This window comes from Opitutus sp. sgz309028 (assembly GCF_059821195.1).
This window is the reverse complement of the sequence record NZ_JCAMRR010000001.1, coordinates 403,053-633,738: the sequence shown is the minus strand read 5'-3', so window position 1 is coordinate 633,738 and position 230,686 is coordinate 403,053. Positions and strand designations below refer to the sequence as shown.

Genomic DNA, 230,686 nt, shown 5'->3' with positions numbered 1-230,686 from the left:
ATGAAGGTCGGAGAAGGGAGGGCGTAAATCCGGGATGAGACGGTGGCTTGCAACCTAAAAACCCGGCGGCAGTCTGCAAGCGGATGCCCAAAACAGCGATCATCGTGCCATGTCGCCTCGAGTCTACGCGCTTCCCGCGCAAGCTCTTGCATCAGATCGAAGGCAAGCCGCTCCTGCTCTGGGTGGCGGAACGAATCGCACGCGAGGCGCCGGAATTTCCGCTGCATTTCGCAGTCGATCACGCGCTGCTGCGGGACTGCGTGGTGCAAGCAGGTTTCAATGCGATCATGACGGATGCCGCGCATCAGAGCGGGACGGATCGCATCGCGGAAGCGAATCGCACGGTCGGGGCGGAGCACGTGATCAACGTGCAGGCCGATGAGCCGCTGGTGACGGGCGCGCAGCTGCGGGCATTGTCGGGCTTGCTCGAGAACGGCGCGGTGATGGCGACGCTCGTGACGCCGTTCAAACGTGTCGTCGATTTCTACAATCCGAATCAGGTGAAGGTCGTGCTGCGGCAGGATGGGCGCGCGCTTTATTTCTCCCGTTCGCGCATGCCGTTTTCGCGCGATCTCGGCCTCACGATCGACGACGCGTGGGTGCAGGCGAATCCCTGTTTCAAACACCTCGGCCTTTACGCCTATCGCGCGGATCTGTTGGAGAAATTCGCGAAGCTGCCGATGGGCCGTTACGAGCAGATCGAAAAACTCGAACAGCTCCGCGTGCTGGAAAACGGCTACGACATCGCTTGCGCGGTGACGGAAGACCCGACGATCGGCGTCGACACGCCGGATGACGCGAAACGCTTTGAGCAGGCGCTCAAAGCGGCGAAGTAAAACGAGCGCCCGGTGGCCGGCCACCGCGTGGGGCGGCCGCATGCGGCCGCGCGAGGCGCGTCAGATTTTGCCGGCCTTGCGGGCCTCGACCATCTTGTAGAAATCGAGGAACAGCGGGTCGGCGTCGTTCGGGCCGGGCGCGGCCTCGGGGTGATATTGCACGCTGAAGACCGGGAGCGAGGTGTGGCGGAGACCCTCGACGGTGTTGTCGTTGAGATTGATTTCCGTGACCTTCGCGCCGCGGTTTTCGATCGATTTCGGATCGGTGGCAAAACCGTGATTCTGCGCGGTGATCGAGACACGGCCGGTTTCGAGATTCTTGACGGGCTGGTTGCCGCCGCGATGGCCGAACTTCAGCTTGAAGGTATTCCCGCCCAGCGCGTGCGTGACCATTTGGTGGCCGAGGCAGATGCCGAAGGTCGGGAATTCGGGCAGCAGGTCGGTCACGGTTTTGTGCACGTAGGCAAGCGCGGCCGGATCGCCGGGACCGTTGGAGAGGAAAAGCGCGTCGGGCTTTTGCTCGCGGATCTGCGCGGCACTGGCGGTCGACGGAAACACCTGCACCTCGAAGCCGTGGCGGACGAGTTTGCGGAAAATGCTGTGCTTCGCGCCGTAGTCGAAGGCGGCGACGCGGAACTTTTTCTCGGGAACGCCGGGGGCGTTCATCGTGGTGCCGACGGGCAGGTAAGGCGCGTTGAAATTGGCCGGATCGCTCGGGCTCCAGATGTAAGGCTCGGTGCAGGTGACGTCCTTGACGTAGTCCGTGCCGGACATGTCGCGCCAGGCGCGGGCGCGGGCGACGGCTTCCTCGTCGGAAATCGGCAGGGTCGACAGGCAGCACTTCATGGCGCCGTCGACGCGCAGCTTTTTTGTGAGCGCGCGGGTGTCGATTTCGCTGAGTCCCGGGATGCCGTATTTCGCGAGGTAGTCCGGCAGCGAAATGGACGCGCGCCAGTTTGAGACGACAGGGGAGAGCTCGCGGACGATGAGGCCGGCGCATTTCGGGCCGGACGATTCCTCGTCCTCGGGGGTGAGCCCGTAGTTGCCGATCTGGACGGCGGTCATCGTGACGATCTGGCCGAAATACGACGGATCGGTGATGATCTCCTGATAGCCCGTCATCGAGGTGTTGAACACGCACTCGCCGGCGATCGTCGTGGCGGCGCCGAACGCGAGACCGTGGTAAACACTACCGTCTTCCAGTGCGAGAACTCCGGGTTTGGTTAGGGACATTAAAGCCCGACGAAAAACCGTTGGATTGGCCCTGCCAAGGGGGAAATGCGCCGGCGCCGGCGAAAAGCGGCAGTTTGGGGAAAAAGCCGCGACGCCGATGCGCAGGGTTCCGGATGAGCGATGTCCGTCGCGCTTGGAAGAGGGCTGGCTGACGGCGCTTACCGCGTGGGGGATGACAACCCTTGGCACTTCGCGCCAAGAACAATTCTGCGGAGCCGTTTGACTCCCCCGTCGCGCTGTTTAGGGCTGTCGCCACCTTTCCCATGTCCTATACCGAAGATCGCGCCGCCTGGTTTGAAGGCCAGGGGCTTTGGCAACACATCCCGCCAGCCGAGTGGCAGGACTGGATCTGGCAGCTGAAGAATCGCATCACGAGCGTCGCCCAACTCGAGCAGTTCATGACGCTCACGCCCGAGGAGCGGGCCGGCTGCTATTTCGCCGACAAAAAGCTCTCGCTGGCGATCACGCCTTATTTTTTCAATCTCATCGACCGCGACGATCCGAACTGCCCGATCCGCAAGCAGGTGATTCCTCGGGCCGGTGAAATGCAGATCTCGGCCGAGGAGCAGCTGGATTCGCTCGGCGAGGACGAACATTCGCCGGTTCCCGGCTTGGTGCACCGTTATCCCGATCGCGTGCTGTTTCTCGTCACGGATCGCTGTGCGGCGTATTGCCGGTATTGCACCCGCAGCCGGCTGGTTTCGAACGCGCAGGACTACAACTTCCATCCGGAGTTTGAACAAGGGCTGCGCTACATCGAGGCGCATCCGGAAGTGCGTGACGTGCTCTTGTCGGGCGGCGATCCGTTGCTGCTGTCGGACAAGAAGTTGGAGCATTTGTTGAGCCGTCTCCGCGCGATCAAGCACGTGGAGTTCATCCGCATCGGCTCGCGCATTCCCGTGTTTCTGCCCCAGCGCATCACGCCGGAGCTTTGCGAGGTGTTGAAGCGTTACGGCCCGATCTGGATGAGCATTCATATGAATCATCCGAAGGAAGCCACGGCGGAGGTGCGCGACGCGATGGAGCGACTGTCCTTCGCCGGCGTGCCGCTGGGTAACCAAAGCGTGCTGCTGCGCGGGGTGAACGACGATCCCGAAGTGATGAAGGCGCTCGTCCACCGGCTTTTGCGGATGCGCGTGCGGCCGTATTACCTGTATCAGATGGACCTGATCACGGGCGGTTCGCACTTCAAGGTCGATGTGCGCAAAGGCTTGGAGATCATCCAGGCGCTGCGCGGGCATACGACGGGCTACGCCGTGCCGCAGTTCGTGATCGACGCGCCGGGTGGCGGCGGGAAGGTCCCGATGAATCCGGACTATCTCGAGCGCATCACAGACGACGAAGTCGTTTTCCGGAATTACGAAGGCCGCATTTTCCGCTATCCTCTGAAAAGCACGCCTTTGCCGCAGGAAAACGCGGCGCCGACGGAGGCCCCGGCGGAGTTGCCGCAGATCGTGCCGTAAACGGCGCGGCGCGGGGGAGAGAGGGAAGGTCGCGATCTGGCGGCGTCCGGCGGGGATTCGGCGAGATCGGGAGACCTCGCCCTACAACTTTGGGGCGGCGTTTCGAGGGGTTCACGCGCGACGCGATTCTTCATGGGTTGCGGGAGGCATTTGACGGCGCAGGCGGCTGGGTGACAGCCGATTGCGTAGGCCTGACGCTGTCGGCCAAAAATGTTGAACTTTTTTTGAGCGTTTCGGTGAGCACCCCGTCTATCTCTGCGTAGTCAACATCGTCCGCAGGGACGGTGAATGTTTGTAGTTCTTACGGTTTGCTTGGTGTTAGGTCACTTGAGCCGCCCCGCGAGGGGCGGCTCTTGTGTTTTCCGGGATCGGGAGGCGACCGGAAAACGAAAAAGCCGGCGACCCTTTCGAGTCGCCGGCTTCCACGTGGGTCGGCGTCAGCTGAATGACGCCGCGGTGTCGCTTGATGATGTTTTGGACCTGCGATCAGTTAACGTTCGTGGTGTTGAGCAGGAAAGGATGCCCGGCGAAGGGTGTGTCGCCGGCGTATTCGAAAGGATCGTTTCCGTCGGCGCCACAGCCATAGACCTTGTTATTCCGCAGGTCCGTGATTTTGCCGACTCGAAAACTGATCATCTTTTTGCCGCGGAAGTCCGCCACCGACAGGATCGGCCCGCGGATCGCGGTGCTGACCGCGACGGGATCGCCCATGCGCTTGTCCTTGATCGTGCGGTAGACGGCGCCCTGGCCGTTGAACGTGACGGCGGCCACCACCTTCCGCTCGCCGCGGACGGCGATGTAGAAGATGTTGTTGAGCGGATCGGCCCTCGATTGCGAGCCGTCCGACAACTTCGGCAGCAGCGGGAGATTGCTGTCGCCGCGGCGCGTGAAGGCCATGCTGACCGGATTGCGGCCGACGTTGAACGAGCCGACTTTCCGGATGCTGCCGCTGCGTTCCCAATCGTAACGTTTCAGCAGCGACGACGTGTCGATGATGCTGATCGTGCCGTCGGCCGAGGCGACGTAGCCCTTGTAGTGGTCGCGGGTCCAGCGATCGACGCGGAATCCGGCGAGGACGGTCGTGGGCTCGGCGACGCTGCTTTGCCAGACGACCTGCGGCGTGATCGACGGTTTGGCGGAAAACGCCTGCGGGAAGTCGTTCGCGCCCGTGCCGCGTGCGGCGAGGGTGTTCTTGTAGCTCGTCGCGGAGCTCAGGTAGCTGTCGCGCATGTAGCCGAACAGCGGGGAGAGGTCGACGATGGCGACGGTGTTGTCGTATTTCGACGCGACCATGGCGTAACCCTTCGTGGCCACGACGCCGTTCCAGGCGCCGCTGTACACATTCTTGCGGTCGGAGTCGTTGGCCAGATTGATCTGGCTGAGCACCTTGCCGCCGGTTTGGGACGGACCGCTCCACCAGCCGTTGCTGGCGGCCGAGACGGACGTCGGCATCTTCATCGGCAGATCGACGTAGCCGAGGAGCTTGAATGCCGACCAGCTGCCCTGATTCGGCAGGCCCATGTACGGCCACGTGTGGAACGGCAGGTACTTCGCTTCGAGCGCGAAGACCGCGAGCTGGCCCTTCTTGGCCGCGATATCCCAAACGGTGACGAGCGCGAATTCGTTGCCCGTCGTGATCGCGATGCCGGTGGGCACCTTCGTCTCCGGGAAAACGAAGCCGGGATACGGACGCTCCGAGCCGTTGCGGCTGGTCTGCGTGGCCGCGACGCCGAGATAGCCGTCGCGATAAAGCACGAGCGCTTCGTTGCACTGCATGCCGTAGTTGCGCGCCATCGCGACCGGATACTTCGGCGCCTCGCCGAACAGCGTGGTGTAGTAGGGCTCGCGGGTCTGCGGGTCGGGGTGCGGTTTGCCGCTGGCCCAGTCCAGACGCGGGCTGATCGCAAACACGCGATCGTAATAGGCGTAAACCTGCACGCGATCGAGGCCGGGATCGGAGACGTCATCCGGCACGTAGGCGACCTGGCCGCTCTCGCTCCAGTAATCGCCGTCCGTCACCGGCGGTCCGCCGAGTTCGTACGGATTCGTGCGAATATAGCCGCTCGTGCGCTTGTAAGAAGCCGGCTTGTACAACGTGGGACGATCGTCGGGCGCGTTCGGGTTCAGATCGAGGAAACTGGGGCCGAGACGCATTTCCATCGTGGCCTTGTCGTAGCTGAGCGCGAGCAGGCCATAGAGCGAGAGATCGAGCGAGCCGTCGGATTTGTACAACGACAGAGCGCCCTTCGACGGGGGCACCGGATCGGGCGTGACGTCAGGCTCGGGCTCCGGCGTCGGTTTCGGCGCGGGCGGAGGCGAGACCACGGTGCCGGACACGACACTGAAGGCGATCTCGCGGGCCTGGCCGGCGGTGCCGGTGGCGCCGCCTTTTTCGTAGGGCACGACGCGCAGCGTGTGACTGCCGAGCGGGGGCGTCCATTTGTAGTATTTGCCGTTGTCGTCGGCGGCGAACGCGTAGGGCGCGACGCTCTCGGTGCGAACCAATTTGCCGTCGAGATAAAAGGCCACGCTGCCGACCTTGCCGGAGACGTCGGCGCGCAGGTTCAGCGAGAGACCGTCGGAGGACAGCGAGATGACGTCGTTGTTGGCCAGCGGCCGCAGGATCTTCTGGCTGTCGGCGTTGATGAGAACGACCTGGCTGATCGACGAGCCGGTGGTCGGCGGGGCCGGTTCCTTGGTGCCGGAGTCGCCGCCCGTCGGGGCGCTCGACACGACGTTGAGCGTGAGTTCCAGCGCCGCGCCAGCGGTGCCGCCGCGATTGCTCTTGGTAAACGCCCGGGCCTTCATGCGGTGCGTGCCGACCGTGGGCGTCCATTTGCGATATACGCCATTGTCATCGAGCGCGAACGCGTAGGGCGTCAGATTCTCGGTGCGCACATACGCTCCGTCGTAACTGAATTCGATGCTGCCGACCGTGCCGCTGGTTTCCGCGCGAACATTCAGCGCGGTGCCGTCGACGGACAAGACGATGGTGTCGCCGTTGGTGAGGGCACGAATATCTTTCTGGGTGCTCGTGTTCACCAACACGAGGCGGGTGACGGATTGCGAAAATCCGGTCGCGGAGAGGCCGCCGAGAGCAGCGAGGCCGAACAACGCGATTCTAACAGGTGAGTATAACATTACAGGATTCCTTCTATTTTCGACTGGGTGCTTGCCGGACATGGCGAGCAGAACACTCAAGACGGCACTGAGGGAAGTCTCCATGTGGTCAAAACCCTGTGAGTTTCCTTGGGAGGTTTACCGATGCGCCGTATCGATTGTTTACCTACATGAACGGCTGAGGAACGCCGGCGATTCGCCCTCGGCAGGGAGGGCCGGCGGAGCGTGCGTGTGTGGGGTAGGAGGGGCAGCAGAACAGGCGATCGAACGGATCGCCTGTCGTGCTGGGGCAGAACGGCTTGGCCGCGCTGCAGTCGAACCGACCGGGGTCAGTTCACGTTGGTGCTGTTGATCAGGAAGGGATGGCCCGCGAGGGGCACATCGCCGGCGTATTCGAACGCCGCTTTCCCATCGGCCCCGGAACCGTAAACCTTGTTGTTACGGGAGTCGGTGATCTTGCCCACGCGGAAGCTGATCAGCTTCTTGCCGCGGAAATCGGCGACCGAGAGGATCGGTCCGCGAATCGCGGTGCTGACGGCGACGGGGTCGCCCATGCGCTTGTCCTTGATAGTCCGATACACCGAGCCTTTGCCTTCGAACGTCACCGCGGCGACAACCTTCCGATCGCCCCGCACGGCGATGTAGAGAAGGTTGTTGAGCGGATCGGCTTTCGCCTGCGAACCGTTGCTGAGCTTCGGCAGCAGCGGCAGATTGCTATCTCCGCGGCGCGTGAAGCACATGCTCACGGGATTGCGACCGACGTTGAACGTGCCCGCGATCCGCAGGGATCCGAGCCGCTCCCACGAGTTGCGACGCATCAGCGGCGTCGTGTCGATAATGCTGATCGTGCCGTTTTCGGAGGCGACGTAGGCCTTGTAGTAATCCTTGGTCCAGCGATCCATGCGGATGCCGGCGAGGACGGCGTTGGGTTTCGCCACGGTGGATTCCCACGCCACTTTGGGCGTGATCGACGGCTTGGCGGAAAACGCCTGCGGGAACTTGTTCGCCGCCGTGCCACGCGCGGCGAGAGTCGCCTTGTAGTTCGTGGCCGAGCTCAAGTAACTCTCGCGCATGTAGCTGAACAACGGCGCGAGGTCGACGAGCGCGACCTTGTTATCGTATTTCGAACCCACGACGGCGTAACCCTTCGTGGCCACGACGCCGTTCCAGGCGCCGCTGTACACATTCTTGCGGTCGGCGTCGTTGGCCAGATTGATCTGGCTGAGCACCTTGCCGCCGGTTTGGGACGGGCCGCTCCACCAGCCGTTGCTGGCGGCCGAGACGGACGTCGGCATCTTCATCGGCAGATCAACGTAGCCGAGGAGCTTGAACGCCGACCAGCTGCCCTGATTGGGCAGGCCCATGTACGGCCACGTGTGGAACGGCAGATACTTCGCCTCGAGTGCAAGCACCGCGAGCTGACCTTTCTTGGCGGTGATGTCCCAGATCGTGACCAGGGCGAACTCATTGCCGGTGGTGATCGCGATGTCCGTGGGCACTTTGTTTTCCGGGAAAACGAAACCCGGATACGGTCGCTCCGCACTGGTGCGGCTGGTCTGCGTGCCCGCGACGCCGAGGTAGCCGTCGCGATAGATCACAAGCGCCTCGTTGCACTGCATGCCGTAGTTGCGCGCCATCGCGATCGGATACTTCGGCGCCTCGCCGAACAACGTGGAGTAGTAGGACTCGCGGGTCTGCGGATCCGGGTGGGGTTTGCCGCTGGCCCAGTCGAGTCGCGGGCTGATGGCGAACACGCGGTCGTAGTAGGCGTAAACCTGCACCCGGTCGAGGCCGGGATCGGAGGCGCTGTCCGGCACGTAGCCGACCTGGCCGCTCTCGCTCCAGTAATCGCTGTCGGTCACTGGCGAGCTGCCGAGCTCGTACGGATTGGTGCGAATATAGCCGCTGGTGCGCGTGTAGGATTTCGGCCGATACAACGTCGGGCGATCGTCGGTCGCGTTGGGGCTGAGATCCAGAAAGCTGGGCCCCATCCGCATCTCCATCGTTGCCTTGTCATAGCTCAGGGCCAGCTGACCGTACAACGATAGGTTCAACGAACCGTCGGATTTGTACAGCGACTGGGCCGAGGCCGAGGCGGCGCCGAGGAGGAGAGTGCCGGCAAAGTACAAGCCGGCCGCACGTGATAATAACATTCTCAGGAGGTTGGGAGTTTTTCGATGGGCGCGGCTGCCGGGACACCAACGCCCACTCCCATGCTTCCTGCGAAGACCGGCCGGCGCGTACACCGGCGGCTATCGACCGCCTCGATAAGAGAAAATCCGATACATGAGGGTGGGGCGCCGAGGGTGCATTCTCCGGACAATCTTCTCGCAAGAAGATTACCTAAGAAAGCACCCTGAAAGCCCCGTCAGTCGCAGCAGGAAGGCGGTTCTACAAAGACGCGCTTCGATTGTTCCGGTTTTGTGCGGCCGTAATGGAAATTTTACGACATCGCACGCGGCCCACGTGCGGGGCTGACGCAGCTTTTGCTTGCCGGCGACGGCGCGGCGGGCCTCACTGCGCCTTGCCTGTAGGGGTGTCCTCCGCGGAGGACTGAGATTGCGGTGCGACCGGCCGCTCGACCCTTAGAACCTGACACGGATCATGCCGACGAAGGAAACAGCAGGCGCCGGTGGTTGCGCCGCAGGGGTGCGACGGCGCCCCTTTTCTCGGGAGTTCGTGCCGGGCCGGCACTCACCATCATGAAACTCCCGCACCCAGTCCTTTACCTTGCCTTCGCCGGCGCCACGGCCGTGGCCAACGCGCAGACGAACAGCGACCAGCCGGTCCGGCTCGAGCGCTTCGAGGTCGTCGGCGTGCCGCTCGAACTTTCCGTCAATCCGCTCACGCGGACGCTCGACGGCATCTTCGGCGACGCCCGCAGCCTCCTCGAAACGCCCCGCGCAGCCTCGTCGATCACGCAGGCGCTCCTGCGCGAACGCGGCATCGAGGGCGTGCGCGAGTTTGTCGCCTTCGCTCCCGGCAGCTACGCGCCCGCAAGTTACGGCAAGGCCACCATTCCCAATATCCGCGGCGATCTCGCCGAAACGTTCCAGAACGGCCAGCGGCTCAGCTATAACAATTTCGGCTACATGCCGTCGTTCAACGGCGTCGAGGCCCTCGATGTCGTGCGCGGCCCCGGCTCCGCGATCTATGGCAGCGGCTTTTTCACTGGCGGCTACGTCAACTACCTCACCAAGCAGCCACAGTTTTCCCGTGAGACGACGCTCACGTTGCGCGTCGGCTCCTGGGTGCCGGACGGCGGTTCGTGGCTGAACGGCTCCTGGCAGGTCGACACGAACGTGCCGACCGCCGATGGCAAATCGGCCTGGCGCATCAGCTACGAAGGGAAGGAGGACAGCACCTTCTTCCGCCGCCACGGCGGCCGCGACGACCGGCAGGATTTGTTCGTCGCGTGGAAACGAAACGCCTCCGACGCGCTGACGCTCGACGCGAACGTCCAATATATCTGGCAGGCCACGCCGCAGTTGCTCGGTGTGAATCGCCCGAACCAGGAACTCATCGACCACGGCCGGTATTACACCGGCGATCTGCCGGACCTCGGATATTCCGATGCGGGCGCGCTCGCCGGCACGATTCCCGGCACCACTTGGGTCGACCTCCCGCGCGATGCGACCCTGCTGTCGGTCGGCGATTTCGCCAACGCCAACGTCGTGCGCGGCCAGTTCATCGCCAGCGCGCAACTCGCGCCCGACCGAAAAGTCGTGAATCGCACGCTCGCCGAATACGTCGACCGCCGCCGATATCACGCGTTTGAATACGCAGAGTGGGCCGAGCAGACCACGTTCGAAAACCGGACCGAGTGGCACGCCGCCCTCGACACCGGCGCCATCCAGCACGCGGTGATCGCCGGCGCGACGATCCGCTGGGAGGACCGGCTGAGCTACACGAACTACTTCAACGAGTATTTCTTCCAATACGACCTCACGCGCGCGAATCGCGTTTTCAGCCACGAGGCGGATTATCCCGAATCCTACTGGCCCGGGTTCGCGGGCCCGGGCGGGCGGCTGTTTTTCCCGGCGTCCTACGGCAGTCCGGAAACCACGGATTCCACGCTCTGGAATCCGGCGCTCTTCGTGCAGGACGAGATCAAATTCTCCGAGCAATGGTCGCTGCTCGCCGGCGTGCGCGGCGACGGCTTTTACGCGAAGGCCCGCGATCCGCTCGGCGCCGAGGCGGGCGACCACTGGGCCGACCGGCACAGCGACGAAGCCGTGTCGTGGAACGCGAGCCTGATCTACCGCGCGTCGCCGCGCCTCACCTTTTATTCCACGTATCAACGCGCCTATGCCGTGCACGGCAACGTGACCGGCGGCGGCATCATGTTGAAGGACGACGGCAACGGTCGCGGCATCATCGATCCGGACGATTTCAAGAATCTCAGCCGGCTCGCCGAGATCGGAGCGAAATGGTCGCTGCTCGACAACAAGCTCTTCGCCGGCCTCGCGCTGTACGATCAACGCCGTCAGGAGGTGGAGTTGGGCGGCGACGTGAAGAATCTAAAGTTCCGCGGCGGCGAACTGGAGTTCGTTTATCAGCCGGATGTGTATTTCAACGCGACCTTCAACGTGGCGTTCATCGATGGACGCTTCGATAATTCCAGCGCGTCGCAGGCCGGCGGCACGTCGTTGTACAATCTCTACGCGCTCGGCCAGGGGCCGGGCGGTCGCGGCAACGGCCTCGGTTTCCGGTGGGACAAGCTTCCGCCCGGCGATTATCGCATCCCCGGTCTTTCGCGCTGGGTCGTGAACGGCAGCTTCTCGTATCGGTTCCGCAACGGCTTCGGCGGCGGACTCGGCGGCAGCTGGCAGAGCGAACAACCGGGCAATCTGCTCAACGAATACCACATCCCGAACCAGATTTTCCTGAACGCGTTTCTGTTCTACCGGCAACCGCGCTGGGAGGTGAACGTCGACGTCCTCAACGTCCTCAATCGCCGCAACTGGATCCACAACGGCGACAACTACTCGAACAACGTGCTCGTGTTTCAGGACCTGCCGCTGCGCGTGGAAGGTTACGTGAAGTTCAAGTTCTGATCGTTCGATCGACGGACGCGGGTCGCTGACACGCGTCCGTCTCCTGCTCGCTTGCGCCAGACTGTGGCGGCGCCTGTAGTGGGAGAATGATCGGACTTCATGAAGGGCAAGGCTCGGCGAAGAAGGCCCCGGAGCGGGTTTTCGTCCTGCGCTTGCACGTAGTCGGCACGAATCCTCCCGTGTGGCGGCGCTTGCTCGTGCGCGAGTCGATGTGGCTCTCGCGGCTGCACGACAGCATCCAGATCCTGTTCGACTGGTTCGATTACCAGACGCACGCCTTCAACCTCGACGACCTGCGTTTCGGCAATCCGCTGAAGCGCGACGAGCTCACGATCGAGGACGATCGCGACGTCACGCTCGCCGATCTCGATCTCGAGAATCGCGCGCGCTTCGCCTACGGCTACCACTTCGGCGAAGGCTGGCAGGTCGAGATCCGCGTCGAGAAATCGCAGGCCGCGCAAAAGGGCGTGCACTATCCGCTCTGCATCGCTGGCGAACGCGCGGGTCCGCCGGAAGACTGCGGCGGACTCGAGGCGTTTCACGACATGCTTGCGTGCATCAAGGAGCCGCACACCGAACTCGGCCGCGAGTGGATCGAATGGCTCGGACCGGATTTCCAGGCCGACGCCTGCGACCTGGAAAAAATCAACAAAGCGCTCCGCAAACTCGGCAAGTGAGCGGGCGCCGCAGCCGACGCCGCGCAGGCCGTCGGCCGGGACGCGTCGCGCTTACTTCGCGCCGGGAATGCTGCCGGCCTTGATGATCACCATCTCGTCGGGCTTGAGATGCTTTTTGATCGCGGCGTTCAGGTCCTTCGTCGTCAGCGCCTCGATCTGCTTCGGGTATTCGTCGAGCCAGCTGACGTCGTAACCGCGGTGCACGGCGGTCAACAGCGCGCCGGCCATGCCTTCGGTCGTGGCGAGGCCAACTTTGAAACTGCCGACGAGGTCGCCCTTGCGGCGTTCGAGTTCGTCCTCGGTCACGCCTTGCTCATACCATTGCCGGAGCTGGCGCTTCGTGGACTCGATGCCTTTGTCGAGCAGCGCAGGCGCGAAGGTCGCGCTGATCCGCCAGTCGCCGTCGTTGAACGTGTCGCGGCCGACCGAAGAACCGATGCCGTAAGTGAGACCTTCCTTGTCGCGCACGTTGGCCATCAATCGGCCCGTGAAACCGCTGCCCAGAATCGCGGTCGCGACGCGCAGCGCCTGCGCGTCCGGATCGCGATAGCGCAGCCCCGTCGCCTGGCCGAACACGACCGTTACGCTGGGTTTGTCGGACATGAAAATGACCTGATCTTTCGCGGCGTCGGTCGAGGTCGCCTTGGCGGTTTTGATCACGTCGACGCCGCCGCTCCAGCCGGCGAACGCCTGCCGCACTTCGTTCTGCAGTTGCGGGATGTCGAGGTCGCCGACGGCGACGAGGATGAAATGCGCGGGGCCGTAATATTTTGCGTGAAACGCCTTCGCTTCCTCGAGCGTGGCCTTGTTCGTGTCGGCGATGAACTCTTCCGTCGGCGGCTGCCGGTTCGGGTGTCCGACCGGATACACGGCGCGCGTGAACGCGTCGCCGGCGCGGAAATCCGTGCTCTCGAGCTGACGCTGCAGTCCGCCGACGAACTGCTTTTTCACCTTCTCGAATTCCTCCGCGGAAAACGCCGGCGTGCGCAGTTGCTCGGCGATCAGGCCGATGACGAGCGGCACGTCCTTCTTGAGACATTTCGCGCTGATGCCCGCGGTCTGCGTGCCGACGTCGAACGAGATCGTGGCGCCGACGCTCTCGAGCAGCTCGGTGATCTCATATTTGTCGTGCTTCGTCGTGCCCTTGTCCAACATCATGCCGACGAGCGTGGGAATCGCGACATTGCCGTCGCCGGCAAACGCGTCGCCGGCGGGGATCGAGCCGCGGATGGTGACGACGTCCTTCACGCCGGTCGGGTAGGCGATCAGGTCGATGCCGTTGATGTCGGTGCGGACAACCTGCTTCGCGATCTGCGCGCGCAGCGGCGCGGCGACGAACACGAGCGAGCAGAGCGCGAGGAGCGAAAAAGAAAAACGTTTCATGGCGGAAAAGTTCGGCGGTTTTACTCGGTGGCGGCTTCAGCTTGCTCGGGCACATTCGGCACGAACCAGCCGGTCGTGCTCTGGTCGACGCCGAGGTATTTGCGCGCGACGCGTTGCACGTCGGCGGGCGTCACGGCCTTCGTCGCCTCTTCGATCTTGTAATAAAGCGTCCAGTCGCCGGCGGCGATGCACTCGTTGAGATTGCCCGCGATCGCGAACGAGCCGTCGCGTTGAAACGCAGCGTCAGCGAGGAGCTTGGCGGCGGCGGCTTTGACTTCGCCCTCGGTCACGCCGTCTTTTTTCAGCCGTTCGATTTCCTCGAACGTGATTTTTTCAACCTGCTCGTGCGTGGCGCCGGGAGCGAGCGGCGCGAAGATGATCTGGAGCGACGGATCGTGGTTGAAACCGAGAAACACCTGCACGCCGACGGTGAGGTTTTTATCGGTGAGCGCCTTGTAGAGCCGGCTGTTTTTGCCGTCGGTGAGGATGATGCTCAGCACCTGGACGGCGGCGAAATCCGGATGCGTGGCCTGCGGGATCTTGTGGCCGACGGCAACGACGCCGAGCTGGCCGGCGCGTTTCACTGTGACGTGACGCGGCCCGGTCTGATCGGGCTCGACGGTGTAGAGTTCCGGAATCGGCTGGGGCGAACGCGGATATTGGCCGTAATATTTTTTCACGAGCCCGAGCGCGGCGGCCGGTTCGAAATCGCCGATGACCGAGACGGTGGCGTTGTTGGGCCAGTAAAACGTGTCGTAGAATTCGCGGAGTTTTTCGATCGGCACGCCCTCGATGTCGCTGCGCCAGCCGATGGTGGAGTGATGATACGGATGCGCGACGTAGGCGGACTGGAAGATTTCCTTGATGAGCGCCTGAAAGGGCGAATTTTCGCCGCGCTCGAATTCGTTGCGCACGACCGTCATCTCGGGTTGCCGGTCGGAGTCGCGCAGCCAGAGATTGCGCATCCGATCGGCCTCGATCGCCATGTAGCCCTCGAGGTGCTCGTTGCCGATGTTGGCGTAGTAGTTGGTGCGGTCGAGCCAGGTGGTGGCGTTGTATTCGCCCCCAATGCTTTCGAGAAATTGTTTCACGGAGTTGCCCTTGGCGTCGTTGAAGGCGTCGCTGCCCTTGAACATCAAATGCTCGAGCAAGTGCGTGGCGCCGGTCGTGCCGGTGACCTCGTTGCGCGAGCCGACGCGGTAGGTGACCATGAACGTAAGCGTCGGGCTGGAGTGCTCGGGCATGAGCAGCACCGTGAGACCGTTGGCGTCCAGGGTGTATTCGGAGATGTCGCCGACGGTTTTGACGAACGAGAAACCCTCGACCTTCGCGAGCGGTCCGGCGCGGTCGTCGGCCGCAAAGCCGAGCAGCCCGGCGGCGAGAAACAAGGGGAGTAGGAACAGGCGTCGTTTCATGCGTGAGGAGGTTTTGGCGCGCAAGGTGACGCATGCCGGCAAAAACGCCAAGCGGTTAGCGATGGTCGGTCGCGCGGCAGCGTCGGCCGGGTCGGAACGCGCGCGCCGGCTGAAAATCCGTTTGCGCCGGCGCAGGTCGGGCCACAGCCTGCGCGGTTCCATGAGCGAGATCCCTCAAGATATCACGCATGACCAGCACGCAGTCCGGCGCCAGAAGCTCGCCGATTTGCGGGCGGGCGGCTTCGATCCGTTTCGCGCCAACGTGGCGCCGACGCATTTCTCCGCCGACGCCAAAGCGCTCTACGTCGAGGGCCAGGATTACACGGTCAACGTCACCGTCGCCGGCCGGCTGGTCACGTTTCGCGTGCAGGGCGGCAGCTCGTTCGTGAAGATCCAGGACCAGCAGGGTCAGATTCAGCTCTATTTCCGCAAGGACGTGCTCGGCGAGGAGCGCTACGGCGTCTTCAAGAAGTCGCTCGATCTCGGCGACATCATCGGCGTCACCGGCGCGTTGTTCAAAACCAAGACCGGCGAGATCACCGTCCGCGTCGATGCGTTCACCCTCGTGAGCAAGGCCCTGCGTCCGCTGCCCGAGAAGTTTCACGGCCTCAGCGATCCGGAACAGGTTTACCGCCAGCGCTACCTCGACGTGATCGTCAACCAGGAGTCGCGCGCGCGGCTGATGCTGCGTTCGAAGATCGTCTCGCACATCCGGCGTTTTCTCGAGTCGCAGCAGTTCATCGAAGTCGAGACGCCGGTGCTCGAGAACACCGCGGGCGGCGCGGCGGCGCGGCCGTTCGTCACGCATCACAACGCGCTCGGCGTCGATTTCTTTTTGCGCATCGCGACGGAACTCCGGCTGAAGCGGATGCTCGTGGGCGGCTTCGATCGCGTGTTCGAGATCGGACGCATCTTCCGCAACGAGGGCGTGTCCCGCCGGCACAATCCCGAGTTCACGATGCTCGAGGTGTATCAGGCTTACAGCGACTACCGCGGGATGATGACGCTGATCCGCGATATGTTGACGACGCTCTGCCGCGACGTGCTCGGCACGACGAAGATCAAGCACGCGGCGAGTGGTCAGGAGATCGATTTCGCCGGCGAGTGGCGCGAGGTGCGTTACAAGGATCTGATCAAGGAAGCCACGGGCGACCCCGAGTGGTTCGGCCGCACGAAGGCGGAGAAGATCGCGAAGGCCGAGGCGATGGGGCTTTCGGTTCATCCCGGCTGGGAGGAATTCGAAATCACCAACGAGATTTTCTCGAAAAAGATCGAGCCGACGCTGATTCAGCCGACGTTCGTCACGCACCTGCCGAAAGAGCTTTGCCCGCTGGCGAAGTTGAATGCCGAGGATCCGAGCGTGCTCGACGTCTTCGAGCTCACGATCGGCGGCATGGAAGTCGCGCCCGCGTATTCGGAACAGAATGACCCGGACGTGCAGCGCGAGATGTTCGAGAAGCAAGCCGGCGAGGAGAAGCAGAACATCGACCAGGATTTCCTCCTCGCGCTCGAACACGGCATGCCGCCCGCCGGCGGCATGGGCGTGGGCATCGACCGGCTCTGCATCCTGCTGACCGGCGCCGAGAGCATCCGCGATGTGATCCTGTTTCCGCAGCTGCGTCCCGGCAGCGGCGGCGCGGCCAGCTGAAGTGAAACGTTGAAGTGAAGGCGCGAACCTGCGGTGCTTCGGTCGCGCGGTTCGAGCCTATCACCTAAACTTCACCCCCAATCTGGCGCATGCCCTGGCCGCTTTACCTCGCTCTCAAGCAGCTCTTCCCGACGGGGCGGCGGTTTCCGTTTTTTACCTTCATCTCGACGCTCGGCGTCGCGCTGGGCGTCGCGCTGCTCGTGATCTCGACGAGCGTCATGGGCGGTTTCGGCCACGAAATCCGTCGCATGATCGTGGAGACGCAGGGCGACGTGCAGGTGAAGGCCAACGGCTTCGTCCAAAACCCCGAGGAACTCCTCGCGCGCATCACGCAGGTGCCGGGCGTCGTCGCCGCCACGCCGTATGCCGAGGGCGTGGTGATGCTCGAGTGCGACCGCAAACCCGCGTTTCCCGGCATCCAGGGGATCGACGTCAACCGCGTCGGCAAGGTCGTGCCGCTCGACCGCTACATCCGCGTCGGTTCGCTCGACGCGCTCGATGACGACTCGATCATCCTGAGCGCGAATCTCGCGATTTCGATCGGCGCGCGCATGGGCGATATGGTCGAGGTCTATTCGCCGCTGCTGCTGGAGCGGTTGAAAAACGACGAGGTGCTTTTGCCGCGCGAATTGAAAGTCGTCGGTATCTTCGAGGTCGGCCACCAGCAACTCGACAGCTCCGTCGTGCTCGTGACGCTGCGGCTGATGCAGGATCTCTACGGCCTGCGCGGCGGCATTCACGGCATCAACGTGAAACTCGCGCCGGGGCTCGATGCCGACATCGGCGCCGGCCGCATCAACGCCGCGCTGCCGCCGGACGCGCACATGTCGGCGCACTCGTGGATGGAGGCGAACCAGGACTTTTTGTTCATCCTCTCGCTGGAGAAGAACATGATCTTTTTCCTGCTGACCTTCATCATCATCGTCGCGGCGTTTTCGGTGACGAGCTCGCTGCTGATTTCGGTGGTGCGGAAGACGCGCGAGATCGGCGTGCTCGGCGCGCTCGGCGGAAAACCGCGGCAGGTCGCGGCGTGTTTCTGTTTTCAAGGCCTGCTGATCGGCGCGGTCGGCACCGGCGCGGGACTCGCGCTCGGCTTCACCGCGCTGTTTTTCCGCGACAACATCATCCGGACGTTCACGCAGCTGACGAGCAGCCAGGAGGTGCTCGTGCGGTTTTATCAATTCAGCAAACTGCCCGCCTACACGGCGACGAGCGACGTCGTGATGATCGTCGTCTGCTCGATCGTGATTTCGACGCTGGCGGGATTGCTGCCGGCGTGGCGCGCGGCGCGACTCAAACCCGTGGAGGCGTTGCGCAGTGAGTAAAGAAAACAAAACCGCCGTGCTCACGGCGCGCGGTCTGACGAAGAGTTTTCCGAGCGGCGATCGCCGGATCGATGTCTTGCGCGGCGTCGATCTCGAAGTGTTCGAGGGCGAAAGCGTTTCCATTCGCGGCGAATCCGGTTCCGGCAAATCGACCTTGCTCAACCTTCTCGCCGCGCTTGACGAACCCGATGCGGGCAGCCTCGCGTGGACCGGCCAGCCGGCCAACGCCGACCGCCGTGCGTCGTTTCTCGGGATCGTGTTTCAGTCGTTCTACCTCATCCCGGAGCTGAACGCCCTCGAGAACGTTGTGATGGCGGCGCGCATTTTGAAAAAGCCCGGCGCGGCCGAGCGCGAGCGCGCGAAAGACCTGCTCGGACGCGTGGGCCTCGGCGAACGCGTGATGCACCTGCCCGCGCATCTGTCCGGCGGCGAGCGGCAGCGCGTCGCCGTCGCGCGCGCGCTGATGAATTCGCCGAAGCTGATTCTCGCCGACGAACCCACCGGCAATCTCGACGAGCATACCGGCGACGCCGTCGTGGAACTGCTGCTCGGTCTTTGCGCGGAGATGCGTACGGCGCTCGTGCTCGTGACGCACAACGCCGCCCACGCCGCGAAGGCACAGCGGTCGCTTTTCCTGCACGACGGGCGCTTCGCTCCGCCGCCGCGGTAAACGCCAGGTGCGAGGCGGCCGTTTTTCGAATGGCAGCCGGCGGGTCGGCCGCTACGTTTCGCGCATGGCCTCTCCCAAGATTCGCTGCGGCGTCGTCGGCGTCGGTTCGCTCGGGCAACATCACGCCCGGATCTACGCGTCGCTCCCGAACGTCGCGTTCGCCGGCATCTTCGAAACGAATGACGCCCGCGCGGCGGAAATCTGCGGGAAGTTCAACTGCCAGCGGTTCGCCACGCTCGAAGAACTGGGTGCCGCGTGCGACGCGGTTTCGATCGTCGTCCCGACCGATCGGCACGCGGAGGTCGCGATTCCGCTGCTCGCGCAGGGCTGTCATCTGCTGATCGAGAAACCGCTCTGCGCCAGCCTCGCGGAAGCCGAGCAGGTGCTCGCCGCCGCGCAAAAGGCCAATCGGCTCGTGCAGGTCGGACATATCGAGCATTTCAATCCGGTGATGAGTTTCCTCGAAAAGGAGGTCGACCGTCCCGGCTACATCACCACCGAGCGGCTCGCGCCGTATCAGCCGCGCGGCACGGAGGTGGGAGTTGTCCTGGATTTGATGATCCACGACATCGGCATCGTGCTCGCGCTGGTGAAGTCGCCGATCCGCAGGATCGACAGCGTCGGCATCAACGTCCTGTCGAAGAGCGAGGACATCGCGAACGCCCGTATCGAGTTCGAGAACGGCTGCGTCGCCAACCTCAGCGCGAGCCGCATGAGCCTGAAGAAAAACCGCGAGATCCGCGTCTTTCAGGACAACGCGTATCTCTCCCTCGATTTCATGAACCAGACCGGGCATCTGGTGAAAAAGAGCGACCTGATCGCCTACGGATTGAAGTTGAAAGTCGGCCTCGCCAAAGCGGGCGACGTGAGCTCGGTCCCAGTGCAGGATATCCCGATCGAAAAAGGCGAGCCGCTCGCGATCGAGCTGAAGCACTTTGTCGAAAGCGTGGAGAAGCGGCAGCAGCCGAAGGTCGGCGCCTCGCTCGGCAAGAGCGCGCTCGAGGTGGCGATCACGATTACCGAACAAATCAAACGCGCCGCGAAAGGATGATGGGCGAGATAAAAGAAACAGGTAGGGGCAGTTGTCCCCAACCGCCCTGGGTTCGACTCCCGAATCCACGCAAGCACTACGCGTCATGAGCGTTGAACCCCTGCGCCTGCCTCCGCCTGTCGGCGGTCGCGTCGACCTGTTGATCGTCGCCGCTGAGCATTCGGGTGACGAACATGCGGCGCGGATGGTGCGCGACTTGCGCGGGCTGCGTCCGGAACTCGCGATCGCGGCGCTCGGCGGACCGCGGCTGCAGGCGGCGGGCGCGCAGCTGCTGCGCGATCTCACGGTGTCGTCGGCCATGGGTTTCGCGGTGATCGCGAAGATCTCGTATTATCGCGCGCTGATCGCGGAGATCGTCCGCTGGATCGGCGAGCATCGGCCGAGGGTGGTGTGTTTCGTGGACTCGTCGGGCTTGAATCTGCGGATCGCGAAGGAGCTGTTCGCGCGCGGATTTTCGGCGAAGGCCGGCGGTGTCACGAAGGCGCTGTATTACATCAGCCCGCAGATCTGGGCGTCGCGCGCCGGGCGTCGGTTCGCCATGGCGCAGCATCTGGATGGGCTCGCGTCGATTTTTCCGTTCGAGCAGTCGGTTTACGCGGACACGGCGCTGCCGGTGGAGTTTGTCGGGCATCCGTTTCTCGCGGCCGATCACGCGGCGCCGGTGCGTTTCGAGCCGAATGGTCCGGTGCTGTTGCTGCCGGGCAGTCGGCGCGGGCCGGTGTCGCGGATTTTTCCGGTGCTGCTCGCGGCGTTTCGCGATTACGGCCGCGCGCGCGAGGCGGTGGTGCTGTATCCGAGCGACGAAATCCTCGGCACCTTGCGCGCGGCGAATCCGCCGGAGAACGTGAAACTCATGCGCATCGGTCACGAACCGGTCGGCGCCGCGGCGGTGCTCACGTCGAGCGGCACGATGTCGATGCAGTGCGCGCTCGCGGGCATTCCCGGCGCGGTGACTTATCGCACGGATCCGCTGACGTATTTTCTCGGGCGGATGATCGTGAAGGTGAAGTTCATCGGGATCGCGAATCTGCTGCTCGGCGAAGCGATGTATCCGGAATACGTGCAGGGCGCGGCCACGCCGGCGGCGCTCGCGGCGGAACTGCGCGCATGCCTCGAGGAGCCGGCGCGGCGGGAGCGGACGGCGGAACAGGCGCGGAGCTTGCGAACCTTGCTCAGCCAACCTGCCAACGGTTCGGCGGCGGAGTGGTTGTCACGTCAGCTGGGCTGATCCGCCACGCGCGATTCGCGGCGCGCGCCCCGTTCGCGAACGCCTCCTCGGCGTGTCAGCCGAGGTGGTTCGCCTTCAGTTCGGCGAGACGCGGCTCGATGTGCTTCCACAACGCGTCGGCGCGTTCGGCGAGCATCGTGCGGCATTTGGCGAGCTCGGCTTCGCGCGCGGCGCGGTTTTCCTCCGCAATCTTCGCAAGGTCGTCGAGGTTGTAGAGAAACACGTTCTGCAGATCGGCCGCGCCGGCGTCGACGTCGCGGGGCAGCGCGAGATCGATCAGAAACAGCGGCCGGGCGGGACGCTTCTGGATCGCGGCTTTGGCGGCGTCGCGCGTGACGACCACGCCGGGCGCGGAGGTCGCGCAGACCACGACATCGTATTCGCTGAGGCGTGCGTCGCGTTGCTCGAACGGCATCGCGCTGGCGTGGAGCGCGGTGGCGAGCTCCATCGCGCGTTCGAAGCGCCGGCTTGCAACGGTGAGGCTGCCCGCCTGGCGGCTCTGGAACGCTTTCGCGGTTTTCTCGCCGATGTCGCCCGCACCGAGCAACAGAATGCGCGTCGAGGACAGGTCGCCGAAAATCGTGTGCGCAAGATCCACGGCGACGTTCGCGATGCTGACCTGACCTTCGGTAATCGCGGTGTGCGTGCGCACGTGTTTCGCGGCTTGGAAGGCTTTCTGGAAAACGCGATTCAGCACCGGGCCGGTGTGGCCGCGGGATTGCGCGGCGGCGTAGGCATCTTTGACCTGACCGAAAATTTCGGTCTCGCCGATCATCTGCGAGTCGATGCCGGCGGCGACCTCAAGCAGGTGGCGCACGGCGTCGGCGCCGCGGAGATTCAGCCGGATCTGCTCGAACTCGGCCGGGTCGACCTGCTGTTGCGAGCAGAACGCGGCCTGCACGCGTTGCGCGGCGAGGGGATCGGCGGCGACGCCGTAGAACTCCACGCGGTTGCAGGTGTTGAGCAACGTGAACTCGCGCAAACCCTGCAGCTGCGTGAGCTGCGCCGCCAAGGTCGCCGCGGCATCAGCGCTGAGCGACAACCGCTCGCGGACGGCGAGCGGGGTCTTGTGGTGGTTGGCGCCGAGGACGAAGAACGCTTCCGAGTTCATCGCGGCACAACATGGTCCGGCGCCGGCAGCGCGGGAGAATGGCGGCTGGCGTCCACAGGACCGAGTGAGAGCAGCGCCGCACCGAAGAGCGCGAGGCAGGTCCAGGCGAAACGCTTGGCGAGCAGGTGGCCTTTCAAGCGCAGCGTCAGCGCGATCGCATAGGCCAGCCAGATCGCGACGGTCATGAGGAGTTTGGTCGAGTTCACCGACGCCGGATCGCGCGCCCAGTAGATCGTGCCGCCGATCAGCGAAGCGGTCATCATGACGACACCGGTCACGAGCAGCCGCACGCTGATGTGATCGAGGTCCATGATCGGCGGCAGAAACGAGAACCAGCCGCTGAGGTGCTTCTTTTTCAGCGAATAGTGGCGGAGCACGAGCATCAGCGCGGTGAGCGCGAGCAGGGCGAAAACGCCGTAACTGAACAACGCGAGCGACGCGTGAAGCTCAATCCAGGGATTACCGCCGAAGATCTTGGCGCGCCGCGTCATGTCCCAAGCCGGAATCGCCAGCGACACCAGCGTGAGCACCGCCGCGAGGCAGGACGTGAAATAGCCGAGGAGGCTGAGCCGGAAGGTCACGCCCACGACGAGATAGAGCGTCGTGGCCGACCAGGCGGTGAATTGGAAAATCTCAAACGTGTTGCCCAGCGGGCACCCGCCGACGACCCGGCCGCGCGCGTAAAGACCGATCAGCTGGCAAAGATAACCGAGCGCGATGATGACATTGATCCGCGTGTTGGACTGCTGTTGTCCGCGCAGGAGCGACAGCGTGCCCAGCAGCAGCCCGGCGAGATAAAAACCCGCGGCGAACCACAGCCAGGTGCGATCGGTGAGTCCGGCAAACATGAGGGAGCGACGCTAGGGGAAACCCGGACTGGAGCAAGTGGAAGCTGGACGAACCCGGCCAAGCCCGGAGCGCGCTGGGATTTCGACGATTATGCTGACGCGCAATCAGGGACGCCCGCTCAGCCGCGGTGCGCGACCCAGAACCGACACTCGTCCGAGAAATCGCGAACGGCTTTCGTTTCGCGAGCGAGCTTGCCGCGCATGCAGTCGGAGTGATGGGTCCAGCCGGTGGCGGCGAGGTCCTCCAATATTTCGCGGCGGTCGGGCAAATGCATGAAAGTCCGGCCGGTGCCTTCCTCCTCGAAATAGCGATCGCCGAATTCGACCAGCCGCGCGTCCTGCTCGCCGCGTTCCCAGCGCACGGCTTCGAGCCGCCAGAGCGCCCGCTCGGTCGACGACGATTTCCGGTCGTGTGTCGTGAACAGGATCGGCGCGCCGGGCGCACAGACGGCGTGAAGCTCGCGCAACGCGGCGCGCCGGTTCTCCCGGCCGGGGATCTGCATCAGGCCGTTGAACATGAACAGCGCGCCGGCGTAAGGCGGCGAGAGTGGCGCGCCGAATGTCGAGAGGCGCGTGGCGTCGGCATGGTGAAAACGAAGGTCGGCGGCGCCGCGTTCCGCCGCGAGCGCGCGGGCTTGGTCGACGAGTTGCTCCGCGAAATCGAAGGCCGTGAGATTCCGAAAGCCGAGTTGCCACAGCCCGAGCGTCACGCGGCCGGCGCCGCAGCCGGCCTCGATCAACGGCGCGGTGCGGTCGGTGAACGTCCGCTCGATGATCACGCGCTCCGATTCCCACAGCCCGAGGTGATGCGCGGCGCGCGTGTAGTGCAGGACGGCGGTGAGATCGTTGAAGTCGGCGCGGACGGTGGCGGCGGAGATCTTTTTCAACGCAGGCAAACGAAGGTGGGACGAGGCGGCCGGCTCACGCTTTCCGCCGCCAGCCGGCGATGAACATGCCGTTGGCGTTGAGCTCGTGGGGCCAGAGGAAAGGTTGCGAACTCGCCGACGGCGTGGCGCCGAGCGGCAGCGGCTCGAATTCCGGATGCGCTTCGGCAAACGCGCTCGCGACCGCAGTCGTCTCGCTGCGCGTCAGTGTGCAGACGGAGTAGATCAACTTGCCGCCGGGCTTGAGCGCGCCGGCGACATGTTCGAGCAACGCGCGCTGCACCTGCGCGAGTTCGCGCACATCGTCGATCGTCGTGGTCCAGCGCGCGTGGGGATTGCGCTGCCAGGTGCCCACGCCGCTGCACGGGGCATCGATCAGGATGCCGTCGAATTTCGTCTTCGTCGGCAGACGCGGACCGCCGTCCCACGGCGCCGGCCGGTAGTTGAAAAGATGTGCGCGGGCGGCGCGGCGCTTCAAGGTTTCCAGGCGGCGGGCGTTGCGGTCGGTCGACCAGATCAGGCCTTTGTTGGCCATGAGGTCGCCGAGATGGAGCGTCTTGCCGCCCTCGCCGGCGCAGGCGTCCCACCACGTCTCGCGCGGCTGGGGCGCGGCGGCGATCGCGACGAGTTGCGAGGCGAGATCCTGGATTTCGAACGCGCCGGCGTGGAAGGCGGGTGTGAGAAAAAGATCCTGCGCTCCCTGATAACGCAGGGCGTCGGGCGCGGCGAGGCCGAGACCGGGCGGTAGCGCCGGCGGTTCGCAGTTACCCAAGGTGCGCGCAAGTTTCTCCGCCGTGCCAGGCCGGGCCCGGAGCCAGAGCGCGGGTTCGCGCTGGAGTTGCTGGAGGTAAGGGGCGGGCAGCTCCATTTCGTCGCGCAGCCATTCGGGCACGGCGCGCACGGCGAGCGCTTCGGGTTTGATCGCCTTGGGATCGCGCGTGAAACGCTCGTGGAATCCGACGGCGCGCTCGACCTGTTTCTGCGCGGACTCGCGGCGGTCGAGCCATTGGAGCCAGCGGAAATACATGAACACCGCCCGGCTCACCGCCCGCTTCTCGCGCGGCCCGAGTCGGCGGGCGAGCCCGAGATAGCGCCTCAGCGCTGCATCCGCCGGGAAATCGTCATGGACCTCCTCGAGGACGCGCGCGGCGTGATTGAAAATGGCGGAATCGAACATCGTTACGGACGGAAAAAACCATGAATCGCGCGAAAGACACGCCCAGAGTCCGGTGCGCGGCGCAAAAAAAAAAAAGCCCCGAAACTTCGGGGCCGGAAACCGGAATGCGAGACAGGCTTATTTCCTCGACTCGCGCTGGAAGCGGAAGACCACGCGGAACATCTGGATGCAGAGCCAGAAAACGCCGCTCATGCAGGCGCTGCTGAGGCCGCCCCAGAGGAAAACCATTTTCGGGTCGTTGGACGGCACGTGCGACTCGAGCACCGTGAACATGAAGGCGAAGAAGGCGATCACGAGGATCGCATCGACGACCAAGCTGGCGGGAGAAACGAGCTTTGTGGTGGGCTGAGCCATGGTGGAAAGGGAAGAAAAAGGAGAGCCAGAAGGCGTCGGATGTCCATGGAAAATTACCACCGCTCCGGCGACGGACGCGGACGGCTGCGTTCGCGCTTGCCGAGCCGGCGCGGGAGCGACGTTTTGAATGCTTCACCGTCGCGCGCTATGACGAACCCCGGTCGGACGTGTTTTGCATTGAACTGGCAGCTTGGCCGCCACGCCGCGGCTGCGGCCGAGCCCGACGTCTGGGTGACGGCGCAGGTTCCCGGCGCCGTGCAACTCGATTGGGGGCACGCGCATGGATTCCCCGATTTCACGATCGGCGACGCGGTGCAGCGGGAATGGGCGGATCTCGACGAATCGTGGTGGACGTATCGGGCGCAAATCGAGACGCCGCCGCCGTGCGAGGCCGGCGCGCGGCTGTTTCTGGTGGTCGAAGGCGTGGATTACGCGGGTGAGGTTTTTTTGGATGGGCAATCGCTTGGCGCGGTCGAGGGGCTGCAAACGCGGTTGGAGTTCGACGTGACGGACGCGCTGCGCGTGGGCAGCGAGATCCGCGTGCGCGTCGCGCCGGCGCCGAAATCGCAGGCGGAGCCGAAGGATCGCAATCAGGCGAACCGCTCTTGCAAACCCGCGGTGAGCTACGGCTGGGATTTTCATCCGCGGCTCGTGCCGCTTGGACTTTGGCGCGACGCGTATCTCGAAACGCGCGCGCGGGCGCACTTCTCGTCGCGGCCGACGCTTTCCTATCGGCTGAACGAAACCTGTTCCGAAGCGAGCGGCCGCGTGGACATTTCGCTGAAGAATGCGGCGTCGACCGATCTGCGGCTGCGCTGGACCTTTCTCGCGCCCGACGGTGCGGTCGTGCGGAACGCGGAGCACGCACTCGATGCAAACGATCGTGCTGCGACGTTCGAATTCGTTTTGCCGACGCCGGAACTGTGGTGGCCGCACGATCAAGGCCGGCCGGCGCTGTATCGCAGCCGAGTCGAGTTGTGCGATGCGGCCGGCGCGGTGCTGGATGCGGCCGAGGAACGCGTGGGATTTCGGCGCGTGCGGCTGGTCATGGCGCCGGAGCAGTGGAAAGAACCGCAGGCTTTCCCGAAATCGCGCAGCCTGCCGCCGATGACCCTCGAGGTAAACGGCCGCGCGCTTTTCGCCAAGGGCAGCAACTGGGTGTGTCCCGACGTTTTTCCCGGCTCGCTCACTCCGGCGCGTTATGCGGAGCAACTCGCGCTCGTGCGCGAGAGCAACCTGAACCTACTGCGGCTGTGGGGCGGAGCCACGACTCCGCACGACACGTTTTATGAGCGGTGCGACGAACTCGGGATCATGGTCTGGCAGGAGTTTCCGCTCGCGTGCAACGCGTATCCCGACGACGCCGCTTACCTCGCCGTGCTCGATCGCGATTCCCGCAGCCTCGTCGCACGTCTGCGGGGCCACGCGTGCGTCGTGCTGTGGTGCGGCGGCAACGAGTTGTTCAACATATGGTCCGGCATGACCGACCAGTCGCTCGCGCTCCGACTGCTGAATCGCAACTGCTTCGACCTGGACCCGATGCGGCCGTTTCTCGCGACCTCGCCGGTCGAGGGCGTGGGCCATGGACATTATGTTTTTCGCGATCCGATCAGCGGTGACGAGGCGTGGGCGTTTTTCCAGCATGCGCGCTGCACCGCGTATCCGGAATTTGGATGTCCCGGACCGGCGTCGGTGGCGACGCTGCGACGAATTCTGCCGCCGGAGGAACTGTGGCCGCCGCGACCAGGCACCGCGTGGGAAACGCATCACGCCTTCGGCGCCTGGTTGCCGCAGAGCCATCTTTATCTCGCCGAAATCGAGCACTATTTCGGTCCGGCCGCGTCGCTCGAGGAGATGGTCGAGCGCGGGCAATTGTTGCAGGCGATGGGACTGCAGGGGCTTTTCGAAGAGGCGCGCCGGCAAAAACCCGTCGCGAGCATGGCGCTCAACTGGTGCTTCAACGAACCGTGGCCGTGCGCCGCGAATATGAGCCTTGTCGGCTGGCCGTGCGAGCCGAAGCCAGCGCTGCAGGCGGTGGCCGCAGCCTGCCGGCCTACGCTCGCGAGCGCGCGCATCCGGAAGTTTTCCTGGGCGCCGGGAGAAACCTTCGAGGCGGAGTTGTGGCTGTTGCACGATGCGCCGGTCTCGCGCGACAGGGTGGAGGTCGCGGCCTGGCTGACACTCGGTGACGCGAGGTGCGAACTGGGCACGTGGATCGCCGAGGCGGCGGGCTCGGGCGTCAACGTGGCCGGCCCGCGGCTGAGCGTCGTGCTGCCGGATTTCGTCGAAGCGCGGTTCACGCTGCACCTCGCCGCAGCCGACCGGCCGGAGTGGAGTTCCGACTACACGCTTTTGCGCGCCCGGCCGGACACCGCCGCGAACCGTGAAGCGGTGACGGTGCCGAAAGGCGTGACGAATTTCTAGGCGTCCGCCGGCGGGAGCTTACAGCGTCTTCGGGATTGCGGCGGTGAGGTTTTCCGGCGCGCCGTCCGTGATGACGAGATTGTCTTCGATGCGCACGCCGCCAAGGGCGAGATGTTGCTCGGCTGCGCTCCAGTTGACGCAGTCGGGGAAGCGCTCGCGCCGCCCCGGGTCGTTGAGCAACGCGGGAATGAAATACAGCCCGGGTTCGACGGTGACGACGTAGCCCGGTTCGAGCGGCAGGTCCATGCGGAGCGTGCGCAGGCTCGGCCGCGGATCCTTCGTTCGCCCCGGCAGGAGTCCGCTCGCATCGCGCACACCGAGGCCGACCATGTGACCGAGTCCGTGCGGGAAAAACAACGTGTGCGCTTCTTGTTCGACGAGGGTCTCGGGATTGCCGCGCATTATCCCGAGTTCGACGAGCCCGGCCGTGAGATCGACCGCCGTGGCAAGATGGATCGCCGTCCATTCGGCTTTCGCGACGCAGCGGGCGATCGCGCGTTCCTGCGCGGCGAGCACCACCTGGTAGAGGTCGCGCTGAAAGGCGCTTGGTTCGCCGACCACGTAGGTGCGCGTGACGTCGGTGACGTAGCGGTCAATCTCGCCGCCGGCGTCGACGAGGACGAATTCGCCGGCGGCCGCGGTGCGGGCGGAGGGCTCGAAATGCAGCACCGCCGCGTTCGGGCCGGTGCCGACGATGGAGCCGTAGCCGGTGCGCGCGGCGCCGCCGCGGAAGAAGCCCGCCTCGAGCTCGATCTGTAGTTGTCGTTCGGTTACGCCGGGCCGCAGGTGGGCGCGCAGCGCGTCGTAACCGGCGGCGGTGGCCGCCGCGCCGCGGCGCAGCAGCGCGAGCTCGCCGGCGTCCTTGGGGCGGCGGGCGTGCAGGAACTGCTCGCGCACGCGGGCGTTGCGCGCCGGATCGCTGCGCACGCCACGCAACGGCGCGCCGAGGGCGACGATGGATCGGGTCCGGCGCCGGGCGAGCCACGGCTCGAGTGCGGCGATCGATTGACCCGCCGGCTGGCTGCGGCCTTCCCAGACGCGCTCGCCTTCGGTCACGTCCGGCACGAACGAGACCCAGCCGTCGCGATTTCCGTCGAGCGGATCGAAGGCGATGACGCCGCCCGGGCATTCGTGGGCCGCGAGATAAAAATAATCCGCGTGGGAACGAAATGGATACGTCTGGTCGGTTTCCTCGGGCAGCGGCACGGGTTCGCCGGCGCCGACGAGCAGCACGGCGTCCCCGACTTCGAGGGCAGAGGCGACGCGTGCGCGACGTTCGGAGAGGAACGTAGTCATGCGAGCGAGCGTCTGCAGGAACGCCGCCGACGCAATTCCGCAACCGGGATCGAGGACCGGCTAAGGCCGGAAAAGGATACGTGGCGGGTAACTGCGCAAAATTCGCGTTATTTCGGCCAATCCGCGCGCAGCGGGAAAAACGTCCTTCTGGCATACTCTGCCTCGTGAAAACGATCCTGGCCCCGATCGATTTCAGCGGAATCTCCGATTCCGTGCTGGAGCAGGCGACCGAGTTGGCACGGGCCCTGAAAGCAAAAATCGTTCTTTTGAATGTGATTCAGCCGCCCGTGATTACGAGTGAATACGGGCCGTTCCTTGAAAATATTACTGAGATTGTGACGGTGGGTGAGAAGGCCGCGGCCAAGCAGTTGACGCGGTTGCAAGAGAAGCTCGCCGCCGAAGGCATCGAAACGGACACCCTGCAGTTTTCGGGTGCACCGGTGCCGAACATCTTGAAGCAGGCCGAGAAGCTGAAGGTGGACTACATCGTGATGGGATCGCATGGCCACACTGCCTTTTACGATCTGCTGGTGGGCAGCACGACGCACGGCGTCCTGTTGAGGGCCACCTGTCCGGTGATGATTGTCCCGGCCAAGAAAGAAGGACGGAAAGTCCGATAACAATTTGGTTAGTGGAAAGGGAAATGTGTGTGGGAGCGCCGGCGGGGGCCGGCGCTCTTTTTTTGTGCCCAAAAGACGAGGCGGTGCCTCGCGTTGACGGGCAAGCTGGTGCGCCGTCGCGGCGACTTCCGGATTCGAGGGCGAAGACGATTCCGCCCGTGCTGAAACCGGGCAACGTTTCAGCGAAACGCGCGGCGCATTCCTCCGGTCACCAACGCGAGCGTGAGCAGCGAGTTGATCGGCATCAGAATCGCCGCCACGAGCGGGTTCATCTGTCCAGCGACTGCGAGGCCGACCGCGAGGGCGTTGTAAGCGACGGAGAACACGAGCACCCAGATCTCCGTGCGGCGGCGGAGCGAGTTGATCGCGAACAGCGCCCGCAGTCCGCCGAGCCCGCGGCCGAGATAGTAGAAATCGGCTTTCTGCTCGAGAATGCCGCGGTGAATCACGGGCGTGCCGCGACACAGGGCGCGATCGAAGGCGAGGCTATCGTTCGCGCCGTCGCCCAGCATCAGACTTTCGTCGGCGCCATGCGCGGACAACCAGTCTGCTTTTTGCTGCGGCGTCAGCTCGCCCACGGCATTCGCCGCCGGAATCTTTAGATCGGCTGCCAGCCGCGCGACTTTCTCCGATCGATCGCCGCTCAAGATATAGGTCCGAAAACCCGCGGCCTGCAGCGCCTTCAGTTCGGCGCCGGCATCCGCGCGGGCCCGATCCGCAAATCGAAACTCCGCGACCACGGCCCCGTCGCGCGCCAGCACCACATCGCCGGCGAGCGAGCCAGTGTCATCCATTATATGACACTCTGCCGGGGCGGGGGAGCGCCAGCCGGGGCGGCCGAGGGTCCAGGTCGGGCCGGCGGAGGTGAGGGTGACGCCGTGACCGACGGATTCGACGATCTCCGCGTCGCGGACCGGCGGAGGGGTCGCGCCGCGCGCGAGCAGATTTTCGAGTAGCGACTGGCTAACCGGATGCGGATTGTCGCGCACGAGCTCGAACAACACGGCGCGCGCGGAATCATCGAGCGCGTCGAGGGTCTCGGGGTTTTCCAACACGGGCGTTTCCAGCGTGAGTGTGCCGGTTTTGTCGAACACGAGCTGGCGCACGCGTCCCAGTTTCGACCACAGGTCGCCTTCGCGCACGAAGACGCCACGTCGTCGCAACGCGATCGTCGCGATCTCTCCGGCCAGCGGGAAGGCGAGGCCGATCGCGCACGGACACGAGACGACGAGCACGGCGGTGACGACCGACCACGTGCGGAGACCGTCGTGAGTGCTCAGCCACCAGCCGAGGCCGGCGGCGAGCGCGATGCCGAAGATACCGATCAGGTAGCCGCGGACGATCTTCTCGAGAAACACGTGGCGTGCGCCCTGCCGCTCGCCGGGACGCAGCAACTGGGCGAGCAGGGATTCGTCCCACGCTTGCAGGGACGTCAGGGAGACGGCGGTGCGGCCGACATTGATGGCGCCCGCCGGCACGCGCTGGCCGGCACGAAACTCGCGCGGCGCGGCCTCGCCGTTGATCGACGCGAGGGAAAACTGCGCTTCGGCCGAGCCCAGGCGCGATTCGACGGGAACGGTCTGTCCGGCGGCGGCCACGTAGTCCTGGTTCGGGCGGAGCTGCTCGGGCGCGACGTCGGCTCCGGTGGCGAGGCGGACCCGCTGCGGCGTCGGCTGCTGCGCGAGCAGGCGACGCTGGTTGCGCTCCACCGCGGCGACCTGCGCCCAGCGACCGACGAGCATCAGGAGCACGAAGGTCCCGACAAAATCGAAATAGACGAAGTGGTGCTCGCCGGCGAACCAGCCGTAGAGAGAACCTGAATACGCGCCGACGATGCCGACCGCGATCGGCAGGTCGATGTGCATGGCGCCCTCGCGCAGCGCGCGCCACGCGCGGCCGATGAAATAGGTGCCGCCGACGAGGAAGCTCAGCGTGCCGAAGCCCAGTGCCAGAAGATCGAACAGCCGCGCGTAGGCGAACGTCGGCTCCATGCCGAAGTAGGCCGGAAACGCGAAGAGCATGATGTTCATCGCAAACGCGGCGCAGAGTCCGATGCGCTTCACCAGCGCGCGCGCTTCGGAGGGAGGGGTCGCGGCGTGGGCCGGCCCGAGCAGGTAACCGAAAGACTGGAGCTTGCGCGCGAAGTCCGCGGCGGAGAACTGGCCGGGGATCCAGCGCAGCCGGACTTGTCCCAATTGGGCATTGGCTTCGATGTCGCGGGCGCCCGGTTGCTGTTGAAAAACGCGTTCGATCAGCCAGACGCAGCCGGCGCACGAGATGCCCTGGACCGACAGCAACAGCGAAGGCACGGCCGGCGCGCCCGCTTCGGCCTCGTCCTGCGCGGATTGCAGCCAGGAAAAATCGCGCGGCTGGAAGACCACGGCGTCGGCCGGCGCCGTGACGCCATCCTTGATGTTGTAGTAGCCGGCGAGACCGTGCTCGTGCACGAGCCGGTAAACGTAGGAGCAGCCGGCGCAGCAGAAGCCGGAGGCGCGCATCCGCTCGTCGATCAGCGGCGCGCCGCAATGTTTGCAGGTCGGGAGGGCGCGCGTCGTTCGGTCGGGGGCGGAAAGGGTGGGGACGCTCATGGCGTTCAGTGGCAGACGAAGGTCGAAGGATCGGGCCCGGCGAACCCGAGCGTGCCGCGCAGACGCCAGCCGAGCACGAGCGCGGTGACGAGGCACAAGGCGATTCGCGTGCGGTTGAGCCAGAGCGGCGAGAGTTTGCGGCGGACCCAGTGGAACTGGGATTGGGCGAGCCAGAGCAGCGGCACTGTGCCGAGGCCGAACGCGAGCATGAACTCGACCCCGCGTAACGCCGATCCGGATACGAGGGCGAGCGCGACCACGAAATAGAGTGGACCGCACGGCAGCAGCGGCGTGGCGAGCCCGAGGGCCGCGGCGGCTTCGGGGCGCGAGCGCGTGCGGAGCCAAAGATTCAACCGGAAGGTATGCCGCGCGAGAAACGCCGGCTTCGGCATATGGCGGTCCAGCCGCAGCCCCATCGCCACGAAGAAGAGAACGAGCACCCACGGCAGCCAGCGCAGCACGGACTGCGAGACGAAGCTCAGCGGCAGTCCGCCAAGTCCGCCGGCGATCGCCCCAAGCAGCGCGTAGCTGAAAAGACGCGAGACATGATAGGTCGTGCTCACGATCTGCGCGTCGGCGGAGTCGCCCTTCACCGGCATCAGCGAGCAGGCGAGCGGGCCGCACATGCCGGCGCAGTGCAGGCTCGTCACGAGACCGGCGACGAAGGCGGCGGAAGGAGAATTGATGGCGGCGAAATCCATGTCCGGGCGGGCGGGGCCTTATTTCGCGGGCGCGGTCGAGAGCGGCACCTCCGCGACGCGATGGTGCGACGCGATCACGAACCACACGGTCCACGCCGCGAGCTGCACGCCGAAGGCGACGAGCACCCAGAGCCACAGCGGAAAAGACCGGCGGGGCGCGCGGGGAGAGCGGCGGCTGGCGGTGGGGGCGGGCACTGCGGCCGCGAGGCCCAGGCGTTCAGCGGCGTTCGAGGCCGGCACGTTTTCTTTCCTCATCTTCTTCGCGGAGCAGGCGGGCTTCGGGTCCGAGGAACTCGGCCTTGCGCTCCAGTTTATAGGTTTCCTGAGTGTCGCCGACCTCGACTTCGAACTTGAACGGTCCGGTGTAATCGGCGCGCGGTTGCTGGAGGATCAGCGGCTGGACGAGCTCGCCGAGCGCGGGCACTTCGACGGCGGTGGTGAAACCGGTCTGCCGCAGCGAGGCGGGAGCATCGTCGATCTTCAGCACGAATTGTTGCGCGGTGGTGCGCTTGTTGACGATGCGCACGAGAAATTGATTCCGGACCGTCTGCGCGTCGACGATGTAGGGGGCGCCGGTGATGCGCGTGACGCTGAAGTTGGCCGGTCGGACGGTGGAGAGCGCCCAGCCGGCGACGCTCGCGCCGATGAGGAGGAACACGCCGTAGATCGCGATGCGGGGGCGGAACCAGCGGGTCCGCTGGCCCGTGAACGCGGCTTGCGAGTCGTAGCGGATGAGGCCGGTCGGACGGTCGAGCCGCGTCATCACATCGTCGCAGGCGTCGATGCACGCGGTGCAGCCGATGCATTCGAGCTGCAGCCCCTGGCGGATATCGATGCCGGTCGGGCAGACGTGCACGCAACGGTGGCAGTCGATGCAATCGCCGGCGTCGGGCGTGCCGACTTTGCCGCGCGGTTCGCCGCGCTTGGCATCGTAGCCGATGACCAGCGAGTGATCGTCGATCAAGGCCGACTGGATGCGGCCGTAGGGGCAGATGACGATGCAGAGCTGTTCACGGAACCAGGCGAAATTGAAATACAGGATGCCGGTGGAAACCGCCATGAAGCCGAAGGCGCTCCAGTGCTCGGTCGGCGCGGCGCGGATCATCGACCAGACTTCCGGGATCGAGACGAAGTAGGCGAGGAACAGGTGCGCGATGACCGCGGAGACGAGCACGTAGAGCGCGTGCTTGAGCGTGTATCTCGCGATTTTCGACGCCGACAGCGGGGCGGCGGCGAGGGCGCGGCGCTTGACGGCGTCGCCCTCGATGGCGCGCTCGATGCGGCGGTAGACGTGATCGAGAAAAACGGTGTGCGGGCAGGCCCAGCCGCACCAGACGCGTCCGAGGAGGGACGTGACGAAGAAGAGCGCGAAGCCCAGGCCGGTGATGACGAAGAAGAGGAGCCAGAGATCCTGGAACGCGAGCGTGATGCCGAAGAGGTGGAAACGGCCGCTGGCGATATCGAAAAACGCCGCCGGGTAGCCGCCCACGTGAATCCACGGCAGCGCCAGGTAAAAGACGATGAGACCGAGGGCGGACCAGCGGCGCGCGCGGGTGAAGCGGCCGTGCGTGTCGGCGGGATACAGGAACGGCCGCGAGCCGTCGGCCCGGATCGTGGTGACGGAATCGAGCGACGGCGCGTCGAGTTTCGGATGGCGGTAGGTGTAGCGCGGGGTCGACGCCTTCTGGGAACGTGGAGTGGGATCGGTGGGTGGCATGGCTGCGCTGAGGCGGGGAGCGCAGCGATGCGGCAGGGCGTCGAACGGGGGGCTGCCTGGGTGATCGCTGCGCGGGCTGAAGTCGAGGTCGGGACGGATTCTAGCTGGTGGGAGGAGTCCAAGCCTCCTGTTTTTCGACGGGTTCGTTTTCCTGATGGTGGCTCAGGATGTAGGCGACCGTTTCGGAAACCTTTTTGGCGCCGAGGACGGGGCCCCACGCGGGCATGCCCTTCACGAGCACGCCGTCGGTGACGGTTTTGTAGATCTCGGTCGGGGTGCCGCCGTGGATCCAGAGTTGATCGACGAGATTGGGGCCGATGCCGCCGGTGAGCTTCTCATTGTGGCAGCTGGCGCAGGTTGTGTTGAAGGTGGCGCGGCCGGCGTCGACGAACACGGGATTGCGGCTCATTTTCCACAGGCTCGCGTCGTCGACGGACGGCGCGTTGGCGAGTTTGGCGGCTTCGATCGCGGACAGCTGCTGCTCGAGGATCGCGGTGTTGGACGGACCGTCGGCGCGCTCGTAATAGAACCAGTAGCCGACCCAGAAGATGATCGCGCCATAAAAGGTCGCGAGCCACCAGTTCGGCATGCGTTTGTCGAATTCCTGGATGCCGTCGAACACGTGCGGACGGATCGGCTCCTGGTCTTGCTGATTAGGCGGAGGGGTCATGGCGGGCGGCGGCGGAATCGGAGTTGAAGGGGAGATCGGCGAAACGATCGGCCTGCGTGCGCTTCATGCGCACGGCCTGCCAGACCATCGTCAGAAAGATGGCGGCGGCCGTGGCAAACGCGGCGGCGATGAAGAGCCACGCGTGTTCGCCGAGGATGAGACGTTTGAACATCGCTCGAGGAGAGGGTTGAGGACGGGTGGAGTCGTGACCGGAGCGCCGGGCGTTCAGCGCGAGGCGGTTTTCGGCGCGACGGGCTCGAATTTCCCGAGCTTCTGCAGGTAGGCGGTGAGCGCGATGATCTCCTTTTCCGGGGCGACGTAAGCGCCGGCGGTGCGGAGGTCGGCGGCGATCGACTTCGCCTGCTCGTTGACCTGATCGAAAATCTGCTGCGCCGACAACGGGCCGTAGGGCACGCCGAGCATGCGCTGGACGCGGATTTTCGACGGCAGCGCGGCGACGTCGGTGTCGTTGGTCAGCAGCCACGGATAGGACGGCATGTTGGAGCCGACGGAGACGGAGCGGGGATCCTCCATGTGGCGAAGATGCCAGACATTCGGATATTTCCCGCCGACGCGCGCGAGGTCGGGACCGGTGCGCTTGGAGCCCCACTGGTAGGGATAATCGTAGATCGATTCGCCGAGGCGGGAATAATCGCCGTAGCGGAGCACGTCGGGCACGAGCGTGCGGATCATCTGCGAGTGGCAGTTGTAGCAACCCTCGCGGACGTAAATGTCGCGGCCGGCGAGCTCGAGCGGCGTGTAGGCGACCTGCAGGCGGTCCTCGACGTTCTGGGCGCGTTCGATGGCGACGGTCGGGACGATCTGGATCAGGCCGCCGGCGGCGACGGCGACAAACGTAAGAAGGGTGAACGGCAGGGCATTGAGCAGGAGCTTTTCGTACCAGTCGGCCCATTCCTTGCCGCGCGAGCGGAAGAGGGCGTAACCGGCGACGAAACAAAGCACGGCGCCGACGAGGCCGAGGACGCTGACGAGATCGTTGCCGAGCATCCACATGCCGGAGAAGGCGACGCCGAGAATGCAGAACAGCGTCGGGGCGTTGAGCCAGGTGCCGCGGAAACCGAGGCGGGAATCGGCCGGAACCGGCTCGGGATAGACCTCGACGGTGCCGTTGACGGGCTGCGCGCCGCGGATCGTCTGCCAGACGTTCCACGCCAGGAGTACCCAGCCGGTGAGGTAGAGCCCGCCGCCGATCACGCGCATCAGCATCATCGGACGGATGGTGGCGAGTGTATCCAGAAAGTTGGGATACGCGAGGACGGTGCCGCCCTCGGCGGTGGCGTTGAGCATGAGGCCCTGCGTGATGCCGCTGGTCCACATCGCGGCGACGTAAAGGAGAATGCCGAAGGTCCCGATCCAGAAATGGATGTTGGCGAGCGAGACGGAGTGCAGGGGCTTGTTCCAGAGGCGCGGGAGCAGCCAGTAGATCATGCCGGCGGCCATGAAGCCGTTCCAGCCGAGGGCGCCGGCGTGCACGTGACCGATGATCCAGTCGGTGTAGTGGCCGAGGGCGTTGACGGCCTTGATGGACAGGAGCGGGCCCTCGAACGTGGCCATGCCGTAGAAGGTGATGGCGGCGGCGAAGAACTTCAGCACCGGATCGGTGCGAAGCTTGTGCCAGGCGCCGCGCAGGGTGAGCAGGCCGTTGAGCATGCCGCCCCAGGACGGAGCCCACAGCATCAGCGAAAACGTCATGCCGAGGTTCTGCAGCCAGCCCGGCAGCGCGGAATTGAGCAGGTGGTGCGGGCCGGCCCAGATGTAGATGAATACGAGCGACCAGAAGTGGACGACCGAGAGACGGTAGCTGTACACCGGGCGCTCGGCCGCCTTCGGCACGTAGTAGTACATGATGCCGAGGATCGGCGTCGTGAGGAAGAACGCCACGGCGTTGTGGCCGTACCACCACTGGACGAGCGCGTCCTGGACGCCTCCAAAAACCGGATACGAGTGAAGCAGGGACGTGGGGATCGAGAGATGGTTGACGATGTAGAGCATCGCCACCGTGACGATCGTCGCGATGTAGAACCAGATCGCGACGTAGAGCGCGCGCTCGTGGCGGCGGGCGAGGGTCCAGAAGAAGTTGACCGCGAAGACGACCCAGATGAAGGCGACGGCGACGTTGATCGGCCAGATGAGCTCGGCGTACTCCTTGCCGCGGCTGAAGCCGAGCGGGAGCGTGATGGCCGCGGCGACGATGATGAGCTGCCAGCCCCAGAAGTGGAGGTTCGACAGGAAGTCGCTCGCGAGGCGCGCCTTCACGAGGCGCTGCGTCGAGTAGTAGATGCCGGCGAACATCATGTTGCCGACGAACGCGAAGATGACCGCGTTCGTATGCAAAGGCCGGAGACGGCCGAAGGTCAGCCACGGCAGGTCGAAATTGAGCCGCCAGAAGTTGAGTTGGGAGGCGACGAAGACGCCCACCAGCATGCCCACGGCGCCCCAGATGACGGTGGCGAGGAGGAACTGGCGGACGATCCGGTCGTTATACTCGATGGTGATTTTACGGTCGGACATGGACGGGAAAAGCTGGGGCGCGCCTCGCCGGTTCGGGCGGGCGCGCTCGGGAAAAAGGGGATCGGCGGGGGACGATCAGCGACGCGCGACGGACCGCTGGGCAACGACGCGCGGGGTCTCCTCGTTCAAAGGCAGCAGCGACTCACGCTCGGCGCTGCCGAAGCGCCGGCTGTGTTCGCGCACGAAGAAGAGGATGAACGTGAAAACCAGACAGAGACTGATCGCGAGGGTGAGCGGAATGACGGACATGGGTGGAAAATGAATTGGGGCCGAGTCTACGGGACGGTGGGTCGGGTCGCTGCGCAGCGGTTGCCAAGGGCTGTGCGTATCTTGTCCTCGCGGCTGGCGCTGATGCGCGCGGCTTGCAGCGCCAAAAACGCGCACGGTTGGCCAACCGATGCGAAGCGGGCGGCGCGGGCTTGGCCTATGCTGAAGGCGCGATGCAGGAGAGCCTATTGACCAGCCTCTGCGCCCAACGCCCGGCCATCCACGCGCGCTGGGATACGTTGTTGCGGACGGAACGCGTGACCAGTCCGCTCGCCTATCCGGACGCGTTGGTACACCTGATCGAGTGGGCGCTGGATCAGATCTTTGCCGCGCTGCGGGATCCCGCCACGCGCCGGAAGGCCGAACATGCCGGCGGGCGCGCGATGGCGCGCCCGGAATGCCCGTGCGGCCGCAGTCCATTGCTGGCGTTTTTCCTGGCGGGCGAGCAGGCGCTGCTCGAGGCGCTCGTGCTGGAGCAGGCGGCGCATCTGCCGATCGATGCGTACGAGCGCGATCACGCGCTGAACGAACTCTATTATGTACTGCGCACGATGGCGCGGCGCGAAGTGGATGCGTTTTGCTCCGTCTGCCAGCATCGCGAGAACGCGCTCGCCACGAAACGGCATGAGAGTGCGGTCCCAACCGCGGAAGCGCTGCCGGAGGCCAAGCCGGCGTAACGCTGACGCCGGCCTCAGACATGGGCCACGCCATGCAGCCGCTCGCGGTAGCGGCTGGGCGATTCGCCGGCGATTTTCCGGAAAACGCGGTTGAACTGCGACAGCGATTGGAAGCCCGCCTCGTAGGCGGCCTCGCTCACGCGCTTGTGCGGATTGAGCAGGAGATTCTTCACCTTCTCCACGCGCACCCGCGCGAGATAGTCGGTGAAGGTCATGCCCGTCGCCTTCTTGAAAGTTTTGCAGAAATAGAACGCGCTCATGTTCACCGCCTGCGCGACCTGACCGAGCGAGAGGTCCTCGCCCTGGTGATCCGTAATGTAGGAGCGGGCGCGGGAGATGACGGGCGACTCGGCGGTTTCCTGTTTCACCAGGAGCTGGTTGCTGAGCGCCGACAAATGCTGGGCGAAAATCGTCAGCAGCCGGATGATCGACTCGTATTGTTTCTTCGTGACGACGCGCGTCTGGAAATACGCCTCCTCCACCTGCTTCAAATCGACCTCCATGCCCCAGTGCAGGAGCTGGCGGGTGGTGCGGCGGAACTGCGCCTGCGACGGCTGGTGCAGCATGATCTGCCCGGTCTGCAGGAACGCGATGAGGTTTTCACCGACGCGCACCGGCACGGCCGAGTCGCACATCCCGGCGAAACATTTCAACGTCTTCGGCTCGAGCCGCGCCTCCTCCTCGACCTTCTTTTGCAGCTGCAGGCACGCGGCGCAGGAGCGGTTGGTGTTCGCCATCAGCGCGCAAAACGGGTTCTCCTTCGGATCGCCGTGGTGCGGCAGGTTGAAGGACTCGAGCGGACGCAGCGTGATCGGCAAACCGGTCGTTTCCCGGAACGCGTTCTCGTAGTCGCGGTAAATCCGGGATTGGCGCAATTGGTCCACCATCGCGCGAACGTCAGCTGGGCCACCGATGTCCATGGGAGAGCAAAATACGCGCGATGGCTGGCCAAGCAACGCGGAACCGGGCGACGCTCGCGCTCAGAAGGCCGAGCGCGGGCCGAAGTCGTCACGACTTATTATCGCCGCGCAAAAACTGCGGAGCCGCGCGACGCCCGGCCCGCCGGGACTCGCGTTGGCGCAAGGGCCTGGCGCCGTGAGAGGAGCCCCGCGCGCGGGCTCGGGCGCTATTTGAGACGCACTTCGCGGCCGGTGCGGGCGGAAAGATAAATCGCATCGAGCACGGCGAGCGACTCCTCCGTCTTCACATACGGTTCCTCCCGGCCCAGCAGGCAATCGACGAAATGCGCCATGCGATTCGGATTCACCAGCGACGTGGCGGTTGTCACCGATTCGACCGCGTAGCCGTTTTCCGTTTGCCGGAAGAGCTGGAGATTCGGAATCAGTGCGCCGGCCTTCGTGCCGAAAAGCTGGGTGCCGTTGAAATCCGCCAGCGGCTGATGCGCCGCCCAGGAGGTTTCGAGAAGCACGGTCCGACCGCTCCTCAACTTGATCAACGCGACCGACAGGTCCTCCACATCGAACGGTTTCTTCGGGTCGATCTCGCTCTTGCCCCACGTGCCTTCGCCGAGACCCTGCGGACCGAACTTCGCGTAGGTTTGCCCGCTCACCGCGACGGCGTCGAACTCGCCCAGCAGGTAGAGACAGCGGTCCAGCGCGTGCACGCCGATGTCGTAGGTCGAGCCGCCGCCGGCAAATTTCTTCTGCGTGAACCACGATCCGATGCGCGGGATGCCCCCGCGGCGCGTCCATGCGGTTTTCGCATGGTAGATCTCGCCGAGCACGCCGCGGTCGACGAGTTGTTTCAACGTCTGCACGTCGGGGCTGAAACGGTTGTTCTGTCCCACCATGAGCAGCAGGCGGCGCTTCTTCGCCTCCTTCACGAGCTGTGCGGCGTCGGTGGCGTTGGTCGCCATCGGCTTGTCGATCATCAGGTGTTTGCCGGCTTTCAAGGCCGCCAACCCGACCGGCGCGTGCAGATAGTTCGGCAGCGCGATGGAAACGATATCGATGTCGTCGCGGGCGATGACTTCGCGGTAATCGTCCGAGATCTCCGCCACGTTGTATAAATCGGCGGCGGCGCGGGCTCGCTCGGGCGAGGTGTCGGCGACCACGGCGAGACGCACCGCCGGGTGCACCTTGAACGAACTCAGGTGATCGAGTCCGATCGCACCGGCGCCGAGGACGGCGACGTTGAATGTGGATTTGCGGGAATACGGAGACGGCATGGCGCGAAAAATTCAGGCTTTGCCCCAACGCTTGAGTTGCTCGAGGCCGAGACCCACCGCCACCAGCGGCTCGTGATGATAGTTCTCCTGTTCGACGATATACCAGTCGACGGAATCGAGCTGCTCGACGGCTGGGAAGATGGGCGCGAAATCGACCGGCCCCGCACCGAGCTCGGCTTCGTCCTTCAGATGCACGAGCTTCACGCGCGCGCCGTGGTCGCGGAGAAACTTCGTGACCGGATAACCGCCGACGTGAAACCAATACACGTCGATCTCCGCCGCCAGATTGCGGGGCTCGGCGGCGCCGAGCAGCCAGTCGAAAACGGGACGGCCCTCGAGCAGCTTCAATTCGCCGGCGTGATTGTGATAACTCAGCTGGAGGCCGGAAGCGCGCAGCCGGGCGCCGAAAGCGTTGAGCTCCTCCGCCATCTTTTCCACTGCGGCGACGGAGACGAACAGTTCCGGCGGCCAGAACGGCACCGTCACATGGCGCGAGCCGAGGAGCAGGGCGTCGGCGATGACCTTGTCGGGATCGGCGCGAAACGCGGCGATGCCGATGTGCATGCCAGCGACCTTGAGGCCCGCGGCATCGAGCGCGGCCTTCGCGCCTTTGGCGTCGAGATTGCCGAAACCGGCGAGTTCGACGCCGGTGTAGCCTAGCTGGGCCACGCGAGCGACAGTCCCGGCGAAGTCACGATTGACGGCTTCGCGCACGGACCAGAGTTGCAGGGCAACGGGGATGGATTTCATGGGGCGATTGGGTGCGATCGGCGCGGCGACGCGCCGAGGACCGCTATCGCGGGGAGCGCGCCGCCGGGCGTCAATCAAACGTTCGGAAGCGCCGCACGCCGGCGGCGACGCTACAGCTGCGAGCGGAAGAGTCCGCAGAATTTGTCCGCGAGCTTCACGTAGAACGGCCGGCTCTCGTGATCCTGCAACGTGTAGGGCGCCGACTGCTTCAGGTCTTCCTCGAACATCCGCCGATGTTGCCGGCCGAGGGTGGGATCGATGACGTTGACGGCGATCTCGTCGTTGATGCTGAACGAGCGGTTGTCGAAGTTGACGGATCCCACCGTCACGAAGACGTCGTCCACCGCCATGGTTTTCGTGTGCAGCATCGCCGGCTGATATTTGTAGAACTCCACGCCGTTCGCGAGCAGCGGTCCCCAACGCGAGCGCGACGCGGCGCGGCCGAAACGGGAATCGTTGATCGCGGGCACGATCACGCGAACGCGGACGCCGCGCTGTCGCGCCTCGAGCAGCACCTGCGTCGCGAGCTCGTCGGGCACGAAATACGCGTGCTCGATGTCGATCGATTTTCGCGCGGAGGCGATCGCGAGCAGGTAGGACGTGCGGGCCGCCTGCGCGCCTTCGCCGGGGCCGCTCATGAAGCATTGCGCGGCGACATCGCCGACGCGGTCGTAGCGGGGAAAATAACCTTCGCCGAGGAGCAGCTTGCCCGTGGTCTGGAGCCAGTTGCTGGCGAACGCGGACTGCATCTGCTGCACCGTCGGGCCTTCGACGCGCACCATCGTGTCGCGCCAGACCTCGGGAGACTCGGCGTCGCCCAGCCAGTGATCGTCGACGCACATGCCGCCGGTGAAACCGACGCGGCCGTCGACGACGAGGATCTTGCGATGCGTGCGGTGATTGATGTTGGGCTTCACTTCATACCAGTGCTGGCGGCCGTATTTCACGACCTCGATGCCGGCGCTGCGCATGCGGTCACGATCCTCGTCCTTGAACTTGAGCGTGCCCATGCCGTCGAGCATGACATGCACCTTCACGCCGGCGCGGGCGCGTTCCGACAGCGCGGCGATGAACTTCTCGCTGATCTCGCCGGGCGACCAAATGTAGGTTTCGAGGGTGATGGTTTTCTTCGCGTCGCGAATCGCCGCCAGCATCGGCGGGAAAAATTCGTCGCCGTTCAACAGGAGATCGACGGCGTTGCCGCGGGAGAACTCGGCGTGGAGCAACGGCCCGAGCGTCGCGGGAAACGCAGGATCCTGCGGGCCGAAATCGATGCGCGGCGCTTCCTCGAGCAGTCGCGCCGAGACATACCAGAAATACGCGCCGAGGAGCATCGCGATGCCGAGCACGACGAAGCTCCAGTGCCAGCCGAGTTCGTTGCGTTTGGAGCGCGGCGGCCGTTGGCGCAGCTTCATGGGCCGTCGCGGGCGGAAGCGCCGCAGGCTTTGCATCAACGAGGACATCGGGGCGGGAACGCCGCGCGCATTCGACGCGTGGCGCGGTCAGGACAGATCGGCGGCGCGGTGGTTCCCGATCGCGCCGGGCAGGTGCCACTTCGCGCAAGTTTACGTGTCGAAGGCGGCCTGATCGCACCTGCCGCCCTGCCGGCGCGGGAGCCTGACTGTTGCCGCATGACCCCCGCGAAAATCATCCGACGCTATTGGTGGATTGCCGGGCTGCTCGTGCTCGCGGGACTCGGTGCCTTGGCGTGGGAACGGAGCGGCTACGGGTGGCAGGACGCGGTGGATGCGCTCGCCGGTTTCGATCCGGCGGTGGCGATCGCGTTGATGGCGCTGCTTCCCGTGGCCGGATTTTCGATCTCGGTCGTCTATCTCGTGGCGGGCGCGAAGTTCGGTCCGGTGCTGGGCGGCGTGGTCGTCACCGGCGTGACCGCGGTGCACCTGCTGGCGTCGTATTGGATCGCGCACACGGTGCTGCGCGACCGGATCGAGCGTTATCTGGAAAAACGCCGGCACCGGCTGCCGCACGTTCCGGAAGGCGAAAACATTTCCGTCGCGGTGATGGCGGTGCTCGTGCCCGGCCTGCCGTATGTGGTGCGCAACTACCTGCTGGCTCTCACCGACGTGCCCTTCCGGGTTTATTTCTGGGTCTGCCTGCCGCTGTATGTGGCGCGCTCCTACGTCACGATTCTCCTCGGCGATCTCGGCACGGCGCCGGATGCGCGCACGCTCGCCGTGCTCGCGACTGTTTATGCGGTGAAGCTCTCGATCTGCGGCTATCTGCTGTGGCGGATCCGCCGGCGGTTGAAACAACGGCGGAAAACCGCGACGCTCGACGGCAGCGCCACGGAAAGAAGGGTTTCGCCGTGACCTCGGCGCTCAAATCGCAATGGCTCGCGCTGAAGCGCGCGAAGTCCGGCGAGCGTTTCGTCAAACGTTACGAGGCGAGCCGCCGACAGCGGGGCGGACGGCATTTCGTCGCGCGGGTGGTTCGCTGGGTGCTCGCGCTGGCCGCGGTCGCGATCGCGGTCGTGCTGATGTTCATTCCCGGACCCGCGGTCGTGTTTTTCGCGCTGGCGGGAGCGCTGCTCGCTTCGGAATCGCGCGGCGTCGCGCGTTTCCTGGATTGGGCCGAAGTGAAGCTCCGCCGCGTCCTCGCCTGGGGCAAACGTCATTGGCAAAAGCTGCCGCCGGCCGGACGCGTGGCGCTGGCGATCGCGTCCGCCGGCGCGGGCGCGGCGGCAACCTTTCTCGGATACCGGTGGATCACCGGCGCCTGAAACGAAGGCGCCGACGCGGAAGCGGGGCGTGGTGGCACCGGGAAAAATCTCCGCGGATTATTCGCGCACCAGCGTGGTGAAGCTGCGGGCGGCGAGCGGAAGCGCACGACCGGGAGTGTGTTCCCACGTCGACTCTTTCCATCCGCTGTTCTCGGTCGTCACGACTTGGCGCCAGCGACCCGCCGGCAGGCCCTGCAGGAGGGCGTCGCGCGCCGGACCGGTGTTGAGCACGTGGACGACAAGCGACGCGTCTTTCGCGAACGCGCTCACGAGCACGTCGGATTGATCGCTGCTGCTTTCGACCGCCCGGCTGTGCAGGGGCGTGAGATTCGCGAAATGTTTGATCAGATAAAACCGGCCGGTGGGTTCGATCGACCGGTCCTCGCGCACGCGAACAAGTCCGTAATCTTCGGTGTATTCCCAAAACAACAGCGACTGCGGCCGCGTGTCGCGCAGCAACTCCTGATACTGCTGCGCCTCGCTCAGGCCGTAGGCGTAGCTGTCGAACGCGCGATTGCGCCATGCGCCGGGATCGACGCCGGCTTCGCCGACGAGGAGTGGTTTCTGCAGCCAGTCCGCGACGTCGCCCCAGGCGCGATACTGCGCCGGCGTGCCGTTGCCCCAGCTGTGGAATGAGATCGCGCCGACGTAGGCGGTGGCCTCCGGATCGGCGGCGGTGGGCAGCACGTAGAGGTGCGAATCGCGCGGATTGGCCGCGTCGCCGAGCAGCAGTTGGGTTTTCAAGCCGAGCGATTGCAGGTGCGCGCCGATGCGCTTCACCATGTCGCGGTGTTCGGGACCGCTGAAGCCGATGTCGACGCCGAGGTCAGGTTCGTTGAAGGAGAACATGTCCGGCTCGGCGCCGTAGTGGTTTTTCAAATGCAGCAGGAAGCTGCCGAGCAGGTCGAGAAACTCGGGCCAGCGGTCGGCGGCAATCTGCCGGTGAAAGGTGCCCGCCGGTTTCTGGTAGGGATCGCTGTAATAATGTTCCGGCAGGCGCCACAGGCTGAGAATCCACGGCAGTCCTTTCTGCTGCACGCGTTGCATGAGTTCGAAATCGCGGCGCAGTTGTGGGCCGGGCGCAGCGCGTTCCCGATCCCATAGCGCCCCCTTGAACTCGAACCGCGCCCAGGCGTGCTGCAGATTCTCGAGCAGGTAATCCGTCGCGGGCGTGCCGTTCGCGAAACAGAAGTTGCCCCCGAAACCGTCGAACTCGTAGCGGGCCTGCGCCGGGTCGACAGCGATCCGGGCCGGCGCGGCGCTGGCGCGACCGGTGACGGCCAGCGTCAAACCGAGCGGCAGCGTGTCGCCCTGCGCCCAGACGCCGCCGCCGAGCCGGATGCGGACGCGATATGCCCGTTCCTTTCCGGCCCAGAAATCCGTGACGGTGATTTCGCGCGGATGATCGAGCTTCAGCTCGAGCGTCCAGTTTCCCTTCGCATCCACGAAGCGGAGCGAGTCGGTGGTCTGGCGAAAGAACACCGGCGAGGCGGGCCGCGCCGCCGACAAGGAGATATCGCCCGGTTGGACGCGTCCGCCGACGAATTCGGCGCGGGGAACGTCGAGGACGTAATCGACGGACTCCACCTGCAGGGCGCGCCCCGCTCCGCCGGTCGGGCCGCCGGCGGTGACGGAACCCACGAGCGAGAGGCGGTCCTGCATCTCCGTCCAGCTGGCTTCGAACTGCGCCTGCGTGCCGTTCGGAAACGTGGAGACTCCGCGCCAGCGCAGCGCCGGCAGATCGCGCGAAATCGGCGAACGTTGGTCGTGCGGCTGCAGCGTGGCGCTCACGCCGTGGCCGAAGTCGACGACGAATTCACCTTTCAAAGGCAAGGTGGCGCCGTCCCAGATGAACCCGGTCAACGCGCCGGCGCTGTTATAAGTGGCGCGTTCGCTGGCCCGGGAAGCGGTGAGGACGGCAAGTCCAAGAAGCAGGGGTAGTGCAAGTTTGGTCATGCGCGCAGCATGACGGCGCATGCCGCGGAACGATCCGCAAAATGTTCGCGCCCGGTCAGTCCCGCGACGGGCTGGTCAACGCGACGAGCGTGGTGACCAGTTGCAAGGGCTCGACCGGCTTCGTGAGACAGGTCTGGAAACCGCTTTCGAGCGCCTGCTGGCAGATGTCGTCGCCGGCGAACGCGGTGACGGCGACCGCCGGCACGGGCTGGCCGTCCGCTGTCGTTTCCCTCTCGCGGATTTGTCGAAGCAGGGCGAAGCCATCGATGGTCGGGAGTCCGAGATCGCTGACGATGATGTCCGGTTTCCGGCGTTCGGTCGATTCCCACGCGGCGGGCGCGGAATCAACGGCGTCGACGTCGGCGCCGGCTTCGCGCAGCACGGCGGTCAAGGCGCGGCGCGTCGCGGCGGCATCCTCGATCAACAGGATGCGGCGCCCTGTCAGTCGACCCGCGAGATGCATGTCGTCCGCGGTCGCGATCAACGCCGGCTGGGCGTCGTGCGCGACAGCGGGCAGGCGCACAATGAAACGCGCCCCGCGATCGCGGCCGTCGCTCTCCGCGAGGATGGAGCCACCGTGCAACTCCGCGATCTTGCGAGCGATCGCGAGGCCGACGCCCAGGCCGCTCTCGGTGCGAATCCGCACGTGCTCGACCTGGGTGAACCGTTCGAAGATCTGTTCGAGAAATTCCGGCGCGATGCCGATGCCGGTGTCGGCCACCGTGATCACGAGTTCGCCGTCCGCCCGTCGCAGATTGACGCTCACTTGGCCGCCGGCCGGGGTGAACTTGACCGCGTTCTGCACCAGGTGATGCACGAGTTGCTGCAGCCGGCGCGCATCGCCGTGAAACAGGCCCGCGTTCGAGGCGAGCGTTTCTTCGATGACGATGCCTTTTTCGCGCGCGAGATTGCGGGAAACATCGACGCCGTTGTGAACCACCGCGGCCAGTTCGACGTCGCGGCGATCAAGTCGGATTTTTCCCGATACGATCCGGGAGGTGTCGACGAGGTCCTCGATCAGCGTGCGCTGCTCCTCGGCGCTGCGTTTGATGGAGTCCAGGGCTTCGCGGAGCTGGTCGGGATCGAGGATTTTCTGGTCTTCGATCAGACTGGTCCAGAGGACGATCGCGGAGAGCGGCGTGCGCAGCTCGTGGGAAATGGTTGAGAGAAAGCGCTCCTTGGCTTCGTTTGCGGAGTCGGCGGAACGCCGCGCCTGTGCGAGCGCGGCCGCGGTTTCCTCCAGCTTCAGCCGCAGGCGGCGCACTTCGTCTTCCGCTGCTTGCAGCTTATCCCGCAAGGCGGTCTCCGGCAGAGACGCGTCGTGACCGTCGGCCGGTCCGGGCGGGGGGCTGGCGGGGCAATCATTGCGAGTGGGTCGGTTCGACATGCGGTGAACGGGTCTGGCGGAAGCGGTTCTCGCGGCCGGAAGCATAGATCGAGGTGCGCGCGCAGCAGAGCCTTTGACTTGGATTGTCGAGAGGTCGGCGCTGTTCCGCGATGCCGCAACAATTCTTCAGGTCGTGTAGTGGCCGGGAGAATTCAATCGGCCGAGGTGCGATAGCCCAGTTTTTGGGCCGCCGAGGCGAGCTGACTGGGATCGGCGCCGTGGTGCGTGATGAGAACCTTGCGCGATTGCGGATCAATCTCGGCGGATTCGACGCCGGGAACGGATTCGAAGGCTTTCTCCAGATGCGCGGTGTCGGTGATGTTCTCGAAATTATGGATGACCAGTTGGGTGGTGCTCATGGCGGGCGTGGTTTCAGGATTTTGCTCGTTCGCGGTGCGAATAGCGCCCCATCAGCTCGGCCTGCGCGAGCACATGGTGCCGCATGGCCTGCTCGATCTGCTCGCGCGGAGCGCCGGCGGGCAGGTCGAGGCGTCGGTCGAGCGCGTAGGCGCGAAAGAAATACCGGTGCGTGCCGGAGGGCGGACGCGGGCCGCCGTAGGCCGTTTCACCCCAGCTGTTCCGCCCGAGCCGCGCCTGCCGCGGCGCACGATCTTCCGGCAGTTCGCGCATCTCGCGATCGAGATCAAAAACAACCCAGTGCGTGAAGGTGCCGCTCGGCGCATCGGGGTCGTCCATGATCAAAACAAAACTCTCCGTCTGCGGCGGCGGATCCGCGATCCTGAGCGGCGGACTGTGATTGTCTGCTTCCTTGGCAAAACGTTCCGGAAGCGCGTCGCCGGCGACAAAGGCAGGGCTGGTGAGTTTCATGACGTGGCAGGGCGTTGCGGTTGGATGAGAAGGTATCGCACCCGTGCGATCATGCCATCGAGTGGGCTGCCGAGCGATTCGCCGGAGAATGCCTTCCACGACGGCGGGAGATCTTCGCAAGGGCCCGGGGCGGCCGCGTGCCGAGGGAATGGAGGCAAGACGGCGCGTTGCACGCCAACCGATTTCGTTTAGCAGTGGGGCATGCCGCATCGCACGCTCAACCTCGAGGAACTCGCGGATTACCTGCATCTCTCGACGCCCGACGTCGAGCGGCTCCTGCGCGAGACCGACCTTCCTCGCGAAACGCGCGGCGGACGGATGATTTTTCGTCGCGGCGCGATCGACGAATGGGCCTCGCAACGCATCCTCGGACTCCCGGACAAGCGACTCGACGCCTACCATCAGAAACTGGTGCGCCGTCCGGCGCCGGAACTCCCCGGCGGGGCCCTGATGCCCGTGCTGCTGGAACCCAACGCCATCGACCTCGAACTTCCGTCGAAAACGGCGGCGTCCGTGGTCCGCGACATGGTGGCGCTGGCGGATCGCACCGGCCGGGTGCTCGATCCGCGCGAATTGCTCGAAAGCGTGCGGGCGCGCGAGGAGATGTGCTCGACGGCACTGCCGGGTGGAATGGCGCTGCTGCACGCGCGACAGCTGGCGGAGTATCGTTTCGAGAGCTCGTTCATCGCGCTCGGCCGCAGCGTCCAGGAAGTGCCCTTCGGTGCGCCGGATGGACGGCCGACGCAGCTGTTTTTCCTCATCTGCTGTGAAGACGAACGGCTGCATCTTCACACCCTCGCGCGGCTGTGTGTGATGGGCTTGAAGACGAACATGATCGACGCGCTCCTCACGGCCGAGAGTGCGGCGTTGGCCTACGAGGAACTCGTGCGAATCGAACGCGACGTGCTGCCACCGGCGCCGGCGACTGAGGCTTGAACAGGCGCGTTACGCGCCGTCCGCGAGAACGATCGTCTGGTCCAGGCCGCGCTCGGACACCGGCCAGCGCCGCGCTCCGCCGTCGAGTTCCGCTTCGAGGTGAAATTCGATGGCCGGCAGCCGCTCGCCCAACGGAGGCAACGCGAGCTCGTAAACGCGGCGGCCGACGTGGCGCAGCGGCACGCGGCGATACTCCGAGGCTCCGAGCGGCCGCCACGCGAGCGAACCGCCGGCGGCGGGCTGCTCCGAGACGAGGATCACGCGGAGTGTCAACGATTCCCCGGCCGCAGCGGCCGTGCGCACCGTGGGCACGACGATCCGCGCCGGCCCGGTGTAGTCGTTTTCCGGCGACGCCGCGAGCGGGAGGTCGCAGCCGAGACTTTTCACGAGCGCGGCATCGTGTTTGCCGAGAATTTGTTGATGCACGCGGCTGCGCTGCTCGAGATTCGCCAGCGTGCCGAGTTCGCCGGGGTTGGAGACGCCGGCGATCTCGGTGCGCAGCAGCTTGGTCCAGAGGCGCGCCAGCTGCAGGCGCAGTGGCAGCGCGCGGTTCTCCACGACTTTTTTCGCTTCCGCCGGATCGGGTGTCTCCGCGATGGCGCTCATCGCCAAATCGAGCGCGCCGGCGGTGCAGCCGATTTCCGCGATCAGCCGCAGGGCGCGAAACTGGTTCAGCCAATAGTCGTAGCGGTCGAGATTGGCCGCGCCGCGGACGCGTTGGCGCAAGGCCTCGAGCTCGCCGACAAACGCGTAGGTCGGCGCGACGGACGCCCACGGTTCCGGATTGCGGCGGATGTCGCCCGGCCCGTCGATCCAGTGCGTCGGCATCGGCAGTGCGACGCCGTCGATCCGAGCCAGCACCTCGCCGATCGCCCCCGCGGCTTCGGGGCCGAAATTCGCCTCGGAGAAATCGCGATAAAAATCGACGACCGGCATCGTGCGATCGATCGGCGGCCGGGGTCGGGCGGCGAGCTGATCGGCTTCGCAGTCCGCGAGCGCGGGACCGCCGCAGTTGATCCGGCGCGCGTAATGCGCGTTGGCGTAGCTGGTGTGACCGTCGAATTCGATGAAGGCGATCGCGGGTTCGCCCGCATGCGCGACGAACTCGAGTAGGAGCCGCGCGTCGGCGGTGTCCACGGCCACGTCCTTGAACTCGAGCACGAGGGCGCGATGGGCGCCGGCGCGGGCCGCGATGTCGAAACGATCGAGGAGCGTGCGGCCGTTGAGCTTCACGCTGAAAACGCGGGCGCCGGGCGCGAGGTTTTCGATTTCGCTGAAGCCGAGGCGGACGTCGTAGCGACCGCCGGGGACGAGGATGTCGAACGACGGCATCCCCACGCGGTTGGTGCGAAACGCCTCCCCGGGCTCGGGCGCGTCGGCGATCGTCGCCGCGGTGGTGACGACGCGTCCGCCGCTGGCGCCGGACGAGGTGAGCGGCGGCAACGGAGTAGGGTCGAAATCCGCCGGCACCCATGACTGGTCCCAGGCGGCGGCGGCGAGCGCAGAGATCTGCGGCGCAAGCACACGGGTGCGCCAGTGGATTCCGATCAATCCGGTGCAGCCGAGCCGGCGGGCGTCCGCCGCGTCGAAGCGCATGCGGCCGGCCCAGAGTTGCGGGCTCGTCAGATTGCCGTCGTTTTCCAGCCACGGAATCGCCCACCGCGGACGCTGCCGCAAATTCGTGAACTGCCGGTCGATCGCAACGTGACCGACGGAAGCGTTGATCGCGCTCATCGGCGAATCGAGCGGCAGAAACTGATCGAGCGCGGCGCGGTCGTGCTGCGGCCCGAGCACCCAGCCGCAGGTCGCCAGGGTCATCGGATGGTTCAAGGCCGCGAGCGCATCGAGCGCTGCCTGAATGTCGGCGGCGGTGCCGGCGAACTGCTCCGGACGATTGCCGGCCCACGTCCAGTCCTCGGGCGTCCACAACCAATAATAATCGACCGGTGTCACCCGCCGGATCCGCTCGAACATTGCCTGGTAAACCTCGCGCACGACCGCCGCGTCGGCGGGATCCTTGCCGTTCGCGAGCAATTCCGCCTTCACCACGGACGGAATCGTCAGCGGCGTTTCGGTGCCGATGCAGGTGAGGATGCCGAGCCGGCGCGCTTCGCGAAACGCGGTCGCGAGCAGTTCGCCCGTGCGATTGAACACGTCGGCGGCCGTCTCGGGCGTCTGCGCGCGAAACTCGCGGTCGCGCATGACGTCTGCGCCGAAATCGTCGCGGTCGAAGAGTTCCGCCGCGCCGCCCGCGAAGTCGCTGGTGCGGGTGGGGGCGTAGGCCCACCACGTTTGTCCGCTGCGCCCGGTCGTGTGATAGGACGCCGGATACGCGCGCCGGACGCGGCCGTGTTCGTCAATGTTGTCCGCGGGGCCGATCCAAACGGTCGGCTCCGGGCCGACACCACTTTCCGGATACGTATGCAGCCCGAGGAAGTTCATCCGCAGCTTCGCGAGCTGGCCGGCGACAGCGAGATAGTCGTCGGCATTCCACCAGTCCGGCCCCTCGGCAAAATCGTGAAACGGCTGGAGACCGCGCACGTTGAAGAGCGGACGGCCTGCTTCGGTGAAGGCGGGAAATGCGAACGGCCGGCGGGCGTCGGGGATGACATCGCCATGCAAATAAAAGCGGACGCCCAGCCGCTCGGCGAAACGATAGACGGCATACAAGGTGCCGAGCGCATCGCCACCGACGAGCGCGATGCGCTCCGGGCCGGTCGTGGAGGCACCGGCGTGCAGCCAGTATTCCTGGGCGGCGAGCGCGGGCAGATTCGCGAAGGTGGACATGGCCAGCGGCCGACTCCGCGACGCCACGACCAGCGCGACGCTGTCCGCCGGCGGCGCGGCGTCGGAAATCGGCAGATGGGCGCCGGTGGTGACATAGACGTAGCGCTGCAGTTCGCGGGCGGCGAAGCGTTCCAGCGGTTCAGCCTGCGGATCGATCGCGATCCGCCAGCCGGCGGAATCGGCGGCGACGAGGCGTGACGCCAGCAGCAGGACACCGGCGAGGGCGAGGCGGCGGGGTAACCACGACGAAAACATATCCCGGAGTATCATGAGTAAGTCTGGTTGTGAATGCCGGCGGCAATCCGGTGGGAGAATCGCGGCAGCGCTCAGGCGCCGCGATAGTGATCGGCGACGCGGTAGCGCCGCGCGACGGCGGCGAAGGCGAGCGCCGCGGCGAAAGCGAAGCCGGCGAAGAAAAACATTTGCGACGCCGTCACGCCGAAGCCCCGGCGGGCGATGAAGTCGGTGACGGCGTCGTTGCGCACGGCGGCGTTCACGATCAGCACCCAGAGATTGCCGATCGTGACGGTCAGATTCCAGAAGCTCATCAGCGCGCCCTTCATCGCCTGCGGCGCCTGGCTGTAGGCAAATTCGAGACCGGTCGCGGCGACGAGCACTTCGCCGAGCGTGAGCAACGCATACGGCAGCACCTGCCAGACGATGGAAAACGCGTCGCCGCGATCGAGCACGAGCTGCATGCCGCCGACCACGACCCATGCCAGGCCGGCGAACGCGATGCCGAGCGTCATGCGACGGAGCGCCGTCATTTCCCAGCCGAGCCGCCGCAGCGCGGGATACAGCACCAGGTTGTTGAACGGAATCAGGAGCATGACGAGCGCCGGATTGAGCGCCTGCATTTGCGCGGCCTGGAACCACGCCGGCTTCGTCATCGCGTCGGCCTGCAGGACCCAGGTCGAGGCCTTCTGGTCGAAGAGCGACCAGAACGGCGTCACGAGAAAAAACAGCACGAGCACGCGCAACACGGAGCGCACGCCCTCGACGGCCTCGGCCGGATGCCGCTCGCGGGCGCGGTCGAGCTGGATCCAGGCCCCGAGCCCGCCGAGAGCGAGGACGGCGACGAGCGCGGTGCACGCCGAGACGACAAAGCCGAACGACGGGATCCCCGCGAGCGCGAGGACGGCGAGGGCCAGGCCGCCGGCCGCGAGCAGGCGTCCTTTGTTTCCGGATACGATGGCGGTAGCCGCCACCTTCAGGAACGAGTGCGGATCGGCCGGCGCGGGCGGCACGAGCACGTAGTGCTTCCGGCCCAGCCACAGGACGGCGGTGGCGACGGCCATGAGCGCGCCGGGGATGCCGAAGGCAACAGCGGCGCCGAACTGACGCAGAAAGATCGGCATCAACAGCGACGCGAAGAACGAGCCGAAGTTAACGATCCAGTAGAATGCGTCGAACACGAGCTTCGCGAGGTGCTTGTTGGTCCGGTCGAACTGGTCGCCGACGAAGGCCGCGACGCAGGGCTTGATGCCGCCCGCGCCGAGTGCGATCAGCGAAAGCCCGGCGTAGAAACCCGTGCGGTTCGACTCGAAGACGGCGAGGCAGAGATGCCCGAGGCAGTAGACGAGGCTCAGCCAGAAGATCGTGTGGTATTTCCCGAAGAAGCGGTCGGCGAGCCAGCCGCCGAGCAGCGGGAAGAAATAAACACCGATCACGAACGTGTGAAAAACGTCCTTGGCCGCCGCGCCGCGCTCCGCCTCCGGCACGTGCATCAGCAAAGAGGATACGAGGAACACCGTGAGGATGTTCCGCATGCCGTAGAAGCTGAAGCGTTCGCAACCCTCGTTGCCGATGATGAAGGGGATCTGGCGCGGGATGCGCGCCGGCGTCGGGGAGGAGTGTTCCGCGGCCATGATGCGAACCGCGATGAGGCGCGGAGATCGCGCGGGCGAAAAGCGAATTCGCACGCGGCTGCGGAGCGAATGACCGAATTGTCAGGCGGAGGGAATCGCGATGCCCCGAGCCGGTTATAGCATTGACCGGGTCCGTTTCAGCCTCCCTGGCGCCGTCGCGGTGGACGTTCGTTCCCCGGATGGCGCCGCCGCGCGAGCTTCATTCAGCGCGGCTTCCCGGATGCGAAAGCTTACCGCTCCCACGCGGCGGACCGACTGTCGCTGTTCGACAGCGTTCAACCAGAAAGTCAGTTCCCATGCTCGATCACGAAACCATCCGGAAACTTATCGAAACGGCGGCGATCGTCGCCGTCGCTCTCATCCTCTTTTTCGGCCTGAAAGGCCGGATCCTGAAATTCGCCGAATGGGCGGGCCTGCCGCGGCTGGCGTTCACCCCCGTGCGGCTGGCCCTGCGCTATGCCGTCCTGATCGCGGCGGCCCTGCTGGTTCTCGGCCGCTGGGGATTTCAGATCAACGGCATCCTCGCGGTGATCGGCACCGTGCTCGGCCTCGTGGCGATCGGCTTCGTGGCGCTGTGGAGCGTCCTGAGCAATTTTCTCTGCACGCTGGTGCTCGTGGTGTTGAAACCCTTCAGCATCGGCGACGAACTCGAGCTGCCGGCGTCGAGCACGCGCGGTCGCGTGACGGACATGAACGTCGTGTTCACCACGCTCGAGAGCTCCCCGGGCGAGACGGTGCTCGTGCCGAACAACACGTTTTTCCAGACGATCTTCAAGCGCCGCATCGGCACGTCGACCTCCAGCCTGGCGGGCCAGCTCGAGCGTTCGCATCCGGTCGTGACGTGAGCCGACGCTGGAATCGCGGAACGCGTTCCCCTTTTTCGTTGTCGGAAACGAGCGGCAGCGAAACGGTTGCGCGGGCCGCAGTGACCCGTTAAGCTGCGCTCCGGTTCTTCGATCGCCGCCATCATCCGCAACCCTCAACCCAGGAATTCCGATGGAAACTCACTTCCCCGATATGGAAAGCGCTCAAACCCACCTCGCGCGCGAGCGTTTGGTGGAGGATTTCAAATCGCTCGCGAGCAACGCCGAGGCGCTGCTGCGGGCGACGGCCGACGACGCGAGCGACAAGGCGAAGGAAACGCGCGCCCGCCTCGCGGCCGCGCTCGAAAAGGCGAAGGCCACCTACCACGATCTGCAGGCGCGCAGCGTAGAATCCGCGAAAGTGGCGGCGCGCAAAGCCGACGAGACGATTCGCACGCACCCGTATGAATCGCTCGCGGTCGCGTTTGGCGTCGGCATTCTGCTCGGCGCGTTGCTGCGCCGGAAATAAGGCCATGCCCGAAGGCGAAACCCAGGACGGCGGGCTGCTGGCGACGGCCCGCCGGCTCGGTCAGTCCGTGCTCGGACTGCTGAGCACGCGGCTGGAGCTGGCGGCGATCGAGTTGCAGGAGGAGAAGCTCCGCGCGCTCGGTTTGCTGGCGTGGCTCGCCGCCGCGCTGGCGCTTGCGGTCGCCGGCATCCTGCTCGCCGTCGGCACGCTCGCGTTGTTCCTGTGGCAGCAAGCTGGATACGCGGGATTGGTTGGTTTGACCGTCGTGGTGCTCGGCGCCGCCGCGACGTGTTTTTACGTGATGCGCCGGCGCGTGGTGCAGGGGCCGAAGCCCTTCGCGGCCACGGTCGCTGAATTCAGAAAGGACGCCGCATGCCTGCGCCAGCCGGAGTAAACGAGCTGGCCGCCCGGAAGCGGCTGCTGCTCGCGGAAGCGGATCTGCATCGCGGCATTCTGCAGCTTGAGTGCGAACGCCTTTGTGCGCGCAGCGAAGCGGCCCGCGCGACGCTCGCGCAGCATCGTTGGTGGTTGCTCGGCGGCGCTGCAGTCGTCGGGTTTTTGCTCACGCGACGCGGTCGTGGACTTGCGGCATGGCTGCCGACGGTCCTCAGCGTCGGGCGGAGTTTTCTGCGCTGAGCCCAGGCTCCGCGACGCCGGCGAGTGGCGTTCCTGCATCGCCGGCGCCGGAGTTTGACCCGCCGGTGGGGCGCATTACCGTAGGCTCTCCGTGCAACGCGGCGGCGATGCCGTGCCGGAAGGAGCGTGACCACGATCCAGATGCTCTACGCGGGCAATGTCGTCTCCCGAACGGGGGAGGACCAGCGGCAGACGTTATCCTTCGGCGTGCGGGTGCAGAACCTCGCTTACGAGAAATCCATCGAGATTCACTGGGCAGGCGAGGCGGGCGAGTGGCGCGTGCTGCCATGTCATTTCGCGCACCCGACCGGTCAGGACGGCGAAGTGTGGGAGGCCGAAGCGGTATTCGAGTCCGCGCGGGAGCGACTGCCGGGAGCGATCGCGTTTGCGGCGCGTGCCCGGCTGGCCGGGATCGACGCGTGGGATTCGAATGACGGCCGCAACCACGCGTTGGCCGCAGATGCCGGCTGGTGGATCGCGCCGGGCCGCCCGGTGTTGAACCTGCGGGTGCAGTCGCGGCTGGCGCTGGAGGACACGTTTCTGCCGGTGACGGTCGCGGTGCCCGCAACGCTGCGACCGCGGCGGGTGTTTGTCCGCTCGCACGAGGATCACAGCCACGTGTGGACGACGCGCGAGTGTGTTTTCTGGCGACGGCATTGGGAGCGGGCGCACGCGAGCGGCGCGCAGAATCCCTCGGCCGCGGGCACCGCGATCTGGGTGACGCACATCCCGGTGCAGCATGCCTGGCGCGTAGAGTATGCGGTCGGCTGCGGCGGAGCGGCGGGCGTTTTCTGGGACAATAATTTCGGCACGAACTACGTCGTCGCCCGCGAGCCGCTGAAGGTCATGACGCTGAATCTCCACTGCAATCAGGAGGAGGAAGCGGACGCGAAACTCTCGACGGTTGCGCGGGCGATCGACGATCACCGGGTCGATATCGTCTGTCTGCAGGAGGTCGCGGAACCGTGGGAAGGCGGGAGCGCCGCGTTTGCGGAGAACGCCGCCAAAAAAATCCGGGACCGCCTGCGCGAGCCGTATCATCTCGTGCACGATTGGTCGCATCGCGGTTTTGGCATTTATCGCGAAGGCAGCGCCATTCTCACGCGTCACGATATCGTGGTGAAGGACGCGGGTTATGTGTCGAGCCGTCACGACGCGGAGAGCATTCACTCCCGCAAGATCGTCATGGCACAGGTGAACGTGCCGTGCGTGGGCGCCGTGAATGTTTTTTCCGTACACCTGAGCTGGTGGAAGGATGGGTTTCGCGAGCAGTTCGAGCGCCTGGCGGCGTGGGCGCGCGATCGGGCCACGCCGGAGGTCGCGGCGACGTTGCTGCTCGGCGATTTCAACGCGGCGCCGGATTCCGCCGGTTACGCGCAGGTGATGGCCGGCGGGGAGTTTGACGACGCGCTGGTGCAATCGCGCCGGCGCGAAACGGGCGAGACCGCCGTGAACGGCGGCCGGATCGACTACATCTTTCTGCGGAAAGGCGGCGCGCTGGAGGCGAGGACCGTGCGGCGGCTGTTCACGCCGGCCGATTATGGGCGCGTGTCCGATCATCCTGGCTATTACGCGGAGCTCGTGCCGCGCGCGTGAGGGGAGCGGATCATGGCGCTGGCCGAACAGTGGGCGTCGCCGGCCTGGACGGAATGGGGGCTGCCGTTCCCGCGGCGGAACGAGCTGGGCGAGCGTTTCACGCTGCGGTGGGGCCGCATCGGTTTTCGCGTGCACGGCACGACGGCGATCAACGTCAAGGTGCTTCTGACGGTGAGGCGGGAGGGTGGGGCGAACGAGCGCTACCTTGTGGACACCGACGCCTGCGAGGCCGAGGGCGGTGCGCATCGGTGCACGCGGGATTTTTATCTGGGCCTGGATTCGTGGCCTTTCGGAGCGATCGTCGACGTGTCCTTCGCGTTTGTCGTTCACTGCGGCGAACGGTCGTATCCGTCGCAGTTCGCCTATCGCCTCGCGGAGCCCGGACGTGGCGCGGGGTCGCACCGCGTCCCGCCGGTGGCGGGCGAAAACGATTACCGGACGTGCGAGGTCGACGCCGGTTTGCTGCAGCGCGATGTGCGCTGGTTCAATCATCATTTCGAATCCCTCGGCGTGGTGCCGAAGTTCACGCGGGGCGTGGTGCACCATCCGTATCACCCGAAGCGTTACATCCATGACCGGCTCGACGAGATGATCCGCCGCCGGTGCTTCGCGCCTGAACGTCCGGCCAGGGTGAAGGTATGCGTCGATTGCATCGACGACGCCGATTTCGTGAATCATCTGCTGTATGCCGCGGCGCAGGGCGTGCAGGTGCAGTGCGTGGTCGACTGGCGGAAGATGACGCTCACGCGCAGCGAAAACTATGTGCGACTCAAGCGTTCCGGTATCGAGCTGATCGGCGTGTTCTGTTCCTCCCGGGATCCGCGGGTGGAGCTGTCGCCGGACATGCACACGAAGTTCATCGTGTTCGGCGACGAGGACTGTCTGCTCGGCTCTTTCAACATCACGTTCGATCGCTGGGGACCGAACTGGGAGTCGGGTCTGAGTTTTCGTTCCTATGGCGTCTGCCGACTGCTCGACAATGTGTTCCAGAGCATCCGCGGCGGGGTGATCCAAGCCTACGAGATCGACCCGTGGAGTGTGTTCAACCTCCTGTACACCTTCGGGCGTCACGCGGCGGCGGACGGCCGGTTGTATCGGCCGCATCAGGCGATCATTTCCGAAATCCACCGGGCCCGCCGCTCGCTGCGGGGCTGCCTGTTTCACGTCTCGGAACTGCGCGGCGACTATAACGATTCGGTGATCGACGCCCTGCTCGCCGCGCGCCGGCGGGGCGTCGACGTGCAGCTCGTTCTCAACGGCCATATTGTGCGCGAGGGCGATCCGGGCCGCGAATATACGATGGAGAACGAATTGCGGCGGCCGCTGGTGCCGGCAGTGGCGCGGCTGCAACAAGGTGGCGTTCCGGTCTGGCTGGCGTACGGAAAACACGACCAGCGCGTGCCGTACAGCCCGCTGCACGCAAAATTTTGTGTGATCGACGAGCGCGTGGTGCTCGAGGGCAGCTTCAATTGGTACAACACCTCGGTGTTTTCGCACGATCTGCTCGTCGTGCTCGCCGATCCGGCGATCGCCCGGCTCTATCTGGCCGAGTTCGACCACGTGCAAAACTGTCTCCGGTTTCCGCGGGCCGACCCGTGAGCACGGCCGGACGACCTCGCAGATATAACTCAGGTTATATAAAAAATACGGCCGGGGCCGACGCGAGGCGTCAGGTTTTTATAAAAACCTTACATTCTATAATATGAGCAAGGCGACGACTGACGTCGCGACGAGGTTTATATTAATTTCGGACCTGTACCGCTAACGCATTGTTGGCTTGGTCACTAACGTCTGGCGGGAGGTCGGAAGGGGGTTTCCGGCCTCCCCCTTGTGCGCGGCGGCATCCAGTAGCTGCGGGGCAGGGTCATGATCCTTGCCGGGGCCTCGCCCGCGTGGAGGAGCGCCGCCATCGTGCTCATCGCCGGATCGATGTGGGTGAAGAAGCGTTTGTAGGCGGCACAGAGGTAATTCAGTCCGGGCTCGCCGGATGGCGTGGGCAGGAAGCGGTGCTTGGGGCATTCGCCGTGGCAGGCGAATCTGACCGCGCACTCGCGACATTCGCGGGGCAGCCCGGTCCGCTTGGCCTCGCCGAACTGCCGCTGCGCGGGCGAGTCGACGAGGGTGGCGAGCGGTCGGGCGCGCAGGTTGCCGAGCCGGTAGGCGGGGTAAACGTAGTGGTCGCAGCTGTACACATCGCCGTTGTGTTCGATCGCAAGGGCGCGGCCGCAGGTCTCGTTGAAGAGACAGACGCCGGCCGGTTCACCCACCCAGTTGGCGAGCGCCGCATCGAATTGCTGGATGAAGATGCGGCCGACGTCCCGCTGGATCCACTCGTCGAAGATCGTGCAGAGAAACTGCCCGTAGTCCGCCGGCCGGACGCTCCACGGCGTGACCTGCGCATCGAGCGTCCGGGTGTCCGCATGGTCGGGCGGAGGTGCCAGCCAGAGGCCGGACTCCGCCCCGTCCGCCGCAGCGTTGCGCTCCACGATCGGAATGAACTGGATGAATCCGGAACCGATCTCCCGCAGGAAACGGTAGACGGCGAGCGGCTGGAGCGAGTTTTTGCGGTGGACGGTGGTGAGCGTGTTGAACTCCACGCCGTGACGCTTCAGCACCGCGATCCCGCGCATGACGTCGTCGAAGGTGGCCCGCCCGCCTTTGTCGACGCGGTAGGCGTCGTGAAATTCCCTCGGGCCGTCGATGCTGAGGCCGACGAGGAACTTCTCGCGCGCGAAAAATTCGCCCCAGGCGTCGTCGAGCAGGACGCCATTGGTTTGGAATGCATTCTCGATGCGTTTATCGCCGGCGTAACGAGCCTGGAGCGCGACCGCAGTGCGGAAGAACTCCACGCCGAGCAAGGTGGGCTCTCCGCCTTGCCAGGCGAACGACACGACCGGGCCGGGTTGCGCGGCGATGTAGTCGCGGATGTAGCGCTCCAGCAGGTCGGCCGACATGCGAAGCTGGGTCGCCGCAGGATAAAGGTGGGTTTTCTCGAGGTAAAAACAGTAGGTGCAGGCGAGATTGCAGGCGGAACCGACGGGTTTCGTCAGCAGGTGAAACGGACGTTGCGCCACCGGCGCAGGGGCAGGGAAGTCGCTCATGAAAAGGCGCAGCGAGGCCTTCGATCTCGTAGAGATCTTCGCGCCGGGTGGCGAGGATGAGTTCGCGGCGGTCGTGGCCGCGGCCGGAACTCAGTGCTTCGTTGCCGGGGCGGACGAGCTGGCCGCGACTGCTTCGTTGCGATCGTTCACCGCGTCCTCCATTAGCGACGCGACGCCGCGCGGGTCTTCTTGTTGCGCGACATGGCCGCCGGGAAACGTGCGGATTGTCCAGCCACGGGCTTTCGCGCGCTGCCAGCTCTTGTCCTGGGCCGCGCGCTCCTCGATGGATTTGTCCTTCGGCACGAAGGCGACGTAGGTCACCGGCAGCGCGAGCGCGGCGGGGTTGCGATAGGAGACGGGCTGATTGAAGCACTTGATCGACTGCTTGACGTTGTGCGGCGGCTTGGCGTCGGGCTTGACCCAGGGGACCTGCATGAAGCCGTCGACGATGTTCGGGCCGGCGGGGCCTCTGCCGCCGAAGAGGTCCCAGATCGACTCGCCGTCGTCGGGCACCGCGGCGTCGAGGAAGACGACGTGCTTGATGCGGTCGGGCACGCGATCCATCACGCCGGTGATGACCATGCCGCCGTAACTGTGGCCCGTCAGCACGACATCGTGCAGATCTTCGAAGAGGATCAGATTCACGACGTCGTTGATATGCGTCTGCAGATCGACGTCGGGACTATTGAGGTGCATGCGCTCGCCGAGACCGGTGAGCGTCGCGCGATATACGGTGTGACCGTCGTCGTCGAGAAACTGGCCGGTGCGCTTCCATTCCCAGCCACCGGCGGTGGCGCCGTGCACGATGACGTAAGTGTAGCGGTCTTTTTGATCGGCGGCGCGCGCCGCGGTGAAAGCCAGCGCGGTAAGGGCGAGAAGAAGGACGGGGCGGAGGAGTTTCATGATGATCGGAGAATGCAGAGAGGTTATTGGGCCCAGGCCTCGCCTTCGGGCGTGCGGCGCCACGCGAAGTAAGCGTCGAGCACCTCGAGCGAAGCGGCGCTTGGGACGGAGCCGGGTTTGGCTTCGTCGTGGAACCACATCACGCGGCGGTCGCGATCGGTGAACGCGGGCCAGGCCGGCACGCCCGGGCCGTTGGGGTCGCCGCGCTTGGCAAAATTCGTCCAGTAGGTCGCAACCGTTTCCGAGATCGCGAAATCCCCCGGCGTGAGATTCTTGTCTGCTCGGTCGAGGGTTTGGAACACATACGGCACGTCGACGCCGTGCGGCATGCCGTGATCGGCGGCGGCGGAATCCGCGGCGCGCGTCGGATGTTGGTCGAAATAATAATGGAAAACCTTCGAGCGGCCCGTGCGGGATTGCAGCCGCGCCCAGCTCCACGTGTGCCAGCCGAAGGCGGCGTCGCGCATGAGATCGCGTGCGGTCTTCGGCACGCGGTCGGTGCCGGCCGGATAGGCGGCAAGGAGTTTGTCCGCGAACGGGCCGTAACGCAGGCGGGTATTGGCGATGAACTCGTCGGGCGTCTTCTCTCGCGAGAAACTCAGACCCTCGTCGGAATTGTAGCCCACGAGGATCGCCACGTCGTTGTAGCGACCGGCTTCGTAGAGTTTGTATTGGTCGTCCGGAATCACCCAGCCGTCGATGATCGGCCACGCGGCGCCGCTGCCCCAGCCGGCGGGAAGTTTCCCCGGCGGCAGCGCGCGCAGCGCGGCGAGGGAAGGCGCGCCGGCTTTTTGCGTGAAGGCGACGCCGGATTGCTCGGCCGCCGCGAGACGACGCATGTTCTCGCCGGGATAGGTCGTGGGACGCGGCGGGCCGAACGAGCCGCCGCTTTGCGAAATCGCGCCGTGAAACAGACCGCGCGCGAGCGGCGAGGCGCAGAGCATGCTCACCGAGATGCCGCCGGCGGATTCGCCGAAGATCGTCACGCGTGACGGATCGCCGCCAAACGCGGCGATGTTGTTCTGCACCCAGCGGAGTCCTGCGATCTGGTCGAGGAGGCCGTAGTTGCCGGAGACGTGCTGCGGCGATTCGGCGCTCAACTCCGGATGCGCGAGAAACCCGAGCGGGCCCACGCGGTAGTTGATCGTGACCAGCACGACGCCCTTACGCGCGAGGTGTTCGCCGTTGTGCACGGGCGTCGACGTGGAACCGAACGAGAAACCGCCGCCGTAGATCCACACGAGCACCGGTAGGTGCTCGTTGGCGGCGCGCGCGGGCGTCCAGATGTTGAGATAAAGGCAGTCCTCGCTGACGTTGCCTTGGCCGTCGCCCTGATACGGATCGGGCGCGAAACGCGTGGTCTCGCGCACGCCGCTCCACGGCGTCGCCGGTTGCGGCGGACGCCAGCGAAGATCGCCGGTGGGCGGTGCGGCGAACGGAACGCCGCGGTAAACGGTGAGATCGTTTTCACGCACGCCCTGGACGAGGCCGAACTCGGTTTTCACCGGTTCGGGCGCGGCGCTTTCGGCGCCGAAGGTGACCAGCGCGGAGAATAACAACAGCAGGGAGGATCTGATCATGAGAGGCGGGGTGGCGTCAGGGTTGAGCGAGCAGCGGCAGCATCGTCTCGGCGTAGCGGCGGCCGAGCTCGCGATAGCCAGCGGGGGTGAAATGAAGGTGATCCGGCCGCGCCTCGCAACCGGCGGAAGATACCACATGCGCGGTAGGAATCAGCTTCGGCAGATTGTCGATGATCGCGTTCATGCTCGCACATGCTCCTTGCTGGTCGGCGGCCACGAGCTCGCCGACGAGAAGCGGCACATCCTGCGCCTGCAGGTTCAGGTCGCGCAGGAGATTCTCGTAGATGGTTTTGACCTTCCGCGGCCAATCGGGGTCGTTGGCGTTGGATTCGCCCTGGTGCAGCAGGATGCCCTTGATCACGCCGTCGGCCTGCGCGCGCCGCGCCAGCGCGACGAGATGCCGGTAGGGACTTCCCTGATACGCGGCGAGAATGCCTTTCATCCAATCCGGCGCGGTCGCGGCGTAGGCTTCGCGCGTGTGTTCGTCGAATACCTCGATCTTCGCGCCGGCGACGGCAACGTTGACGACGCCGATGCGCACCTGGGCGGGGAGGCGCGCGATGAGCGTGCGTCCGAAATAGTCGGCGGGGCTGAGACCGCAGTTCGGCCGGCAGAGGGGCGGGACAGCGGTAGACCACTGGCCCTGCTGGCGATGCAGCTCTGGGAAATCCACTGCGGCGAGGACTTGGAACCGCGGATCGGCAAATGCCTTTTCCTCCTCGGGAATGCCCGGAAACCCTTCCATGTTCGACTGGCCGAAGCAGAGGAAGATGTGGAAATTCGGATCGCGCGCGAATGCAGAACCGGCGAGCACAAGCAGCGCGACGGCGAAAAGGCTTCGCCGACGATGCGACCGGCCGCGTGCCGCGGCGGAGCGTGAAGGATTCATAGAGCGATGACGGCGCGCAGCGTGGGAGGCGCGGGCGCGTCGGGGTGCAGAAAGGTTGCGCGAAAAATGACGCGCCGAGAATCCGCCGGTTCCTTGACGGTTATGCGCGCGGCGGCGGTGCGGCGGCGTGCGCGGTGCTGAGCGCGTTCCGGCGGCTCTCCATTGTAGGGCGAGGTCGCCTGACCCCGCCGGGCCGGCGGCATTCGCGGCGTTGCGGCGGGGTCGGGAGACCCCGCCCTACACGGGCGATCCGCGGGAGCGGACATGATGTCTAGAGCGCCTTTTCCAAGCGCTGCGCCAACTCTTCGGTCTTGCTCAGGTGGACGACGTGATCGCCGGTCATGATTTCGGTGTCCCAATCGCGGGCCTTCGCACGTTCATAAAAACGGAAGAAGCCATCCTGTTCGGCGGATTTGCCCGGATCGACCGTCAGGATGTAGGTCGTCGGCAGGCGGCGCGCTTCGTCCTGATGCGCGAGCTCGATCGGTTGCGTGAAGGTCTTCTCCGATTGCGGCACGACGTGCGGCGGCGGTTTGCCGGTCTGGTCGCCGAGCGGGATGAAGCCATTCGTCGAGCGGCGGGGGCCGCGGTTGCCACCCATCGCGGCCTGCGCGCTTTCGCCGTTTTCCGGCACGAACGCATCGAGGTAAATCAGACGCTTGATCCGATTCGCGAGGCGGTCGGCCACGCCGGTCACGACCATGCCGCCGTAGCTGTGACCGACCAGCACGATGTCGTGCAGGTCTTCCCATTCGATGAGATTGACGACGTCCTGGATGTGCAGCGCGAGATCGACGTCGGGCGTCGCGAGGTGGAAGCGTTCGCCCTGCCCGGTGAGCGTCGGCCGGTAAACTTTGTGGCCGTGGGCTTCGAGGGCTTCGGCGAGTTTCTTGTGTTCCCAACCGCCGGCCCACGCGCCGTGGACGATGACGAACGTTTCCTTGCCGTTGGTCGCGGCGGCGGACGCCGAAGGCGCGGACGATGCGCGGTCGAAACGCGCGTGCACGCCGACCGTGGCGCCCACGAAACCGCCCGCGACCGCGGTGGTGAGGAGCTTGGCGTCGGCGTTGTCGACGAGCGTCTGCCAGTTGCCCGGCGTCGGCGCGTAAGCGAAACGGCAGGTCGCATCGTTCGCTTCGACGCGCAACGCGATCGGACCGCTCGATTCGAGCCGGCGCGAGGCGACGATCTCCGGCGCGCCGCCGGCGAGTTTCTCGAGATTGATCACGACGCCGTCGGCTTCGCGTTTTACGGCGAGGAAGTAGTGGAAACGTTCGCCTTGAAACACCGCGAGGCCGGCGGAGACGCCCGGTGTTTCGGGAATGGCGAGCGACGTCGACGCGGTGAACTGCGCGTGCTGCACGCGGCGCGCGAGGAAGCTCGGGTTGCCTTTGTCCCAGAGCGGTTCGGCGCGCGGTGTGAGGGAAAGCTGGCCGGCGGCGGTGTCCGTTTTCCACCAGGTTTCCTGCGGCGTGCGCAACATGATCCACAATGGCGAGAGCGCGCCGGAGAAATCGTCGCGCCACGTGAAGCTGCCGTTCAGGTAGGACGGCGCATCGCTCACGCGGGCGCCAGCGGGCGTGCGGGCGACGAGCGGGACGCGTTCGCCGGGGGGAAGAATGCGCGGCCAGCCGTCTTTGGGCCAGGTGACCGGGAGGAGAAACGTCTCGCGTCCCATCGGCGAATGGCGTCCGTCATACGGGCGCACGCCCAGAAAAACCGCCCACCAGTTCTTGTCGGGGCCGACGACCAGATCGGCGTGGCCGGTGGACGTGACGGAATTGGGCACGCGGCCGTCGAGATCGCGCTGCGTGAGAATCGGATTCTGATCCCAAGGAGCGTAGGGCCCGTCGACGTGGCGGCTGCGGTGAATGACTTGCGAGTGGTTCACGCTCGTGCCGCCCTCGGCGCAACAGAGATAATACCAGCCGTCGCGCTTGTAGATGTGCGGTCCTTCGATCCAGACGGGCTTCTTGGAGATATCCACGCCGCCGTTCACGAGCACCTTGCGCGGACCGATCATGCGGCGCGCACCAGGATCGAACTCCTGGATCCAGATCGCGCGGTGACCATCGTAGAGTGGCGGACCCTCGGGCGCGCCGTTGTTGATCATCCAGGCTCGACCATCGTCGTCGAAGAAGATCGAAGGATCGATGCCCTCGAAATCCAGCCACGTCGGATCGGACCACGGACCTGCGGGATTCGTGGCGGTGACAACGAAGTTGCCGCCGGCGTCGACCATCGTGCACACGACATAAAACGTGCCGTTGTGATGACTGATCGCCGGCGCGAAGATGCCGCGCGAAACGCCGAGCCCGGCGTAGGGAAGTTGTTGCGGGCGATCGATCACGTGGCCGATCTGCTGCCAGTTCACCAAGTCCCGGCTGTGGAAAATCGGGATGCCGGGAAAATAGGCGAAGGTGGAATTGATGAGGTAATAGTCGTCGCCCACCTGGCAGATGCTCGGGTCCGGATAAAACCCGGTGAGGATCGGCGTGCGGAACTCCCCGGCGGCGGGGCTCGGTCCGGTGTCTTGACCGGAATACTCGAACCAGTCGAAAGCGACCGGTGCGGTGCGAGCCGGGGCGAATGGGACGATGCTGAGCATCGCCACTAGGTGCAGGAAGCGGAGCGATTTCATACAGAAAGTGGAAACGATCGGGTCAGGCCGACAGGGCGGCCCGACGCGCGGGGTGGAGGGCCGCGACTGACGCGGCGCGAAGGTGTTTCCCGGGAGCGTCCGCGCGCGCGTCCGGCTCCGCGGTCTCGCGATGCGAGCTCGGCGAAGTTCCAAAATACCGGCGGAAGGTGCGGAAGAACGTGCCGGCGCCGGGAATGCCGACCAGCGCGGCGATCTCGGAACTCTTCGCACGTGGATGCGCCTTGAGCAGACGCGAGGCTTCACGCATCCGGATGGCGATGATGTAGTCGTTGATCGTGCCGCCGGTCTCGTCGCGGAAACTGCGTTCGAGATTGCGCCGCGAAATGCCAACGGCGTCCGCGACCTTGCAGACGGTCAGCATCGGATCCGGATAATGTTCCGCGATGTAGCTCAGAGCCCGTGCGACGCGCGGATCGTTGACGGCGACGATGTCGGTGCTCACGCGCGTGACGATCCCGCGCGGCGGCACGCGCACGAGTTCCGGCCGGATGTCGGGATCGCCCATCAGCCGCTCGAGCAAGGCCGCCGCCTGATAGCCGAGCTCCTCCATGTTGTCGTCCACGCTGGAGAGTGGCACGGGGGACGTCTGGGCGACGATCGAATTGCCGACGCCGAGCACCGCGATGTCCTCCGGCAGGCGGAGTCCGGCATCGCGGCAGGCGTCGACCAGATTTGTCGCGACGCAATCGTTGAACGCGAACACCGCCGTCGGCCGCGGGAGGCGCAGCAGCTCGGCGGTGAGAAGGCGCCGGTGTTCGGTCCAGTTGCCCTGCCAGTAGGGACCGATGCGCGTGTGCAGCGCCGGCAGGAGACGGCAGCCGCAGCCGTGTTCGGCGAGACGCGACTGGAAGGCCGCGAGCCGGTCGCGATTGGCGGCGTCGTTGAGAAAAGGCGCCCACGCGAAACTCCGGTGGGCGCGCTGCAGCAGATGATCCGCGGCCAGCCGGCCGATCGCCGCGTGGTCCGTTTCGACGCGGGGAAAGGTTTCGCCGTCGCCGGTGCAGACCACGCACGGCACGCCGGTGGCCCGCAGGTGCGCCAGCAGGTCAGGCTGGTAGGGCAGCATTGCGAGAGCGCCGCTGCCGGTCCAGCCACGCGGCAGCGAACCGGTGAACAGCATGTCCATCACGAGATGCCAGTCGTGTTCGCGGGCGAAACGTTCGACGCCCCGGAGGCATTCGTAGGGCGCTACGGAGCCGGCAATGAGCACCTTGTGCCTGGAACCTGTCAGCAACCGGACCATGGCTCAGCGCGCGGGACGTTGGCCGTGGTCGCGGTGCGTGCCGGGGCGGAGCAGGCGGATAGGGGCGACGCGGTGGGGCTGGCTCATCGGGGGTGGAAGGGAATCGGGCGCGGGGGGAGCGGCCCGAACGGCTGATCGCAGCGTGCGCATCACGCAACCGCGAGGCGCCGGCGGCAACCCGGCATTGGAGGTAGGCAGAACTATTGCCCGGGTAATAGCCGGTCCGGAGCGACGCGCGGTTTCGGTCCGCGGGTGGCGAATGGGCTTTACCTGCGCGGAGACGGCGCTTCACGTTGCGGGGCTGCTTTCAAGAGCGCACCAGATGCTTTCGGAGATTGGAAACAGAGAGGGGCGGGTGTCGCCGGCAGGCTCATCGCGACGGGCTCGGTTCGTCGCCGGGTGGAGCGGCTGTATCCTGGCGGTGGGGCTGGCGTGTGCGCCGACGCCTGCGGCGGCCGAGGTTTCGCCGGTGCGCGGGATGCCCTACATCCGTTCGTATTCGCTGGGCGACATCGGGGCGGTGCCGCGCGGCTCGCGGCTGGGGTTCGATCGCTTCGGCCGGCTCGCGGTGATTCACGACGCGGTGTATTCGGTTCTCAATGACACCGCCTGGTTGAATATCGCGGAACAGGGCGGGAAGGATCAGGTGGCGATGATCAATGTCGTGCCGGCGCCCGACGGCCGCTCGTATTACGGCGCGCGCGGCTCCTGGGGTTATGTCGAGAGCGGCAAGGACGGACGGCTGCATCCCGTGTCGCTGACGCCAGCGACCCCGCCGGCGTGGGTGGCCACCGCCACGTTCGACCATCTGCTCGTGACGAAACGCGGCATCTTCTTCGCGAGCTGGAATGGCATCGCCTATTGGGATTTCGCCGGCAAACGCAGCTTCCTATTGGAAGTGCCGCGGCTTTCACGGCTGTTCCGCGTCGGAGATCAGGCTTATATCTCCGCTTATGATGAGCCGCTGCGCTACGTGGATGTGGACGCCGGGGCGATGCGATTGGCGGCAGGCACGGAGCTGGACCGGACGGTCGTGGAGCTCTCGACGCCTCTCGACGAGACGCGCAGCCTCGTCGCGCTCGTCGGCGGCGGATTGATGGTGTTCGACGGAAAAACCGTGTCGCCGTGGCCCAAGCTCGAACCCGATGTCATTCGTGGTCCGGTCTCGATTCTGCAGCAACTGGTCGACGGCCGCATCGCGATCGGAGTGACGGGCCAGGGTGTTTTGCTCTTTTCGAAGGAGGGCGAAGTGCTGATGGCGCTGACCACGTCGCAATATCATAACATCGCCGCGCTGGCCAATCGCGAGCCGGGGGTGCTCTGGGTGGAGACCGAAGACTCGATCGAGAAAATATTGTATGGCAGCCCGCTGTCCGCCTTTGGACAACGGTTGGGTTTGCCGGTGGTCTGGCCGATCGTCGCCGTGTGGAACGACCGCATCATGGTGGTCTCGAACGGACGCCTGTTCAGCGCGGTGCCCGGCAGCCGCGGCGCGCCGACCTCCTTTGAAGTGTGGCCCGCGCAGCCGCCGGGCGGGGCATGGGCCCTGGCTGCGTGGGGATCGCGGATGCTCGTCGGCAACGGGGACGAACTGTTTGCGGTCGAGCCGGACGGCGTCCTGCGACCCGTCCGTTCGGTGCGCAATCTCGCGCACCTAGTGATGACCGACGAGAACCATTGCTACGTGATCGGCCCGTCGGAGATCGCACTCCTCGAGTGGCGCGACGGGGAATGGACCGAGGTGGTGCCTCGCATTCCGGGCGCCCCGAACCCGCGCATCGTGCATCGCGTCGGCGATTCCGTCTGGATGGAGATGGGTGGCGGCGGCGTGGCGCGGCTGTGGCATCACGACGGCCGGCTGCAACTGGAGGTGATCCCGAACGAGTCGTGGACCAAGGGCTCGTGGGTCAACATCGGATCGGTCGACGACATCGTGATGTTGAGCGCGTTGGAGGAGGAGCCGCACCGGTTCTACGATCAAAAAACCGGCACGTGGTGCGACGCTCTGGAACTGCAGCAGTTGCTCGACCGTTCGCCATATTGGATCACGCGGCTCCAGCGCGACGAGAACGGCGTGATCTGGGCGTCGCACAACGAGGGCCTCGTGCGTTTCGCGCCCGGCGAAAACGGCTATGAAATGGACGCCACCAGTTTCGATCTGGTGAACGACCGTTATCCGGTCGTGCGCATCCTCCCCGGCAACGAAGTCTGGGTCCTGGCGGAACGGTCCCTGTATCATATCGAGCGGTCCTGGTCCGCGCCGTCGCCGCGGTCGCGCCGGCCCACGCTGGTCTCCATCGTGGATCTGCAGCGCAACGAGGAACTGCTGGCGTCCGACGCCGCCGCCACGCCGCGGCGCCTGGAGTTTGCGCAGAACAGCCTCAGCTTTCGCTTCTACTCGGGGACGGACGCGTGGCGGCGGTCTCCGGAATATGAATACCGCCTCGGCGAGCACGAGCCGTGGGCGCCGCTCGACAGTTCGCTGCTCAGCTTTCGCCGGCTCCGCGAAGGCGCTTACCGGCTGCAGGTCAGGACGGTCGCCGCCCAGGGCGATTCGTCCGAGCCGTCGACTTTCGAGTTCGAAATCCTGCCGCCCTGGCATCGCACCTGGCCCGCCTACCTGCTGATGGGAGGCGCCGGGCTGCTCGTCCTTGCCGGTGTGACGCGGTGGTCCAGTTATCTGGAACGTCGGCGCAACCGGGATCTCGAGGCCCTCGTGAAGACGCGCACTCGCGACCTCGAAACCACGATGACGAAGCTCGGCGAGGAAACCCGCCGGGCCGCGACGCTGGCCGAGCGCAACCGTCTGGCCAACGAGATCCACGACAGCGTGCAGCAGGGTTTGACCGGAGCGATGTTGCAGCTCGACACGACGCTCAAGCTGCCGGCGGTCGGCGGCGACATTCGTTCGCGGCTCAACGTGGTCCGCAACATGATCTCCTACTCGCGGCAGGAAGTGCAGCATGCGGTCTGGGACATGGAGTCGCCGTTGCTCGAGGGCACCGAACTGGGCGACGCGTTGCGCAATCTCACGACGTTCATCAACGACGAGGAGGTGACGATCGACGTCGACGTGGAGGGCGAGCCCGTCGCGCTGGGGCGGACCGCCAATCACAACCTGCTGCGCATCGCCCAGGAAGCCACGACCAACGCTCTGCGCCATGCGCAGGCGCATCGGATTTCGATCCGGCTCGGCTATGCCGGGGCCGCGGTGACATTGACGATCGCGGACGATGGAGTCGGTTTCCTGCCGAACGAGGTGCTGCGCGAGCGCACGGGGCATCTCGGTCTGCGGGGAATCCGCACGCGCGTGAAGCGACTCAAAGGAACGCTCGCCATCGATAGCGTGCCGGGACAGGGAACCACGATCCGCATCGAGGTGCCGCTGCGCGAAGCCGCTCCCGAACCCCTTTCCGCTGATGAATGACACGAAGAAAATCAAGATCCTGCTCGTCGATGACCACATGGCCATTCGCATGGGGCTCATGACGGCGATCAACGATGCCCTCGACATGGAGGTGGTCGGCGACGTCGAGGACGGGCAGGAGGCGATTTCCGCCTATCGCCGGCACCAGCCCGACGTGGTCGTGCTCGACCTGCGCATGCAAGGTATGAGCGGCGTGGATACGATTCGGGCGCTCCGTGAGGAGTTCGGCGCGGTTCGCGTGCTCGTCTACAGCAACTATGCCAAAGGCGAGGAGGTTTATCAGGCGGTCAAATCCGGCGCCGCGGGTTTCGTGGTCAAGGAAATGGCGCTCGACCGGCTGCTGGAGGCGATTCGTCTCGTGCACGCCGGCGAGCAATACATCCCGCCACAGGTCGCGGCCAAGATCGCGGAGCGGCTCCTGGCGCGGTTGTCGCCGCGCGAGATGGAGGTGCTGAAGCTGCTGGCAAAGGGCCTCAGCAACAAGGAAATCGCCGCGCGACTCGGCCTCGTCGTCGGGACGATCAAGATCTACGTGGCGAACATCTTCAGCAAACTCGGCGTGTCCGACCGCACCCAGGCGCTGGTCGTCGCGGTGAAGCGCGGGATCATCGATCTGGAGTAAAAGGGGCGCGCTCGCCGCGTTCAGCGTGAGTCGCCCTTCGGCTCGGCGGGCCGATATTCCGCACCGAGCGCGGCGAGGAGCGAGGTCAGGTTTTTGTCGGCGAAATGAAGCTCGTAGGCGTGGGCGAGGGTGCTCAGCCGGTAGGCTTGCAGTGGCGTGAGCTCGAGCAGGTCGGCCGCGGTGGCGGTGTCCAAACACGCCTCGATCTCGGTTCGCGCGAGCTCGCGTTGACGACCGAGGGCGAGCGCGATCGCGCGTTGCACGCGACGGTCCCACAACGGCGGCGTGCGTCCGTCGCGGACATCTCCCGCGAGGCGGGCGAGCTCGCGTTCGAAGTCGGTCGTTTGTCGCGCCTCCGCGCCAACGAACGCGCGGGCGATCGCGGCATTCGGGTCGTCGCGATACGCCTTCATCAACACGCGCGCGACCATCGCCGCGGGTTCGGGGCGTTCCATTTCCACGAAGTATTCCGCAAGCCGGCTGAGCATCAGCGGCTCATCCTGCAGCGGGGTGACTTTGAACACCGCGAGCTTTTGCCCGACGTAAACCGGCGCCGGCGGCAGCCGGTAGGGGATCGGTCGCAAATACCCTGGATACGTCCAGCGATCGAGCCGGTCAAAGAGCGTGTCGCGGCCCGACTCGAGCGGTTTTTGCACAAACAACGGGAGAACTTTGTCCCACGAGGGCAGGATCAGGTGCGTGATCTCGTGTCCTTGCAGCACCGCTTCCGCCTCCGTGGATTCCAGCGAGCTGAGGATCCGGCGCGCGGCGAGCTGGCCCGGATAGGATTCCCAAGCCGTCGACATCAACACGTGTCCACCGCCGTGAAACACGATCGAGTCCGACAACTCGGGTGGGGCGAGCGCGGCGATCTTTTCACCGGGCGTGTGCGACGCGAGCCAGTGCGAGAAATGACGATACAGAAGCGCCTCGACGTCTGCAGCGCTCGGTTCGGTGTCGACGCCCGGTCGCGCGAGCGTCGCCGGCAGCGAGCGTGACCACAGCGCGAGCGTGAGTAGAAACAAGCCCGCCGCCGTTGCCGCGATGCGGCGATAAACCGGCGCATCGCGAACGATTCCTGCGACCAGCGGCCACGCGAGGAGGGTGGCGACCACGCCCCAGCGAACGCGAAAAAGCGCCAGCAGCAGCACGCCGGCGAAGATGACCGTCGCAGAAATCAGCTGGCGTCGCGGGATATCGGCAGAGAAACGAAGCCGCCGCCAACCGAGTGCGAGCGCTGCGCTGGCCGCGACGATGGGCGCCGTCAGCGACGCGATCTCCACGAAACTTGCCTGAGCGATCCAGTCGAACGCCGTCGCAAACGCCCTGGATTCGTCGAGCGACGTGATGCGACGCATCCAGACGCTGGGGTAAAGCCAGCCCAGGAAATCGTTTCGCACCTGCGCGTAGCCGAGAGCGGACAACAGCACCGCCGCGACAAGCAGCAGGAGGAATGTGCGTTTACGCTCCGGGTTTTTGGCACGAAGCCGGTGGACACCCTCGAGCGCGAAACCCAAGCCCAGCCACGCGAGCGCATACAGCGGATGGACGTAACGGAGTTCGCCGGCCGCGAGCGACCAAGGCGTGCGATCCACGAGCCAGGCCGCAAACGTCAGTCCCGCTCCGATCAGCGACCAGCGAAGAAAAGGCGCGGACGCCGTCGCGGGCCGGCGGACAAATCCGCTCGCGGCGGTGGCCAGCACGGCCGGAAAACCCCAGGCCGGATCCAGCCAGAGAGCGGCGCTCGTGGCGAGAGCGGCACCCAGGCCGAACGCAGGATCGCGGCGGTCATCTTCCTGATTCGCCGTGAACCCGCGAGCGATCGCGTAAGCAGCCAAAAACATGGCCCACGTCCGCGCGGTGAGCGCACCGGGCAGGAATTGACCGGCGATCGATGGCAGAAGCGCGAAGGCGAGCGCGCTCGCGGCGCCGCTCGCCCAGCCGAATCGCCTGACCATGAAGACGCTCGATCCGACCAGCATCAGCAGATGCGAGAGAAGCGGCTCCCACAGCGCCGCCTGTTCGACCGCGATCGGCAGCGGTGCGCCGGTGAATCCGTGGATCCCCCACGCGACCGCCGTCAACCACGCCGCGTATAACTTCGGCAGCAATTGCGGGCGGCCGGACGGGATCGTGTCGCCGTCGTAAATGCGGGCGCCGAGGAAGCCGGTGTCCATCAGCTCCTGCGTGACGGCGATCCAGCGATAGGTTTCTCCGCGCTCGTGCTTGCCGATGAAATGCCGCTGACCCAGTGCGTAACCGGTGGGCGAATACGCGTCGCGTGCCGGCGGCGGGCTGCCCTGCGCGGAGAGGTCCGAGACCCACCGGAGTTGCGCCAGATCGGCCTGCAGCAGGAGAAATAACGCAAGCGCGAAGACAGGACTCCACCAAAGCGCACGTCGGTCGGTCCGGAGGTTCTTCAAGAGATTCATGCGATCGCTTACCTGGGAGGTGTGGAAAACCTCAACGCCGTCGCAAGCGCCAGACGCCTTCAGCCGGTGGATTGGCGTGCCGCGAGCGATGTCCGTCCGGCCAGGTGACGACCGCCTCGATCAACCGGTCGGCGGGCGTCGTCGCCACGAAGAGCGCGGGGCTCGATTGGCTGAACCAGCCGTCGCCGAGTCCGACCTCGTGATGGCTGGGCCGCCGCTGCGAGAACACGAACTGCACCTGCGCGCCGATCGCATCGGGGTTTCCCTTCCCGCCTTCGAGCCGCACGGTGAGCCAGCGCGCGCCCTCGCTTTGATTCGCGAGCAGCTCGGCGGGCCCACCATGGCGGGTGAGAAAAAGATCAGGCCGGCCGCGGTCGCGGGCGGAGAAGGCAACGAGCGCGCGGGCATTGCCCGGCACCACGATCCCGGAGCGCGCCGGGGGGAGCGTTTCAAACTGACCGTCCCCGCGTCCGCGCAGGAATATTCCGAGCGCGCCGTCGAAGCGCGGAATCGCCGCGTCGGAGTTCTGCACCGCGCAGACATCGGCCGCGCCGTCGCCATCGAGGTCCGCGACGATCAAGCCCTGGATTGGGCCGAGCTGCGCCGCGCGCGGAAAAGCCGCGAAACGATATGTGCCGTCTGGCTGGCTCAGAAACACGCCGGAGGAAAAGTTGTCCGCTTCGCGGAGTTCCGCGGCGGCGAGCGCTTTCTCTCCGAAGACCTGCGCCATCGTCGCCTTCGCGAAGGCGTCGTTCTTCGGAAAGCGACGCAGCACGAACGGCAGCCGCGCGGCGATGTCCGCGCGCGGTCGCAGCGGATAGCGTTCGGCGCCGTCGTAAACGGCCTCCGCGAGCAGCCGCGTGCCGTTCTGCGCGAAATCGCCGTAGAACAACGTCGCGGGTTGCGCGGCCGACGCGTGATACGTCGTGTTCAAGCCGAGATTGCCGGCGACGAAATCCGGTCGGCCGTCGTCGTTCAGATCGGCGCTGGCGAGGCTGTTCCACCAGCCGCGTCCGCCCGAAACGAAGCCGGCCTCCTTCGTGCGGTCGGTGAAGCGTCCGTCTCCCTCGTTGCGAAAATAGCGCACGTAGTCCCACTCCAGCGCCACGACGAGGTCGGGACGACCGTCGCCATCGACATCGCGAAACAGCGCGCTTTTCACGAGACCCACGCGGCCGAGCGCGGGCGAATCGCCGGTGACGTCGACGAAGCGTCCACCGTCGTTGCGCAGTAGCACGCTCGGCGGCGTTTCCGGGTAACGACCGGGCACGGAGCGCCCCCCGAGGAAAAGATCGAGGTCGCCGTCGCCGTCGATGTCGGCGGCGCAAAGCGCGCCGACATTGAGAAAAAATTCCGGCAGCGCGGACGTCGGGCTGAAGTTTCCCTGACCGTCATTGGCGTAGAGGATCGGCTGATACGCGTTCGGCCAGGCGCTCGCGTTGGCGCTGGCTTTCGTCACGAGCAGGTCGCGCGTGCCGTTGCCGTCGAAATCGAGAAAGAGCGCTGGTCCGTCCTCGACCTCTCCTTTCGCGAGGCCGCGCGGCGTTTCCTCGACGAACGTCGCGCCGTCGCGCCGCAGCAGCCGGGCGGGCGAGCCGGTCGTGGCCGTGCCATAGAGATCCTCGTCGCCATCGCCGTCGATATCCGCCACGGCGATGCCGGGGCCGCGACGGTCGGTGCGAAAGGGGAGAAACGCCTGTTCCTGGTCCGGGACGGCGGGGCGGGACTCGTCGGTGAACGCGAGACCGTCGGCGCGTTTGTCGGAGCGAAACAACGGGGCCGTCGGCGGGGCTTCGGCCGCTTTCGCGCCGGGCGTTTCGGTGATGCGATAGGCGTGACCGGCGGCGAGATCGCGAAACTCCTGGGTCGCGCCCGACTGCCATTCCACGATCAGGCGGCGCACGGTGGCTTCGTCGCCCAACCCAAAGTGGGCGACGAGCTCGCTGCCCGACGCGTAGCCGCGCGCGACCGTGAAATCGCGGGCCTGAATGCCGGTGCCGGTCTCGATGCGCACCACGGCACCGGCTGCGTCGCGATTGGACTTCGTGCCCGTCAGCCGCACTTGCAGCCCGCGGCCTTGCGTGTCGTTGCGATACACGCTGAGGCCGTCGTCATAATTCAAATACACGAGGTCGAGGTCCCCGTCGCCGTCGAAATCCGCGGTCGCGGAGCCGAAGCTCACGCCGACCTCGCCCAGGCCCCACTCGTTCGTGACGGGCTCGAAGCCCTCGCCGTTACGGTTGCGGTAGGCGAGGTTGGCCTCGTTCAGCGGCGGGGCCTTTTTGATCACGCCGATGCGTTGCGGATCGGAAAGGGCGCGCATCATGTCCGCGAGCAGGTCGGTGTTGTTCGCTTCGCGCACCATGCCATTGGTCACGTGGAGGTCGATCCAGCCGTCGTTGTCGAAATCCTCCAGCCGCGGGGCCCAGGTCCAGTCGGTTGCGGCCACGCCCGCCCAGCAGGCGGCCTCGGCGAAATGGCCGCTGCCGGAATTCACCAGCAGGGCGTTGCGCATGTATTGCGGGGCGGTGTGCGGCGTGGTGGCGGTGCGCAGGACATCGTTGCGCGAGGCGGCGAGCCCGCGGCGATCCTTTTCCCGCGTCGTCGTGGCCATGTCCGCGATCAGCAGATCGAAGCGGCCATCGTTGTTGATGTCGCCGACGTCGGCGCCCATCGACGAAAACGGCGTATGCGGCACGGTCTCGTCGAGGATGGGCGTGAAGGTGCCGTCGCCGTTGTTGCGATAAAAGCCGTCCGGCCCGGAGAAATCGTTGCAGATATAAAGATCCGGCCACCGGTCGCCGTCGTAGTCGAACCATGTGGCGGCGTGACCGAAGGTCTTCGCGCCGAGACCGGCTGCTTTCGTCACCTCGGTAAAGAATCCATCCCCGCGATTGCGAAACAGCCGGTCGGCGCGACCGTCGGGCTCGGTTCCTTCCAGTTGGTTGGTGAGCACCAGGACGTCGAGCCAGCCGTCGCGGTCGTAATCGGCGAAGGCGCCGACCACGCTGCCGTCCTCGATCGCGAGTCCCCGTTTCCCGGCCTCTTCACGAAACGTGCCGTCGCCGCGGTTGATATAAAGGAGGTTCGGCGCGCCCATGCGGCAGACGTAGAGATCGGGCCAGCCGTCGTTGTTGACGTCGGCAAACACGGCGCCTTGTCGCCAGACGATCGTGCGATCGGACGAAACCGTGTCCTTCAACCAATCGAGCACGGAGCCTTCCTCGGCGAGGCCCGCCGCAGCGGTGACGTCGACAAAACGCCAGCCGCCGAGATTACGAAAAAGCCGGCCAGGTTTCGTCTTGGTGCTCACGTAGAGGTCGACCTTGCCATCGCGATCGAAGTCGCCGACGGCGACGCCCGAGCCCATCGCGCCGCCCATGAACGGCCGGTAGCGCGCGCCCCACATCTGCGGATCGTCGTAGCGGTTGTCCACCTTCAGACCGGTGGCCGCGGGGTCGAGCCGCGTGAACAGCGACGCGCCAGCCGGGGCCGAAGGCGGCGCGAACGGCGTGCGGACGAAATCGCCGGAAGCAGCGGCGGCCGGGCCCAGCAGCGCGAGGGCGGCGACAAGGCAGGCGGGGCGAGGGAGCATGCGGAAAAGCGGGGCGAAACCCGTGCAGGGAGGGGCGGAACGAGCCGGGGTGAGGCGGGGGCGAAAGTGCCGGAACGAGACAGCCCGCCCGCCGCAGCGGCAACCCGTCATTGGGTATAACCATGACTATTACTCCAGACAGAGGTCCGACCGGCGCTCGTGGCAGCGAGGCGCAAAAGCGCACCAGCAATTGGCGCAAACCGCCCGTAGACCCTGCGATCCGCGAGAGATAATATACAGCATAAGCAGGCGGCTCTCTCCCAGGGCCACTCTGCCGTTACAGAAAATACCCGATACCCCACACCACGAATCCGCCCGCGTGCGGCCCGCCATTCGCGTTGCTCCGTCCAGAGCCTCGCGCGTGGCCGTTTGGGCAGCCGCGCCTCGGCGGTGGATAGCAAGGATCCCTAACACTACATCCATGATAAAACGAGCAGCCACCTACAAAATGAGAGCCGCCGGCGCCGTGCTGGCGGTGGCCTTTGCCCCCGGTGCCGTTCAGGCGCAGACCACGGCGGCGGCCTCGGTTCGGGACGACGAGGACGTTGTGATCCTCTCTCCGTTCGAAGTCTCCGCCGAACAACAGAGCAACGGCTATGCGACCGCGTCCACGCTCGCGGGCAATCGCCTGAACACCGATCTGCGCGACCTCGGCACGGCGCTTTCGGTCTATAATGCGGAGTTTCTCACCGACATCGGCGCGACCGACCAGCGCTCGCTGTTGCAATATACGCTCGGCACGGAAGTCGGCGGCGTCTGGGGCAATTACTCGGGCTCCGGCGGCGGCAATGCGCCCAACACCAGCGCGAGTCTCAGCCCCCAGTCGAACAACCGGGTGCGCGGCCTCGTCAGCGCCGACAACACCCGCGACCTGTATCTCACCAACATCCCCTGGGATGGCTATAATGTCGAAGCGGTCGATATCCAGCGCGGCCCGAACGCGATTCTCTTCGGTCAGGGCAGCGCCGGTGGCGTGATCAACACGCGCACGAAGCAGGCGAGTTATCGCAATCTCGCCGAAGTCTCCGCGCGCGTCGATCAATACGGCAGCATCCGCGGAACGCTCGATATCAACCGCGTCCTGTTGCCCGAGGAGCTGTCGATCCGGCTCGCCCTCGTGCAGAACGAGGCGAAGTTCAAGCAGAAGCCGGCGTTCGAAAACTTCAACCGGCAGTTCGTGGCGCTGCGCTACGAACCGAAGTTTCTGAAGAAGGCCGGTGCGCGCACGATCATCAAGGTCGACGGCGAACTGGGTTCGTCGACGAGCAACCGCCCCCGCAACATGCCGCCGCAGGACCGTATCACGCCGTGGTTCGATCTCGGCACGCCGACGTATTACCTCGCGTGGCTGAACGACGGCAACTGGCAGATCCCGGGCCGCGGCGACGCGGCGCGCCAGGATGCCGCCAGCCCGCCGAATCCGAATCCGAACTTCAAGCCGCTCCTCGGCGGCCAGGGCACCGGCTTCGCCGGCTACTTCGGCGGTTCCGTTTTCCAGTTCAACGGCGATTCCTCGACGCCGCTCATGGCCATGGCGTTGAACCCGGTGACTTATCTCGGCATCGGCGCCAACGGCGAGCGCGACGGCAACATCGGCGGTCTGGCGCCGGCGGGCCCGAAGGGCATCCCCGGTTATCGCGATTACGCCTTCGAGATGAAGCTGCCGTTCGCGTCGCTCGCGAAGAACAAGTTCTTCAACGACACGCGCGTCTTCGATTTCTATAACCACCTCCTCGACGGCGACCTGAAGCGCGAGTGGTACGACTTCAACACGTTCGACGCCTCGCTCAGCCAGACCTTCTTCAATGACAAGGTCGGCTTCGATATTGGCTATCACGAGGAAACGTACAAGGACGGCGGCTATAATCCCGGCAGCGATACGATCTACATCGACATCCACCAGCAGTGGATCGATGGGACGAATGCGCCGGGCAAGGGCTGGTATGTGGACGGCACCCAGAACGTCGGCGCGGCCCGTCCGTTCGTGACCGTCGGCAATAGCGAGGGCCGGTCCCGGACCGATCGCGAGAGCGTGCGCGCCACCGCGTTCGCGACGCACGATTTCGCCCGCTCCGACGACAGCCATTGGCTGCTGCGGATTCTCGGCCAGCACACGATCACGGGCATGGCCTCGCGCGACGATTACTATCGTTATGGCGAGAGCTGGGTGAAGAGCACCTTCACCGGCGATTACTACAACCATCCGCAGTTCGCCGAAATCAAAGCCAACAACGGTCGCTTCTGGGCCGATTTCGTGCCGATCCAGGTCGCTTACATCGGGCCCAATCTGCAGGGCCAGAGCCTCGGCCAGGACTTGCGTCTCCGCGCGCCTTCGGCGCGTCCGATGATCGGCGACAAAGCCTCGCTGCGTTATTTCGATTCGACCTGGATCGCGACCGGGGTGAATCCGGCGGATCCGTGGTACAACCAAGTCACGGCCGGCCTGCCCGGCGGCCCGGCGCTGTCAACGCAATCGGAGAACCCGGCCAACTACCGCGGTTGGGTGACCAAGGAGGTGTCGCTGTTGACCGATCAGAACCCGGCCAACATCCCCGCGCTCACCACGAATCGCGATTGGGACGATCGCTATAACAAAGCCGAGGCCATCGTCTGGCAGGGCAAGTTCTGGAACGATTCGATCGTCGGCACGGCGGGCTTCCGCCACGATGAGGTTGGCCAGACCATCACCCGCTGGAACCGCGAAGAGGCCGGCGACGACCCGGCGTCGGTGGTCCCGACGGTGAGCGAATTCGGACCCGTCGAAGAGGACTCGCGCAGCTGGGGCGTGGTCGTGCATTTCGATCGCCTGCCCTGGCTCGGCCGCTGGGCCCAGAAGCTGCCGGTCAGCATCAGCGCCACCTACAACAAGTCCGAGAACTTCCAAACCGGCACGATCTATCAGGACTACTTCGGCCAGGAGTTGCCGCTGCCTTCCGGTGAGACCAAGGACATGGGCGTGGTGATCGCGACGCGCGACGGCAAATACTCGCTGCGCGTGAACAAGTTCGAGTCGGCGGTGAAGAACAACCCGTCCACCGGCCTGCAGTTCTGGAATTACGGCAATAATGTGGGCATTTACGCGCAGGCGTATCACCAGATTAAATACAACTACGCGAACCGCAGCCAGCCGAACAGCACCCGCTACGGCAACAACATCATCAGCGACCTGCCGGTGCCCGGTCCCGGCGATCCGCAAACCAAGTGGAACTTCGATTACCTGCCGCTCAACGGCCAGACGCAGGCCGAGGCCGAGGCGCAGGAAATCGCGGTCATCAACGCATGGGATCAGTGGCTCCAGGAAATGGCGCCGCTGCCGCAGACGATGGCGGCCGCGTGGAGCTTCGCCTGGGACGGCTCCGACTTCACGGAAACCGCGGTGGCGAACTTCCGCTACACGGAAGACCTCCTCGCCGAGGGTTACGAATACGAGCTGCACGCGCAGATCACGAACAACTGGCGCATGACGCTCAACGCGTCCCGCATCAAGTCGTATCGCGACAACCTGGGCAACACCCCGGTGCCCGGCGGTGGCATGACGATGACCGAGTATCTGCTCGATTTCGACCGGCGTCTGAATGAGACGGCAATGGGCGATCTCCGCATCTGGGGCCCCGGCGGTTCCGCCAATGCGCGGGAAAACTGGAATGGCTACGCCAACGGCGACCTCAAGGCCCGCATCGCCGAACAGGGCACCGTCGTCCCGGAAAATCGTCTCTGGCACATCAACCTCATCACGAACTACGATTTCAGCGAAGGTCGTTTGAAGGGATGGAGCATCGGCGGCGCCATGCGCTACCAGTCGGCCATGACCCTGGCCTACAAGCCGATTCAGCAGCCCACCTACATCGAATACGATCTCGGCTCGCCGTATCGTGACGAGGCGCTGACCGACTTCGACGTGTGGGTCGGCTACCGTCGGAAACTGTTCCACGGCCGGATCGATTGGCACGTGCAGTTGAACGTGGCGAACGTCGGCGTCGGCAACGAACTGCTGCCGGTCACCGTGCAGCCGGATGGAACTCCGGCCGCGTATCGCATCCGACCTCCGCAACAGATATTCCTGACCAATACGTTCCGATTCTAGTGACGTGCAGGCTTCCCGAGCCCGGCGGAATTCCGCCGGGCTCGTTTTCCTTCTGGCGCAATCGCGGCGTGAGGCCGCGGTCGCGCCTTCTTCGCGTTCTCATCCCCGCGCTGGGAGCGGCGGGTTTGCTCGCGATCTCATGCGGCGGTTGTCACCGCGGCGAGGCCGATGATCCGGCGGTCCGCCTCGTCGAGCGCTCGCCCGGCGTGCCGCTGCAATTCGAACCGACGCCGCTCGGCGCGCCGGTCGAGACGTTTGGCCGGCCGATCGTCACGCACGTGAAGATCGTGGACCTCGACGACGACGGCCTGCCCGACGTGCTGTATTGCGAGGCGCGCCTGAACACCGTGCGCTGGATCCGCCAGTCGCCGCGCGGTGTGTTCACGGAAGCCGTGATCGGCGAAGTCGCCGGCCCCGCGCATGTCGAAGTGGCGGATCTCAAGGGCAGCGGCCGGCGCGACGTCCTCGTCGCGAGCATGGGCCAGATTCTGCCCACCAACGATCGCCTCGGCGCCGTCGTCGTCCTGGAGAATCTCGATAACCAACATTTCCGCCGTCGCGTGCTCCTCGAACACACGGCACGCGTGACCGACGTGCGCGCGGCCAATCTCGCCGGCCACACCGATGGCCGGCTCGACCTGGTGGTCGGCCAGTTCGGTTATGCGCAGGGGGAGACACGCTGGATGCGCAATGAGGGGGGCTGGACGTTCGATAGCCAGGTCGTGAATACACAATCCGGCTGCATCCATACGCCGGTGGCGGATTTCGACGGCGACGGCCGGCCCGATTTCATGGCGCTGATTTCGCAGGAGTGGGAGGAAATCCACTGGTTCCGCAACCTCGGCGGCGGCCAGTTGGAGGACACGCCGCTGTGGGGTTCCACCAACGAGGACTATGGCAGCAGCGGCCTCGACGTCGCGGACGTCAATCGCGACGGGAAGCCGGATCTGATTTATACGAACGGTGACGGCGTCGACTACGCCGTGCTCGTGCCGCGGCCCTGGCATGGCATCCAATGGCTCGAGAATCGCGGCAACGGGCGGTTCAAGCTGCGCCGGGTCGGCAAGCTGCCCGGCGCTTACAGCCCGTGCGCTGCCGATCTGAATGGCGACGGTTTCGTCGACCTCCTCGCCGTCAGCGCGCTCGCGGACTGGTCGAACCCCGAAGCCGTCTCGATGATGGCGTGGCTGAACGACGGTCACGAAGGCTTCACACCGGTGGCGCTCGCGCATCGACCGATCCAGCTGGTCACCGCCGCCGTCGGCGATCTCGACGGCGACGGTCAGCCGGAAATCGTGACGGGCGGCTTCCACGCGCTGCCGCCGTTCGAACACATGAGCAGCGTCACCTTGTGGCGGAGAAAATGAAACGAAACGCGCCCCAACGCATGCGTCGTCGTCGCGCCGACTCCGCGCCGCCGTGGAGCCGTTGGCGCTGGACGGCGTTCCTGCTGGCCGCGGTCGTAATCACAGCCGTCGCGTGGACCTGGCAGCGCACCGCGTGGATCCGCGAAGTACGAGCCGCGTTGCCATCCCGCCCCGACGTGCGGGGCCAACCACCGGATTTTGTGACGCGCCTGACGGAAGCGGAAGCGCGAACCGAAGCCGGCGAGACATTGCTGGAGGCGGTGGCAGAGCTCGGCCGTTTGTATCAGGCAAACGGTTACGATGCCGAAGCCAGCCGATGCTGGCAGGTGCTGTGTGCGCGTCAGCCGGATGAGCCGCGCTGGTGGTATTATCGCGCGATGTTGCGGCTGGCCGACAGCGACGACGAGGAGGCGGCGGTGGCGCTGCGCGAGACCCTCACACGCGCGCCCGGTTACGCGCCGGCCCGCTGGCAGCTGGGCAACCTGCTGTTCAAGACGGGCGATCTGGCCGGCGCGGAAAGCGAATTCCGGCTGCGGCTCGGTTTGCTGCCGCGCGATCCCTACGCGAGGCTCGGTCTCGCGCGGGTGGCGCTGCAAGCGCGGCGGACCGCGGAAGCGAAGGCGCAGCTCGAGTTTGTGCTGAAGGAGGCGCCACATTTTTCCACGGCCCACAACCTCTATGCCGAAATCCTGGCGGCGGAAGGCGACCGCGCACAGGCCAGCTGGCACCGGTGGCTCGGCGTGGAAACGCTGCGCTACACCGATCCCGTGGATCCTTGGCTCGAAGAGTTGCAGCCCTGGTGTTACGATTACGACCGTCTCTGCGTCGCCGGCTCCATCGAGTCGATGCGCGAGAATCGAGACCGCGCCCGGTCGCTATTCGAACGCGCGATCGCTCTCAAGCCGACGGACTTTGACGCCTATCGGCTGCTCGCAGCGATGCACTTTAGGCAGAATGAACCGGCCCAGGCGCTGGCCCTTTTCGAAACGGCGCGATCGCGTCTGGGCGAAAAACTGCCGGTCGAGTGGTATGCCGATACGAGTCGCGCCTACCGGCTGCTGGCGCGACCGGCCGACGCGGAGAGCGTCGTGCGCGAAGGCCTGGCGCAGCGCGGAGAGAGCGCGGAGTTGCTCGAGGCGCTGGGACTGGCGTTGGCGGATTTGCAGCATCACGCCGAAGCGGTCGCCGCTTATCGCGCGGCGCTGCAGCGCAACCCGAACGACGCCAGCATCAACTACAATCTCGCCGTTTCCCTGCTCGCATTGCACGACCTCGACGAGGCCCTCGCCGCGCTCAATCGGTCGCTGCGTTTGCAGCCGACGTTTCCGCCGACGCTGTTGCTCCGGGGTCGCATCGAACTCGCGGCGGAACACTGGGCGGAGGCGGAACGCTACCTGCGGCCACTCGTCGAGGCGCATCCGGAAAACGGAGACGCCCGCCAGGCGCTGGCCGAGTGGCACGGTCACATGGGCGTGCAGGCGGAGCAGCGCGGCGATCGCGCGGGCGCAGAGCGACATTATCGCGACGGCCTGACGCTCGTGCCGGACGATCCCGCGTTACTGGCGCGGCTCCGTCGACTATGACGCGGTCCGGCGTCGCCGGTTATTTCCGCAACCGGTCGGAGGGCGATGGTGGAGAACGCTATTCCGACGCTGTCGCGCGGCCATTGGCGCTGTCCAGACGGGTGAGTGAGGCGGCGACATCGTCGACCTTCCAGCGATTGCCCCGCCAGATCGCGGCGACCCGCAGATCCGGCCCGATCAACACGGTGGCGAGCGTATGATCGAGAATCGCCGCCGACTTTTCGGCAAACACGGCGAAGCTTCGGCGGAGTGATTCGATCTCCGCCGGCGAGCCCGTCGCGAAATGCCAGGTGTTCGGATCGGCTCCGTAGCGCCGGCCGTAATCCCGCAGCACCGCGGGCGTGTCGAACTCCGGGTCGATCGTCACGCTGAGGAGCTGCACGGGAACGACGGCGTGAATCTGGTCTGCGGTGAGCTGACGTTGCAGCGACTGAAAGCGCTCCGACATCCGCGGACAGAACTCCGGCACCGGACAACGGGTGAAAATAAACGTGAGCAGCGTGGCTTTGCCGCGGAGCGCCGCCTCGGTGAGCGCGTTCCCCTCCTGATCCGTCAGCGCGAAGGAGGGAATCGTATCGCCTTCCCTGATCCGACGGGCCGTGACCGGCGGTCCGGCCGGCGGCCGCGCGTGGGCTTCGTCGCGACCGATTCGTTTGAAGTCCCACGCTTGCGAGGAGTCCTTCGTCACGCGCCAGCGAAATTCTACTTGGTCGCCGGCGCGAAGGCGCGCGGCCGCCGCCGTCGCTTCAGGTGCGACGTTGAACGGCATCGTCATCGCCGGCATGTAGTCAGGGATCGGTTCGTGCGCCACGGTGATCGTGCCGTCGGTGAGTGGCGCCGTCACAGTACCCTTCACGGTGAAGATGCGTTCGGCGGCTTGCGCACGAACGAGACAAAGCGCGAGGCAAACAACGATAAGGACGCAGCGCATGTTTCGTCAGACCGGCGGCGGGTCGCGAGGTTCTAGCGTCGGCACCTATGGGAGAATTGCCCATGGGGCCCCGGTAAATCTCGCGATTCCTCGGTCAAAGAAACCGGGGCCTGCCCCGGTTTTGATTTTGCGGGTACCGGCGTAGGTTCGAGGGCCGAAACCATCCCCAAAACGAAATTCTTATTACCATGAAAAACTTCCGCCTCCTCCTGTTGTGTGTCGCCAGTGCTTCCGCGCTTCTGATCGGTTGTAGCAAGAAAACGGATTCGACGAACTCGTCGGCGGCAACCACGGAGAGCGCGTCAGGCAGCGCGGCCACGAGCGGCGCGAAGAACGCGCCGGCGAGTGGACGGGCGGTGGAAATCACGGCCAACGACCAGATGAAATTCTCGCTCACCGAGATCCGCGCCAAGCCCGGCGAGCCGCTCTCGGTTACCCTCAAGAACGTCGGCTCGATCCCGAAATTCTCGATGGGCCATAATTTCGTGGTGATGAAGAATGCCGACGTGGTGGAATCCTTCATCCAGGAGGCGGCCACCGCAGCCACGAGCGATTATATCCCGCCGTCGCGCACCTCGGACGTCGTTGCCCACACCAAATTGCTCGGACCCAAGGAGCAGGATACGGTGACGTTTAACGCCCCCTCCCAGCCGGGTCGCTATCCATTCCTCTGCTCCTTTCCTGGCCACTACCAGGTGGGCATGAAGGGTGACCTCATCGTCGAATAAGGAGGCCACCATGAAATTTGTTTACAGCGGAGCAGCCGTGGCGGTGGTCCTCGGCTTGACGGCCGGATGCGGTCGCCCGGGCGACACGGCCAAGGGCAAGCAGGGCAGCCAGGCCGGGAACGACGCCGCCACGCGCACCTATGTGGCGCCGGGACAAAAGGACGAATTCTACCTTTTCTATTCCGGCGGGCATTCGGGCCAGGTGTTTGTTGCCGGCATCCCATCGATGCGGCATATCACGACCATCCCCGTGTTCGCGCCGTATCCGGGAACAGGTTACGGCTTCGACGATGAAACGAAGGAGATGATGGGCAAGTTCACCTGGGGTGACGTGCACCATCCGGCGCTTTCCCAAACCGGCAGCAAATACGACGGCCGGTGGCTGTTCGTTAACGACAACGGCAACAACCGCATCGCCCGCATCGACCTGCGCGACTTCAAGACCAAGCAGATCCTCGGGCCGATCCCGAACTCGATTGGCAATCACGGCTCTTCGTTCGTGACCGAGAATACGGAGTATATTCTCTGCGCTACACGGTTCTCCGTGCCGCTGCCGAAAGGTCGTTATGCGGAACTCGCGGACTACGAGAGGGAGTTCAACGGCATGGTCAGCGGCGTGAAAGTGAATCAGGAGACCGGCGAGATGTCCGTCGGCTGGCAGATTCTCACGCCGCCGTTCGACTGGGATCTGGGTTCGACCGGCAAGGGGCCGAGCTCGGGGTGGGCGTTCTGGACGTCCTACAACACCGAGATGGCGCACGACAACCTGGAGGCGAACGCGTCGCAGAAGGACCGCGACTACGCCGCGGTCGTGAACTGGCGGGCCGCGGAGGCCGCGGTGCGGGACGGCAAGGCCACCATGATGGACGGCGTGCCGGTCATCGATCCAGGCAAGGTACCCGGCGTGATGTATTTTCTCCCCGTGCCCAAATCGCCGCACGGCATCGACGTCGATCCGACCGGCGAGTGGGTGGTTGCCGGCGGCAAGCTCCAGCCGACCGCGTCGGTGTTCAGCTTTGCGAAGATCAAGGCGGCGATCGACCGCAAGGATTTCGCCGAGGAGTTTCGCGGCGTGCCGGTGTTGAAATTCGAGAGCGTGCTCGAGGGCGAGGTGCCGGTGGGCCTTGGTCCGCTGCACACGCAATACGACGGCAAGGGCAACGCCTACACGTCGCTCTTCATCGAATCCGCCATCGCGAAGTTCAAGCTGCCGCCGTGGACCGACGAACAGCGCCAGGACCTCAGCAAGGTCATCGTCGACAAGATCCCGGTGCACTTCAACATCGGCCACCTGGTTGTCGCGGGCTCCGACACGATCGAGCCCTACGGCCGCTATATGGTCGCGGGCAACAAGATGTCCAAAGGTCGGCACATCAGCGTCGGTCCCACGCAACCCGAGAGCAGTCAGCTGATCGATATCACCGGCGAAAAAATGACGATGCTGTATGAAGCGTTCACGGACCCGGAACCGCATTTCATGCAGATCCTGAAAGCGGACGCGATCAAGCCGATCGAGGTGTATCCACGGGCGGAGAATCACAATCCCAACGCCGTGTGGGAGGCGCAGGACACCGGCGTGACGCGCAACGGCAACACGGTCGTGGCCAAGGTGCTGGCGATTCGCAGTCATTTCACGCCCGACCGCATCGACGCGCAGGAGGGCGACACGATCATCATGCACATCACCAACGTGGAGCAGACTCCCGACATGATCCACGGCTGGGGCCTCGAGGAGATGAACGTGAACGTCATCGTCGACCCGGGTGAGACCAAGACCGTCACCTTCAAAGCGGACCGCGCCGGCGTCTTCCCGTATTATTGTACCAACTTCTGCTCGGCGCTCCATCAGGAGATGCAGGGTTATCTCGCGGTGAAGCCCGCGCCGAAAACCGCCGCGCGTTAGCGGAGGAGCGGTCGCGATGCGCGAGACCCTGCGGCGAGAGTATGTTTTTCTGCGGCGGCCGGTCGGCCTCACGGCCCGCCTGTTCCTGATCCTGGCCGCGGGGGCGATCGTCGCCTCCGCGGTGTTCCCGATCTGGGAAATCAAGCTCGTCGCTCCGCAGTATGAAGAGGGACTGCGGCTGACGATCTATAGTTACAAGATCGTGGCGGGGAACGACGGTCAGGACCTGCCTGAGATCAACAATCTCAACCATTATATCGGCATGAAGCCGATCGCCGAGGCGGACTTCTTCGAAATGCGCTGGGTGCCGTTTGCCCTCGGCGTCTTCCTGCTCCTGACGCTGCGCGCGACGGCCATCGGCACGATGCGCAGCCTTGTCGACCTGCTGGCGCTGTTTCTATATTTCGCGGCCTTTTCGTTCGGCAGCTTTTATTACCGGCTCTATAGCTACGGTCACAACCTGGATCCCCGGGCGCCGATGCACATCGAGCCGTTCACGCCGGTGATCCTGGGGAAGCAGCAGATCGCCAACTTCACGCAAAGCAGCCTGCCGGAACCGGCCGCGGTGTTCTTTGCTCTCTTCCCGGTCCTTGTCATCGCCGCGATGTGGCTGTCGCGGAAGGAGGAGCCGGTATGAACCTGCGCCGCGGGGCGCTGCCGTTTTTTGCGGCCGTCGTCGCGACCGCCGCCGGCGCGCCGGGCGTCGCACGGGCCGCGGACTTCGATCTGCAATCCCACATCGCGAGCGCGGCCGCAGGCAGCATCATCGAGGTGCCGGCGGGAAGTTATCGCGGGCCGTTCGTGATCGACAAACCGCTGCGGCTGCATGGAGCGCGGAACGCGAAACTGGAGGGCGACGGCCAAACCCACGTCGTCGAAATTCGCGCGCCGGACGTCGAACTGGCCGGCTTTGTCATCCGCCACTCCGGAGCCGACCTTTCACGCGATCACGCGGGGGTGTTCGTGACCGGTGCGAACGCCATCGTGCGCGACAACACCATCGTGGATTGTCTGCACGGAATCTATGTGAAGGGCGCGAATGGCGTCCGCCTCCTGCACAATACCATTCGGGGACGCGCCCAGTCGGAGACGATCGGCGATCCGGTGCTCGGGGGCGTGAAGCTTCGGCCCGAGGAGCTTTGTTCTTCGGAGATTGAGCAGAACCAGCGCGGCAACGGGATTCACGTGTGGAAGTCGGAACGGCTGGAGATCGCGGACAACGACATCCGGGGCACGCGCGACGGCATCTATTTTTCGTTCGCTCATCGCACGCGGGTGGAGCGAAACCGTATCAGCCAGGTGCGCTACGGGCTGCACTATATGTATTCCAACGAGAATACGTTTCGCGACAACCTCTTCACCGACAATGTCGCCGGCGCCGCGTTGATGTATTCGCGCGGCATCGCGCTCGAGCGGAACCGGTTTCTCGCGAACCGAAGCGAGCGGGCCTACGGACTGCTGATGCACTCCGTCGACGACACCCGCGTGGAGCACAATGTCATTCGCGGCAACACCGTCGGCCTGTTTCTCGAGGTGAACACCGGCGATCGCGTCGAGGAGAACCTGATCGCCGGAAATTATATAGGGATGCGCATCACCGACAGCTCCAGCGACAATCTGATCGCCCGCAATCGCTTCGTGCGCAATCTCCATCCGGTCGAAACAACCGGCGACAACCAAGCCAATCGCTGGGCGGTCGACGGCCGGGGAAATTTTTGGGACGGCGCGCTGCGACTCGATTTGAATCAGGACGGCGTGGCCGATCTCGCGCATCACGAGGTCGACGTGTTCGGTCAATGGCGGCGTCCGTTTCCGGCGATCGGCTTGTTGTCGGGCAGTCCGGGCGAGACGCTCGTGCGCTTTATCTACAGCCGGGTGCCGGTGCGCGGACTTTCCGGCGTCACCGACCCGCATCCGCTCGCCATCCCTCCGTCGCGGTGATCTCGGTGCATCAGGTGCGGAAGGCGTTTGGGCGGCGCCTCGTGCTGGAGGGCCTCGATCTCGCGGTGGCTCCCGGCGCGGTGAGTCTGCTCGTCGGGGCGAATGGCGCCGGCAAGTCGACGTTGTTGCGAATTCTTTCCGGACTCGCGCGTCCGGATGCGGGGGAGGTGGCGTTGAACGGCTTCGACCTGCGCACGCAGCGTCGGGCGGCGTTGAGTCAGCTCTCGTTTCTGCCGCAGTCGCCGAGTTTTCATCCGCGGCTCACGACCCGCGAGGTCGCAACGTACTACGGCCGGCTGCGCCGGCGGACCGACGACGACGTGACGCAGGAGTTGGCCGCGTGGCAACTGCTCGATCATGCGAAGGTGGTCACGAGCCACCTGTCGGGCGGCATGCGGCAGCGACTGGCGATCGTCATTTTCGCGCTCGCGCGCGCGCCGGTGCTGCTCCTCGACGAGCCGGGGCTGAGCCTCGATCCGTTCTGGCGGGTGAAGTTGCAGACCTTTCTGCTCGAGCAGGCGCGGGGAGGACGCACCGTGCTCGTCGCGACACACCTGCTCGGCGAATGGGAGGGACGGGTCGATCGCTGCTTTGCGCTGAGAGGCGGCCGGGTCGCCGGCGAGTTGCCGCCGGAGCGGTTGCGCGAGGCGTTCACGGCGGAAGAGGGGATTTCGCTGCCGATTTCGGAAGGGGTTGAATGAACGCGAATGTGGCCGACTTCCTGCACGCGACCACCGCCACGGTGGGACGCGAGTGCCTCAGTCATCGGGTGAACCGGTTTCTTTACGGCCATCTCGCGCTGCTCGCGACGGCCGGGGTGGCGGCGGTGCTGGTGGCTCCGGAGGATGAGGAGCGCGGCGTCGCGTGGTTTCTTCTTTATGCCGTGATGTATGCGATCTCGCTGTCCGCGGTGCTGCTCGGCCTGAGCTCGGCGCAGGCGGAGCGGGAGGAAGCGGCATTTCTGCACACGCAGCCGAGCGGGATCCGGCCCTGGGTGATCGGCAAGGCGGTCGGGCTCGCGGCGCTGGTGATGCCGTCGGCATTGTTGCTGGTCGTGCCGTGGTGGGTTGCGGGCGGGTGGTCGTCGACCCTGCTCGGACTTGCGGCCGGCGCGGCGGGCGTGTGTCTCGTGCTCGCCTGGCTGGGGCTCGCAGTGGGTTTGTGGATACGCGAGCCGGTGCGCGGCCTGATCACGGCGGTCGCGTGCTGGTTCGCGCTGCTGTTCGCGACGGATCTGTTGCTTCTGCTGGTCGCCGGTTCCCCGTGGGTGCAGGCGCACCCGGCGGTCTGGGTGGCGACGCTGATGGCGAATCCCCTCGATGCGTTTCGCGTGTCCGTGCTCTTTTCGGTGGAGCGAGCGGTGTTCAATACTCTGGGTGCCGGAGCGCTCGTCACGTGGTGGACGCAACATCCCGTGCTGTGGCTGGCCTCATGCCTGTTCGCGTGGGCGGCCGGAATGCTCGCCCTGGCGCTCCGCGCGGCGCGCGCGCCGTTCGATTGACGGCGTCGGCGACCGAAAGAAACCGGAGATGGCCCGAGGCAAACACGGAAAACACGGACGGAGCACCGCGGTTTCCGTGCATTCCGTGGTCCAATTTGGTCCGTGATGGGCGACGCGACCAGCCGCTCAACGCCCAAGCTCGTTTTTCTCCTGCAACGATTCGAGCTGTGCCGGTGAGAGCGATGCGGTCGGGGCGAAATCCGCGCTACGGAGATAGCGCAGCAGGCTGGTGCGGAGTTGGCGGGCAACGGGCCGGCGATCGAGGTCGTTCGTCACGTCGGTGGCGCAGAAGAGCAGCCGGCCGGGGCCGACCTGCGCCTCGAAAATGACCGCGAGCGAGTGGTTGCGTTTGAAATTATCGATGGCGCGCACGATCGGTCGCACTGGCAGCGCGTCAATCGCGACGCTGCGCGAACGCAGGACCGGATCCCACCACTGCCAGTCCGAATGCGTCTCCGTAGGAAAATCGCGCAGCGCCGGATGTTGCGGATCGCACAGCAGGCCCATTGTGCCGGGCTGATCCGGAAAATGCACCGGGCTCCAGAACACGGGCACGAAACGTCCGGAAATCCCGGCGATTTTCTCCACCGGTGGATTGAACAACACCCGCTCGCCCGCCGCGAGCGCGCGCTGTGCGTCCGCCCACGTCGTCACCACGCGCCCGTCGCTCGGGAGCGTGTTTCCAGCCGTTGGATACACCCAGAGGTTCCAGCGGTTGCGCGCGCCGGTGGACGGCGCCGTGACCTCAAGCTCCCAGCGTTCCGCGCCGCCGGTGAGCGGAATCGGCACCGCGATTTCTCCGGCCCTCGTGACGTCGCCAACCGGGAAATCCGTCGGTGCGCAAGCGCCGCTCGCGATCGTGCGGCCCTCGCCATTGCGCACGATCCAGTGCAGCGCGACCGACGCGAGCGCGCGCTCGAAATTCGCCAGCTCCAGTTGTGCGCGGAAAATCTCGCCGCGCTCATAGACCGCGCGGGGAAAACGCGCCAGCGGCACGAGCGGCCCGCAAAACTCGCGAAACCGGTCGGCGGTTAAAATATCCTTCGACTCCCAGAATGCGTTGAGCAGCCCGACAAGCGCCGTGCCCTGGCCGGGAAAATCCTGGAGCCCGAGCAGCTGGAAGCCGTCCAGTTCGCGCGTGCGGAGGGCGCGCTCGATCTCCTCCTTGTAGAGCAGTGCCGCGAAGCGCCCGCTCGCGGACGTGAACCGCGGCGCCAGTTCGAGCAGCCCCTTGCGCGCGAGGTCGTCGCGGATAGCGACGAAGTTCAGTGGCACGAGATTGCCGGTGTAGCGCTCGATCTCCCGCAGGTCCGGATAGATGGCATATTGACCGATCTCGTGGGAGATCAACGGAACGCGAACGCCTTTGGCCGCCTCGTGGTAGTCGCGGTCAAACGCCGGCGCGACTTCGTTGAAAATTCCCTGACCGCGCACCCAGCCGTCGGTCGTGTACTGCGTCACGAAAAATTGGTCGTCGGGCTCCGGCTCGCGGCCGTGACCTTTTTCGAACGTGAAGGTCGTCGCAGTGTAGAGCCGGCGGTCGTCGCGCGCGCGCAACTGTCGGACGAACGCGTTCAGCGCCGGCAGGTCCCCCTGCAATTCGTTTCCGAGCGACAACAACAGGAACGAGGGATGGTTGCCATACGCCTCAAGGATGCGCCCGGCCTCGGCCTGCAGGAACGTCCACGTCGCTGGATTGCGCCCCGCTTCGAGGCTCCAGTGCGGCAGCTCGACCTGGAGATAAATGCCGAGTTCATCGGCCGCGGCGAACGCCGCCTCCGGCGGACACCACGAATGAAACCGCAGGTGGTTGAGGCCCCATTCGCGAGCACGAGCGAGGATCCGCCGCCACTCCGCCACGTCGGTCGGCGGGTAACCAGTTAGCGGATACACGGCACATTCGAGTGTGCCGCGCAGGAAGATTCGGCGACCGTCGAGACGCAATTCCCCGTCGTCTGCCGTCAACTCGCGGAAACCGAACCGTACGACCGTCGGCGTCGCGTCGTCCTTGGCGCGTGCGACTTCCAGTCGATAGAGCACCGGCGAAAACTCGTTCCACGATTGCACGTCCACTCCAGCGGGCAGCTCCCATTCGAAATCGAACTTAGCCGTCCCGCCCGCGCCGAGGGTCTCGACGCGTTCGGCGAGCGCGGCCCCGTGGGCATCGCGCAGGACGAAACGCAGCGGCATGGCCGCGCCATTGGCAGCCGGCGCCGCGAGTTCGCCGACGACGCGGAGTCCGGCGTGGGGACGACGACGCGGGAAAACCGCGAGCCGCTCGATCGCGGCCGCCTCGTCCGCGCGCAGACGCAGCGCGCCGAGCATCCCGTTCCAAATCGTTTGCGTGTGATTGGTATAGGCGTGTGCGAGGTAGGAATCGGCCGCGTCGGAGTATTCCTTCGCGCGGTGACTCAACCCGGGATGGATCTCGCGGTTGTCGATTCTCACGAGCAACTCGTGGCGGCCGGGCGGAAGCCAGGGAGATAAGTCGTGGATATGCGGCGCGACAAGGCTGTCCGCGCGCCCCGCCTCGCGCCCGTCAACCCACACCTGCGATTCCCAGAGCACGCGCTCGAGTTCGAGCCGGATGCGGCGGCCTGCCCATTCGGACGGAATCGCGATCTCGCGCCGATACCACGCCGGCCCGATGTGGCTGAACTTCGCCTGCAAGTGCGCCAGGGTGGCGAGCGTCAGATCGGGTTTTTTCTGCAACGGTTCGCCCAGGCCCGCATCGGTCAACGTGCCCGGCAACCGAATGGAATGCCACGTCGCGTTCGCCGCCGCCGGAGGTTCAAGGCAGACCTGCCAGTCGCCGGCGAGATCGATGATCGACGGGGCGGCAACGGCGGAGACCGCGAGGCCCAGGAAGACGCCGAGCGACTTGAGCAGGTTCATGGGAATGAGCTTAGCCGGCGGCAGGTCCCGTCTCGAGGTTTCGGCGCAGGTCGAGCGCGTGGGCGTCGCATTGGGTGAACGCGAGCGTCTGCCCAAGATGCGTGCGGGCTCCGGCGATATCGCCGAGTCCGTGGCAGCCGAGCGCGATCAACAGATGGTGCTCGGCGTCGCGTCGCGTCTGCAGGTCCTCGTCGAACACGAGCAGGTCCGGCAGCGACGTCGCGAAATAATCGATACGCGCGGGGCGGCGCAGGCCTTCCTCGCCGAAGCGCTTGAGGTCGGCGAAGAGCGCGCGCGCATCGGCCTCGCGTCCCAGCTCGCGCAGGGACCAGCCGCGGTAGTAGCTGAGCGGGCTGTGCGCGGTGACGGCGGTGCCGGAGAAGTCGTTTTCCTCGGCGGCGCTGAGCTCGAAATGACGACGGGCTTCGTCTTCGCGCCCGGCGGCGCGGTGCGCCCGGCCCAGCCAGGTGTTCACGTCGGCCCGCGCCTGCAGCAGATGCGCGGTCTCGCCGAGCGTCTCCGGCGGATTCAGGACGCGTTCGAAATGACGCAGCGCCTCCTCCGGTGCGCCTGCGGCGAGCGCACGCTGCCCGAGTCGCAGGCAGGCCGCGGAGTATTGCCGCAGCACCGCGCCCTCGCCGCCCTCCCACGGGTGGAAGCGACGGCCTGTGAGCCAGACGAGCGCGCGATCGGGCCGGTCGAGGAGATTGTAAAGCGTCGCGATCTCGACCGAGGCGTCGTCGCGGGTGGCGACGAGCGCTTCGTGCTGCTCGAGAAACGCGAGTCGTTCGGCGAGGGATTCGTTGAGCTTTTTCCGCAGTTGATCGAATTCGTAAACGAGTCGCGCGTCGGCCGGGTCGGCGGCGAGTGCCTTCACGTAGGCGTCGCGCGCGCGGACGGCGTCGTGGTGCCGGTTCCAATACGCCACGCCGAGGTTGCGCCACGCGGTGGCGAAGGCCGGTCGCTCCTGCACGGCGCGCTCCCACGCGGCGATCGCCTCTTCGTGCCGCTTGAGATCGTAATAGAAGTTGCCCAGCGCGAAGCCGGCGAGCGGGTCGGCGCCGGGCTGGGCGGTCGCCCAGGCCAGCACCCGGTGTTCGTGCAGCCGCGAGGGGAAGAAGTAATCCGGAGCCTGCGTGCGGGCCTCCGTGAGGAGCGCAGCGGCCGTGGCGGTCTCGCCGCGTTCGGCGTGCAGCCAGGCGAGCGTGTAGAGGACGCTCTGCGAACGCTCGAGGGGATTGGGCACGGCGACCGGCGCGACGGGATTGCGGCGGTGCCGCTCGAGCACGCCAATCGCGTCGGCCACGAAGCCGGCGTCGGCGTAATCGAAAGCGAGGTCGAGCGCGGTTTGCGCGTCGTTGCGCGAGAGTTCCAGGAAACGCATCTCGGCATCGGGCTGGCCGAGCAGCGAGGCCTCGCAGCGGGCCCAGTGGTCCAGCGGATCGACGGCGAGGAGGTTCGAGAGGACCTGCGCCGCGTCGCCGGTGCGACCGAGGCGCCGGAGCACGACGGCGCGGAGCACGAAGAGCTTGTTGTTGCCCTGATTCGTCTGGGCGGCGGCGTCGAGGTGGGCGAGCGCGTCCGCCCAGCGCTGGCGGCGGCAATCGAGCGTCGCGAGCTCGTAGTGCGCCGCGGCGCGCCATTCGTAATTCCACGCGGCCTTGGAAAAAAGTCCGTAGGCTTCGTCGTGCCGCTGCTGATACCGCCGCGTGAGACCGAGATGATAGTGGGCCTCGCCGGTGACGGGATTCGGATGCCAGGTGGTCAGTCGGGCGATGGCGGCGGCGAGGTGTTCCGCGGCGGCGTCGAACCGGCCGCGTTTCAATTCGCGACGGCCGAGCGCGAGATGACTGCGGGCATCGCCGGGATCGCGCCGCAGCGCTTCACGCCAGTAGAGCTCGGGATTTCGCGTGGGATGACGGTATTGTTCGAGATGCTCGCCGATCAGATAGAGCTCGTCGGCGCTCCGCGCTTCCTCCGGCGCAACGGGCTCGGTCGCCACGGGGCGGGCGCGCACGTGAGGCACGTTTTCCGGCGGGGGTTGATAGGAGAGGATTTCGGTGTCCTCGGCGTCGAGCAGGCGCAGCGTGAGCGCGGATGCGCGGTCGCCCTGCAGTCGGAGATCGGAGCGCAACCAGGCGGCGCCGGGCCGCAGCGAAACGCGTTCGTCCATCCGGACCATGTCACCTTCGGTGAGGACGACGCGCGCGGATTCGATCGGCGCCGATACCAGCACGCCGAGATCGAGGCGGCGATCGTCGCGCACGGCGAGCCGCAGCGCAGCGCGGGTGTTGGCGTTTTGGACCGGGCCGGTTTGCTGGATCGGCCACCAGAACTGGGAAAACGTTTTCGTCTCGTAAGGCAGCAGATAGGAGAAGTCCGGCTGGTTGTCGGTGTAGACGCCCGCCATCAGTTCGACATACGGGCCGCCGTTATCCGTGAGCTCGCGATCCCAGGCCCAGCCGAACGGGTGATTGCCCCAGGTCCATTGCTTCTTGCCCGGTGCGATATGGCGGTCGGCGACGTGGACGAAGCCGCCGCCGGCCGCATGATCGTAGCCGCCGAAGAAATCGAAGGCGGTCTCGCAGATCATGTAACTAGTCGGCACCGGAATGTTTTTGTACCACGCGAGATGGTTCGCGCCGGGCCGGCGGTGATACGGCACGCCGTAATAGGGACCGTCCGCGAGCGGAAATGCGGTTTGCGCGCGCACCGCGTGATCGGCGACATAGTGCACGTCGGCCGGAAAGAAACTTTCGTAGCGGTCGTGGACGCGTGCGGCGACATTGGCCCACCAGAGGAACGTTTGCGTGAACGGCGTGCGGTTGAAGAGCCGCGCGCGCAGCTCGATCAGCGAGCTGCCCGGACGCAGGCGCAAGCCGTGCATGCCCTTGAGACGATTGAGCGGATCGTGCTCGGAAAACCAGATCGTGCGCGCGCCGTCGGCCTCCTCCTCGATGAAGCAGTCGGCGGGCATGAACGTGCTGGGGCGATGATGCTGCGGCCAATTGAACTCCACGCCGCCCGAAATCCACGGGCCCGCCAGGGCAACGAGCGCCGGCTTGATCACATCCTGCCGGTAAAAGAAGTCGTAGTCGCGATTGGCCTTGTCCTGACCGATGAGGATGCGGCCGCCGATCTCCGGCAGCATGACCAACCGGACGTATTCGTTTTCCAAATGCGCGGAACGGTAGGTCACGGGCCGGGGCTCGTCGTAAACCTTGTCGATGAATGGCACGGGATAGACCTTGCCGTTGGAGCCCTGGTAGACGCGGCGTTCGAAGAACACCGGGTTCTTTTCCGGGCGGCCGACCGGATACGTGGGCAAAGTCAGGGATTCGAGACGGGCGACTACACTCATGATAAAAAAGGTGGAAGGACGGGATGGCGACGCGACGCGCTCAGGAGGTGAGGTGCTGCTCGATCTGCTCGAGCGTGCGGCCCTTGGTTTCGGGCAGGCGTCGAAGGATGAATACAAACCCCGCGCCGCAGATGCCGGCGTAGATCCAGAAGGTCACGTGCGGACCGAGAAGGGAGTTGAAAATCGGAAACGTATACGTGAGGAGAAAACACGCGATCCACAGGCAGCCGACCGCGAACGACATCGCGGTGCCGCGGATGCGGTTCGGAAAAATCTCGGAGATAACGACCCACGTGACCGGCGCCAACGACATCGCGTAGCTCGCGATCGCGGAGAGCACGAGCACGAGAAACACGGAATTCGGGACCGCGGCGCCGGCGCCCTTCTGCTGGAAACAAAAACCGATCGTCAAATACAGTCCGGTCAGGGCGGCGGCGCCGAACAGCATCAGCGGCTTGCGTCCGAGCCGGTCGACCGCCGCGAGCGCGACGACCGTGAACACCAGGTTAACGATGCCGGTCATCACGATGCTGGTGAGCGTGTCGTTCAGGTCGTAGCCGGCGCGTTGGAAGATCTCGCCGGCGTAATTGAAGATCACGTTGATCCCGCACCACTGCTGGAAAACGGCGAGCACGACGCCCAGCACGAGCACGCGTCGGAGGCCAGGCGCGAAGAGATCGCTGAAGCGCACGCGCGCGTCGGCGAAGCCGGACCCGTGGCCGGTTTCGATCGCCTGCAGTGCGGCCGAGGCATACGGCGCGCCACCGATGCGGGTAAGAATCGCCCGCGCGCGATCGTGGCGTCCGCGCGACGCGAGCCAGCGCGGACTTTCGGGGACGAACCAGGCGCTGACGAAAAACACGAGCGACGGCACCGCGCAGGCGGCGAACATCCAGCGCCAGCCGGTGTGGACATTCCAGGTGGCAAGAAACGCGGTTGCGTCGATGCCGGCGGGGACGGGGTCGGCGATCAGCCAGTTGACGGCCTGGGCGCCGAGAACGCCGAGCACGATGGTGAGCTGGTTGACGGCGACCAGCAGTCCGCGGATCCGGGCGGGCGCGAGCTCGGAGATATACATCGGCGAGATGTTCGACGCGAGCCCGATGCTGACCCCGCTGAGGATCCGCCAAACGACGAACGTGGTGAAACTGTCCGCCATCGCATTGCCGATCGAGGCGATCGCGAAGTTCGCGCCGGCGATCAGCAACATCGGTTTGCGGCCGTAGCGATCGCTCAGCACGCCCGACACGAGCGCGCCGACGAGGCAGCCCAGCAACGCGCAACTCTGCGCCCAGCCGATCGGCGAGATCACGTTGCTCCACAAGCGCTCGAGCACGCTCGCGTCGCCCGCAACGACCGCGGTCTCGGCCAGATGAAAATGCGCTTCGTAAAACTTCGCCGCGCCGCCGATCACGACCCAATCGTAGCCGAACAAAAGTCCGCCGAGCGCGGCCACCAGCGAGACAGTCCAAAGGTAAATGCGATTGAACGAAGCGGCGGGTTCACTGGCCGAAGGGGCGACTGCAGGGGGAAAGCTCATAAGCGGCAGGCTCGACGGAGAGGAGTGGGTTAGGGCGGGGCGGCTCCCGGTGAGACGCGGACATCCTATATTTAACTGGCGCCGGAAGGAATGGAGGTTTCCCTGAATGCCATGGACGATTTTATGGCATGAAAGCGAAGCCCGCGGCGGCGTCGGCCCGCATGGCCGATGGGTTTCCGGGCGAGCGGCTGGCGATTCTGCCGCCAGCGGTGCTGCGACGCGCGCAGATGCTGCCGGGGTGTCGCGGATTGTGCGTCACGCACACCGGGCGTTTCGATCACGTGCGCGGCCACCACGTCTCGCGTGCTCGCGGCACGCCGGAGCACATCCTCATCCTTTGTCTTAATGGTGCGGGCCGCGGACATCTCGACGGCACGGGCTGGACGCTCCGCGGCAGCGAGGGCGTGTTGCTGCCGCCGGGCAAGCCGCACGATTACACGGCCGATGTGGACAACCCATGGACGTTAATCTGGTTTCATTTCGTGGGCGCGTGGGCGCCGGAGTTCGCACGCCTCGTGGGCGGAGCCGGGCGTTGCGGGAAGTTTGCGATCCATGACGTCGATGTGGTGATCGAGGCGTTTGAGGAGTGTTACCGCCATGTGCTCGGCGGCTACACGGATGCGGATCTGATCGGGCTGAGCACCTCGTTTGCGCGACTGCTCGGGCTGTGTCGCACGCTGCAGCGCCCGGCGAATCCGCGACGTCGGCAGGCGGAGGACCGCGTGTTGCGGACGATCCGGTTCATGCGCGAGCAGCTGACGCGGGCGATCACGTTGGATGAACTGGCGGGCGTGGCACATTTGTCGGTGCCGCACTACAGTGCGACGTTCAAGCGCCAGATGAACTGCAGCCCGATGGAGTTTCTGACGCGGCTGCGGCTGCAAAAAGCGTGCGAGCGTTTCGGACATTCGAGCGAGAGCATCGCGGAGATCGCGTATGCGCTGGGATTCGCGGACCCGCTCTATTTCTCGCGCGTTTTCCGCCGACACATGGGCATCACGGCGGCGGAGTATCGCCAGCGCGCGGGCTGGCGACGCCCGTCGCGTCGCGCGTGACGTCGACGGGAAGGGATGGCATTTATACGAAGCGTCGTAGAGAGTGCCAAAGTCGGAGCGAAGGGGTGAGATTCTCCGCCGTTCCCTGCGCCTTTTCCGTCGTAGAAACTACTTCCATGAAAACCGCCCGTCTGAATCGACTTTTCAACCCCGCCACGCGGCGCTGCTTCGACGTCGCGATCGATCATGGCTTCTTCAACGAAGCGTCCTTCCTTGCCGGCATCGAAGACTTGCCGGAGGTCGTTAAGGCGCTGGTCGAGGCCGCGCCTGACGCTATTCAACTCACGACCGGCCAGGCGCGTCATCTGCAAGGCCTGCCAGTGCGGGCCCGTCCGGCACTCGTGCTGCGCACCGACGTCGCCAATGTTTACGGCCGCCAGCTGCCGCGCACATTGTTTTCCCACATCATCGCCGAACCGGCGCTGCAGGCGGTGCGCCTCGACGCGGCGTGCGTCGTCGTGAACCTCTTCGCCATCCCCGGCCAGCCGGAAGTCACCGAGCAGTGTATCCAAAACATTCTCACGTTGAAGCCGCAGTGCGATCACTACGCGATGCCGTTGATGATCGAACCGCTCGTGTTCCGACCCAACGAGCAGGCGGGCGGTTACATGGTGGACGGCGATCCGGCCAAGATCGTTCCGCTCGTGCGTCAGGCCGTCGAGCTCGGGGCGGACATCATCAAGGCGGATCCGACCGATGACGTTTCCGTTTACCACGAAGTCGTTCGCACCGCCGGCGGCGTGCCGGTGCTGGTGCGCGGCGGCAGCAAGGCTTCCGAGGAGGAAATCCTCACCCGCACGGCCGCACTCCTCGAGCAGGGCGCCGCGGGGATCGTTTACGGGCGCAATATCATCCAGCATCGCGCCCCCACCAAGATCACCCGCGCGCTCATGGCCGTCGTGCACGACGGCTTGTCTCCGAAAGAAGCGCTCAAACTTCTCGCGTGACCAAGATGAGCTCTCAAGTCCCCGTTCGCGTCGGCATCATCGGCGGTGGCCTCATGGGCCGCGAAGCCGCTTCAGCCTTTGGCCGCTGGTTCGCATTGGAGAATTTCCCCGTGCGCGCGGAGCTCACCGCGGTGTGCGATCTGCAGCCGGCGTTGCTCGAGTGGTTCCGCCAGATTCCGTCGGTGACGCTGCTCACGGCGAGCCATCGCGAATTGCTCGCGTCGGCGGACGTCGATGTCGTTTACGTCGCCGTCCCGCATCACCTGCACGAGCCCATTTACCTCGACGTGCTGCGGGCGGGAAAGGACCTGCTGGCCGAGAAGCCGTTCGGGATCGATCTCGCGGCGGCGCGCCGGATCCGCGACGAAGCGGCGCGACTCGGCCGTTTTGTGCGCGTGTCGTCGGAGTTTCCTTTTCTGCCGGGCGTGCAGCGCCTCATGCAACTCGTGCAAGCCGGCGGGCTTGGTCAGTTGCTCGAGATCCGCGCGGGCTTCCTGCACTCGAGCGATCTCGATCCGAACAAGCCGATCAACTGGAAACGGCAGAATCAGTTTTGCGGCGAGATCGGCGTGATGGGCGATCTCGGGATGCATGTCGCGCACGTGCCGCTGCGACTCGGCTGGCGGCCGCGCCACGTGCACGCCCAGTTGCAGAAAATCTATCGCGAGCGCCCGGACGGGAAAGGCGGCGTGGCGCCGTGCGATACGTGGGACAACGCGATCGTTCACACGTCCGTGGACGTGTCGGGCGCCGACGTCCCGATGACGCTCGAGATGAAACGCATGGCCCCGACGGAGACGAACACGTGGTATCTCGAGGTGCTCGGCACGGATCGCGGCGCGCGTTTTTCCACGAAAGAGCCGAAGACGCTCTGGACCTATCGCCGCGACAAGGAGCAGTGGTGGGAGAAGACGGACCTCGGTTTCGGCGTGCCGTTCAAGACCATCACCGGCGGAATCTTCGAGCCGGGGTTTCCGGACATCTTGATGCAGATGTGGGCGGCGTTCTTGGCGGAACGGGCGGGCGTCCTCGAAGGACGTTTCGGTTGCGCGACGCCGGACGAAGCGGTCGCGTCGCACGAAATTTGGGCCGCGGCGCTCGCGTCGCACGCCGATCGTGCCGTGGTGAGTTTGCCGTCGCCGGTCGCGTCATGAGCGGTCGAAAGGGCATCGTCGCCGGAGGAAACTGGATCATAGATCACGTGAAGGTGATCGATTCCTGGCCGGCGCAGGACACGCTCGTCTCGATCCTGCAGCAGACGTCGAGCAACGGCGGATCGCCCTACAACGTGCTCAAGGCGCTCTCGCGTCTCGGTGCCGGGTATCCGCTCGCGGGCGTCGGGCTGGTGGGTGACGACGCGGATGGCGATGCGATTCGCGCGGATTGCGCGGCGAACCGCATCGATACGGCGGGGCTCACGGCGATGGCGGGCGTCGCGACGAGTTACACGGACGTGATGACGGTGAAGGAGGGCGGACGGCGGACGTTTTTCCACCAGCGCGGGGCGAATGCGCTGCTCGGGCCGGAGCATTTCGATTTCACGACGACGACCGCGCGACACTTTCATCTGGGTTATTTGCTGCTGCTCGACCGGCTCGATCAGCTGGAAAACGACCGGCCGCGCGCGGCGGAGGTGCTGGCGCGGGCGCGCGCGGCGGGATTGAGCACGTCGGTCGATTGCGTGAGCGAGTCGAGCGACCGGTTTCGTCGCGTGATCCTGCCGGTGTTGCCGGAGGTCGATCTGCTGTTCGCCAACGATTTCGAAGCGGAGAAGTTGACGGGCCTGAGTCTGCGCCATGACGGGGTGATCGATGCGACGGCGGTCGGCGCGGCGGCGCAGGCGCTGTTGCGTCAAGGCGTGCGCGGGTGGGTGATCATGCATTTTCCGGAAGCGTGCTACGCGGCGTCGGCGGAGGGTGCCGGGCACTGGCAATCGAGCGTGCGCCTGCCGGCGGCGGAGATCGCGGGCGCGTCGGGCGCGGGCGATGCCTTGGCGGCGGGCGTGCTGCACGGCTGGCACGAAGGCTGGCCGATGAGCGAATGCCTGCGGCTCGGGGTGTGCGCCGCCGCGAGTTCGCTGCGGCACCCGACGTGTTCGGAAGGGGTTCGTCCTGTGGCCGAGTGCCTGATCTTGGCCGAGCGGCACGGGTTTTACCCCGCACCGGCCTGAGCGCCCGCACGATCCCGCGGTGTTGAGCTAATAGCGACGATCGGCGGATCCTGCCGGTGATGCCGGCCGCATTGCTTTTCGGGTCGTGGCGGCACGTAGCGACGCGGCGCGCGGATCTGCGGGGATGGAGTTGGAACTGGCGAGCGCCACCGTGTGGCCGTGCGTTTCGCGCTCGCGGCATCCTCTGCGCCGCGAGTCGGGTTAACCGCAATGTTGCCCCAAAATGGGTGCCGATCTCCGGTTTTAAATGTTTAGAGTTAATAAACAAGACAAAGCATATGATCGTATGATTTACGCATAAAACGGCTTTTCGTTTGACACTGCAGGAGAATGCACCGACGAACGGCCCGTGAACGGTCAATCTGGAAATCGTTCAGTAAGGATAAACAATAAAGCTATCAAATGCGCGATCGCGTGCCGCTACCCCGGTTTGGTTTCCCGGAGGCGGAGGCGCGACTAGCGCTCGCTGGCAAGCCCGATTTCCGGCTGCGCCCGGTTACCCACCCCACTATGAAATACCTAACACACCGTAAAACCGCGCTTTTGGCGGCGATTACGATGATTTGCGGGCCCGGCACCAGCTGGGCTCAGCGCGTTGAAGCGCGCCAAGAGGAGTCGGAGTCGCCCGACGAGGTCGTTGTGCTGTCGCCTTTCGAGGTTTCGGCGGAGCAGGAGGATGGCGGTTATTTCGCCGAGGCGACCCTCGCGGGCAACCGCCTCAACACGAAGTTGCGCGACATCGGCAATGCCGTCTCGGTCATCACGCCGCAGATGCTGCGCGACCTCGGCGCCACGGATAACGCGTCCCTCCTGCAATACACGACCAACACCGAGGTCGGCGGCATCCAGGGCAACTACGCCGGCGTGGGCGATGGCGCGGTGCTCGACGAGTCGAGCCACTTCGGCAATCCCAACAACAACACCCGTGTGCGCGGCCTCTCTGCGGCGGACAACACCCGCGACTTCTTCCTCACGGATATCCCGTGGGACGGCTACAACATCGACGGCATCGATCTGCAGCGCGGGCCCAACTCGATCCTCTTCGGCCAGGGTAAACCGGCCGGCATCATCAACGCGCGCACGAGTGGGGCGAAGTTCAAGAATTCGACGCAGATCACCGCGACCTACGGCAGCCACGACAGCGTTCGCGGGAGCATCAACGTGAACCGCGTCCTCCTGCCGCAGGAGCTCGCGTTGCGCGTGGCCGGTCTGCACGACGACAAGCGCTTCCAGCAGGAGCCGGCGTTCAGCCGCCAGAAGCGCGTTTACGCCGCCACGCGCTGGGAGCCCAAGTTCCTCAAGCGCGCCGGCGCCCGCACGATCGTGCGCGCCAACGTCGAGGCCGGCGATGTGCGGAGCAACGTCCCGCGCCAGCTGCCGCCGTATGACCAACTCACGCCGTGGTTCTACGAGGGCAGCTACACCGGATACCGCGCCAACGGCACCGCGAAAACCTTCCAGGCGACCGACCAGAAAACGTATTCGTTTGCACAGTTCGCCGATCGTTTCGGACGCCTGCCCGACGGCGGTCCGATCGATGAGGTGCGCGCTGGCACGTTCCCTTACAGCGGCGAAAACGCCGCCTTCAATCCGTGGCTGGGCGAATGGCGCTTCGAAAATCCGACCCTCAACTTCGACGGCACCGCGACCGCGCCGCTCAACGGCCTCCTCTGGGAGCCCAAGGGCGATTTCGGCCTCGCGCCTAACGGCACCGTTGACCGCAACGTCGCCGGCATTCCGTTCGCCCGCGCTTCGTCCATCGGCTCGTATTCGAATTTCGCGCAGAAGGCGCGACTGCCGTATTACTCCTGGGGTGTCTACAAGGACAAGACCCTCACCGATCCGTCGGTCTTCAACTTCTATGACAAGTTGATCGACGGCGCGAACAAACGCGAGTGGACCAACTTCCGCGTCTACAACCTCAACCTCGCGCAGACGTTCTTCCAGGACCGCCTCGGCCTCGAAGCGACCTACAACCGCGAAAACGTCACGCGCGGCCAGTCAGCCTTGCTCGGCTCGCCGCGTCTCCTGATCGACGTGATGACGACGTTCCCCGACGGCTCGCCGAATCCGAACGTCGGCCGGCCTTTCATCTACGGGATGGGCGGCAACAACCGCGAAGCGCGCTCCGAGCGCGAGTCCGGCCGCGTCACCGCGTTCGCCACGCACGACTTCGAGCGGAATCGCGACAGCACGCTGCTCCGCCGCCTCCTCGGCCGCCACACCGTCACCGGCCTGCTCGCGCAGGATAAGTTCAACGTCGATACGCGCACCTGGCAGCGCTACGGCTCGGACGACGCGTTTGTCGCCTCCCTCAACCGCCCGGTCGGCTCGAGCGAGCTGAAGTTCAACACCAACACGCTCACGCCCGCCACCGTGATCTACCTCGGGCCGTCCCTCGCCACGCGTAACAGCGCCGCGGGAGCGAACATCCCGAATCCGTCCGAGATCTCCACGATCGGACCCGGCGCCACGCTTCGCGTGTTCGACTCCACCTGGAAAGCGCCTGCGGGCGTCAACCCCGGCGATCCGTGGACCGACACCTCCGTTATCGGCACGCCGGGCAGCCCGCTCGTCAGCACCCAATCGGAAAATCCGGCCAACTACGTCGGCTGGGTGACGCGTCCCTACAACGTCATCGATGCCGACCAATCCGACGCCAACCGCCAGCTGCTCACGACGTCGGCCGAGTTGCGCCGCCAGAAGGTTTCCTCCCAGGCGTTCGTCTGGCAGGGCCATCTCTGGAACGACGCGCTCGTCGGCACCTGGGGCGTCCGGAAGGACATTTCCAAATCCTGGGGCGAGACCCGCAACATCAACTCGGCGTCGAGCGACAAGAACACGGGCCGGTTGAACCTGAACGCGAATTCCTACCGGCTGCCCGAGAACTACAGCAATCGCGTGCAGGTCACCTCGCACGCGTGGACGGCCGTCGCGCACCTCAACCAGCTGCCCGGCCTCGACCGCCTCATGGCGAGCTGGCCCGTCAACGTCAGCCTGTTCTACAACGACTCGAGTAACTTCGAGGCGCTGTCGCAGCGCGTGAACTTCCTCAACGATTCGATTGCACCGCCCTCCGGCGAAACGGTCGACAAGGGCATCCGTATCGAAACCAAGGACGGCCGCTGGAGCCTGCGGGTGAACAAATACGAGACGACCGTCACCAACGGTTCGAGCACCGCGCTCGCCGGCGCCTACAACATCGGCAACGAGATCGCGCTCGCCGCGATGTGGGCCCGCCGTTTCGAGTATCAACTGCTGGGATACACCCTCGCCAACCGTCCGCCGGGCGATCCCTATGCGCACCCGAGCGCCGGCTCGTTCCGCTACGCCCCGGGCGTCGGCCAGACGCAGGCGGACGCCGATGCGCTGATGCACAGCCACATCGACGCGTTCAATTCCTGGATCAAGACGGTCGATCCGCGCTTTTTCGAGGCGTGGGGCTACGATCCGTTCGACCTCAACAAGCAGCCGATCTCCAGCACGCCCCTCGGTTTCGCCGTCACCGAGGACAGTGTCTCGAAGGGCTATGAAATCGAGCTGGCCGCCCAGCCGACCCGCAACTGGCGCGTGGCCGTCAACGCCAGCAAGACCGAGGCCGTGCGCTCCAACATCGGCGGCGCGGCGCTGACCGAGTTCATGGATTCCTATCAGAACGCGGTCAGCAACACGCCCGTGGGCGACCTGCGCATCTGGTGGGGCGCCAGCACCGCGCAGACCGCGGAGATTCGCTGGAACAGCGCCATCGGCTCGGAGTGGGCGCAGCGCAAGCTGCAGGAGGGCACCGCGGTGCCGGAACTTCGCGAGTGGCGCCTCAACGCCATCACCAACTACGGCTTCGATCGCGGCTTCCTCCGCGGCGTCAACGTCGGCGCGGCCGTGCGCTACGAGGATCAGATCGCGATCGGCTACCGTCCGATGGAAGGCTCCACGCCGAATCAGCTGAACTTCGATATCGCGAATCCGTATATGGGCCCGTCGGAGACAAACTTCGACTTCTGGATTGGCTACCAGCGCAAGCTGGGCAACCGGATCAACTGGCGGATCCAGTTCAACGTCCGCAACGCGTTCACCGACGACGAGCTGATTCCGATCACGGTGCAACCGGATGGATCGCCGGCGGCCTTCCGCATCGCGCCGCCACGAACGTGGGAGATTACGAATACGCTGGAGTTCTAAAGCCAGCTTTTGACTGCACCTGCCGGCGGCCCCCAGCCGCCGGCAGTTTGGCGTTTCGGGCCGGCGGTATTTCCGTTTCAGTCTTCATCCCGCGCGCCGGCCGCGTCGTCCGCCGGATCGAACTCCTCTCTCGTCGCTCATGATGCTCCGTCTCTTTTGGTGCTCGTTGCTGGTGGCGCTGGCTTCGGCCGGCGCTGCGCCCGGACCGATTCGCGTCGCCGCCGACCGGCGGACCTTCACGACGGCCGACGGTCAGCCGTTTCTCTGGATCGGCGACACGGCGTGGGAACTGTTTCATCGGCTCGATCGCGAGGAAGCGCGCGAGTATCTCGCGCGCCGCGCGGAGCAGGGGTTCACGGTGATTCAGGCCGTGATCCTCGCCGAGAGCGACGGCTTGCGGACTCCGAATCGCTACGGCGCTGTGCCGTTCGCCGATCTCGATCCGCGGCGGCCGAACGAGGACTATTTCGCGCACGTCGATTTCGTCGTGCGGGACGCGGAGCGGCTCGGCCTGCAGATCGCGCTGCTCCCGACGTGGGGCGACAAGGTCAAGGGATCCCGGCCAGGCAACGGCCCGGCGATTTTCACGCCCGAGAATGCGGGCGCCTACGGCCAGTTTCTCGGGAAACGTTACCGCGACGCCGCCGTGATCTGGATGCTCGGTGGCGACCGTTCGATCGAGACGGACATCGCCTATCAGACCTGGAACGCGATGGCAGAGGGACTGCGAGAAGGTGACGGCGGCGCGCACCTGATGACGTATCATCCCGCGGGCGAAGACACGTCCGCGCTCTGGTTTCACAACGCGGACTGGCTCGACTTCAATGTGTATCAGAGCGGGCATGACCGGCGCTTTCATCCCGTTTACCGCTACGCTGCCGAGCTCAGCCTCCTGCAGCCGCGGCGGCCGTTCCTGGATGCGGAGCCGCCGTATGAGGACATCGCGATTCGCTTCTGGGATTTCATTCGCTGGGACGAACCCGAGCCGCTGCCGGCGGGCGTGGTGGACGCGGAGCAAATGCTCGCGAGCCCGGAGTATTTTACCGCCGGATTCTTCGACGACTACGACGTGCGCGTGCACGCGTATTGGAACCTGCTCGCGGGCGGCGCCGGTTTCACTTACGGGCACAACGCGGTCTGGCAGATGCACCGCCGCGGCCAGCCGGCGGCGATTCCAAGCGCGATCGACTGGCGCGAAGCACTCGAGCGACCGGGCGCGCTGGACATGCGGCACGTGCGCACGCTGTTCGAGCGGCGTTCCTGGGTGCGGCTCCGGCCGGACCAATCGATCGTGTTCGGCCCGAATCCGGACGGGGCGCATCACCTTCGTGCGGCGCTCGATCGGCAAAACGAGTTCGCGCTCGTCTACGTGGCGCACGCGCGGCCGGTCGAACTCGTTCTCGGCAAAGTGCGCGGCAAAACCGTCCGCCTGACTTGGTTCGATCCGCGCACCGGGAAGCTGCAGGCTGGTGGCGAGGTCCCCAATCTCGGCCACGCGACGTTCACGCCGCCGACGCTCGGCGAACGCACGGACTGGATGTTGGTCATCGAGGCGATGGACGCCGCGCTGCCGCCGCTGGAGTGACGCCCGAAAAGGTCGGCCGCGGTGCGATCCCGATATGAATCCGAGACGACGCGCTTGTTCAAAATCGCGGATCGTGGCGCTGCTGCTCGTGCTGGGCCTCTCGCTCGGCTTGGCCGGCTGTAATCGCGGCGAGCCCGAAAGACCCTTGCGTCGTCCGGCGAGAAAAGCGGCGACGGTGGCGGATCTTGGATACGTGCGATCGGAACGTGTGGGAGAGCCGGCGACGTCGCCGCCGTGGATCGCACATGTCAACGCGCTCGATCTCGATCGCGACGGCAAGCTCGACATTCTCGCGTGCGACACCCGCAACGGCACGGTCCAGTGGCTTCGTCAGATCGAGCGCGGCCGCTTTCGCGAAGCGACCCTCGCGCAAGGCCTGCGGGCGCCGGTGCGTGTGGAGGCGGCCGACATCGACGGCGACGGCGACACGGATCTGCTGGTCGCGAGCATGGGCGAGGTTTTTCCCAACAACGACCGAATCGGCGCGGTCTTCGTCCTCGAGAACGACGGCGAACAGAACTTCACGTCGCATGTCGTGCTGGAGCATTCCACGCGCGTGACGGATGTGCGGGCGGCCGACTTCAACGGTGACGGCCAGCTCGACCTCGCGCTCGCGCAGTTTGGCTACGATCAGGGCGACGTCAGCTGGCTCGAACGCGTCGGTCCCTTCGAGTTTCGCCGTCACGTGCTCCTCGAACTCTCCGGCGCGATCAACGTGGGCGTGGCGGACTTCGACGGCGACGGCCTGCCGGATATCGTGGCGAATCTCTCGCAGCAATGGGAGGAGGTTTACCTCTTCACGAATCGCGGCCGCGGCGAGTTTTCCCGCCATCGGCTGTGGGGTTCGGCCAATGAAGACTACGGCAGCAGCGGACTTTCGGTGGTCGATCTGGATCGCGACGGACGCCCGGATATCCTGTTCGCGAATGGCGACGGCTTCGGCCCGGCCGCGACGCCCGGGCCGCGGCCGTGGCATGGGTTGCAATGGTTGAAAAATCTCGGCGACGGAAATTTTCGGTATCGAAGAATTGGTGACCTCATGGGCGCCTACAGTCCGGTGGGCGTCGACCTCGACGGCGACGGCGCGACCGACGTCCTGGCGGTGGCCGGCTATGCGGACTGGCAGAACAAGGATCGGGAGGTCATCTCGCTCATGTGGTTTCGCAACGACGGGCGGATGAACTTCGAGCCGCGCGTGCTCGCGATGGCGCCGAAGGATCAGATCACGCTCGCCGCGGGCGATTTCGATGGAACGGGGGACGTCTCGCTCGTGAGCGGCGGGTTCTACATCTACCCGCCGTATGAGAACCTAGAGCGGCTGCTCCTGTGGCGGAAACGCGGAACACCATGAAAGCGCCCGCGAAAACGCAGCTGCTGCTGGCGGCGGTTGGCGTCGGTCTCGCCGTGAGCGTGCTCACGGTGGCCTGGTGGTGGCCGCAGGAGCTCGTTCGCCGCGAGGTGGTGGCGGCACTGCCGGCTGCGCCGTCACTTCCGGCCGATCGACCGCAGCTGGGTGCCACTCTGGCGAGTGCGACCGAGCGGGCGCAGCGCCGCGGCACGGCGCTCGCGGGTTTGGGGGAAGTGGCGCAGCTGTATCACGCGAATGGATATCTCGAAGCGGCTTTGGACGGCTACTTCGCCCTGGAGCGGCTGGAGCCGCGGAATCCGCGCTGGCCACACCTCGCGGCGCTGATCCTTGCCGGTTACGGGGACTTCGAGCCCGCGGTCGAACGTTGGGAGTCCGTGGTGAAACAGGCGCCGGACTATTTGCCGGCGTGGTTGCGGCTGGCGGAGGCGCGGCTGAAGTCCAACCAGGCGGAGCGCGCGGAGGCGTTGTATCACGAAATCCTGCGGCGCTGGCCGGATGAACCGTATGCGCTGCTCGGCTTGGTGCGGCTGGACTTCGAGGCCGGCGAGTGGGTGCGGGCTTTGCCGCGACTCGAACGGATCGTTACGCTGACCGATTACCGGTTGGGTTACGATCTGATCGTCAGTGTTTATGAACGACTCGGCCGCGCCGCGGACGCGAAAGCCGTGCGGGGGCAAATGAAGGCGTCCGGCGCCTACCGCGAGCCGCCGGATCCGTGGTTCGATGCGCTCGTCGAGCTCTGCTTCGATCCTTATCGCATCGCCATCGCAGCGGGCGCGCGGACCGACCCGGCCGAAGTGCGGCGGTTGTTGCTGCGGGCGATCGAGCTCGCGCCCAACGAAGTCGCGTATCGGCTGCAGCTGGTCACGCTCGAGGCCGATCAGCGCCACTATCCGGCGGCGCTGGCGGAGCTCGAGGAAATGACGCGACGCTTCCCGGAGTTTGCGGACGGGTGGGCGCGTCTGAGTGCGTTGCAAAAAGGGCTCCGTCAGGAAGAGGCGGCGGCGCGGACGCTGCAGACGGGTCTGCGGCATTGCCCCGATTCTCCGAGTTTGCGGCTCATGTGGGGTTCGCTGCTCCGGCAATCCGGACGAATGGAGGAAGCACTCGCGGAGTTGCAGCGATCGATCGAGCTGCGGCCGACGGAGGCTGCCGCGTATGTGGAGGCGGCACATGTGCTCGTGGCTCGGGGCCAGGTGGCGGCGGGAATCGCGTATCTGCGGCGCGCCATCGAAGCCGAGCCGGATAATCCGGCGGCGCTGATCTTCCTGGCGTTTCACGCGATCTCCACGGGCAACCGGCCGGAGGCCGATCGGTGGATGTCGCGGGTGGCCCAGCAGCCCCGCGTGGAAGCCGAGCCCGCCCGCCGTCTCGCGTCTGCCTACCTCTCGCAGTTCGGCGAGGACTGGCGGGCGGAGTAGGACGAGCCGCCGCGAGCAGGGCGGGTCAAAAGTCCCGCCCTGCGTTCAAACTCAAGGCCGCGGGCCGGTGGTTCGCACGAGTTCCTGCGCCCAGGCCTCCTGCAGGAGGAAATGCAGTCGCGAGTAGTGGTGGTCATTCCACGCGCGCCGCGCGAGCTCGAGGTAATCCACGCGATCGTGAGCCGCGGCCCCGGCGGCGTCGGCCGCCGCCAGCAGCTGCCGGTAGTGCGTCTCGAGCTCCCGCAACCAGGCCGCATCGACCGAGGCCTTCGCGCCCAGGACACGTTGCGAAGGCGACGCGCTGGCAAACGTGCGCAACGCATAGGGCGCGAGGTGGAGTTTAAGTGTAGTGGAAACCTGGTGACGCGCACCCTCCGCCGGTTCCAGCAGCGCGCCGCGTTCGGCGAGCGTCACGGCGACGTCGACGGGTTCGGGCAGCGTGTTGAGCACGTAGAAATACCGGCGGCCATCGACGATCTGCTGACGGATGCGCACCGGATCGACGGCTCCGGCGACATCATCGAAGCGCGTCGCCGGCAGCGCGGCGAAGGCGCGGGCGAATGGCTCCAGTTCTTTTTCCATGCCAAGCGTGCCCAGCACGTAACCGCCTTTGACCACTTCGGTCGCGTCGACGTCACGAAGGGCGAAGACATAGGGTTCGAGGCTGTTGAAGCCGCCCGGATTGAGCGTCGACGCGCGCCACACCATCTCCTTTACGCCGATGTCGGTGAGGCCCTGGAGCGGCGCCTCCTTGCCGATGGCGTCCTCCCAATAGCGGTCGTGGATCGTGACGCGCACGGGCGAGTGGTGGCGTAGCGGCACGAGCACTTCCGGTGCCGTGAACGCGCCGCGGCTGACGCCCGGATGTTCCGGCAGATAGTGCGAGCGGCGCATCCAGCGAAAGTCCGCCGGCACGACGGTCGGGGTGATGACGATGTTCGGGTGGTTGAGGTAGAGTTCCGGGTCGATCCCCGTCTCGCGCATGAGCTCCCGAACCGAATCGTGCAGGTAGTCGGCGAGCCGATGATTGCGCGACGGATGAATGAAAACGTTGAGCTTCAGCTTGAGGTCGGGTCGCGCCGCGGCGATCCGCGCGGCCATCTGCGCGTAGTGGCGGTAGAGGACCTGGCAGCGCCAGTCGATCCATGCCTCGCGCGCGGCGGCATTCGTCATGAGCCATGTGTAGCTTTTGCTGAAACGCGTGGGATCGCCGGGTTGGTAAACGGGGATCGTGATCCCGGAGTCTTGTTGAAAGCGACGCAGGTTCGAGTCGTTGTAGCCCGAGTCCAGCGAGCCAAACGTGTAGATCTTCGTCCGCGAAATCACGAGGGTGATCGCGTCCAGCGCGGACTGGTCCGCGTAACGCGAGAGCACTTCATCGACGATAGCGTTCACCGCCGCCATCACGCGCGGATCCGCGGGATTGTAGTTCAGATCCGAACCATGCCAGTAACCATACCAGAGGTCGCCGTCCTTGTTGACGTTGATGACCGTGTCGTGATCGGCATCGATACGTGACCAGTCGGTGGTCGCATACGCGTCGAGGCTTGGCAGCGTGTGGAGGTGCAGGCCCGCGCTGAAATGCAGATCCTGCTCCGCCAGACGCTGCATCAGGTAAACGGGATAGCCGTGCGGGTGCGGACGCAGGCCGCCCTGACCGCCAGTGATGTCCGGCTCGAAGGGCTCCACGCTCGTCCCGTAGAGCGGGCCGCCGTACCAAGCCAGCGGATACTCAAATTCCGTTTGCCCAAAGGAGCGCATGTAGGCGATGAGACGGTCGGTCGCGCGCATGAAGCCATCGCGATCGGTGCCGGTGCCGAAGCTGTGGAAGAGCACGGGATCTTCGTAATAAAGCCCGGTGCGACGCGCGGGCACGCTGCCGTGAAACTCGCCGAGGCGCGAACTCACGCCGGCGCGATCGAGGCGGCTGATCGTGATGCTGGAGACCGCGGCGGGCAGCCCCTCCTCGCCGGTCATGAACGTGAACGCCTGGCGGCGGTCGCGTGGCCAGAACAATACGCGGTGCTCGCGCAACGTATGCGAAAGCGGAAATTCGCCGCCGGTGATCACGCCGGTGTGGGCCTGAAAATCGATGTCGCTGCCGAAATTCTGCAGCAAGATCTCCATCGAGCGGGGTTTGTCGTCGGGATAGGTGATGACCGCCACGTGCGGTTCGTTCACGTCCTGAACCTCAAACGCGATCGCAAATCGATCATGCACGTGCGGTCCCGCTTCGCGGTAAGGGCCAAAAGAGGATTTCACGACCGTCGTGCCGCCGCGCTCCGCAATCGACGCTTGTTCGGCGACGTCGATTTTTCGTAATGGCGTCAGGCGCTCCGGTTGCGCCGCCGTCTTCGCGTGGGGAGGAATCAGGCAAACGCTGGCGTCCGCCGTCTTCTCGGTACCGTGCTCGAGATACGTCAGCTGGAGCTGGTAGTCGCCGGCAGGCGCCGCCGGAAACGGGATCGCGAGCTGACTCGTGCCGAGCCCGGCGAGGGTTCGCGATGGCAGCTCGCCTTTGTGCAGCGTGTGGCCTTGGGCGCTGTTGATGCGATACCGCAGCCCGTCGAGGCGCAGGGCGCGGTCGCCCGGATTACGCAGCACGATCTGGAGCGATCCGGCGACGTCGGCGGGCAGGATGGGGTCGTGAAAATCGACCTGCACCGCGGGCCGGCGATGCTCCGCGTAAAGCGCGCGCGCCTCCGCACCGGACAACTCGCGATTATAAATGCGAAAATCGTCGAGTGCGATGGCCGGCGCGGACGCCGCGCCGTCGGCACCCGGTCCGAGGACGAACTCCTCGGCGTTGCTAGGCTCCCATGCCCGCACCCAGTTGATTCCCGCCGGCACACCATCGACGAAAAAGAGACCGCCTTTGCGATGATTCCAGGTGATGGCAACGTGATGCCACTCGCTCGGCCGCCAGGTCGCGAGACCATGGAAATCTACGACGGAGTGCTTGGCGTCGTTGAGGTTCAGCCGAATGAAACGGCCGGGATGCACCTCGACCGACAGTGCCTCGGCCTCGGATTCCTCTGCCGGACGAGTGCCGAACAACCGGACCGGAGCGCCCGTGTTGGCTTCGATTTTCAGCCAGAACGCGAGCGTGCCTTCCGCTTCGGTCACGTGGTGTTTCGCCGAATACACCAGGGACTGGCCCGGGGCGAAGCGCGCGCCGTCGCCGGCGATGCCGGCTACACGCTGCGGCAACGCTTTCGAGCGTCGAGGTTGGCTCTGACCATGTGCGTCGGCCGAGAAATCACGATCGAACGTGACGCGAAACAGCGGCGCGCTTTCCCCGCCGGCGGGTTGCACCGCGGCGAATCCGGCGGGCAAGGTGATCAGGAAAAGAGGAAGGAGTCGGGCGGCCAATCGCATGGGAGTGAGGAATGAGGAACGGCGTTTGCGGTTCATGAGAATAACGGTGAGCGCGCGGGCGGCGCTTGAGGGGAAAGAGGTGATCAGGCCGCGGCCGGACCGCCTGGCGCGGCGGCTTGGCGTCGCGCATCCAGTGTGCGGCGGGTTTCGCGGGCGCGTTCCTCGGTGATCGGATAACGCCAGACGCAGAGCATCGCCACGAGGAGCGCGAGGGCGGGCACGAGTGAGAACAGCGCGCGCATCCAGAAGATCGTCGATGCGGCCTGCGCGCCGCCGAGCTTCTCGTCGAAGCCGGTGGCGACCAGCGCGAACCCGGAAAACATGAACGCCAGGCTCAGGCCGCTTTTCGTGATCCAGGCGGACACCGCCCCGACGGAGGCCTCGTTGCGCACTCCCTGTAACAGCTCGGCATGATCGGTCACATCCGCCATCATCGACGCGAGCAGGACCCAGAATCCGCTCATGCCGACGCCCATCAGCGCCATCGGGATGAACATCAGATTCGGCATCGCCGGCTGGTAGCACCACAGCTTGGAAACGGTGCCCGCCAGCGCGATGCCGAGGCAGGCGAGAAACGTGCGCCGTTTTCCGATCCGCGTCGCGGCCCACGCGATGACCGGCGTCGCGACCATGCTGGCGACCTGGTAGGCGGTGGTGATGAAACCGTGCAGAATCGACGCGCGCTTCAGGTCGCCGCCGTGCACGTAGTAGATGTTTAGATACAGCCCGAGGCTGTAGACCGTGAAGATGCCGAGCAGCGTCGAGAGCCCCGCGATCGAGAGCAGCAGCAGCGGGCGGTTTTTCAGCAGGCCCCAGACGTTGCGCAGCAGCGGCACGCGTTGCTGGTGGCGGACGTGGATGTATTCCTTTTCCTTTGCCGCCAGCGCCGGCAGGATGCCGATGGTGATCATGACCAGCATGACCAGTCCCGCGGTGTAGCGCGCGCCTTCGACCGTGTCCTCGAAACCACTGTATTGCGTCAGGGCGAACAGCCAGGAGACGAGAATGCCGCCGACCGGCATGAGAAACGCGACGACGGCCGACACGCGCGTGCGTTCGTGATAATCCCGCGTGAGCTCATATTGAAATCCCTTCAACGGCACCGAGAAGAGCGTGAAGGCGGGAAAGAACAGCAGCATCGCGGCGCCGAAATAGATGCTGTAGGCGAGCGGGCTCCAGCCGCGTGGGAAGCAGAACATCGCCAGCAGGATCGGGCCGGTGAGGAACGCGCCCGCGATAATGAGGGGACGGCGCCGTCCCCAGCGGGAGCGGAAGTTGTCCGAGAAGCCGCCGATCAACGGATCCGTGACGGCATCGAGGAGGCGCCCGACCGCGAGGATCGCGCCGATGACGGCGGGGTTCACGCCCAGCGCAATATTGTAGACGGGATTCGCGAGTTGGTGGATCGCGTTGCCGGTCAGGTTGTCGACCAGGCTGCCGGCGCCGAAGGCCAGTTTGGTTGGCAGCGGCACCTTCTCGTCCGGTGGCACCGTTTGTCCCGGCGGACGGGCGGAAGGATCGAGGGAATCGGCGGGAGAAGTCATGGGAAAATCAGGGTTGGCCGGCCGCGGCGGGAGGGCCGGTCAGAGCACGGACTGGGGAGAGGCGCCGCCGCGCGAGGAGGCGGCGCTAATCGAGCTCGCGGGACGGCGTCACGACCGCGTAGTCGAGACCGAGCGCCTGCGCGATCTGCACGAGCTCGTAGGCGTGGTGGCCGACGCCGAGGGCAAAATGATGCGTGGGACCCTCGGCCACCCAGCGCCTCAGGAAAGTGCGGACATTCGGGGCGAAAAGACCGTGGGTGTTGGTGTTGCCGGTGGGCGGAATCGGCCGGCGTGCGGATTCGCCTTCGGCGATGACGAACTTGAAGGAGCCGTCGGCCTTCTGGCCGATGCTTAACATCGTGATCGGACCCTCCTTGATCTGGAATTCGACCCCCGCGCCGGAGCCGGGTTTGCCGTGATACTTGCGCAGGCTGCGGATTACCGGCTTTGCCGCGGCGATATTGATGTGATGCGGGCCATCGTGACCGACGAGCACGCTGTCGCGCTCGAAGTCGACCGGGTGGAATTCGGCGAAACTGCCGCCGATCCCGAGGCGGTCCATGATCATCATCGCGACGCAGGTTTTCAGATCGAACTCGCCGCACATCGGGAAACCCGCGCCAGTGAGCACCGAATTGCCGACAATGAGGTTGGTGACGAGCGTGCGGAGCTCGGAGCCCGGCTCCGCCTCGTAATAATAGGCGAGCCCGTCGAGCCGCTTGTCGTCGATCAACGCTTCCAGGGCCACCGCGGCGCATGCGGCGGTGTCGAGGTCGCGCTCGGTCAACTTTTCCGTCAACGGGTCCGACTTCGGGTCCGGGGTGTCGAAGAATTCGAGAATGCGCGCCTTCCACTCTTCGACCTGCCGGGCGTCCGGAGTGCGGTAGTGGCGAAAAATATCGCCGGGCTCGACGAGCACGACGTGCAAGCCGAAGGCGGCGGTGATCGCGGTCGGGTCCGTGTGCATGTCGAGCATCGACTCGAGCACGTGGCCCATCAGGCCGATGCGGGATTTGCGCAGGGAATGGAGGGCGCGGGCGATGCCGCACCAGCGCCGCAGATCGCGCGCAACCTCCGGGTCGTCGCCTTCGAAGCCGAGGATCACCGGCGGCGCCTTCCGGCCGAAGCGCACCGCGACGCCGGTGAACTCCGGGACCGAGCAGAAGTCGTCGTTGCAGAGCTGCATGTAGGTCGTGCCGTTCGGGTAATCCATCGCCTTCATCGGCTGGATCGCGATGAGGACGATCGGCACGCGGATCTCCCGGCAGAGCACGCCGAAGGTCGACGACGTAGCATACGTCACCATGTCGACGAACAACACGTCGATATCCGAAGCGTGAATACGCGGCACCACCTCGTAGGCGCGCTCGGCGTTGTCGATCAGACCGAAATCCCGGACCTCCATCCCCTCGGCCTCGAGCAGCGTATGCACGTGGCGTTGCTTGCGCTGCATCTCGGCGCGGAGGCCATCGAATTGATCCCAGTAGACGTGATGTCCGACGCCAATTAGCCCCACGCGGGCGGTGAGCGGGCGGCGGCGCGCAACTTGAAGGTTCGCCGTAGCCGGCGAAGTGGCGGGAGCGGAAGCGATAAAGGTCATGTTCCGGAGAAAAGGGGGATTACCAGGAGAGCAGCGCCGTGCCCGACACCGGTGCTGCGGATTCGAGCAACGCGCCGTGGGCGGAAAGGACCGGGCGGAGCGGCATCCGCTCGCCGCTGATGTGGGGCCACGCCGGGTCGAGCCAGAGCGTGACGTCCCCGCCGCCCGGGGGCGGGAAAAAACGCACCACGGCGTGGTCGAGTCCCCGCAGCCACAGGCGGCGCGTTACGCCGACCTGCGCCGGACAGCCTTCCACGGCGGAGGCGGTGCCTTGATCCTGTTCGATGAAGACGCGGCACTCGTGACGCCACGCGCGCGGAAACCGGTAGTGCGCGAGGCCGCCGGCGATCCGGGTTTCGGAACCGAGCAACAGCGGCGCTCCAAATGGCGTGCGGAGCCGGAGCTCCACGGTCGTATCCGGCACGTATCCAGAGAAGAACCACCCATTCTCGTGCCGGTGCAGCGCGAGGACCGGGCGGCGCTGATCGCGACATTCGGCGCTCACGCCGATCCGCCAGCCGTCCGCTGCAAGCAGCTGACGCATGAGGGCGGCGAGTGGGAACGTCGTCGCGGCGGCGTCCGGAATCGGGAGGTGTTCTTCCTCGGAAACGCGCAAAGGCAGCGGTCCCCGCAGCCAGGCAAGGCGACCGGGGCCAGTTCCGTTCGCGCTGGCCGCCAGCACCCGGATTTCCGCGCCCTGCCGAACAGTGGCGAGTATCGTGCCGGTGGTAGGTGAGGCGGGCGTTTCGGCGAGGCCGCCGCCGGACATCACCGGCCGGTGCACGAAAGTGGTGGGCGTGGGCGACGCGAATGCATCGATCGGTTCGAGATCGTGGCTCACCGTGAACTCGCCCGCGAGCGGCTCGGCGAGAGCGAGTCCGAGCCGCTGGCGCAGCTGCGGGGCGTGGTGCAGCGGACCGTAAAGCAGCAGCGATCCGCCGGCTTCGAGCCAGGTCAGCAGCCGCGACTCGTCCGCAGGCCGTAGCGGTGCGGGCGTCACCAGAATGCGTTCGGCGAGCATTATCGCCGCGCGCTGGCCGAGGGCGTCGAACGCGCGGGTACTAATGACGGTGTTGAGCGGTACGCTGTCGTTCAGTGCCTCGCGCGCGAACCAGTCGGTGTGAAACAACCGCGCGAGTTCCGGCGTTGGCGCGCCGATCGCGTCGTGCAGTTCGTCGAAGGGATACAGCCAGACGAGCGGTCCGGGTGCGTCCGGCCGCTCCCGCCAGGCGCGCAGCAGGTGCGGCTGGCTCTCCAGCGGCACGCGTTCGGGCATGCGGCCGTGGGAGTCGTCGATGGTCAGCAGCTGCAAATCGGCAGGCGGCTGCACGGCGCCGTCGGCGGTGATGCGCGCGACTGACAGCGGCAGGTAGATGTCGTGCGGCTGGCCCTCGTAACGGTCGAGCCAGGGGCTGTTGAGCCACCAGGGATCGTGCAGGTAATACCGAAACGGATACTGCGCGCCCGGCGGCAGCTCGGCGATCCGGCTGAGATAGCCGGCCAGCTCGATCCCAAAGTCGCCATTGATGGCGGCCCACGGCGAGTTCGGCGGCGGCGCGAAATCGAATCCGCCGGCATAGAGCTCGCGCAGCGGGGTGGCGTCGCTCGCCAGGTCGGTGCCGGTGCCGAGATTGGTGCCGCGCGTGCGCAGGCCGAGGTCCGGACACTCCTGGCGGTAGTCGCGCCAGAAGCCGAGAATTCGATCGGCGATCTCGGCCGCGCGCGCGGGATGAAAGACGTTGCCGTCGAACAGCGGGCCGACGGTCTTCCAGGTTTCGAGGCCAAAGCCGAAGCCGTTCGAGAGCCAGAGGTAATCGAAGCCGAGGTCGCGAGCGAAGTGCCGGAACTGGCGGCCAAGGAAGGTGCCGAGACTCGTGCCGGCGGGAATGCCCTCGGGAAAACCGGCGTAGCGTCGAGTATCGTAATTTAGGATACCGTAGCAGCAGACGAAGCTTGCCCGGCCCATGGTGTTGGAGAGGCAGATCTCGCGGTGCCACTCGTATTTGAAACGTGACGGGGCGAATTCGCCGCCGGGATCGAAGGTGGCTCCCACCTCGATCTCGCGGCCCGACTCGCGCGCGACGTCGCGCCAGGCCTCGACGATGGCGGCGAGGCGCCGGTAGGTGAGCGGGCGGGCGTCTTCGCGATAAAGATAGTTCCGCGCGTGCAGGCTGCGGCCTTCGGGGTCGGCCGGCACGGGCATGTGCGGATTGGCGTTGCCGAGATAGCGGGCCCACTCCATCGGCGCGTCGAGCTCGCCGGTGTATTCAAGAATCTCTGACCCGTCGGCGGACCAGAGCATGATCGAGAGCTTCCCGGCGCGCGCGGCGAGCGGCGCCCATTGCGCGAGCGCCGAGCGGCAGACCGCGCGGGTGGCGTCGTCGTCGAGTCCGTAGAAAGGCTTGAGGGTGATTTCGAGGGTCAGAGTTCTCACGGCACGAACGATCCGGGAGGCAGAGCCACCCGGTGAGAAGGGCTGTACTGGCGGGACGCTCAGTCCGCGGTGGCGGGCTGCTTGCGCGGCCGTCCCCGGCGATTGCCGGGGGGAACATCGCTGGAGGCGGAAGGGGTGTGGTGCGCCCACAGGCTTTCGATCTCTTTCACGGCGCGACGCAGCCCATCCAGAGTGAATTCCACCTGCTCGGCGTTTTGCAGTCGCACGGTCGGAGCGCTCGCGCCGAGCGCGGCGAAGACGGAACCCCACGGATCGCGGATCGGCACCGCGAGCGCGCTGATGCCCTCGCACAACTCGTCGCGCGTCTGGCTGTAGCCTTGTTCGCGGATTCGTGCGAGCTCGGCGCGGAACGCCTGGGGATCGGTGATCGTGTGCGGCGTGTGCCGGCTGAGGCCATGCTGGCCGAGGTAGGTCTCAAGCGTCGCCTCGTCGAAGTTTGCGAGGATGAGTTTTCCGAACGCGGTGCAGTGGGCGACGCCGCTGACGTCCTCGGGTTCCTGCACGCGGAGCGCCTGCCGGCTCGGCACGTATTCGAGATTAATGATGCGGCCCTGATCGGCGGTCACGAGCATCACGGATTCGTTCAACTCCTGCGCCAGCGCGTGCACCACGTGACGTGCCGTCGATGTCAGCGAGCGCAGATAAAGGGGATGGCGGCTTAACAGCATCAGCCGCGTGCCGGGATGGAACAGCCGCGTGACCTCGTCTTGCCGCACATAACCACGGGCGGCGAACGTCGTCGCGATGTTGTGGACCGTGGCGACGTTGATGCCGAGTTCGTGGGCGAGGGCGCGGGTGCCGATACCCTCCGGACGGCGGACGATCGCTTCCAGAACCGATAAGCTTTTATCGAGCGTCAGAACCGTGGGCATAAATCGATAGAAATGTTTAACAGAAACGAACGGCAAGAATAAAATTGCGTCCGAATACTAAAATCTTTTTTCGCTTCATGGCGGTTCTGCTCTCAGAAAAACTGCTGTCGTAGATGCTTTAGTCGCGGCGATAAAAGTGTTTATTAATAACTAACGACTGTTTGGCTAAAAGCCTCATTCCTGCAACCCTCGAACGTTTGATTACCATGCTTCTGACCCCTCTTCGGCAGCGGTGCCCGTTTCGGAATTGGCTGGGTGCGATTCGCACCCGCGCGATGTTGGCGGTGGCCACAGCTTTGACGCTGGCCGGTCCGGCGAGCGGAGTCGAGCCGGCGAAGACCGCGCGAGCGAACCTGCCGGCGGTGACGGCCGTGGGTCGTCAGCTGAGGTTGAACGGACAGCCGTGGGCTTTTGCGGGACTCAACTACACGCGTTTCCTGATCGAGTTCAGCATCCGGACCAACTTCGAGCGCGTGGACGAGGATCTGCGCCAGCACGCGTCATGGGACGTGGCGGTGTTGCGCGTACCGTTGCATCTGGGGATGATCCAGCCGGAGCCGGGCGTGTTTCCCGACGATCCGCACTATCAGGAGGTGTTGCGGCGCCACACGCTGGACCCGCGGTTTTTTGAACTGCTCGAGCATTTCATCGCCGCCGCCGGACAACACGGCATCCGGGTCGTGCTGGAGTGGCATGAGATGCCCACCGACCCGTATCGCTACTTCGTCGGAGGCAATCATCACGACAAAGGCACCGGGCGCCCCGGCCGTGGCATCGCATGGCTCTATGATCGCGAGGCCGATCGTGCGCTGGAGCCGACGCATCCGCGCTTCATCCAGGCGCTGATGGATACGAACCACTGGATGGCGCGACACTTTCGTGGCAACGGCACGATTCTCGGTTTTGAGGTGCCCTACAACGAACCTCACAGCGTCAGCGATTCCAGCGGAGCGGCCTGGCGTCGGATCACCGCCGCGGCCGCGCAGGCGGTCGTGCGCGGCGATCCCGATAGGCTGACGTTTGGCATGCCGCCGGCCTGGGGCCATAACAACGTCCTGCCCGCCGCCACGTGGATGCTCCCGGAGCCGATGACCGGCATGGCGCCGCATCATTACCTGGGCAACGGGCCGGTGCCGGTCCGGACCGACGCGGCCCAGCGGAAGGAGCCCTGGCTCGCGCGCGAGGTCGATGCCGTGTTTGATCACAGCTTCGCCGCCGTCGCGCTGCCGCACAGCGCGGCGCGGTATCCGGTGTGGAACGGCGAGTCGGGAGAACATGGCTACGCTTCGCTGCTGCCGGACCTGGAGCCGCGCGTCGCCGCCTCGTATATGATCGAGGCCCAGCTCGTGCAGGCCTATGCCGCCGGTTTGGTGGGTAGCCTCGGCTGGACGCTCACGGGCAACCCGACCGTCTTCGAGCCAATGGCCGACGTGTATCGTGACGCTTACCGGCGATTCTCACCGGTCTATCGCGCCGGGCCGGTCGACTACCGGACGGCGGCGGTCCTCTTCGTACAGAACCCGGGCGCGGTTCCGGTTCAAAATGGATTGAACTACGCGACGGTGCCGCTGGCCCGGCTGGCGCTCGATCTGCATCTCGCGCCCGTGCACTACATGACCGACGACCAGCTGCTCGATGAAGGCCTGGTGCAGATCGCCGCCGGCCTGGAACAGGTTGAGGAAATGGACGCCTCCCTCAGCTACCGCGCGGCGGTCGTCGACACCCGCAACCTCGACGCCCGCGCCCTGGCTCTGCTCGAGAGCAGTCGCCTTCCGCTTCTACGCACCGACGACCCGGCCCGCCTCACGCCCGACGAGCTGGCAGCGTTTCTGGCCGGCGCCGGAGTCGACGTCGACCGGCGCACGCCCGCCGAGTTGCAATTGATCGTCGGTCCCGGTCACCTGCTGGTGTATCGACGTTCTGGTGACGGGACGAAGGCCCGCGTTTATCCGCGCATTTCCGGCGCGACGGCGGTCGAACTGCGGGACGAGGCGGGCGCCGTCGTCTTCCGTGGCAGCACCGAGACGCTCCACCGCGACGGCATCGAAGTCGAGGTGGCGCGCTGGCGCACGGCGATCTTCTCCCGGCACCCGAAAGCCTGAGACCGCCGCGGGCTGCCGATAGTCGCTCGAATTTTCCCCATGTGCTCATTGACCGCTGTGCTTTCGATTTTGAAACGCCCTAGTGCGCGTGTGCTCGCGATCGCCCTGGCGACGGTGGGCCTCTCCGGATGTGCTGCGGTCCGCATCACGCCCCCGCGGATCGGCGCGCCCGGTGCGGGAAATTTCGTGTTCATTCCGGCGGCTGATCCGCGCCTGCAATTCAGCGACGGGCTTCGTCCCGTGCTGCTCCCTGACGGCGCCGCCCGTTTCGACCGCGGCCTCGACACGCCGGGCCGTGGGTTTCGCTGGGACAGCCCGGGCTCACGGTTGCGCTGGCGGACCGACAGTGGCGTGACGCGGGCGCATCTGCGCTACACGCGTCTGCACACGGGTAGTTCGCGCAACAGCCTCGGCGTTTTTCGGGTCGACGGGCGTGCGAATCCAAAATGGATCTTCACTCGTCCCGGCAATGGCGATGCCGACGTGGTGGTCGATCTGCCGGTGCCGGCCGGCGGCGGCGCGCACGATTTCGAAATTATCCTGCCTTACGGCGACTCGGTCGACGTGCTGGGCGTGGACGTGCTTCCTGCGGCGAATTTCTGGCCACCGGCGCCACGGCCTCCACGGCGTTATCTGGCGTTCGGCGATTCCGTGACGCACGGCTTCACTGGCTCGGACGTGACGAAATCTTACGCGTTCCGCCTCGCGGAGGCGCAGGGTTGGGAGCTCGTCAATCTCGGCATCGGCGGCCGCGGAGCGGTGGGCGCTGATGGACCCGTCCTGGCCGGCATCGATGCGGACGTGGTGTCGGTGTTGATCGGCGTCAACGACTGGCAGGGCGGGGTGGAGCTCGACGAGTTTCGCGAAGAGTTTTCCGTTCTTCTCGCCGGGTTGAGCCGGGCGTGCGTCAATCGGCCGGTGTATGTGATCACGCCCCTGTGGGTTGCGCCGACCTGGCAGCCGGCGGGCGTGACGTATCCACTCGAGCGTTACCGCGACATCATTCGCCAGGTCGTTGCGGACCGCCGCGATCCGCAGTTGCGATTGATCGAAGGCCCGGCGCTGATCGATCACGATCCGGCCTTTTTCGATGCGATCGCAGTGCATCCTAACGATGCCGGCTTTTTCCAAATGGCGGAGCGACTCGCCGCACTCATGCGGTGATTCCGCGGAGGAGCGGCGAGCGCCGTCGGTGTGCTACGGGAGCGGAGCGACGCGCTCGCGGATGGAGGTGCTCTCCGGGGTCGGAAAATCGGCGGGCACGGGCCAGGTGGCGGGGCGTTTTGCGAGCCATTGCAGCGCGCGGATGACCACGGTCTGCAGTCCGGCGCAACGCATGCGCTCAGGATCCGTGTCGCCCGCCCAGACGTGACCGAACGTCGAGGTGTAAACGCGGCCGGCGCCGAAGTTCACCGTCCATTCGAGCGGCCAGTTCATGTCCGTCTGCGGATCGTAGCCGTAGGAAAGCACCTCGATATTCCGAGCCGGGCCGCGGGCGAAATAATACACTTCGATGTCCGGGGTCTTCCACGCGCGCGGAAGGCCGGCGTGAATTGGGTGCTCGCCGCGACGATGCACGACCGTGTCGAGCCGCGCCCCGTGTCCCGTGTCGCGGCCCTCGCCGGGCGGAATGCGAACGATCCCGCCGTCGCCGTCCACGACGAGTGCCCAGCCTGCATCTTTCTTTCGCCAGCCGAGGCCGATCATCTCGTTGTAGGCGGGCCAGTCCGCGAACGCGTTGTTGCCGGCGTGCCAGACATACACGCCGCCGCCGTCTCGCACGAAGGCTTCGAATTCCTCCTGCACGCGCCGCGGCCAGGTCGGGCCGCCGCCGAGATCGTTGCAGGTTTGGATGACGACGTCGTAGCGGGAAAAGTCAGGCCGCCAGGTGTCCCAGTCCGACGTGTCCGAGGTTGCGGGCGCCGTGCTGACGCTCACCTCGAAAGACCGGTGGGCCCGAGGAGGCCGCGGATCAGCTGCGTGGTGAGCCGCCAATCGTGGTTGCTGTAGCCGTCGACGATGAGGACGCGAATGGGCGCCTCGGCCGCGCGTCCCGCCGGAGCATGAATCCACGGCAGCGCGAGCAGGAACAGCCGGAGAAAGAAGGAACGCATCGGAAAAAATGGTTGAGGCAGGGAACGGCGAGGAACAATCGCGGCGCAGCAGGCCGTGCGTGCAGCCTGGCCAAAATCCAGAGGCGTTCGACTGAAATCAAACCGTTCTAGAGGGAAACGGCTTCAGCGCCGCGTGCAGAATCTCCACGGGATGCAGGGCACGGCGGGCGGTGGCGTCGTGAATCTGGTGGCGGCAACTCGTGCCCGGCGCGCAGATGACCGTATCGGTCGGAGTATTACGCACGGCGGGAAAGAGGACCAACTCGCCGATCTGCTGGGAGACAGCGTAATGCTCGGCTTCGAAGCCGAACGATCCGGCCATGCCGCAGCAGCCGGACGGGATCAGCGTCACGCGGTGGCCGGGCGGCAGCTCCAGGATCTTCACGACAGGGGTGAGCGACGACAGCGCTTTCTGGTGACAGTGGCCGTGCAGCTTGATGTGTTGCGTTTCGGTGCGGAAGGCGGCGGACGTGATCCGGCCGGCGTCCATTTCGCGGGCGAGGAATTCCTCGATGAGGAATGAGTTCGCCGCGAGCTCGCGGGCGGCGCCGAGCAGGTCGTCGGACACGAGATCGAGGTATTCGTCGCGGAAGGACAACACCGCCGACGGCTCGAGGCCGATCAAGGGCGCGGCCGCCGTGACCACGGGGCTGAGTTGGCGGACATTCTCCAGCGCGAAGCGGCGAGCGTCGCGCACGAGCCCCTTGGAGAAATGCGCACGACCGCTCTCGGTGTGCGGCGGAATCACGACTTCGTAGCCAAGCCGGTTGAGGAGTTGGACGGCCTGAATGCCGATCGACGCGTCGGTGAAGTTGGTGAATTCGTCGCAGAACAGGTGGACGCGGCCGTGCGGGTAGTCGAGGTGAGGCGGGTTGGCGTGGCGGCGATGCCACGCGAGGAGCGTGGTGCTGGGCAGCGTGGGCAGGCTGCGGGCGGGCGCGAAACCGGCGAAGCGTTTCAACCAGAGCGACAGCCGCGGCGAGCGGACGACGCGGTTGTAAAGTCCGGGGGCGAGCGCGGCGAGGCGCATGCTGCGGGCGAAACCGGCGACGAGCCGCGAACGCAGCGGGACGCCGTGGCGGTCGTGGCGGTGCTGGAGCCACTCGGACTTGAGCCGCGCGAGATCGACGTTCGACGGGCATTCGGATTTGCAGCCCTTGCACGAGAGGCAGAGGTCCATCACCTCCGGCAGCGACGGGTGATCCCACGGCGAGGCGTTCGGAGCGGCGGGCGCGGAGAGCACCTGACGCAGCGTGGTGGCGCGTGCGCGGGTGGTGTGTTTCTCCTCGTGCGTCGCCATGTAGCTGGGACACATCGTGCCGCCCATGAGGTGGGATTTGCGGCATTCGCCGACGCCATTGCATTGCTCGGTGGCGCGCACCACGCCCTGCTCGGCGCGGAAGCGGAAAACGGTTTCGTAGTCGGGCGTCGGATGATCGGGTGAGTGCCGCAGGCTCGTATCCATCGGCGGCGTATCGATGATCTTGCCGGGGTTGAGCAGATTATGCGGATCGAAGGTTTGTTTGATCCGGCGCATCATGGCGAAACACGCGGGGCCGACCATGAACGGGATGAACTCGCCGCGCAGACGGCCATCGCCGTGTTCGCCGGAGAGCGAGCCGCGGTATTTTTTCACGAGCGCGGCGACGTCGGTCGCGATCTCGCGAAACATCCGCAGGCCTTCGGGTGTTTTCAGATTGAAGAGCGGCCGCGTGTGCAGTTCGCCGGCGCCCGCGTGCGCGTAATAGACACTGCCAATATTATATTTCTCGCGCAGCAGCGCGTCGAACTCGGCGATATACGCGGGCAGATCGGCAACCGCGACGGCGGTGTCCTCGACGACTTCGCGCGGTTTGGCGTCGCCGGGGACGTTGGCCATGAGGCCCTGACCGGCGCGGCGCAGATCCCAGACCCGATTGCAGTCGTCGCTCCAGAGAATCGGGAAGGCGTAGCCGATCCCGGCGGCGCGCAACTCGGCGATGAGTTCGGCGAACGTGCGCTCGATGACGCTGCGATCCGCGTGGCGAACCTCGACGACGAGCACGGCGCCCGGGTCGCCCTGGACGAAGAAACGATTCGGTGCCTGCGCGAGATTCGCTTTTGTGCACTCGAGGATGTGGCGATCGATGAGCTCGCAACCGAACGGCCGGTGGCGCATCGCGACGACGGTGGCCTGCAGCGATTCGTGCACGGACGCGAAGTGCGCGCAGAGCAGGCCGCCGGCGGGCGGCAGCGGTTCGCAGTTGAGCTCGAACTCGACACCCACGAAGAGCGTGCCTTCCGAGCCGGCGATCAACCGGCAGAGATTGAACGGCTGGTCGGAGGCGGGATCGAACACCGCGCACTCCATGAGCGCGTCGAGCGCGTAACCGGTGTTGCGACGAGTGACGGCGCGATGCGGAAAATTTTCGACGATGAGGCGGCGATTGTCGGCATCGCCGAGCAGTTCGTCCACGGCGCGGTAGATCCGTGTTTCGAGCGTGTCGGGACCGTGGCACTTTGCGCGAAATCCGGTGGCGGTGAGCGGACCGAAGGTGACCTCGGAGCCGTCGCTCAGAAAACCGCGCGCCGACAGCAGGTGATCGCGGGTGGCGCCGTGGACGATGGAGTTGGCGCCGCAGGAGTTGTTGCCGACCATGCCGCCGATCATGGCGCGGTTGGCGGTGGACGTTTCCGGAGTGAACCAGAGACCGTGCGGCTGGAGGAAGAGATTGAGCTCGTTGCGAACAACGCCCGGCTGAACCCGCACGCGGCGACGAATCGGATCGAAATCGACGATCCGGTTGAGGTGACGCCCGAGATCGAGCACGAGACCGGAGCCGACCACCTGGCCCGCCAGGGACGTGCCGGCGGTGCGCGGAATGAGACCGAGACGGTGACGGTGCGCGAAGGCGATGATCCGGCGGACGTCGTTTTCGTCTTGGGGCAGCGCGACGCCGACGGGGGTTTCCTGATATTCCGAGGCGTCGGTCGCGTAGATGGTGCGCCACGTGTCGCCGGTATGGAGTTCGCCGGCGAGCTCGCGCGCCAGCAGGGAAAGATCGGCGGGAGCGATCATGGGAGAAAATCAGGTGCGAAGGCTGGCGGCGGCGGCGCGGAGATGAGTTTGCATGGCGCGACGGGCGGCGGCGGGGTTTTGGGCGAGGACTGCCGAGAGGATGCGACCGTGCTGGCGGCGCGCTTCGGCAAGCCCGACCTGACCGAGCGTGATGCGACGCGAATCGGTTTCGAGGGGAGCCATGGATGCGATCATGAGCTCGAGCACGCGATTGCCGGAGAGCGAGGCGAGGGCGCGGTGAAACTCGAGATCGGCGGCGAGAGCGGCGTCGAGATCGGTCGCCGTGCAGAAGCGCTCATGAATCGCGGCGAGTCGATCGGCGGCGTTTGGGGGCAGGCGCGTGGCGGCGAGGGCGGCGAGCTCGGGCTCGACGAGCTGACGCGCGGCGGTGAACTGACGCACGCGCTCGGCCGGCGACGGGAGCGTGCGTTCGAGCACGGCTTGAATGGGGACCTCGGGTCGGTCGACGACCTGGACGCCGACGCCGTGCCGGGCGGCGAGGAAGCCCTGGTTCTCGAGGCGCTTGATCGCTTCACGCAAGGCCGGCCGGCTCACGCCGAGTTCGATGGCGAGCTGGCGCTCGGGCGGCAGCCAGTCGGTCCTCCGGTGCTCGGCGAGCAGCCGCTCACAGATGCTTTCCACGAGAGGGGCGCGGCGGAGCGAGCGATTCATGTGGTAAGAGGTCTGACCACTGTAGCCGCTGTCAACGAAATTGGTTCTGTGAAAATGGCGGTCGCCGTCGCTTCGCCGGAGGAGCGGGGGAGGACGTTGCCTCGTGGTTTACTCGGCGAAGGCCTGGGTGTGGTGTTCGCCTTCGAGAAAGCGGCCGTAGCCCATTTTGAGGACCCGGTCGGCGTGCGCGAAATACGAGTCGTCGTGCGTCACGGCGATCACGGTGTGACCCTGGGCTTTGATTTCCGGCAGCAGCTGCGTGTAGAAGAAACGCCGGAAGGTCGGGTCCTGATCCGCCGCCCATTCGTCGAAAATATAGATCGGGCGGTTGTCGAGTTTCGCGAGGATGAGGGCGAGGCGCTTCTTCTGTCCGGTTGAAAGATCGGTGTGCGTTAGGCGGCGGTCTTTCACGTCGGTCTTGCCGACGAGGTCCATGCGCGCAATCAGTTCGCGAACCTTGTTTTCGTCCAAATCGGGCACGCCGAGGATCCGCTTGAAGATGTGGAAATCGGTGAAGATCGGTGTGAACAGATTCCGGTAGGACGCGAGGCGGTCGGCGGTGACGGGGCGGCCGTTCCAGACCAGCGAGCCGGCGGCGGGCTCGTAGAGGGCGGTGAGCAGCTTGAGGAAGGTGGACTTGCCGCTGCCGTTGCCGCCGACGATGAAGACGATCTCCCCGGCCTTGACGTGGAAATCGAAAGGTTGGATCGCGAACGCCTCGTGGCCGTTGCCCGGCGTCGGCGGGTAGGAGAAACTCATGCCGCGGCACTCGATGGATTCGAACGGTTCTTCGACGAGCGGCTGGGTTTCGGCGAAGATCTCGGTTTCGTTCTGGTTTTCTTTCAGGTCGCGTTCGAGCGCGTAGATGTTGTCGATCGCGGTGCCGGCGCGGGCGAGCGCGGGGATGGCGACCACGACGTCGCCGATCGGGCCGGCGGCGAAGAGGACGATGGCGATTACCGGGACGATGATGCTGACGTCGTCCGGTTTCAGGTTCGGGAGCAGAAAGAGAATGCCGGCGACGGTGAAGAGCAGAAACGTCTGACCGATGAGCACCGACTGGTTCATGGTCTTGCCGGTCTTGGTGCGGAGCGCGGCGGTCGAGGTGATGACGTTCCAGAGATCGGCGCTGAAGAAGTCCGTGTTCTTCGCGCGGCTGAGCTTGAGCTCCTTGTAGCCGTAGAGCAGGCCGTTGAGGTTTTCGAAAAAGTCGTTTTCGAGCCGGCTGGCGGAGGCGAGCTCGGCGTTCACGGTGCGGCTTTTCAGAATGTAGAGATAAACGGCCGAGGTGATGAACACGACGGTGATGCCGAGCGCGTAGACGGAGAGGAAGCCGATGCTGGCGATGACGAAGGCCAGCATGCACGCCGAGGAGCTCGCGTTGATGATCGCGCCGGAGGAGAGGGAAAGCGTGATCGCGTCGGTGGAGAGCACCGAATAGATCCGGCCACGGTTCATCTTTTCGAAGACCGTCAGGCTGGTGGTCCGGATCGAGCGCATGATGCGCATGCGGATGTCGCGGATGATGCCTTCGACGATCGCGGTGGTGCGGTTGAGGACGTATTCCTTCGAAACCCAGTAGGCGACGAGCGCGATGGCGAAGAGGAGGAACTCGCGGATCTGCAGTTTGCCGGGCTCGAGGTCTTTGGCGGCGTTGATGGCGAGGGCGACAGCGAAACCGTTGACGATGCCCGCCAGGACCGAGATCACGACGAGGTTGCCCCGGAATTCCGAGGACTCGGTGCGGATGAACGTGATGAACTTTTTCAACGCGAGAGGAAGAGGGTCAGAACTGGTAACCGAGCATGAGCTTCAGCGTGGCGATCGACTCGAGATCGAAGACGGGGTTTTCGTCGCGGACGTAGTCGTAGAGGAGCGTAAGCGACAGGTGGGCGGAGAGCTGGCGGCGGAGGGAGGCGTCGAAGCGGAGGTTGTAGGTGGAGGTGTCGCCGGCGTCGGCGAGCACGATGAGCGTTTGCCGGAAAGCGAGCGCGGGCGTGAACGCGTGATGGAAGAGCTGGTAAAAACCGACGCGGAAGCCGCGGTCGCTTTCTTCGCGGCTCGTGTCCGGGCCGGTCGGGACGATGCGCGTGTCGAGGAGGAAGCTGGGGCCGACGCCGGCGAGCAGGCGCGTGCGCGGTGTATCCACCAATCGATACGAGGGGATCGCGAGCGCGCGGCTGCGGGAAGCGACGCCGTTGATGCGATCGACCATCCAGTCGGCCTGGGAAACGAGGAGCCAGCGGGAAATGGGCTGATAAAAATAGCGGGCGGCGACCTCGGTGCTTTCGGCGACAACGGTGTCGTCGATCTTCTGGAAATTATGGGCGGCGAAGAGCCCGTATTCGTGCAGCGGCTGCCTGGGCTTGTCCGGGTTGACGATGCGATAGCCGAGGGTGCCTTCGACGCCGCGCGCGGCGAGGTGGTATTTATCGTTTTGAACGAGAAGGTTGGCCTCGACCTCAAAGCTCCAGCGATCGGAAAGACCGAGGACCGTTTTCAGCAGGCTGGGCGGTGGAGCGCTGGGCGCGCCGGGCGGGGCGCCGGCGGGCGACGTGGGCGCGGGCGGCGGAACGCTGGCGACGGCAGGCGCGGCGGGCGCGTTCGTAGGATTCACGGCCGTGTCGCGCAGCAGCGTCATGCCCGTCGCACGGGGAATATTGATTTCGCCGAAGGAAGCGGAGCGGAAGAGGACGTGGTCGGCGGATTCCTGCACGATGGTGCCGTGAAGAGTTTCACCGTTGGGCATCGTCACGGAATCGGCGCGCACGGAGAGCGCGAGGGTGAGCGCGGCAACTCCCGCGAGAAAACGACGGCGGCCGGCGGGTCGGCCAAGGAAAGGTGAAGCGGTGATCACGAAGCAGGGGGGCGCGAGCTGGAGGAAAGGGAGCGCGGGCGGCTCAGTGGGCGATGTCGCTTTTGAGCTGTTGCTCCACGGTCTTTCGGAGGAGGGATGGAACCTTTATTTTGGGCGGCGGTGCGGCTTGTTTGACGCGCGTCCACTGACGTTCGAAGTCCTCTTCAACCGGGCCGAGGTCGGCGAAAAAAATGCGCTGGTTGTGCGGCGGATCCATGTAGGCCGGCCCGAGGAGGATTTCGCGGGAGATAAACGGCGTGGAGTCGCCGTTGGAGTTGGCGTAGAGGCTGTAATTCGTCAGGGCGCCGGAGATCTCGGGGATGAGGAGGAAATTGAGGAAGAACTCGGCGGTGTATTGGCGCTGCGAGGTCAGCGGGATGACGAAGGAGTCGACCTGCACGAATTTCTTGCCCTGTGGCAGGACGAAGCGGATCGCGGGATTTTTCTGGGCCGCGACGGCGGCGGCGCCGCTCCAGTTGACCGCCAGCACGATTTCGTCGTTGATCATCCGCTCAGGGAGCGCGCTCGCGACGAAATTGATGCCCAGTTCGGTCGCGTCGCGGATCAGACGGTCGGCGGTTTTCGCGAGCGCTTCGGGTGTGGGAGCATTGGGGTCGACGCCATCGTCCATCAAAGCGGCGGACAGAGCGACACGGGGCTCGTCGATCAAGGCGCGATAGCCGGAAAGGAGAAGATCCTCCGCGTCATTGCCGGCGCGCAGCGTGAAATCGCGCGGGATGTGCTGGAGCTTGCGGAAGTTGAAGGTGATCCCGAGGCAGCTGTGAAACATCGGGACGGAGTAGACGAGCTCCGGATCGTAGGGGGAGCGGAAGAGGACTTGTTTGATGTGCCCCATGTTGGGCACGTTTTCCTTCCGGATCGTCGCGAGACGCTTTTCCTTGATGAGCCGCTCGACGACGTAATCCGAGGGCATGAGGAGATCGAACTCGTTGGGACGCTCGTTGAAGATCTGCTTCAGCTCGGCGTTGTTTTCGAAATACGTGATCTCGATCGTGGTCTGGTAGCGTTTCTCGAACGCCGCGAGGATGCGCGGATCGAGATAATCGCGCCAGATGAGGATCTTGAGCTGGGGCGCAAGCGGCTCCTTCGGCACGGGGAGATCGGTGAGGTGTTCCCAGTGTTCGAACGGCGGACGCACGCCGGCGGGTTCCCGATAGCCGCAGCCGGCGAGAAAGAGCAACGCCAGCAGGGCGACGCCCGCCACCCTGATCCGGGCCAGAGTGGGGCGGCCGAGAGCCACTCCGGTCGTCGTCATGGCGAACCGGCGTTGGTCCCCGCGGGAGCGGACGGCGGAGTCGCTGGGCGCGCGAGCGGAGTGGTGGGCGGAGGAGTAGCCGTGCCGGACGCGGCGGGCGGCGTGGACGTGGCCGGCGGGGCCGACGAAGGCGGAGAAGTGTTCGCGGGGGTCGTGCTGGGCGGCGTCGTGTTCGCGGGCGCGCTCGGCGAGACCGAGGACGGCGCCTCGGAGGCGTCGCGGGGCGGCAAGAGCGGGCTCAACGACTGCTGGGCGGCCGGATTCGTGCCATCCTGCGGCATGTTAAGGATCAAGGGCAGGCCCTCGGAGTTGCCGATGATCACCATCTTGGCGTTGTCGGAGCGTGCGAGGTCGACCGTGGCCTGGATGCCGGCGTAGGTGAGATAATCGCGGAAGGAGCCGCCGGACGCGACAGTCTCCTGGAACTTCAGGATGCCGCCCGCCTCGGTTTCCTTGCGCTGCGCTTCCTTGCGGGCCTGCGCGAGACGGAAGTCGTATTCGAAGACGCGCTGTTCCTCGATGAGCTTGGCCTCGATGGCGCCGGCGATCTTGGGCGGGAGGATGATCCGCTTGATGAGGAGGTCGTCGAGCGAGATGTAACGTTCGGCAATCTCGGCGGCCGCGCCCTGCACGATCAGGTTGAGGATGTATCCTTCCGACGTATACAACTCGCTCGGCTCGAACTGCGAGACGACGGCGCGGACGTGCGCCTCGATCTCGGGTTTGACCACGACGTTGACATAGTCGGGGCCCACGACGGTGTGCAGGAGGGGGAGCTTGCCGTCGGCCGGGCGGTGCCGGATGGAGACCTCGATCTCGACCGGAAGGCCGTTTTTGCAGAGCGCGACGACGTTATGCGGCGTCTGCTGGAGCCGCATGTTATAAACATACAGCCGGTTCCACGGCATGACGAAGTGGAAGCCCTCGCGATAAATATAGCCGAGATTGGTGCCGCCGAAGAAGCGCTCCCACATGACGCCCGCTTCGCCGGGGCGAAGGCTCATGAAGACACGATTGTTGAGGAACGGCCAAAAGAAGATCGTGAGAAACGCCAGCAGCAGCCCCAGGAATATAAAATAATTCCGGATCAGCGGATAGCGTGCGCGCCACCAAGCGCGGAGCGCCTGCCATTGCCGGCGAAGGGAGGCGATAAATATTTGCACGCTTTAGCTAGTTGAAGGGGACGGGCGAAGTTGGAGAGCCAAGTTTGGCTCCACAAGCCAAAGTTGGTTCGGGGGCGGCGAAAATGCTGTCTTCCGGCGCCGGCGATGCCGCGCGTCGCTCTGAAGGTGCGAATGCAAAAGTGTGGAGCGCGGTGGCGGCCGTATCGACGGCGAGAGCACACGCGTAGCCGGGCGCGACAGCGACGGGGACAATCTGCCATCGCTGCGGAGCCGCGTCGTCGCTGGCGCACCAGATGAGTCCGCGCTCGTCGTCGGGGCCACAGGCGACGGCAAAACTGTCGAGCGGTTTGAGCAGACCGAGGCCGAGCGCCTTCACGTAAGCCTCCTTGCGCGTCCACGCGGAAAAAAAGGCGCGACGGCGGGCGGCGGCAGGAAGGCCGGTCCACGCCGCGCGCTCGGGCGGCGAGAAGAAGGAGCGCACCAGGTCGTCGAACTCGAGTTCGCGCTCCTCCTCGACATCGACGCCGAGCGGCAGGCCGCGGGAGAAAGCGAGCACGAGCCAGTCGCCGGAATGGGAGACATTGAACTCGAGCGGCACTGTGCCGGCGGCGCCGCTCGCGAGCTGCGGTTTGCCGGCGGCGTTGGCGGTCAGCGCGATTTCCGCGGGATCGGTCTGGAGATAGTGGCCGAGCAACAGCCGCAGGCACGCGCGGCTGGCGAGGGTGCGACGAGCGTCGAGCGGGATGCGCTTGCAGTCGGCGCGGGCCCGCTCCTCGGGCGTGAGTAGCTCGCGCCAGCCGGCGGGGGTGCCGCCGGTTGCGGGAACGCGAACGCGCCAGAGGTGGACCTCGCCGCGATGGAGCGGCGGTGGCGAGGCGCGCCGGGACCACGCGGGGCCGGGAGGCAGCCGCGGTGGCGCGGAGGGCGTCGCGAACGTATCCACAGCCTGGATAGCAGCGATTACCAGGAACGGCCGAACGAGGCGCCGAACCAGGTTTCGACGCCGTGGCCGACGGCGGCGTGATCGGTGTTGTCGGTCGTGCGGACGCCGATCGCGAGGCTGCTTTTGTCGTCGAGGGCGAACACCAGATCGGCCTTGATCGTGCCGTAATACCAGGCGTCGTGGTAATCGGGCCGGCGGAAACCGGCGTGCCCGGAGAAGGCGAGCGACGTGGTTTTGTTGAGCACGAACGCGTGCGAGACCATGATCTCACCGATCCAGTTCTCGATCGTGAAATCGTAATAGAGCTTGAGCTTCGGGCTGAGCGGCGTGGCCAGATTCACCCAGAAGAACCCCTCCAGCGTGGTGTCGTCCACGTCGGTGCGCGGGTAGCGATACACCGTCGCGCCGACGTCGAAGGAAACGAGCTTGTTCATCGTGATCGTGCGGCCGGCGAAGAAGTCCCATTCGCCTTCGAAGGACTTCTTGGGCTGCGTGGGAAGGTAGCCCCAGATGCCCGCGTAATAGTCGCCCTGCGAGACATCGAGCATCGGAACCCACACGTCGTCGGCGAACTTGGAGCCGTAGGAAACGTATTTCGTCTCGAAGTTGAGCTTGGTGGAAACGTCGATCGCCGACACCGGGTGAACCAGCGTGAGGAACGGAAGCAGCAGCGGAAGCCGGAGGAGTCTTTTCATGGGAGTTGAGGCTGGATTCAGAGGTTGGCGGCGGCGGTGTTGATGGGAAAAGGCGCTCGCGTGGTGCCGGTGCTGCGGTCGCTGACGAGACTCGTGGCGACGCAGCTGCCGTGGACATTCAGCGCGGTCGTGGCGGGATCGATGAACGGATCGATCGCCATGATCAGGATCACCGCGGCGCCGACGGGCAGACCCAGCGGATCGAGCAGAATGGAGATGACGCCGATCGCCGCGGCGCTCGGCAGCGCGCTGCCGGCGACGGCGGCGAGCACCCCGCCGACCAGCAGGATGAAGAGCGACGACGCCGGGATCGACACGCCGTAGAGCTGCGCGATGAAGATCGCGCTGAGCGTGTAGTAGTGGACGTTGCCGATGGGATTGAGGCTGACGCTGAGCGGGATCACGAGGTCGGTCGTGTTCTTGCTCATCCCCAGCCGTTGCATCGCGCTGAGCGCGGCCGGAATGGCGGCAAAGCTGCTCTTCGTCGCGAACGCGATCACGAGCGTGTCCATCAACTGGCGGAGCACGGCGAAATAGGACCGGCCGGTGCGCCGCGCGATGATGAGATTGCCGGCGAGCAGGGAGACGATCGCGGCGACGTTGATCAGGACGATCAGCTTCAACATGGCCACGAACACGCCGAAGCCGGCTTCGGCAATCTGCGGCGCGAGCAGCGAGATCAAACCCACCGGCAACAGATAGAGAAGCCACTCGATCAACTTGAGCAGCGCATCGAAGGTCGCCTCGAACGACTCGATCGTCTGGTGGGATTTCAGCGAGTTGGTGAAACCGAGCGCGACACCGAGGAGGAGCGAGAAAAACAGGATGGGCAGCTGGTGGCCCTGGCTCATGGCCTGGAAAATGTTTCGCGGCACGGCGTTGACCAGGAAGTCGACGAGCGAGACCGCCTTGTGGTCGAGGTGCGTCGCGACGCCCTGGACTTCGGAATCCGACAGCAGACGGCCGAGCGTCTGGCTCGCCTCGGTGCCGAGACCGGAGCCGGGGCGCACGGCGAGACCGAGGACGATCGCGAGCGCGGCGGTGAGGAATAGACCGCTGACAACGATCGTCACCAGGCGCCCGAGATAGCGCTTCGACTCACCGTCGCGCAGGATGCGGCCGATGCTCGAGATCACGCCGCAGATCACGAGGGGCAGCGAGCACATCTGCAGGAGCGCGAGGTAGACTCCGCCCATGGGTTTGAGCGCGAGCGCGAATTGCGGCAGCCACAGGCCGAGGCCGATCGCCAGCACGAGAGCCACTGCGGTCGCCCAGGGACTGAGCAGCAGGGGGCCGAGTCGGGAGATCATTGAAGATCCTTTTTCCATAAATCGTTTTCGATGTAGTTGGCGTGAAGCTGGCGAAGGGCGCCGTCCTGGTGCTTGAGCGTGAGAAAGTGATTCAGCCAGTAGAGGAGCTGGCGGTCGTCGCGGTGCACCGCGATGCCCATCGTGTCGGGCGGACCCTCGCGGATGATGGTTTCGATCGTGATGGCTTCCTGGGGATGCGCAGTTTGCCAGCTCTTCGCGTCGATCTCGTCCGACAATCCGGCGGTGAGCTTTTCCGCGACGAGGTCGCGGGTGATCTCGCCCCAGGTGTCGTAGGAAACGATCGTGGCCAGCGGGTAATCGGCGGCGGCAAAACTTTCGGCGGACGTGCCCGTGGTGACGCCGATCCTTGCAGTCGCATGATTGAGGATACTGCGGTGATCCCGGCCGCGCCGGGCGGCGCCGGCGAGCGCGCGGTTGATGAGCACCGCCGGTTTCACCTGGACGTAAGGCTGGGTGAAACGAACGAGACGGGCGCGTTCCAGCGTATCGCTCAGATAGGCCACGGCGATGTCCGCGCGACGCTCGACCACCATCGTGACGATTTCATCGAAGGTCTTCGCTTCGCGCACAAACCGGACGCGCACACCGAGGCGGCGCGCGATTTGGGTCGCGAGATCGACGTCGAGACCGGCCAGCTCGCCGGATTTGTTTAGATAGAAAAAAGGGGGCCAGAGGTCGGCGGTCATCGCGATCCGCAGTTCGCCCGCGGCCTCGATGCGCGCGATGTCGGGCGGGCGTTCGATCTGTGCGCGCGTCCACGCCAGGCCGGCGGCGAGGGCCATCCCCGCGAGCAATAGGCGCCGGACGGAGCGGAAAAAGAGCATCGTCACCGGTGCGCTCACGGACGGTTTTCGCCGAGATGTTTGGCGGCCAGCGCGTCGAGGCTTCCGTCCAGGAGACATTTCTCGATGCAGAGATTCAGCCATGCTTGCAGGTCGTCGGCCTTCCAATGCACCGCGATGACCAGCCCCGGCCGGCGATCTGCGCGGGGGATGACCTGGAGACGAAGGCCGGCGGCAGGGTGGGCTTGCAGCCAGCGCGAGCCGGCAACGTTGTCGGCGACGACGATCGCGGCCTTTCCGGCGAGCACGGTGTCGATCGCCTCGGCGAGCGTGGGCAGCACGGTCAGGCGAGGGCCGAATTCTTCCTGCAGGGCGGGGAGCACGATGCTGCCGGCGGCGGCGGTGACGCCGGCGCTGCGGTCGGCGGAAAGGGCGGTGGCGCCTCCGGCGCGAGTGGCGGCCATGCGATCCATCAGGCGGAGCTCGTGAAGCTCAAGGTAGGGGCGGCTGAAACGGACGGACTTCGCCCACTCGAGCGAGTCGGTCAGTTGCCCGATGCCGGCATCGACCTCCCCGCGCGCGACCTGCGCGACCAATTCGTCGGGCGTGCGGGCGGTGCGCACGAACGTGAGGCTCACCTCCATGCGCCGGGCCACCTCGGCGATGAAATCGATTTCGAGGCCGGACGGCGCTCCGCGAGCGTCCGTTTGCACGAGGGGCGGCGCCTCGCTGGCGATCACGCCGATGCGAAGCTGTTTCGCCGCGAGCACGTCTTCGAGATCGGCGGCCGCCAGCCGCGTGAAGCCGAGGAAAACGGCCCCGGCCAGCGCGAGAAAAGCGATCCGGCGGCCGGCTGGGAACGACCCGGAGAAACTGAGGCGAAGACGCATGGCGGAGAGAAGACGGGCGGGCGGCGACGTTGTATCGAGCGAATAAATACCGCTGGTTCAGGACGCGGCCGTCAGGAGGAAGACGCGGCTGCAATGGCGGTGGGACTCGGCGCGGAATCCCGGATGGGCCGGCTCGGTCCAGGTCATCGTTTCGGCGCGCACGGTCTGCCAGCCGGTTTCGGCGAAGAGCGAGGAAATCTCGTGGTCGCGGAAGAAACGGTAGAAATAGCGGCCGCGATAAAGGTATTCCTCGCGTCCGATCTCGGTCATGTCGATGCCGGCGACATCGCCTTCGGGGCCGGGGATGTTGCAGACGAGGGCTCCGCCGGGAGCGAGGATGCGCTGCATTTCGCGCAGCACCGGCGCGGCGTCGGGCAGCGTTTCGACCGTGTCGCACAGCAGAATGAAATCGAAGGACGCGTCGGCGAACGGCGTCTCGGCGAGGTCGCAGCGTGTGAGGCGGACGCGCGGTTTGATTTCGACGGGCACCTTGGCCAGAGCGGCTTCGGAGGCGTCGCAGGCCGTGAGGCGTTCGGCGAACTGGAGCAGAAACGGAAGGTTGCGGCCTTCGCCGGTGGCGGCGTCGAGGACGTGGTGGAACGAGCGGCCGCGGGCGATCTCGGGTCGGAGAAAGTCTTCCAGAAATCCGACCGCGCCCGTCCCCCAGACGAGGTTCGGCGTCGAGGCGTAAAGTTGATCCCAGGCTTCCTTATTGGTGTGGTTCAGGTCTTGAGGGTCGAATTGCATTGATGTTGGAAAGCCGGAAAGAGTCGGAACAGCCGTAGGCGCCGAAAACATCGTCCACCGCCGCGCGCGGCTGGAGCAGAAAGAACGGGGCGGCCGAAAAATTGGATCGCGCGCGGGCGGTTGATGCGGTGGAGCAGGAGGGCATCACGGACGGGGCGTCGCGGCGGCGCGCGCGCCGATGATGCGGGCGAACTCCGCGGGGTGGACGCGGCTGCGTTCGACCTCGTGCAGGAATCCCTGTTGGAGACGCGCGCTGTCGAAATCGATGAGCGAACCGCCCCTTTCGAAATGCCCGATAAAGATCCGGCCCAACGCGTAGGTGAGTCCGGCCGTGATCGAGGGCAGGGTGATCAGGGCGACGGCCGAGCCGAGGCCGGGAATGAACTTGGCGAGACTGCCGACGAGAAAGGAATCGAGGGAGTAGGAGGCGTATCCGGAGAGCAGAGCCGTGACGAGGGCGCGGGCCCGTTGCGGCCGGAAATCCACGCCGTATTCGCGAGTCAGGTCTTCGATCATCCGCAGGTGCACCGCACTCACCGCGGCAAACTCCGCGAAAGGAACCGGCACCATGCTCGCGACCATCGCCAGGGCGGCGTGCTCCCGCACGATCGCGGTGGCCGCGATAGCGTGGGAGGAGGTGGTTACGGCAGTGGCCATGGAATCGTCTCCGGCGCGAACGCACCCGGAACGGCCCGGGGGCGGTGCGCCGTTTGCGACGTCCGCCCCGGGGCGCGATTTCAATATTCCGACAGGGGCAGGCGGAGGCGCTTCGGCTCCGGCGTGGAGCGCAGCGTCCGGCGCGAGTTGAGGGATTCGGCCTGATGACCGCCGGCGATGTCGACCGGGTGGTCGGCGATGAGCTGCGGGAACAGGATGTTGACGATGCCGTTGAGCGCGACGGTCGCGGCGTTCGTCGGAAAGCCGGGGGCGTTTTTCAACGAGCGGGTGCAAGCGACGACGATGGCGCAGTCGTATTCGGGGAGATACATCATCGCGGTGTCGTAGCCCGAGATTTGTCCGCGATGGCCGACGATCCAGTAGTCGGCGTTGTTGGTATTGTCGGGCTCGTGGGCCATGTGCAGCCCGTAGCTGGACTGACCCGCGGCGGGCGTGGAGACCGCGGCGCCGAAGCCGGTGAAGTATTTCCAATCCAGATGACCGCGCCGGTGGGCAGGGCTGCCGACGCCGGTCTGCGCGATCGCTTCCATCCACGTCGCGAGATCGCCCACGGTGGAGACGATCGCGCCGGCGGCGCCGACACCGGATGGATCATACTGGCTGACGTCGAGATCCGTGTTGGGCAGCGAAGCCTCGTCGACATAGTTGGCCCAGTTCATATAGCCGCGGGCAAAAGGCTCCGGCATGACACTCTCGCCGGGAGCGGGATAAAGCGTATGGGCGAGGCCGAGCGGCGCGATGAACCAGTCCTGCACGAGCTGCCGGAAGGGTTTGCCGTAGATCTGCTCCATGATCACCGCGAGAATCACGGTGTTGGTATTGGAGTAGGACCACACTGCTCCGGGAGAGGCGATTTGTCCGAGGTCGGGATCGGCGAATTTGGCATCGACGAGCTGGATCAACTCGCGATCGGTCCAGACGCGCGTGCGGTCGAAGATATAGGGAATGAACCAGTCCTCGATGAAATTGGTATAGCTGTTGATCCCCGAAGTGTGGCTCAGGAGCATTCGCACCGTGATCAGATTCTTGGGATAGTGGGTGAGAAGGTCCGCGGGCAGCAACTGGTCGAGGGTGCTCTCGAGCGTGAGGCGCTTTTGTTCAATGGCCCGGAGAACGGCCATGCCGGCGAAGGTTTTCGAAGCGCTGCCGATGCGGAAAAGATCGTCGGGCTGAAGCGCCGCATTCGTCGCGCGATCCCGGACGCCGCGGGCCTGGGCCCAGGGATCCTCGCCGACGAACTTCACGGCATACAGGATGCCGGGGATTTCATAGTTCGTCAGCGCCTCGTCGACGAGCTGCTGAATCTGCGTTTGCTTCGCGGGCGTGAGCAGCGAACCGGCGGTGGCGGGCAGCTCATAGGCCTCGAGCAGCGCGATGCCGTTGCCGCCGTCGGGCGCCGAGACGATCGCGGTGTAGATTCCCGGGTCGAGCGAGACGAGCAACGCGGAGTCCAGGCTGTTAGCCGCGAACGGGGCGGCGCCGGCCTTGATCATCGCCGCCTGCAATTCCGCCGAATGCGTATCCGCGCTGGAACTGCGGGCAATCTCGCGCGAGCCGGAGTAGACGGAAATCTTCGTGGCGGCGAGGGCGGGCGAAACGCCGAAGGCGGAAAGGGTGGGCCCGACGGCGCGGAGCAGCACCTGCTTCGGCGCGTCACCCGAAATGACAAAGCCGCCGATCAGGACATCGTTACCGCTGCCGACATGGCCGCGCGCGGAAAGATTGATGAACCGGGACGTCTCCGCGGCGCCAGCGATGGCAGGGCTCGAAGCGAGGCAGCATATCACGCCCACCAGGGCGAGCATGCGAAACATATAACGAGGTTGAAGTGGACGGTTCATGGAAAGCCAAACGGGGGGAAATGAGCGGACGATGAGCCGGCAAGACGGGCGCCTTGCGTGCTCGAGTCGAACTGGACGATTCGGACAACCGAGTATCCACGCTGTGGTCACGCTCGCGGTGTGAAGATGGCGAAGCAAGGGCAAAACTCTGGATTAAAAAGGTGCTCGAGCTTGGCCGATCCATGAGCGCGATCGCGCTGGAAAGGTCTGGATCGACGTCGCGATCCCGTCGCCGGTGCGTGCGGCGGCGCCACGCTTTCTGCCTATATAATCACCCGACTGTAATCATGCAGAAAATCTGCGCCACCCCGTGCCGGCACGTCGGCGATTGCAGGCGCCAAAAGCTTTCCGCTTGATTGTTACTTCGTTGCTCCCCATTGCTGAACGCCAGTTGTTCTCTCTCCCCCGTCTGCTTCGGATTGAGATGCTGCGGTTGTCAGTGGCAATGTGTGCCGGCCATCGCGTATCCACACGAGGCAGGATCTTCCCTTCTCCGTCCCGCTAATCCAACTACGCCGTCAGGCGTGAATCCCGTATTATAATCATGTCGACTGAGACCCTCGCTCTCTCGTCCCGAGCCGCTACCGCGAACGACATCGTCAACAATCACATCGCCCTGGCGATGGGCGCCGGTCTGATTCCCGTTCCGTGGGTCGATCTGGCCGCCATCACGGCGGTGCAGCTGAAACTCGGCAAGGACCTCGCCGAGCACTATAATGTGAATTACAAGGAGGAGCAGGTGAAGGGCATCGTGGTGGCCCTCCTCGGCGCCTACACGTCGACGGCGGCGGCGGGCACGGCGGCGGCGGCGCTCGCGAAGACGATCCCGGGCTTCGGCTCCGTCGTCGGTATCGTCACGCTTCCCGTGGTGGCGGGCGCGATCACCTACGCCGTGGGCAAGGTGTTCGTCCAGCATTTGGAATCCGGCGGCACGTTCCTCAGCTTCAAGGTGCCGGACGTCCAGGCCGGTTTCCTGCGCGAAGTCGAGAAGGGCAAGCAGGTGGTTTCCGGCAAGACCAGGAACCTCGGCTCCAAGCTCGCGCAATGGTCCGACAAGCTCGAGGCGCGCATCGATGCGACCCTCGCTCCCTATACCAACGCCCGCTGATCGCGGACGGGCTTCTCTATTTCATTCGAAACGGTCCAACTCAAAACAACCATGATCATCACGCCCGGCCTCCTGGTCTATCTGTTCCTCTGCTACGTCATCGCCTTCTTCGCACGTAATCGGAAATTCGGCTTCTGGATCTATTTCATCCTCAGCTTCATCTTCACGCCCCTCATCGGCTTCATCATTGCGCTCGCGTCCGACCGCCGCGTTCCGATCGCGGCTCCGGCGTCGACGCCCGAGACTCCCGCCGGCGCCTGAGCCGGTCTTCGACGGCCGGACGATGTTCGTTCCGGCCGTTTTGGTTTTCGCCGCTCTGCCCGAGAAAAGGGCAGGCGGCCGAAAATCGCCAGCCGCACGGGTTCGACTATCGAACGTGCGCCTTTCGGACTGCGACCAGGTCGGCCTCGGCGGCCGATGGTCCGCTGCTCACGAAATCCTGACCGAAACGAGCTACCATGAAACCTCCCAGGAAACCGCGCAATCCGCAGTCGAGGCGGGCTCGTAACCGTGGCGGGGATACGCCGGGTGCGGCGCCCGCAACCTCGGCGGACACGAACGAAATGCCTTCGTCGGTATCGACTCCACCGGAGCCGGCCGGCGAGCCGATGGCGGCGATCGCCGCCACTGAAATCGTGAACGCAGTGTCGGCGCCGCAAGGTTCGAATGAAGCCGAAGGCTTTTCGGCGTCGGCCGGAACCGATTCCGGCGGAGAGGGCGATGGATCCCCGGCGCCTCGTTTTTTCGATCGGCGGGCGCGGGCCGAACAGATTGTGAAGGATTATGTGCCCCTCGCCGTGGGCGCCGGCATGATTCCGCTACCTGGAGCCGACCTCGCGGCCATTGGCGGCCTGCAACTCAAGGTCCTCGCCTCGCTCGCGGCGCTCTACGAAATCTCATTTTCGAAGTCGCAGGCGCGGTTGATCGTCACCTCGCTGCTCGGCTCCGTGGGCAGCACGGTGCTGGTCGGCGCGGCGCTCGGTAGCGTGGCAAAGTTTGTGCCGATCTTCGGCACGCTGGTGGGCGCGGCGTCGATGCCGGTGGCCGGCGGCGTGATCACGCGCGCGCTGGGCCGCCTGGCCATCGATCACTTCGAGGCGGGCGGCAACCTGGAGACCTTCGATCTCGACGTGGCGCAGAAGGCGTTCCTCGACAAACTCGCCGAGGCGAGGGCCGCCGTCGCATAGTCGGATGCCAAGCACCGAAATTTCGCCCGCGCGCGTCTTTGCGATTGCCCTGCGAGACGACGCCGGGCGTGGTGGACCGCTCGCCACGGGCGCGGATCGCCCGGCCCGCGGCGTCGTCTGCTGAGCATGTTTCACATTGTAGAAAACGACGAACGACACCGGTCCTTGTGGCCCGATTTTCGCCGCCAGGCGCTGCCGCGCGGCTGGCGCTTCACGGGTTTCTCCGGTTCGCGCGAAGCATGCCTCCGCCAGATCGCCGCCGGCGACGCGATGCCTGCTCCGCCGCCGCCCGCCGTGAGCGCGTCGGTGCCAGTCGCCGCGCCGCCGGCACTGCGGCGTCGCGCGATCGCGGTCCCGTTTGCGAAACCGCACGCCGACCTCCGGCTGTTCGTGTTTCCGCACGCCGGCTCGGGCGCGTCCGCCTATCACTTTCTCGCTCGCGCCTGCAAAAACGATCCGGTCGAGGTCAACCTGATCCAGTATCCCGGCCGGGAGATGCGCCTCCGGGAGCCGCCGTGCGAAGACATGGACGCCATGGTCGCATCGCTCGACGACGACCTGCGCGATCTGCTGGCGGGCCGGCCGTTCGCCTTTTTCGGCCACAGCATGGGGTCGCTTGTGGCGTTCGAGTTGACGCGCCGGCTGGCCGCCTCCGGCAGGCCGCTGCCGCAGCAGCTGTTCCTCTCGGGACGCCAGGCGCCGCAATGTCCCGCGCTGAATCTGCCGGTGGATTCGATGAGCGACGCGGAATTTCTCGATGCGGTGGGACGCCGCTACAACGCCCTTCCGGCCGAACTGATGTCGAATCCCGAAATCCTGTCGTTGCTGCTGCCGAGCCTGCGGGCGGATTTCAAGCTCATGGCCGGGCATCGACACCGTCCGGCAGCGCCGCTCGGCGTGAAGCTCACGTTGCTCAACGGCGTGGACGATCCCTGGGTGAACCAGGAGTCCATTGCCGCGTGGCAGGTGCAAAGCGAGTTGCCCATCGAACCGCACTGGTTGCCCGGCGGCCATTTCTACCTGCCGGAGGCCATCGCGACCGTTCGAGACGTGATGCTCCGCGCGCTCGGTCTCGAAGAGACGGCTCGCTGAACCGAACGGCGCCAGGAACACGAACAAAACGTAAACTGACGCAATCTGGATACGCGCGAGCACCTCGCCTTAATATTCGAGATTGTCATTAGGAACCGGAGCGGTGCATCTAATCAGACGGCGTCCAGCATGCCCGCCGAAATTAATTTCGGGGGAGCACAGCGGGATTGTGCCCGAAAAAAGCCGGTCGTTGGCGATCGGCGTCGTTCCTTGTCTCCACTTTCCCACGTCAGTGTTCGCCGTCGTGTCGTCGGATCGCGGCGTGCGCCTAGCGGGGCGCCTTTCCCGGGCGGCCCGAGTCGAATTTCACACCTTTCCAGCTTCGCTTCATGCAGATCCACGCCAGCCGTAACGGTTCGTTGCGTTTGGGTTTCGGGGACCCCGAAACCTTGACGGCGGCGCTGCGCGCGACCGTCCAGTGCGGCACCGGGGGAGTGATTTACATTCGGGCCGACGGGACCGAGCTGCGCCAAAGCTACAAGGAATTGCTGGCCGAGGCCGGACGGATCGCGGGCGGCTTGCGCGCGAGCGGTGTCAGTTCCGGCGATCCGGTGCTGCTGCAACTTGAGGCCGGCGAGGATTTCATTCCGGGTTTCTGGGGATGCGTGCTGGCGGGTGCGATCGCGGTGCCGGTCGCCGTGGCGCCGACGTTTTCCCATCCGAACAGCGCGCTGCAAAAGCTGCTCAACGCGGCGAAATTATTCGATCGCGCTCCGGTGCTCGCCAGCGGCGCCGCAGTCGCCGGACTGCGACAGTTGCCTGTGAACCTCGGCACGCTCGGTGGCGCGGTGCTCGATCTCGGCGAGCTGCGACACGCGTCCACTCACACCGATCTGCCGCAGCCGAAAGCCGACGACGTCGCGGTCCTGCTGCTCACGTCGGGCAGCACGGGTCAGCCCAAAGGCGTGCCGCTCACGCACCGAAATCTCCTCGCGATGGCTGCCGGCACGGCGGAGGCCAACGAATTTACGTCGGCGGAAGTCACGCTCAACTGGATGGCGCTCGACCACGTCGGCTCCGTCTCGTTTCTCGGCACGATGGCGGCCGCGCTCGGTTGCACGCAGATCCACGTGCCGACCGGCTACATCCTGCAGGAGCCGCTGCGCTGGCTGGACCTGATTTCGCGGCACCGTGCCACGATTTCGTGGGCGCCGAATTTCGCGTTCACGCTCTTCCTCGATCGCGCCGCGGCGGTGCAGGCGGGAAAGTGGGACCTGAGCAGCATGCGCTTCCTCGTCAACGCGGGCGAACCCGTGGTGGCGCGCACCGCGCGAAAGTTCATCACGCTGCTGCAAGGCCACGGTCTGCCCGTCGCCGCGCTGCGTCCGGCTTTCGGCATGTCCGAGACCTGCTCCGGTATCACGTGGTCGCGCGGTCTCACGCTCGAGAACACCACCGACGACCAGGCTTTCGTCGATCTCGGGCCCGCGATTCCCGGCGCGGAGATGCGCGTCGTGAACGACACCGGCGTCGAGTTGCCGGAAGGCGAAAGCGGCATGCTGCAGCTGCGCGGCGCGTCCGTCTTTCGTGGATACTACCGCAACCCGGAGGAAAACGCGCGCGTGTTCAAGGATGGCTGGTTCGAGACCGGCGACCTTGCGTTTCTGAAGGACGGCTGCCTCTACATCGCGGGCCGTTTGAAGGACGTGATCATCGTCAATGGCGCGAATTTCTACTGTCACGAGATCGAGACTGCCGCCGAGACCGTGCCGGGCCTGATCAAGACGCACACCGCCGCCTGCGCGGTGCGCGATGCGTCGGCCGAAACCGACCAGCTCGCGCTGTTTTTCTGTCTCGATGCCGAACATCGTTCGCAGGCGGACGCCGTGGCGCGTTCGCTGCGCGCGCGGCTGCTCCAGCAGGTCGGCCTCGCGCCGGCTTATCTCGTCGCCCTTGAAACCAGCGAGGTCCCGAAAACCGAAATCGGCAAGATTCAGCGCGCTCAACTCAAGAAAGCCTTCGAAGCCGGCGCGTATCGCGATCGTGCGATCGGTCTGACGCGCGCCACGCTGGCCAAATCCGCGCGGCCGCGGGCGAAAAGCCGCAGTGAGCTCACGTCCGCGATCGCGGAAATCTGGCAGGAAGTCCTGGGGCTCGAACGCGTCGGTCTCGACGAAACCTTCTTCGAACTCGGCGGGCATTCGTTGCTGATCGTGCAGGTGCAGGTCCGTCTGCAGGAGCTGGTGGGCCGCGCCGTGCCGGTGGTGGAGCTGTTCAACTGCCCGACCGTGCGCACGATGGCGGAGCATTTCGCGAAGGATTTCGCCGCGAGCGAGACTCTCGCCGGCGAGAGCACTTCGAGCGTCGACCGCGCAAAGGCACAGGGCGGTGACGTCGCGATCGTCGGCATCGGTCTGCGTTTTCCTGGCGCGTCGACGCCGGAGGAGTTTTGGCGTCTGCTCGCGGACGGACGCGAGGCGATCACGTTTTTCACCGCGGAGGAGGCGCTCGCTGCCGGCGTCGATCCCGACTTGGTGCGCAATCCGAATCACGTGCGCGCCGCGCCGCTGCTCGACGCGCCGGATGAGTTCGACGCGGAATTTTTCCGCTACAATGCGAAGGAAGCGCGCATGCTCGATCCGCAGCAGCGCGTGTTTCTCGAGGTGTGTTGGGAGGCGTTTGAGGACGCGGGCTACGATCCGCTGACGTTTCCCGGCAAGGTCGGTTTGTTTGCGGCCGCGGGGATGAACGCCTACCTGCCGAACAACCTGTGGGCGAACGACAAGTTCCTCCAGGACGAGAACGGCGGCCGCATGTTGACGGTGGACTCGATGAACGGGTTCAACGTCATGATCACAAATGACAAGGACTACCTGCCGATGCGGGTTTCCTATAAATTGAATCTCCGCGGCCCGAGCGTGAACGTGCAGTCGGCCTGCTCCAGCACGCTCCTCACGCTGCACGAGGCCTGCAAAAGTCTGCGCAACGGCGATTGCGAAATGGCGCTCGCCGGCGGCGTGTCGATCAAGCTGCCGCAACACGCCGGGCATCTCTACAGCCCCGGCATGCTCAACTCGCCGGACGGCCATTGCCGCGCCTACGACGAGAAGGCGGAAGGCACGATCTTCGGCAACGGCGCGGGCGTTGTTTTACTGAAGCCGCTCTCCGCCGCGCTCGCCGCGGGCGATCGCATTTACGCCGTCGTCAAAGGCACCGCGAGCAACAACGACGGCGCCGGCAAGGTAGGGTTCACCGCGCCCAGTTCGGCGGGACAGGAAGATGTTTGCACCGAGGCGATGGCGCGCGCGGGCGTGTCCGCCGAGAGCGTCACCTTCGTCGAAGGCCACGGCACCGGCACCGCGCTCGGCGATCCGATCGAGGTCAATGCCCTCGCCAGCGCGTTTCGCCGCCACACTACGCGCGCGGGTTTTTGCGCGCTCGGTTCGGTAAAAACCAATGTCGGCCATCTCCAGATCGCCTCCGGCATCGCCGGCCTCATCAAGACGACCCTCGCGCTGCACCACCGGCGGATTCCGGGCACGCTGCATTTCGAGAAGCCGAATCCGCGTATCGATTTTTCCACGACGCCGTTCTTCGTGAACCGGCAGACGATCGACTGGGCCTCGCCCGGCGGGCCGCGTCGCGCGGGCGTCAACTCGCTCGGCATCGGCGGTACCAATGTACACGCGATCCTCGAGGAGGCGCCGACGCCGGTTTTGCCCCCCGCCGAACCGGCGCGCGGTCCGTCGGTGGTGCCGCTGTCCGCCCGGCAGCCCGCCGCGCTGCGCCAGCTCGCGTCGCGCTACGCCGCGCAGCTCGCGGACGCGACGGACGAACGTCTCGAGGACCTCGCTTTCACCGCGCAAGTCGGTCGCGCGGCGATGCCGGTGCGAGCGGCGTTTGTGGCCGATTCGCGCGAAGACCTCGTGCGTCAACTCCAGGCCTTCGCCGCGGATGCGACGGAGCTTGCGGCGCCGCTCGACTTCGACGCGCGCGGCGTTGCGTTTCATTTTTCCGGATCGGCGCGCGATGCCGCCGCTCGGGCGCGTCAGCTCTGGTTGACCGAACCGGTCTTTCGCCAGGCCGCGGAAGTGTGCCTCGCGAGCCTCGAAGAAATCGCAAGCGATCCCGTCGCGCGCCTGGCAGACGAAACGAATCTCCCGGCCGCTTTTGCGTCGGCCGATGGCGCGCTCGCGGCTCCGTTTCTGTTCGTCTTCGAATACGCGCTCGCCGAGTTGCTGGCGTCGTATGGCATCGACGCGACGGCGCTGTCGGGCGACGGCGTGGGCGAGGTCGTGGCCGGTTGCCGCGCGGGCGTGTTTTCGATCGCCGACGCACTGCGTCTCGCGCTCGCGCGCGAACGCTGGCTTGCGAGTGCCCGCGGTGCGGATGACGAGCGGGCGTTGAACGAGAGTCTGACGACCATCGCGGTTTCGCCCAACGGCGTTCGCGTGATCTCTGCGATCCTCGGCAACTCGGCGACGGCTGAGCTGACGAACCACGCGCACTGGCTGCGCGTGATCAAAGAAACGGCGCGACCCGACGCGGCGCGTGCGGCGCTTGCGGCGGACGGTTTTCAAGTCGTGCTCGAAATCGGCGGAGCGGTCGACGCGTCCTCCGGGCCGAAGCAATATTTGGCGGCGGCCGATTTTCCGCGGCTGTTGGCCACGCTGTTCACGCTCGGTTTTCCGGTGCGGTGGCGGCAGGGACGGCAGAGTCGTCCGGCGCGCCGCGTGCGGCTGCCCACGTATGCGTGGCAACATCAGTCCTATTGGGTCGAGCCGGTGAATCTGCGCGCGATCCGCGCGATCGGGCCGGCGGAGTCGGCGAATCCGTTGCTCGGACGCCGCTGGCGTTCGCCGCGGGTGAAGTCCTGCATCTACGAAACGCGTTTCGATCCGGCGACGATTCCGTATCTCGCGGAGCATCGCGTTCATGGCGCGATCGTGACGCCCGGCGCGCTGTATTTGTCGGAAGTCGCGCAGCAGGCCGCGGATTTCCTGCCCGGTGCGACCGAGCTTGGCGCGGCGGTGCGGTTGAGCGATGTCGTCTTCGTGAGCGCAATGGTGATCGATCCGCTGCACCCGCGAACCGTGCAGACCGTGTTCACGCCGGACGACGCCGGTGTTCACAGTTTCGAGGTGATCAGCTGGACCGACGCGGCGCCCGACGAGGTGATCGTCCACGCGACCGGCCGTTGCCGCGTCGAGCCCATCGAGCCGGCGACACTGGAGGTCGCGCGTGTGCGTGCCGCGTTGACGCCGGTCAGCGATATCGCCGCTCAGCACTACGCGATCATGGACAAGATGGAAGTCCGGCTCGGGCCGAGCTTCCATTGGATCGGCGAACTGCATCGCGGCGAGCGTCAATCGCTCCTCCGGCTCGACGCGCCTGCGGGCCTCGAGCGGGTGCGCGACTGGCATCCGGGCCTGGTCGATTCGTTTTTGCAGGCGGCGGTGTCCGCCATCGGTCTCGATGGCGCGCGCACGCTGATTCCTTTCCGGGTCGGTCGCGTCTGTTTCCATCGCCCGCCCGATGGCCGGCCGCTTTACGCCCATGCGCAACCGCTGCCCGACTCCGATGCGAATCTCGCGCGGGCAGACGTGCGCCTCTACGACGCCGACGGAATTCTGATTGCGGAAGCGCTCGGTTTCGAACTGCGCAACCTCCAGGCACGCGATGTCGAAGCCGCGTCCGCGACATCGACCGCGCCGAAGTTTTTCGAGACGATCTTTGAGCCGGTCGCGGCTCCGGCATTGCCGATACGCACGAGCGCGGCGGGTGCGTGGTTGTTTTTATCAGACGGCGAGGCGGCGACGCGTGCCTTGCAGCGAGCGTTGGAAGCAGCGGGTGCGACCGTGCGCGAAATTCCGCTCGCGCGCGCGGCGGAGGCGGCAGCGTTGCTCTCCAGTCAGTCGTGGAGCGGGGTGGTGCACGCGTGGAATTTGTCCGCGACGCAACCGGGAGCCTTGCGGTGGCGGGAACTGCTCGCGTGCGTCAAGGCCGCGGCGGCTCGCTCCGCGCAATCGGCGCGCTGGGTTTTCCTCACCGCGACGGGCGCCAATGCGCTCGCGCAGTCGCCGCTCGCCGGTTTCGTGACCGGCCTCGCGCACGAGCATCCGGAGTGGCGTCCGTTGCATCTTGAACTCGATCCGGCCGACGCCGCGGTCGATGCGTGGGTGCCATGGTTGCTCGACACGACCGGCAGCGAGCGCCGGCTCGTGCAGCAGTCGGGTGCGATTTGCGGGCAGCGCCTCGTGGAAAAAACGGTCGCGGCCCACGCCGTCGCGATTCGCGCCGATGGCAGTTATCTGGTCACGGGCGCGGGCGGCGCGCTCGGTCAGGCGGTCGCCGAATGGTTGGTCGCCCGCGGTGCGCGTTCGCTCTGTCTGACGGGGCGACGGGCGGCGTCGGCAGAATTGCAGAACCGGATCGCGAACTGGCAGCAGCGCGGCGTCAGCGCGAATTACGTCGTCGCCGACATGGCCGACGCGCCGTCCGTGCGCGACCTCGTGCGGCAGGCGGCGGCGCTCGCGCCGTTGTGCGGCGTGTTTCACGCGGCGGGCGCCTTGCGGGACGGGTTGCTGCGCCAGGCGGAACCGGAGGCTTTCACGTCGACCTTCGGCGCGAAGATCGGCGGCGCGTGGGAGCTGCATCAGGCGACGAAGGACCAGTCGCTCGATTGCTTTGTGCTGTTTTCCTCGATCGCGTCACTGCTTGGATCCCCGGGGCAGGCGAACTACGCGGCCGGTAATGCTTTCATGGATGCGCTCGCGGAGGAGCGTCGCGCGGCCGGATTGCCGGGCGTCAGCATCCAGTGGGGACCGTGGGACGGCATCGGCATGACCGCGCGGCTCGCCGCCCGCGATCGCGAGCGGTTGCAGCAACGCGGATTGCTGGCGATGGCGCCGGCCGACGCGCTGCGCGCGCTGGAGCAGGCGCTGGGACTTGCGGGCTGCGTCGGCGTGTTGGCGTGGAATCGCCGCGCTTATCGGGCGGCGCTCAACGGCCACGTTCCGGCGTTTTACAACCGTATCCTCGCAACGGAGACAGGCGCGCCCGCGCGATTCGCTGCCGCCGCGCCGGTGGCCGGCCGCAGCTACGAGGCGCTGGCGCCAGCCGAGCGCGCCGAACCGATCGAGCGGCTGATTCGCGAAACGGTCGCCACGCTGCTCGGCCTCGACTCGTATCTGCAGGTCGATCGGGAGAAAGGACTTTTCGATCTCGGCATCGATTCGCTCACCGCGATCGACCTGAAGGACCGGCTGGAAAAATCCTTCGGTCGCACGCTTCGCTCGACGATCGCCTTCGATTATCCGACGGCCGCCGCGATGGCGGTGCACCTGGCGGAGACGTTGTTCCCGGTGGCCGGGAACACGCGACCCGCAGCGGCTCCGATTGCGACGCCGGCGCCGCAGCCGGGTGGGGAAGAGCTCGCGCAATTGAGCGCCGCCGATCTCGAGGCGCTGCTGGAAAAAGAACTCGAGGGCTGAAACCAGTCATGACGCACAAGAAAGTCGGTGTTATCGGCGCGGGCGTGATGGGCACGGGAGTGGCCCAGAATCTCGCGCAAAAGGGAATCGAGGTCGTCCTCGTCGACGTATCCGAAGCGGTGCTGCCGAAGGCTCGCGAGACGATCTTCAACTCGCTGCGCTTTGCCGGCATGATGCGCCGCGACGACGCTCCTGCCGCGGATCCGGAGCAGACGCTCGGCCTGATCGAGTTCACCACGGATTACGAGCGGCTCGGCGACGTGGATTTCGTCGTGGAAAACGTCGTGGAGAAACTCGCGGTCAAGGCGGAGGTTTATCCCCGGCTGGACGCAATCTGCCCGGCAGACTGTATTTTCGCGGCGAATACCTCGTGCATCTCGATCACGAAGCTCGGCGGCTACACCCGGCGGCCGGAGCGGGTTTGCGGCATGCACTTCATGAATCCGGTGCCGCTGAAGAACATGGTCGAGCTGATCCGCGGCCATCACACGACCGACGAAACGGTCGAGCGCGGGAAGGCGTTTCTGAAGCAGATGGGCAAGGACGCGGTCGTGGTGAACGACATGCCCGGCTTCGTTTCCAACCGTGTGCTGATGCTCACGGTCAACGAGGCGATCTGGCTCGTGCAAGACGGCGTGGCGTCGGCGGCGGATGTGGACAAGATTTTCCGCTCCTGCTTCGGGCACAAGATGGGCCCGCTGGAGACCGGCGATCTCATCGGCCTGGACACGATCCTGTATTCGCTCGACGAACTCTACGCTGCTTACGGCGATCCGAAATTCCGCCGCGCGCCGCTGCTGCAGAAAATGGTCGACGCCGGCCTCCACGGCCGGAAGTCGGGCGAAGGTTTCTACAAATACGCGGTCTAGTTTTTCCCGCCGAAGTTCCCTTTCGCCACGCACGCCTTTCCCAACATGACCGAATCAGAAATCCGCGCCAAGGTGCGCGCCTTCCTCGAAAAATTCATCCAGGACCAGGACTTCCAGGATGCGGATAACATCTTCGCCCTCGGCCTGGTGAATTCGCTCATGGCGATGCAGCTCGTGCTGTTCCTGGAAAAGGAATTCGCGGTGAAGTTCAGCAATCAGGAGCTCAACCTGAAGAATTTCCATTCCGTCGACGCGATGGTCGCTCTGCTCGGTCAACGCGGGGTCATCGCCGCCGCCTGATCGGGTATGAGTTTGCAGGCCTACATCGACGAAGCCATCGCGCCGCACGCTGACCGCTGGGACCTTGACGAGCGGATCCCGCGCGCGGTGCTGCAAGAGCTCGCCGGACACGGGCTCCTCGGCGCCAGCGTGCCCGCGGATCAGGGCGGCACCGGACGTTCGGCGGTCGCCTGGGGCGAGGCGCTGGAGTCGATCGGCGAGGCCAGCATGTCGCTGCTGAGCATGCTCACCGTCCACGCGATGTGCACGCATGCCGTTGCGCGCTGGGCGGAAAACGAGGCGCGCACCGAATGGCTGGCGGATCTGGTTTCAGGCCGGAAGCTCGGCGGTTTCGCGTTGAGCGAGCCCGGCGTCGGCAGCGACGCGAAGGCCGTGACCACGCGGTTCGAAGAGGCGGGCAACGACTGGCGCATCACCGGCACGAAACGCTGGATCTCGGCGTCCGAGCTTGCGGACGTGTTTCTCGTCATCGGCCAATCCTCACAGGGACCGACAGCTGCGCTCGTGCCGCGCGAAACGCCCGGGCTCACGATCACGCCGATTCACGGCCTGCTCGGATTTCGCGCTGCGCGGCAGTGCGAGTTGGAGTTCAAGGACGTCCTGGTGCCGCAGCGCTGGACGCTCGCGGGTCCCGGCATGGGGTTTTCGCACGTGGCGAGCGCGGCGCTGGACGTTGGGCGTTTTTGCATCGCGTGCGGATCGACCGGACTCATCCGTGCCTGCGTGCGGGCGAGCGTGAATTACGCGCGCACCCGCAAGCAGTTCGATGTGGTGCTGCGCGAGCATCAACTGATCCAGGCGATGATCGCCGACATGACCACGTCGTATCGCGCGGCGCATGCACTTTGGCGGCAGGCCGCGCAGTCGCGCGACGAGATGCAGCCGGGATCGATCATGGAAACGACGACGGCGAAATATTTCGCCGCCACGGGGTGCGCGCGGGCGGCCAACGACGCCGTGCAGATTCACGGCGCCAACGGCTGCGGTCCCGATTATCCGGTGCAGCGCTATTTCCGCGACGCGCGCGTGACCGAGCTGATCGAGGGCAGCAATCAGATGCAGCAACTCATGATCGCGCGCGATGCGCTGAGCACCTTTGCGACGCGTCGGCGCCGCTGATCCCATGGCCGCGAAGAAAATCAAATGCGTGGTGTGGGATCTCGACCACACGGTGTGGAACGGAATCCTCCTCGAAGGCGACCAGCTCGCGCTGCGTCCCGGCGTGCGCGAGGCGCTCGAGGCGTTTGATGAGCGCGGCATTCTGCAGTCGATCGCGAGTCGCAACGAAAGCGGTCCGGCGCGCGAACAACTCCGGCGTTTCGGTCTGGAGCATTTTTTTCTGCATCCGCAAATCGGCTGGGCCGCGAAATCGGAATCGATCCGCCGCATCGCCGAGCAGCTCAACATCGGCCTCGATACGTTTGCGTTTGTGGACGACCAGCCGTTCGAGCGCGAGGAGGTGCGTTTCGCACTGCCCGAGGTTCGCACCTTCGATGCGAGCGAGATCGCGCGTTTGCTCGAGGATCCGGATTTCACGCCGCGGGTGGTGACGGAAGACGCGCGCCGCCGGCGCGAGATGTATCAGGCCGACGCGACGCGGCAGGAGGCGGAGAGTTCGTTCAAGGGGCCGACCGATGCGTTTCTCGCGACGCTGGAGATGGAGTTTTCCGTCGGACCCGCCGAGGCCGGGGACTTGGTGCGCGTCGAGGAACTGGTCGCGCGGACGAATCAGTTGAACACGACCGGCCGGATCTACTCCTACGAGGAGCTGGCGGCGTTGCGCGTGTCGCCGGACCACCTGCTGCTCGTGGCCGAGCTGACGGACAAACATGGGCCTTACGGCAAGATTGGCGTCGTGCTCCTGCACCGCACGGTCGACACGTGGACGATCAAGCTCCTGCTGATGTCGTGCCGTGTGATGAGCCGCGGCGTGGGCGGAGCGTTGATCACGCTGCTGCGGCAGCAGGCGCGCGAAGCCGGCGTGCGATTGCTCGCGGAGTTCAAACCGACGGACCGCAACCGCATGATGTATATCACCTACAAGTTCGCCGGTTTTTCCGAGGTGAGCGAGATCGAGGGCACGGCGCTGCTGGAGGCGGATCCGGCATCGATTCCGGAACTGCCGGCCTACTTCCGGATCAACGCGAGCTGGCAAGGAGGCGTTCGTGGCTGACGAATCGAAGGAATTGCTCGCGAAGGCGCTGTCGGAGTTGCGCCGGCTGAAGCAGGAAAACAAGGCCCTCAAATCCGGCGGCGCGGAGCCGATCGCGATCGTCGGACTCGCGTGTCAGTTTCCCGGCGGCGGCACAGACCCGGAAGCGTATTGGAATTTTCTCGCCCAAGGACGTTCGGCGATTCAGCCGACGCCGGCGGATCGCGCGGAGGGCATGATGGGCACCTTCGGCTCGTATCTCGACACGACCGACCAGTTCGACGCGGCGTTCTTCGGCATCTCGCCGAAAGAGGCGCAGAGCATGGATCCGCAGCAGCGGCTGCTCCTGGAGCTGACGTGGCACGCATTCGAGTCGGGTAACATTCGCCCGGATACGTGGGCCGGTCGCGAGGTCGGCGTGTTCGTCGGCATGAGCGGCATCGATTACGCGCTGAAACTTTTCGCGCCGTCGAATCGCGACCGCATCGATCCCTATTTCGGCACCGGTTCGACGCTGAGTCCGGCGGCAGGCCGGCTCGCGTATGCCTTCAAGTTCAACGGTCCGGCGATGGTCGTCGACACCGCGTGCTCCTCGTCGCTCGTGGCGATCCACCTCGCGGTGCAAAGTCTCCGCCGCGGCGAGTGCGACGCGGCGGTGGCGGCGGGCGTCAATCGCATCCTCGGCGCGGATCTCACCGCGAACTTCGATCAGTCCGGACTGCTCGCTCCGGATGGAAAATGCTACACCTTCGACGCGCGCGCGAAAGGTTACTCGCGGGGCGAGGGCGGCGGTGCGCTGGTGCTCAAGCGACTCAGCGATGCGGAGGCGGCAGGCGATACGATTTTCTCGCTCGTGCTCGGCAGCGCGGTCAACCAGGACGGCGGCTCGGGCGGGTTGACGGTGCCGAGCGGTCCGGCGCAGCAGAAAGTGATTCGACGCGCGCTGAAGTCGGCCGGGCTCTCGCCTGACGACGTCGATTACGTGGAAGCGCACGGCACGGCGACGCCGCTCGGCGATCCGATCGAGGCGAACGCGTTGAGCGAGGTGTTCACGCCCGGACGCGCGGCCGGCCGTCCGCTCTTTCTCGGTTCGGTGAAAACGAATCTCGGCCATCTCGAAGCCGCCGCGGGGATGGCGAGCAGTTTCAAGGTGATCCAATCGTTGCGTCACGAAGCGCTGCCGGCGCATCTCAATTTCGCGGAGCCGAGTCCGCACATCGATTGGCAGAACTCCGCGCTGCGCGTGGTGGATTCGGCGCTGCCGTGGAAACGCGGCGAGCGCCGGCGCGTCGCGGGTGTGAGCGGTTTCGGTTTTGTCGGGACCAACGCGCACATCATTTTTGCGGAGGCGCCGGCGAAAGCGGCGGTGCCGGTAAAGGAGAACAACCCGGAACCACGCGTCGAAGTGTTCGTGCTGAGCGCGCGCACGCCGGAGGCGTTGCGTGGACAGGCGAAGGCATTCGCGGCGCGCTTGAGCGAACTGCCGGTCGAATCGTGGCCCTCCGCCGCGCGCGCCGTGCAGAGTGGGCGAACGTCATTTGCGGAACGCTTGAGCGTTGTCGCGACGAAGCCGGAGGACGCGGCGGCGTTGCTCGAAAGATTCGCGGAAACGGGCAAGGCGCGCGGCGTGAGCGTGGCGCGCGCCGGCGAGCGGCCGCGGGCGGCCTTCGTATTTACCGGCCAAGGTTCGCAATACGCTGGCATGGGGCGGCGGCTTTACGCGGAGTATCCGCGGTTTCGCGACATCATCGACGAATGCTCGGCGAAACTGCAGGGCCCGCTCGGACGCGATTTGCGCGAGGTGATGTTTGCCGAAGCGGCGGCGTCGCTCGTCGGTGAGGCCGCGTCGGCCGGCGTGTTCGACGGCGCGCGCAATGTCGCTCCGCTGAGCGAGCTCGATCGCACGATGTTCACCCAGGCGGGGCTGTTCGTGATCGAATACGCGCTCGCCCGCGTTTGGGAAGCGATGGGCCTGCGCGCCGAGATCGCGCTCGGCCACAGCGTGGGTGAATATGCCGCCGCGTGCATCGCGGGCGTGTTCAGTCTCGACGATGCCCTCAAGCTGATCGTCGCGCGCGGGCGTTTGATGGAGGAGCGCTCGGCGCCGGGAGCGATGCTCACGGTGTTCGCCGACGAAGCCGTGGTGGCGAAACTGATCGAGCCGTTCGCCGCGTCGGTGTCCATCGCCGCGGTCAACGGTCCCGAAATCGTGCTCGTGTCGGGTGCGTCGGAGGCGATCGCGCAGGTGCAGGCGCGCTGCGAGGAGACGCAGCTGCGCGTAGTGAAGATGCGGATATCGCATGCGTTTCACTCGCCGCTCACCGAACCGATCCTGACGGATTTCGAGGCGGTCGCGCGGTCGATCACGTTGAACCGGCCGAAGATCCCGCTGATCTCGAATGTCACCGGCACCTTCGTGGACGAAGAGGTGACGCGACCCGATTACTGGACGCGACACCTGCGTCAGAGCGTGCGGTTTTGCGAAAGCATGAACCTGCTGCACGCACAGCGGCTCGACTATTTCATCGAGGTCGGCCCCGAGCCCACGCTGATCGGACTGGATCTCGCGTTTCAGGCGATGCGCGAGCAGCAGAGCTCGACGGCGAAATGGCTGCCGAGCCTGCGTCGAGGACACGACGATCTCCGCTCGTTGCTCGACGGCGCCGGCCGCTGGTGGAGCGCCGGCGGCGAGCTCGCGTGGAGCGCGGTGCACTCCGGCGCGCGGTGCGAGCATGTGCCGCTGCCCGGCTACGCCTTTCAACGCAAACGCCACTGGTTCGATTTCGCCGAACCGGTTCCCGCTTCTTCGTCCGTCATGTCTTCGCCGTCCCTTCCCGTTTCTTCCCCCGCGCCCGCGGCCGTTGCCGTGACGCGTCCGAAATCCGACGCCGTGCTGGCGGAAGTGCAGGCGATCATCGCGGAAGTGAGCGGTCTCGAACCCGCGGATTTGCCACGTTCGGCAAACTTGCTGGAGATGGGGCTCGACTCGCTGATGTTCGTGCGCAGCGGCCGGATCATCGAGAAGCGCTTCCAGGTCAAAATCGCGATCGCGCAGTTTTACGAGGAGCTGCATCGCATCGGTGCGCTGGTGGATTTTCTCGTCGCGCATTCGAACGTCGATCTCGGTGAAACGACGGCGAGCGCGGCGGTCGTTGCCGTGGAGGCGACCTCCGCGGCGCCGACCCCGGCCGCCGCTACGCCGATCGCACCGCTTGTCGCTGCGCCCTCGATTTCCGTCACTTCCGCAGTGCCCGGACTCGATCCCGTGATGGCGGCGCATTTCCGGTTGATGGAGCGCTACCTCGAGACGCGCGGGGCTGCGCCCTCATCAAGTGCAACGACGGTCCCCGTCGGAAGTGCGGCCGCCGTGACGCCGGCCGCGCCGACGCCAGCGCCGATGAGCGGCAAACTCGCGGTGAATTTCGGCGGGTTGAATCTCGAGGAGGAAAAAAACCTTTCGCCGCAGCAGAAGGAGTTTTTGCGCGCGTTGACCGAGCGTCTGACCGCCAAGACGAAAACGTCGAAAGCACAGACGCAGGCGTGGCGCCGTGAACTCGCCGACTGGAAGGGTAGCCTCCAGTTCAAGCGCAGCCTGAAGGAGCTGAAGTATCCGATTATCTCCGACCGTGCGAAGGGCAGCCGGATCTGGGATCTCGACGGCAACGAATACATCGATCTCGCGCTCGGGATGGGCGTGCACTTTCTGGGACATTCGCCGGAGTTCGTTACGGCCGCGCTGCACCGGCAGATCGATCGCACGACCGCGCTCGGACCGCAGTCGGACCTCGCGGGTGACGTTGCGAAGAAAATCTGCCAGCTCACCGGCGCGGAGCGCGCGAGCCTCGCGATCACCGGTTCGGGTGCCGTCATGCTCGCCCAGCGCATCGCCCGCGCGGCGACCGGCCGGCCGATCATCGCGCAGTTTGCTGGCGCGTATCACGGCATCGGCAGCGAAGTGTTGGTCGTTGGCGGCGACGAAGGTTCGCGTCCGCTGTCACCGGGCATTCCGGCCAGCGTGGTGCAGAACGCGCAGGTGCTCGACTACGGCAGCGACGAGGCACTCGCGTGGATTCGCGACCACGCCGCGCACCTCGCCGCGGTGATCGTCGAGCCGGTGCAAAGCCGGCGTCCGGGTTTTCAGCCGCATCGTTTCCTGCGCCGGTTGCGCCGGCTCACGGAAGAATTGGGAATCGTGCTGATCTTCGACGAGATGATCAACGGCTTCCGCATTCACCGCGGCGGCGCGCAGGCCTGGTTTGGCGTGCAGGCCGACCTGATGACTTACGGCAAGATCGTCGGCGGCGGCATGCCGCTCGCGGCGGTGGCCGGCAAGGCGAAGCTCCTCGACTGGATCGATGGCGGGTTCTGGCAATACGGCGACGACTCCACGCCGACCGGGCGCACGATCTTCACCGGCGGCACGCACAACCGTCACCCGCTCGCGCTCGCGGCCGCCAATGCCGCGCTCGATTACTTGATCGAGCAAGGCCCGGCGTTGCACGAAACGGTGAACCGCCGCACCGAGCGGCTCGGCCAGGAACTCAACGCGTTTCTCGAGGCGGAGGCGGTGTCGTTCCGCGTCGCGTGGTTCGGTTCGCAATTCCGTTTCGAGGCGCTCGGCGATCCGTTCGACCTGGAAGTGTTTTTCTATCTGCTCACCGAGCAGGGCTTCTACACGTGGGAGCAGCGGATCTGCTGTCTGTCGATCGCGCACACCGATGAGGATGTCGATCGGCTGATCGAAGCGGTGAAACAGGTTGTGGCGCAGATGCGCGCCGGCGGTTTCGCGATCCAGGCCGGACCTCGCGCGCCCCGTCGCGTGCTGCCGTTGTCGTCCGTGCAGCAACGCCTCTTTGCGCTCTGCCAGCGCGAGGGCGCCGAGATGCCGTATCATCTTTCTGGAGTCTGGGAGATGCGCGGGCCGGTGGACTTCTTCAAACTCCAGGACGCGTTCCAGGAAGTGATCCGCCGTCACGAGAGTTTGCGCACGGCGTTCAAGTTGATCGGCGGCCAACCGTGCCAGTATGTGATCGAAGAGCCGCGGTTCTTCCTCGAACGGGTGCAGGCCGGCGGAAAATCCGCCGACGAACTGCTGGCGGCGTTCATCCGGCCGTTCGATCTCGCGTGTCCACCGCTGTTGCGCGTGGGCTGCGCCGCGATCGAACCCGGCCGCGCGCTGCTCTTCATCGACGTGCATCACATCGCGGCCGACGGGCTGTCGATGAATGTGATCCTGCAGGAGTTCGCGCAGCTTTACGACGGCGTCGCGCTCGGACCGGTGAAGCGGCAGTATCGGCACGCGATCGACGAGGTCGAGTCGCGCTCGCGTCTGCCCGAATATCAGGCGCAACAGAACTACTGGCTGGAACAGATGGCGGGCGAAATCCCGCTGCTCGATCTGCCGGCCGACTGGCCGCGCTCGGGAGAAATGGATTTTCGTGGCGACAAATCCGGCATCGTCGTCGACGCCGACCGCACGCGTCGCTTGGAAACGCTCGCGCGCGAGCACGGTGCCTCGCTCTACATGGTGCTGCTCGGCGCCTATGTGACCTTGTTGCATCGCCTGACGGGCGCGGAGGATCTGATCGTCGGCCTGCCGGTGGCGGGCCGTCCGGGTGCGGACAGCGACGAGGTCGTCGGCATGTTCGTCAATTCCCTGCCGCTGCGCCTGCGGCCGCAAGCGGACCAGTCGTTTGTCGATTTCCTGCGCGCGGTTCGCACCACCTGTCTCGGCGCCTACGACAATGCCGAGTATGCGTTCGCCGACCTGGTGGAGCAGCTCAACGTGCCGCGCAATCCCGACCGCAGTCCGCTGTTCGACACGATGTTCGCATACGAAAGCGCGGACGACCGCGTGATGCGCACGCGCGAGCTCGAGATCCGCACGATCGATCAGTTCGAGGGCTCGGGCATGTTCGATCTCAGCGTCGACATCATTCGCGAACGGGGCGCGCTGAGCATCCGGTTTCATTATGCGACTCGGCTTTTCCGTCCGGAAACGATCCGGCGCTACGGCGCTGCGTTCGATCGCCTGCTCGACGCGCTGCTCGAAGGACCGACGCAGCCGCTGGGCCGGCTCGCGATTCTGCCAGCGGAGGAACTCGCGCTGGTGACCGATCGCTTCAACGCGGTTTCCGGGCAAGGCGACGCCAGCCAGACGCTGATCTCGCTGTTCGACGCGGCGGTTGAAACTCACCCGGACTCCGTCGCCCTGGTCGGCCGCGAGCGGTCGCTGACGTATCGGGAAACGCACGACGCGGCGGATGCCGTGGCGCGCCGCCTGGCGAAGGACTTTGGCGTGAAACCGGGCGACCGCGTGGCGCTGCTGGTCGATGCCAGCGAAGCGATGATCGTGGCGCTCCTCGGCGTGATGAAGGCCGGGGCGGCGTATGTGCCGATCGACGTCGCGAATCCGCCGGAGCGCGTGCGCGCTTTGCTGCGCGACGCGGGCGCGCGGGTGCTGATCGTCGAGGCGAACCCTGAATGGATGGAATCGGACGTGCAGCCCGTCACGCTGGCAAACCTGATTCAGCCGGTGCCGGCGGCGTATCCCAAGCTTCCGGCGCCCACGCCGGACATGCTCGCTTATGTCATCTACACGTCTGGCAGCACGGGCCGGCCGAAAGGCGTGATGATCGAGCACGGCGCGGCGGCGAATTCCGTGCAATGGCGGCTGCGGGCGTATCCGTTCGAGGCCAGCGACGCGACGCTGCTGATGCCGACGTATGCGTTTGACGCGTCGGTGCTGGATATTTTCCCGACGCTCGCGTGTGGCGCGCGGCTCGTGCTCGTCACGGCCGCGGAGAAACGCGATCTTGCCGGGCAGGCGGCACGGATCGAGCGCGAGCGGATCACCAACCTGCTGCTCACGCCAAGTTTGTATTCGCTCTACTTGGACGAAATCGCGGGCGCGCTCGGTGGATTGCGCTGGGTCTGCGTGGCAGGCGAGGCGACGACGCTATCGCTGGTGCGGAAACATTTTGAACGGCTGCCGCGGACGCGTTTGTTCAACGAATACGGTCCGACGGAAAACAGCGTCGTGACGACGTGGACGGAGCTGTTTGCGACGGACACGGCGGTGAGCATCGGTCGTCCGGTTGCGGGCCATCGCGTGCATATTCTTCAGCCCAACGGCGAACGCTGCGGCCTCGGTGTGCCCGGCGAGCTGGTGGTGAGCGGCGTCGGCTTGGCGCGCGGTTATCTCAATCAACCGGAGCTGACGGCGGCGGCGTTCACGCCGGCGCCGTGGGATACGCGCGTGCGGATTTATCGCACCGGCGACCTTGCCCGGTGGCGGCCGGACGGCACGCTGGATTTTCTCGGGCGTCGCGACGGTCAGGTGAAGTTGCGCGGCTACCGGATCGAGCTCGACGAAATTGAGGACGTGTTGCGTCGGCAGACCGGCGTCACCGCGGCGGCGGCGAAACTCGCGCCGGTCGGCGGCGAGCTGCAGCTGATTGCCTATCTCGTCGGCAAGGCATCGCTCGACGAAGCGGCCGTGCGTCGCGCGTGTCAGGACGCGTTGCCCATTTACATGGTGCCGTCGGTGTTCGTGCGGCTGGAGACGATGCCGCTGAACGCGAGCGGCAAGGTTGATCGTCGCGCGCTGCCGGTGCCGGACGATGCGCCCACGCGCGAGGCCGGAGGTCCGCCGCAAGGTGAACGCGAGCTGGTGCTCGCGCAGATCTGGCGCGACGTGCTGAAGCAGCCGGAGATCGGCCGCGACGACGATTATTTCCGGCTCGGGGGCGACTCGATCAAGGGCATCCAGATCATTTCGCGGCTGCTGCAGAAAGGCTGGCGTCTCGATATGCGCTGGCTGTTCCGTCACCCGACGATCGCCGCGCTCGCGCCGCGTCTGGAGTCGGTGCGTGCCGCGACGAGCGCCGTGAGCGCGGAGCCGGTCGGCGACGTGCCGCTCGGGCCGATTCAGCGCTGGTTCTTCGAAACCTGCACCGTCGAGCCGTCGCACTTCAACCAAGGCGTGTGGCTCGATGCACCGGGTCGCTGGGACGTCGAGGCGATGCATACGGCGCTGCGGCACGTCGTCGCGGCGCACGATGCGTTCCGCTATCGCTACATGCGTGACGGCGCGGGTTGGCGCCAGCACTGTGTCGCCGGCGCGGGCGTCGTGGGATGGCGCGTGGCGGATTTGCGCGGCGCGGCGAACGCGGACGCGGAAATCGGGGTTCTGGTGCGTGCAGAGCAAGCGGCGATCGATCTGGCGCAGGGACCGCTGACGCGCGCGGCGATCGTGCGGACGGACGCGCGGGATCGCTTGTTCTGGACCGCGCATCACCTCGTGGTGGACGGCGTGTCGTGGCGCATCTTGCTGGAAGATTTGGCGGCGGCGTATGCGGCCGCGAGCACGGGCCGGAGCCTGCCGCAACTCGCGCGCACCGCGAGCTTCGGCCAGTGGACGCGCGCCGTAGAAACTGCGGTGGCGGCGGGGCTGCTCGCCGACGAAGCGAGCCACTGGAAGGAAATGGCCGCGCGGCCGGCGCCGCGTTTGCCGTATCAGGCGGCCGATCGCGTGGGCACGGTGGCGGACCTGCGCACCGTGACGGCGACGGTCGGCGGCGAGTTGACGGAGCGGCTGCTGGGCAACGCGCATGCGGCGTATCGGACTCGCGGCGTGGAGTTGCTCGTGGCGGCGTTTCGCCTCGCTTACGCGGAATGGAATCCTGGTGAGCCGCTGGAGCTGACGCTCGAAGGTCATGGCCGCGAAAGTGCGTTGGCCGATCTCGATGTGAGTCGCACGGTGGGCTGGTTCACCAGCGTTTATCCGGTGCAGTTTGTCGCGCTGCCGGCGAACGCCGCGGGGTCGCTGCTGATTCGCGAAACGAAGGAGCAGCTGCGACGCGTGCCGCGGAATGGCGCCGGTTACGGCTGGTGGCAGGCGAAGAGCGCGGGCTTCGCGGCGAAGGAGGCGCGCGACTCGATCAGTTTCAACTTTGTCGGCGTATTCGATGCGGCCGACGGCGGCGCGGCGCTGCAATTGAGCGCCGAGCGGCCGGTCGCGCCGCAGGATTCGCGTCAGGCGCTCCTGCATTCGCTGTCGATCTTCGGCTACGTAGCAGAAGGTCACTTGTATTGGAATGCGGACTACGACAGCGCCCGCTGGCAGGAATCGGCCGTGCGCGCGTTGCTGGAGCGCTTCGTGCAGGCGCTGGAAACCGTGGCGGGCGCGACGGCGCTGGTGCGCGGCGTGGTGCCGAGCCCGGCGGACTTTGTTTACAGCCGAATGGAGCTCGCGGCGTTCGATCGGCTCGTCGAGCGATGCGAGTGGTCACCGGCGACGGTCGAGGATGTTTATCCGCTGTCGCCGATGCAGAAGGGATTGTTTTACGAGGCGATGAAGGCGCCGGCGTCGGAGGCGTATTTCGAGCAGATGTCGTTCTGCCTCGACGGGAAGATCGACCTCGGCGCATTGCAGCAAAGCTGGCGCGATCTGGTGGCGCGGCATCCGGCGTTGCGTTCGGTGTTCGTGCAGGCGGAGGGCGGCGACGAGCCGCTGCAGGTCGTTTTGCGCACGCTGGACGCGGCGGTGTCGGTGGTGTCGTTGCTCGCCGAGAGTGTCGAACAGCAGCGGAAGACGCTCGCGGACTTCCTGCAGGCGGACCGCACGGTGCCGTTTGTGCTGGATTCCGGTCCGCTGATGCGGGTGCGGATTTTCCAGCTCGCACCCGACCGGCTGCAGATCGTGTGGAGTCATCACCACATTTTGATGGATGGCTGGTGTGTGGGGATCCTCTACGAGGATTTGATGCGCTGCTATGAGGCGCGGGCGGCTGGACGCGAACCGGTGCTGAATACGCCGGCGGATTATCGCAATTACCTCCGCTGGCTCGAACGCGTGGACCACCGGGCGTCGGCCGAATTCTGGCGCAAAGAACTCGCGGGTTACGACCGGATGGTTTCGCTGCCGCGTCAGCAGACGGCGGCCGCCGGCGATTACCGCTGCGCGAAATCCAAACTTCGCCTCGATGGCGCGAGCTGGACCCAGCTGCAGGCGCTCGCGACGTCGCAGGGCGCCACGACGGGAACGCTCCTCAACACGCTCTGGGGCATCCTGCTCGCGCGTTACAACCAGACGGAAGATCTGGTGTTCGGCGGCATCGTCTCGGGCCGTCCAGAAGCGGTGCCGGACGTCGAGGAGATGGTCGGCTTGTTCATCAATGCCGTGCCGGTGCGGCTGCGGTTCTCCGCCAAAGCCACGCTTGCTGAAACGTTGCGGCAGTTCCAGGCGCAGGCGGTCGAGCGTCGCGCGCACGAGTATCTGCCGCTGGCCGAAATCACGGAGCAAGCGGGTGGGTTGCGCGAGGTGTTCGATCACCTTGTGGTGCTCGAAAATTATCCGATGGACGAGGAACTGCGGGGCGATGGCGATGGCCGGACCTCCGCGTCGCGTCCGCGTCTCTCGAACATCGAAGGCTTCGAGCGCACGCATCTGGATTTCACGCTCGTGGCCGTGCCGCGCGGAAAGGCGCTCGAAATCGAGATGACCTACAACGCCGCCGTTTACAGCGCGGAGTCGATCGCGCGCGTGCAGGCGCATCTGTCGGAGCTCGTCGACGCGCTCGCGGCGGAGCCGACGACGGCCTGTCTCGACGTCGATTTCATCCCGGCGGCGGAATACCGCCTGATGGAAACGTGGAACGACACCGCGGCCTCGTATCCGACGGACGCGACGCTCCACCGTTTGTTTGCCGAGCAGGTGGTGCGTTATCCGGGCCGCGTCGCGGTCACGGTCGGGGGAAAGAATCTGACTTACGCGCAGCTGGACGCGGCGGCGCGACGGCTCGCGGGGCAGCTTGTGCAAGCCGGCGTGGGCGTCGGCGATCGCGTGGCGATCTGGCTGCCGCGCGATGGCGACATGATTGTGGCGCTGCTGGCCACGCTCATGGCCGGCGGTTGTTACGTGCCGCTCGATCCCGAGTATCCGGAGGAGCGGTTGCGCTACATTCTGGAAGACAGCGGCGCGCGAGTGGTGATCGGCCACACGCAGCATCGCTCACCGTTTGCCGCGATCCGCGAGATCTGTCTCGACGCGTCGGCGGGCGAGGCGGCGATCGCGCTCCCGGCGGTCGCATCCGATTCGCCGGCGTATATCATCTACACCTCGGGATCGACGGGCCGGCCAAAGGGCTGCCTGATCAGCCATCGCAACGTCGTGCGCTTGTTGAAAAACAACCGTTTCGATTTCGACTTCGGCCCGGACGACGTGTGGGTCGTTGCGCATTCCTTCTGTTTCGATTTCTCGGTGTGGGAAATGTATGGCGCGCTCGTTTACGGCGGGCGCGTCGTCGTGGCGCCGCGCGAGGTCGTGCGCGACATTCGCAGCTTCGTCGATCTCGTGATCGCGGAGCGCGTGACCGTGCTCAACCAGACGCCGGCGGCGTTCTACGCGTTTCTCGCGGAAGGTCTGAGTCGCGCGTCGCACGATTTCTCGACGCACCTGCGTTACGTGATCTTTGGCGGCGACCGGCTCGAGGCGCGGTATTTGTCGGAGTGGACGGAACGCTATGGCGTGGAGCGGCCGCGGTTGATCAACATGTATGGCATCACCGAGACGACGGTGCATGTGACTTTCCATCAGGTGACCGCGGACGAGATTCGCGCGGGCGATGGACGCAGTCTCATCGGACGACCGCTGCCGGAGACGCAGGTGTGGGTGCTCGATCGGCAGCAACGCGTGTTGCCCGTCGGCATGGTCGGCGAGATTTACGTCGGCGGCACCGGAGTCGGTCTCGGTTATCTCAATCGCCCGGAGCTGACGGCCGAGCGTTTTCTGCCGGATCCGCGGGCGTCGGGCCGCCGGCTGTATCGTTCGGGCGATCTCGGACGCTGGCGCGACGACGGCCAACTTGAGTATCTCGGCCGCAACGACCATCAGGTGCAGGTGCGCGGCTTCCGCGTGGAGCTGGGTGAAGTCGAGGCGGCGTGTCTCGCGCAGAGCGGAATCGAAAAGGCGGTGGTCTTGCCGCATGAGGAAACCGCCGGTCAGGTGGAACTGGTCGCATATCTCGTCGGCACGCCGCGCAGCGCGTCTGAGTTGCGCGCAGCGCTGGTCGAGCGTCTGCCGCGCTACATGGTGCCGGCGTATTTCGAGTGGGTGCCGACGATCCCGCTGACGGCCAACGGTAAGATCGATCGCAAGGCCTTGCCGAAACCCGGCGGAACTGCGGAGCGTTCGCGCGACACGGTGCCGCCGCGCACGGCGACGGAGCGCGCGCTGCTGGAACTCTGGCAGGACGTGCTCGGCGTCGCGGCGATCGGCATCCACGACAATTTCTTCGATCTCGGCGGCCAAAGCCTCAAGGCGGTGCGGCTCCGCGCGAAGATCGAGCATGCGTTGAACGTCACGGTGTCGCTGCGCGATCTCTTCGCGCGGCCGACGATCGCGGAGCTGGCGCAGGCGATTGCCCAACCGGAGACGGACGCGACGCCCGAGGCGGGGCTGAGCCCGGATCTTGCCGCGCTGGTGGAGGGGTTGACGCCGGAGGAAGTCGAGGCGCAGTTGCGCAAGCTGCAGCTCTGATGGATCGGGCCACCCTTCAGGCGAAACTCGAAGCGCTCACGCCCGAGCAGAAGGAGCAGCTGAAAAAACTGCTCGCGGCGAAGCGCGAGGCGGCGGCGGCGCAAACAATGGCGGCGCCGGCGGTGAGCGAGTCCGCGATCCCGCGCGTGGCGGACGCGGACGACTATGCGCTCAGCTTCGCGCAGAAGCGGTTGTGGATGCAGGAGGAGCTGAGCGAAGGCGGCTCGGCCGCTTACAACGTATCGCTCGCGGTGATTCTGCGCGGCGAAGTCGACCTCGCGGCCTTGGAGGGCGCGCTGCAGAGTTTGCTGGAGCGCCACGCGGTCCTGCGCACGCGCTTCGTGCGGCGAGATGGCGAACCGCGCCAGGTGATCGTCGCGACGCCGGAGTGGCGGCTCGAGCGCTGGCCGGACGGCGGAGCCGACGGCGCTCGCGGCGAATTTCAGCGGCGTGCCGAAGCGCTGGCGAACCGGCCGTTTGCGCTGGAACGCGAGCTGCCGTTTCGGGCGGCGGTGATGCCGCTAGGGACGCAGGAGCACGGGCTCGCGCTCGTGTTTCATCACATCGCCTGCGACGGCCGCTCGGTCGCCACGCTCGTGGGCGAACTCGAACAGGCTTACGTCCGGGCCAAGTCAGGGGATCGCCCCGCTCCGTCGAATCCAAAGCTTCGCTACGTCGATTACGCGGCGTGGCATCGTGGTTGGATGGAGAGCGCGGCGGGAACGAAAGCGAAGGAATTTTGGGTGCGACAGTTTACGGAGCTGCCGGAGCCCCTCGAGTTGCCCGCCGATCATCCGCGGCCGGCGGTGCAGGATTTTTCCGGACGTCATCTGTATCGCAAGCTCCCCCCCGGCACGCGCGAGCGACTGGCGCAGCTCGGCCAACGCGCGGGCGCGAGTTTGTTCGGCACGTTGCTCGCCGCGGTCATCACGTTTTTGCACCGCTACACCGGACGCGACGATCTCACCATCGGTTCGCCGGTGGAAGGCCGGCCGCATCCTGAGCTCGAGGAGATCGTCGGTTTTTTCGTCAACACACTCCCGCTGCGCACGCGGGTGGCGCCGACGGATACGTTTCTCGCGGTCGTGGAGCGCGTGCGCGACGGCGTGCTGGACGCGCTGGAGCATCAGGGGTGTCCGTTCGACGTGATGGTGCAGTCGTTGCCGCTGGAGCGGGATTTGTCGCGGCCGCCGCTGTTCTCCGTGATGATGGGCCTCACCCGCGCGCAGGAAGAGGCGCTGCGGTTGCCGGGCGCACAGACCGAGGTCGTGCCGCTCGGGCTGCACACGAGCAAGGTCGACCTGACGTTTCATTTCGTCGAGACGCCCGACGGGCTGGAGTTGGATCTTGAATACGCGACCGCGCTCTTCTCGGACGATCGCATGCAGCGCGTGGCGGACTATTTTGAGACGATGCTGGGCGCGGCGTTGGCGATGCCGGCGGGCGCAATCGGCGATTTGAACCTGCTCACGCTGGAGCAGGTGGGAGCGTGGCTGAAGACGGCGAATCCACCGCCGGCGGATTATCCGCGCGATCGTTCCCTCGCGTCGCTTTTCCGCGAACAGGTGGCGCGTCAACCCGATGCGCCCGCAGTTGCCTACGATGGGCGGACGTTCACTTACGCGGAACTGGACCGGTTGTCCGACGCGGTGGCGGGCCACCTCGTCGGCGCGCTCGGTCCGCTGCGCGTCGACGAACCGATCGCGCTGCAAGTGGATCGTTCGGAGCGAATGCTCGCGGCGCTGCTGGGGATTTTGAAGGCGGGCGGTTGTTACCTACCGATCAATCCCGGCACGCCGCTGGAACGCGTGCGCACGCTGCTCACGATGAGCGGCGCGCGGCTGCGTCTCAGCGAAGGCGAACCGGCGGTCTCCGACTGGAGCGGCGCGGAGGCGGATCTGCGCGCGTGGTGTCGCACGCCTCCGCCGGTCACGATCAGCAGCGGTGTGGGTGAAGGACCCGGCGCGGGGCGACGGCTCGCCTATATCATTTTCACCTCGGGTTCGACGGGTGAGCCGAAGGGCGTGTTGATCGAGCAGCACGCGGTCGTGCGGCTTGTGCGCAGCACCGATTTCCTGCAGCTCGGCCCGGGCGATCGCGTCCTGCAGACGGGCTCGCTCGCGTTCGACGCGTCGACCTTCGAGATCTGGGGCCCGCTGTTGAACGGCGGCTGCTGCTGTCTCCCGCGCGGGAAGGAAATCCTCGAGATCGATCAGTTCGACGCGTTGCTGGCAGCCACCGGCGCGACGACGTGCTTCCTGACCACGGGATTGTTCAACCAGATCGCCGATTTTCACCCGCAGGCGTTTCGGGCGCTGAAGCACCTGCTGACGGGCGGCGAAAAGGTTTCGGTGCCGCACGTGAATCGCGTGCTCGCCGCCGCGCCCGAGCTGACGCTGCTGCATGTTTACGGACCGACGGAGAATACGACGTTTTCCACATGGTATCGCGTTCGCGGCGAGCAGCGGCACGACGTGCCGATCGGCCGGCCGATCGCGCACTCGACGCTCTACATCCTCGACGAACGCGGAAACCCGCAGCCGCCGGGCGTGGTGGGCGAAATCTACTGCGGCGGCGACGGCATCGCGCGCGGGTATCTCGGCCGACCGGACGCGACCGCCGAACGCTTTGTGCCGGATCCCTTCACGGAGCGGCCCGGCTCGCGGTTGTATCGCACTGGAGACTACGGTCGGTGGGACGCAGCCGGCAACGTGGAGTTCGCCGGACGTCGCGACGATCAGGTGAAGATCCGCGGGTTCCGCATCGAGCTCGGAGAAGTCGAACTGCGCCTCCGGGCGCAGGCCTCGGTGCAGCAAGCGGTGGTCGTCGCGCGGCCGTCCGGCGGCACGCATGAACTCGTGGCGTATCTCGTCGCGCCAGGTCTCGCGTCGGAGGAAACGCTCCGCGCCGGACTGGCGAAAGTGCTGCCGGATTACATGGTGCCGAGCACCTTCGTGCTGCTTGATGCGCTGCCGTTGAATGCGAGCGGCAAGGTGAATCGGAAAGCGTTGCCTGCGCCGAAACCGCCCATGGAGGACGCCGCGCCGGCGGCGAGTTTCACCGATCCGAAAGAGCAGGCGCTCGCCGCGGTGTGGACCGAGGTGCTGGGGCGGCCGCCGGCGAATGGAGACGCGCACTACTTCAATTCCGGCGGCGATTCGATCAAAGCGATTCAGATGACGGCGCGTCTGCGCCCGCGCGGTTACCGGTTGACGCTGCGCGAGGTGTTTGGCCGGCCGCGTTTCACGGATCTCGCGGCGTGCCTGGTTGCGGGCGAGGCGTTCGAATCGAACCCGCAAACGGAGATCGGCGAGGTGCCGTTGACGCCGATCCAGCGGTGGTTTCTCGAGAACTACGCGCCGCCTTACGATCACTTCAATCAAGCGACCTGCCTCGAAGCGGACGAACGCTTGAATCCTGAGCTGCTGCGGCGCGCCGTGGAGCAACTCGTCGCGCGGCATGGCATGTTGCGTTGCCGAGTCGAGCGCGCGGAGGGGACGAACGCGTGGAGACAAATCATTCCTGAGGGCCGCGGATCGATCGTTTGGCGCGACGAAGATCTCAGCGCGCGAACGGACGGCGAGGCGCGCGCGGTGTATGCCGCGATGGCGGCGGAGTTACAGCGCGGACTCTCGCTCGCCGACGGGCAACTCGTGGCCGCGGGATTTTTTCGTCTGGCGCACGCCGATCGGCTGCTGCTGGTGATTCATCACTGGGCGGTGGACGGGATTTCATGGCGCGTCCTCGTCAAGGAACTGGAGACGATTTATCGAAGTCTGGCGGCGGGCGTTGCGGAACCGAAGCTGGCGCAGCCGGGGTCGTTTCGCGCCTGGGCGCAGAGCCTTGTCGCTTACGGAAAAAGCGAATCGCTCGCGCAGGAGGCGCGCTATTGGCAGAAGGTCGTGAAACAAATTCCTGCGGAGGAGCGCGCGCCGGCGCTGCCGAACGTCGAGCGGTGGGAAACGGTGTTTCCGGCCGAGCTCACGCAGCGTTGGTTGACGGACGCGCATCGCGCTTACGGCACGCAGGCGGACGAGTTGTTGCTGGCGGCGTTCGGCAAGGCTTGGGCGGAGTGCGGCGGCGGCGAAACGCCCGCGCTGGCGATGGAAGGTCATGGCCGCGAGAGCTGTGTCGGCGCGATCGACGCGAGTGCCACGGTCGGCTGGTTCACGAGCATGTGGCCGTTCGTGCTGAGCGGCGGCGGCGATTGGGCGGAGCGGATTCGGAGCGTGAAGGACGCGTTGCGCGCGGTGCCGGAGCGCGGCGTGGGCTTCGGTGTATTGCGCTACCTGCAAGGCGCGCTGAGCGAGGTGGCGATGCCGCGCGTGAGTTTCAATTATCTCGGCGTGTTCGACGCGGCGGGTGCGTCGCTGTTTCGCGGTGTGCCCGACGCCCCGACGGGTGAGCCGGCCGCGGCGCACCTCGGCTCGAGCTTCGACCTCGATGTCGTCGGCGAGGTGAGCGGCGGGTGTCTGCGCGTGGCGTTTCATTTTCATCGTTCCGCGCAAACTGCGGAGCGCCGCGCGCAGCTGGTCGCAGCGTTTGAGCGCGCGCTGGCGGAGGCGGTGAACGAAGGATGCCGCGCCGAACCGCGACGATCGCTGGCGGACTTCACGGGCGGCGTGGCGACGCTCAGCGAACTCGATCGTCTGCTGCGAAAGTGCAGCGAACGCGGTGCGGAGGTGGAAGACGTGCTGCCGCTGACGCCGATGCAGGAAGGCATGGTGTTTCACGCGCTGTATGAAAAGGAGAGCGCGGCCTATTCGGATCAGGTTGTCCTGCGACTGCGCGGGGCGCTGGATCCGAAAACCTTCGCCGCGGCGTGGCACGCGCTTGGCGAGCAATACCCAAATCTGCGCGCGGCTTTTCTCACCGGCGAAACGGAGCGCCCGGTCGCGGTGATCGCGCGCGGGTCGAGGTTGGATTTCACGTATCAGGAAGTTCGTGACGACGCGGAGCTCGTCGCGTTGCGCGCGGCGGAGCGGGCACGAAAATTCGATCTTACGTCGGCCCCGTTGCTGCGGTTGACGCTGGTGACGCTCGGCGCCGATGAACACGAGGCGATCCTCGGCTTTCATCATAGCATTCTCGACGGCTGGAGCAGCGGACTGATCTGGCAGCGGCTGGAGGAAAATTATCGTGCGCTGGCGGCGGGAAAACCCGTGCCGGCGGTGCGCGGGGCGTTTCGCGATTTTCTTCGCTGGCTGCGGAGCCGCGACGCGGAGCGCGATCTCGCTTACTGGCGGGAATTGCTGGCGGAGGCGCCGGTGGGCGTCGGCGTGCCGACCGGCACGCCACGTCTTGGCGCGCCCGCGGTGCGGACGCGGTCGTTCGATTGGAAAATGGGACGCGAGCGCACGGAGCGTCTCGTGGCGTCGGCGCGTCGGCTCGGCACGACGGAGAACAGCCTGTTCCAAGCGCTGTGGGGCGTTTTTCTCGGCCGGCTCACGCGGCGGAATGACGTGGTTTTCGGCGCGACGGTGTCGGGCCGCGCCGAAGGCATTCCGCGCGTCGAGGAAATCGTCGGCCTGCTGATCAACACGATTCCCGTGCGCGTGACCTGGGAGGAAGGGACGACGTTCGAGGAACTCGTCGAACGCGTTCGCACGCAAGCCGCGGGCGGCATGGAGCGGCTGTCGGTTTCGCTGGCCGACATCCAAAGCGCGACGGGTGCGGCGGGCTCGCTGGTGCAGCACACGCTGGTGTTCGAGAATTATCCGGCCGCAGACGATGCCGACGCGCTCTGGCGAATGGAGACCGTGGAGGTGCACGATCCGATGCACTTCGAGTTCGGCATGCTCGTCGCCCCGCAGCGCGAGGGCTGGACGTGTCGGGTCGTGGCGGACGAGACCCGTTATCCGGATGCTTATCTGGAAATGTTGCAGCAGCGCTGGCACGACCTCGTGGACGGTTGTCTCGCCGCACCCGACGGGACGATCGAGAATCTGGCGAATCTTCCCTTCCCGAACCGGCTGCGCCGTATGGTGGTGGCGGCGACGTTTACGGCCGAACCGCTGGAGGAGGCGCTGCAGTTCTGGCTGCAGGGTCGCGGCGAGGAGGCGACGATGCGATTCGCGCCTTTCAACCAGGTGTTGCAGCAGCTGCTCGATCCGAACAGCGATCTCCGGCGAGCCCGCGCGGATCTGAATCTTTTGCTCGTGCGGCTCGAGGACTGGGCCGGGGCGCAGCGCGACGACGCGAAACAGGTCGAGGAATCGCTGGATCTGAATGCGGATCATTTCGTGGACGGCCTGCAGCAGCTGGTGACGGCGGCGCCGAGTGCGAGGACGCTCGTGCTGTTCTGTCCGGCGTCGTCTGAAATGCGTCGCGCACCCGAAGTCGTTGAACTGCTCTCAGCGACGGAACGACGATTGTTGCGGCGCATCGATGTGCCGCGGTTGCGATCCGTTTCCGCGGTGGCGAGTGCCGAACTGGTTGCGCGTTTTCCGGAGGCGAACGTCGACAACGCCGAAGGCGAGGCGTTGGGTGGCGTGCCGTTTGCGGAGGAATTTTTTGCGGCGATCGCGACCGAAGCGATGCGCCGCTGGGATGCGCTCACGCGGGCGCCGTTCAAGGTCCTGGCGCTCGATGCGGACCAGACGTTGTGGCGCGGTGTGCTTGGCGAGGACGGGGTCGACGGCATCGAGATCACGCCGGGGCATCGCCGGCTGCAGGAAGTCGCGAAAGCAGCCCGCGCGGGCGGGATGCTGCTGGCACTCGTGACGAAAAACAATCTCGCCGACGTGCGGGAGGCGTTTCGGATGCGTCCGGAGATGCCGCTGCGGTGGGACGATTTCGTGGCGGTCGAGGCGCACTGGCAGCCGAAATCCGAGAGCCTGCGAAAGCTTGCGCGCAAGTTGAAGCTGGGCCTCGACAGTTTCGTTTTCCTCGACGACAGCGGTTTGGAATGCGCCGAAGTGCGGACGGCGCTGCCGGAGGTGTTGACGCTGCAGGTGCCCGCGGACGCCGAAGCGGTGGGGCGTTTCGCCGCGCAGTTGTGGCCGGCGGATGTTTTTGCGGCGTCGGCCGAGGACCGGCAGCGCAGCGAGCTTTATCAGGTCGAGACGCGCCGACAGGCGGCGCGGGCAGCGAGCGGCGGGCTGAAGGATTTCATCCGGCAGCTGCAACTCGAGATCGCGTGGGTGCCGATCGACGAAACGAATCTCGAGCGTGCCGCGCAGCTCACGCAGCGGACGAATCAGTTCAACGCCTCGACGGTGCGCCGTTCGCCGGCGGAGCTGCGTGTGTTTCTGGCGCAACCAGGACACGGCGGGTTCCTGCTGCAGGTAAAGGATCGTTTCGGCGAGTATGGGTTGACGGGCCTGGTGCTGTTTGGGGACGAGGCAAATACCCGGAATGTGGATACGCTGCTGCTGAGCTGCCGCGTGCTGGGACGCGGCGTGGAGCACGAGCTGATGCGCCGGCTGGCGAGCGAAGCGGCGGGGCGGGGGATGTCCGAGATTCGCGTGGCGTTCGCGCGCACCGGGAAGAATGCGCCCGCGGAGCAGTTCTTGCGCGCGTCAGCGGGACGCGAGGAACGCGACCCGACGGGTGCGGTGGCGTTCGTGTTCGCTGTGGCCGCGGCGAGCCGGATCGAGATCGGTGAAGGCGTCGCCGAAATCGTCGAAGAGAATGCCCGCAGCGAAGCGTCGGCGCTACCGACGACGCGAATCGCGGCCGGCCACTTTTATCAAGCGGTGGCCACGGAGTTCGCGTCGGCAGCGGGCCTGCTGGCGGCAGTCGAGGCGACGCGGCAACGAGGGCGTCAGCGCGCGCGGGAGACTTACGAGGAGCCACACGCAGGAAACGAGCAGCGGGTGGCGGAGATCTGGGCGAGCGTGCTCGGCGTCGAGCGGGTGGGGCGCCGCGACGATTTTTTCAGTCTGGGCGGACACAGTCTCAAGGCCGTGATGATGCTTTCGCGCGTGAATCGCGCGCTCGGGACCGGATTGTTGTTGGAAGCGATTTTCGAAACGCCGACGCTGGCGGAGTTCGTCGTGCGCGCGAACCGAACCGCGGCCGATGTGACCGCCGGGGAGCCGATCGAGCGGGTGGCAGAGGCGGCGGATTATCCGTTGTCGCCGGCGCAGCGACGGCTGTGGTTGATCGACCAGATGCGGACGGAGCCGCCGTGTCCGTTCCACATGACGGCAGTATTTTCGTTGCACGGTGCGTTGGACGAAGCGCGTCTCGAGCAGGCGTTTCGTCGTGTGATTGCGCGGCACGAAAGTTTGCGGACGGGGCTCGTGCTCGTCGGGTCGGAGCCGCGGCAGCGCGTGTCGGCGGACGTCGCGTTTGCGATCGAAGCGCTAGAGGTCGACGGACTGACGGAGTTTATCGAACGCGAATTCGATCTCGCGCAACCACCGTTGCTGCGCGCGGCGCTGGGTCGGGAGGGAGACGGGCAATGGACGCTGGTCGTGGTGATGCATCATGCGGTGAGCGATGGCTGGTCGATTGGCGTGATCGCGGACGAGCTTTCCTCGTTTTATCGCGATCTGGAGTTTTCGCCGTCGCCGTTGCCGATCCATTATCGCGATTACGCGGTGTGGCAGGAGCGGCAGCTAGCCGCGGGAAAATGGCAGCGGGCGGCCGCTTATTGGGGGGAATTGTTCCGCGATCTGCCGAGTCCGCTGGAGTTGCCGGCGGATCGCGTGCGACCGGCGATCAAGCAGTCGCACGGCGCGGAGGTGACGGAAACGTTGCCGGCCGCGACGTGGGAGAACATCAAAGCCGGCGCGGCGCGCGCGGGGGCGAGTCCATTTGTCGCCGTGCTCGCGGTGTTGCAGGTGCTTTTGGCGCGGCAGGCGCGTTCGTCACGTTTCGTGATCGGCACGCCGGTCGCGGGACGCGACCGGCCGGAGCTGGAGTCGCAGATCGGATTCTTCGTCAACCTGCTGCCGATCGTGGCCGAGGTGGAGGGCGGGCGGAGTTTTCGGGAGCATCTTGCTTCGGTGAAACAAGCGATGGCGGCGGGACTGAGCCATGCGGTTTATCCGTTCGATCGTTTGGTGAACGACCTGGCGCTGCCGCGCGACCTGAGCCGCAACCCGTTATTCGACGTGTTGCTCGTGTTTCAGAACAATCGCGCCGCCGAGCTGGCACTGGGCGACGTGCGGCTGGAAGCGGTGCCGTCACCGTCTCAGACCAGTCAATACGACCTTACGTTCGAAGCGGTCGAAACGCCGGCGGGATTGTCGCTGCGGATCGAGTATGCCACCGCGCTGTTCGACGCGTCGCGGGTCCAGCGGCTGGCGCGGCAGTTTGTAGCGCTGGCGGAGAACGCGTTCGCCGATCCGGCGCGCGCGGTGGCGGCGCTGGAGGTGTGTCCGGCGGAGGAGCGCGAGACGATCCGGACCTTCGAGCGCGGGGCGAGGTTTGGCTCGTCGCGTTCTCGGACGTTGCCGGACCTGGTCCGGGAGGAGGGCGCCGCCGATCCGAGCCGGATCGCGCTGGTGGCAGGCGAACGGACGTTGACTTATGCGGAGCTCGATCGGCGCTCGCGCGAAATCGCGGCGGCGGTGCGCGCGGCGGGTGTCGCGACGCAGGAACTCGTGGCGGTGGCGGGCGAGCGCTCGATGGAATTTGTGTGTGCGATGCTCGGCGTGATGCGCGCCGGCTGCGTGTATGTGCCGCTCGATCTCAAACATCCGGACGAGCGGTTGCGGCTCGCGATCGAAGAGGGCGAAGTTCGACGCGCGCTGGCGATCGGTGCCGAAGCGGAGGAGCGGTTGCGCGGATTGGGCGTCGCGTTGATCGATTCGAATCGAGGCGACGGGAACGTCGTGACGCTCGACGACGTCCCGGCTCCGGGCGATCTCGCGTATGTGATTTTCACCTCGGGTTCCACGGGGCGGCCGAAGGGCGTGGAGATCACCCACGAATCGTTCGCGACGATGATCGAGTCGCAAGTGAAGACCTTTGGCGTGCGGCGCGAGGATCGTTGCGCGTGGTGGGCGTCGTGCGCGTTCGATGCGTCGCTCTCGGAGATTTTCCTCGGCCTCACCACGGGCGCGACGGTCGTGGTGGCGGAGACGGCGGAGCGCGAGGATCCGGGGACCTTCCTCGCGTGGCTGCGGCAGCGGAACGTCACGGTGATCACGTTGCCGCCGGCGTTTCTGCGCGTGCTCGAACGCGCGTCGCTCGCCCCGGTGCGCGTGTTGATCACGGCGGGCGAGGCGGCGGATCCGGGCGATCTCCGCCACTACGCGCAGACGATCGAAACGTTCAACGCCTACGGGCCGACGGAGACGTCGGTGTGCGCTACGATTCAGCGCGTGGAAAACGGCGTCGACTACGGCGCGAGCATTCCGATCGGAAAGCCGCTCGACGTCGCATCGACCTACGTGCTCGATGCGAATCTGCGGCGCGCGCCGCTGGGCGTGCCGGGCGAACTGTTCGTGGGCGGACGGATTGTCGGTCGCGGTTATCGCGGCGCGGCTGCGCTGACGGCGGGAAAGTTTCTCGCAGACACGTTCGCTGAGAAGGAGGGCGCGCGGATGTATCGCACGGGCGATCTGGTGCGCTGGCGCGAGGACGGATCGCTGGAATTCCTCGGACGCGAGGATGCGCAGGTGAAGATCCGCGGCTTCCGCATTGAACTGGGCGAGGTCGAGAACGCGGTGAAACAAGTCGCGGGCGTGCGCGCGGCGGCGGTGGTGACCGTGGAGCGACTCGGCGCGAAGGCGCTCGTGGCCTACGTGGATGCAGAGAACGTGGACGTTGACGGGATTCGGGCGGCCGTCGAGGAGCGCTTGCCCGACTACATGCGGCCGGCGGCTTATTGCGTGGTGGATCGCCTGCCGATGACGCCGAATGGAAAACTCGACAAGGCGGCCTTGCCTGCGCCTGATTGGGCGGAGAGCGAAGTCGTCACCGCGCCCGCAACGGAACGCGAACGCGTCCTCGCGACGGCGTGGGCCGCGGCGCTCGGCCTCGAGCGCGTGGGTCGCGAAAGCCACTTCTTCAATCTCGGCGGCGATTCCATCAAGGCGCTCGGCCTGGCCGGGAAACTCCGCGCGCTCGGCTGGGACTTGCGGCTCAAGACGATCTTCGCTCATCCCGTGTTGAGCGAGCAGGCCTCGCAGTTGCAGCCGGTGGCGGTGACACGGGCGCGCGAGGTGAGCGGACCGGTGAAGCTCACGCCGATTCAGAAATGGTTTCTCGAATCGCACCCCAAGGCGCCGCGGCATCATTTCAACCAGGCGCTCTGGTATCGCGCGTCAGAGCGGCTCGATCCCGCGCGCCTGCAGCAGGCGGTGAACGCCGTGTGGGCCCGGCATGCGGCGCTGCGCGCGGTGTTTTCTCCAGCGGCGGACGGCTGGCAGCAGCGTATCCAGTCGGCGGCGACACTCGCGCCCGTGCTTCGTCAACTGGAGGTGGCCACTCTTGCCGATCCGGAGGCCGCGAGCGCGGCGTGGGTGAAGGCGATGCAGTCAGGTTTCGATCTCGGGAACGGGCCGCTGATTCGCTACGGTCTCTTGCGCGAAGCCGCGGCCGACCGCGTGCTCTGCGTGACGCATCACCTTGTGTCCGACTGGGTGTCGCATCGCATTTTGCTGGAGGATCTGGAGACCGCGTATCGCGCGGAAAGCGCGGCCTCCGCACTGCCGCCGGCGGTCACGGAGTTGGACGAATGGACGGACGCGGGCGCAGTCTGGGCGGCGGATGCGGCGGCTCGTCGAGATTCGGTGGCGGCGTGGAGCGCGACCGCGCAAGCGGCGGCGAAGTCCGCATCGCCAGAACCCGCGGGACGCTATGGCGACGTGCGCGTGCTGACGCGCGAGCTCGACGAGGACCAGACGCGAACGCTCCGGGCGGCGGTGGTGGACGGCGGCTCGACGGCGTTGCGCGACGCGATTCTCGCGGCGATGCTGGCGGCCGAACGCAGCGTGTTTGGCCGCGACCGGCTGGCGGTGCAGTTGGAAGGACACGGCCGCGATGCCTTGGGTGCGACTCTGGACGTGAGCCGCACGGTCGGCTGGTTCACGAGCTTGTATCCGTGCGTGCTGATGCACCGGGCCGGCGACGGAGTGGCGGAGGCGAGGGCGCGGGTGGCGAGGACGCTCGCGGCGATGCCGGACGGCGGCGCGACCTACAGCTGGTTGCGCGCGTATGGAGCGGAAGCGGCGAGAGCAGAGGCGCTGGCGGTGCCGACAACGACGGGTTTCAATTATCTCGGTGAGTTCGCGGCGTCATCGCCCGGCGCGCTGCTGCAGCTTGACGGGGAAACGCCGCCGGGAGCGATCGCGTCGGATTTTCCTCGCGCGCATCCGCGTGATGTCACCGCGTGGATTTTCGACGGGCGCTTGCACGTGCTCTGCGCTATTTTGCCTGATGCGGAGCGAAACGGGGCGATGGCGCGCTGGATGGACGAGGTGGTGAGCTTCTTGCGCCGGCTGGCCGAGGAAGCGTAGTCCGAAACCGCCGCGAGTCAGGAGTGGGCAGTCCGTTGTGGCGTGGAGTTGTCGCGGGAAGAGGTGGCGCCCCGCTGCCGCGGGCGCGGCTCGCCCTGATGGAAAGTGCAAGAAAACCGGCGAAAATTGCACTTAATGTGGTGAAGCGTTTTCCCATACTGGAATCTCTTCGTTCGGCTATATCGCATGACTCCCTATCCCCACGTCATCGAAGACGTGCTGCCGCGGTCGCGGCGGCTTCGCTCCAGACCCCACGCATCCCCTGCCGGTGTTGATTCGGCGCGAAGTTCGAGCCGTCGCGTTGGCTTTGGCCAGTGCGCTTATCTAATCGGGGTTGCTTTGGTTTTTTCCTTCTTGGGGGTGAAGAGCGGCGCCGCGGCGGTCTCGGGCGCAACATCAGCCCCGGTGAGAGCGCCGGACGTGGTGAAGATTCTGACCCAGGTCGCGGATTGGCAGCTCGCGCATGCGGGCAAGGATCCGTTGGGCGACTGGGCGCAGGGGCCGTTTCTCCATGGACTGTTCGCGCTCGGCTCGATTCCCGGGCAGGAATTTTATCTCGATTCGGTGGAGGCGATCGGACGGGGGCTAGGTTGGCAGGTGATTTCGACCCGGCATCCGGCCAACGATCATTGCAGCCCGCAGACCTGGCTGGATCTTTATGCGTTGAGGAGGGATCCGAGAATGTTGGGCCCAACCCAAAAGGCGCTAGACCAGACGATGGTCGCGACAGCGAACGCGGATGAGGATCTGCATTTCGAGGAGCGGAACTACGGCAAATGGTCGTGGTGTGACGCCCTTTATATGGCGCCGCCCACGTTCGCGCGCTTGGGAAAAGTCACCGGGGACCGAAAGTATTTCGACTATATTCATAAATGGTGGTGGTTGACTTCGAAGACCTACTATTCGGAAGCGGATCATCTGTTCTTTCGGGACGACAAATACACGGGCCAGGACGGTGCGCCGAAAGTCTATTGGGGTCGAGGGAACGGCTGGGTCTTTGCGGGATTGGTGCGGGTGCTCGCTGTGCTGCCCAAGGACGATCCCGTCCGGCCTCGGTATGAGCGGCAATTCCGGGAAATGGCCGGTCGCCTCGTCGAGATCCGCCATGCAGACGGCTTGTGGGGAGCGGATCTGCTCAATCCCCGCGGTGTGCCGGGGCCGGAATCCAGTGGCAGCGGTTTCTTCGTTTATGGTCTGGCCTGGGGGATCAACGAAGGTCTCCTCGATCGACAGCTGACGCCGGTCGTCCTCCAGGCGTGGAGCGCGCTGGCCGGACTGGTCAAGGACGACGGCCAACTTACCCGCGTGCAGCCGATCGGCGAATCCCCGTATTCGTTCGATCCGGACTCCACCATGCCCTACGGGGTGGGCGCCTTCCTGCTCGCGGGCAGCGAGGTCTGGAAGCTGGTAAAGTGAAAGCGCTCCTATATATCACGCTCCGGCCGGTTCCGCGTCTGGTGCTGGCGATGATATTAGTCATTGGAGTAATGAAGCCGTCTCTCGCGCAAACAGCCCCTCTTCCGGTTCGGCGCGTCATCCTGTTCATGATCGATGGGCTGCACGCTCAGGCGCTCGAGCACGTGGCGATGCCGGTGCTCAGCAGCCTGATTCCTCAAGGGACCTATGTGCCCGAGTCATGGATGATCATGCCGCATCATCCGACGGTCGGCGAATATGGTCGTCTGCACACCACGTCTTTTCCCAATCCGGTGCTGATGGCAGGCACGGTGTTCCTGCGCTCGGACAGCCGGTTTATCCAGGAGGTGGTCAACCCGACGGGACGCACGGCGTTCTTCGTGAACTCGCTGGCCTATTCTTCAGTGAGCCGCGGTTTCAACGAACTGATGCAGGACCCCGCCGCGTCGGACGACGAAGTGGTCGAGGCCGCGATGGCGGCTTTGGGCAAGGAGGATTTCAAGTTCATGCGCGTGCATCTGCAGACCGCGGGGAATGTCGGCCGCACCGCCTGCGCTTACGGATCGGAGGACGAGGCCTTCCATCGCAACATCTGGGGCGCAGGATCGCCTTACGTCAGCGCGCTCGTGAATGGAGATCGGTTGCTTGGCCGGTTCATCGACTTTTTGAAGCAGCAAGGAAAGTGGGAGGACACGGTCTTCATCTTTTCGTCGGATCACGGTCAAAGCGTGCAAGGCTGGCACCCGGTTTCAGATCCCGATAGCTGGCGCACGCCGTTGCTGTTTCTTGGGCCGGGCATCGCGAAGGGCCGCCGGGTCGGCTATGCCGAGCATACCGATCTCGGTCCGACGATCTGTTCCTTGTTGGGGCTTGCGCCGCCCAATCCCGGACCGGGGGCCGGTCGGCCGATGAACGCCGTGCTGGCGGATCAGGCGGATGACTCTGCCATGAATCCGCGCTTTATTGAGCGGGTGAACCGGCAGAATGCGGAATACCTCAATTGCCGCGCCATGCTCCAGCTCGCGTCGGCGAGGGACTCGCATTATTCCAGCGAGATCACCTTGCTGGAAAACGAACTTTGCACGCCGGAGCCGTTTTACGGCGTGGATCGATTTCTCGAATGGCACCGCGCGGGATCCACCGAGCATCTGCTGGAGGCCAACGAAAAAGTGCTGAGACAAATCCGCGCCGAGTCGGTCGCGGCCGCGAGGGTGCTGAACATGAGACCTGACCAACTCCCGTGGCTGCCGTGAGGCCTGAGCCTACCTGCGGAAGGGTTATATATTAATATGATCAAGCTCCCGATCCTCGGGCCGGCGCTCGCCCTGGCTTTGACGAGCCTCGTTTTTTCGGCCGTGGCGGCGGAGCCGGAAATCTCCACATTTTGCCGCTATGTGCCGGAGCGGGCGGACGATTTTGCGTGGGAAAACGATCGGGTGGCGTTCCGCGCTTACGGCCCGGCTTTGCGGAGCCAGACCGAGAACAGCGGGATCGACTGCTGGCTGAAACGGGTGAGCTATCCCATCATCGACCGCTGGTATGCTCAGGACGCGAAAGGACAGTCGTATCATCAGGACCATGGCGAAGGGCTGGATTGTTATCATGTCGGCTCGTCCGCGGGCGTGGGAGGAACCGGGCTGTGGTTGAAGGGAAAGCGGGAACCCCTGGAAACCTACGTGGGCCATCAGATATATGAAACCACGCGGGAGCGTTCACGGTTCAAGCTGACCTATGAACGCGCAATTGATGGCGTTATATATAAGGAAGAGAAGACCATCATCCTCGAGCTGGGCGAGCAGCTGTTTCGCGCGCATTCGGTCTTTTTCAGGGACGGACGGATCGCCGCTGGCTTGCCGGTTTGCGTGGGGGTGACGACGCATGACGGTCGGGCGTCGTCCTTCTTCAATCGGAGCCAAGGCTGGATTGCTTGTTGGGAGAAGTTCGACGACAGCGAGTTGGGAACCGCGGTCCGGATGGCTCCGGGCAACGTCCGTGAAATCAGGCGGATCGATGCCGCGCAGCCGGACGAAAGTCACATTCTCATCCTGGCCGTCACTGACGAGCGCGGGGCCATCGATTACGAGGGCGGGTTCGTTTGGACGAAGGCTGGGGCCCTGACCTGTCGTTCTGAATGGGAGGCTTATCTGGCCAGGCACCGGCGGTCTTCTCCGAGTGGCTGATGTGATCGTCTGGGCTCAGGCTCCTAAAATAAATGAACGGTCCCCGTCAGAAAAACGTCCTGCTGGCGCTATCCCGCTACTATCACGAGATCCATAGGGGGGCGGCGCGCTATGCGGCGCAGCATGGGTGGCATCTGAACTGCGAGATGGCGATCACGGGCCAGCTGCCCGCCGGCTGGAAAGGAGACGGCATTCTCACGTTGCTCGCAGATCGGAAGGATGTCGTCAGGCTGGTGCGCCAGGCGAAGATTCCCGTCGTCGATCTGGCGGTCGGCCGTCCGGACATCGAAGTTCCTCGGGTCACGGGCGACAATGCGGAGATGGCGCGACTGGCGGGCGCCCATTTTCTCGAGCGCGGTTTCAGAAATTTTGCGTGGTATTCGAGTGAAGTGGGGCCGGTGGCCGACATGCGGAGAGAGGTCTATTTCAAGACGGTCCACGCGCGCGCCGCCGTGAAGGAAGACTGGACTTTCCATTCCAAGGGGGCAGGCCGGGCGCGGCCCTGGATCCAACGCCTGAACTGGCTATCCCGCCGCTTACGGGCCGTGCCAAAGCCGGTGGCGGTGTTTGCCTTTCGCGACGCGGACGCGGTCGATGTGCTCGATGCGGCGTCGAGGGAAGGCTTCGATGTGCCCGGGGACGTTTCCATTCTCGGCGTGGGGAATAACGAAATCATCTGCGAGTCCGTGCGTATCCCCATCTCGAGTGTTAAGCACAACCTGACGGAGCTCGGCTACGAGGGAGCGGCGTTGCTGGACAAATTGATGGAAGGCGGGCGGCGGCCGGAGCGACCGCGCTTGATCGCGCCCCAAGGGATCCAGGTGCGGCGTAGCACGGATTCCCTCGCGGTCAGCGATCCCATCGTGCTCCGGGCGCTGCGTCTGTTTCGTGAAACGGCACGCGGAGCGATCAGCCCGAACGAGGTCGCGGCCGTGGTCGGCGTGCGACGCAAGGTCCTTGAAGCGGCATTCGTCGCGCAACTTGGCCATAGCATGAAGACGGAGTTGGCGAGAGCCCGCCTCGCGCGCGCCAAGTCGCTGTTGATGAGCACAGAGCACTCCGTGGCCGATGTGGCGGCGATGGCGGGTTTCAATACCCCACAATATTTCAACAACGTGTTTCGAAAAATATATAACGCGACGCCCAGGAAATATCGTTTGCAGCGGCGGGCTGGAGCGGCGTCGCCCGGAGTGGAGGCCTTGGAACGCTGAACCGCTCACCGCCGGAACCTCGCTATGTCATCCTCCGCCTGCCGACTCGCTGCCACCTTGGTGAAATTGTTCGCGCGGACGGCTTCAACGCGACGATGGTCGAGTGCGCGCCAGGTGTGGTTTGCGGCATGCGTGGTCGGGCTCGTGCCCCATGCGTCCGCGACGGAACCGTCGTTGCGCTTGGCCGACGTGGAAGCCGCGCTGCCGTTACAACCGGCGGGCGTGGGAGCGCCCATCGCTGACCGCGCCGCGTGGCAGTATGCAACGCGCTGGCCTTCGATTCAGCGTCAGGCCAGCGTAGCGCGCCGATTCCTTCGCGAACCGATTCCGATTTTGAATGACGCCGTGATCGCAGAGGGGCGCAAGAAAGAGGATCGGCAGATCTATGAAATTCCGATGCGCCTGCGGCTGGTCCGGCTCAACGCCTTCGTCATCGCGGAAGGCTTGGACAATAAAGGCGAGTTTATGCCCGCGATCGAGAAGGAGATGGCGGCGATCCTCGACGAACCCGGCTGGGTGGTCGGAGGCGCGTTGACCTCCGAGATCGGCACTCCGAAATGCACGCAGGTCGATCTCGTGACGGCGCCGCGCGCATGGAGCCTGGCCACGGCCGATTACTGGCTGGGCGACCGGCTGTCCTCGGCGCTGCGCCATCGGTTGCGCCAGCAGCTCGAAGAGCGGGTTTTTGCGCCTTATCTCGAGGATGCGGCGGCGGAGAAGAAGCGCTTTTTCTGGCTCGAGGCGAAAACCAACAACTGGGGGCCCGTGTGTCACGCGGGCGTGGTCGGCGCCGCGCTCGCGGTGGTCGACTCGCGCGAATACCGTGCGCGGATCGTCCAGGCGGCGGTCTCCCGGATGGACGGATATTTGAACGGCTGGTCGATGTCGCCGGACGGACTTTGCCTCGAAGGAGTGGGGTATTGGGATTATGGATTCGGGAATTATCTGCTGCTGGCTGAGACGCTGTGGCGGACGTCCGGCGGGAAAATCAATTTGTATGAAGGCGAACGCGTCCGGCAGGTGGCGATGGCGACGCGCCGTCTCGAGCTCAGTCATGGCACGTATCCGTCGTTTTCGGACTGCGCGATCTACATGCGGCCGAACGTCGCGCTGCTCTGGCTCGTGAAGGAGCGTTTCGGTCTTCGTGAACCGGGCTGGCCGGACGCCCCGGACGGAGCGGAGGGGTTGTTTCGCCCGGACTGGGCGTTTCAGGATTTCGCCGGCCGGCCCGATCCGAAGGAACTGGCGGGGTTCATGTTTGCCTTGCATCCGCTGGGCGACCGGCTCGCGGCCTACGGGATTTTCGCGTTTCCGTTTTCGCCGGGTGTGGCCAACGAAGGAAGAACGGCGCCGGCCGATCCGCTCCGGTCGATTTTCATCGATTCCGGGCTGGTGGTGGTGCGCGACCTGACGCGAGGCAAACCGGTGCTCAGCCTGGCCGTGAAGGGCGGCCACAACGGCGAGCCTCATGGTCATCACGATCAGGGCAGTTATGTGATCGCGGTGGACGGGTGGCCGTTGCTACTCGATCCCGGCGCCGAACTCTACACACCCGCTACTTTCGATCAGCGGCGGTATCGCAGCATGATGAACAACTCGCTCGGTCATCCGGTGCCGGTGGTGGCGGGAAAGCCGCAACTCGCGGGCGCGGCCGCACGAAGCGTCATGTCTCACGCGAGCGTCGGCGACGATCGCGAAGTGATCACCCTCGACCTGACAGCGTGCTACGATGTCCCGGAGCTGAAGAAGCTGACGCGCACGTTTTCGTTTTCTCGAAGCGAACAACGCATCGAGATCGTCGATGAAGCGGAGTTTTCGGAACCGCGTAGCTTCGGCACGGCGTTTGTCACCAACTCCACGTGGCGAGAGCGGACACCAGATGGGTTCACCGTCTCCGATCCCGGCGTCGCGCTCGAGGTGGTGGTGAAATCGGAGACGGGAGAATTGGAGGCAAGCACGCAGCCGGTCACCGCGCCGCAGCAGAAGCCGGGCATCGCGCCGGTGCGGCTGGGCTACACGTTACGCGAGCCGGCGCTGGTTGCGCGGATCAAAGCGACGGTCGCTGTGCGCGCCGGGCGCGCGGCGGACGGATCCTGAACACTGAGCTTAACCACAGAATACACGGCGTGCGCGGAAGGCCGACTCTTGTCCGCTTTTCCTCATTCTGTGCGTTCCGTGCATTCTGTGGTTAAAGTCCTGCACCTTGGCGAACTCCGGAAAAATGCGTCTTGCTTACGGCGCCTGCGGAGCGACGGCGCCGTCGGCAGGCAGGTCGGGAGCGTCGTCGCTCGCGAGGCCGCGGCGGCGGCGTGACTCGAGTTCGGCCGTGATGTCGGACATCGTGCGCTCATTCAGCGGATAGAAGATCAGCGTGGCGACCGCCAGAATGCCGAATGCGGCCGGAACGGTGCTCATCATATGAATCATGCCCTGCAGCGTTCCGGACGTCTGGGTTACGGCGTTGGGCACGAAACCCGTGAGACTCAGCATGTCGCCGGCGGCCTTCCCCGACACGGCCCAGGCGAATTTTTGCGTCATGGTGGAGGCGGAAAACACGAGGCCGGTCGCGCGCTGGCCGCTTTTCCACTCCCAGTAGTCGGCCGTGTCCGCATACATCGCCCAGAGCAGAACCGCGAGCGGGCCCGCGACGATCGAGCCGACGATCTGGAGACCGTATAAAAACAGCAGCTCGTCACGCGGCATGATATAGTAACCGAGTTGGAGCACAGCGCTGCCGAGCAGACAGACCGTAAAGGTCGTTTTCTTTCCGACCCGTCGCGCGAGCCAGGTGGTGAGCAACACGCCGATCAGCGAGCCGATCGCCCCGAGGCCGAGATAGCCGGCCACGGTCGTTTCGTAGCCCTGGCGATGGGTGCCGAAGAACGGCAGGGTCAGATCCTGTTCGCCGATGTAATATTTGACGTAATACGCCGCGATGGTGTCGCGCGTGGCGCAAAAGAGCACGAAGCCGACGGTGGTGAGCGAGAGGATGAGCCACGGGCGGTTGGTCACCAGATTCAGGAGGTCGCGTCGCAGGGGCGTGCGTTGGCCCTGGGGCGGGCGCACGCGTTCGCGCGTGCCGAAGAACGCGATCAGAAAGCACGCGATCGCGATCAGACCGTAGCAGACGAATGTCAGCTGATAACCGCGCTGCAGATTCGCACCGTCGTCGCCGAGCCATTTGGTGAGCAGGGGCAGCGTCGCCTTGACGAACAATCCGGCGCCGAACGCAAAAAAGAATTTATAGGATGCGACGCTCGTGCGCTCGATGGAGTTGGGCGTGATCACGCCGAGCATCGAGTTATACGGGATGTTGATCGCCGTATAGAGCACCATCAGGAGATTGTAAGTGATCCACGCCCACAGCACCTTGTTCGTGGCGTCGAAATCCGGCGTCGTGAAGCACAGCGCGCCGGCGATGGCGAACGGCACGCAGATCCACAACAGGTAAGGCCGGAAATTGCCCCAGCGCGTGCGCGTGCGATCGGACAGCGCGCCGATCATCGGATCGTTCACGCCGTCGAAGATTCGGCTCCAAAGCAGGATGGACCCCGCGACGCGCGCCTCGATCCCGAACACGTCGGTGTAGAAGATCAGCAGGAAGTTCGAGAACGTGGTCCAGTAGATGCACGAGGCGAAATCGCCGAAGCCGAACGCAATCTTCTCTCGGACGCGCAAGCGGTGCGGGGTGGTCATGGATGGGGCAGCGGGAACGCGCCCGACGCGCCAAAACGAGGTGCGGTGGCGTGGGCCGTGCTTGTTCCTCGGAGCCGGCATGAAGACAGCGGCCAAGGCCTCGTCAACTGAAATAAGGCATATGCTAAGTCACGCACGGCCGCGACGATCGCCGGCGGATAACTAAGATCTCAAACGGTTATTAGGCGTCAGAGGCGACCTCGCCCCGAAGCATAATTATTTTATGATAAATCAAAACAACTATCTTCATCTTCGCGTGGGATCCGGCGCAGCGAAGGAGCAATAACGGCAGAAACGCGGGCCCCAGCCATCGAGTGCGGTTTCGCGTGTCGGGTGGACGGATCAGCGGCGGCACGCCGTCGGCGGCGTCAGAGCGCGGCGGTCGAGCCGCGTTCGATCAGTGTGGCCGGAATTTGATACGTGCGGGGTGCGCCGGAGAGCAGACCGGCGCTGCGCTCGAGTTCGATCTGCGCTGCCTGTCGCCCGATCGCATAGCCGTCCTGGCGCACCGTGGTGAGCGGCGGCGACAGGACGGCGGAAAAGTTGAGATCGGCGACGCCCACGACGCTCAGGCGTCCGGGAATGCTCCATTTCAGCTCCGCGGCGGCCTTGTAGACGCTTTTCGCCATCCGGTCGGTGCCGGCGATGACGGCGGTGATCTCGGGCTTTTGCCGCAACGCCGCTGCGATCATGGTGGCGATCTCGGGCATTTCGTTCGGCTCGAGCGGTTCGAGCGGAACGCGCAGCTCGTGGCCGACGCCGCCCGAGACTTTCGCCAGTTCGTCTTTCAGAGCCGTGGCGCGCTTGTCGGCCCAGCCGAGTCCTTGCGGTCCGGATACGATCAGGATCTGGCGGTGATTCAGTCGCGTGAGGTGGTTTACCAGCAGTTCCGCGATCTGCCGTTCGTCGCTGCCGACCGAATCCGCCGCCCCTTGCGCGGCGGTGTGATCGATGATGACGAGCGGAATGTTGCGCGTTTGAAACTCGTGCAGGTGGCTCGCGTAGAGATCGGCGAAATTCGGCGAGAGGATGACGCCGTCGACCCAGCGGCTGAGCAACCGGCGGATCTGCTCGCAGCCGTATTCCTCGTTGTTGGGCCGGTCGTTGTTCCAGAGGAAGAGCGGGAGGTGGTGGGCTTCGATCAGGCGATCGTGCACGCCGTAGCAGACGTCCCGCCAATAGGAATCGTAGGGCTGCACCAGCACGCCCACGGTCCGGCTCTTGCCGCTCCGGATGCTGTGAACGAGCTCGTTGGGCTGATAACCCATGCGCCGGGCGACCGCGAGGACCTTGGCCTGGGTGGCTTCGGACGGGCCGGAGCCGCCGCGAAGAACGAGCGACACGGTTGCGCGGGAGAGGCCGGTCGCTTTGGCAATGGCGGTCTGATTGGGGCGTTTTGGTTTTGCCATGGGCGCGGACCAGTCGGGGAAAGCAGATGGGCGAGGTTTGAGCAAGAACGCAGGGATCGGATCCGGTTGAATCGGGGTAGTTTTAGCGGAGGCGAAGCAGCACGACGCCATGTGACGGCACCTGGGCCGCAAAACCATCGGGTGCCGGCTCCAGCTCGGCGTGCTGCCACAAATCGCGCAGCGTGGCGGGCGGGCCGGCGAGTCCCACGTCGGACCATGAGAACGACGCGCGTTTTTCGACCTCTGAGCGGTTGAACACGCCCAGGGCTTGGCCGCCGTCGCTGAGCGGCTTCATCCAGAGCTCGATGCCGTCGCGGGCGAGCACGCGATGGGCCGCGCGGCCGAGAGGATCCTGATCGATCGCGATGGCTTCGCGGTTCGAGAGGATCTCGAGCGTCTCGGCGGACATGTTGCGCAGGTCGTTCCCCGCGATCAGCGGCGCGGCGAGCAGGCACCACAGGCTGAAGTGGGTGCGGTATTCGGTCGTGGTCATCCCGCCGTTGCCGACTTCGAGCATGTCGGGATCGTTCCAGTAGCCCGGCCGCGCGTAGGAGGTGAGATCGGCCTGGCCGAAACCGATGGCCGACACCGTGTCCCAATCGTCGCGGATATCGTCGGTGGTGCGCCACAGGTTGGCGCCGGTGAGCGGAGCCCAAGTGGCGGGGGTATCGCCCGCTCGGATACCGGGATTGATGCTGTAGACGATCGGCCGGCCGGATCGCTGCAGCGCTGCGCCCATTTTCTGGAACGCGGCGCGAACCTCGTCCGGGCGGTAGACGCGCGTGCCACTGCACCAGTCGTATTTGAGATAGTCGATGCCCCATTCGGCGAACGTCTGCGCATCCTGTTCTTCATGGCCGTAGCTGCCTTCGAAACCGCCGCAGGTGACCGGGCCGGGGGTGGAATAGAGTCCGAGTTTCAGGCCGCGCGCGTGAACGTAGTCGGCGAGTGCCTTCATGTCCGGAAATTTCGAGTTGGGCACGAGCCGGCCCTGCGCATCGCGCCCGCCTTCCCAGCAATCGTCGATGTTGATGTAAACGTAACCCGCGGCGGCGAGGCCGGAACTCACCAGGGCATCCGCGGCCTCCCGCACAATCCGGTCGTCGATGCGATCGGCGAAGTGATTCCAGCTGTTCCAGCCCATGGGCGGTGTGCGGGCGAGGCCGTTCCACGGCAGGTCTTCCAGGGGAGGCGGGGGAAGGCGCGGAGGCGGGGCGAGCTCGGTCTCCGGGACGCGGATGGCGTCCGCTTCCTCCGTCCGGTTGCCGCCATAGATGAAGGTGATGTGCAGGCGGTCGGGTCCGACGCGGCGAACGCGATAAGCGGTGTTCCAGTCGACACTGAAAAGGCCCACGTCGCCCTCGACGCGCGGCTTGCGCAACGGCAGGTCCACGGCGCCGTTGATGACGACCTTGCCGTCGAGCGCGGCGCCATCCTGCCGCAGCAGGAAGTAGGTGTGCAGCGTGACATCTCCGCGTCGCGGGAGATCGACCCGCCATGCGCCGCTCAGATCGTCCGCTCGCGCCGGCAGGACGAGCAGGCAGAGGAGAAAACAAAGAAGGAACGATGGATTCATGGGGTGGCGGGTGGCGCGCTGCAGGTTGGCTCCACGACGAGCAGACCGGTTCGCTCCGCTGGCTGGCGCATTGGGCGATGCGAGGACTCAGGCGAACGACGTTTATTAGTCAATGATAAATAGGGCGCCGATTGCCTGCCAGAAGGTCGAGGGTGATGTCGTGGAGGCGATGCCTTGATCTATTCCGCCTGCGATTTTGTCCGATAAATGTATAAAGCTTTATGAATAAGAATGAAACGAGACGGCAGTGTTGCGGTCATTGAGGGAGAATATGCTGATCGTTCACTTCATTGGGCAACGAGGTTTCTTTCCTGGGCAATTGCTGACACCCACTTGGACTGATTTATTTTATGATAAATAATATTGACGCGCGCGTTGGGTAGAGTTTTTACCTTGGCCGCTTCCCCAAGGCCGTGCCCGGCCGGCTCGTCCGATTTTCCCACCCCTTTTCTCATGTTACGGGCTCTGCGCCCCCGCTCGTTCTCTTTCGCGTGGATCGGTCAATGGACCGACCTCGATCCCTCCCCATTTGCGTCCCTTCCGGATGTCAGTGCGCGTTTCTGCAGGAGCGTGCCTGGCATTTGGGAGGGATCTGTTGACCGCCCAACCCCCCGTTCGTGCTACCGACTGAACTCAAACAACGAATGAACTCCCAAGACTTCCGCGGAGCTGCCGGTGCGGCTCCGTCGCCACAAACCCCCGCGCGGGGCACTCCCGGTGCCGCGTTTGCTTCGCCTTCCTCGGTTCGCTTTCGGCAGCTGCTGTCGCTTTCGCTCGGCGGCTGCCTTTCGGCAGCTTTCGCTCTGGGTCTTCGCGCGCAATCGGCCGATGCGTCCGCCTCGGCGTCTTCGGACGGTGTGACGGTGTTGTCCCCGTTCACGGTGAGCAGCGAAAAAGACAAAGGCTATCGCGCCACGAATTCCGTGGCCGGCACCCGGCTCAGCACGGCCATCAAGGACGTGCCGATGTCGATCGAGGTGATCACGAGCGATTTCATCCGTGACACCGGCTCGACGAGCTTGCGTGAGGCGCTGCGCTACTCCAGCGGCATCGTCCTGAGCTCGCAGCAGGACGGCTTGGTGGATCCCAATTCGCTCGACAACCGCAGCAATGCTGGCGCCAACGATCCGCGCGGTGTCGACCGCGACCCGAACGGCACCACATTGAAAATCCGCGGCTTCGTGGTCGATCAGGTCTTGCGCGACGGTTTCCGGCGCCAGGCGAGTTCCGACTCAGTGAACATCGACCGCGTCGAGGTCGTGCGCGGTCCGTCGGCGCTCCTTTATGGCGTCGGCAATTTCGGCGGCGTGGTCAACTACCTGCCCAAAGAGCCGAAGCTGAAGCCCGCCTATTCGGTGGAATTCGGCGCGGGTAACTGGGGCTATCTGCGCGGCGCGCTGGATTTCACGGGGCCGCTCGGAGCCAGCGATAATCGCTGGCAGGCGGCGTATCGCCTGACGGCGGCCGCGCAGGAACGCGGCGACGGCACGCAGTATTTCAACCAGAAGTCGTGGCTCGTCTCCCCGGTGTTCAGCTTCCGGCCGTTTCCCAACACCTTCGTCAAGGTCGACGTGGAGGTCGGCGCGACGAACCAGAGCGGCATGGGCTTTCAGAACGTGCGTTCGCGCGTCGGCGGCTCCGGCGCGCAGCAGCGTCGCTCGAATTTCATCACGACGGTGCTCGGCACGGGCATTGACGCCCGCACGTTCCGCTGGTCGGGGCCGGACACGTATACGAACGCGCCGTTGCGCAATTTCGCCCTCACGGTCGAGCAGAAGATCACCGACGACCTGATCGTGCGGGTCGGCGCGCAAACCGGCCGCACGGAACGCGAGAGCCTGAACATTTTTGCCGGCACGGTGGTCGCCGGGGCGGGCACGTTCACGGGCAACCGGGCCACCGATGCGATGCGCCTGGCGCTGCTCGGCTCGCCCGTGCCGCTGCCGATCTCGCTGCCCGGCGAGGAGCTCAACATCGACCGCGACGGCCAGGCGCTCACCACGCCGAACGCCGTTCTTCGGTATCAGTGGTCCAACTACTTCGAAAACGAGGACCGCGACCAGATCCGCGCCGAAGTGGTCTATGGCTTCAAGCTCCTCGGCGATCACAAGCTCCTGGCGGGCTACCAATACCAGGGCCGCAATCGCGAGTCGTGGGACTATTCGCCCCTCGCTGCGGGCGACGCGCGCGATCGTTTCAATTTTCACAATCCGATGGATTTCACGCCCATCCGTTTCGGCCGTCAGGGCGACGGCATGCCGGACGTGCAGATGGTGTCGAACCGCTGGGACAAGGGCGTGACCTGGGATTCGGGTTTCTACGGCATCTACCAGGGGCGGTTCTGGAAGGATCGCATCACCTTCATTGGCGGCGTGCGCCACGATCGTTCCGATCAGCGCAACTACTCGCGCAATTTCCAGGGCAACGGCGCGCTCGTGGTCGCCGACCGCTCGGCGGCGCGGCCCGACGCGCCGTCCGCGACGAGCCCGCAGTATGGTCTCAACATCGCCCTGACCGACGAGGTTTCGGTCTACGCGCTGCATTCCGAAGGGCTCGTGCCGCAGTATTTCATCAAGGACGGACTCGGCCGTCCGTTCGATCCGACGAAGGCCGAAAACAATGAAGTCGGCGCGAAGTTCGATCTGCTCAACGGCCGGCTGTCCGGCACGGTCGGTGTATTCAAGATCGAACGACAGGGCACGCCGCGGAACATCTGGTGGGCGCCTTCGCCGATGAACGGCGTGCAATACAACCCGGCGCTCCCGCGCGCCTATCGCGTCGGCGGTTCGCCGAGCTCGCCCGCTTTCATCGCCACCTATCAGAACCAGGCGTGGTGGCAGCAGGTGGTCGGCACGCGCAATCTCGCGACGCAGCAGGTGCTCGTGAATACCGACACGGAGGCGGGCAAGACCTTCATGCGCGCGGCATTCGACTGGGCCGAGAAACATCCCGGCGATTTCCCCGCGGCGTTCATGTTCAGCGGCAACGGCACGACCGGCGTGTTCGGCGACGGCACGGCCGGCGTCGTCAACACCCCCGGCGTGAACGCCAACGCGAATGTGCAGATCGACGACCAGGCGACCGGCTGGGACACGCAGTGGATCCTCAGTCTGAAGGATAACTGGCAGATCGTCGCGAGCTACGCTAACACGCGCACGAAGGTGACCTCCGGCTACAATTACGTGAAGGCGCCGATCGACGACGAGTTCGCCATGTGGAAGTTTCCCTGGGTGGGCTGGGGCACCGTGGTCGGCATCCCTGCGAGCGAGGCGTTCGACGATCCCACCGATTCCTCCACCTACAAGGGCATCGGCACCGGGCTGGGCGAGAGCCTCGACGACACGCCGAAGCACACGGTGACGCTCTGGACGAAATACATCTTCACGAACGACCGGCTCAAGGGCTGGGCGATCGGCGGCGGCGGCCAATACATGTCGAAGCGGCCGTATGTCACCGGCTTCACCATCGACGGCACGTCGATCGTCGTCCGCGACGAAAACGGCCTGCCCAAGCCGCTCAAGCTGTATACAGCGGAGCAATACCTGTTTTCGACGATGATCGAATACCGCACGAAGTTCGGTAAATACGACACGCGTTTCGCGCTGAACGTGGACAATATCCTGAACGACACAAAGCTCTATGGATACCTCTACGCTCCGGGCCGCAGCTATCGGTTCAGCATCAGCACGAACTTCTAAACGAAACGACTCGACCTCGTGAGTCAGGACCGGGCGGCGAAGCGTGAACCGCTTTCGCCGCCCGTTTTTTTTCTCCATGCGACTTCATCTCCTTCCGTTTCGATTCGCACCGTTTCGAGCTTCGCTTCGCTTGTCGTTTTTCGCGGAGGTTGCCGCAAGGCTTCGGCTGAGCCGGCTCGCGCTTCTCTTGTTCGGCGCGCTCTCTGGTATTCTCACCGCAGAGGCCGCGACGACGACGCCGCCGGCGCCGGTGACGGCCGCGCTGTTTACAAAACTCGGGCCGCATCCTCGTTTGTTTGCCGATGCGGCCCGGTGGGAGGCGCTGCGGGCGCAGATCGCGAGCGAGCCGATCTCGGCCGAACTCGCCGCGGCGGTCATCACGCGCGCCGAGCACATGCTGACGTTGCCTCCGATGGTTTATCAAAAAACCGGACGCCGGATGCTGCGCCCGGTTCGTGAAGGCCTCTCGCGGATCCTCGCCTTGAGCATGGCGGCTCGACTCACACTGGACGCCCGCTACAGCGATCGCGCAATCGCCGAGATGCGAATCGCGGCCGCGCTGCCGGATTGGAATCCGTCGCATTTTCTCGATACCGCGGAAATGACCTTCGCGCTCGCCGTTGGCTCCGACTGGTTGTTCGACCGGCTCGCGCCGGAGGATCGGTCCCGATTCGAGCAAGCCATCATCGAAAAAGGTTTGAAGGCGTCCTATCCGGAAGGTCCCGCACCGGGTTGGATCGATGCGAACAACAACTGGACGCAGGTGTGTCACGCCGGCCTGGTGGCGGGCGCGATTGCGACCGGAACGCTCGAGCCGGAGCTTTCCGCCCGCGTGCTGCAGCGAGCCCTCGACAACCTGCCGGGCGCGGCTCGTTTCGGTTACGCGCCGGACGGGGCGTATCCGGAAGGTCCGTCCTATTGGACGTATGGCACGACTTATCATGTCATCCTGGCCGATATGTTGAGTCACGCGTTCGGCTCCACGTTGGGGACGGATGCTTATCCCGGATTTCTCGCGACGGCGTACTATCCGGATCAGATGACTTCGCCGTCCGGACAGCTTTTCAACTATGCCGACGGCGAGGAACGCCGCGGCTTTGCGCCGGCGTTGTTCTGGTTTGCGCGCCGGCTGCGGGACGGCTCCGTGGTGAAATACGAAGTCGAACATCTTGCGACCACGCTCGAACGCGTGCACCAGGGGCGTGACGAGCAAGCGGCGCGATTTTCCACGCTCGCTTTGCTGTGGTGGGATCCGGCCGTCGGACTGGCCGCCCCGGCGAGCGCGCCGTCACGGCCGCTGAGCTGGTTGGGCCGCGGACGAATTCCGGTGTCGGTTCACCGCTCGTCGTGGACCGATCCGCGGGCGCTTTTCGTCGGCATCAAAGGCGGCCTCATCGATGCCTCGCATGCGCACATGGATCTCGGCTCGTTCGTGCTGGACGCGCGTGGCGTGCGGTGGGCGGTCGATCCGGGCTGGCAGGACTACGCCGGTTTAGAACAGCGGGGACTCGATTTGTGGTCCTACCGGCAGGATGCCGACCGCTGGAAAGTTTTCCGGCTGGGTCCGGAAGCACACAACATTCTGCGTTTTGACGGAGGGCCGCAGGAGGTCGGCGCGAATGTGCCAATCGCCGACTTCGCCGCCCGCGCCTCCGACCGGCACACGACGGTGGATCTCTCGTCCGCCTATCGCGGTTCGGTGTCGGCGGTCCGCCGCACGGTGAAACTCGAAGGCAACGAACGAATCGAAATCTCGGATACATGGACGACCGGCGACAAACCGGTCGACGTGGCGTGGCAGTGGCTGACGCGAGCCGAAGTGACGATCACGTCCGCGGGCGCGACGCTGAAGGAAAACGGCGAGACGCTTTTCCTGCGGGTCGTCGCGCCCGCGGCGGGGTGGTCGATCACGGTGGAAGATACCAAGGATCTTTTGCGTTCCTATGACGAACCTAACCCCGGATTGCGGCGCTTGGTGCTGCAGGTGCGGAGCGAGGCCGGCAGCGAGGGACAAATCGTGGTGAGCGCCGAGCCGGGTTCGCGGCTCACGCCCTGAGCGGGCGGAGGTTAAACCTTCGAGTTGGCTTTGATGAACGCGATCAACTCGTCCATCTGGCAGAACGCCAGCGTCGTATAAGTGTCGGCCGCGCCGCAGTAGAGTGCGATGCGTCCCGTGGGCGCGTCCACCAGTGCGGTGACTGGAAACACGACGTTGGGCACGAACCCCGTCGTCTCATACGGCGCCTCCGGCATGAGGATCGCCTGATTGGTGCGATAGAGCACCTTCCAGGGCTGATCCAGGTCGAGCAGCGCGGCACCGGTGCTGTAGACGAAGCCGTTGCAGGTGTTCACCACGCCGTGATAAAACAGCAGCCAGCCCTCGCTCGTTTCGATGGGCGCGGGTCCGGCGCCGATTTTTTTGTCCTGCCACCAGGCCAGGCCCTTGGCCATGACGTGACGGTGCCGTCCCCAAAAGGTGAGGTCGGGGCTTTCGCTGTAGAAAATGTCGCCGAACGGCGTGTGGCCCGTGTCGCTGGGGCGGCTCAACATCGCGTAACGTCCGCCGATCTTGCGCGGGAAGAGCACGCCGTTGCGGTTGTAGGGAAGGAAGGCGTTTTCGAGCTGCTCGAAGTGCTCGAAATCGTGGGTGCGCGCGAGGCCGATGGTCGGGCCGAAGTAGCCGTTGCACCAAATCACGTAGTAGGCGTCGTCGAGACGCACGACCCGCGGATCGTAGCCGTATTCCCATTTTCGCACCTCCGGGTCGTCGCAATGGAAGCGGATTTCCTCGGGACTAAACTGCCACCTGATTCCGTCCGCGCTGTGGCCGACGTGCAGATGCGGCATACGGTCTTTGTATTCGGTGCGAAAGACCCCGACAAATTGCCCCCGAAAAGGCACGACGGCGCTGTTGTAGATGCCGGTGGCTTGGGGCAGCGGGCGACGATCGACGATCGGGTTTCCGTCGTAACGCCAGACGACGTCCGGGCATCCGGCGGGCTTGGGCTGCCAGGGAAGGTTGGGAATTGGGTCTCCAACAACAGTGAGATGAGGCATGAGAGAGATCGGATCGCGGAGCCGGAAAGGCGTGGGGCAAGCTAAGTCTGCGATTGGCATCGCCACCGGCAACCTAAAACTTAGCATATGATAATAATGTTTAGTTTTCGGAGGAGGGAGCGTGTCATTGTAGAGAGTCGAGAGCTTAGTAAGATATAAAAACCTGCAAAATAGTAGTTTAAGTCGATAGAGACAATCGCGCATCGGCCGAACTCATTCGGCGTCTCGTTGGCAGATAACTTGCCAATTGCTAAGAACATTTACCGGCCGTCATCTCAGTAATCCTGCGTAAACGTTGCAAAAGGGAAGGGGCACATCCTCCGAGCGCGGCCGCTATGGTCGGCTGCTTAGCGCAACAGCCGGCTGACCCACGCGGTGGGCAGATCAGAGTGAATGAGGGCGCGCTCCGCTGCCGCGCGATCAGCTTCGAGCCACCGCCGCGCGATGTTCTCGATGCGTTGATGGCGGAGGTTTTCGTCCGAGATGTTGCTGGCGAGCGACAGCGCGAGCGCGGGATAGCGTTCGACGAGTGCGCCGGACAAAGCGCTGGTCGAGACGTCCCACGCCTGACCATCGGGCATCGAGCGCAGCCACTCCGCGGCCGCTACCGGATCGTGCCGGCTCCAGGCGAACATGGCCTGCGTGTAGATCTGCTCCTGTTGTGTGCCCTGCAGGAATTGCTGCGCCCAGGTCAACACCGCGCGCGGGTCTTGCTGCGCCCAACCTGAGGTCGCGGCCACGATCGCTTCGTTCTTCACGTCGCCCGGTGGGAGACTGCTGGCGAAGCGCGCGGCGTCGGCCGGAGCGGTTTCCGACCACGCGGCGACCAAGCTGGGCAGCACGCGCTGCCGCTGCGGGCCTTCCGGCAAACGCGCGGCCCAGGTCGATGCGGATACCGGATCGCGGCGGGCCCATTCGTCGACGAGCGCGACGAGCAGGAGCGTGCGGTCGAAGGGGAGGTTCAGCACGAAAGCGAGCGCGGCTTCCGGCTCGACGGCGACCCAGCGATAGCCGAGCTCGAACGCACCGCGGTCGTCGTTGAGGTCTTCTCCGTTTTGCAGCGCCGCCTTCATGGCAGCGCCGAAATCTTCGGTGGGCGTGTCGCCCGTTTCTAGTGCCAAATCGCGCGCGGTGTGGCGGGTAATGGGCAACGAAGGCGCCGCGATGTTTGGCCGCGAGTCCGTCACCGGTGACGGCGCGACCGCTTTCGGCTGCCTCGCGCGGATGCCAAGAATCGCGAGGGGAATCGCGACCGCCAGCACGCCGGCGGTGCCGACGAGCCATCGCTTCGTGCGGCTGGGATCGCTCTGCATGGTTTCGGTTCGGTGGAAAACGGACGGACGAAAGCGTCCGTCCGTTTTCGATGATTACGTCGACAAGAAGTCAGTGAGGTTCAGACCTCGCTCGAAGGTAGCGGCTGTCGGCCCGAAGGCCATTGACCGAGATGGCGGTCGGGACGACCGCCGCTACCTGGGGATCAGGACTCGGCAGTCAAGGCAGAGCTGCGACTTCGGCGGGTGTCAGCGCGCGATTGTAGATGCTGACTTCGTCGAGGAGGCCGTTGAACGTGCGGTCCTGGTTCGCGTTGTTGCCGATGTTCAACACGCCCGCGCTATCGTCGGTGCGGGTGCCGCTGCCATTCCTCGTGAACGCGTAGCTGCTGACCTCGGTGCCGTTCAGGTAGATGTGAACGTTGCTGCCGGTGGCGCTGCCATCCCAGGTGACGACCACGTGCGTCCAGGTGCCGTAGCTCACGGCGTTGTTCGCGGTCTGGCGATTCAGCGACGCGGTGCTGTAGGGCACTTCGAACGAGAGCTGATTCGTGCTCGTGAGGAATAGCTTCGGGCCGTTTTCCTTCTGCAGGATGCGGCCGAAGGAATTTTCGCCGAAGTTGTTGGGCCGCATCCAAGCCGAAATCGTGACCGCGGAGAGATTGTTCAACGAGGAGCTGGCCGCGACGCTCACGGCGTCGTTCGAGCCATCGAAACTCAACGCGCCGCCGGACTGTCCCGTAGTGCGCGTCGGGCTGTTCAACAGCGTGCCGTGGTTGCTTTGGAAGGAAGAGTCCGTGGCCTGGTTGCCGGAGCCTTCGTCGAATTTGTGGAAGAGCACGAGCCCGGCGTCGTTGCCATAAACACGGCACTCGTGGAACGAGGCCCAGCCGTTGTCAGAACCGGTGACCGTGATCCGCACATAGCGCGCGGTGGCGGTGAACAGGTCGGTGGTCGTGCCCCTCTGGGTGTTGCTCGTTTTGTCGACGGCGGTCGTGTAGGTCACGTCGTCGGGGCTGACCTCGATCCGGTAACGATAATAACGCGTCGAGTTCGAGGGGTTATACCAATTGATGAGCACGGTCCGCAGATCGCAGCTCGTGCCGAGATCCACTTTCCACCATTGCGGATAGGAACTCGACGAGGCGGACCAGCGCGTGGAGGAATTGCCGTCGTTGCCGTTCGCAACCTCGTTGCCGGGTTGAAAGCTGCTCGCCGTGGCGTTCTTGCCGTTCGAGAGGAGGGAGCCGACCGGTGTGGTGGCGGAGGCGTCATTGGACCAGCCCGAGCTGCCGCTGGTGTTGTCGGCGCGGACGCGATAGGTGTAGCTCGTGCCCGCGGCGACGGTGGTATCGCTGTGCGAGGTGCTGTTCGCGCCTTTCGTGGTGAGCAGCGAATAACTTCCGCCGCCGGCTTTCCGGTCGATGGTGAAACCGGTCTCGTCGGTCGCGTTGTCGGTCCACGCGAGATTGATCTGGCCCGCGGAGACGGTGGTTGCCGTGAGGGTCGAAGGCGCGGTCGGCGGCGTGCCGCTCGAAGAGACAGGCACCCATTTCACGGCGTCCGCGAGCACGCCGCGGTTGGCGCCGTCGTTGCGGATTCGCACGTTGCCGGCCGTGCCGGCGTTGAACGTGTAGGTGCCCAGCGAAACCCAGGTATTGTAGTTGAGCCGCTGATTCACCGTGACGCTCGTCGTCCCGCCGGCGTGGTTGACGTCGACCGGAGCGTTACTCGCGCGATTGGTGTCTGCCGGATAGCGCATGAACACCTCGTAGCTCCCGGCCGCCGACAAGGTCGGCGTAAACGTCGCGCTTGAGCCCGTGCCCGTGCCGACGGTGCGGAAACCGGAGCCGTAATAGCCGGGAAGATTCGTTGCAGTGCCCCACGTGCCGACGAACGTCGCCGCGGTGTCGTCGATGACGTAGCTGGCGACGGGCGTGACGCTGGCCTCGTTGGACAGGGTGGACACGCCGACGGTGTTCACGCCGGCGACCTTGTAGTAATAGGTCGTGCCGTTCGAGAGTCCCGTGTCGGTGAAAGCCAGCGCCGTGATGCCGGTAGCGATCGGTGTTGCGCCCTGGCCGCCGGGCGTGGTGCTGCGGTAGACGTTGTAACTGCTGGCGCCCGGCGTGAGATCCCACAGCAGCATGGTGCTATTGCTGTCGGGCACGGTGCGCAGATTGGCGGGCGCGGGTGGAGCAGCGGTCGGCGGCACGAGGTAGACGCGGCTGTAGTCCCATTCATAATACGTCCCGTCCAGATTCGAGGCGGGCATCTCGACGTTGACGCTCGCGATCTGGGTGTGGCCCCAGCCGGCGTCGAAGAGAAAGCTCATGTTGATCGGGCGGCCGCCGGGGATGGCGCCCACGGTCCAGGAGTAGGGTGCGCTGCCATGCTGGACGAGAATGCCGTCCACATACATGCCGTAGGTGTTGTCCGCCCGGTAGACCCAGGTCCAGGTGTGCCACTGGGTCGCATCGAAGCTGGTGATACCGGAATTGGCCATGCCGGTCGACCAGCTCGAGTAGCTGACCACGTCCGATCCGGTGACGGAGCCGGAGTGCCAGTAACGTCCATCGAAGTTGGTGAAACCTCCGCCGTTGTCGTAGCCGAAGCTCTCGACGAGGTCGTGCTCGGCGCCGCGCAGCCAGACGTTGCCGGCGGTCCAGATGGCGAACCAGAAGTAGGGCGGCGTGACGTAGCGGACGCGCGTCTCCCAAACGATGTCCATGCCCAACAGCGAGCCGCCGGCGGGGAGTGTCCAGTTCGCCATGAACGAACCGCAGCCGACATCGTGCTGCGTGGGTTGGACCGTGGCTCCGGCGTTGTTCAAAGGCTGGAGATAAGTGAAGAGCGAGTCCGCGGCAAAGGAGCGCACGGGCGGGCAATCCACCCCTTCGATCGGCTGGCCGGACAAGGCGTGAGCGGCGTCCGGTGCAACGATGCTTGCGCCGTAGTTGCCGCCATTGTTGATCGTGTTGAACTGATCACGGTAGAAGAAGTGATTGTTCATGTCCGTGTAGTTCTTGATCGTTCCGTTGGTGCCGAAATTCCAGTTCTTCACCAGGACCGCGCCGCTTCCGCCCAAACCATAGGACGGAACCGGGCCAACGGCAGGGTTGGCGATCGTGCCTCCGCCGATGGTTTCCTGAGCGTGGAGGGACGACGCGAGGAGCAGCAGCATCACTAACAATTCCACGAGCCCGAAGGCTCGGCCTGACCGGTGTTAGCCGACATACGAGGTGTTCATGCTTACATGTGGCCTTGCCATATGATAAATACGGCCTCTTGGGGGAAGAAGTTCGTGCCCGCGGCAAGACGCGAGGGGAAGGGGCAAAAATACCGTTCACGTAATTTATCATAAGACAAGTGAAAGGTGATGGCGTCGGCGCAGGCGAGGAGGAGGCCCGGCCGCGGCGAGCGGATCCGAAATACGCGCCGATCGCGGTGCTATCGCAGTTTCTCAAGCTGCAGCGGCGACGTTGTTTTCACGGGCAACGTCCCGGCCTGAGAGGAACGCATAGATCGCTTTGGCCCCGGTCACTGCCGTTCGGACGGCGTTACCGACCGTTCCATCGGGGAAATTACGGCCCTTCAGCGTAAAGGGCGTCCACTAAACTCTTCCGCGGTCCGATCGGCTCCTCGAGGTATTATGGCGAGGTGCGCGAGCTCGACGCAGAGGAGACGCGGACGCCTTGCGCGGCGGTAGCGGATGGCGAATCCGACGGCGTCGCGCGATGCGATGGTCGCGACCGAACGCCGGGTTTGGCCGCGAACGGCTCGCGTGCCGCTGGCAGGTCACGGCCGCGACGCCTTCGCGCATCCGGACACAAGCAGCCCGGTCCGCTGGTTCACGGACTTGTATCCGCTTCCACCATACCACGGGCCGGCGACAGCGCGGCGCCGGCAGAGGTGACGGCGACACTCGGCGAGCGGTCTTCCGGCGCGCTGTTGCCGTTCGACGGGAAACGCCGCCCGGAACGATCGCGGCGGGATCGCCCGATGCGCGTTGGATCGGGGAGATAACGGTCTTCCTGCGCCGAGTGGCGCAAACACGCAGCCTGATCGGAAAACGATCCAGTTTCATGGCGGAGCGACGGCGAATGTTAACCGGTCCGTCACGCGCCTGTGACTCTTTTCAACGTCTTGAATAGAGCGCGTGTTGCTTGCTCCGGGGGCATTCGCAGCGTGGGCGAGCCCTCCCCCGGCACTGCTTGATTGCCCTGCGCATCTCGATCCTGCCATCGCCGGGAAGAGCACAACCCTGACCCACGCCACATGAATCCCCCGCTCCTCCCCCGCAGCGCGACTTCCTCCGACTCCTTGCTCAGTTCAGTCCGGCGCGCTGCCGCCCTCGCGGCGTTGAGCGCGACGCTGACGGTTTCGCTGGAGGCGCAGAGTTCCTCCGCTGCGGAAGACCTGCTCCCCAAGTCAGACGACGAAATCGTCGAGATGAGTCCCTTCGTCGTCACCTCCGAATCCACCCACGGCTATGCGGCGACGAACACCCTCGCCGGCACGCGCCTGAACACGCCCCTGAAAGACATCGGCACGGCGATCTCGGTCGTTACGAAGGAATTCATGGAGGACATCGGCGCGAGCGGCGCGCAGAGTCTGCTCACTTACACGACGGGCACGGAAGTCGGCGGGTTGAGCGGAAATTTCGCGGGCAGTCCGGTCGCGGATGGCCGGCCGGACTCGAGCGATCAGCGCGAAAATCCGAACAGCAATCAGCGCGTGCGCGGTCTCGCGCGGGCCGAGCTCTCCCGCAACTACTTCCTCACGGACATTCCGTTTGACTCCTACAACACGGATAACGTCACCATCAACCGCGGCCCGAACAGCCTCCTCTTCGGCGTCGGCAGCGCGGGCGGTGTGATCAACAATGCCACCGTGATGCCGGTGTTCGGTCGCAATTTCAAAGAAGTGTCGTTCCGGATCGGCCAGCACGGCTCGCATCGCGAAACGGTCGACATCAACCAGAATATCATCGCGGGCCGGCTCGGCGTGCGCCTGGCGGCGGTCAACGAAAACACCGAGTATCGTCAACGCCCTGCGTTCGAGGAAAACCGCCGCCTCTACGCCAGCGTCCAAGCCGTCCTGCACAAGGGGAAGCGAGGGGAGGTCCTCGGCAACACCACGCTCCGCGCCAGCTTCGAAACCGGCGAGACGGACGGCAATCCGCCGAATCAGCTGCCGCCGAACGACGGTCTCACGAATTGGTGGACGCTGCCGTCGGACACCGATTTTCAGTCCTACACCGGCCAGGCCGCGTCCGGGTTTCTGACCAACGGCACCTTCGTGCCGCAGCGTATCGTCGATCGCCGGCTGCCCAACGGCCAAAGCGGATTCAACAACGGCCCCTACATCTCCGCGTGGTTTCTGCAGATGGCGCTGTTCTATCCGAACTACGGCGGCGGCGCCGCGTCGGTCGCGGGTCAGCAGGGCGGCATGGGCACGCTGCGTTACAGCCAGCTGCCGGTCGCGGCGCGCAACGCGCTCGGTGTGAGCGGTGACATGACTTACGCCGCCTCGCGCAATCTGTTCGGTCTCCCAGTCTATCCCAATTTCACCGCGCAGTCCGTCGATCGGAATGTGTTCGATTACTACAATCTGCTGCTCGCGGGCGACAACGGGTTTCGCCGGCGCGATTTCGATGTGCTCAACGTGACCCTCGAGCAGAGCCTCTGGGATTATCGCGCAGGTCTCGAACTCGCGTTCGACGCGCAGGATTACGAGCAGGACGCGTGGCTGCCGTTCGGCGGCGGCCAGAGCGGCGGCACCGGCCAGGCCGACATCAACGTCGACGTCAACAAGGTGCTCTACGTCACCGCCGACCAGAACGGCGACGGCCAGCCTGAGGCATTCCTCAATCCCAACGCCGGCCGCGCCATGGTGCGCGAGCGCGGCGCGCCCTGGCGCAAGCGCGTGACCGATCGCGAAGCCCAGCGCGCACAGGCCTATTTCAAACTCAACGGCGAGGACTTCCCCGGCGGGGAGCGGCTCGCGTGGTGGATCGGTAAGCACACCTTCACCGGCACCTACATCGGGCAGCGCTACGACTTCCGCAATTCCGTCAGCAACCTCGGCTGGGACAGCGACCAGATCAACGTGGCCGCGATCACCAACAACCAATTGGTGAATCAGGGCAACCGACTCGTCCACAGCGCGTTTTTTCTGAGCGACGATCTCACCGGCGTGACCAATCCCGGCGACGTCCGTCTTCGCCAGGTCCAGGACCGGCTGCCGCAGGCCGGCGAGAAATATCAACTCTACTACTGGTCGCCCGGCGCGAACGGTTCGGTTCAGAGCGGGAACTTTTACGTCCGGCGTTACCTCGCCGACGAGACGATCGGCCGCACCGAGCTCGATTCGAAGATCGTCAGCTGGCAGAGCGATCTGCTCGGCGGTCACGTCAAAGGCCTGGTCGGCTGGCGCGAGGATTCGCAGACGATCTACGAGATGGTCGATTACGATAACGACGGCGATCCGACGACGGAATTCCGGTTCGACGACGGCGAATGGAATCCCGCGTCCACGGTGTTGAGCGGCGATCCGATCGGGCCGAAGGAGGTCGCGCGCTCGCTGACGTGGAGCGTCGTCGGCGTGTATCCGGAAAAGCTGCTGCCGAAGCTGCCGCTGGGCGCCGAGCTGCGCCTGTTCGTGAACGGATCCGAAAACTTCGAACCGATCGGCGCGCGGCGTAATCTCGATGGCGATACGCTCGCGTCGCCGAGCGGCGAAACGCGGGAGTGGGGCGGCATCCTCGAATTGTTCGAAGGCAAATACTCCGCGCGGATGAACTTCTTCGAGACGAAGGTCGCCGGCTCGACCTACAGTGCGTTGAACTCGGCGAGCAACGCGATCGTCACGCTGCCGCGCACGTGGGCGCAGCGCTACATCACCGCGTTCGCGAACTGGCGGGACGATCCGAACTTTACGAGCGAGGCCGACGCGATCGCCGCGTTCAACCCCGCGCTCGTGGCCGCCGGCCTCGATTCGGCCGACAAGATCTACCAGCACATCTTCAGCCTGCAGCCGGAGGCGATTCGCGCGCAGACCGACTATCGCATCGAGGATGTGAACGGGCTGCCGGAACCGCGCTTCAACGACATCGAGGGTCTCGTCGCCACGAGCGACTTCCTCGCCAAAGGCTGGGAGTTCGAACTCGTGGCCAATCCCACGCGCAGCCTTCGCCTCGCGCTCAACATCGCCAAACAGGAGACGGTGCAGACGAACCTCGCGCCGGATCTGAAGAAATACAGCGCCGAGATGCTCCAGCTGCTGCAGGCGTCGCCGCTCTACAACACGAAGGACGTCCCGGATTCCCCGGACGAACCCAACACCTTCGCGACGCGTTATCGCAACGCCGTCACCTCGCTGCTCGCCGCGGAAGCGGCGAAGGAAGGCACCGTTTCGCTCGAGCAGCGCAAATACCGCGCAAACTTCATCGCGAACTACACCTTCCGTGACGGCTGGCTGAAAGGCTTCAGCTTCGGCGGCGCCGCGCGTTATCAATCGAAGGTCGCAACCGGTTATCCGACGGCGCCGAACGAAAGCGGCAGCCCGGTGCCGCTGCTCGATCAGGCGTTCTTCTCGAACCCGGAAGTGCGCGGCGATCTGTTCTTCGGCTATTCGCGAAAAATCCTGGGCGGTCGCGTCCAATGGAAGTCGCAGCTCAACATCCGCGATGCGTTCGGTTCGCGCGCTCCGATCCCGGTCTGGACCAATCCCGACGGTCAGGTCGCGGTCGTGCGCGTGCCGCCGCTCACGCAGGTGTTTTGGACCAACACGTTTCGTTTCTAAGCGTGGCGCGGTCCACTCGCGGCTCGTCCGCGGGTTTGGATCTCGCCTGCGCGCCACCCTCGGATGAACCGTCGTTGCATGCACCCCAACGTTCTTTTCGCAGGTCTCGGCGCGGCGCTGGCCCTGGCCGGCGTCGACGCCGCGGAGGCGGCGCGGCGTCCGAACATCGTGTTCATCTTTTCCGACGATCACGCGTATCAGGCGATCAGCGCCTACGGTGATCCGCGGAAGCTGCTCGTTACGCCGAATCTGGATCGAATCGCGCGCGACGGCATCCGCTTCGATCGGTGCGTCGTGCCGAATTCGATTTGCGGACCGAGCCGGGCGACGGTGCTGACCGGCACGTATAATCACATCAACGGCTTCACGAACAACGCGCCCAACGCGCGCTTCGACGGCTCGCAGACGACCTTTCCAAAACTGCTGCAGCGCGCCGGCTATCAGACTGCGATCGTCGGAAAGTGGCACCTCGGTTCCGATCCGACCGGTTTCGATTTCTGGCAAGTCCTGCCGAATCAAGGCGACTACTACGATCCGCCGATGATTCGGAACGGGGAAAGAATCCAGGTCGACGGTTACGTGACGGACCTCGTCACGGACGTGGCGCTCGACTGGTTGGAACAGCGCGACAAATCGAAGCCGTTTCTACTGATGTGCCAGCACAAGGCGCCGCATCGGGAATGGCTGCCCGCGCTGCGGCACCTCCATGCCGACGGCGATCGCGTTTATCCGGAGCCGGCGACGTTGTTCGACGACTACGAAGGACGCGGTCCCGCCGAGCACGAGCAGGACATGACCATCGCGGCGACGATGAACGAGCGCGACCTTAAGCTGGTCCGTCCGCACAAGCTACCGGAGCGGTTTCACGCGGAGTGGGACGCGTATTACGAGCCGCGTAATGCGGCGTTTCGCGCCGAGAACCCCCAGGGACGCGACCTCGTGCGCTGGAAGTATCAACGCTACCTGCACGATTATCTCGCGACGCTCCGCGCGGTGGACGAAAACGTCGGCCGCGTGCTCGATTATTTGGAGCGGGAAGGCCTGGCCGAAAACACGCTGGTGGTCTACGCCTCGGACCAGGGCTTCTTTCTGGGCGAGCACGGCTGGTTCGACAAACGCTGGATCTACGAGGAATCGTTGCGGACGCCGCTACTCATGCGCTGGCCGGGCGTGATCGAGCCGGGGCGCGTGGATCGTCACCTCGTTTCGAATCTGGATTTCGCGGAGACGTTTCTCGAGGCCGCCGGCGTGCCGGTGCCCGCGGAGATGCAGGGCCGCAGCCTCCTGCCGCTGTTGCGCGGCGAGAAACCGGACGACTGGCGCACGTCCTTTTATTATCAATACTACGAGTTTCCCCAGCCGCATCGCGTGCAGCCGCACTACGGCGTGGTGACGGATCGGTTCAAACTCGTGCAGTTCTTCGGGCCCGAGGCCGAGCGTTTTGCGCCTGAGCTGTTCGATTTGCAGAGTGATCCGCAGGAGTTGCGGAGCGTTTACGAAGGGCCCGAGTATCGTGAAACCCGCGAGCAGCTCACGTCAGAGCTGGCGCGTTTGCGCCGCGAGCTGCGCGTGCCGGACGAGATTCCGCAAAGCTGGTATCGCGGGCAGGGCGGTGGGGGAGACGCGGGCGGCAGCGGAGGCGGCGGGGCCGGGAGCCCCCCGCCCTACAAACTAAACTGAAATCGATCTCGAGCGTATGAGCGTGATGCGTGGTTTTCTCCCGGTGTTGCTGCTGTGCGTCGCGACGAGCGCGGGCGCGGCGGAGTATCGCGTCGAGATCGATCCCGCGGTAGAGCTCGGCGTCGTCTCGCGCGAGCTGATGGGGTTCAACGCCATCTATTCGAACGAACCGGACGCACAATGGCAGCGCGGGCGCGGCCCGGTGCCGGCGTTGCTGGCGGAGATCAATGCCGGCGTAGTGCGTTATCCGGCGGGGACGGTGACGACGTTTTACCATTGGCGCGAACCGACCGTGCCGGGATGGAAAGACAGCTGGGCGCCGGACTACGATCCGGCGAAGAACCTGCCGGAGTCGGCGACGATGAGTCTCGACGAGTATCTCGATTACGTCGCACTGCGGGGCATCACGCCGCTCGTCGGCATCAATCTGGGCTCGGGAAAAAAATACGATCGCGTGACCGACGGCATCGCTGAGGCGGAGGCGTTGGTGCGTCACTGCCTCGCGCGCGGCGCGCACGTCAAATACTACTACCTCGACAACGAGCCGTATCAGCCCGACGCGAACTACACGTATACGTCGGAAGAATACGCGGAGCAGATCAATCTCTACGCGCCCGCGCTGCGAGCGATCGATCCGGAGATCAAGCTCATCGCCAACCTGCATCCGTCACCGAAGAAAGCGGATTACGTGCGCGGCGTCGTGGAGCTGGCGGGCGCGCAGATCGATTTCGTGGACCTGCATTTTTACTGGCGGCATGGCAACGCGACGTTCGCGAACTGGATGGCGGAGCCGCGCATGACGCACCAGCAGACGCGGCCATATGCCGAGCAGCGTGCGTTCTACCGGAAACTTTTCGCCGACGCCGGTCATCCTCACATCGAGCTCGCGGTGCTGGAGTGGAACATCGGACCTGTGCGCCAGGGAACGCCGCCGACGCAGGCCGAGGCGGCGTTGATGGTTAGCGAGCAGTTCCTGCAACTGGTGCAGTCCGGGATGAAGCTCGCCGCGTTCTGGCCGTTGCATTGGGAACGTGCCGAGTGGAGCCGCGCGCTGCTGAGCTCCGATCCTGCCGCCGCATTTCAACCTAACAAAGTTCATGGAATGTTTCGCCTCGTCGCGGATCTGCCGGGTCGCACGCAGTTGCGCGTGGGCGTGACGGGAAATGCGCCGGCCGAGTGGGTGACCTGCGTCGCGGCGCGCAGCGCGAACGGCGACGTGACGGTTTATCTGCTCAACAAGCGCGCCGACGAACCGGCTTCGACGTTCGCCATCGCGATTCCCGATTTGGAGACGTTCGGCGATATCGATGCGGTGGCATTCAATCGCAGCGACGCTTCCGCCGGCCCGCTGGCGGTGCACGACCTCGCGGTCGAGCGCACGCAGGACGCCGTGCGACTGACGCTCCCGCCGTATTCGTTCGCCAAGGTGATCCTTCGGCGGGCGTCCGCGCGCTGAGCGGTCTCTTACTGGATGAGTCCAGCTCAGCGTTCCACTAGCGGCCGCGCGGCGCGGACGACCAGATCGTCGGCTTTGACCTCTTCGCCGGGTCGCGCGAGCGTTCGCACGCGGGCGGAAACCGCCGCGGGATATGGCCGCGATAGATGAGCGAGGGCGTTGAGCGTGAAGAGCGGGAGCATGGGCGCGTCGGTGGCGTGGAGTGCGTCGGCGAGCACGCGCCACGCGTCGGCGTTCGTGTCGCGCAGCAGGAGCGTCTCGGCGGCGGCGACGCGCACGACCGGATCGGAATCCTGGAGGAGCTTCGTGAAATCTGCCGGCAGCACCTTCGTTCGGCGGGCGGTGACCGCGCCCCAATAACGCAGCAGCGGTGACGGCGCGTGAAGCGCGTCGGCGAGTCGGTCGGACGGCGGTGCGTCGGCGAGCTGGACGTCGTCGAGGAACGCGATCGTTTCCGCCAGAGGATAAACGGAGGTGTCGGCCAACGCGGTGGCGGGCGAGCGGTCCGCGGCGCGCGCGAGCATCATTGGCTCCGGCATGAAACCGGTGTCGTGCAGTTTCAGCAGGTCGGCGTTGAGCGCGGCGCGTAGTCGCTCGAGCGTGGCGCGGTAGCGGGGATCGCGGGCGAGGTTGTGAACGTTGTCCGGATCCGCGGTGTCGTCGTAAAGTTCCTCGACCTGCTTCGGCTCGAAAAACGCGCGCTGCGTGGCGTTGAGTTTTCCGGCGTGGTGCAGCTCCGCCCACTCCTGCTGCGAGGCCTGTTTCCATTGATAGGTTTGGAACTGGCCCCACGGTTGATCCGGGAGGTAGTTGCGGAGGTAGCGGAATTTTCCGTCGACGACGGCGCGCGAGAGTTCGTAGCGCTCGTCCATTCGATCGCGAAACATCGGTAGTACCGCGGGCGCGGGCGTGCGCGCGGGGCCGGCGAAGGCGCGGCCCTGGAACTGCGCCGGCAACGGCACGCCGGCGAGACTGAGGACGGTGGGCGCGAGATCGACGAGACTCACGAGTTCGTCGGTCCGGGTGCCCGCGGCGTGCGGCGCGAGGTGACGGAATTTGGCGGGAAAATGAACCACGAGCGGAAGGTGCGTGCCGCTGTCGTAAAGCGTGCGCTTGCTGCGCGACACGCTCCCGCCGTTGTCCGCGTAATAGAAGACGATCGTGTCTTCGAGGAGTCCGTCTTTGGCCAACTCGTCGAGCGTGCGGCCGATGGCTGCGTCGGCGGCCGCGACGCGATCGTAGAACTGCGCGAGGTCGGCACGGACCGTCGGCGTGTCGGGCAGATAGGCGGGCACGCGCACACGCGCCGGATCCGTGGTCAGCGGCTGCCGCGAATGCAGGCTGCTCTCGTGCGATTGCGCGAAGTTAATGACGGCGAAAAACGGTTGCCCCGGCGCGCGGTCGCGCCAGCTGGCTTGACGATCGTTGCGATCCCATGCGGCGGCGAAAGGCGTGGACGTGTTGTAGTCGGTCTTGTTGGCGTTGGTGCAGAAATAGCCGGCGTCGCGGAGAAACTCGGGGAAGAATTTCACGCCGTCCGGCAGGGGATTGTGGCTGCGCATGTGCTGCGCGCCGAGCGACACGGCGTAACGTCCGGTGATGATGCTGGCGCGCGTGGGGGCGCAGACCGGCGTTGGGCAATAGGCGCGCGTGTAGGTGACGCCGTTTTTTGCGAGGCGATCGAGGACCGGGGTGCGCGCGTTGGCGTCGCCGTAAGGACCGGAGTAGTTGAACGTCGTGTCCTCGTGCACGACCCAGAGAATGTTGGGGCGCGAGGCGGAGACGGCGGCGGCGGACGAGGCGAGCGCGGCGATAGCGAACGCCGCAGCGAGAAGGACGAATCGGGGCATCATGAGAGCAAAAGAGGAGAGCGTCGCGAAATCGGCCGCGCCGCGTCGCGATCAGGCGCGCAGCAGATCGGCGAAAAAGAACGTGTCGAGGTCGAGCGGCGGACCGACGCGGCGGACAGTTTTCCCGCGATGCCAGGTGCCCGAGACAAAGTAGTTCATTGCGCGCGCGGGCGGGCCGAATTCGCCGCGGTGCATCTGGGACACGACCAATTCCACCGCGGCCGCGCCGATGTCGCTGCTGTTGCCGTGAATGCCGGCGTCGGTGCCGTATTCCGGCAGCCAATCGAGATGCACCCAGCCGAGGTCGTCAGGGATCTGGCGTCCGAATTTCTGCAGCAGCTCGAGAATCGACGGATGCGTGCCGAGGACGACGTCGGGCTGGTGTTCCTCGAGCCAGGCGCGAAACGTCTCCGGCGATTCGTCGGCGCCATGGCAAATGGGAATCCGCGCCACTCCGGCGGTGTATTCCTGCACAGCCCAGAAACCCGCGGAACAACGGTGCGACATCGCGCTGTCGAAGTGACCCCCGAGCGCGAGCCCGAGCCGGCGATAACCGAGGGCGAGCACTTCGCGCGCGGCGAGGACGGCGCGCATGTATTGGTCGTTGGCGACGTAGTGGATCTGTGGATTCGCGAGCGGCACGCCGAGGCAGACGGCGGCGAGCGAATCGATTTCGAAGGGCAGCGTGCGATTCGGACAAAGCGGGCTCGCCATGTGCGAAACGATCAGGCCGGTGATGTTGCGCGTGTGCAGCATCTCGAGCAATCGCCGCGGCGGCAGCTGCGGGCTGAGGAAGAACTCGTCGATGTTGTAGCCGAGTTCGGCCGCGCGCCGGCGGGCGCCTTTGAGATAGTTCCGGTGAACGTGTCCGCGCAGTCGCGGCGTCGCTTCCGGCATCGTGTGCAGAAAGCCCAGCGTGCCGCGATAACCCGCGCTGCGCCGGCGCACGCGCGAGAGGAGCAGCGACACGAGCGGGTTCGGCGAATAGCCGAGCCGCTTCGCCGCGTCGTGCACCCGCTGGCGCGTCGCGGGCGGCAGGCGCGGATCGTTGCGCAGTGCGAGCGAGACCGTCGACAGGTGCACGCCGACCGCGTCGGCGATCATCTGCTGCGTGACGATCGGTTTGCCGATGTTGTTGGACGCCATGGGAAGCCTCGTCGGAAAACCTGAATGCGTGGCCGCGCGCGGGCGGACTCAATCGTTATCTTTGCCGCGTTCGCCCTTGCGCGGTTTGCCGTCGGGCAGCGGCAGGCCGAGCGTGTCGCGATTCGCGGTGAAGCCGCCGCCGTCGACGTCGACGAAGATGGGATTGGCCACCGCGATCGGACGCAATTTGCCGAACGGTCCGCTCGACAACTTCGCCATGGTTTCGTTTTCGCCGGTGGCCACGACGATCAGGTGCGCGTCGCGTTCGAACGTGAGGGGAACGATGCACTCGAACTGCAGGGCGTCGTCGCGAAACGCCTCGGGCGAATGCGCTCGCGTGAAATTGGCTGCGGGGAGCTGGCGGCCGTTGACGAGCACCTGCACGCGATCGATCCGCGACCAGCCGGCCTGGTAAACTTTGATCGTCACGTTCACCTTGCCGTCGGTCGCCGTGACGTCGTCGCCAGGAATCGCGTCGCCGATGGCCACGTCGAGGAACGGTCCGTTGCTCATCACGACGTGACCGCGCTTCGCCGCGCGCGCCACGACCCAGGGATCGAGGCGGGAGATGTCGGTGTCGTCGACGCGCACGTAGTTGAACACCGATCCGCTCACCGGGCTGACGTTGTGCGAGTCGGTGTTGGCGGTGCCGTAGATGCGATCACCTTGATTCAACATCTGCAGCCAGTGGAACGCGCGGCCGCGGTGTTCGTCGCGATTGTCCGGGGCGGTGTCGGCGAGGAGCGTGTGCATGGCTTCGCGGATTTCCATGACGTCGGTGATCTCGCGCGTGCCGAAACCGCCGTCGGCGACGCCGTCGCGATCGCGGTCGAAATAGAGCCAGCCGATGTTCGGATGATTTTGCTGCATCAGCTTCGGCGAGCGGTCGTCGAGCTCGAAGAGGCGCCGCATCTGCACGCCCGGATCGACGTCGGTGCGCGGCGCGCCGTAGCCCTGCAACTCCGGGCGGATCTGCAGCGGAAACGCGATCTGGTGATTGATGTCGCCCGGGCCCGGGCGTCCGCTCAGCTCGATCGACGGCGCGGACGCGATGTAGCGGCCGATCCCCAGCGCCTCGATCGTCGGCGTGTAGGTGGAGATGCGATTGTGCTCGGTGGCCGGGGCGAACTCGATCCCGGCGCCGGCAAGATTGAGCACACGCGCCTGCTGCTCGACCGCGGAATCGCCGCTGCCGGTGGAGTGGTTGTGGAAATCCGCCGTGATCCAGCCGGGCGTCGTGAACGCGCGACGCAAACGTGCGGTCGCGCGCGTCGTCTCGCCGGTGGTGACCTTCACCGGCACGACCTCAAGCTCGAATTCCGGACCACGGGAAACGTGCACCGCGTAATCGCCCGGCGGAACGGGAAACGTGTCCGTGCCCCGCGCGCTGTAGAAGAGGCTCGCCGCGCCATGCGCCCGTTTTTGCGGGCCGAGAAACGGATTCGGCGTGTCGCCACGGCCGCGCAGTTCGATCTTCACCGGGAGACGCGCACCCGAGCCGGTCTCGGCGACGTCGAGCGCGAGGAAGCTTCGCGCCGGCAGCGCGCGCTTCGTTTCGCCGACGGGTTTTCCGCCCGAAATTTCCAGCGGAAACGTCAGCGCTTCGCGGCCGATCTGCTCGCACGCAACCTCGTAGTTTCCATCCGCGAGTGGCAGGCGCACGGCGCCGCGCGCATTGGCGATGGCGGAGGAGTAGAACTTGCCGTCGCGCGTGACGTGGCAACGCACCCCGGGCGCGGGGGAGCCGTCGGTTTCGGTGACGTGAAGCACGACGGCGGACGCGGGACGCTGGAGCGCGTCGGCGGCCGCGAGTTGCACGCCCGCGATGTCGCGGGCAACGACGAGGTAGCGGGAAACCTCCAGCCGTTCGCCAGGGGCGAGCGAATACTCGGCCTTCGCGTCGGGCGTGAGCGCGGGATAATGCACCAGCGAACCGAGATCGCGGAGATTGCGGCGCGAGAGATCGCGCACCGTGGCTTGCGCGCGGCCGTCGCTCGCGACGAGACCGTAAGCGGCGTCGAACCACGGGTTGTCCATCGCGATCACCGGATGTTCGCCCGGCTCCTGCGGGCAGACGAGATCGTTGTCGAGCCGCAGCCAGTCGCGCACGACGACGGTGACCGCCGCATCGGACGGATTTTCGTGAATCGTGCGGAGGTGGAGAAACGCTTCGCCGTCGCGCAGCCGATAAATCGTCGTGGTGCGATACGGTTCCTCGGGGCTCGGATCGCGGATCACGGCGAGCTCGGCAACGTTGCCCTTAGCCCGGCGGACCTCCGCGCGATTCGCCGACACGCCGGTGGGTCGGTAGCCCATCGGGTAGAGCACGACGAGCTGGTCGTTGTTGTCGGCGAGCGAAGTGAAATCGAGCACGGCGCCCTGGACGCCTTCGACCATCTGGTTGGCGTCGCGCCAGTCGGCGGTTTTGCCGATGACGGCGACGACGCGGTCGTTGCGCAGGAGCCAGTCGCCGATCATGCCATCGGCTTCCTTGCCGCCGGGTAGCGCGGCGCGGGTTTCGGCGGTGACTTGGAAAACCTCCGCCGCGGACGCGGCGAGGCAGCAGGTGGTGACGCCGAGCAGGGCGCCGAACGTGCGAAACGGGACAAAATTCATGGTAGGGCGGGGGCGTGAGCGTCGTATACCGCGGAAAGAGGGACGCAACGGGTGGATTATTCAATTCGTTGAATGCAACGATTCCGTGGCGGGGAGCGCCGCGCGCTTTCGGAAAGTGCAACGAATTGAACGACGCCCGAATTGCGCCGCGCGGCGTCGTCGCGGCACAACTCGGCCGCGGTGCGACGGGTTCGATCGCCACGCCGGTTTTTCACCTCACCGCGCCGCTTCGTCTGCCTGTTTGCCCATGAAATTGCGAGTCTCCGCCCTATTCCTCGCCCTTGTTGCCCTCGCCCCCGCTGCTCCGTCGATGCCCCCCAATGTAATTTTCATCCTCGCGGACGATCTCGGCTACGGCGACCTCGGCGCGTTCGGTCAGAAACTCATCCAGACGCCGCGACTCGATCGGATGGCGGCGGAAGGCATGAAGTTCGTGCAGTCGTATGCGGGCGCGACGGTGTGCGCGCCGTCGCGCTGCAGTCTGATGACCGGCATGCACAACGGCCACGCGGCGATCCGCGGCAATCGCGAGATCAAGCCCGAGGGCCAGCAGCCGATGCCGGCGGATACGTTTACCGTCGCGCATTTGTTTCAGCGCGCGGGCTACGCCACGGGTTGCACCGGCAAATGGGGCCTTGGTCATCCCGGCTCGACGAGCACGCCCGACCGCATGGGCTTCGATTATTTCTTTGGCTACAACTGCCAGCTGCGCGCGCACGAGTATTATCCCGATCACCTGTGGCGGAACGACGAGCGCGTGGAGCTGGACGGGAAAACGTATTCGCACGATCTCATCGCCGACGAAGCGCTGGGTTTCATCCGCGCCAATCGTGACCGGCCGTTTTTCCTCTATGCGGCGTTCACGATTCCGCATGCCAAGCTGCAGGTGCCGGATCTCGGACCGTATGCGGACGAGCCGTGGCCGGATAACCTCAAGAAACTCGCCGCGATGATCACGCGCCTCGATCGCGATGTGGGCCGGATGTTCGATCTGCTCAAGGAACTCGGGATCGACGAGCGCACGCTGGTCTTCTTTTGCAGCGACAACGGCGCCGCGCATCGCGACGAACTGTTCCGGCACTCCGGCGACCTGCGCGGCTATAAACGTGACATGTATGAAGGCGGTCTCCGCTCGCCGAGCCTCGCGCGCTGGCCGGGGAAAATTCCGGCGGGAACGGTGAGCGAGCAGGTGTGGACGTTCTACGATCTCCTGCCGACGATCGGCGAACTCGTCGGCCAGCAACCTCCGAACGCGGTCGACGGCGTGTCCGTGCTGCCGGCGCTGTTGGATCCGTCGGCTAAAGTCGAACATCCGCCGCTCTATTTCGAGTTTCACGAGCGCGGTTTCGATCAGGCGTCGCGGCGCGGAAACTGGAAGGCCGTGCGCCATGGCACGAAGGGAGCGATCGAACTTTACGACCTCGCCGCGGATCCGTCGGAAACGCGCGACGTTGCTGCGAAGCATCCGGACGAAGTCGCGTGGTTCACGGAGTTTTTCCGGACCGCGCGCACGGACAGTGCGGTGTGGCCGATCGACGAGACGCCGCGTCCACGCCGGGCGTCTCCGGCAAAGCCGGCGGCAGCGCAGGGCGAAACCTCATGAGCGAGACGGTGCCTCGGGCGGGATCGACGCGACGCGAGCTGCTGAAAGGCTTCGCGGCCGCTGGCATCGTCGGGCTGCTGCCGCGTTCCTTGGCTCAAACCGCGGGTGCGAGTGACACCGCGGGCGGGCAAAGGCGCGTGCTCGATTATCTGGAGAGCCTCGCGCGGCCGGATCACGGTTACGCCTTCGCGGATCAGCAGCGGTCGCATCTCACGCCCACGTTTGCGGCGATCGCGTGTTATCGGATCCTGGGGACCGAGGTTCCGCGACGGGATCGGTTGATCGAGTTTGTGCGGACGCATCACCCGCGCGAACTGAAGAAGCTGGAACAAGAGCGGCGCATCTTCGAATACCAGCAGATCCAGGCGCTGGCGTGGCTCGGCGCGGACCTCGGGGAGTTTCGCGAGAGAATCGCGGCGATCGTTGTCCCGCAGAACTACTACCGCCAATACGAGCGGCACGGCCATCCCATCTTTCAGTCGGAGACCGGACTCGTGCAGTGTCATGCATTGCTGGGATTGCCGCTGGAACGGCTCGCGCCGGCGTTCACCGATTACGTGCGCACGCGGCGGCGGGCGAATGGCAGCTACAACAACACGCCGGCGGCGGAAGGCGGCGACGGCCATGCGATGAACACCCTGTGGGGCTTGCGCGCGGCGCAGCTGCTCGGCGGTGCCGACGAGTTGCGTGCTGAAACCACGGCGTGGCTGCAGGCGTGTCAGCGCCCCGGCGGCGGTTTCACGTATCAACCGCAGCCCGCGTTCGCCGGCGTGGAGGACATCGCTTACACGCGCGCGGCGGCGGTGGCGTTGCGCCTGCTCGGGGCTGCGCCGAAGAATCGCGACGCGTGCGTCGCCTGGGTGCTTTCGCTCGCGACGGCGGACGGCGGTTTCAGCGATCAACCCGGCTGGCAAAGCAATCCGCTCGCGACGTATTGCGCGCTTGAAACCCTGGATGCGCTCGGCGCGCTCGACGCGCTGGAGTCGCTGCGACGACCGGCGGCGCGCAAGCGCGTCGCGTTGCCGCCGGATCTGAAAATTTTCTCCGCGCAACTGGAAGCACACGGCACCGGCAGTCCGTCGGAGGCGGTGGCGCTGGCGGCGGCGTTGAAGATCGATCTCTGGGGCGCGAAAAATGCGAAACCCGGCTGGATCGAACGCGCGCAGGCAATCGCGCGCGAGCGCGGCGCGCCGGTGCAGTTCTTCGTCGCCAACGAGGAGTATGGCACGTGGGTGGATGTGCCGGGCCTCGGCACCTACAGCCACACGAGCGATTTATTCGCGCCCGCGGGGGTGGACTTCGGCCGCCCGATGAAGAAGCCGGAGGCGACGAGCTGGCGGGAGTATCGCGAGACGCGAATTGGGGAAGTGATGCGCGCGCGCGGCCGGTTCTTCTGGCAGTTCGGGGAAAACGAAGAGTTCGCGCGTTTGTTGCTAGACGATTCCGTCGCACGCGGCGGCTTCGCGGCGATCAGCACGTTTCATTTCGGCAATCCGGATTTCACGAATACGGAGCCTTTCCTTCATCGCTGGCGCGGACAGATCCCGTGGGTGGCGCTGCAGGATGCGCACGGGTCTGAGCCGTGGTGGTGGAGCGACATGACCGCGGGGTATCGCACGCTTTTCCTCGGCCGCGAACCGACGTGGGACGCGTGGCTCGAGGCGTTGGAGCGCAACTGGACGGTGGCGGTGCGTCACGATCCCGTCAGCCGGGACGAGACGTGGATGCACGCCGGCTCCGATGACGTGCTCGAGTTTGTGCGTGCACGTGAAAACGCCTGGCGTTGGTGGGGCGAGTCGCCGGCGGTGCGGCGTCCGCTCGCGTCGCTCGTGGTGCTGCGGCCCGAAGACGAGTTCGAGCAGGGCCGGCCGGATCGCGGAATCGCGCTCCGGCTGCGCTGTGCGTGGCAGTTGACGCAACCTGCGCCGCATCGAGAACTGGCGACGTTTGAGTCGCTCGTGGTGGACGGGCAGGAGCGGGAGCCGGTGCTGGTCGAGGATCGGCAGCCACGCGCGCCGAATGGTGCGGACCGTTATCGCTTGCTGACGCTCGGAGAAGTCGGGGCGGGTCCGCACTCGGCGACCGCGATCGTCCGGAATGTCAAAACGGGGAAACGGGAACAAATAACGGTCGCCTTCTGAATAGACCTTCGCGCTCGTATGCGTATTGTCCGCCGACCCCGTTATGTCCGTTACCCCCACGCGAGCCGCGGCGCAATCGCTGCCGACGATGATTCGTCTCGGCGCGATGATGGCTGGAGCGTCGACGGTGGACGCGCTCAGCGCGAGTTTGCTGCCGATCACCGCGCGGCATTTCACGGACAGCGTCTGGTTGATCAGCGTGATGGTGGCGGCGAACCGCGTGTGCGGTTTTTTGATTCAACCCTACGCGGCGTGGAAAAGTGACCGGTTGCCTGGCCGCCGCGGTGCGCTGCTGCGCCTTGCGTGGCCGGCGACGTTGGTGTCGGTCGGCGTGCTCGGCGCGCTGCCGATGCTGGTGCCGGCGGAGTATGCGACGACGTTGGCGGCGGTCGCGCTGCTCTTCCTGGTGAATCTGGCGCTGCAGGTGTTCCTCGACATTTGCTACGGCTCGGGCGACCCGCTGTATGGCGACACGTTTGTCGCGGGCGAAATCGGGCGGGCGAATGGCGTGCGGATGATCGCGTCGACGCTCGCGACATTTGCGATGACCTGTGTGTTTGTGCCATTGGCGGACCGGCACGAGTTTTATCCTTATCTGGGCGCGATGGTGTTCGTGGCGGTTTCCTGGGTGGTGGCGAAACGATATTTGCGGGAGCGCGCGCCGGCGGCGCTGCCCCCGCGGGAGCGTTATGCGCCGTGGCGACCGCTGGCGGAACTGCGCGATCCGCAAACGCGGAACGTGGCGATCGTGGCGAGCGCGGTGCTGGTGTCGCACGCGCTCACCGAGATGCTGCATGCGCTTTTCGTGACGGAGACGCTGGGACTCTCAATGACAGCGCTGGGGTGGACCATGACGGGCAGCCTCGTGCTCGGTCTGGCGTGCGCTTACCCGATCGGCATGTTGATCGACCGCTGCGGCGCGCGAGCGGTGTTGGCGGTAGGCTTCGTCCTGCTCGCGCTCGTGGAGCTGGCGTTTGTATTCTGGGTGAAGGACATCGTGACGCTCACGGCGTGTCTCGTGGGTTTCAAGATCGCGTGGGTCAGCGTGCACCTGCCGGTTTTGCCGCTGCTGTTTCACAACACGCCGCCGGCGCGTCGCGGCTCGATTTTCGCGGCCGTGCAAATGACGCGCGCGGGCGTGACCAGCGTCGCCACGATCCTCACGGGCTTTCTGGCCACGATGGTGAGCTCGTATCGTGTGTGCTATTTCGTGGCCGCGCTCGTGGGTGTCGTAGGCGTGATCTGGGCGATGCGCCTTTCGCGGGTGGATCGCTGGCCCACGCCGCAGCCGGCCTGAGGCGTCGGCGGTCGCGCGTCGCGCGGATGCGGGTCGGCATGAATCGCGCGGCGGGGCGTGTATTCAACACTTGAATGAGGCGTGGCTGGTATCGCGGTGCGAACGCTGGTCAGTTACGCGCACACCGCCCCGCCACGCCGCTTCCCGCTTCGACGAAGAAGCCGGCCCAACCGCGATATCACCATGAAGCTTCGTTTCTCGTTCGCCCTGCTTACCGTCCCGCTTGCCCTGGGCGCCCTTCATCGACTCGAAGCCGCGAAGCTCGAACCACTGCCCAACATCGTACTGATTATCGCGGACGATCTGGGTTACGGCGATCTGGGGTGCTATGGCGCGACGGCGATTTCCACGCCGAATATCGACCGGCTCGCCGGTGAGGGGCGGCGTTTCACGCACGCATATGCGCCGGCCTCGACCTGCACGCCGGCGCGCTACGCGCTGCACACCGGCAGTTACGCCTGGCGGCGCACGAACAAGAAAACCGCCATTCTCGATGGCGACGATCCGCTCTGCATCGATCCGGGCAGCGTGACGGTGCCGTCACTGCTGCGGCAGGCCGGCTATGCCACCGGGCTGGTGGGTAAATGGCACCTCGGTCTCGGCGATGGACAGCAGCCCGTGGATTTCAACGGCGAGATCCGGCCGGGTCCGCTGGAGATCGGTTTCGATTCCGCTTTCTATATCCCGGCGACGGTCGATCGCGTGCCGACGGTGTTCATAGAAGATCACCGCGTGCACGGGCTCGATCCGGCCGATCCGATTCAGGTGAGTTATCGCGAGCGCGTGAACTCCGAGCCGACCGGCGCGGAGCGGCCGGATCTGCTCAAGATGGGCGCTGACGCGCAGCACTCCGGCGTGATCGTCAACGGCATCAGCCGCATCGGTTCGATGCGCGGCGGCGAGTCGGCCCGCTGGGTCGACGAGGATATTGCCGACACGCTCGCGCGCCGGGCGTCGGCGTTCGTGGCGGCGCACAAGTCGGGGCCGTTCTTCCTCGAGCTGGGCGCGCACGATCCGCACGTGCCGCGGGCGCCGCATCCGCGCTTTGTCGGCAAGACCGACCTCGGTCCGCGCGGTGACGCGATCGTGCAGCTCGACTGGCTCGTGGGCGAGGTGCTCGCCGCACTGGACCGCGCCGGCGTGAGCGAGAATACGCTGTTCATCTTCACCAGCGACAACGGCCCCGTGTTGTTCGACGGCTATCTGGATCACGCGGCCGAGCGCACGGGAGATCACCAACCCGCCGGCGGATTGCGCGGGTGGAAGTATCTCGCCTATGAAGGCGGCACGCGCGTGCCCTTTATCGTTCGCTGGCCGGGCCACGTGAAGCCGGGCGTCGACGAACGCATGATCGGCCTCAACGACCTGCTCGCCACCTGCGCGGCGCTGACGGGACAAAAACTCCCCGCGGGCGCCGGTGTCGACAGCCTCGACCAGTTGCGGGTGTGGCGCGGAGAGCCGGGGGCGGCGGTGCGCACCGAGATCGTGCAGCAGGCCATCTCCAACATCCTCGCGCTGCGCTCCGGCGATTGGAAATTCATCCCGAAAGGCGTGCAGCATCGCGCGTCGCAAGTGGGGTCGGGCGCGAACCCGGCTGACCGCCGCTTCGTCGATGCGCAATTGCGCGAGGACTCGCTGTTCAACCTCGCGGAAGATCCGGCCGAGACGACGAACGTCGCGGCCAAGTATCCGGAAAAATTGGACGAGCTCCGCACCCGGCTCGCGGCGATTCGCAACGCTCGTTGAAGCCGCCCGCCGCCGGCTCACCGCACCCGTCACGCCCGATGTCTCTTTCGTCCTTCTCTGTGTTACGCGCTTTCGTCGCGACCGCGCGGCGCCGGTGGCGCGATCTGGCCCTGCTGTCGGTTCTCGCGTCGGCCGCAGCCGCGGCGCCGCCGAATGTCATTTTCATCCTCACCGACGATCTCGGCTACGGCGATTTGAGCTGCTACGGTCAGCGGCACTTTGCGACGCCAGCGATTGACCGGCTGGGGGCGGAAGGCGTGCGGTTGACGAGTCATTACGCCGGCGCGCCCGTCTGTGCGCCGGCCCGCGCGTCGCTCATGCTCGGTGTGACGCAGGGCCACGCCAATGTTCGCGACAACCAGTTCGACAAGGCGATCGAGGACAACCACACGCTCGGCACCGTGCTGCAGCGCGCCGGTTATGTCACCGCCGCGATCGGCAAATGGGGCCTGCACGGGCAGCCGGTGATGAGCGACGGCGGCGCCGATCCCGATGCGCCGGCGCATCCGCTGAACCGCGGTTTCGATTATTATTACGGACTGCTGCGCCACGTAGACGGACACGAACATTACGCGAAGGAGGCGCCGTATTTTAAGGAGAAGGCGAAGCGTCGCGGACCGGTGCGCATGTGGGAGGGACGCGCCAACGTCACTGCCGACCTCGACAAATGCTACACGGCCGATCTGTTCACCGCGCGGGCGAAGAAGTTCATCGTCGATCACACCGCCGCCGCGCCCGGACAACCCTTCTTCCTTTATCTCGCCTACGACACGCCGCACGGTGCGCTGGAACTGCCGACGCAGGCGTATCCCGCAGGGGGCGGGCTCAAGGGTGGAGTGCAGTGGCTCGGCGAACCGGGTCACATGATCAACACCGCGTCCGGGAAAATCGACTCGTGGGTGCATCCGCAGGTGGCTGCGGGGCGTTACGACGACGACGGCGATCCGACCACGCCGGAGAAGCCGTGGCCGGACGTTTATCGGCGACACGCGACGAGTGTGCGGCGCATCGACGACGGCGTGGGCGACCTGCTCCAGCTGCTTATAGACCTCAAAATCGACGAAAACACGCTCGTCGTTTTCACCTCGGACAACGGACCCGCCGACGAGGCGCAGATTCCTGGCATGAATTACTCCCCGGAATTTTTCGACAGCTACGGTCCGTTCGACGGCATCAAACGCGATCTCTGGGAAGGCGGCACGCGCGTGCCGACGCTCGTGCGCTGGCCGCATCAGATTCCGGCGGGTCAGGTGCTCGCGCGCCCGAGCGCCCAGTGGGACTGGTTGCCCACGCTCGCGGATGTCGCCGGCCTACCGCCGCCGGCTCGCACCGACGGCGTTTCGCTGTTGCCCGAGTTGGAAGGACGCGTGCCGTCACGCCCGCGCGACGCCTTGTATTTTGAATATGAATTCGACGGACGGACGCCGGCGTATGCGGATTTCGAACCGGAGCGGCGCAATCGCGTGCGCAAGCAGATGCAGGCGCTGCGGTGGGGCGATTACGTGGGCGTGCGCTACGACGTGCAGTCGGCGGATGACGACTTCGAGATCTACAACGTGACCGACGATCCGGGCGAAACGAGGAACCTGGCGCACGACCCGCGGCTCGCGGGGCTTCGTCGCGAGCTGCGCGACGCTGCGCTGCGGCACCGCCGACCGGAAGCGACCGCGCCACGTCCTTACGACGAGGCGCTCGTGCCCGCGTTGCCAGCCATCGAAACCACGCCGGGCGTGAGCTGGCAGCAGTATCGCGGCGCGTTTCCGTGGGTGCCGGATTTCACTGGCATGACACCGATCGCGACCGGCGCGGCGGGCCGCCCTGATCTCGCTGGCGTTCCGGACGCCCGTGGCGGAGGCGTGTTGTTTGCTGGATACCTTCGGATTCCGACAGACGGTGAGTATCGATTTTATCTGAAGACTGATACGGGGGCAGTGCTCCGACTCCACGACGCGCTGGTGCTCGATGCCGACTACGGCTATTCCAGCGGCTTCGAACGGAGTGCAACCATCCGCCTTGAGGCAGGGCTGCATCCGTTTCGTCTGGCGGAGATTCGTGGCGCAGACGCCAGCCGGTCCGCGACGTTGGAATGGAGTGGTCCTGGATTCGTGCGTCAGCCGGTGCCGGAGACGGCCTTTTGCCGCCCGGTCGCCGGAGCGGTCGCTAATCGCTGAGAGGTCGCATCGCGGGAGGGGCGCACTCGAGTTTCCTCGATGTGCGCCGACCGGCGGGCGCCATCATTGGCTGTTCAGCGCAAGCACGGCGGTTTCCAAACCGGGGGACGTCGCTTGCAGCGTGATAGCGCCGGCGGTTTCGGTGGTTTGCACGAGCACTTGCGCGAGACCGTTGAAGGCGGAGCGCCGGTCGGCTTTGTCCGGTTCGTGACTGCTTGGATCGCCATTGCCGACGCCGATCAGTTTCGCCGGTCCGCTGAGGGTGAAGACGACCGGGTTGCCCGCTGTCGGGACCGTGCGGCCGTGCGCATCGACGATTTCCACGGTGACCACCGCGAGATCGGCATTGTCGGCGGCGAGCGTCGCGCGATCGGCACTCAAGCGGATCGCCGCGGGCTCGCCGGTGGTCTCGCGCACTGTTTCGATCGTTTCACCCTTGCGCACCCCGCGGGCCACGAGCCGGCCGGGCGCGTAGTTGACTTTCCATTCGAGGTGACGAAGCGGCGTGACGGTCTTTTTCCCCAGCGAAACTCCATTCAGAAACAGCTCAACTTCGTCGCAGTTGCTGTGGACCCACACGGAGATCTCCTGACCCTGCTGCCAGTTCCAGTGGGGAAAGAGATGCAGCACCGGTTCGTCCGTCCACCAGGCCTTGTAGTAGTAATAGCTGTCTTTGGGAAAACCGCAGAGGTCCATGAAGCCGTAGTGGCAGCTGACGACCGGCCAATGGAACGGCCGGGACTCGCCCTTGTAGTCGAACGCTGACCAGACAAAACCGCCGCCGACGAACGGCCGCGCTGCGACAGGCGGCCACGCATTCTCGACCGTCTGGCCGGCGGGCCCCGCGGAGATGCTGTAGGCCGAAACGTATCCACGTTTCGGATCGCCGAAGTAGTTCTCCCAGGAGTCGGTCCGATATACCCCGCGGGTGGCGATCTCACTCGCGATCTCGGAGGCAACGATCGGCGTGCGCGGGAACAGCGAATGGACCGCATCATACACCCACGGGTTGTAGTTGATCCCAATGACGTCGAGGACGCCGCCCATTCCTTCCTCTTTATCAAAACCGCCGTTCATGGCGGCGGTGACCGGACGCGTCGGGTCGAGTTCGTGCACCCTTTGTTTCATCGCGCGAATCATCGTGGCGGCCTCCCGGGTGCCTTGAATCCATTGCTCGTTGCACAACGACCAGAGAACGATGCTCGGGTGATTGCGGTCGCGCATCACGAGCGCGCTGAGGTCGCGGTGGGCGATCGCGGGCGTGTCCTTCGGCGTCTGATCGACAAAGGTGTCGCCCAGGTGCCGGTTCTCGGCGACGACGACGAAGCCGAGCCGATCGCATTCGTCCAGCAGGAAGGGCGCGACCGGATTGTGGGAGAGGCGAATCGCATTGCACCCGACCTCCTTCAGTCGCTCCAGGCGCCAGGTGAACAGCCGGTCGGGCATCGCCACGCCGACCCCCGCGTGATCCTGGTGCATGTTCACGCCCTGGAGCTTAAACGGCCGGCCGTTTAGGAAAAAACCCTCTCCCGCATCGAAGCGGACGTGGCGCACGCCGAACGTCGTGATCGCCCGGTCCGTCGTGCGATCGGCGACTTTCACCGTGCTGCGCAGTCGATAGAGATAGGGATGCGCCGGCGACCAGAGGATGGCGCGGGGCAGCGGAATCGCCTGCGAGACCTTCAGGCTCGCGCTGATCCCGATTTCATACGTGGAGGAAGCGATGGCGACGACCCGGTTTTCGGCGTCGATGACTTCGCTCGACACGATCGCGCTGACCGAAGCGGAGCTGGTATTCGTGACCTCGGTGTCGGCGTGAATGACGGCATCGGAGGTCTCGGCTCCGCGAGGGTCTTCGAGCTTGGGGGCAACAAACACACCGTCCGGTGCAATGTGCACGGGATCGACCGTAACGAGACGCACGTGGCGATAGATGCCGCCACCTTCATACCACCAGCCGTCGTAACGCGGGTCGACCTCGACCACCAGAACGTTGCGCCCGCCGCAGATCGCGGCCTCGGTGATGTCGAAGCGCGAGCGGGTGTAGCCGCTATATTGTCGCCCGACTTCGGTGCCGTTGAGCCAATAGCGGCTGTTGCTGAACACGCCGTCGAATTCCAGCCACAAACGTCTGCCCTTGGCTGAGGCCGGAACGTCGAGAGTTTTTCGATACACGGCCGGCTGGATGGAAAGAAATCCGTGCAACCAGTGCCAGTCTTCCGGCATGCCCGGATAGACGAAGCGCGGTTTCGGTTCGAATGCCCCCTCGACGACGTAATCGTGCGGCACGTCCACCCGGCGCCACGCGCTGTCGTCATAATCCGGCGACACGGCGGCCGGCATGCCGCCGAGATGAAAGCGCCAGTCGGCGTCCAGCGAATGCGATGTGCGCGGGTCATCAGCGCCGCGCGCGGATAATTCCGCCAGTCCGCACACGAGGGCGAGCGAGCATGTGACCAAGTTGAAAAAACGAGAACGAGAAACGGACATGGTCGAATCGGGTACAGGATGGAACGTCAGGAGCAGCGCGTGCTCATTCGTGTGGTTTCTATTTTGCGGGCAGGACGGTGATTTCCGCGGCGCCGACCCAACCGGAATCGTCGGTGTCGTGGA

142 protein-coding genes and 1 riboswitch (2 of these 143 only partly in view) are annotated in these 230,686 nt (G+C 65.5%); of the genes, 68 read left to right on the top strand and 74 right to left on the bottom strand.

The genetic code is table 11. The annotated features are described in order from the left end of the window. A protein-coding gene (locus tag AC6RV7_RS02310) for an HPr family phosphocarrier protein (RefSeq protein WP_500092284.1) crosses the window boundary here: on the bottom strand, positions 1 to 2 show a 2-nt sliver of it. It extends 301 nt beyond the left edge of the window; just 2 of its 303 coding nucleotides fall inside the window; only part of the start codon is in view: it crosses the left edge, with 2 bases visible at positions 1 to 2; its stop codon lies off the left edge, out of view. Positions 3 to 83: 81 nt separating this feature from the next. Between AC6RV7_RS02310 and kdsB the strand changes: the two genes are divergently transcribed. Next, complete coding sequence (gene kdsB / locus AC6RV7_RS02305; protein WP_500092283.1) at positions 84 to 836, top strand: 3-deoxy-manno-octulosonate cytidylyltransferase; 753 nt, start codon at positions 84 to 86, stop codon at positions 834 to 836. 60 nt (positions 837 to 896) lie between these two features. Here kdsB and carA read toward each other — a convergent pair whose 3' ends face one another. Next, a complete protein-coding gene (gene carA, locus AC6RV7_RS02300) occupies positions 897 to 2,069 on the bottom strand; it encodes a glutamine-hydrolyzing carbamoyl-phosphate synthase small subunit (RefSeq protein WP_500092282.1) in 1,173 nt (390 codons plus the stop codon). 263 nt (positions 2,070 to 2,332) lie between these two features. Between carA and AC6RV7_RS02295 the strand changes: the two genes are divergently transcribed. Next, on the top strand, positions 2,333 to 3,532 hold the full coding sequence (locus AC6RV7_RS02295) for a KamA family radical SAM protein (RefSeq protein WP_500092281.1): 1,200 nt from the start codon (positions 2,333 to 2,335) through the stop codon (positions 3,530 to 3,532). 486 nt (positions 3,533 to 4,018) lie between these two features. Here AC6RV7_RS02295 and AC6RV7_RS02290 read toward each other — a convergent pair whose 3' ends face one another. Together AC6RV7_RS02290 and AC6RV7_RS02285 are read right to left on the bottom strand one after the other, a co-directional pair. Continuing rightward, positions 4,019 to 6,673, bottom strand: a complete 2,655-nt coding sequence (locus tag AC6RV7_RS02290; RefSeq protein WP_500092280.1) for a hypothetical protein — start codon at positions 6,671 to 6,673, stop codon at positions 4,019 to 4,021. Between the two features lie 308 nt (positions 6,674 to 6,981). Next, on the bottom strand, positions 6,982 to 8,805 hold the full coding sequence (locus tag AC6RV7_RS02285) for a hypothetical protein (RefSeq protein ID WP_500092279.1): 1,824 nt from the start codon (positions 8,803 to 8,805) through the stop codon (positions 6,982 to 6,984). Between the two features lie 369 nt (positions 8,806 to 9,174). Further along, positions 9,175 to 9,288: riboswitch (TPP riboswitch) on the top strand. A gap of 66 nt (positions 9,289 to 9,354) precedes the next feature. Between AC6RV7_RS02285 and AC6RV7_RS02280 the strand changes: the two genes are divergently transcribed. Both AC6RV7_RS02280 and AC6RV7_RS02275 read left to right on the top strand, forming a co-directional pair. Next, positions 9,355 to 11,709 (top strand): TonB-dependent receptor, encoded by a 2,355-nt coding sequence (locus tag AC6RV7_RS02280; RefSeq protein ID WP_500092278.1) that lies wholly within the window; start codon positions 9,355 to 9,357, stop codon positions 11,707 to 11,709. An 86-nt stretch (positions 11,710 to 11,795) separates the two neighbouring features. Beyond that, positions 11,796 to 12,386, top strand: coding sequence for a plasmid pRiA4b ORF-3 family protein (locus AC6RV7_RS02275; RefSeq protein ID WP_500092277.1), 591 nt, complete (start codon positions 11,796 to 11,798; stop codon positions 12,384 to 12,386). Positions 12,387 to 12,437: 51 nt separating this feature from the next. Here the strand turns inward: AC6RV7_RS02275 and AC6RV7_RS02270 are convergent, their stop codons facing one another. Both AC6RV7_RS02270 and AC6RV7_RS02265 read right to left on the bottom strand, forming a co-directional pair. After that, positions 12,438 to 13,769 (bottom strand): M16 family metallopeptidase, encoded by a 1,332-nt coding sequence (locus AC6RV7_RS02270; RefSeq protein ID WP_500092276.1) that lies wholly within the window; start codon positions 13,767 to 13,769, stop codon positions 12,438 to 12,440. Positions 13,770 to 13,789: 20 nt separating this feature from the next. Then, entirely contained in the window at positions 13,790 to 15,184 is a 1,395-nt protein-coding gene (locus AC6RV7_RS02265; RefSeq protein ID WP_500092275.1) for a M16 family metallopeptidase, read from the bottom strand. A gap of 160 nt (positions 15,185 to 15,344) precedes the next feature. Here AC6RV7_RS02265 and lysS point away from each other — a divergent pair, with 160 nt between their 5' ends. The 5 genes from lysS to AC6RV7_RS02240 all read left to right on the top strand — a co-directional run bounded on the left by lysS (position 15,345) and on the right by AC6RV7_RS02240 (position 21,106). Then, positions 15,345 to 16,832 carry a lysine--tRNA ligase gene (gene lysS / locus AC6RV7_RS02260; protein WP_500092274.1) on the top strand — a complete coding sequence of 496 codons (1,488 nt, stop codon included), beginning with the start codon at positions 15,345 to 15,347 and terminating at the stop codon, positions 16,830 to 16,832. An 89-nt stretch (positions 16,833 to 16,921) separates the two neighbouring features. Continuing rightward, a complete protein-coding gene (locus AC6RV7_RS02255; RefSeq protein ID WP_500092273.1) occupies positions 16,922 to 18,157 on the top strand; it encodes an ABC transporter permease in 1,236 nt (411 codons plus the stop codon). After that, positions 18,150 to 18,827: an ABC transporter ATP-binding protein gene (locus AC6RV7_RS02250; RefSeq protein WP_500092272.1), complete on the top strand. Its 678-nt coding sequence runs from the start codon at positions 18,150 to 18,152 to the stop codon at positions 18,825 to 18,827. Before AC6RV7_RS02255 ends, AC6RV7_RS02250 begins: the two co-directional genes overlap by 8 nt. A 64-nt stretch (positions 18,828 to 18,891) precedes the next feature. After that, positions 18,892 to 19,878, top strand: a complete 987-nt coding sequence (locus tag AC6RV7_RS02245; RefSeq protein WP_500092271.1) for a Gfo/Idh/MocA family oxidoreductase — start codon at positions 18,892 to 18,894, stop codon at positions 19,876 to 19,878. Between the two features lie 85 nt (positions 19,879 to 19,963). After that, positions 19,964 to 21,106 carry a lipid-A-disaccharide synthase gene (locus tag AC6RV7_RS02240; RefSeq protein WP_500092270.1) on the top strand — a complete coding sequence of 381 codons (1,143 nt, stop codon included), beginning with the start codon at positions 19,964 to 19,966 and terminating at the stop codon, positions 21,104 to 21,106. Positions 21,107 to 21,161: 55 nt separating this feature from the next. On the opposite strand, the gene hemA is transcribed toward AC6RV7_RS02240, so the two are convergent. The 5 genes from hemA to AC6RV7_RS02215 form a co-directional block, all read right to left on the bottom strand. Then, positions 21,162 to 22,217: a glutamyl-tRNA reductase gene (gene hemA / locus AC6RV7_RS02235; protein ID WP_500092269.1), complete on the bottom strand. Its 1,056-nt coding sequence runs from the start codon at positions 22,215 to 22,217 to the stop codon at positions 21,162 to 21,164. Then, on the bottom strand, positions 22,214 to 23,065 hold the full coding sequence (locus AC6RV7_RS02230; protein ID WP_500092268.1) for a cytochrome C assembly family protein: 852 nt from the start codon (positions 23,063 to 23,065) through the stop codon (positions 22,214 to 22,216). The genes hemA and AC6RV7_RS02230 overlap by 4 nt, the downstream gene beginning before the upstream one ends. 119 nt (positions 23,066 to 23,184) lie before the next feature. Continuing rightward, positions 23,185 to 23,952 carry a class I SAM-dependent methyltransferase gene (locus AC6RV7_RS02225; RefSeq protein WP_500092267.1) on the bottom strand — a complete coding sequence of 256 codons (768 nt, stop codon included), beginning with the start codon at positions 23,950 to 23,952 and terminating at the stop codon, positions 23,185 to 23,187. Between the two features lie 34 nt (positions 23,953 to 23,986). Beyond that, positions 23,987 to 25,126 carry an RsmB/NOP family class I SAM-dependent RNA methyltransferase gene (locus tag AC6RV7_RS02220; RefSeq protein WP_500092266.1) on the bottom strand — a complete coding sequence of 380 codons (1,140 nt, stop codon included), beginning with the start codon at positions 25,124 to 25,126 and terminating at the stop codon, positions 23,987 to 23,989. Between the two features lie 117 nt (positions 25,127 to 25,243). Then, positions 25,244 to 25,480 (bottom strand): hypothetical protein, encoded by a 237-nt coding sequence (locus AC6RV7_RS02215; RefSeq protein ID WP_500092265.1) that lies wholly within the window; start codon positions 25,478 to 25,480, stop codon positions 25,244 to 25,246. 147 nt (positions 25,481 to 25,627) lie between these two features. Here AC6RV7_RS02215 and AC6RV7_RS02210 point away from each other — a divergent pair, with 147 nt between their 5' ends. Continuing rightward, positions 25,628 to 27,904 (top strand): glycoside hydrolase family 2 protein, encoded by a 2,277-nt coding sequence (locus tag AC6RV7_RS02210; protein WP_500092264.1) that lies wholly within the window; start codon positions 25,628 to 25,630, stop codon positions 27,902 to 27,904. Positions 27,905 to 27,922: 18 nt separating this feature from the next. Here AC6RV7_RS02210 and AC6RV7_RS02205 read toward each other — a convergent pair whose 3' ends face one another. Beyond that, positions 27,923 to 29,200 (bottom strand): aminopeptidase P N-terminal domain-containing protein, encoded by a 1,278-nt coding sequence (locus AC6RV7_RS02205; RefSeq protein WP_500092263.1) that lies wholly within the window; start codon positions 29,198 to 29,200, stop codon positions 27,923 to 27,925. Between the two features lie 164 nt (positions 29,201 to 29,364). On the opposite strand from AC6RV7_RS02205, the gene AC6RV7_RS02200 reads away from it, so the two are divergent. Further along, a complete protein-coding gene (locus tag AC6RV7_RS02200; RefSeq protein ID WP_500092262.1) occupies positions 29,365 to 29,820 on the top strand; it encodes a universal stress protein in 456 nt (151 codons plus the stop codon). Positions 29,821 to 29,999: 179 nt separating this feature from the next. On the opposite strand, the gene AC6RV7_RS02195 is transcribed toward AC6RV7_RS02200, so the two are convergent. The 8 genes from AC6RV7_RS02195 to AC6RV7_RS02160 form a co-directional block, all read right to left on the bottom strand. Continuing rightward, the gene (locus tag AC6RV7_RS02195) at positions 30,000 to 32,408 is read right to left on the bottom strand and encodes a heavy metal translocating P-type ATPase (RefSeq protein ID WP_500092261.1); all 2,409 of its coding nucleotides are present in this window, start codon (positions 32,406 to 32,408) and stop codon (positions 30,000 to 30,002) included. A 5-nt stretch (positions 32,409 to 32,413) separates the two neighbouring features. Continuing rightward, positions 32,414 to 33,109, bottom strand: a complete 696-nt coding sequence (locus AC6RV7_RS02190; protein WP_500092260.1) for a sulfite exporter TauE/SafE family protein — start codon at positions 33,107 to 33,109, stop codon at positions 32,414 to 32,416. An 18-nt stretch (positions 33,110 to 33,127) separates the two neighbouring features. Next, entirely contained in the window at positions 33,128 to 33,304 is a 177-nt protein-coding gene (locus AC6RV7_RS02185) for a hypothetical protein (RefSeq protein ID WP_500092259.1), read from the bottom strand. 22 nt (positions 33,305 to 33,326) lie between these two features. After that, positions 33,327 to 34,826 carry a cytochrome c oxidase accessory protein CcoG gene (ccoG, locus tag AC6RV7_RS02180; protein ID WP_500092258.1) on the bottom strand — a complete coding sequence of 500 codons (1,500 nt, stop codon included), beginning with the start codon at positions 34,824 to 34,826 and terminating at the stop codon, positions 33,327 to 33,329. Positions 34,827 to 34,926: 100 nt separating this feature from the next. Next, positions 34,927 to 35,496 (bottom strand): c-type cytochrome, encoded by a 570-nt coding sequence (locus AC6RV7_RS02175; protein WP_500092257.1) that lies wholly within the window; start codon positions 35,494 to 35,496, stop codon positions 34,927 to 34,929. After that, positions 35,480 to 35,668: a hypothetical protein gene (locus tag AC6RV7_RS02170; protein ID WP_500092256.1), complete on the bottom strand. Its 189-nt coding sequence runs from the start codon at positions 35,666 to 35,668 to the stop codon at positions 35,480 to 35,482. The genes AC6RV7_RS02175 and AC6RV7_RS02170 overlap by 17 nt, the downstream gene beginning before the upstream one ends. Before the next feature lie 53 nt (positions 35,669 to 35,721). After that, positions 35,722 to 38,028: a cytochrome-c oxidase, cbb3-type subunit I gene (gene ccoN, locus AC6RV7_RS02165; protein ID WP_500092255.1), complete on the bottom strand. Its 2,307-nt coding sequence runs from the start codon at positions 38,026 to 38,028 to the stop codon at positions 35,722 to 35,724. A 75-nt stretch (positions 38,029 to 38,103) separates the two neighbouring features. Continuing rightward, positions 38,104 to 38,277 carry a hypothetical protein gene (locus AC6RV7_RS02160; protein WP_500092254.1) on the bottom strand — a complete coding sequence of 58 codons (174 nt, stop codon included), beginning with the start codon at positions 38,275 to 38,277 and terminating at the stop codon, positions 38,104 to 38,106. Between the two features lie 191 nt (positions 38,278 to 38,468). On the opposite strand from AC6RV7_RS02160, the gene AC6RV7_RS02155 reads away from it, so the two are divergent. Continuing rightward, positions 38,469 to 38,972 carry a hypothetical protein gene (locus AC6RV7_RS02155; protein ID WP_500092253.1) on the top strand — a complete coding sequence of 168 codons (504 nt, stop codon included), beginning with the start codon at positions 38,469 to 38,471 and terminating at the stop codon, positions 38,970 to 38,972. 14 nt (positions 38,973 to 38,986) lie between these two features. Here AC6RV7_RS02155 and AC6RV7_RS02150 read toward each other — a convergent pair whose 3' ends face one another. The 4 genes from AC6RV7_RS02150 to AC6RV7_RS02135 form a co-directional block, all read right to left on the bottom strand. Beyond that, positions 38,987 to 39,892 (bottom strand): PocR ligand-binding domain-containing protein, encoded by a 906-nt coding sequence (locus tag AC6RV7_RS02150; RefSeq protein ID WP_500092252.1) that lies wholly within the window; start codon positions 39,890 to 39,892, stop codon positions 38,987 to 38,989. Positions 39,893 to 40,098: 206 nt separating this feature from the next. Continuing rightward, entirely contained in the window at positions 40,099 to 41,160 is a 1,062-nt protein-coding gene (locus tag AC6RV7_RS02145) for a Gfo/Idh/MocA family protein (RefSeq protein WP_500092251.1), read from the bottom strand. A 12-nt stretch (positions 41,161 to 41,172) separates the two neighbouring features. Beyond that, a complete protein-coding gene (locus AC6RV7_RS02140; RefSeq protein ID WP_500092250.1) occupies positions 41,173 to 41,910 on the bottom strand; it encodes a sugar phosphate isomerase/epimerase family protein in 738 nt (245 codons plus the stop codon). Between the two features lie 110 nt (positions 41,911 to 42,020). Then, positions 42,021 to 43,325, bottom strand: a complete 1,305-nt coding sequence (locus AC6RV7_RS02135; RefSeq protein WP_500092249.1) for a phospholipase D-like domain-containing protein — start codon at positions 43,323 to 43,325, stop codon at positions 42,021 to 42,023. A gap of 216 nt (positions 43,326 to 43,541) precedes the next feature. Between AC6RV7_RS02135 and AC6RV7_RS02130 the strand changes: the two genes are divergently transcribed. Continuing rightward, positions 43,542 to 44,240 carry a TVP38/TMEM64 family protein gene (locus AC6RV7_RS02130; protein ID WP_500092248.1) on the top strand — a complete coding sequence of 233 codons (699 nt, stop codon included), beginning with the start codon at positions 43,542 to 43,544 and terminating at the stop codon, positions 44,238 to 44,240. After that, positions 44,237 to 44,650 (top strand): hypothetical protein, encoded by a 414-nt coding sequence (locus tag AC6RV7_RS02125; protein ID WP_500092247.1) that lies wholly within the window; start codon positions 44,237 to 44,239, stop codon positions 44,648 to 44,650. The genes AC6RV7_RS02130 and AC6RV7_RS02125 overlap by 4 nt, the downstream gene beginning before the upstream one ends. 57 nt (positions 44,651 to 44,707) lie before the next feature. On the opposite strand, the gene AC6RV7_RS02120 is transcribed toward AC6RV7_RS02125, so the two are convergent. From AC6RV7_RS02120 to AC6RV7_RS02105, 4 genes are all read right to left on the bottom strand, one after another. Next, a complete protein-coding gene (locus AC6RV7_RS02120) occupies positions 44,708 to 46,606 on the bottom strand; it encodes a glycoside hydrolase (protein ID WP_500092246.1) in 1,899 nt (632 codons plus the stop codon). Positions 46,607 to 46,661: 55 nt separating this feature from the next. Beyond that, complete coding sequence (locus AC6RV7_RS02115; protein ID WP_500092245.1) at positions 46,662 to 47,993, bottom strand: hybrid sensor histidine kinase/response regulator; 1,332 nt, start codon at positions 47,991 to 47,993, stop codon at positions 46,662 to 46,664. A 152-nt stretch (positions 47,994 to 48,145) separates the two neighbouring features. Then, complete coding sequence (locus tag AC6RV7_RS02110) at positions 48,146 to 48,352, bottom strand: heavy-metal-associated domain-containing protein (protein ID WP_500092244.1); 207 nt, start codon at positions 48,350 to 48,352, stop codon at positions 48,146 to 48,148. A 13-nt stretch (positions 48,353 to 48,365) separates the two neighbouring features. Beyond that, positions 48,366 to 48,821, bottom strand: coding sequence for a YbhB/YbcL family Raf kinase inhibitor-like protein (locus AC6RV7_RS02105; RefSeq protein ID WP_500092243.1), 456 nt, complete (start codon positions 48,819 to 48,821; stop codon positions 48,366 to 48,368). 201 nt (positions 48,822 to 49,022) lie between these two features. On the opposite strand from AC6RV7_RS02105, the gene AC6RV7_RS02100 reads away from it, so the two are divergent. Beyond that, entirely contained in the window at positions 49,023 to 49,757 is a 735-nt protein-coding gene (locus AC6RV7_RS02100) for a PTS sugar transporter subunit IIA (protein WP_500092242.1), read from the top strand. A 9-nt stretch (positions 49,758 to 49,766) separates the two neighbouring features. Here AC6RV7_RS02100 and AC6RV7_RS02095 read toward each other — a convergent pair whose 3' ends face one another. After that, on the bottom strand, positions 49,767 to 52,814 hold the full coding sequence (locus tag AC6RV7_RS02095) for a malectin domain-containing carbohydrate-binding protein (RefSeq protein WP_500092241.1): 3,048 nt from the start codon (positions 52,812 to 52,814) through the stop codon (positions 49,767 to 49,769). A 56-nt stretch (positions 52,815 to 52,870) separates the two neighbouring features. After that, positions 52,871 to 54,412, bottom strand: coding sequence for a POT-type proton-dependent oligopeptide transporter (locus tag AC6RV7_RS02090; RefSeq protein WP_500092240.1), 1,542 nt, complete (start codon positions 54,410 to 54,412; stop codon positions 52,871 to 52,873). A 296-nt stretch (positions 54,413 to 54,708) separates the two neighbouring features. On the opposite strand from AC6RV7_RS02090, the gene AC6RV7_RS02085 reads away from it, so the two are divergent. The 6 genes from AC6RV7_RS02085 (at position 54,709) to AC6RV7_RS02060 (ending at position 59,575) form a co-directional block, all read left to right on the top strand. Further along, on the top strand, positions 54,709 to 55,257 hold the full coding sequence (locus tag AC6RV7_RS02085) for a mechanosensitive ion channel family protein (protein ID WP_500092239.1): 549 nt from the start codon (positions 54,709 to 54,711) through the stop codon (positions 55,255 to 55,257). A gap of 151 nt (positions 55,258 to 55,408) precedes the next feature. Continuing rightward, the gene (locus AC6RV7_RS02080; RefSeq protein WP_500092238.1) at positions 55,409 to 55,744 is read left to right on the top strand and encodes an ElaB/YgaM/YqjD family protein; all 336 of its coding nucleotides are present in this window, start codon (positions 55,409 to 55,411) and stop codon (positions 55,742 to 55,744) included. 4 nt (positions 55,745 to 55,748) lie between these two features. Beyond that, on the top strand, positions 55,749 to 56,138 hold the full coding sequence (locus tag AC6RV7_RS02075; protein ID WP_500092237.1) for a phage holin family protein: 390 nt from the start codon (positions 55,749 to 55,751) through the stop codon (positions 56,136 to 56,138). Further along, positions 56,117 to 56,380: a hypothetical protein gene (locus AC6RV7_RS02070; protein WP_500092236.1), complete on the top strand. Its 264-nt coding sequence runs from the start codon at positions 56,117 to 56,119 to the stop codon at positions 56,378 to 56,380. The genes AC6RV7_RS02075 and AC6RV7_RS02070 overlap by 22 nt, the downstream gene beginning before the upstream one ends. A 126-nt stretch (positions 56,381 to 56,506) precedes the next feature. Beyond that, on the top strand, positions 56,507 to 57,976 hold the full coding sequence (locus AC6RV7_RS02065) for an endonuclease/exonuclease/phosphatase family protein (RefSeq protein ID WP_500092235.1): 1,470 nt from the start codon (positions 56,507 to 56,509) through the stop codon (positions 57,974 to 57,976). Between the two features lie 12 nt (positions 57,977 to 57,988). Continuing rightward, complete coding sequence (locus AC6RV7_RS02060) at positions 57,989 to 59,575, top strand: phospholipase D-like domain-containing protein (protein ID WP_500092234.1); 1,587 nt, start codon at positions 57,989 to 57,991, stop codon at positions 59,573 to 59,575. A gap of 185 nt (positions 59,576 to 59,760) precedes the next feature. Here the strand turns inward: AC6RV7_RS02060 and AC6RV7_RS02055 are convergent, their stop codons facing one another. The 6 genes from AC6RV7_RS02055 to AC6RV7_RS02030 form a co-directional block, all read right to left on the bottom strand. Next, positions 59,761 to 61,077 carry an anaerobic sulfatase maturase gene (locus AC6RV7_RS02055; RefSeq protein ID WP_500092233.1) on the bottom strand — a complete coding sequence of 439 codons (1,317 nt, stop codon included), beginning with the start codon at positions 61,075 to 61,077 and terminating at the stop codon, positions 59,761 to 59,763. Between the two features lie 90 nt (positions 61,078 to 61,167). After that, positions 61,168 to 61,980, bottom strand: coding sequence for an alpha/beta fold hydrolase (locus AC6RV7_RS02050; RefSeq protein ID WP_500092232.1), 813 nt, complete (start codon positions 61,978 to 61,980; stop codon positions 61,168 to 61,170). Positions 61,981 to 62,003: 23 nt separating this feature from the next. Beyond that, positions 62,004 to 63,560: a carboxylesterase/lipase family protein gene (locus AC6RV7_RS02045; RefSeq protein WP_500092231.1), complete on the bottom strand. Its 1,557-nt coding sequence runs from the start codon at positions 63,558 to 63,560 to the stop codon at positions 62,004 to 62,006. A gap of 16 nt (positions 63,561 to 63,576) precedes the next feature. Next, positions 63,577 to 64,449 (bottom strand): sialate O-acetylesterase, encoded by an 873-nt coding sequence (locus AC6RV7_RS02040; protein ID WP_500092230.1) that lies wholly within the window; start codon positions 64,447 to 64,449, stop codon positions 63,577 to 63,579. A 271-nt stretch (positions 64,450 to 64,720) separates the two neighbouring features. Next, entirely contained in the window at positions 64,721 to 67,090 is a 2,370-nt protein-coding gene (locus tag AC6RV7_RS02035) for an alpha/beta fold hydrolase (RefSeq protein ID WP_500092229.1), read from the bottom strand. 22 nt (positions 67,091 to 67,112) lie between these two features. Beyond that, complete coding sequence (locus AC6RV7_RS02030) at positions 67,113 to 68,354, bottom strand: XylR family transcriptional regulator (RefSeq protein ID WP_500092228.1); 1,242 nt, start codon at positions 68,352 to 68,354, stop codon at positions 67,113 to 67,115. A gap of 478 nt (positions 68,355 to 68,832) precedes the next feature. Here AC6RV7_RS02030 and AC6RV7_RS02025 point away from each other — a divergent pair, with 478 nt between their 5' ends. Next, positions 68,833 to 71,781, top strand: coding sequence for a sensor histidine kinase (locus tag AC6RV7_RS02025; protein ID WP_500092227.1), 2,949 nt, complete (start codon positions 68,833 to 68,835; stop codon positions 71,779 to 71,781). Then, positions 71,774 to 72,403, top strand: coding sequence for a response regulator (locus tag AC6RV7_RS02020; RefSeq protein WP_500092226.1), 630 nt, complete (start codon positions 71,774 to 71,776; stop codon positions 72,401 to 72,403). Before AC6RV7_RS02025 ends, AC6RV7_RS02020 begins: the two co-directional genes overlap by 8 nt. A gap of 20 nt (positions 72,404 to 72,423) precedes the next feature. On the opposite strand, the gene AC6RV7_RS02015 is transcribed toward AC6RV7_RS02020, so the two are convergent. Beyond that, entirely contained in the window at positions 72,424 to 74,835 is a 2,412-nt protein-coding gene (locus AC6RV7_RS02015; protein ID WP_500092225.1) for a hypothetical protein, read from the bottom strand. Between the two features lie 31 nt (positions 74,836 to 74,866). Continuing rightward, positions 74,867 to 78,430 (bottom strand): CRTAC1 family protein, encoded by a 3,564-nt coding sequence (locus AC6RV7_RS02010; protein ID WP_500092224.1) that lies wholly within the window; start codon positions 78,428 to 78,430, stop codon positions 74,867 to 74,869. A 421-nt stretch (positions 78,431 to 78,851) separates the two neighbouring features. Here AC6RV7_RS02010 and AC6RV7_RS02005 point away from each other — a divergent pair, with 421 nt between their 5' ends. The 3 genes from AC6RV7_RS02005 (at position 78,852) to AC6RV7_RS01995 (ending at position 85,464) form a co-directional block, all read left to right on the top strand. After that, positions 78,852 to 82,514, top strand: coding sequence for a TonB-dependent receptor plug domain-containing protein (locus tag AC6RV7_RS02005; protein ID WP_500092223.1), 3,663 nt, complete (start codon positions 78,852 to 78,854; stop codon positions 82,512 to 82,514). 68 nt (positions 82,515 to 82,582) lie between these two features. Further along, the gene (locus tag AC6RV7_RS02000) at positions 82,583 to 83,881 is read left to right on the top strand and encodes an FG-GAP repeat domain-containing protein (protein WP_500092222.1); all 1,299 of its coding nucleotides are present in this window, start codon (positions 82,583 to 82,585) and stop codon (positions 83,879 to 83,881) included. Between the two features lie 20 nt (positions 83,882 to 83,901). Next, positions 83,902 to 85,464: a tetratricopeptide repeat protein gene (locus AC6RV7_RS01995; RefSeq protein ID WP_500092221.1), complete on the top strand. Its 1,563-nt coding sequence runs from the start codon at positions 83,902 to 83,904 to the stop codon at positions 85,462 to 85,464. 58 nt (positions 85,465 to 85,522) lie between these two features. Here the strand turns inward: AC6RV7_RS01995 and AC6RV7_RS01990 are convergent, their stop codons facing one another. Continuing rightward, positions 85,523 to 86,395 carry an SCO family protein gene (locus tag AC6RV7_RS01990; RefSeq protein ID WP_500092220.1) on the bottom strand — a complete coding sequence of 291 codons (873 nt, stop codon included), beginning with the start codon at positions 86,393 to 86,395 and terminating at the stop codon, positions 85,523 to 85,525. Positions 86,396 to 86,583: 188 nt separating this feature from the next. On the opposite strand from AC6RV7_RS01990, the gene AC6RV7_RS01985 reads away from it, so the two are divergent. Genes AC6RV7_RS01985 through AC6RV7_RS01960 form a run of 6 tightly spaced genes read left to right on the top strand, consistent with a single transcriptional unit; the run spans position 86,584 to position 92,468 of the window. Then, positions 86,584 to 87,123, top strand: a complete 540-nt coding sequence (locus AC6RV7_RS01985) for a plastocyanin/azurin family copper-binding protein (RefSeq protein ID WP_500092219.1) — start codon at positions 86,584 to 86,586, stop codon at positions 87,121 to 87,123. A gap of 10 nt (positions 87,124 to 87,133) precedes the next feature. Next, positions 87,134 to 89,026 carry a Sec-dependent nitrous-oxide reductase gene (gene nosZ / locus AC6RV7_RS01980; RefSeq protein ID WP_500092218.1) on the top strand — a complete coding sequence of 631 codons (1,893 nt, stop codon included), beginning with the start codon at positions 87,134 to 87,136 and terminating at the stop codon, positions 89,024 to 89,026. A 16-nt stretch (positions 89,027 to 89,042) separates the two neighbouring features. After that, positions 89,043 to 89,663 carry a hypothetical protein gene (locus tag AC6RV7_RS01975; protein ID WP_500092217.1) on the top strand — a complete coding sequence of 207 codons (621 nt, stop codon included), beginning with the start codon at positions 89,043 to 89,045 and terminating at the stop codon, positions 89,661 to 89,663. Then, the gene (locus tag AC6RV7_RS01970) at positions 89,660 to 90,967 is read left to right on the top strand and encodes a NosD domain-containing protein (protein WP_500092216.1); all 1,308 of its coding nucleotides are present in this window, start codon (positions 89,660 to 89,662) and stop codon (positions 90,965 to 90,967) included. The genes AC6RV7_RS01975 and AC6RV7_RS01970 overlap by 4 nt, the downstream gene beginning before the upstream one ends. Further along, positions 90,964 to 91,668, top strand: coding sequence for an ABC transporter ATP-binding protein (locus AC6RV7_RS01965; RefSeq protein WP_500092215.1), 705 nt, complete (start codon positions 90,964 to 90,966; stop codon positions 91,666 to 91,668). The genes AC6RV7_RS01970 and AC6RV7_RS01965 overlap by 4 nt, the downstream gene beginning before the upstream one ends. Then, a complete protein-coding gene (locus AC6RV7_RS01960; protein ID WP_500092214.1) occupies positions 91,665 to 92,468 on the top strand; it encodes a hypothetical protein in 804 nt (267 codons plus the stop codon). The genes AC6RV7_RS01965 and AC6RV7_RS01960 overlap by 4 nt, the downstream gene beginning before the upstream one ends. 126 nt (positions 92,469 to 92,594) lie before the next feature. Here AC6RV7_RS01960 and AC6RV7_RS01955 read toward each other — a convergent pair whose 3' ends face one another. From AC6RV7_RS01955 to AC6RV7_RS01945, 3 genes are read right to left on the bottom strand one after another with little or no spacing between them, the layout of a single operon-like run. Beyond that, positions 92,595 to 95,363, bottom strand: a complete 2,769-nt coding sequence (locus tag AC6RV7_RS01955) for a DUF8487 domain-containing protein (RefSeq protein WP_500092213.1) — start codon at positions 95,361 to 95,363, stop codon at positions 92,595 to 92,597. A gap of 10 nt (positions 95,364 to 95,373) precedes the next feature. Further along, a complete protein-coding gene (locus AC6RV7_RS01950) occupies positions 95,374 to 98,724 on the bottom strand; it encodes a DUF5107 domain-containing protein (RefSeq protein ID WP_500092212.1) in 3,351 nt (1,116 codons plus the stop codon). A gap of 40 nt (positions 98,725 to 98,764) precedes the next feature. Then, a complete protein-coding gene (locus tag AC6RV7_RS01945) occupies positions 98,765 to 100,264 on the bottom strand; it encodes a sugar porter family MFS transporter (RefSeq protein ID WP_500092211.1) in 1,500 nt (499 codons plus the stop codon). 128 nt (positions 100,265 to 100,392) lie between these two features. Here AC6RV7_RS01945 and AC6RV7_RS01940 point away from each other — a divergent pair, with 128 nt between their 5' ends. From AC6RV7_RS01940 to AC6RV7_RS01905, 8 genes are all read left to right on the top strand, one after another. Beyond that, positions 100,393 to 101,319 carry a helix-turn-helix domain-containing protein gene (locus AC6RV7_RS01940; protein WP_500092210.1) on the top strand — a complete coding sequence of 309 codons (927 nt, stop codon included), beginning with the start codon at positions 100,393 to 100,395 and terminating at the stop codon, positions 101,317 to 101,319. A 116-nt stretch (positions 101,320 to 101,435) separates the two neighbouring features. Then, positions 101,436 to 102,266 carry a class I fructose-bisphosphate aldolase gene (locus tag AC6RV7_RS01935; RefSeq protein ID WP_500092209.1) on the top strand — a complete coding sequence of 277 codons (831 nt, stop codon included), beginning with the start codon at positions 101,436 to 101,438 and terminating at the stop codon, positions 102,264 to 102,266. A 5-nt stretch (positions 102,267 to 102,271) separates the two neighbouring features. Beyond that, positions 102,272 to 103,420, top strand: coding sequence for a Gfo/Idh/MocA family protein (locus AC6RV7_RS01930; RefSeq protein WP_500092208.1), 1,149 nt, complete (start codon positions 102,272 to 102,274; stop codon positions 103,418 to 103,420). Beyond that, positions 103,417 to 104,436, top strand: coding sequence for a carbohydrate kinase family protein (locus tag AC6RV7_RS01925; protein WP_500092207.1), 1,020 nt, complete (start codon positions 103,417 to 103,419; stop codon positions 104,434 to 104,436). The genes AC6RV7_RS01930 and AC6RV7_RS01925 overlap by 4 nt, the downstream gene beginning before the upstream one ends. Before the next feature lie 510 nt (positions 104,437 to 104,946). Then, positions 104,947 to 108,615 (top strand): TonB-dependent receptor plug domain-containing protein, encoded by a 3,669-nt coding sequence (locus tag AC6RV7_RS01920; RefSeq protein ID WP_500092206.1) that lies wholly within the window; start codon positions 104,947 to 104,949, stop codon positions 108,613 to 108,615. A gap of 139 nt (positions 108,616 to 108,754) precedes the next feature. After that, positions 108,755 to 110,200 (top strand): glycoside hydrolase family 140 protein, encoded by a 1,446-nt coding sequence (locus tag AC6RV7_RS01915; protein WP_500092205.1) that lies wholly within the window; start codon positions 108,755 to 108,757, stop codon positions 110,198 to 110,200. A 73-nt stretch (positions 110,201 to 110,273) separates the two neighbouring features. Next, positions 110,274 to 111,551, top strand: a complete 1,278-nt coding sequence (locus AC6RV7_RS01910) for an FG-GAP repeat domain-containing protein (RefSeq protein ID WP_500092204.1) — start codon at positions 110,274 to 110,276, stop codon at positions 111,549 to 111,551. After that, positions 111,548 to 112,990: a tetratricopeptide repeat protein gene (locus AC6RV7_RS01905; protein ID WP_500092203.1), complete on the top strand. Its 1,443-nt coding sequence runs from the start codon at positions 111,548 to 111,550 to the stop codon at positions 112,988 to 112,990. The genes AC6RV7_RS01910 and AC6RV7_RS01905 overlap by 4 nt, the downstream gene beginning before the upstream one ends. A 51-nt stretch (positions 112,991 to 113,041) precedes the next feature. Here AC6RV7_RS01905 and AC6RV7_RS01900 read toward each other — a convergent pair whose 3' ends face one another. The 5 genes from AC6RV7_RS01900 to AC6RV7_RS01880 form a co-directional block, all read right to left on the bottom strand. After that, the gene (locus AC6RV7_RS01900; protein WP_500092202.1) at positions 113,042 to 116,368 is read right to left on the bottom strand and encodes a LamG domain-containing protein; all 3,327 of its coding nucleotides are present in this window, start codon (positions 116,366 to 116,368) and stop codon (positions 113,042 to 113,044) included. 83 nt (positions 116,369 to 116,451) lie between these two features. Continuing rightward, positions 116,452 to 117,912 (bottom strand): MFS transporter, encoded by a 1,461-nt coding sequence (locus tag AC6RV7_RS01895; RefSeq protein ID WP_500092201.1) that lies wholly within the window; start codon positions 117,910 to 117,912, stop codon positions 116,452 to 116,454. Positions 117,913 to 117,997: 85 nt separating this feature from the next. Next, on the bottom strand, positions 117,998 to 119,512 hold the full coding sequence (locus AC6RV7_RS01890) for an L-fucose/L-arabinose isomerase family protein (protein ID WP_500092200.1): 1,515 nt from the start codon (positions 119,510 to 119,512) through the stop codon (positions 117,998 to 118,000). Between the two features lie 19 nt (positions 119,513 to 119,531). Beyond that, positions 119,532 to 121,946: a hypothetical protein gene (locus AC6RV7_RS01885; protein ID WP_500092199.1), complete on the bottom strand. Its 2,415-nt coding sequence runs from the start codon at positions 121,944 to 121,946 to the stop codon at positions 119,532 to 119,534. Positions 121,947 to 122,005: 59 nt separating this feature from the next. After that, the gene (locus AC6RV7_RS01880; RefSeq protein ID WP_500092198.1) at positions 122,006 to 122,839 is read right to left on the bottom strand and encodes an IclR family transcriptional regulator; all 834 of its coding nucleotides are present in this window, start codon (positions 122,837 to 122,839) and stop codon (positions 122,006 to 122,008) included. Positions 122,840 to 123,045: 206 nt separating this feature from the next. Between AC6RV7_RS01880 and AC6RV7_RS01875 the strand changes: the two genes are divergently transcribed. Both AC6RV7_RS01875 and AC6RV7_RS01870 read left to right on the top strand, forming a co-directional pair. Continuing rightward, on the top strand, positions 123,046 to 124,941 hold the full coding sequence (locus AC6RV7_RS01875) for a cellulase family glycosylhydrolase (protein WP_500092197.1): 1,896 nt from the start codon (positions 123,046 to 123,048) through the stop codon (positions 124,939 to 124,941). A gap of 90 nt (positions 124,942 to 125,031) precedes the next feature. Next, entirely contained in the window at positions 125,032 to 126,105 is a 1,074-nt protein-coding gene (locus tag AC6RV7_RS01870) for an SGNH/GDSL hydrolase family protein (RefSeq protein ID WP_500092196.1), read from the top strand. A gap of 33 nt (positions 126,106 to 126,138) precedes the next feature. Here AC6RV7_RS01870 and AC6RV7_RS01865 read toward each other — a convergent pair whose 3' ends face one another. From AC6RV7_RS01865 to AC6RV7_RS01790, 16 genes are all read right to left on the bottom strand, one after another. After that, entirely contained in the window at positions 126,139 to 126,879 is a 741-nt protein-coding gene (locus tag AC6RV7_RS01865) for a ThuA domain-containing protein (RefSeq protein ID WP_500092195.1), read from the bottom strand. Beyond that, positions 126,876 to 127,055, bottom strand: a complete 180-nt coding sequence (locus tag AC6RV7_RS01860) for a hypothetical protein (RefSeq protein WP_500092194.1) — start codon at positions 127,053 to 127,055, stop codon at positions 126,876 to 126,878. Before AC6RV7_RS01860 ends, AC6RV7_RS01865 begins: the two co-directional genes overlap by 4 nt. Before the next feature lie 97 nt (positions 127,056 to 127,152). Further along, complete coding sequence (locus AC6RV7_RS01855) at positions 127,153 to 130,113, bottom strand: FAD-binding and (Fe-S)-binding domain-containing protein (protein ID WP_500092193.1); 2,961 nt, start codon at positions 130,111 to 130,113, stop codon at positions 127,153 to 127,155. Between the two features lie 9 nt (positions 130,114 to 130,122). After that, positions 130,123 to 130,785 (bottom strand): FadR/GntR family transcriptional regulator, encoded by a 663-nt coding sequence (locus AC6RV7_RS01850; protein WP_500092192.1) that lies wholly within the window; start codon positions 130,783 to 130,785, stop codon positions 130,123 to 130,125. Between the two features lie 108 nt (positions 130,786 to 130,893). Next, positions 130,894 to 132,555: a cyclic peptide export ABC transporter gene (locus tag AC6RV7_RS01845; protein ID WP_500092191.1), complete on the bottom strand. Its 1,662-nt coding sequence runs from the start codon at positions 132,553 to 132,555 to the stop codon at positions 130,894 to 130,896. A 16-nt stretch (positions 132,556 to 132,571) separates the two neighbouring features. Next, positions 132,572 to 133,642: a DUF481 domain-containing protein gene (locus tag AC6RV7_RS01840; RefSeq protein WP_500092190.1), complete on the bottom strand. Its 1,071-nt coding sequence runs from the start codon at positions 133,640 to 133,642 to the stop codon at positions 132,572 to 132,574. Between the two features lie 43 nt (positions 133,643 to 133,685). Continuing rightward, positions 133,686 to 134,918 (bottom strand): polyamine ABC transporter substrate-binding protein, encoded by a 1,233-nt coding sequence (locus AC6RV7_RS01835; protein ID WP_500092189.1) that lies wholly within the window; start codon positions 134,916 to 134,918, stop codon positions 133,686 to 133,688. Next, on the bottom strand, positions 134,915 to 136,081 hold the full coding sequence (locus AC6RV7_RS01830) for a prohibitin family protein (protein WP_500092188.1): 1,167 nt from the start codon (positions 136,079 to 136,081) through the stop codon (positions 134,915 to 134,917). The genes AC6RV7_RS01835 and AC6RV7_RS01830 overlap by 4 nt, the downstream gene beginning before the upstream one ends. A gap of 7 nt (positions 136,082 to 136,088) precedes the next feature. Then, positions 136,089 to 136,985 carry a 4'-phosphopantetheinyl transferase family protein gene (locus AC6RV7_RS01825; RefSeq protein WP_500092187.1) on the bottom strand — a complete coding sequence of 299 codons (897 nt, stop codon included), beginning with the start codon at positions 136,983 to 136,985 and terminating at the stop codon, positions 136,089 to 136,091. A 17-nt stretch (positions 136,986 to 137,002) separates the two neighbouring features. Further along, positions 137,003 to 137,680: a TorF family putative porin gene (locus AC6RV7_RS01820; protein WP_500092186.1), complete on the bottom strand. Its 678-nt coding sequence runs from the start codon at positions 137,678 to 137,680 to the stop codon at positions 137,003 to 137,005. Between the two features lie 17 nt (positions 137,681 to 137,697). Beyond that, entirely contained in the window at positions 137,698 to 138,990 is a 1,293-nt protein-coding gene (locus tag AC6RV7_RS01815) for a dicarboxylate/amino acid:cation symporter (RefSeq protein WP_500092185.1), read from the bottom strand. Continuing rightward, positions 138,987 to 139,793 carry a substrate-binding periplasmic protein gene (locus tag AC6RV7_RS01810; RefSeq protein ID WP_500092184.1) on the bottom strand — a complete coding sequence of 269 codons (807 nt, stop codon included), beginning with the start codon at positions 139,791 to 139,793 and terminating at the stop codon, positions 138,987 to 138,989. The genes AC6RV7_RS01815 and AC6RV7_RS01810 overlap by 4 nt, the downstream gene beginning before the upstream one ends. Before the next feature lie 56 nt (positions 139,794 to 139,849). Then, complete coding sequence (locus tag AC6RV7_RS01805; RefSeq protein ID WP_500092183.1) at positions 139,850 to 140,683, bottom strand: substrate-binding periplasmic protein; 834 nt, start codon at positions 140,681 to 140,683, stop codon at positions 139,850 to 139,852. Positions 140,684 to 140,740: 57 nt separating this feature from the next. Then, the gene (locus tag AC6RV7_RS01800; RefSeq protein ID WP_500092182.1) at positions 140,741 to 141,430 is read right to left on the bottom strand and encodes a class I SAM-dependent methyltransferase; all 690 of its coding nucleotides are present in this window, start codon (positions 141,428 to 141,430) and stop codon (positions 140,741 to 140,743) included. 144 nt (positions 141,431 to 141,574) lie between these two features. After that, a complete protein-coding gene (locus AC6RV7_RS01795; RefSeq protein WP_500092181.1) occupies positions 141,575 to 142,087 on the bottom strand; it encodes a YcjF family protein in 513 nt (170 codons plus the stop codon). An 80-nt stretch (positions 142,088 to 142,167) separates the two neighbouring features. After that, positions 142,168 to 143,949 (bottom strand): serine hydrolase domain-containing protein, encoded by a 1,782-nt coding sequence (locus AC6RV7_RS01790; protein WP_500092180.1) that lies wholly within the window; start codon positions 143,947 to 143,949, stop codon positions 142,168 to 142,170. 544 nt (positions 143,950 to 144,493) lie between these two features. Here AC6RV7_RS01790 and AC6RV7_RS01785 point away from each other — a divergent pair. From AC6RV7_RS01785 to AC6RV7_RS01710, 16 genes are all read left to right on the top strand, one after another. After that, complete coding sequence (locus AC6RV7_RS01785) at positions 144,494 to 145,057, top strand: YcjF family protein (RefSeq protein ID WP_500092179.1); 564 nt, start codon at positions 144,494 to 144,496, stop codon at positions 145,055 to 145,057. Between the two features lie 51 nt (positions 145,058 to 145,108). Continuing rightward, positions 145,109 to 145,318, top strand: coding sequence for a hypothetical protein (locus tag AC6RV7_RS01780; RefSeq protein ID WP_500092178.1), 210 nt, complete (start codon positions 145,109 to 145,111; stop codon positions 145,316 to 145,318). Positions 145,319 to 145,665: 347 nt separating this feature from the next. Next, positions 145,666 to 146,244: a YcjF family protein gene (locus AC6RV7_RS01775; RefSeq protein ID WP_500092177.1), complete on the top strand. Its 579-nt coding sequence runs from the start codon at positions 145,666 to 145,668 to the stop codon at positions 146,242 to 146,244. Between the two features lie 126 nt (positions 146,245 to 146,370). After that, positions 146,371 to 147,336 carry an alpha/beta fold hydrolase gene (locus AC6RV7_RS01770; protein WP_500092176.1) on the top strand — a complete coding sequence of 322 codons (966 nt, stop codon included), beginning with the start codon at positions 146,371 to 146,373 and terminating at the stop codon, positions 147,334 to 147,336. 329 nt (positions 147,337 to 147,665) lie between these two features. Beyond that, positions 147,666 to 154,769 (top strand): SDR family NAD(P)-dependent oxidoreductase, encoded by a 7,104-nt coding sequence (locus AC6RV7_RS01765; RefSeq protein WP_500092175.1) that lies wholly within the window; start codon positions 147,666 to 147,668, stop codon positions 154,767 to 154,769. An 8-nt stretch (positions 154,770 to 154,777) separates the two neighbouring features. Next, positions 154,778 to 155,638, top strand: coding sequence for a 3-hydroxyacyl-CoA dehydrogenase family protein (locus tag AC6RV7_RS01760; RefSeq protein ID WP_500092174.1), 861 nt, complete (start codon positions 154,778 to 154,780; stop codon positions 155,636 to 155,638). A gap of 45 nt (positions 155,639 to 155,683) precedes the next feature. Beyond that, positions 155,684 to 155,938 (top strand): acyl carrier protein, encoded by a 255-nt coding sequence (locus tag AC6RV7_RS01755; protein WP_500092173.1) that lies wholly within the window; start codon positions 155,684 to 155,686, stop codon positions 155,936 to 155,938. A 6-nt stretch (positions 155,939 to 155,944) separates the two neighbouring features. Next, positions 155,945 to 157,057 carry an acyl-CoA dehydrogenase family protein gene (locus AC6RV7_RS01750; protein ID WP_500092172.1) on the top strand — a complete coding sequence of 371 codons (1,113 nt, stop codon included), beginning with the start codon at positions 155,945 to 155,947 and terminating at the stop codon, positions 157,055 to 157,057. Positions 157,058 to 157,061: 4 nt separating this feature from the next. After that, positions 157,062 to 158,111, top strand: a complete 1,050-nt coding sequence (locus AC6RV7_RS01745; RefSeq protein WP_500092171.1) for an HAD-IIIC family phosphatase — start codon at positions 157,062 to 157,064, stop codon at positions 158,109 to 158,111. Then, entirely contained in the window at positions 158,104 to 170,631 is a 12,528-nt protein-coding gene (locus AC6RV7_RS01740) for a type I polyketide synthase (protein WP_500092170.1), read from the top strand. Before AC6RV7_RS01745 ends, AC6RV7_RS01740 begins: the two co-directional genes overlap by 8 nt. Beyond that, positions 170,631 to 183,047: an amino acid adenylation domain-containing protein gene (locus AC6RV7_RS01735; RefSeq protein WP_500092169.1), complete on the top strand. Its 12,417-nt coding sequence runs from the start codon at positions 170,631 to 170,633 to the stop codon at positions 183,045 to 183,047. Before AC6RV7_RS01740 ends, AC6RV7_RS01735 begins: the two co-directional genes overlap by 1 nt. A gap of 186 nt (positions 183,048 to 183,233) precedes the next feature. Beyond that, a complete protein-coding gene (locus AC6RV7_RS01730) occupies positions 183,234 to 184,463 on the top strand; it encodes a glycoside hydrolase family 88/105 protein (RefSeq protein WP_500092168.1) in 1,230 nt (409 codons plus the stop codon). A 71-nt stretch (positions 184,464 to 184,534) separates the two neighbouring features. Beyond that, entirely contained in the window at positions 184,535 to 185,716 is a 1,182-nt protein-coding gene (locus AC6RV7_RS01725; protein WP_500092167.1) for a sulfatase-like hydrolase/transferase, read from the top strand. A 36-nt stretch (positions 185,717 to 185,752) separates the two neighbouring features. After that, positions 185,753 to 186,643 carry a DUF4861 family protein gene (locus tag AC6RV7_RS01720; protein ID WP_500092166.1) on the top strand — a complete coding sequence of 297 codons (891 nt, stop codon included), beginning with the start codon at positions 185,753 to 185,755 and terminating at the stop codon, positions 186,641 to 186,643. A 32-nt stretch (positions 186,644 to 186,675) separates the two neighbouring features. Continuing rightward, positions 186,676 to 187,854, top strand: a complete 1,179-nt coding sequence (locus tag AC6RV7_RS01715; protein WP_500092165.1) for a XylR family transcriptional regulator — start codon at positions 186,676 to 186,678, stop codon at positions 187,852 to 187,854. Between the two features lie 24 nt (positions 187,855 to 187,878). Then, positions 187,879 to 189,951: a heparinase II/III domain-containing protein gene (locus tag AC6RV7_RS01710; RefSeq protein WP_500092164.1), complete on the top strand. Its 2,073-nt coding sequence runs from the start codon at positions 187,879 to 187,881 to the stop codon at positions 189,949 to 189,951. A 135-nt stretch (positions 189,952 to 190,086) separates the two neighbouring features. Here the strand turns inward: AC6RV7_RS01710 and AC6RV7_RS01705 are convergent, their stop codons facing one another. From AC6RV7_RS01705 to AC6RV7_RS01695, 3 genes are all read right to left on the bottom strand, one after another. Further along, the gene (locus tag AC6RV7_RS01705; RefSeq protein WP_500092163.1) at positions 190,087 to 191,550 is read right to left on the bottom strand and encodes an MFS transporter; all 1,464 of its coding nucleotides are present in this window, start codon (positions 191,548 to 191,550) and stop codon (positions 190,087 to 190,089) included. A gap of 368 nt (positions 191,551 to 191,918) precedes the next feature. After that, on the bottom strand, positions 191,919 to 192,959 hold the full coding sequence (locus AC6RV7_RS01700) for a LacI family DNA-binding transcriptional regulator (protein WP_500092162.1): 1,041 nt from the start codon (positions 192,957 to 192,959) through the stop codon (positions 191,919 to 191,921). Positions 192,960 to 193,041: 82 nt separating this feature from the next. Beyond that, positions 193,042 to 194,535, bottom strand: coding sequence for a glycoside hydrolase family 27 protein (locus tag AC6RV7_RS01695; protein WP_500092161.1), 1,494 nt, complete (start codon positions 194,533 to 194,535; stop codon positions 193,042 to 193,044). A gap of 881 nt (positions 194,536 to 195,416) precedes the next feature. On the opposite strand from AC6RV7_RS01695, the gene AC6RV7_RS01690 reads away from it, so the two are divergent. Together AC6RV7_RS01690 and AC6RV7_RS01685 are read left to right on the top strand one after the other, a co-directional pair. Then, positions 195,417 to 198,233 (top strand): TonB-dependent siderophore receptor, encoded by a 2,817-nt coding sequence (locus AC6RV7_RS01690; protein WP_500092160.1) that lies wholly within the window; start codon positions 195,417 to 195,419, stop codon positions 198,231 to 198,233. Between the two features lie 187 nt (positions 198,234 to 198,420). Beyond that, entirely contained in the window at positions 198,421 to 200,289 is a 1,869-nt protein-coding gene (locus AC6RV7_RS01685; protein WP_500092159.1) for a heparinase II/III domain-containing protein, read from the top strand. Positions 200,290 to 200,300: 11 nt separating this feature from the next. On the opposite strand, the gene AC6RV7_RS01680 is transcribed toward AC6RV7_RS01685, so the two are convergent. From AC6RV7_RS01680 to AC6RV7_RS01670, 3 genes are all read right to left on the bottom strand, one after another. Continuing rightward, complete coding sequence (locus AC6RV7_RS01680; RefSeq protein WP_500092158.1) at positions 200,301 to 201,290, bottom strand: glycoside hydrolase family 130 protein; 990 nt, start codon at positions 201,288 to 201,290, stop codon at positions 200,301 to 200,303. 347 nt (positions 201,291 to 201,637) lie between these two features. After that, positions 201,638 to 202,603 (bottom strand): hypothetical protein, encoded by a 966-nt coding sequence (locus tag AC6RV7_RS01675; RefSeq protein ID WP_500092157.1) that lies wholly within the window; start codon positions 202,601 to 202,603, stop codon positions 201,638 to 201,640. 178 nt (positions 202,604 to 202,781) lie between these two features. Further along, positions 202,782 to 205,745, bottom strand: coding sequence for a golvesin C-terminal-like domain-containing protein (locus tag AC6RV7_RS01670; protein ID WP_500092156.1), 2,964 nt, complete (start codon positions 205,743 to 205,745; stop codon positions 202,782 to 202,784). A gap of 1,094 nt (positions 205,746 to 206,839) precedes the next feature. Between AC6RV7_RS01670 and AC6RV7_RS01665 the strand changes: the two genes are divergently transcribed. The 3 genes from AC6RV7_RS01665 to AC6RV7_RS01655 all read left to right on the top strand — a co-directional run bounded on the left by AC6RV7_RS01665 (position 206,840) and on the right by AC6RV7_RS01655 (position 213,503). After that, entirely contained in the window at positions 206,840 to 210,367 is a 3,528-nt protein-coding gene (locus AC6RV7_RS01665) for a TonB-dependent receptor plug domain-containing protein (RefSeq protein ID WP_500092155.1), read from the top strand. 78 nt (positions 210,368 to 210,445) lie between these two features. Next, positions 210,446 to 212,047: a sulfatase family protein gene (locus AC6RV7_RS01660; protein ID WP_500092154.1), complete on the top strand. Its 1,602-nt coding sequence runs from the start codon at positions 210,446 to 210,448 to the stop codon at positions 212,045 to 212,047. A gap of 16 nt (positions 212,048 to 212,063) precedes the next feature. Then, complete coding sequence (locus AC6RV7_RS01655; RefSeq protein ID WP_500092153.1) at positions 212,064 to 213,503, top strand: hypothetical protein; 1,440 nt, start codon at positions 212,064 to 212,066, stop codon at positions 213,501 to 213,503. A gap of 26 nt (positions 213,504 to 213,529) precedes the next feature. On the opposite strand, the gene AC6RV7_RS01650 is transcribed toward AC6RV7_RS01655, so the two are convergent. The 3 genes from AC6RV7_RS01650 to AC6RV7_RS01640 are packed head-to-tail and all read right to left on the bottom strand — an operon-like array spanning position 213,530 to position 219,115. Then, positions 213,530 to 215,356: a sulfatase family protein gene (locus AC6RV7_RS01650; RefSeq protein ID WP_500092152.1), complete on the bottom strand. Its 1,827-nt coding sequence runs from the start codon at positions 215,354 to 215,356 to the stop codon at positions 213,530 to 213,532. A gap of 48 nt (positions 215,357 to 215,404) precedes the next feature. Beyond that, positions 215,405 to 216,499: a LacI family DNA-binding transcriptional regulator gene (locus AC6RV7_RS01645; protein WP_500092151.1), complete on the bottom strand. Its 1,095-nt coding sequence runs from the start codon at positions 216,497 to 216,499 to the stop codon at positions 215,405 to 215,407. A 48-nt stretch (positions 216,500 to 216,547) separates the two neighbouring features. Continuing rightward, positions 216,548 to 219,115, bottom strand: coding sequence for a CehA/McbA family metallohydrolase (locus AC6RV7_RS01640; protein ID WP_500092150.1), 2,568 nt, complete (start codon positions 219,113 to 219,115; stop codon positions 216,548 to 216,550). Positions 219,116 to 219,425: 310 nt separating this feature from the next. Between AC6RV7_RS01640 and AC6RV7_RS01635 the strand changes: the two genes are divergently transcribed. The 5 genes from AC6RV7_RS01635 (at position 219,426) to AC6RV7_RS01615 (ending at position 228,073) form a co-directional block, all read left to right on the top strand. Continuing rightward, positions 219,426 to 220,718, top strand: coding sequence for an arylsulfatase (locus AC6RV7_RS01635; RefSeq protein ID WP_500092149.1), 1,293 nt, complete (start codon positions 219,426 to 219,428; stop codon positions 220,716 to 220,718). Then, positions 220,715 to 222,859, top strand: coding sequence for a prenyltransferase/squalene oxidase repeat-containing protein (locus tag AC6RV7_RS01630; RefSeq protein WP_500092148.1), 2,145 nt, complete (start codon positions 220,715 to 220,717; stop codon positions 222,857 to 222,859). Before AC6RV7_RS01635 ends, AC6RV7_RS01630 begins: the two co-directional genes overlap by 4 nt. Positions 222,860 to 222,902: 43 nt before the next feature. Further along, on the top strand, positions 222,903 to 224,156 hold the full coding sequence (locus AC6RV7_RS01625) for an MFS transporter (RefSeq protein WP_500092147.1): 1,254 nt from the start codon (positions 222,903 to 222,905) through the stop codon (positions 224,154 to 224,156). 183 nt (positions 224,157 to 224,339) lie between these two features. After that, positions 224,340 to 225,902, top strand: coding sequence for a sulfatase family protein (locus tag AC6RV7_RS01620; RefSeq protein WP_500092146.1), 1,563 nt, complete (start codon positions 224,340 to 224,342; stop codon positions 225,900 to 225,902). 59 nt (positions 225,903 to 225,961) lie between these two features. Beyond that, positions 225,962 to 228,073 (top strand): sulfatase-like hydrolase/transferase, encoded by a 2,112-nt coding sequence (locus tag AC6RV7_RS01615; RefSeq protein WP_500092145.1) that lies wholly within the window; start codon positions 225,962 to 225,964, stop codon positions 228,071 to 228,073. 63 nt (positions 228,074 to 228,136) lie between these two features. On the opposite strand, the gene galA is transcribed toward AC6RV7_RS01615, so the two are convergent. Continuing rightward, on the bottom strand, positions 228,137 to 230,533 hold the full coding sequence (gene galA, locus AC6RV7_RS01610) for a beta-galactosidase GalA (protein WP_500092144.1): 2,397 nt from the start codon (positions 230,531 to 230,533) through the stop codon (positions 228,137 to 228,139). A gap of 88 nt (positions 230,534 to 230,621) precedes the next feature. Then, a protein-coding gene (locus tag AC6RV7_RS01605; RefSeq protein ID WP_500092143.1) for an alpha-L-fucosidase crosses the window boundary here: on the bottom strand, positions 230,622 to 230,686 show its end. Its footprint extends 2,134 nt past the window's final position; the window shows 65 of its 2,199 coding nt (coding positions 2,135–2,199); the start codon falls outside the window, past its right edge; its stop codon occupies positions 230,622 to 230,624.

What these genes read in the sequence shown, in the direction of transcription:
- AC6RV7_RS02290 (WP_500092280.1), bottom strand. Translation starts at nt 6,673, where the DNA reads ATGTTATACTCACCTGTTAGAATCGCGTTGTTCGGCCTCGCTGCTCTC.
- AC6RV7_RS01975 (WP_500092217.1), top strand. Translation starts at nt 89,043, where the DNA reads ATGCGCGAGACCCTGCGGCGAGAGTATGTTTTTCTGCGGCGGCCGGTC.
- AC6RV7_RS02240 (WP_500092270.1), top strand. Translation starts at nt 19,964, where the DNA reads ATGAGCGTTGAACCCCTGCGCCTGCCTCCGCCTGTCGGCGGTCGCGTC.
- AC6RV7_RS02050 (WP_500092232.1), bottom strand. Translation starts at nt 61,980, where the DNA reads ATGAAACTCCTCCGCCCCGTCCTTCTTCTCGCCCTTACCGCGCTGGCT.
- AC6RV7_RS01860 (WP_500092194.1), bottom strand. Translation starts at nt 127,055, where the DNA reads ATGCGTTCCTTCTTTCTCCGGCTGTTCCTGCTCGCGCTGCCGTGGATT.
- AC6RV7_RS01935 (WP_500092209.1), top strand. Translation starts at nt 101,436, where the DNA reads ATGAAAACCGCCCGTCTGAATCGACTTTTCAACCCCGCCACGCGGCGC.
- AC6RV7_RS02280 (WP_500092278.1), top strand. Translation starts at nt 9,355, where the DNA reads ATGAAACTCCCGCACCCAGTCCTTTACCTTGCCTTCGCCGGCGCCACG.
- AC6RV7_RS01970 (WP_500092216.1), top strand. Translation starts at nt 89,660, where the DNA reads ATGAACCTGCGCCGCGGGGCGCTGCCGTTTTTTGCGGCCGTCGTCGCG.
- AC6RV7_RS01855 (WP_500092193.1), bottom strand. Translation starts at nt 130,113, where the DNA reads ATGATCGCTCCCGCCGATCTTTCCCTGCTGGCGCGCGAGCTCGCCGGC.
- AC6RV7_RS01710 (WP_500092164.1), top strand. Translation starts at nt 187,879, where the DNA reads ATGTCATCCTCCGCCTGCCGACTCGCTGCCACCTTGGTGAAATTGTTC.
- AC6RV7_RS02245 (WP_500092271.1), top strand. Translation starts at nt 18,892, where the DNA reads ATGGCCTCTCCCAAGATTCGCTGCGGCGTCGTCGGCGTCGGTTCGCTC.
- AC6RV7_RS01700 (WP_500092162.1), bottom strand. Translation starts at nt 192,959, where the DNA reads ATGGCAAAACCAAAACGCCCCAATCAGACCGCCATTGCCAAAGCGACC.
- AC6RV7_RS02285 (WP_500092279.1), bottom strand. Translation starts at nt 8,805, where the DNA reads ATGTTATTATCACGTGCGGCCGGCTTGTACTTTGCCGGCACTCTCCTC.
- AC6RV7_RS02130 (WP_500092248.1), top strand. Translation starts at nt 43,542, where the DNA reads ATGACCCCCGCGAAAATCATCCGACGCTATTGGTGGATTGCCGGGCTG.
- AC6RV7_RS02205 (WP_500092263.1), bottom strand. Translation starts at nt 29,200, where the DNA reads ATGACTACGTTCCTCTCCGAACGTCGCGCACGCGTCGCCTCTGCCCTC.
- AC6RV7_RS01810 (WP_500092184.1), bottom strand. Translation starts at nt 139,793, where the DNA reads ATGGCCCTCGCCGCCGGCCTGGCGTGGACGCGCGCACAGATCGAACGC.
- AC6RV7_RS01905 (WP_500092203.1), top strand. Translation starts at nt 111,548, where the DNA reads ATGAAAGCGCCCGCGAAAACGCAGCTGCTGCTGGCGGCGGTTGGCGTC.
- AC6RV7_RS02040 (WP_500092230.1), bottom strand. Translation starts at nt 64,449, where the DNA reads ATGAATCCTTCACGCTCCGCCGCGGCACGCGGCCGGTCGCATCGTCGG.
- AC6RV7_RS01670 (WP_500092156.1), bottom strand. Translation starts at nt 205,745, where the DNA reads ATGCTGCTGCTCCTCGCGTCGTCCCTCCACGCTCAGGAAACCATCGGC.
- AC6RV7_RS02160 (WP_500092254.1), bottom strand. Translation starts at nt 38,277, where the DNA reads ATGTCCGTCATTCCGCTCACCCTCGCGATCAGTCTCTGTCTGGTTTTC.
- AC6RV7_RS01940 (WP_500092210.1), top strand. Translation starts at nt 100,393, where the DNA reads ATGAAAGCGAAGCCCGCGGCGGCGTCGGCCCGCATGGCCGATGGGTTT.
- AC6RV7_RS01900 (WP_500092202.1), bottom strand. Translation starts at nt 116,368, where the DNA reads ATGCGATTGGCCGCCCGACTCCTTCCTCTTTTCCTGATCACCTTGCCC.
- AC6RV7_RS02170 (WP_500092256.1), bottom strand. Translation starts at nt 35,668, where the DNA reads ATGTTCAAACGTCTCATCCTCGGCGAACACGCGTGGCTCTTCATCGCC.
- AC6RV7_RS01880 (WP_500092198.1), bottom strand. Translation starts at nt 122,839, where the DNA reads ATGCCCACGGTTCTGACGCTCGATAAAAGCTTATCGGTTCTGGAAGCG.
- nosZ (WP_500092218.1), top strand. Translation starts at nt 87,134, where the DNA reads ATGAAATTTGTTTACAGCGGAGCAGCCGTGGCGGTGGTCCTCGGCTTG.
- AC6RV7_RS01930 (WP_500092208.1), top strand. Translation starts at nt 102,272, where the DNA reads ATGAGCTCTCAAGTCCCCGTTCGCGTCGGCATCATCGGCGGTGGCCTC.
- AC6RV7_RS01625 (WP_500092147.1), top strand. Translation starts at nt 222,903, where the DNA reads ATGTCCGTTACCCCCACGCGAGCCGCGGCGCAATCGCTGCCGACGATG.
- AC6RV7_RS02010 (WP_500092224.1), bottom strand. Translation starts at nt 78,430, where the DNA reads ATGCTCCCTCGCCCCGCCTGCCTTGTCGCCGCCCTCGCGCTGCTGGGC.
- AC6RV7_RS02220 (WP_500092266.1), bottom strand. Translation starts at nt 25,126, where the DNA reads ATGTTCGATTCCGCCATTTTCAATCACGCCGCGCGCGTCCTCGAGGAG.
- AC6RV7_RS02055 (WP_500092233.1), bottom strand. Translation starts at nt 61,077, where the DNA reads ATGAGCGACTTCCCTGCCCCTGCGCCGGTGGCGCAACGTCCGTTTCAC.
- lysS (WP_500092274.1), top strand. Translation starts at nt 15,345, where the DNA reads ATGAGCGAGATCCCTCAAGATATCACGCATGACCAGCACGCAGTCCGG.
- AC6RV7_RS02060 (WP_500092234.1), top strand. Translation starts at nt 57,989, where the DNA reads ATGGCGCTGGCCGAACAGTGGGCGTCGCCGGCCTGGACGGAATGGGGG.
- AC6RV7_RS02030 (WP_500092228.1), bottom strand. Translation starts at nt 68,354, where the DNA reads ATGGTCCGGTTGCTGACAGGTTCCAGGCACAAGGTGCTCATTGCCGGC.
- AC6RV7_RS01915 (WP_500092205.1), top strand. Translation starts at nt 108,755, where the DNA reads ATGATGCTCCGTCTCTTTTGGTGCTCGTTGCTGGTGGCGCTGGCTTCG.
- AC6RV7_RS01645 (WP_500092151.1), bottom strand. Translation starts at nt 216,499, where the DNA reads ATGGCGTCCAACAACATCGGCAAACCGATCGTCACGCAGCAGATGATC.
- AC6RV7_RS02085 (WP_500092239.1), top strand. Translation starts at nt 54,709, where the DNA reads ATGCTCGATCACGAAACCATCCGGAAACTTATCGAAACGGCGGCGATC.
- ccoG (WP_500092258.1), bottom strand. Translation starts at nt 34,826, where the DNA reads ATGCCACCCACCGATCCCACTCCACGTTCCCAGAAGGCGTCGACCCCG.
- AC6RV7_RS02080 (WP_500092238.1), top strand. Translation starts at nt 55,409, where the DNA reads ATGGAAACTCACTTCCCCGATATGGAAAGCGCTCAAACCCACCTCGCG.
- AC6RV7_RS02295 (WP_500092281.1), top strand. Translation starts at nt 2,333, where the DNA reads ATGTCCTATACCGAAGATCGCGCCGCCTGGTTTGAAGGCCAGGGGCTT.
- AC6RV7_RS01660 (WP_500092154.1), top strand. Translation starts at nt 210,446, where the DNA reads ATGCACCCCAACGTTCTTTTCGCAGGTCTCGGCGCGGCGCTGGCCCTG.
- AC6RV7_RS02195 (WP_500092261.1), bottom strand. Translation starts at nt 32,408, where the DNA reads ATGAGCGTCCCCACCCTTTCCGCCCCCGACCGAACGACGCGCGCCCTC.
- AC6RV7_RS02255 (WP_500092273.1), top strand. Translation starts at nt 16,922, where the DNA reads ATGCCCTGGCCGCTTTACCTCGCTCTCAAGCAGCTCTTCCCGACGGGG.
- AC6RV7_RS01790 (WP_500092180.1), bottom strand. Translation starts at nt 143,949, where the DNA reads ATGAACCGTCCACTTCAACCTCGTTATATGTTTCGCATGCTCGCCCTG.
- carA (WP_500092282.1), bottom strand. Translation starts at nt 2,069, where the DNA reads ATGTCCCTAACCAAACCCGGAGTTCTCGCACTGGAAGACGGTAGTGTT.
- AC6RV7_RS02135 (WP_500092249.1), bottom strand. Translation starts at nt 43,325, where the DNA reads ATGAAGCTGCGCCAACGGCCGCCGCGCTCCAAACGCAACGAACTCGGC.
- AC6RV7_RS02115 (WP_500092245.1), bottom strand. Translation starts at nt 47,993, where the DNA reads ATGTCGAACCGACCCACTCGCAATGATTGCCCCGCCAGCCCCCCGCCC.
- AC6RV7_RS02215 (WP_500092265.1), bottom strand. Translation starts at nt 25,480, where the DNA reads ATGGCTCAGCCCACCACAAAGCTCGTTTCTCCCGCCAGCTTGGTCGTC.
- AC6RV7_RS01730 (WP_500092168.1), top strand. Translation starts at nt 183,234, where the DNA reads ATGACTCCCTATCCCCACGTCATCGAAGACGTGCTGCCGCGGTCGCGG.
- AC6RV7_RS01875 (WP_500092197.1), top strand. Translation starts at nt 123,046, where the DNA reads ATGCTTCTGACCCCTCTTCGGCAGCGGTGCCCGTTTCGGAATTGGCTG.
- AC6RV7_RS01850 (WP_500092192.1), bottom strand. Translation starts at nt 130,785, where the DNA reads ATGAATCGCTCGCTCCGCCGCGCCCCTCTCGTGGAAAGCATCTGTGAG.
- AC6RV7_RS02120 (WP_500092246.1), bottom strand. Translation starts at nt 46,606, where the DNA reads ATGACCAAACTTGCACTACCCCTGCTTCTTGGACTTGCCGTCCTCACC.
- AC6RV7_RS01705 (WP_500092163.1), bottom strand. Translation starts at nt 191,550, where the DNA reads ATGACCACCCCGCACCGCTTGCGCGTCCGAGAGAAGATTGCGTTCGGC.
- AC6RV7_RS01820 (WP_500092186.1), bottom strand. Translation starts at nt 137,680, where the DNA reads ATGAAAAGACTCCTCCGGCTTCCGCTGCTGCTTCCGTTCCTCACGCTG.
- AC6RV7_RS01630 (WP_500092148.1), top strand. Translation starts at nt 220,715, where the DNA reads ATGAGCGAGACGGTGCCTCGGGCGGGATCGACGCGACGCGAGCTGCTG.
- AC6RV7_RS02155 (WP_500092253.1), top strand. Translation starts at nt 38,469, where the DNA reads ATGCAGGAGAGCCTATTGACCAGCCTCTGCGCCCAACGCCCGGCCATC.
- AC6RV7_RS02005 (WP_500092223.1), top strand. Translation starts at nt 78,852, where the DNA reads ATGATAAAACGAGCAGCCACCTACAAAATGAGAGCCGCCGGCGCCGTG.
- AC6RV7_RS02150 (WP_500092252.1), bottom strand. Translation starts at nt 39,892, where the DNA reads ATGGACATCGGTGGCCCAGCTGACGTTCGCGCGATGGTGGACCAATTG.
- AC6RV7_RS01805 (WP_500092183.1), bottom strand. Translation starts at nt 140,683, where the DNA reads ATGCGTCTTCGCCTCAGTTTCTCCGGGTCGTTCCCAGCCGGCCGCCGG.
- AC6RV7_RS01755 (WP_500092173.1), top strand. Translation starts at nt 155,684, where the DNA reads ATGACCGAATCAGAAATCCGCGCCAAGGTGCGCGCCTTCCTCGAAAAA.
- AC6RV7_RS02015 (WP_500092225.1), bottom strand. Translation starts at nt 74,835, where the DNA reads ATGAATCTCTTGAAGAACCTCCGGACCGACCGACGTGCGCTTTGGTGG.
- AC6RV7_RS01770 (WP_500092176.1), top strand. Translation starts at nt 146,371, where the DNA reads ATGTTTCACATTGTAGAAAACGACGAACGACACCGGTCCTTGTGGCCC.
- AC6RV7_RS01960 (WP_500092214.1), top strand. Translation starts at nt 91,665, where the DNA reads ATGAACGCGAATGTGGCCGACTTCCTGCACGCGACCACCGCCACGGTG.
- AC6RV7_RS02275 (WP_500092277.1), top strand. Translation starts at nt 11,796, where the DNA reads ATGATCGGACTTCATGAAGGGCAAGGCTCGGCGAAGAAGGCCCCGGAG.
- AC6RV7_RS01620 (WP_500092146.1), top strand. Translation starts at nt 224,340, where the DNA reads ATGAAGCTTCGTTTCTCGTTCGCCCTGCTTACCGTCCCGCTTGCCCTG.
- AC6RV7_RS02025 (WP_500092227.1), top strand. Translation starts at nt 68,833, where the DNA reads ATGCCCTACATCCGTTCGTATTCGCTGGGCGACATCGGGGCGGTGCCG.
- AC6RV7_RS02075 (WP_500092237.1), top strand. Translation starts at nt 55,749, where the DNA reads ATGCCCGAAGGCGAAACCCAGGACGGCGGGCTGCTGGCGACGGCCCGC.
- AC6RV7_RS01665 (WP_500092155.1), top strand. Translation starts at nt 206,840, where the DNA reads ATGAATCCCCCGCTCCTCCCCCGCAGCGCGACTTCCTCCGACTCCTTG.
- AC6RV7_RS01765 (WP_500092175.1), top strand. Translation starts at nt 147,666, where the DNA reads ATGCAGATCCACGCCAGCCGTAACGGTTCGTTGCGTTTGGGTTTCGGG.
- AC6RV7_RS01925 (WP_500092207.1), top strand. Translation starts at nt 103,417, where the DNA reads ATGAGCGGTCGAAAGGGCATCGTCGCCGGAGGAAACTGGATCATAGAT.
- AC6RV7_RS02020 (WP_500092226.1), top strand. Translation starts at nt 71,774, where the DNA reads ATGAATGACACGAAGAAAATCAAGATCCTGCTCGTCGATGACCACATG.
- AC6RV7_RS01760 (WP_500092174.1), top strand. Translation starts at nt 154,778, where the DNA reads ATGACGCACAAGAAAGTCGGTGTTATCGGCGCGGGCGTGATGGGCACG.
- AC6RV7_RS02090 (WP_500092240.1), bottom strand. Translation starts at nt 54,412, where the DNA reads ATGGCCGCGGAACACTCCTCCCCGACGCCGGCGCGCATCCCGCGCCAG.
- AC6RV7_RS01780 (WP_500092178.1), top strand. Translation starts at nt 145,109, where the DNA reads ATGATCATCACGCCCGGCCTCCTGGTCTATCTGTTCCTCTGCTACGTC.
- AC6RV7_RS02210 (WP_500092264.1), top strand. Translation starts at nt 25,628, where the DNA reads ATGACGAACCCCGGTCGGACGTGTTTTGCATTGAACTGGCAGCTTGGC.
- AC6RV7_RS01920 (WP_500092206.1), top strand. Translation starts at nt 104,947, where the DNA reads ATGAAATACCTAACACACCGTAAAACCGCGCTTTTGGCGGCGATTACG.
- AC6RV7_RS01800 (WP_500092182.1), bottom strand. Translation starts at nt 141,430, where the DNA reads ATGCAATTCGACCCTCAAGACCTGAACCACACCAATAAGGAAGCCTGG.
- AC6RV7_RS01985 (WP_500092219.1), top strand. Translation starts at nt 86,584, where the DNA reads ATGAAAAACTTCCGCCTCCTCCTGTTGTGTGTCGCCAGTGCTTCCGCG.
- AC6RV7_RS01720 (WP_500092166.1), top strand. Translation starts at nt 185,753, where the DNA reads ATGATCAAGCTCCCGATCCTCGGGCCGGCGCTCGCCCTGGCTTTGACG.
- AC6RV7_RS01745 (WP_500092171.1), top strand. Translation starts at nt 157,062, where the DNA reads ATGGCCGCGAAGAAAATCAAATGCGTGGTGTGGGATCTCGACCACACG.
- AC6RV7_RS02270 (WP_500092276.1), bottom strand. Translation starts at nt 13,769, where the DNA reads ATGAAACGTTTTTCTTTTTCGCTCCTCGCGCTCTGCTCGCTCGTGTTC.
- AC6RV7_RS01735 (WP_500092169.1), top strand. Translation starts at nt 170,631, where the DNA reads ATGGATCGGGCCACCCTTCAGGCGAAACTCGAAGCGCTCACGCCCGAG.
- AC6RV7_RS01945 (WP_500092211.1), bottom strand. Translation starts at nt 100,264, where the DNA reads ATGAGCTTTCCCCCTGCAGTCGCCCCTTCGGCCAGTGAACCCGCCGCT.
- AC6RV7_RS01955 (WP_500092213.1), bottom strand. Translation starts at nt 95,363, where the DNA reads ATGAACCTGCTCAAGTCGCTCGGCGTCTTCCTGGGCCTCGCGGTCTCC.
- AC6RV7_RS02035 (WP_500092229.1), bottom strand. Translation starts at nt 67,090, where the DNA reads ATGAAATCGCTCCGCTTCCTGCACCTAGTGGCGATGCTCAGCATCGTC.
- AC6RV7_RS01995 (WP_500092221.1), top strand. Translation starts at nt 83,902, where the DNA reads ATGCGTCGTCGTCGCGCCGACTCCGCGCCGCCGTGGAGCCGTTGGCGC.
- AC6RV7_RS01775 (WP_500092177.1), top strand. Translation starts at nt 145,666, where the DNA reads ATGGCGGCGATCGCCGCCACTGAAATCGTGAACGCAGTGTCGGCGCCG.
- AC6RV7_RS01725 (WP_500092167.1), top strand. Translation starts at nt 184,535, where the DNA reads ATGAAGCCGTCTCTCGCGCAAACAGCCCCTCTTCCGGTTCGGCGCGTC.
- AC6RV7_RS01895 (WP_500092201.1), bottom strand. Translation starts at nt 117,912, where the DNA reads ATGACTTCTCCCGCCGATTCCCTCGATCCTTCCGCCCGTCCGCCGGGA.
- AC6RV7_RS01795 (WP_500092181.1), bottom strand. Translation starts at nt 142,087, where the DNA reads ATGGCCACTGCCGTAACCACCTCCTCCCACGCTATCGCGGCCACCGCG.
- AC6RV7_RS01890 (WP_500092200.1), bottom strand. Translation starts at nt 119,512, where the DNA reads ATGACCTTTATCGCTTCCGCTCCCGCCACTTCGCCGGCTACGGCGAAC.
- AC6RV7_RS01695 (WP_500092161.1), bottom strand. Translation starts at nt 194,535, where the DNA reads ATGAATCCATCGTTCCTTCTTTGTTTTCTCCTCTGCCTGCTCGTCCTG.
- AC6RV7_RS02105 (WP_500092243.1), bottom strand. Translation starts at nt 48,821, where the DNA reads ATGAAACTCACCAGCCCTGCCTTTGTCGCCGGCGACGCGCTTCCGGAA.
- AC6RV7_RS01835 (WP_500092189.1), bottom strand. Translation starts at nt 134,918, where the DNA reads ATGACGACGACCGGAGTGGCTCTCGGCCGCCCCACTCTGGCCCGGATC.
- AC6RV7_RS01635 (WP_500092149.1), top strand. Translation starts at nt 219,426, where the DNA reads ATGCCCCCCAATGTAATTTTCATCCTCGCGGACGATCTCGGCTACGGC.
- AC6RV7_RS01750 (WP_500092172.1), top strand. Translation starts at nt 155,945, where the DNA reads ATGAGTTTGCAGGCCTACATCGACGAAGCCATCGCGCCGCACGCTGAC.
- AC6RV7_RS02175 (WP_500092257.1), bottom strand. Translation starts at nt 35,496, where the DNA reads ATGACCCCTCCGCCTAATCAGCAAGACCAGGAGCCGATCCGTCCGCAC.
- AC6RV7_RS02190 (WP_500092260.1), bottom strand. Translation starts at nt 33,109, where the DNA reads ATGGATTTCGCCGCCATCAATTCTCCTTCCGCCGCCTTCGTCGCCGGT.
- AC6RV7_RS01950 (WP_500092212.1), bottom strand. Translation starts at nt 98,724, where the DNA reads ATGAGTGTAGTCGCCCGTCTCGAATCCCTGACTTTGCCCACGTATCCG.
- kdsB (WP_500092283.1), top strand. Translation starts at nt 84, where the DNA reads ATGCCCAAAACAGCGATCATCGTGCCATGTCGCCTCGAGTCTACGCGC.
- AC6RV7_RS02140 (WP_500092250.1), bottom strand. Translation starts at nt 41,910, where the DNA reads ATGAAATCCATCCCCGTTGCCCTGCAACTCTGGTCCGTGCGCGAAGCC.
- AC6RV7_RS02145 (WP_500092251.1), bottom strand. Translation starts at nt 41,160, where the DNA reads ATGCCGTCTCCGTATTCCCGCAAATCCACATTCAACGTCGCCGTCCTC.
- AC6RV7_RS01990 (WP_500092220.1), bottom strand. Translation starts at nt 86,395, where the DNA reads ATGCGCTGCGTCCTTATCGTTGTTTGCCTCGCGCTTTGTCTCGTTCGT.
- AC6RV7_RS01785 (WP_500092179.1), top strand. Translation starts at nt 144,494, where the DNA reads ATGTCGACTGAGACCCTCGCTCTCTCGTCCCGAGCCGCTACCGCGAAC.
- AC6RV7_RS01640 (WP_500092150.1), bottom strand. Translation starts at nt 219,115, where the DNA reads ATGAATTTTGTCCCGTTTCGCACGTTCGGCGCCCTGCTCGGCGTCACC.
- AC6RV7_RS02070 (WP_500092236.1), top strand. Translation starts at nt 56,117, where the DNA reads ATGCCTGCGCCAGCCGGAGTAAACGAGCTGGCCGCCCGGAAGCGGCTG.
- AC6RV7_RS01675 (WP_500092157.1), bottom strand. Translation starts at nt 202,603, where the DNA reads ATGCAGAGCGATCCCAGCCGCACGAAGCGATGGCTCGTCGGCACCGCC.
- hemA (WP_500092269.1), bottom strand. Translation starts at nt 22,217, where the DNA reads ATGAACTCGGAAGCGTTCTTCGTCCTCGGCGCCAACCACCACAAGACC.
- AC6RV7_RS01680 (WP_500092158.1), bottom strand. Translation starts at nt 201,290, where the DNA reads ATGCCTCATCTCACTGTTGTTGGAGACCCAATTCCCAACCTTCCCTGG.
- AC6RV7_RS01650 (WP_500092152.1), bottom strand. Translation starts at nt 215,356, where the DNA reads ATGATGCCCCGATTCGTCCTTCTCGCTGCGGCGTTCGCTATCGCCGCG.
- AC6RV7_RS02045 (WP_500092231.1), bottom strand. Translation starts at nt 63,560, where the DNA reads ATGATCAGATCCTCCCTGCTGTTGTTATTCTCCGCGCTGGTCACCTTC.
- AC6RV7_RS01815 (WP_500092185.1), bottom strand. Translation starts at nt 138,990, where the DNA reads ATGATCTCCCGACTCGGCCCCCTGCTGCTCAGTCCCTGGGCGACCGCA.
- AC6RV7_RS02265 (WP_500092275.1), bottom strand. Translation starts at nt 15,184, where the DNA reads ATGAAACGACGCCTGTTCCTACTCCCCTTGTTTCTCGCCGCCGGGCTG.
- AC6RV7_RS01655 (WP_500092153.1), top strand. Translation starts at nt 212,064, where the DNA reads ATGAGCGTGATGCGTGGTTTTCTCCCGGTGTTGCTGCTGTGCGTCGCG.
- ccoN (WP_500092255.1), bottom strand. Translation starts at nt 38,028, where the DNA reads ATGTCCGACCGTAAAATCACCATCGAGTATAACGACCGGATCGTCCGC.
- AC6RV7_RS02095 (WP_500092241.1), bottom strand. Translation starts at nt 52,814, where the DNA reads ATGATACTCCGGGATATGTTTTCGTCGTGGTTACCCCGCCGCCTCGCC.
- AC6RV7_RS02110 (WP_500092244.1), bottom strand. Translation starts at nt 48,352, where the DNA reads ATGAGCACCACCCAACTGGTCATCCATAATTTCGAGAACATCACCGAC.
- AC6RV7_RS02100 (WP_500092242.1), top strand. Translation starts at nt 49,023, where the DNA reads ATGCCGCATCGCACGCTCAACCTCGAGGAACTCGCGGATTACCTGCAT.
- AC6RV7_RS01715 (WP_500092165.1), top strand. Translation starts at nt 186,676, where the DNA reads ATGAACGGTCCCCGTCAGAAAAACGTCCTGCTGGCGCTATCCCGCTAC.
- AC6RV7_RS02230 (WP_500092268.1), bottom strand. Translation starts at nt 23,065, where the DNA reads ATGTTTGCCGGACTCACCGATCGCACCTGGCTGTGGTTCGCCGCGGGT.